The following is a 227,265-nucleotide window of genomic DNA, read 5'->3' as shown; positions in this document are numbered from 1 at the left end:
GTCCGGTCACGGCCACACGCACCGGCCCGTAGGCCACCCGCGGCTTGAGGCCGCGCTCGTCGACCAGGGCGGTCGTCAGGGCGGCCTGGATGGCCTCGGTCGACCAGGTGGGCAGGTCCTTGACGGCGTCGTACGACGCGCGGACGATCTCGCGGCCGGCGCCCCCGTCGGCGTCGAGCAGCTTGTCGACGTCGGCCTCGTCACGGGTGAAGTCGGCCTCGTCGACGAAGAGGAAGCCGAGCATGTCGACGGTCTCGGTGAGCTTGTTGATGCGCTCGCCCACCAGCGGCATCGCGAGCTCGAGCATCCTCGCGTCGGCGTCGGAGACCGGGTCGCCCACGACCCCGGCCGCCTTGAGGAACGGCAGCGCCCGATGGGTGATGTCGTCGAGCGACAGCATCCGCAGGTGGGAGGTGTTGATGGCGTCCATCTTCTTGAGGTCGAAGCGCGCCGGGTTGGGGTTGACGTCGGCGATGTCGAAGGCGTCGACCATCTCGCTCATCGTGAAGACGTCACGGTCAGGAGCGATCGCCCAGCCCAGCAGGGCCAGGTAGTTGAGCATCCCCTCGGGCGTGTAGCCCTGGTCGCGGTAGGCCAGGGCGTGCGCCTCGGGGTCGCGCTTGGAGAGCTTCTTGTTGCCCTGCCCCATGACGTAGGGCAGGTGCCCGAAGCGGGGGGTGCCGGTGCCGATGCCGACGTCGGCGAGCGCGGCGTACAGCGGGATCTGGCGGGGGGTGCTGGACAGCAGGTCCTCGCCGCGCAGGACGTGGGTGATCTCCATCAGCGCGTCGTCGACCGGGTTGACCAGCGTGTAGAGCGGGTCGCCGTTGCCGCGCGCGAGCGCGAAGTCGGGCACGTGGTCGGAGTGGAACGTGATGGTGCCGCGCACCAGGTCGTCGAAGGCGATCTCGCCGTCGGGCATCTTGAACCGGACGACGGGGGCGCGGCCCTCGGCCTCGAAGGCCGCGACCTGCGCGCCGGTGAGCGAGCGGCAGTGCCGGTCGTAGCCCATGTCCTTGGAGCCGGAGACCTGGCGCCGCGCGGCGACCTCGTCGGTCGTGCAGTAGCAGCGGTAGGTGTGGCCACCGGCGGCGAGCCGCTCGAGGGCGTCGCGGTAGATGTCGCCGCGCTCGGACTGGCGGTAGGGCGCGTGCGGGCCACCGCGGTCGGGGCCCTCGTCCCAGTCGAAGCCCAGCCACGAGAACAGGTCGAGGATGCCGGCGTAGGACTCCTCGGTGTTGCGCGCGGCGTCGGTGTCCTCAACGCGCAGCACGATGGTGCCGCCGTGGTGCCGCGCGAACGCCCAGTTGAAGAGCGCGGTGCGGACCAGGCCGACGTGGGGTGAGCCGGTGGGGCTCGGGGCCATCCGGACCCTGACCGGTGCGTCTGTCATCGGGTGCTGATCCTGTTCGTGAGTGAGCCGAGACCGGCGATCGAGACCTCGACCTCGTCACCGACCTGCATGGGACCGACGCCCTCGGGGGTGCCGGTGAGGATGACGTCGCCGGGCAGCAGCGTCATGACGCTGGAGACGTGGGCCACCAGCGCGGGGATGTCGAAGATCATGTCGGCGGTCGAGCCGTCCTGGACGACGTCGCCGTTGAGGAAGGTCTGCAGGCGGACGCCGTCCTTGAAGGTCTGCGGGTCGAGGTCGGTCTCGATCCACGGCCCGAGCGGGCAGAAGGAGTCGAAGCCCTTGGCCCGCGTGAACTGGCCGTCCTTGCGCTGCAGGTCGCGGGCGGTCACGTCGTTGGCGATCGTGTAGCCGTGGATGACGTCGGTCGCCTTCTCGGGCGGGACGTCGCGGCAGATCCGACCGATGACGACCGCGAGCTCGCCCTCGTAGTGGAGCTCCTGGGTCTGCGGCGGGTAGAACACCGGGTCGCCGGGCCCGACCACGCTGGTGTTGGGCTTGAGGAACATCAGCGGCTCCTCGGGCAGGTCGTGCCCGAGCTCGGCCGCGTGGGCGGCGTAGTTGCGCCCGATGCCGACGACCTTGCTGCGCGGCAGCACCGGCGCGAGCAGCCGGACGTCGCTGAGCCTGTGCTCCTGGTCGAGCAGCTTGATGCCGACGTAGAGGGGGTCGCCGGCCAGCGCCACGACCACGGCGTCCTCGTCGGGCTGCCCGAGCTGGTCGAGCTCGCCCGTCACGACGCCGTACGACGGCTCCTCGCCTGTGGTGAACCTTGCGATGCGCACGCACTCGACCCTAGCGAGCACGGGTTCGGCGTGCCGCGCTCCGGTCGGTCAGACTTGCCGCGTGAGGACCCTGGAGGCGAGCGAGTGGCGCGCGTCGGCCGCCGCGCACGAGGCGCGCGTCGACGCGCTCGTCGCCCCGCACCTCGAGCGCCGCGGCGCCGCTGTGAAGCACCCGGTCCACGACTTCCTGTTCACCTACTACTCCCACCGGCCGGCGCAGCTGCGTCGCTGGCACCCGGGATACGGCGTCCGGCTGGCCGACGCGGCGGCGTACGACGGGCTCAAGGGCTACGCCGACGGCGCGGTCACGTCGGCCTACGTCGCCTCGCAGCAGCCGCTGCTCACGGCGCTGCGCCGGCTGCTGGCGGCGACCGCAGCGCGACCGGCGCACACGGGCTGCTTCGGGCTGCACGAGTGGGCGATGGTCTACCGCCTGGACGAGGACGAGACCCGCCACGCCGACTGGCCGCTTCGCCTGGGCGCCGACGGCACCGACGCGGTCGTGGAGTCGCACCGCATCGCGTGCTCGCACTTCGACGCCTACCGCTTCTTCACCCCGCCCGCCCGGCCCCTCAACACCCTCTCCCCCGGTCGTGACGACCGGGCCGACTTCGAGCAGCCGGGCTGCCTGCACGCCGGGATGGACCTCTACAAGCACGCGTTCCGGCTCTCGCCGATGATCGCCTCCGACCTCGTGGTCGACTGCTTCGAGCTGGCCCGCGACATCCGCGTGCTCGACATGCGCGCGGCGCCGTACGACCTGGCCGACCTGGGTGTCGACCCGGTGCGCATCGAGACCGCCGCCGGCAAGGCCGAGTACGCCGTCGCCCAGCGCGGGTTCGCCGAGCGGGGTGCGCCGCTGCGGGCCCGACTGCTCGAGGAGTGCGAGCGGCTGCTGGCGGTCCTGGCCGTCCTGGCACCGGTCCCGGCGTGATGGCCCCCGACGGCGAGGCGTCGATCCCGTACACCGAGCGCTACGTCGTGCCCGCCGACGGCCGGCGCCGGATCGCGTGGGCGTCCGTGCGGTTCACCGTCGTCCACTCGCGCGCCCAGCGGGCGTTCTACGTCTCGATCGTCGCCTTCGCCGTCGTGTTCCAGAGCCTGGAGGGCTGGGAGCCTCTGGGCCGGGCGGTGGTGCGGGCGCTAGGTCTCGTCGCCGTCGCGGCGGCGGCCTCGGTCCTGTACCCCGCCACGGTCGGCTTCGCGCAGACCTACCAGTCGACGCGTCACCGCCACTACCCCGGCGCGGTGCTCGAGTCGGGGTTCGGTGACGACACGGTCGTGCTGCGCGGACCGACCGGTGAGTCCCGCCTGTCCCGCGCCGCGCTGCGTCGGATGAGGGTCGTCGGCGACTTCGTCGTCGTCGGGCCCCGGGGCATCGCCGGACACGTGATCCTGCCGCGGGCCCTGTTCCCCCCGCACCAGGTCGCCCGGCTCACGGCCCGGGAATGACCTCGGCTGCCCGGCTCGCAGCGCCTACGGTGGCGGGATGGACGACACCACCGTCGCGAGTCGGTTCTTCGCGACCGACGGCCGCCTGACGACCGTCCCCCGCAAGCGGTCCAAGCGGCTCGTCGTGCTCGACCGGCTCGCCCAGGAGTTCGAGCCCGGCCGCACCTACCCCGAGCGCGAGGTGGTCGCGATCCTGACCCGCTTCCACGACGACCACGCCGCCCTGCGCCGCTACCTCGTGGACGACCGGTTCCTCACCCGCGAGGACGGCGTCTACCGGCGCTCCGGCCAGACGGTGCCCCCCGATGACCTCTGACCCGTCGCCGACGAGGTACGTCGGTGAGGACTGGTACGGCGACGACCTGGGCGCGGTGCGCCACGTCGGCGTCACGTTCGTCGACTGCGACCTGACCGAGGTGACGACCCGGGGCGCGGTGTTCGAGTCGTGCGAGTTCCGGGCGTGCCGGTTCAACGCCTCGACCCACGTCCACTCGGCCTTCGTGGCCTGCACCTTCGACGGCGTCAACCTCTTCGACGCGACCTTCGAGGGCTGCAAGCTGACCGGGGCGGTCTTCCGCCGCTGCACCATGCGCCCGATGAAGGTCGTCGACGGCGTGTGGCACGGCGTGACCGCGCGCGGGGCCGACCTGAGCCGTCTCGACCTCTCCGGCTGCGACCTGCGCGAGGCCGACCTGTCGACGGCGAGGCTGGGCGGGTCGGACCTGCGCGGCGCCCGGCTCGACGGGGCGGTGCTGCGCGACGCCGACCTGACGGGGGCCGACCTGCGCGGGGCGACGCTCGGGGCGGCCGACCTGACCGGTGCCGTCCTGCGCGACGCCCGGATCGACCTGGCCGGAGCGGTCGCGCTGGCCGAGCGGACCGGCGCGGTGGTCGACGTCGAGGCCTGACGGCCCGGTACTGACCCGCGGACCCGTGCCCGGGCGGGCGCCGAGGCTCGGCATACTGGCAGCCATGACCACGACGTCCTTCGACCAGCTGGCCAGCGCGATCCTCGACGGCAAGCCGGCGACAGAGGACGATGCCCTCGCGGTGCTCCGCGCCCACGACGACGAGCTGCTCGACGTCGTCGCGGCGGCCGGACGACTGCGTCGCCACTTCTTCGGCAAGACCGTCAAGGTCAACTACCTGGTCAACCTCAAGTCGGGCCTGTGCCCCGAGAACTGCAACTACTGCTCGCAGTCGCTCGGCTCGACCGCCGACATCCTGAAGTACAAGTGGCTGCAGACCGACGAGGCGCTCGAGCAGGCCGCCGCCGGCCTCAAGGGCGGCGCGACGCGGGTGTGCATGGTGTCCAGCGGCCGCGGCCCGACCAACAAGGACATCGACCGCGTCACCGACATGGTCGGCGCGATCAAGGCCGAGCACCCGCAGGTCGAGGTCTGCGCCTGCCTGGGCCTGCTCAAGGACGGCCAGGCCGAGCGGCTGCGCGACGCCGGGGTCGACGCCTACAACCACAACATCAACACCGCCGAGTCCCACCACGACACGATCGTGCAGACCCACACCTACGCCGACCGCGTCGACACCGTCGGCAAGGTCAAGTCGGCCGGCATGTCGCCGTGCAGCGGCCTGATCGCCGGGCTCGGCGAGAGCGACGAGCAGCTCGTCGAGGCGCTCTTCGCGCTGCGCGAGCTCGAGTCCGACTCCATCCCGGTCAACTTCCTGATGCCCTTCGACGGCACCCCCTACGAGAACACCTGGGAGCTCGACCCCACCCGCTGCGTCAAGATCCTCGCGATGGCGCGCTTCGTGTGCCCCGACCGCGAGGTGCGCATCGCCGGCGGCCGCGAGATGCACCTGCGCTCCCTGCAGGGCCTCGCCCTGCACGTCGCCAACTCGATCTTCCTGGGCGACTACCTGACCTCCGAGGGCCAGGCCGCCGAGGCCGACCTCGAGCTGATCCGCGACAACGGGTTCGTGGTGCTGGGCTCCGAGGAGGACACCACTGCCGCAGCCGCCACGACGGTCGAGTCCCGCGACCCCGCCAAGCGCCGCCGCGGCGCCGGCACCACCGTCGCCCCCAACGCCTGAGCTGCCGGTGGCACCCACCCCCGTCGACCCGCCTGGCGACCTCGGCCGCCTGCTCGCCTACGACCGCGAGCACGTCTGGCACCCCTACACCTCGATGACCGACCCGACCCCGGTGCGTCTGGTCACCGGGGCCAGCGGCGTACGACTGCGTCTCGACGACGGCACCGAGCTGGTCGACGGGATGTCGTCGTGGTGGGCCGCGATCCACGGCTACGGCCGCGCCGAGCTCGACGCGGCGGTCCGCTCGGTCGACCTGGCGCACGTGATGTTCGGCGGGCTGACCCACGCCCCCGCCGTACGGCTGGCCGAGCGGTTGGTGGGCCTGGCCCCGGCCGGGCTCGAGCGGGTCTTCCTCGCCGACTCCGGCTCGGTCTCGGTCGAGGTGGCGCTCAAGATGGCGCTGCAGTGGCAGCGGGGCCGCGGACGGCCCGGACGCACGCGCATGCTCACGGTGCGCGGTGGCTACCACGGTGACACGTTCGGCGCGATGAGCGTGTGCGACCCCGAGGGCGGGATGCACTCGATGTGGGCCGGCGTGCTGCCCGAGCAGCTCTTCGCCCCACGCCCGCCGGCACCCGATGGAGACGTCGAGGCCTGGGCCACGGCGTTCCGTGCGCTGGCCGCCGAACACCGCGACGAGGTCGCGGCGATCATCGTCGAGCCGGTGCTGCAGGGCGCGGGCGGCATGTGGGTCTACGACGCCGCCTGCCTGCGCGTCATGCGCGAGGTCGCCGACGAGCACGGCTTCCTGCTGGTGCTCGACGAGATCGCCACCGGCTTCGGCCGCACCGGTCAGCTGTGGGGGGCCGACCACGCCGGGGTCGTCCCCGACGTCATGTGCGTCGGCAAGGCGCTCTCGGGCGGCTACCTCACCCTCGCCGCGGCCCTGTGCACCGACGAGGTCGCCCGTGGCATCTCGGCCTCGGAGTCGGGCGTGCTCATGCACGGCCCCACCTTCATGGGCAACGCCCTGGCGTGCACGGTCGCGCTGGCGTCGTTGGACCTGCTGGTCGCCGACGACTGGGCCGCCCAGGTGGCACGGGTCAACGCGCGGCTCGTGACCGGGCTGGCCGGACTGCCCGGCGTCCGCACGCTCGGCGCGGTCGGCGTCGTCCAGCTCGACCACCCGGTCGACGTGGTCAAGGCGACCGACGCCGCGGCCGAGGAGGGCGTGTGGCTGCGGCCCTTCCGCGACCTGATCTACACGATGCCGCCCTACGTCGCGACCGACGCCGACGTCGACCAGATCTGTCGGGCCGTGGCCCGGGCCGTCGAGGTGGCCTGATGAGCACCCCGCCGACGCCCTGGACGCACTGGTTCGCCGCGCAGGCTGCGGAGCGCGAGTCGTCCGCCCTGACGAGAGTCCTGCGTCCCCGTGGGGCGGACGACCCGACGATCGACCTGGCCGGCAACGACTACCTCGGCCTGGCCCGTGACCCACGCGTGGTCGCCGGAGCCGTCGAGGCCGCGCAGCGGTGGGGCGGTGGGGCCGGCGCGTCACGCCTGGTCACCGGCTCGCTCGGGCTGCACGCCGACCTCGAGCGCGAGCTCGCCGACTACCTCGGCCAGCCTGCGGCCCTGGTCTTCTCCACCGGCTACCACGCCAACCTCGGCGTCGTGGCCGCGCTGGCCGACCGCGACACCCTCGTCGTCTCCGACGCCCACGTCCACGCTTCCCTGATCGACGCCGTACGCCTGTCGCGGGCCGCGGTCGAGGTCGTGCCCCACGACGACGTCGCCGCCGTGCGCCGCGCGCTCGCCACCGCGGGCGACCGGCGGGCGATGGTCCTGGTCGAGTCGGTCTACTCCGTGCTCGGCGACGCCGCCTCGCTCGCCGCACTGGCGCAGGCGTGCGAGGAGAGCGGCGCTCTCCTCGTCGTCGACGAGGCCCACGGGCTCGGGGTGCACGGCCCGGGCCTGGTCGCGACGGCCGGGCTCGCCGGACTCCCCCACGTGCTGGTCACCGCCACGCTCTCCAAGGCGCTCGGCTCACAGGGCGGGGTTGTGCTCGGTCCGCAGTCCGTCGTGGACCACCTCGTCAACCGGGCCCGCCCCTTCATCTTCGACACCGGCCTGGCCCCCGCAGCGGCCGGTGCGGCGCTCGCGGCCCTGCGCGTGCTGCGCTCCTCCCCCGGGCTCCCGGCGCTGGTGCAGCAGCGGATCCTCGACCTGGCGGCCTCGCTGGGCGTCGAGCCCTCGGTCGGAGCGGTGCTCTCGGTGCCGATGCCTTCGCCCGCCGTGGCCGTCGCCGCCCAGGCCGCCGCGCTCCAGCAAGGCGTGCGCGTCGGCTGCTTCCGCCCACCGTCGGTGCCCGACGGCGTGTCCCGCCTGCGGGTGACCGTCAACGCCGGTCTGTCCGAGGCCGACTGGGACCGCGCCGTCGCCGTCCTGGTCTCCGTGGTCAAGGAGCACTGCCCATGACCCGGTTCGTCATCGTCACCGGCACCTCCACCGACGTCGGCAAGACCATCGTCACCGCGGCCCTGGCCGCCACCACGCCCGGGCGGGTGCTGGTGGTCAAGCCCGTGCAGACCGGTGTCATGACGGGCGACCCCGGTGACGCCGACCTCGTCGCGCGGCTGACCGGCGTCGACGTCATGACCTTCACCGAGCTCGACGAGCCCCTCGCACCCGACACGGCCGCGCGACGGGCCGGCGTCGCCATCCCGCCGGTCGCGGAGCACGCGGCCCAGGTGCGCGAGGTCGCGGCCGACTACGACGTGGTCGTCGTCGAGGGCGCCGGCGGGCTGCTCGTGCGGCTCGACACCGACGGCGGCACCCTGCTCGACCTCGCGGCCGACCTGGGTGACACCCACCCGGTCGAGGTGGTCGTCGTCTGCTCGGCCGGCCTCGGCACGCTCAACCACGCCGAGCTGACCGTCGGCGCGCTCCGCGCCCGAGGGCTGGAGCCCGCCGGTCTCGTCATCGGCTCGTGGCCACCCGATCCCGGGCTCGCCGAGGACTGCAACCGCGACGACCTGCCCCGCGTCACCGGCGTACCGCTCCTGGGGGTGCTGCCGGCCGGTTCCGGCGCGCTGGACCCCGACCGGTTCCGGGCCGCTGCCGCAGGCTGGTGGCTGCCCCGGCCCTGACCGGGGCAGGGGCACTGCGTCAGAAGGCCCCCGGGAAGCGGGCCGAGCTGGCCACCACCACGAAGCTCACCGCGAGGGCGACCGCGGCCGCGAGCAGCAGCTCGTGACCCAGGTGGCGCCGTGGCTCGGTGAGCGTCAGGACGAGCCCGACCGGGGCCAGCAGGCCGATCAGGACCAGCAGGAGCACCGGCGCGCCGAGCACGCCTGCGACCCCGCCCAGCACGACCCCCGCCACGACCGCGCGACGCGCGGCGACCGGGCGGTCGGCACGCGGCAGACCCACCACCTGCACCGCGCCCCCGGTCGCCAGCTGGTCGGGGGCGAGGACCCGCAGCAGCAGCGTCGAGGTGGCCTGGTCGGTGACCACCACGACGTCGCGGAAGCGGTCGCCGAGAGCGTGGGAACGCACCAGCGCGTCGAGCTGGTGACCACGGTCGGCAGCCGGGAACCGGACGGCGGCCAGGGACAGCTCGACCCGCGGCTCGGCCCCCAGGGTGCGCACGACCCTGGCCGCCTCGGGCGTCGGCGCCGTGAGGACCACGGGGTCGCGACCCAGCCCGTGACGGACGCGCTCCAGCTCGGTCTCGCCCACCCCGTCGCTGACCACGAGGATGCGTTGGAGACCGGGCACGCGGTGACGATAGTCCGACCCCCGCGGGCCGCGCCTCACACCAGGGGCTGGTTCAAGAACCACCGGTGTCCGAAGGGGTCGACGAAGACCGCGACCCGACCCGCCGGTGGGCTGTCCTCGGGCCCGCGGACCATCGACGTCCCGGCCTCGACGACCCGGGCGGCGGCCTCGTCGACGTCGGCCACGGTCAGGTGCAGCGTCACGGACGCGCCACGGTCGGGCGCGGGCGCCGCGACCCCGGCCGAGGCGAACTCGTCGGACATCATCCAGCGTGCGCCGTCGACGGCGAGCTCGCAGTGGCCGACGCGGCCGTCGTCCATCACGATCGGCTCGTAGGTCACCTCGGCGCCGAGCGCGGCGGCGTACCACTCGATCGCCGCACGGGAGTCGGGGACGCAGAGGTAAGGAGTGAGCTCACTCATGGTCGACAACCTACGCTGGGGACATGACGTCCACCCTCGAGCCGATGACCGCCGGCGAGGTCTACTCGCTGGCGCTCGAGCCGCGCCGCCGCGCCCGCTGGGGCCGGGTCGTGGCGGGGGCGCTCGACCTGTGGTGCGCGACGACCGGCGGGCGGTTCGAGCTGACCGGCGAGGGCGACGTCGTCGTACGCCGTCGTAGCGACGGGCACGCCGAGCTGCGGGTGCCGACCGGCGGCGCCGAGGCGGCGGCCGTGCTGCTCGACGTGGTGCGCGACCAGCTCGACACGATGGCGCCCGACGAGTTCCGGGCGGCCTGGGGACTCCCCTGACCGTCGAGCCGCGTCACCACACGTCGCCGTCGCGCCAGTCGCAGGCGATCGGCGCGTCGAGGTCGAGGCCCGTGCCGCCGAGCACGTAGATCGCCCCGTCGTCGTCGGGCGTCGGCTCGGGGCCGTCGGGCGCGAGCACCGACGACGGGCCGCGCCACAGATGCCACCCGCGGGCCTCGTAGAAGGGCACGCCGGCCGTCGACGCGCTGAGGGCGAGCACGTCGTAGGCGCGCGCGAGCGCCTCGAGCTCGGCCATCACCTGCGAGCCCAGTCCCTGGCGGCAGCGCGCGGGGTCGACCGCGACCGCCTCGACGTAGCCGCAGCGCAGCGAGCGGCCCTCGACCAGCAGCCGGCGCTGCACCAGCGCGCCGTGGGCGACGACCACCTCGTCGCGACGCAGGAGCACGTGGACGCCGCCGAGCGCGTGGGCCCAGTCGTGGTCGGTGAAGTCCTCGAACGCGGTGTCCATCAGGTCGCGGACCTGCGCGAGGTCGGCAGTGGTCAGGTGAGCGGTGTGGATCACCATCGCGGCGGTCTCCTGGCGTGCCAGGGGGCGGCCGCCTCGACCTGGGCGGCGAGGGCGAGCAGCTCGGCCTCGCCGGCCTGACGTCCGGCGAGCATCACCCCGACCGGGAGCGGCAGCGGGTCGTCGGTCCAGTGCAACGGCAGCGAGATCGCGGGCAGCCCGGTGACGTTCCACGCCGAGGTCCAGGGCGTGAAGGCCTTCTGGGCCTCGAAGTCGCGCTCGGGGTCGGCGTCGTCGCGCAGTGCGCCGACGGGCAGCGGCGGCTGCGCCAGGGTGGGCGTCAGCACGGCGTCGTACGGCGCGAGCGCGACGATCGCGGCGGCGGCGTGGCGGCGCATCGCGCCGATCGCCAGACCGAAGTCGGGGCCGGACACCGCGTGGCCGCGGGCCGCGAGCCAGCGGGTGAGCGGCCGGAGCAGGTGTTCGCGGTCGGCCGGCACGGGGCTCAGGGCCGTCAGGACCGCCCAGCAGGTCTCGAAGACCGGCACGGCCTCGGGCGGCAGCGGCACGGGCACCTCGACGACCTCGTGGCCGAGGCTCTCGAGCAGGTGCGAGGCGTCCTCGTAGGCCCGCACGACCTCGGGGTGCACGGGCGCGCCGGGACCGTCGGTGGTCGGTGGTGTGATCACCGGCGTGATGAACCGCGCGACCCGCAGCCGCCCCGGGTCCCGGTCGCACGCCGCCACGAACGACTCACGAGGTGGTGGGGCCCACGACGGATCCCCGACCCGATGACCGGCCATGACGTCGAGCAGTGCCGCTGCGTCCCTGACGGTGTGCGCGATCGAGCCGGCAGTCGCCAGTCCTACTGGATCCCCGTACGCGGGGAAACCACTGATCCGCCCGCGTGAGGGCTTGAGCCCGACCAGGCCGCAGCACGAGGCCGGGATCCGGATGGAGCCGCCACCGTCGGAACCCTGCGCGACGGGCACCAGCCCGGCGGCGACCGCGGCCGCCGCGCCGCCCGAGCTGCCACCGGCCATCCGGCTGCGGTCCCACGGGCTGACGGCCGGGGGCGCGCCCTCGGGCTCGGTGTAGCAGGGCGAGCCCAGCTCGGGCGTGCTCGTCTTGCCGAGCATCGGCATCCCGGCGGCCTCGAGCGCCAGCACGACGGCGTCGGAGACGTCGGGCACGTAGTCGTCGAAGGCCGCCGACCCGAAGCGCGTCGGGACCCCCGCGGTGAGGTTGAGGTCCTTGACCGCGGTCGGGACCCCGTCGAGCGGGCCCGCCGCCCGCCCCTCGGCACGGCGTCGGTCGGCGCGACGGGCCTGCTCGCGCGCGAGGTCGGGGGTGAGCACGACGAACGCGCCGACGTCGTCGAGACGTGCGGCGCGTTCGAGGTGGTGCTCGGTGAGCTCGAGCGAGGAGACCTCGCCGCGGGCGAGGAGGGCGCCCTGCTCGAGCGCGGTCAGGTCGTGGAGGTGGGCCACGCCCCCGACCCTAGGAGATGCGGTGATCGTGTGGTTCAGGCGGCGGTCGGCTGGTAGGTGACCAGGGCGTCGACCGCGGCCAGGAAGCGCTCGAGCACCTCGACGTCGGACAGCGGGTCGACCTCGAGGATCGACTGCGACACGACGGCATCCTCGAGGGCGACGCCGCCGGCGATCCCGGCGGAGCGCAGGGCGTCGGCGTGGGCCCACTTGCCGCCGTACGGCGTCGGGGTGGTGCCGATGACGCCGACCGGCTTGCCCACGAGGGCGCCGGCGCCATAGGGGCGCGAGAGCCAGTCGATGGCGTTGTTGAGCACGGCCGGCATGGTGCCGTTGTACTCCGGGGTGACCAGCAGCACGGCGTCGGCGGCACCGACGGCCTCACGCAGGGCGGTCGCGGCGGCGGGGGTCGCGGTGGCGTCGAGGTCCTCCTCGTAGAACGGGACCTGGTCGAGCCCCTCGACGATCTCGAGGACGACGCCCTCGGGGGCGCGGTCGCGCAGCAGCTCGGCGACCTTGCGGTTGGTGGACTCGGCGCGCAGGCTGCCGACGAGGACGGCGACACGGGTGGTGGGAGAGGTAGTCATGCCGGTCCAAACGGACTGCAGTCCGTTTCTATTCCGGGGTCCACGACTTTTCTTCTCACGCCGTCGTCGGCCCCGGTACGGGCCCCGGGCTGACTACCCTCGGCGTCATGGACGCGACCCGGCTGCTGCCCCTCGCCGGGGAACCCCCGGCCGAGCGGTCCGACGCCGCCCGCAACCGCGAGGCGCTGCTGCGTGCGGCCAGCGAGCTCATCGACCACTGCAGCGTCGAGAGCGTCACGATGGACGCCGTCGCGCAGCGCGCCGGCGTCGGCAAGGGCACGGTCTTCCGGCGGTTCGAGAGCCGGGAGGGCCTGATGGCCGCCCTGCTCGACCACTCCGAGACCACCTGGCAGGCCAGCGTGATCTCCGGGCCGCCGCCGCTGGGTCCCGGGGCGCCGCCGCTGGAGCGGCTGCTGGCCTTCGGGCACTCCCGCATGGAGACCACGCTGACCCACGCCGCGCTGATCCGCGCCGCGGGGCACGCCGGCACCCGCGCCTACGCCGTCGCGGCGTTCGCCGCCATGCACGTGCGCTACCTGCTGGGCCAGCTCGACGTGCACGGCGACCTCGGCTACCTGGCCACGGCGCTGCTCGCCCCGCTCGAGATCCCGGTCCTCGAGCAGCAGCTGGGTCAGGAGCGGCGTTCGCTCGACGAGGTCCGCGCCGGCTGGGACGACCTCGTACGCCGCGTGGTCGCCTGAGCCCGTCCCGCGCAGGGGCGCCCCCCTCCCCCAGACTCGCCGACCCGTCGCGAAAACGCGACGGGTCGACCCCGACTTCACCGACCCGTCGCGTAGACGCGACGGGTCGACCCGACTTAGGCCGGCGTCAGTCCTGGTGGTGGCGGCGCAGGCCGTAGGTCAGCCCGTCGAGCAGGGCCTCCCACGAGGCCTCGATGACGTTGTGACCGACCCCGACCGTGACCCACGAGGAGGCCCCGTCGGAGGTCTCGATGAGCACCCGGGTGATCGCGTCGGTGCCGTGGCCCTGGTCGAGGATGCGGACCTTGTAGTCGACCAGCTCGAACTTCGCGACCTCGGGGAACGCCTGCCCGATCGCGGTGCGCAGCGCCGAGTCGAGGGCGTTGACCGGGCCGTTGCCCTCACCGGTGACGACGTAGCGCACGCCCTCGGCAGACAGCTTGACCGTCGCCTCGGACACCGCCTCGTCGAGGGCGCCGCGGTTGGCGAGGGTCTCGGTGATCACGCGCCACGACTCGACCTCGACGTAGGCCGGGCGGCGTCCCTCGACCTCCTCCACCAGCAGCAGCTCGAAGGACGCGTCGGCGGCCTCGAAGGTGTAGCCGCGCTGCTCCATCGCCTTGACCCGGTCGGTGACGCGGGTGACGAGGTCGCGGTCGCCGGACAGGTCGAAGCCGAGCTCGCGGCCCTTGAGCTCGATGGTCGCGCGCCCGGCCATGTCGGAGACCAGCAGCCTCATGTCGTTGCCGACCCGGACCGGGTCGGTGTGCTGGTAGAGGTCGGGGTCGACCTTGATGGCGCTGGCGTGCAGCCCGGCCTTGTGGGCGAAGGCCGAGGTGCCGACGTAGGGCTGGCGCGAGGCCGGCGCGAAGTTGGTGACGTCGGCGACGGCGTGGGCGATCCGGGTCGACTCGGCGAGCAGGCCCGGCGGCAGCACCTCGCGCTCGAGCTTGAGCTCGAGGTTGGCCACGACGGTGACCAGGTCGGCGTTGCCGGTGCGCTCGCCGTAGCCGTTGAGGCAGCCCTGGACGTGGGTGGCTCCGGCGTCGACGGCGGCCAGCGTGTTGGCCACCGCGCAGCCGGTGTCGTTGTGGCAGTGGATGCCGACGCGGACACCGGTGGTGTCGATGACGTCGTGGACGACGTCGGAGACCCACGGCGGGAGCATGCCGCCGTTGGTGTCGCACAGGGCGACCACCTCGGCGCCGGCGTCGTAGGCCGTGCGCAGCACCTCGAGGGCGTAGTCGCGGTTGCGGCGATAGCCGTCGAAGAAGTGCTCGGCGTCGAGGAAGACCTGCTGGCCCTCGGCCTTGAGGTGGCTGACGGTGTCGCGGATCATCTCGAGGTTCTCCTCGAGGGTCGTGCGCAGCGCGAGCTCGACGTGACGGTCGTGCGACTTGGCCACCAGCGTCACCACACCGGCCCCGGAGTCGCGCAGGGCCGCGACCTGCGGGTCGTCGGCCGCGCGTACGCCGGCCTTGCGGGTCGCCCCGAAGGCGGCCAGCCGCGCGTGGCGCAGGTCGAGCTCGACGGCCGCGCGGCGGAAGAACTCGGTGTCCTTGGGGTTGGCCCCCGGCCACCCGCCCTCGATGTAGCCCACGCCGAGCCCGTCGAGCTGGCGCGCGATCGTCAGCTTGTCGGCCACGGAGAGGTTGAGCCCCTCCTGCTGCGCGCCGTCGCGCAGCGTCGTGTCGTAGACGTGGAAGGCGCCGTGCAGGTCCATCGGTCAGCTCTCTGGTCGGGATGGTGTCGGGGGCGTCCGGGGCCGGACAACAAAAAACCTCCCGGGGGAACGGGAGGTGGCGCACCGGGCGGGGGCTCGGTGCGCTAGCGAATGATGATCACGCGGTGGTGCACGACGTCCATGGTGCCACGCCCGTGGTGCGTGTGGGCCGGGTTCCACATCGCGGATCCGGCGGCCCGACGACGACCCGGGGACGGTGTTGAGCGTTCGCTCAACCCGCGGCGTACCGTAGGAGCGTGACCGACACCCGCCAGCGCCTGCTCGAGGCCACCGCCGAGACCCTGCGCAAGGACGGCATCGCCGGGGTGTCGGCCCGTGCGGTCGCCGCGCGGGCCGGGTGCAACCAGGCGCTGGTCTTCTACCACTTCGGCACGATGCCCGAGCTGATCCAGGCCGCCACCCGGGCCGCGGTCGACGAGAACGTCGACTTCTACCGCGACCAGTTCGCCCGGATCGGCTCGCTCGCCGAGCTGCTCGAGGCCGGCCGCGCGCTGCACGACCGCGAGCGCGAGACCGGCAACATCGCGGTGATGGCACAGCTCATGGCCGGCGCGCAGCAGGACCTGCTGCTCGCCGAGGCCGCGCGCTACGCCATGGCCCGCTGGTGCGAGCAGATCGAGGCCGTCGTACGCCGCCTGATGGCCGACAACCCGCTCGCCGACGTCGTCGACGCGGCTGGGCTGGCGCAGATGATCAGCGCGGTGTTCATCGGCCTGGAGCTCTATGACGGCGTCGACCCCGTCGGGTCGCGGGCGGCCCTCGACGCGGTCGAGCGCCTGGTCGTGCTGGTCGACGTGGTCGACGACCTCGGGCCGGTCGCCGGCCGGGCGCTGAAGTCGCGGCTGCGCAAGGCGTCGACCGCACGCTGAGCGAACCGGGCCGCTACCTGCCTGACAGTGGCTGCCCACCGCCCGGGACCCACGAGGTGCCGCGCGCCTCGACGTAGGCACCGGCGACCACGGCCAGCGCGAGGACGACCGCGGTGGCGAGGAGCCAGGCACCCACCTGACGGCTCAGCGGGTCGACGACGCGCCCCAGCGGACCGCGCAGCCGGCTGCCCCCGGGGCCCCACCACAGCGCGAGCGCGAGGACCAGGCCGGTGACGAACAGGCTGACCGGCAGCGCGGCGGCCACGGCGTAGCACAGCAGCGCGGCCGCGACGCCGAGCCCGCCGGCCCAGGTCAGCAGCATCGCCGCCCCCGGGATCGACTGCAGCAGGTGCCACGGCGCCTGGACCAGCAGCTGCGGGCCGTCGTACCACCGGCGACCGCGCAGCTGCCGCCGCGCCCCCACCGCGCTGGCCGCCAGCGACCCGCTGCGCAGCAGCCACACGGCGACCACGACGACGACCAGCGTCAGCCACGGCGCCACGGCGGTCGCAGCGCCGGTGAGCACCGCGCCGGCCGCCACGAGGCCCAGGCGGCGCAGCCGCTCGCCGAGCGGTGTCCGCGGCGTGGGCGCCGGGTCGTACGCCGGGTCGTACGCCGGATAGCCGGGCGTGTGGCCGTAGGACGGCGGGGTCGGGGCGAGCACGCGGGGGGGCCGCTCTACCAGGGTCGGCGCGGGGGGCGGGGTCGCCGGTGGGTGCGCAGGCAGCACGAGCGTCGTGCCCGCGGCCTCCCGGTCCGTCACCCGGTCCGTCACCCGGTCCGTCAGCTGGTCGGCCTCCTGGTCGTAGGGCGGCGGGGAGTCGTCGTAGACGGGCCGGTCGTGCGCCTGCGCGGCGAGCGCCAGCGGCGCGTCGAACGGGTCGACCGCCGGCGTCGGGACCGGGGCCGGTCGGGTGGTCTGCGGACGCAGCCAGGCCAGCAGCTGCTCGAGGCTGGGTCGTCGCGCGGGCTCGGGGTCGAGCGTCGCGGCGACGACGTCGCGCAGCGGCCCGGTCAGGCCGGTGAGGTCGTGCTCGCCGCGACGGACCCGGTCCATGATGGCCATCGCCGGTCCGCGACCGAAGGGCGCGGCGCCGGTCGCGGCGTAGGCCACGCTCGCACCCCACGAGTGGAGGTCGGAGGCGGCGCTGGCGTCGTCGCCGTAGAGGATCTCGGGGGCGAGGTAGCCGGGGGTGCCGAGCAGCCACCCGGTGTGGGTCAGCCGCGGGTCGTCGGCCACGCGCGCCAGGCCGAAGTCGATGAGGATCGGGGTGCGGCCCTCCATCAGCACGTTGGACGGCTTGACGTCACGATGGAGCACGCCGGCGGCGTGCACCGAGGCGAGCCCCTCGGCCAGGCACCCGGCGAACCACGTGAGGTCCGCACCCGTGATCGGCCCCTCCTGCTGGACGTGGTCGTGCAACGACAGCCCCGGGACGTAGCGGGTGGCGACGTAGGGGACGTCGGCCCACGGGTCGGCGTCGACGATCTCGGCGACCCAGCGGCTGCGGATGCGGCGCAGCGAGCTGACCTCGCGCGCCAGGCGCTGGCGCGCCTCGTCGTCGCCGACGATGTGGGGGCGCATCACCTTGAGCGCCACCCGCGCGCCGCTCTCCTCGCGCCGGGCCAGGTGGACGACCCCCATGCCTCCCTCGCCGATCTTGGCGAGCAACGTGTAGGGCCCGACCCGCCGCGGGGGCGCGGGCCCGTCCTCGCGCGGCTGGGTCGTCACGGACCGAGGTTACCCGCGCGCCGCCGTCGTACGGGTCAGGCGCAGGGACCCTCGCCGAGGATCCGCAGCCCCGTGAGGTCTCCGGGGCCGAAGGTCATCTGGACGGTGGTCGACGGGTACATCAGCTGCCGGCGGTCGTCGACGTGGTCGAGGCCCACCAGGTGGCCGAGCTCGTGCATGAGGACGGCGCGCTGCAGACCCTCCTCACCGCGACGCTCCATCTCGTCGAAGGCAGGGGCGTCAAGGATCACCGAGCCCGTCTGGTAGATCCCGCCGATCGAGGCGGCGCCGGCGACCCCCACGATGTCGCCCTCGAGCTCGGGCTCGTCTCGCGGGTCGGCCCAGCTCACCAGGACCGGGTCGGGCCGGTCGCCGGGGCCCAACCGTGAGGTCGTCGTCGAGGCGGAGCTCACGCCCTCGTCGTCGAACTGCAGGCCGGTCGCGTCACTGACCGCGGCGAGGGACGCATCGAGCGTGTCGCGCCACCCGTCGGGCGCGTTGGTCGGGTTGACGACGTAGCGGATCGGGTCGCACGAGCTCCAGCGGACGGGCTGACCGAGGGCGTCGGTGGCCAGGAACCGGTAGGTGGAGCTGTCGCCGCGGTCGGCCCCGAGGCCGAGGACCCCGCGCAGCGCCGTGGCCAGCGGGGTGAGGCTGGCGGTGAACACCGCGGCGATCACCGCGACGGTGACGGCCACCGTCAGCACCGTACGACGCCGCTCACTGCTGACCCTCCCCCGTCCGGGTCGGCCGAGCTGGCCGGTCCGGCCCGGCCGGTGGGACCGGCGACCGAGGCGCCGGCGTGGCGGCGTGGGCAGGCGGCGGCTGAGCGGCGCGACGTCGCCGCCGTCGAGGGTCTCGCCCTCGTAGGTCGGCAGGGCACGCAACTCGGCCTCGAGCTCACGCTGCCAACGGCGCTGCTCGCGCCGGCTCTCCCTGCTCACGAGGAGGATCATGCCCCGCCGCTGGTGACGAGGCCGTCTCCCGGGCTCCCGGCCGGTCGGCGGCCGGTCGTGGATCGGGTGCTCAGACGACCCGGTGCATCCAGCCGAAGGTGTCCTCGGCCCGCCCGAGCTGCACGTCGACCAGGGCCTGGCGGATCCGCATGGTCAGGTCGGTGCTCCCCGGGGCCGGGGCGTCGCCGTCGGCCGCCTTGAGCGTGCCGACCGGGGTGACCACGGCGGCGGTGCCGCAGGCGAAGATCTCGGTGATCCGACCGCTGGCGACGCCCTCGCGCCACTCGTCGATGGAGAACTTCCGCTCCTCGACCTGGTGGCTGAGCTTGCCGGCGAGCTCGATGATGCTGGCGCGGGTGATGCCCTCGAGGATCGTGCCGGTCGCCGGGGTGACGATGGTGCCGTCGTCGTGGACGAAGTAGAGGTTCATCCCGCCGAGCTCCTCGACGTAGCGGCCCTCCTGGGCGTCGAGGAAGACGACCTGGTCGCACCCCTGGGCGGTCGCCTCCTGCTGCGCGACCAGCGAGCTGGCGTAGTTGCCGCCCGTCTTGGCCGCGCCCATCCCGCCACGCCCGGCGCGGGTGTAGTCGGTCGACAGCCACAAGGTGACCGGCTTGACGCCGCCCTTGAAGTAGGCGCCGGCCGGACTCGCGATGACCATGAACGTGACGTGCTGCGCCGGCCGCACCCCGAGGAACGCCTCGCTGGCGAACATGAAGGGCCGCAGGTAGAGGCTCTTCTCGCCACCGTCGGCGGCGTTGTCGGGCACCCACCGCGCGTCGACGCGCACGAGCTCGTCGACGGCCTGGACGAAGTCGTCGACCTCGAGCACGGGCAGCGCGAGCCGGTGGCTGGAGCGCACCATCCGCGCGCCGTTCTCCTCGGGGCGGAAGGTCCAGATCGAGGAGTCGGGGTGCCGGTAGGCCTTCATCCCCTCGAAGGTCTCCTGCGCGTAGTGCAGCACCGCGGTCGCCGGGTCGAGGGTCAGCGGACCGTACGGCGTCACGCGGGCGGCGTGCCAGCCGTCGTCGGGCGTCCACTCCACGGTGACCATGTGGTCGGTGAAGTGGGTCCCGAACCCGGGGTTGGCGAGGATCTCGGCCAGCCGCTCGTCGGAGGTGGGCGCGTCGGTCAGCGTGGTGCTGAAGTCCATGGTCGGCAATTTAGTCGTACTTCCTTGCAGTCGGTGTCGCACCACCTGTCCCAGGTTTCACCGGCCGGCCGGTGAATGCCTGACGTGGCCGACGAAATTTCACCGGTCAGGTCGGGGTTTCACCGGCCGGCCGGTGAATCCAGGGTCAGACGGGGCGCGTGAGGTCAGCCGAGCCGCGACGCGATCGCGTCGCCGACCTCGGAGGTACGGCGGGTGGTGGCGGGCGTGCGCTCGGCGAGGTCGGCGATGGCCGCGGCCTCGACGGCGCCGGCGGCGTCGGGGTGGCCGAGGTGGTCGAGGAGCAGCGCCACCGACAGGATCGCCGCGGTGGGGTCGGCCTTCTGCTGCCCGGCGATGTCGGGGGCCGAGCCGTGGACCGGCTCGAACATCGAGGGTGCGGTGCGGTCGGGGTTGACGTTGCCGGAGGCGGCGAGCCCGATGCCACCGGTGATGGCGGCGGCGAGGTCGGTGATGATGTCGCCGAAGAGGTTGTCGGTGACGATCACGTCGAAACGGGCGGGGTCGGTGGTCATGAAGATCATGGCGGCGTCGACGTGCATGTAGTCGACGGTCACCTCGGGGAACTCCGCGGCGACCTGCTGGGTCAGCCGCCACCAGACCTGGCCGGCGTGGACGAGCACGTTGGTCTTGTGGACCAGGGTGAGCTTCTTGCGCGGCCGCCGCTGGGCACGGGCGAAGGCGTCGCGCACGACCCGCTCGACGCCGTACGCGGTGTTGACGGAGACCTCGGTGGCGATCTCGGCCGGGGTGCCGACGCGCAGGGCACCGCCGTTGCCCGTGTAGGGGCCCTCGGTGCCCTCGCGGACGACGACGAAGTCGACCTCGCCCGGGTTGGCCAGGGGTGAGACGGCGCCGGGGTAGATGCGCGAGGGGCGCAGGTTGACGTAGTGGTCGAGCTCGAAGCGCAGCCGCAGCAGCAGCCCGCGCTCGAGGATGCCGGGAGGCAGGTTGGGGTCGTTGGGCTTGCCGCCGACCGCGCCGAGCAGGATCGCGTCGTGGTCGCGGATCTCGGCGAGCACCGAGTCGGGCAGGACCTCGCCCGTGGCGAGGTAGCGCTCCGCGCCGAGGTCGTAGGCCGTCTGCTCGAAGCCCACGCCCGCGGGCGCCGCCGCCTCGAGGACCTTGAGGGCCTCGGCCGTCACCTCCGGTCCGATGCCGTCGCCACCGATGACTGCCAGCTTGACTGTGCTCATGGCCTGAACGCTATCCGTCTCCCACGACGCCGACCGACCACCGTCCAGCGACGGATGACCTCGAGCTCAATTGTCGTCGGGGCGGTCGTCGTCCCACCGGTCGAAGGACGCCTGGACGCCGTTGGGCCGCTCGTCGTCGCGGTTCTTGGCAGGGCCCCACTCGGGGTACATGTCGTACATGGTCGTTCTCCTCTGGGTCGCCGGGCTGTGCGGGTCACGCCCGGAGATGTCCCCGCGGAGGAGGAGCCCGTGGATCGCACGGGGAGGATGCCTGCGACGAGCGGATCGCGCTGGAGGTGCCGAGGTGCCGGACCGCCGCGGAGACATCACCGGGAATGGTGATTCGCAAGGCCGACAGTGCTGGGAGCACGACAACCACCGCGACGGGGTGGCCTCGCGCCGCAGGATCTCAGTCCTGCGTGGCCCCGTCGCGGCGCTCGATAAGTACGATCACGCTCCGCATGGTGCTTCGAGAGTAGGTCGGACCCCAGCGCGCCACCACCGGATAGCGAGAACTGTTCGCATGGCGAGACGCCTGTCTCGTCAGAGAAGACGCAGGGAAACACTCAACCCATGAGCGCCTCCCCCGACCTCCCCGACGTGGTGGAGCGTGCGTTCGCTGTCTCCCGCCGGGCCGGCTACGTGTCCTTCTGCCGCAACGAGACCGGCCGGCTGCTGGCGATGCTGGCCGCCACCCGTGACGGCACGATGGCCGAGTTCGGCACCGGCTGCGGCGTCGGTACGGCGTGGCTGCGCTCCGGCGTGCGCGGCGAGAAGGCGCGGATCATCACCGCCGAGCTCGACCCGCGCCTGGCCCGCGCGGCCGGCGAGATCTTCGAGCACGACCCGCTGGTCGAGGTCCTCGCCGCCGACTGGTCGACCCTGCTCGACAAGGGCCCGTTCTCGCTGCTCTTCCTCGACGCGGGCCAGGCCGACCGCAGCTGGCCCGGTGACGGCGGCGAGGTCGGCGTCGACGCCGTCGCCGACCTGGTCGAGGACGGCGGCATCGTCGTGATCGACGACTTCACCCCCTGCGACAGCTGGCCGCCGATCACCTACGGCCGGGTCGACACGCTGCGCGAGCAGTGGCTGACCGACGAGCGCTTCACCGCCGTCGAGATGATGGTCGCCTCCGACGCCGCCACCATCATCGCCACCAAGCGATAGGCAGGCCGGCGAGGGACGAGCTGAGCTGCCGTCCGTCGCGCAGGTTGAGCGTCGAAACCACCGCAGGTAGAGGTCGAGTCGACCTGCACCTGCGGGGATCTCGACACGAGCTCGCTAGCGCTCGCCCGGCTCGATCACCGTGGACGTCAGACTTCTCCCGGCTCGGCCTTGCGCAGGACGATGCGGGTCCAGGCACCGACGTAGACGCGCTCGTCGGGGCGCACCTCGACCTTCTGGCCCGGGGGGACCGGGGTCTTGGGCAGCTCGCCGAGCGCGCCGCCGACGTAAGTGCCGTTGGAGGACCCGAGGTCCTCGACGAACCAGCGGGTGCCGTCGGTGGTGAGCTGGGCGTGGCGGCGGCTGATGCCGGTGTCGGTGCCGAGGTCGAGGTCGGGGTGGATGCCCCGGCTGCGCGAGGCGCGCCCGATGAGGATCGAGCTGTGCCGCAGCGGCGTCACCGTGGGCAGCCCCGGGGAGGGCAGCGGGTCGGTGCTCTGCTGGTCGGCGTACCAGTCGGGGTCGATCCAGATCTCGGCCACCCAGCTGGCCGCCGGCGGCGGCGACGGGTTGACCGGCACGGGCGGCGCGGCCGGCTGGACCGGCTCGACCGGCAGGTCGAGCGCGCTCGGCGCCGCGGGGGCCGGGTCGGCGGCGCGGGGCAGGGCGCCGGTGGTGAAGTCGTAGCCGCAGTTCTCGCAGAACAGCGCGTTGGCGGGGTTGGTGGTGCCGCAGCTCGGGCACGTGTCGGAGACCGAGATGGCCTCGGTGGTCGGCAGCGTGCCGGTGTCGTCGGGGCTCGGCGCGGGCGCCGCACCCATGGCGATGCCGCAGGTGTCGCAGTAGTCGGTGGAGGTCGAGTCGTGGCCCGCCGGGCACTTCTGGGTCACTTCTTGATCCTCGTGGTCTTGGTCGAGGCGGTGTCGAGGGCCATCTCGTCGGCCTTGTCGACGGTGCGCTTGAGCTTGACGGTGCCCTCGGCCTCGTTCTCGACGTCGACGACCTTGCGCAGCTTGGAGGTGGCCTCGTCGTTGCCGGTCGCGGCGGCGAGCTGGACCGCGCGGCCCAGCTTGGTCGTCGCGGTGGCTTCGTCGCCGGCGGCCTTGGCGGCCAGGCCCTCCTGGATCATCGCGGCCAGCTCGGTCTGGCCCGTGTAGTGGGCGACCTGCTGGTCGATCTTGGCGGTCAGCTCGGAGTCGCCCGACCAGGTCGCCTTGACCAGCGCCTGCGTCAGGACGTCGTCGCCGATCGCGACCTGGACCCGCGCCGCGAGCTGCTCCTGGCCGATCGCCTTGGCCGCGACGCGCACGGCCACGTGGTAGTCGCGCGACTCGTCGGACCACGCGCCCGTCGGGTAGGAGCCGGTGAGCGGGTTGACCGCCGTACGCCGGGCGGTGAGGTCCTCGACGGTGGGGGCGACCTGGCGCACGAACAGGACCTGTGCGCCCTGCGGCGCCCACACCCGCAGCTGGGCGTCGGCGACGCCGCAGGCCATGGAGGCCTGCATCATCTGCTGGAACGCAGCGACCATCTGGTCGGGCGACGGGATGATGTCGACGGTGCCGAGCAACGCGGTGGAGATGCGGCGCAGCTCCTCGACCTGCCAGTCGGTGCCGGCGCCGCGGCAGTCGCACTGGAAGTAGCCGGTGGCGCGCTGGATCGCGGCGTCGAGCTTGCCCGCGTCCTCGCGGTTCTCGCCGTCGGTGAGCAGGATCGCGTGGCGCTGGGTGAGGCCCTCGATGGAGCCGAACAGCTGGCCGGCCAGGTCGAGCCAGGTGCTCATCGCGGTGCCGCCGCTGCCGGCGAAGCGGTCGATGGCCCGCTGCGCCTCTGCGCGGGTCTCGTCGTTGGCCTGCACCATGCCGGGGCCGGCGGAGACCTGCGGGTAGGCGAGCATCGCCCGGTCGGAGCCGGCGACGACGGCGAACCAGACCCCGTCGACGATCTCGCCGACCGCGGTCATCGCGGCCTGGCGGGCGGCGGCCATGGTCGCCGGGCCCATCGACCCGGAGGTGTCGACGATGATGACCTCGCCGGCCGTGGCGCTGCCGGAGCCGGAGGTGACCGACCCGGCGCCGGTGCAGGTGACGGTGACGATCGCGTTGACGTCGGTGCCGCCGTCGGGCAGGAACTCGTTCTGGTAGACGGTCGCGGTGAACTCAGCCATGGGTGTCTCCCTCGGTCGTGGCCTCGGTGTGTGCGGCTTCCTGCTCGACGCGCGCGAGCGCGACGGTGATGTTGTCCATGCCCCCGCAGCCGTTGGCGAACCCCACCAGGGCCACCGCCAGGGCCATCGGGTCCGTCGTCGCGGCGGCGGCGACCTGCTCGACGAGGCGGGCCGGGTCGGAGGCGTAGTTCCAGAGCCCGTCGGAGCAGACGAGCACCCACCCCGGGCCGGTCAGCACGGTCTCGGTCAGGTGCGGCACCAGGTCGGGGGCGTCGATGCCGAGCCACCGGGTGATCGCATGGCCCTGCGGGCCCTCCTCGGCGGCCTTGCGGTCCATGCCGGCCGCGATCTGGGCCTGGGCGACCGAGTCGTCGACCGACAGCTGGACGCCGGGCTGGCCGTCGGGCAGCCAGTAGGCGCGCGAGTCGCCGATGTTGGCGACGTGGAGACGTCGTCCGGCCGGGGAGTCCTCGAGCACCGCCACGACGTACGTCGCCGACGGCGGCTTGGTCGACCCCGCGGGCGTGAGCGCCACGATCGCGGCCTGCGCGGCCTGCACCGACTCCCCGAAGACCCTTGCGACGGCCGCGTTGCGGCTCTCGTCGGTGCCCATCCCGGCCGGCAGCGGCGTCAGCAGCACGTCGCGGGCCGCCTTGGACCCGGCCAGCGAGGCCAGGTGGGAGTCGTCGGTGTTGGAGACGCCGTCGAGCACGACGAGCACGGCCCGGCCGCCGCCCTGCCCGCCGCCCTGCCCGGTGGCGTGCAACGCCATCGCGTCCTCGTTGCGCGTGTGGCGGATGCCGCGGTCGCAGACCCCGGCCACCCACGGCACCGGCTGCTCGCGGAAGTGGTCGCGCTCGCTGGGCTGCTTGGTGCCGCACGACTCGCAGTAGCCGTCGGGGCCCACCACCGCACCGCACTGCAGGCACGGCCGGGGTCCGCCCCCGACCGCGGCGGCCCGGGTGCCCGGAGCGCGGGTCGCCGCGGTCATCTCGAACGGCGACGCCTCCTGCGAGACGTCGACCGGCGCCGGGGCCGCCGCGGGAGCAGCGGCGACCGGCTTGCCGCAGGCCTCGCAGAACGCGGCGCCGTCGGCGAGCGGCTCAGCACAGTGGGGGCAGTTCACGGGTTCTCGTCTCGGTTGCGGTGGGGTGGTCTCGTGACGGTTGCTGGCGCAACCTCCTCGACCCACGTGTGGCCCGGTCGTCTCACGTGAGGCTCCAGGCGCGGGCGGCGTTGGCGCGGTTGACCAGCTCGATGCGCTCGGTCAGGTCGGAGGCGTCGCGGGCGAGCAGCCGGTAGGCGCGCTCGATGCCGGCGCGCAGGCCGGCCTCGGTGGCCTCGACGGTGGAGCCGATGGTCGTGCCGGGCCCGGGCTGCGCACCGGCGGCGGTGACGACCGCGAGCGCGTGCTCCAGGATCCGCACGGTGTAGCGGCCCTGGGTGGCGGGGTCCATCGACGCCGACTCGATCGAGCGCATCGCCTGGTCGAGCACCTCCAGGTCGCCGCCGCCTGCACCCCGCGCCGAGCCCAGCAGCACCTCGGCGCGCAGCTGGCGGCTCTCGGGGTAGCCGCGGCTCGACTTGGGCACCAGGTCGAGCGCGGCGACGGCGCCGACCGCGTCGCCGCGCTCGGCGCGCACGCGGGCCACGCCGAACGCCGCCGGGGCGACGTACGCCGCGTCGGTGGCGGCGCACGTCAGGTAGAGCCCCTCGGCGACCGCGGGCAGGCCGCCCTTCTCGCAGGCCACGGCGAGCGCCAGCTTGGGGGCAAGCTCTCCGGGGACCTGCTGGTAGACGGCGTTGAACGACGCCTTGGCGGTGTCCCAGTCGCGCTGGAGCATCGCGGCCAGGCCGTCGACCCACAGCGCCCGCCACTCCCACGGGTCGGCGGCCAGCATCTCGGCAGCCACCTCGTGGGCCTGCGCGGGGTCGCCGAGCTCGAGCGCGGCGCGCGCCCGTGCGAGGCGCACCTCGGGGGACTGCTCGGGCGCCTCGTGGGTCAGGGCCGCCAGCCGCTCGGCCGGGTCGGTGGCGCCGATGCCGGCCAGCCACCCGTGCTGGGGGTCGGTGGTGTCGGCGCGCAGTCCCGGCAGCTGCGACCACTCGAGCACCCCGCGCGAGGTGGTCGGGGTCTCGAACAGCACCGAGGCCGCCGAGGTCAGCGTCGTGCCCGACGTACGCCGCGCGACGGTCTCGCGCAGCACGCCGAGCAGCTGGGTGCGCAGCTCGTCGGCCGACGCGAAGCGGTCGGCCGGGTCGGGGGCGCAGCACTTGGCGATCAGCCAGTACAGCGAGTCGTTGTCGTGGAACAGCGGCGTCGACTCCGGCGGCGGCAGGGTGTGAAGGTAGGTGCCCTGGTAGCCGCGGAACTCCATGCACAGCACGACCAGGGTGCGCCCGATCGTGTAGAGGTCGGAGGCCACGCTCGGACCGACCTGGGCGACCTCGGGGGCCTGGTAGCCGACCGTGCCGTAGATCGCCGACTCCTGGTCGTCGATGCGGCGCACACCGCCGAGGTCGATGAGCTTGAGGGCGTCGCCGACCTGGATCATGTTGTCGGGCTTGAAGTCGCAGTAGACCAGTCCGAGGTCGTGGAGGTACTGGAAGGCCGGGAGGATCTCGAGCACGAACGCGAGCGCCTGGTCGACCGGCAGCGGGTCGTAGACGCCCCCGTTGGCCCGCATCCGCTCCTTGAGCATCTGCTTGAGCGAGGTGCCGCCGACGTACTCCATGACGATGTAGCCGGCGCCCTCGTGGGTCACGAAGTTGTAGATCTCGACGATCAGCGGGTGCTCGACCTGGGCCAGGAACTGCTGCTCGGCGATCGCGGCGGCCAGCGCGTCGGGGTCGCCGGAGTTGAGCAGGCCCTTGAGGACGACCCAGCGGTTGGAGACGTTGCGGTCGCGGGCCAGGTAGATCCAGCCGAGGCCGCCGTGGGCGAGCGCGCCGACGACCTCGTACTGCCCGCCGACCAGGTCGCCGGGCTGCAGCTTGGGGGTGAACGAGAACTCCTGGCCGCACTGCGGGCAGAACCCCTCGGTACGACCGGGTCGCCCGTCGCGGCTGCGACCGATGGCGTTGCCGCACTTGGAGCAGGTGCGCTTGTCCTCGGGCACCTGCGGGTCGGGGCGGATCGCGGTGCTGGGGTCGATCTGCGGGGCGGGCGGCACCGACGTCAGGCCGGCGCCGATGCGCGCGGCGCGCAGCCGCTGCGAGCCGCTGCGCTGGCGCGTCGTGGTCCGCGAGTCGCCGCCGACGCGGGCCGAGCCGAAGCGCGCGGACCCCACCCGGGCCGACGAGGTGGCCGTCGAGCCGGTCGAGATCGCGGTCGACACGGCGTCGCCGGCCACGGGGCCGGGGCTCGAGGCCGGCGCGGACGCCACGACCCCGGCCATGCCGCAGGTATCGCAGTAGCCGTCGGCGAGGTGGCCGGTGCACCCGGGCTGGGTGCATGCGCTGCCGTCGGCGGCGGCGACGGGGGCTGCGGCCAGTGGGCTCCCCGGGGACGAGGTCGGCGCGGGCGCCATGCCGCACACGTCGCAGTAGCCGTCGGTGATGGTGCCGGTGCAGCCCGGCTGGGTGCAGGTCATGCGGGGCCTCCGGGCCTGTCGGTGGCGGCCTGGGTGTCGACCCAGGTCTGGTAGGTCGTGACGAGCTGGCGGGCGAGGGCCATCGGGGCCGGCCTGCGGTCGAGCACGTCGCGGGCCTGGCGCTCGGCGGCCGCGACGTCGGGCTGGTCGGCGACGCCGGTGGCGCGGGCCTTGGCGACGTAGCCGTCGAGCAGCGCCCGCAGGTCGGTGTGCTCGGTCAGCGCGGCGGCGTACGCGGTGCGCACGACGTCGAAGGCCTGGGTGACGCGGCCGAGCCGGTCGCGGTAGGCGATGAGGGCCTCGAGGGTGTTGGGCACGGGGCCGAGCGCGTCGACGTCGGGCACGGCGTAGCGCGGCGCGGGCTGCACGGTGGCGACGCAGTCGGCGACCAGGGTCGTGAGCTCGGCCTCACGAGCCTCGAGGGCGGCGCGCTCGCGGCGCACGGCCTCGAGCAGGCCGCGCGCGTCGCGCCGCTTCTGGTTGCCGACGATGAGGTCGCGCTCGAAGATCGCCGCGTCCTGCTCGATCACGGGCAGCACGCCGCCGACGTCGGCGCCGCGGCCCGCGCGCTCGGCGGCCTCGTCGACCCGGGCCATCAGCGCGGCGAGCCGGTCGACGGCGGTGTCGCGGCCCACGGCGGGCTCGAGGCCGACCTGGTCGCGGATGCGCTCGAGCTGGGCGCGCAGGTCCTTGATGCGACCGGCGGCCGCGTCGGCGCCGGGGGTCAGTGAGAGCCGGGTGCGCAGCTGGCTGGCCAGGGCGTCGGAGAGGCGGCACGCCTCGGGCACCGAGACCCCGACCCCGTCGAGCCGGGCCCACACGAGCGCGGTGACCTGCTGGCGCTCGGCCTCGAGCACCCGGCCGCCGTCCCAGGTCGCCCACATCTCGGCGTAGCGGTCGGAGACGGCCTTCCACAGCGACAGGGCCAGCGCCATGTCGGAGCCGACCTCGGCCCCGCGGCCCGCGGCGAGCGCCGAGGCGTCGAGGTCGTCGAGCTCGGTACGCCGGCCGCGCACCCAGGCCTCGAGGCCGCCCAGGTAGGCCTGGAGCGCGGCCGGATCGGGGGCGCTGCCGAGCGGGCCGGGTGGGGCCGGGGCGGTGGAGGGGGCATCGACCATCATCGAGCGGTCATCGGCCGTAGAGCGGCGCGGGCTGCTGGCCCTTGCCGAGGAAGGGGCGCAGGGTCGCGTCGTAGTACTGCTGCCAGCGGCCGTCGCGGCGCATGTCCTCGAGCACCCCGTTGATGAGCCGCACCAGGGAGACGTTGTCCTTGTTGACGCCGATGCCGTAGGGCTCGCGGGTCAGCGGGGCGGTGTCGAGCACGACGGCGTAGGGGTCCTGGGCGGCCAGGCCGGCGAGCACGGTGTCGTCGGTGCTGACGCCGTCGGCCTCGCCGTTCTGGAACTTGATCATGCACGCGGAGTTGTCGCCAGCCTCGACGGGGATCGCGTCGGGGGCAATCTTCTGGATGTTGTCGATGCTCGTGGTGCCCGTGGGGGCGCAGATGCGCTTGCCGGCGAGGTCCTCGATCGAGGTGATGCCGGAGCCCTTGCCGACGAGGACCTTCTGGCCGGCGTCGAAGTAGACCTGCGAGAACGCGATCAGCTGCCAGCGGGCGCAGTTGACCGTCATGTTGCGCGCGACGACGTCGATCGTCCCGTTCTGCAGGAACTTGATGCGGTCGGCGGCGGTGATCACCTTGAACTCGACGTGGCCCTCGGCGGTGCCGAAGATCTCGGCGGCGATCGCGTTGGCCATGTCGATGTCGAAGCCCTCGAGGTCGCCGGTGTCGGGGTTGCGGGCACCGAGCAGCAGGGTGTCGGCCGCGACCCCGGCGACGAGCCGCCCGCGCTCGCGGATGCGCTGCACGTCGGCGCCGTCGCGGCTGCCCTCGGCGGGGTCGTAGGAGCGCACCTCGGTGCCGTCGTTGGTGCACGGCTTGGTGGTGACCGGGGCGGCCGGTGCCGGCGTCTGGCTCGGCGGCGGGACGACGGTGGCGTCGTAGCCCCCGCAGCCGGCGAGGACCAGCACGGCGGCCGTGGCCGCGAGCAGGCGCTTCATGCGTACTCCTTGCGTCGCTGGTCGATGCCCCGGGACGCTGCAGCCGCGGCGACGAGGGCCGCGAGCAGGGTGAGCACGGCGAGGGCGACCGACAGGCCACCGCCCTGGCGGAACCCGTCGGCGGCGTCGGTGCCGGCGGCCTCGACGACCGCGCGGGCGTTGCCGTCGACGGCGTCGAGCGCGGCGGTCGCCGACCCCTCACCCCGGGCGGTCGCGAGCTCGACGGCGCCGGCCCAGTCGCCCTGGTCGTCGCGGTCACGGATCTGCTGGTGGAGGTCGAGGTAGTCGGCCCACAGCGCGGCGGTCCGCACACTCGCGTTGTCGGTGACGATCTCGGACTGGTCGGCGAAGTCCGGCTCCCAGACGGTGGCACCCGCTCCGCGGTTGACCAGGCCGAGGCTCTCGTAGGCCTTCGCGTTGTTGGCGGCCGTGCGGGCGGTGGCCTCGTCGACGGCGGTGCGGTAGGCGCCGTCGCGGGTCGCGTCGTCGTCGTCGTTCTTGAGCACCGCGTGGCCCGCGCTCACCAGCGTCACGAGCGCGACGACGACCGCCGCGACCACCAGCCCGACGTTGAAGCGGCGCTTGAAGCGACGCGCCACCTGCCGGTTGACCCAGAACAGGACCACCAGGGCCAGGACGCCGAGCGCGAGCAGCCAGAACGGGTGCTGGGCGTGCATCTCGTCCTCGGCGCGGGTCGTGTTGGCGTCGACGAGCGCCTTGACGATCGGCTGGGCCTGCTCACGCAGGGTGGTGCCCGCGTCGTTGAGGTAGGCGATGCCGATCGGCAGCTGCTGCCGGTTGTAGTCACGGGCCTGCGAGACGGCGTTGGTGTAGGTCGACACGGTCGCGTTGAGGTCGGCGAGCACCGCACGGTCGGCGGGCTGGGCCTCGGCGGCGTCGGTGATCAACCGCAGGACGTCGTCGATCGCGGCGTCGTACTCGGCGCGGGCGTCGGCCGGCTCGAGCCCGTCGGAGAGGTAGGAGTTGGTCGCGATCGCGTCGGCTCGCAGCAGCAACGACTGGACCTGCTGGACCCGCACGACCTGCTCGGTGTTGTCGGCGGCCCGGCCGGCGGCCTGCCACGACAGCACCTGGAGGATCGCGGCGACGACGCCGAACACCAGGCAGGCCGCCACCGCGAGGGCCTGCCACCGGTTGAGGAGCCGCGGGACGTCCTCGGAGAAGGGACTCGCGGCCGGGGTGGCGCCCGGGCGGGCCGCGGCCGCCGGAGCGGGTACGGCGGGCGCGGGGGCGGCCTGCGCCGGCGCGGGCGCGGTCTGGCTCACGGGGTCTCCTCGGGGGTGGGCTGCGGGTCGCCCGACGGGGCCTGCCCGATATCGACGGTCTCAACCCTCGCACCGTCGGACTCGGCGGCGGGGTCCGCGGCAGGGTCGGTGCTCTCCTCCTCGAGCTCGACGTCGTCGAGCTCCAGGGTGCGCAGCTGCGCGAGCGTGGGCGCCTCGACCTCGCGCAGGCGCCAGGCCTGGCGGCCGATCGCAGCCTCGAGCAGGTTGCGGACCCAGCGCGCGTTGCCGAAGGTCGGGCCCCGCTCGACGCCGCCGAGGATGTCGCGCAGCCGGTCGAGCACCGGTTCGCTCACGTCGTACTCGGCGGCGGCGGCCATCACCTCGAAGATGTCGACCAGCTCGGCGTCGGTGTAGTCGACGAAGTCGATGTGGGTGCGGAAGCGGCTCTCGAGCCCGGGGTTCTGGGCGATGAAGACCTGCATCGGCAGGGGGTAGCCGGCCACGATGACCACGAGGTCGCCGCGGTGGTCCTCCATCTCCTTGACCAGGGTGTCGATCGCCTCGGTGCCGTACTGGTCGCCGGCCAGCGAGTAGGCCTCGTCGATGAAGAGCACGCCACCGAGCGCGGACGCGACCACCTCGGCGGTCTTGGCCGCGGTCTGGCCGAGGTAGCCCGCGACCAGCTCGGAGCGGTCGACCTCGACGAGCTGGCCCTTGCTGAGCAGCCCCAGCGCGGCGTAGATGCCCGAGACCAGCCGCGCGACGGTCGTCTTGCCGGTGCCGGGGTTGCCGTTGAAGACCATGTGGCGGGTGATGTCGGGGTTCTTCAGACCGGCCTGGGCCCGCAGCCCCTCGACCCGCAGCACCGCCGCCTGCCGGTGGATCTCGGCCTTGACGTCGGCCAGGCCGACCAGGTCGTCGAGCTCGGCGAGCAGCTCCTCGAGGGTCTTCTTGGGTTTTTCGGGCTCGGGGGCCGGCGCGGGCTCGGCCGTCTCAGCAGGCGGGGGCGCGACAGCGACCGGATCGACGGTGGTCGACGAGGTGGCGCCCGCGCCCGTGTCGAGACCGCTCAGCCCGGCGATCTTGGCCTGCACCACCGACAGCTGCTGCAGGAGCGACCCCGTGACCTCGTCACCGAGCGTCGGCGCGGACGGCCGGTGGACGGCCGGCTCGGCCAGCTGGGCCGCCGCGGCCGTGGCCGCGTTGCCGGTGGCGCGAGGGTCGGGTGTGCCCAGCGAGGCGCCGGCGAGCGCGACGTCGCCCAGCGCGGCGGCGTACGACGGGGCGGCCGGTGAGCCGCCGGAGGCCAGCAGGCTCATCGTGGCCGTCTGCGCGGCCCGGTAGCGGCGCCCGCGCGATGCGGCGTCGAAGAACGGCTCGGCCGCGCTGGCGCGTCCGGTCTCGGCGCACCAGTCGACGAAGGCGCCCTTGTTGGGCTCGGCGACCGTGGCGGCCAGGGCCTCGCCCTCGCGGCGCGCCGTCGCCGGGTCGACCCCGGCGTCGGTGGCGACCTTCTCCAGCGCCTCGAGCGCGGCGGCGAGGGTCGTCATTGAGCCTCCTGCGAAGTGGTCTCGAGACGGTTCCTAGCGGAACCTCCTCGACCGGCGTGTGGGGATGTCATGGGGTGCCCAGCTGGAGGTCGGGACCACCGTCGGAGGCGTGGCCGAACTTGGCGTCGAGGAACATGCCGTGCGCGATCAGCGCCTGCGCGTCGGCGTTGTTGGCGGCGTCGAGGATCTTGTCCATGGTCGCGGCCAGCAGCTCGAGCTGCTCGACGAGCACCATCAGCGAGGTCTTGTAGCCGTCGATGGGCCGGGTGTCGGCCCACTCGCGCGGCAGCCGCAGGTAGGCACCGACCGCCTCGGGGAGGTACGTCGTCGCGGTGGCCACCACGGAGTAGCCCTCCATCGACCCGAGCCCGAGGTTGCGGATGCGCGGCAGGGTGTCGTTGATGGTGCGGGCGATCCGCACGACCCGCGCGGTGACGACCGGGGGCGCGTTGCCCTCGGCGAGCATCGCGCCCACCCGGTTGAGCGAGGCCAGCACGTCCTGCTCGGTGGGTGGCTGCGGTGACGGCGTGACGGCATCGCCGGCGTCGCTGCCGGCCCGCCTGCTCGCCCACCAGTCCCTCAGTCCCACGTGTGGTCGGTCCGGGTCAGCTCAGCGGCTGGGTGGACAGGTCGAGGGTGCCCTGGGCGTTGCGGGCGTCGTGCTTCTGGACCCGGTCGAGGTAGGAGCGCGACTTCTCGACCTCGGTCTCGAGCACGCCGATCGTGGCCGACATGTTGTCGAGCGCCTTGAGCTTGAACTCGTCGATGGAGTCCATCGTGGCGTAGATGTTGGCGAAGGCCGCCTGCAGCTGCTCGATGCCGATCGTCGAGGCCGCCGCCTGCTCCTGGATCGCCGCGCTGTTGTCCTTGAGCATCTCGGAGGTGCGCTGGATCATGCCCGACGTGGTGGTGTTGAGAGCGGTGATCTGGTCGAGGACGAGCTTCTGGTTGCCCAGCGCCTGCGCGACGATGACCGCCGTGCGCAGCGCGGAGATCGTGGTGGTCGAGGCGCGGTCGACACCCTTGATGAGCTCGATGTTGTTCTTGATGATGATGTCGATCGCGAGGTAGCTCTGGATCGACACCGCGAGCTGGGTGAGCAGGTCCTGGTGCTTCTGGCGCACGTAGAACAGCACGTCCTGGCTCAGCGCCTTGGCCGCCTCGGGGTCACTGAGCTCGAGCTCGGCGATGCGCGCCGCGAGCCGGGCGTCGAGCCGCTCAGCGACGTAGACGTACTGGTTGAGCCGGCCCATGACGGCCCACAGGTTGGTCTTCTCGAGGTTGAGCGCGACGTTGTCGCGCTGCAGCTCGTCCTGGCCGTTGCGCAGGCTGTGGAGGATGCCGTTGAGCTGGGTCTGCGCCGACTGGTACTTGCGGAAGTAGTCGGTGATCTTGTCGCCGAACGGCAGGATGTCAAGCCAGCGCTTGGTGCCGGTGGCCTGGCTGGGGTCGAGGTCCTCGACGGTGCGGCGCAGCTCGAGCAGGGTCTTGCCGACGGCGCTGCCCTGGGCCAGGCCGCCCTCCTTCAGGGCGGTGACCGGCTTGTCGAGCATCCGGTTGGAGGTCTCGGCCGCCTTGCGGATGTCGGCGTCGCCCATCGTGCGGACGTTCTCGGCCTGCGCGGCGAACTCGGGGCTGCCGGCCTGCGTGGCGGTGAGCGCGTTCATGAACCCGTCGACCTTGGCGTCGAGCTCGGGCATCGCCTGGGCGGAGACCGGCGGCGCCATCTTGGGCGCCGCGGTCTCCGCGACCGCGGCGACCGGGGCCGGCGCGGTCAGCGTGACGACGGGGTCGGGCGGGGCGAGGGGTTGCACGGCGGCCTCGCCGGCGGCGGGCTGCTCGGGGGTGCCTGCGGTCATGGCGCGCAGTCTGTCACCTCGGACGCTGCTCGTCTCGTGTCGCGACGGCGCGGCCCGGGTCGGTGTGGACACCGCCCGGGCGGCGCGGGCAGGTCTCAGGAGTAGCGGTGGCTCTTGGCCGCGTGGCCCTGCTCGCGGGTGCAGGTGCGGCCGCTCATGTTGCGGTGGCCGCACAGCGCGTCGGTCGCCGGCTCGGCGGTGGCGTCGGCGGGCTTGGCGGGCTTGGCGGCCTTGGCGGCCGCGGGCGCGACGGGTGGGGTCGTGGCCGGGGCGTTGGGGGTCAGCGGCGCGCGGCCGGTGGCGGCGCGGGCACGGGCGTACTTGGCCTCGCGCATGGCGCGCAGCTCGTCGGTCTTGCTCATCGGGTCTTCACGTGGTCGACCTTACGGGGCGCCACCGACAACGCGGTCCAGGGTCGGCGGCGTGGTGACCGGCGGACGTCCCGCCGTCGCGGCGTCAGTGGCCCGCGCGGTGAGCGTCGAGGTCGACCAGGAAGACCGGCAGCAGCAGCTGGGTGAGTGGCCCGATCGCGAGCGCGTAGAGCACCGTGCCCAGGCCCAGGACGCCGCCGAGGGTGAGCCCGACGAGCACGACGGCGACCTCGAGGCCGGTGCGCACCAGGCGGATCGACCAGCCCGTACGCCGGGCGAGCCCGGTCATGAGGCCGTCGCGGGGGCCACGGCCGAGCTGGGCCCCGATGTAGAGGGCGGAGGCGAACCCGCACAGCAGCACCCCGCCGACCATCAGCCCGGCGCGCGCCACGAGGGGCGCGGGGGCGTCGAGCACGGCGAGCGTGGCGTCGGCGGAGAACCCGACGACCAGCGCGTTGGCGACGGTGCCGACACCGGGCATCTCGCGCAGCGGCACCCACAGCAGCAGCACGACGAAGCTCATCACCACAACGGCCTGGCCCAAGGTGAGCGGGACGTGGCGGATCAGCCCCGAGTGCAGCACGTCCCAGGGCGCCAGGCCGAGGTCGCCGCGCACCATGAGGGCCAGCGAGACGCCGTACAGGACCAGGCCGACGAGCAGCCGCACGAGCCGCTCGGGCAACCGGCCGGCGCGCAGCTGCGCGAGCGGGCCGAGGTCGACGAGGGCGGGCCGCGGGAGCTCCGAGGTCAGGGTCACGCTGTCGAGCGTGACGCCGATTGGCCTTCTGCTGAATAGCCAATCATGTCAGAGTGGCCACCATGGGCCAGACCATCTCGGCGAGCCGCGTGGCCACCCTCGTCGCCGGCTTCGACCGCTCCCCCGCCTACGCCGGGCTCGCCGAGACGCTCACCGAGCTGGTCGGCGACGGCCGGATCGGCCTGGGCGTGCGGCTGCCCAGCGAGCGCGACCTCACCGAGGTGCTCGACGTCTCGCGCACGACGGTCACCCGGGCCTACCAGCTGCTGCGCGACGCGGGGTACGCCGAGGCCCGCCGTGGTGCCGGCACCTTCACCCGGGTGCCTGGCGGCCGCTCGCGGGCGCACGACCGCGCGCTGGCGCCCGGGCGCGGCGGGGCCGGCGACTCCGGCACCATCGACCTCAACTGCGCGGCGACCTCCGCCCCGCCCGGCATCGCCGCGGCCTACGCCTGGGCGGGCGGCGAGCTGCCGGCGTACCTCGGCGGGCACGGCTACTTCCCCGCCGGGCTGCCCGCCCTGCAGGCCGCGATCGCCGAGCGCTACACCGCGCGCGGCCTGCCCACCGACCCCGACCAGGTCGTGGTGACCGCGGGCGCGCTGGCTGCGGCGGCGCTGGTCGCCCGCGCCCTGACCGGGCCGCGCGACCGGGTGCTGGTCGAGTCGCCGGTCTACCCCAACGCCACCCAGGCGATCAGCAGCAGCGGCGCGCGGCTGCGCGCGATGCCGGTCGACCCCGACGGCTGGGACCTCGACGCCGTGGGCACGGCGCTCGACGAGGTGCGCCCGACGCTGGCCTACCTCATCCCCGACTTCCAGAATCCCACCGGCCACGTGATGTCCGAGGCCGACCGGGCCACCTGCGCGGCCCACCTGCGGCGCACGGGCACCGTCGCGGTCGTCGACGAGGCGCACCAGGCGCTCGCCCTCGACGGGCAGGCGATGCCGCGCCCCTTCGCGGTCTTCGACCCGCGCACGATCACGCTCGGCAGCGCCAGCAAGTCGCACTGGGGCGGGCTGCGGCTCGGCTGGGTCCGCGCGCCGCACGACCAGGTGGAGCGACTGACCCGCGCCCGCCTCGGCCTCGACCTCGGTGCGCCCGTGATGGAGCAGCTCGCGCTGACCCGGCTGCTGGCCGACGACGAGGTGCTCGAGCGTCACCGCGAGCGGCTGCGCGAGCAGCGCGACGCCCTGCTCGCCGCGCTCGCCGAGCACCTGCCCGAGTGGCGGTTCCGGCGCCCGGCGGGCGGGCTGGCGGTGTGGTGCGAGCTGCCCGTGGCCCGCGCGACCGCCCTGGCCGACGAGGCCGAGCGCCGCGGGGTCGTCGTCGCTCCCGGCCCGGCGTTCGCTGCCGAGGGCGGGCTGGACCGGTTCGTGCGGGTGCCGTGGTCGCACCCGCCCGAGGAGCTGGTCGAGGCCTGCCGCCGGCTCGAGGCCGCCTGGGCCGTCGTACGCGAGCGCGGGCCGGTCGGTGCGGCGCGGCGTACGCGGGTGATGGTGGCGTGAGGCGGCGGGAGCCTCACCGCTTCGGTGGCGGAGTTTCACCGCTTCAGCGGTGAAACTCTCACTTGTGGTGAGAAGTTTCGTCGCAGAAGTGGGAGTTTCACCGCCTAGCCGGTGAAACTCCCGCCACGAGCCTCAGACGAGGTCGACGGTGCGGGCCGAGTGGGCGCTCATCGCGGCCTCGATGTCGGCGAGCACCTCGGCGCTGATCGCGGTGTCGACCGAGAGCGCGACCAGCGCCTCGCCGCCCTTGGCGTTGCGCGAGACCTGCATGCCGGCGATGTTGACGCCGGCGTCGCCGAGCAGGCGCCCGACGGTGCCGACCATGCCCGGACGGTCGTGGTAGGCGAAGAAGGCCAGGTGCTCGGTGGGCTCGAGGTCGATGTCGTAGCCGTTGACCTCGACCAGCCGCTCGCGCTGGTTGATGCCGACCAGGGTTCCCGACACCGAGACCTGGGAGCCGTCGGCGAGGGTGCCGCGGATGGTGATGAGGTTGCGGTGGTCGGGGCTCTCGGTGTCGGTCACCAGTCGTACGGCGGTGCCGCGCTCGGCGGCCAGCAGCGGGGCGTTGACGTAGGAGACGGCGTCCTCGATGACGTCGGTGAAGACCCCCTTGAGAGCGGCGAGCTCGAGCACCTTGACGTCGTTCTCGGTGATCTCGCCACGCACCTCGACGTCGATCTGCTGGGCGACCTCGCCGGCGACGCCGGTGAAGATGCGGCCGAGCTTCTCGGTCAGCGGGATGCCGGGGCGCACCTCCTCGGCGATCACGCCGCCCTGCACGTTGACCGCGTCGGGCACGAGCTCGCCGGCCAGCGCCAGCACGACCGAGCGCGCGACCGAGAGGCCCGCTTTCTCCTGCGCCTCCTCGGTCGACGCCCCGAGGTGCGGGGTGGCGACGACGTTGTCGAGCTCGAGGAGCGGGCTGTCGGTGCACGGCTCGGTGGCGAAGACGTCGAGGCCGGCCGCGGCGATCTGCCCGTTCTTGAGCGCGTCGTAGAGCGCCGCCTCGTCGACGATCCCGCCGCGCGCGGCGTTGACGAGCACCAGGCCGGGCTTGGCCGCGGCGAGCTGCTCGGCCCCGATGAGACCGATGGTCTCCGGCGTCTTGGGCAGGTGGACGCTCATGAAGTCGGACTCGGCCAGCAGGGTGTCGAGGTCGACCAGGCGTACGCCGACCTGCGCGGCGCGCCCCGCCTGCACGTAGGGGTCGTAGGCGATGACGTTCATCCCGAACGCCGCCAGGCGCTGGGCCACCAGGACGCCGATGCGGCCCAGGCCGACCACGCCGACGGTCTTCTCGTAGAGCTCGATGCCGGTGTAGCGGGCGCGCTTCCACTCCCCCGCGCGCAGGGCGGCGTGGGCCGGTGAGACGTGGCGCGCGGCCGCGAGCATCAGCGCCACCGCGAGCTCGGCGGCCGAGACGATGTTGGAGGTCGGCGCGTTGACGACCATGACCCCGGCCATCGTCGCGGCGCGCACGTCGATGTTGTCGAGCCCGACCCCCGCGCGGGCCACGACGCGCAGGCGCGGGGCGGCGGCGAGCACCTCGGCGTCGACCTTGGTGGCCGAGCGGACCAGGACCGCGTCGGCGTCGGCGACCGCGGCGAGCAGCGCCGTACGGTCGGCGCCGTCGCAGTGGCGGACCTCGAAGTCGGGGCCGAGCGCCTCGACGGTGGCAGGGCTCAGCTCCTCGGCGATGAGCACGACGGCACGGCCGGCGGGTGGGATCACGGGGTTCTCCGACGTCCGGGGACGGGCAGACCGGGTGCACGACGCTGTGCCTCCGTCACGACGCGGCCACGCTACACGGATGACGGCCGCGTAAACCGGTGGCTGAGCACGACGCCACCGCCTAGTGTCGGCAGTGTCCCGCCCCCGACGAACGGCCGCGTCGTGAAGCTGTGAGGTCCCGCACCCGACCTCCGTCCACCCCGCACCCCTGGGGAGCTTCCGCCATGCCGTCCCACCCCTCCGTCCTGCGCCTGTCGGGCGTCAGTGTCGTCTGGCCCGACGGCACGCCCGCCCTGACCGGTCTCGACCTGCTCGTCCCACCCGGACGCTCGGCGCTGGTCGGCGTCAACGGCGCCGGCAAGTCCACCGTGCTGCGCGTGGCCGCGGGCGAGCTCGCCCCGACCTCGGGCCACGTCAGCGTCCGCGGCCGGGTCGGCTACCTGCCCCAGGACCTCACGCTCGACACCGACCGCGCGGTCGTCGACGTCCTCGGCATCGCCGCGACCCTCGAGGCCCTGGCCGCGATCGAGGCCGGCTCGGTCGACCCCGACGACTACGACGCCGTCGGCGACGGCGGCTGGGACGTCGCCGAGCGCGCCGTCGCGTCGCTGGCCCGGCTGGGCCTGCCGGCCGACGTCCTCGACCGGCGTCTGGGCGAGCTGTCGGGTGGTGAGGTCGTCCAGCTCGGCCTGGCACGGCTCGTGCTCGACCCGCCCGACGTCCTGCTGCTCGACGAACCCACCAACAACCTCGACGCCGACGCCCGCGCCCGGCTGGTCGACCTGGTCTCGACGTGGCCCGGCTCGCTGCTGCTGGTCAGCCACGACCGGGCGCTGCTCGAGCACGTCAACCGCATCGGCGACCTGCGCGACGGCTCGGTGCGCTGGTACGGCGGCGGCTGGACGGCGTACGCCGAGCAGGTGGCGACCGAGCAGGAGGCCGCCGCGCAGGCGGTGACCGCGGCCCGGGCCGACGTGAAGCGCCAGCGCGCCGACCGGGCCGAGGCCGAGCGCCTGCTCGCGCAACGCAAGCGGCAGGGCGCCCGCAACGCGGCCACCACCAACATGCCCCAGGGCGCCCAGGACTTCTGGAGGAACCGCTCCGAGAAGAACGCGGCGTCGTACCGACGGATCCATGACGACCGCCTCGACACGGCCCGCGAGCGACTCGTCGAGGCCGAGTCGCTGCTGCGCGAGGACCGCGAGATCCGTGTCGACCTGCCGGCGACCGCCGTGCCGCGCGGGCGCGTCGTGCTGAGCACGCACGACCTGGTGCTGCGCACCGGTGCCACGGTCGACCTCGACGTCAGCGGCCCCGACCGGGTCGCCGTCGTCGGCCCCAACGGCGCCGGCAAGACGACCCTGCTGCACACCGTCGCGGGGCTGCTGCCACCCCGCTCGGGCGAGGTCCGCGTGCGGGTGCCCGTAGGGCTCCTCCCCCAGCGCCTGACCGGGCCCGGCCAGCTCGACGACGCCCTCAGCGTCGCGGCCAACGTGCAGGCCGCCGCGCCCGGGGTCGACCCCCAGGTGGTGCGCGCCTCGCTGGCGCGCTTCCTGTTCCGCGGCGCCCGCGCCGACCGGCAGGCCGGGTCCCTCTCGGGTGGCGAACGCTTCCGGGCGTCGCTGGCGCGGGTCCTGCTGGCCGACCCCGCTCCGCAGCTGCTGCTGCTCGACGAGCCGACCAACAACCTCGACCTGGCGTCGTACGACGCGCTGGTGTCGGCGCTGGCCGGCTACCGCGGCGCGCTGGTGGTGGTCAGCCACGACCCGGCCTTCCTCGACGACGTCGGAGTCGACCGCGTGGTGGACCTCGCCGCACCCTAGGAGGGCACGACCCGCGCCTCACCCGCCCGAGCGGGCCCCGCCGCGCGCGCGGAGTGGTTGGCTGGACTCGTGCGAGCGACGATCACGGCCGGCGAGACCACCATGCAGGTGCACGCCGTGCGGCTGCCCGACACCCGGCTGGTCGCCGCGGTCCCGCCCCAGCTCGAGGACCTGCTCGCCGGCCGCGAGTCGCTCGGGGTGTCGGTCGCCCTGCTCGAGCGCGGCGGTCGGCGCGAGGAGCTCGACGCCACCGCCACGATCGTCCGCTCGGGCCGCACCTGGACCGAGGCCCGGGGCCGGCTGCGCGAGGAGCGCGGCTGGGCGCGACGCTTCGCCCGGTCGCCGGTCGAGGTCGTCGTGCTGACCCCGGTGGTCACCGGCCGCTAGGGCGGGCCTGCGAACCTCGCGGTGGCGCCCGGCTGCGCCATGGCCGGGGTCAGGCCCGGCGCGGGTCGATCCGGGCCAGGGCCGCCTTGGCGCGCTCGCGCAGGTTGTTGCGCTCCTCGACGGCGTTGAGGTCCTGGCCGAGCCAGACCATGCGCTCGACGCGCCGGTGCAGCTCGAAGGTCTGGAAGGGCTTGGTGATGTAGTCGTCGGCGCCGGCCGCCAGGCCGCGGTCGATGTCCTCGTAGCGCGAGTTGGCCGAGACCAGCAGGATCGGCAGGTCGTGCCGGTCGGGGTCGGCCCGGACCCGGGCCACGACCTCGGGCCCTTCCAGGCCGGGCATCGTGACGTCGAGCAGGGCCACGTCGACGCCGTCGTGCAGGCAGACCTCGAGCGCGTCGGTGCCGTTGCTCGCCTGGGTCACGGTGTGGCCGTGCAGCTCCAGGGCGATCTGCAGCACCAGGCGCATGTCGTCGTCGTCGTCTGCTACCAGGATCGATGCCATGGATCTCTCTCTTCCCTCGGTCTCTCGAGGACCCCCTCCTCAGGATCGCACCCCGGGTGGTCGTTGTCGCCCTCGGGCGGGCCCGGTCGCACAGGTCGCACAGGTCGCGCTCAGACGAGGAGCCCCTGCCCGACGTACTCGCCGGGGCCGACGCCGGGAGGGACGGCGAACAGGGCCGACCCGGTGACCTCGAGGTACTCCATCATCGCGTCGGTGGACGCCATCGCCTGCTGGACCGGGATGAACTGGGTGTCGGGGTCGCGCACGAAGGCGAGGAAGAACAGGCCCGCGTCGAGCGCCCCGAGGGGGGTGCTGCCGTCGACGAAGTTGTAGCCGCGGCGCAGCATCTGGGCGCCACCGTGCTGCGAGGGGTGGACGACGCGCACGTGGGCGTCGACGGGGATGGTCGGTGCGAGCCCGGTGACGGCCCCGAGGTCGGGCTCGTCGTGCTCGGCGGTGCCGCCCAGCGGCGCACCCTCGCCCTTGGTGCGGCCGACGATGGCCTCCTGGTCGACCAGCGGCTGGCGGTCCCAGGTCTCGATGGACATCGAGATCCGGCGGGCGACCAGGTAGGACCCGCCGGCCAGCCACCCGCCGGCCGGGTCGTCGTCGGCGCCGACCCACACGTGGGCGTCGAGGACCTCGGGCTGCTCGGCCTTGACGTTGGCGGTGCCGTCCTTGAAGCCGAACAGGTTGCGCGGGGTGTCCTGGGTGGTGCTGGTCGACGACGTACGGCCGAAGCCGAGCTGCGACCAGCGCATCGAGGCCCGGCCGAACGCGATCCGGGTCAGGTTGCGCACGGCGTGGAAGGCGACCTGCGGGTCGTCGGCACACGCTTGGACGCACAGGTCGCCGTCGGAGATCTCGGGGCGCAGCACGTCGGCCGGGAAGTGCGGCAGCCGGCGCAGCGCGGCCGGACGCCGGTCGGCGAGGGCGAGCCTGTCGAAGAACGTCGGGCCGAAGCCGAAGGTGATCGTCAGCCGCGACGGCGGCAGCCCGATCGCCTCGCCGGTGTCGTCGGGCGGCAGCTCGGGGGCGCCGTCGACGGGCCCGACCTCGCCGGCGCCGTCGCCGCGGGTGAGCCGCTCGGCGGCGGCCGTCCAGTCCTGCAGGAGGGCCACGACCTCGTCGCGGTCGTCGGTGGTCAGGTCGAAGGCGGCGAAGTGGAGCCGGTCCTGGGCCGGGGTGACGATGCCGGCCTGGTGCTCGCCGCGGAAGGCGTACGACGTGACGGCGGGCGTCACGGTGTCGTCGGCACTGGCGCGCCCGGCCGCGAAGCCGCCGGCCAGCCCGGCGGCGACGCCGCCCCCGAGGAGTCCCCGGCGCGAGATCCGTGCGGCGGCCACGACGCTCAGACGATCGCGGCGGTCAGGTGCGACAGCGGCTCGGAGAGCGCGTTGACCGCGTCGGCGAGCGCCTTGACCTCCGGCTGCGTCAGGTCGGTGTAGAGCCGGAAGCCGTCGGCGGTGCGCTGCGCGTCGAGCAGCACCTGCAGCTGCTCGAACCGGGTGGTGAGCTGCTCGGCGAGGGCGGGGTCGTGGTCGGCCACGATCGGCTCGAGGCCCTCGAAGGCGACGCGGGCGCCGTCGACGTTGGCCTGGAAGTCCCACAGGTCGGTGTGCGACCAGGTCTCCTCCTCGCCGGTCACCTTGCCGCTGGCGACCTCCTCGAGCAGGCCGCGCGAGCCGTTGGCGACGGCGTCGACGGTGTAGTCGAGGTCCTGGATCCTGTCGTCGAGGGTGCGAGTGTTGGCGAGCAGGTCGTCGGCGTACGTCGCCCGCTGGGCCGGGGTCATCGCGCGGTAGGCCCCGGCCTCTGCGGGCCACAGGTCCTTCTCGAGCCGGTGCCAGCCGGTCCAGTCCTCGCCGGGCTCGAGGTCGGCCTCGCGCGCGTCCATCAGCGGGTCGAGGTCGCCGAAGGACTCGGCGACGGTCTCGATGCGCTCCCAGTGGGTGCGGGCCTCGGGGTAGAGCGCCCGCGCCCGGTCGTCCTGCCCGGCCTTGTAGAGCGCGACGAACCGCGCGGTCTTGTCGAGCAGCTGCGCGGACTGGTCGCGCACGTAGAGCCGGTAGCCGGCCAGAGCCTCGTCGACGCGCTGCTGGTCGGAGGCGCTGAGCTGCTGCTCGCCGTCGTCGGACGCGGTGACGGTGAACGCGGCCCGGATGCCGTCGCCCCTCATGCCGGGCTTGCAGGCGGTCAGGTAGTCGCCGGCCGGGGCCTTGATGGTCAGCGACCGGGAGACGCCGGGGCCGATGTTCTCGACCTCGCCGATGATGCGCAGCCCGTCGTCGGCGAGCAGGTAGAACTCGGTGATCTGCGAGCCGGTGTTGGTCACGTCGAACCGCAGCGCGCCCGAGGGGGCCTGGCTGCCGGACACGTCGCACGCGTCGTCGGAGGCGGCGACGGTGAACGACCGGTCGTCGGAGCCGGCGGCGTCGCTGCCGGTGGCGTTGTCGGTGCAGCCGGCGAGCACCGGCGCGGCCAGGAGGACGCCGGTCAGGAGCAGGGTGGTGCGCACGAGAGGGTCCTTTGCGTGGTGAGGTTCGGTGGGAGTGGGCGGGCCCGTAGGTCAGCGGGCCGCGACCGGCGCGGGCGCCGGGGTGGCGGCCGCGCCGCGGCGGCGTACGCCGAGCAGGAAGAGGGTCATGACCGGGACGGCGTACAGCAGCCAGGCGGCGGCCTCGAGCCAGGTCGTGGCCGGGGAGAAGTTGAGGACGCCCTTGAGGAGCGCCCCCACCCAGCTGGTCGGTGCGATGGTGTCGGAGACGTTGAAGGCCAAGGCGTCGAGGCCGGGCAGCACGCCGGCCTCCTGCAGGTCGTGCACGCCGTAGGCCAGGACCCCGGCGGCGACCACGATCAGGAACGCCCCGGTGCCGGTGAAGAACCGGCTGAGGTCGATCCTGATCGCGCCGCGGTAGAGCGCCACGCCGAGGGCCACCGCGGTCGCGAGGCCGAGCGCGGCGCCCAGGAGCGGCTGCCAGGTGGGGGCGACCGTCCCGACCGCGTCGCGGGTACCGGCCTGGGTCGCGGCCCACAGGAACAGCGCGGTCTCGAGACCCTCGCGCCCCACGGCCAGGACGGCGACCAGGACCAGCGACCACCGTCCGCCCTCGGCGGCCCGGTCGACCCGGCCGCGCAGCTCGCCGCTCAACGAGCGGGCCGTGCGCGCCATCCAGAAGATCATCCAGGTCACGAAGCCGACCGCGACCAGCGAGAGTCCGCCGCCGATCGTCTCCTGGGCCTCGAAGGTCAGGCCGCGCGGGCCGAAGGTCAGCGCTGCGCCGAAGGCGAGGCTGACCAGGACCGCGACGCCGACGCCGGCCCAGATGCGGGGCAGCAGGTCGCGCCGGTCGGTCCTGACGAGGTAGGCGACCAGGATCGTGACCACGAGGGCCGCCTCGAGGCCCTCACGCAGACCGATCAGGTAGTTGGCGAGCACGCAGGCGATGCTACGCCCATCTAGTGAGGTTTGCCTAACCAAAGTGAGGTCTACCTCAGTAAGGGTTCCCTAAGCCGTCCAGATCCCGAGGCGGCGACCGAGGGACTCCCCCAGCAGCGCGGCGTAGACGGCGGTCAGGTGGCTGCGGTCGATGTAGGGGATGACGTCGCCGACGACGGCCGCGCAGCGTCCGCGCCAGCACAGCCAGGGCCGCGGGTCGACGACCGGGACGCCGTCGAGCGCGGCCGCGCGCACCGACACGTCGGCCTCGGCCTCGTGGGCCGGCTCGGGCGTGAAGAGGCAGTCGCCGAGGTCGGGGTCACCGCGGTCGAGGCAGGCACCGGGGGCGACGTCGGCGAGCGGGACGTCGCGGATCAGGCGCACGTCGCCCGACGACGACGCGAGCCGCGTGAAGGTGCGGCCCCAGCCCTGCTGCATGACGGCGGCGCGGCGCGGGTCGTCGGGCTCCACGGGCCCGTCGGCCGTGTGGACCGCACCCTCGGGGGCGGTGCTCGCCACCACGGTGAGCGCCGGGCGCAGGGCGTCGACCTGGTCGAAGGCCCAGTGCCGGAACGCGCTGCAGTCACCCCACGGCGCGCCGGTGAGGTCGCTGACCACCACGTCGGCCGCGGTGCACAGCGGCTTGACGAAGTAGTAGGTGCGGTAGCCCTCGCGCGCCGCGATCCGCTCGAACGCCGAGATCCACATCCGGGCGTGGGAGTCGCCGATGACCACGATCGAGCGGTCGGCGTCGACGTCGCCGCGCGGGCAGACCTGGCGCGCGTCGGCCGGGCTGTAGTCGCAGGCGCCGACCCCGGCGATGCTGTCGGCGAGGTCGAGGCGGCCGGGGCGCAGCACCCGGGGCACCGGCCGACCGCGCTCCCCGGCGTAGACGGAGGCCTGGACCAGCGCGACGACGGGGTCGGGGCTCAGCACCGCGTGGGGGGCGTCGGTGACCTGCGAGCCCTGGACCGTGATGGCTGGGCCCTCGCCGTAGGTCGAGGCCTCCTGGTGCACGACGACCGAGCTGACGGCGCAGGCCGCGGCCAGCAGGCCCACCGAGGCGGGGTAGAGCGAGAGCGCGCGCCGGCGAGTGACCCGTACCGGGTTGCGCAGCGGCTGCTCGACCCAGCGGTAGGTCAGGGCGGCCAGCGCCAGGGACAGCAGCACGAGGTCGACCCGGGCCAGCGGCGAGACGGTGCCGTAGCGGGCCTCGAGGATCACCAGCAGCGGCCAGTGCCACAGGTAGAGCGAGAACGACCAGTCGCCGATCGCGCGCAGCGGGGCGACCCCGAGCAGCCGTTGCGGCCAGGTGGGTGGCGCGACGTCGTCGCCGTGGCGGATGCCGGCCAGCAGCACCATCGCGGCGGCGAGCACGGGCACCGCCACGAACTCGGCGCGCGACTGCGTGGACTTGTCGAAGGTGGTGACCGCCAGGGTGATGCCGACCAGGCCCGTGGTCGTCAGGAGCGCGCGGGCGCGGGCGCCCAGGGGCGCACTGACCCGGGCGCCGACCAGCGCGACGAGCGCCCCCACCCCGAGCTCCCAGGCCCGGGCGGGCGCGGAGAAGTAGGCCGCGACGGGCTCGGTGTGGGAGAGCCGGACGGCGTAGGCGAACAAGACCCCGACCCCGGCGGCGAGGACGACGAGCAGCGGCCACGTCGCCCGCCGACCACCCCGGCGCCGCCCCAGGACCAGCAGGCAGACGATCACCAGCAACGGCCACACGACGTAGAACTGCTCCTCGACCGACAGCGACCAGTAGTGCTGCAGCGGCGAGGTCACCTGGTCGCGCGCGAAGTAGTCGGTGCCGACCGATGAGAAGCGGACGTTGGCGGCGAAGACGGTCGCCCAGGCCGCGTCGCGGACCGTCTCGAGCGCCGCGGCCGCCCCGAGCACGACCGTCGAGAACGCGACGGTGGCGACGAGCACGAGCGTGGCGGCCGGCAGGATGCGCCGGGCCCGGCGGGCGTAGAAGTCGCGCAGCGAGAGCCGTCCGCTGCGGCCCACCTCGGCGAGCAGCAGCTGGGTGATGAGGAAGCCCGAGATGACCAGGAAGACGTCGACGCCCAGGAAGCCGCCCTGGGCGCCCGGCAGGCCGTAGTGGGCCGCGATCACGGTCAAGACGGCGACCGCGCGCAGGCCCTGGATGTCGGACCGGCGCTCGGTCACGCGCCGCTCACCCATCCCGCTCCTTCGACGCTGTCCTCACCGTGTCACCGTGTCGCCGACCACGCTACGGACCGCGAGGGCGGCGTCCCGGGAGCCGGCACGGCGCGTCGTCCGAACCGACCGCGAACACCGTCACACGGGTCACACCAGCCCCATCCCTCGTCGACCCGTCGCGTCTACGCGACGGGTCGGCAGGATTTCGCGGTGACCCGTCGCGTCTACGCGACGGGTCGGCGTGCGGGGGACCCTGAGACTGCCCCTGAGGTGTCCCCGAGGCCGTCGCGCGGGAAGGTCCGGGGTCGGGCTCAGCGGTGTCCCCGATGCGGCAGGGGCCCGCGCCCGGCCAGGCTGCGGAGCATGATCAGAGTCGAGAACCTCACCCGGACCTACGGGTCCTTCACCGCCGTCGACGACGTGTCGTTCGTGGCCCGGCCCGGTCGCGTGACCGGGTTCCTGGGGCCCAACGGCGCCGGGAAGTCCACCACGATGCGCGTCCTGGTCGGGCTCACCCCGGCGACCGAGGGCACCGCCACCATCGGCGGGCGTCGCTTCGTCGACCTGCCCAACCCGGGTCGCGAGGTCGGCGTCCTGCTCGACGCCTCCGCGCAGCACGCCGGACGCACCGGCCGGGAGATCCTCACGATCGCCCAGCGGACGCTCGGGCTGCCGGCGGACCGGGTCGACGCGATGCTCGAGCGGGTCAGCCTGACCGAGGAGGAGTCGCAGCGCCGGGTCCGGCACTACTCCCTCGGGATGCGCCAGCGGCTCGGCATCGCGGTCGCCCTGATCGGTGACCCGGCCTCGCTGGTCCTCGACGAGCCGGCCAACGGTCTCGACCCCGCCGGCATCCGGTGGATGCGCGACCTGCTGCGCGGCTACGCCGACGCCGGCGGCAGCGTCCTGCTGTCGTCGCACCTGCTGCACGAGATCGAGGTCGTCGCCGACGACCTGGTCGTCATCGGCAACGGGCGCATCGTCGCCTCCGGGACCAAGGCCGAGCTGCTCGCCGGGTCCGGCACGCTGGTGCGCGCCCGCGACCTCGACGCCCTGCACCGGGCCCTGACCGAGTCGGCCGTCACCTTCTCGCCGCTCGACGGCGGGTTCCGGGCCGACGCCGACGCCGAGCTGGTCGGCAAGGTCGCCCACGCCGCCGGCGTACCCCTGCTCGAGCTGCGCGCCGCCGACGGCGCCGGCCTGGAGGAGATGTTCCTCGAGCTCACCGCCACCACCCAGCGCGAAGGAGTCGCCGCATGAGCGCCACCACCGTCCCCGGCACCACCCCCGCCGACAACGGGGCCACCGAGGCCCGCACGTTCGACCCGATCCCGTTCTCGCGGGTCGTGTCGGTCGAGCTGCGCAAGATGTTCGACACCCGCTCCGGCTTCTGGCTGATGGCGAGCATCGGCATCCTCGCGGTCCTGGCCACCGGGGCCGTCGTGCTGTTCGCCCCCGACGACAAGCTCACCTACGAGGCCTACGCGTCGGCGATCGGCATCCCGATGACCGTCATCCTGCCCGTCATCGCCGTGCTGTCGGTGACCGGCGAGTGGAGCCAGCGCACCGGCCTGACGACCTTCACGTTCGTGCCCGGCCGCGGCCGGGTGATCGGCGCCAAGGCCCTCTGCTCGGTCGGTGTCGGGGTCGTCTCGATCGTCCTCGCCGCCGCCGTCGGTGCGGTCGGCAACGTCGTCGGCAGCGCGATCGCCGGCCTCGACACCGTGTGGGACGTCTCGGTGAGCGAGCTCGCCCTGATCACGCTGGCCCAGGTGATCGGCCTGATGGTCGGCTTCATGCTCGGGGTGCTGCTGCGCAGCTCGGCGGCCGCCATCGTGGCCTACTTCGTCTACGCGTTCGTCCTGGCCGGGCTCACCGAGCTGCTGGCCGCCAGCCAGGACTGGTTCGCCGACGCCCGCGGCTGGATCGACTACAACTACGCGCAGGTGCCGCTGTTCGACGGGGCGCTCACCGCGACCCAGTGGGCCCAGCTCGCGGTGACGACCTTCGTGTGGCTGGTCGTGCCGCTCGCGGTCGGGCTGCGGATGGTGCTGCGCTCCGAGGTGAAGTGAGCAGAGGCCCTGCGAGGAACGAGGTCGCACGAGCCGATCGAGAGCACCGCAGCCGGTCCCGGGGAGGTTCCCGGGACCGGCTGCGGTGACGTGGTCTCGTGACGGTCGCGGGCGACCTCCTCGACCAACGTGTGGTTGGTGTGGCCGTTGCGTCAGCGGGCGGCGGAGCCCTCGACGTAGTCGGAGTCGGCCTGCTGCCACGAGAAGTGGGCGCGCAGCGCCTTGCCGGTCGCCTCGATGGAGTGGCCGGCCTCCTTCTCGCGCAGCGCGTTGAACTCGGTCGCGCCGTTGTCCTGGTCGGCGATGAAGCGCTCGGCGAAGGTGCCGTCCTGGATCTCGGCGAGCACCTCGCCCATGCGAGCCTTGACCGAGGCGTCGATGATGCGCGGGCCGGAGACGTAGTCGCCGTACTCGGCGGTGTCGGAGATGCTCCACCGCTGCTTGGCGATGCCGCCCTCCCACATCAGGTCGACGATGAGCTTGAGCTCGTGGAGCACCTCGAAGTAGGCGATCTCGGGCTGGTAGCCGGCCTCGGTGAGGGTCTCGAACCCGGCCTGGACCAGGTGGGAGACACCGCCGCAGAGCACGGCCTGCTCGCCGAAGAGGTCGGTCTCGGTCTCCTCGGTGAAGGTGGTCTTGATGACGCCGGCGCGGGTGCCGCCGATGGCCTTGGCGTAGGACTTGGCGAGGTCCCAGGCGGTGCCGCTGGCGTCCTGCTCGACCGCGATGATGTCGGGGATGCCGCGCCCGGCCTCGTACTCGCGGCGCACGGTGTGGCCGGGGGCCTTGGGCGCCACAAGGATGACGTCGACGCCCTCGGGGGCCTTGATGTAGCCGAAGCGGATGTTGAACCCGTGGCCGAAGACCAGGGTGTCGCCCTCGGCGAGGTGGGGCTCGATCGACTCGGCGTAGACGTGGCGCTGCACCTGGTCGGGGGTGAGGATCACGACGACGTCGGCCTCCTCGACGGCCTCGGCGACGGGCAGGACCTTCAGGCCAGCCTCCTCGGCCTTGGCCTTGCTCTTGGAGCCCTCGGCCAGCCCGACGCGGACGTCGACACCGGAGTCACGCAGGTTGAGCGCGTGGGCGTGACCCTGCGAGCCGTAGCCGATGACGGCCACGTTCTTGCCCTGGATCAGGGACAGGTCGGCGTCGGCGTCGTAGAAAATCTCAGCCACGAGGGCTTCTCCTTCGGGTTGTCGTGCTGGTGGGTGGGGATGGGTGTCGAGGGGTCAGCCGGCGTGGGCCGGCGCGACCGGGACGGCGACCGGGCGCAGGGAGCGCTCGGAGATGGAGCGGGAGCCGCGGCCGATCGCGACCTGGCCGGACTGGACGAGCTCGCGGATGCCGAAGGGCTCGAGCATCGTGAGGAAGTCGGCGATCTTGCCGGCGTTGCCGGTGATCTGCATGGCGATCGCGTCGGGGGCGATGTCGATGACCTTGGCCCGGAACAGCTGCACGATCTCCAGCACCGAACCCCGGGTCTCGACGTTGGCCGCGACCTTGACCATGACCAGCTCGCGGGTCACCGAGGTCGTCGGGTCGAGCTCGACGATCTTGATGACCTCGACGAGCTTGTTGAGCTGCTTGGTGACCTGCTCGAGGGGCGAGGACTCGACGTTGACCACGATGGTCATCCGCGAGACCTCAGGGTGCTCGGTCGGGCCGACCGCGAGGGAGTCGATGTTGAAGCCGCGCCGGCTGAACAGCCCGGCGATGCGGGCCAGGACGCCGGGCTTGTTCTCGACGAGGACGGAGAGCGTGTGCGTGGTCATGTCGTGTCTCCGGGACTCAGAGGTCGTTCTCGGCGAAGTCGGGGGCGAGGTCACGGGCGTACTTGATCTCGTCGTTGCTGGTGCCGGCGGCGACCATCGGCCACACCATCGCGTCGCGGTGCACGCGGAAGTCGACCACGACGGGGACGTCGTTGATCTGCATGGCCTTGTCGATGGTGGCGTCGACGTCGTCGGGCGACTCGCAGGCCAGGCCGATGCAGCCGTAGGCGTCGGCGAGCTTGACGAAGTCGGGGATGCGCTTGGAGTGCAGGTCGGTGTTGGAGTAGCGCTCGTTGTAGAACAGTGTCTGCCACTGGCGCACCATGCCGAGCGACTCGTTGTTGATGATCGCGACCTTGATCGGGATGTCGTTGATCGCGCAGGTCGCGAGCTCCTGGTTGGTCATCTGGAAGCACCCGTCGCCGTCGATGGCCCACACCGTGGTGTCGGGCATGCCGACCTTGGCGCCCATCGCCGCGGGCACGGAGTAGCCCATCGTGCCCAGGCCGCCGGAGTTGAGCCAGGTGCGCGGCTTCTGGTACTTGACGTAGTGCGCCGCCCACATCTGGTGCTGCCCGACGCCGGAGGTGTAGATCGTGTCGGGGCCGGCGATCGCGCCGAGCCGCTCGATGACGTACTGCGGGGACAGGCCGTTGGCCGGCTTGTCATAGCCGAGCGGGTAGGTCGCCTTGACCCCGGACAGGAACGACACCCAGCCCTCGTAGTCGCCGGTGTGGCCGGCCTCGGCCTCGGCCGCCAGCGCGGCGTGCAGGTCGATCAGCACCTCGCGGACGTCACCCACGATCGGCACGTCGGCGTGGCGGTTCTTGCCGATCTCGGCGGGGTCGATGTCGGCGTGGATCACCTTCGCGCCGGGGGCGAAGGAGTCGAGGTTGCCGGTGACCCGGTCGTCGAAGCGAGCGCCGAGGCTGATGATGAGGTCGCTCTTCTGCAGGCCGGCGACGGCGGCCACGGTGCCGTGCATGCCGGGCATGCCGAGGTGCTGCGGGTGGCTGTCGGGGAAGGCCCCGAGCGCCATCAGCGTGGTGACGACCGGGATGCCGGTCAGCTCGGCCAGCGCGAGCAGCTCGCGCGAGGCGTTGGCGCGGATGGTGCCGCCGCCGACGTAGAGGACCGGCTTGCGGGCCTCGAGCAGCAGGCGGGTCGCCTCGCGGATCTGCTTGGCGTGGGGGCGGGTCACCGGGCGGTAGCCGGGCAGGTGGATCTCGGAGGGCCAGTCGTAGGTGGTCTGCGCCTGCAGCGCCGACTTGGCGATGTCGACGAGCACCGGGCCCGGGCGGCCGGTGGAGGCGATGTGGAACGCCTCGGCGATCGTGCGCGGGATGTCGCGCGGGTCGGTGACCAGGAAGTTGTGCTTGGTGATCGGCATCGTGATGCCGCGGATGTCGGCCTCCTGGAAGGCGTCGGTGCCGATCATCGACGCGCCGACCTGGCCGGTGACCGCGACCATCGGCACGGAGTCCATGTGGGCGTCGGCGATCGGGGTGACCAGGTTGGTCGCGCCCGGGCCCGACGTCGCCATGCAGACCCCGACCCGACCGGTGGCGGCGGCGTACCCCTGGGCGGCGTGGCCGGCCCCCTGCTCGTGGCGCACCAGGATGTGGCGGATCGAGGAGTCCATGAGCGGGTCGTAGGCCGGGAGGATGGCCCCGCCGGGGATGCCGAAGATGGTCTCGGTGCCGGCTGCCTCCAGCGACTTGACCAGGCTCTGTGCGCCGGTGATCTCTGCGCTCATCCGCTGCTTCTCTCTTCTTGGTTCATGGGTGGACCGGGGGTGACTGGTGTCGTGACAACAAAAAACCCCTCGGCCACAGGAGGCGACGAGGGGTGACGTGCTGGCTGGTCGGGTCAGTCAGCACGCCGCTGGGATACGAGGAGGTCGTGACGCATGACGTCACCGTAGCCGTCGACCCCGCGGAGCCGTAGCCGAGTCTGCCACGGTCCCACATGGTGGGACAGCAGTCCCAGCATCTGGCCGCTCCGGACGGTCACCACCGGCACCCGATGATGGGGGCATGTACGACGTGCGCGTCGCCAACCTGTCGGTGCGCAACCGGCAGCCGGCGCAGGACCTGGCCCGGCTCGTCGACGGGTGGCCCCACCTCGTGGTCCTGTGCGAGGTGGCCGGGGGCTGGCCCGAGGTCGTGCGCGCGGTCGACGGCTACCAGTACGTCGGGCGTCGCGACGGCACCCACGGCAGCCGCGAGGTCGCCCTGCTGGTGCGCGGCGACGTCGAGGTGGTCGCCAGCGACGTCGAGAAGATGTCGCAGGCGGTGCCGCGCTCGCCGGTCGCCCACGACCGGTGGGCGGCCTGGGCCCGCGTCGTGCTGCCCGACGGGCAGCGGGCCCTGGCGTTCTCGACCCACCGCAACGCGTGGGTGCAGCGCCGCGACGGCACGGTGCGACAGCTGTGGCGCGGCACCCGGGAGTACCGCGCCCACGTGCGCGCCGAGCTGGCCCTGCTCGACCACCACGCGCGGGCCGGCTGGCCGGTGCTCGGCGGCGGCGACTTCAACTACCGGGTGCCGTGCGGCAAGGTCCGCTTCGTCCAGGACGCGTGGGCCTTCGCCCCGCACCGCACCTTCCCCGAGATCGGGGTGCGCTACGTGGCCCACGGGCTCGACGGCGTGTGCCACGACCCCGTCTTCGAGCCGCTCGGCGGGCTCGACGTGATCAGCCGGACCACCACCGGCTCGGACCACGACTGGATCACGCTGACGGTGCGTCGCGCCCCAGCCAGGTCGTGACGCACGCCTGGTTGCCCTGGGCGTCCGCCAGCACCCAGAACGCCGGCGCCCGCGCGGCGCTGACGAGGGTGCCGCCGGCGTCGAGGGCCGCGCGGACGCGGTCCTCGGCCACCTCGGGTGGCACCCGCAGGTCGAGGTGCCAGCGCTGGCGGGGCGTGTCGTGGGCGTCGGTCGGCTGCGCCCAGATGGTCGGCATCGTGCCGTCGGGGTCGCGCAGCTCGCCGTCGTGGTGACGGCTGGGCTCGTAGCCCAGCAGGGCCGCCCAGAAGGGCGACACCTCGGCGAAGTCGGCGGTGTCGAGGCCCAGCTCGAGCACGCTGAGCCGGTCGGGACGCGGCGTGGCCCCGAGCCGGCCGGCGGCGGTGCTGATCTCGCGCGCCAGCCGGACGTCGCGCATCGTGACCCCACCGACGTCGTGGCTCGAGAGCCGGACGTCGACGCGGGGGTAGGTCAGGTCGACGTCGGGGTGGTGGTCGGCCGCGTCGGCAGCCGCGCCGATCGCCTCGACCAGTCGCACGCCGGTGGCGAAGTCACCGGTCTCGAACCGGGCGTGCAGGGCGTCGAACAGCAGGCGCCAGTCGGCCAGCAGCTCGGCCTCGACGTCGTGACCGCCGAGGAGGGGTCGGTCGTCGTCAGGCGCCTGAGTCATCGACCGGCACCTCCTCGGTGCTGCCGATGGCGGTGCAGACGCAGGCCTGGTTTCCGTGGGCGTCGGCGAGCACCCAGAAGCTGGGCTTGCGGGCGTCGCTGACCAGGGTGCCTCCGGCGGCGAGCGCCTCCTGGACCCGCCGCTCGGCGGTCTCGACCGGGACGGTGACGTCGACGTGCCAGCGCTGCTCGGCCGGACGCTCGACGGTGGACGTCGCCCCGGGCGCGTCCTGGAACCACACGCCGAGCCCGGTGCCGTCGGGGTCGGCGAGCGCGTCGGCGTCGGCGTCGGGCGCCGGGCGACCGAGGACCGCGGCCCAGAAGGGCGCGACCTCGGCGTGGGCGCGGGTGTCGAGGGCCCACTCGACGACGCGCAGCTCGTCGGGGCGGGGGGTGGCGCCGAGCCGGCCGGCGTGGTCGGTGATCTCGCGGGCCAGACGCACGTCGCGCTGGGTGACGCCGCCGACGTCGTGGCTGCTGAGCCGGACCGACACGAAGGGGTAGCGCAGGTCGAGGTCGGGGTGGTGGTCGGCGGTCTCGGCGGAGGCGCCGATGTCGTTGACCAGCGCGAGCCCCGTGGCGAAGCTGCCGGTCGCGAAGCGCGCATGGAGCGCGCCGGCGAGGTAGCGCCAGTCGTCGAGGAGCTCGGCCGCGACGTCGGCGGGGCTCATCGTCCGCTTGTCGTCCGTCGAGTTGTCGTCCGTCGAGTCGGTCATGCTCGCGACCCTGCCACAGCCGACCGACGACGGGGTTCGCCTGCTGGGGGGTGCAGCGGTCAGCGGTTGCGTCGCCAGATGCTGGCGTTGAGGGCGGAGGCCATGACGAGGGGGCGCATGCCCCCTGCCTACACCTGACGTCCGGCTGACGTCCGGCCGACGTCCGGCCGACGTCCGGCCGACGTCCGGCCGACCCGCACGGTGGGGTGCGGCGGGGTTGCCCGGGCCCTACCCTCGGGCGGGTGGACCGACGCTGGCACCTGCTGACCGCCGCGGCCGCGACCGCGGCCCTGGCCCTGCAGCTCGTGCTGGTGGTGCGCGGCGGGCAGGTGCTTGACGAGGTCGAGCCGCCGGCGCTGCCATTGCGCCTGGCGCGCTTCGTCGCCTACTTCACGATCCAGAGCAACGTGCTGGTGGCCGTCGTCTCGGCGCAGCTGGCCCGCGACCCCGGCCGCGACGGCGCGACCTGGCGGGTGCTGCGCCTCGCCGCGGTCGTCGGGATCACGGTGACCGGGTTGGTCCACTTCGTGCTGCTGCGCCCGCTGCTCGACCTCGAGGGCGCCGACTGGGTGGCCGACAAGATGCTGCACATGGTGGTGCCCGTGCTGGCGGTGGCCGGGTGGGTGGCCTTCGGTCCCCGGCCGCGCGTGACGGGGCGCGTCGCCGCGCTCACCCTGGTGTGGCCGGTCGGGTGGCTCGTGGTGACGCTGCTGGTCGGGGCCATGACCGGCTGGTACCCCTACCCGTTCCTCGACCACCGCGAGGACGGCGCCGGGGCCGTCGTCGTGGCCTGCCTGGGGGTGACCGTGCTGTTCGTCGCGCTGCTGGCCGCGGCGTCGGCGCTCGACCGTCGACTCGCGCCCCGGCGCACGGCAGACTCCCCGTCATGAGCGACGGCATCGACCCCAGCGTTCCCCCCAGCGGCACCGGCTGCGCCGAGTGCGAGGCCGCGGGCGGGTGGTGGGTGCACCTGCGCCGCTGCGCCCAGTGCGGCCACGTCGGCTGCTGCGACTCCTCGCCGGCCCAGCACGCCTCGGCCCACTACGCGGCGAGCGGCCACCCGGTCATGCAGAGCTTCGAGCCCGGGGAGGACTGGTTCTGGGACTTCGCGACCGGCACCGACGCCGACGTCCCCGAGGGTCTCGAGCTCGCTGCCCCGCACTCGCGCCCCGAGGACCAGCCGGTGCCCGGCCCGGCCGGCCGGGTGCCCGCCGACTGGATGTCGCACGTCCGTGGCTGACCGCGGCACCCCGACCCCGCCGGCTCGCAGCGTCCGCACGTTCTGCCGGATCTGCGAGGTGCACTGCGGCCTGGTCGTCGACGTGGCCGCCGACGAGACCGTGCTCAAGGTCCGTCCCGACCGCGACCACCCGGTGTCGAAGGGCTACTGCTGCGTCAAGGGCCTCGGGCTCGGCGCCCTGCACCACGACGACGACCGGCTCGACACCCCGCTCAAGCGCGTCGACGGCGAGCTGGTCCCCGTCTCCTGGGAGCAGGCGACCGCCGAGATCGGTGCTCGCGTGCGCGCGCTCGTCGACGCGCACGGCCCGCGCTCCGTCGCGATCTACCAGGGCAACCCGACGTTCTTCTCGCTGCAGGCCACGCTCATGTCGGCGGCGTACGTCGAGGCGCTGGGCTCCCCCAACGTCTTCGCGTCGCACTCCATCGACGTCAACACCAAGTTCCACGTCGCCACCGAGATGTACGGCCTCTCGCTCATCCAGCCGGTGCCCGACCTCGACCACGTCGAGATGTTCGTGTGCCTGGGCTCCAACCCGCTGGTCAGCCAGATGTCGGTGCTCACCGTCGCCGACGCCGCGGGGGTCCTGCAGCGCATCGAGGCCCGCGGTGGGCGCGTGGTGGTCGTCGACCCGCGCCGTACCGAGACCGCGCGCCGCGTCGGCGAGCACGTGCCGATCCGCCCCGGCACCGACGCCTACCTGCTCGCCGCGATGCTGCACGTGCTCACCCAGGAGCAGCCGCTCGACCTCGCCCCGGCCCGCGCGGTCGCCCGTGGCGTCGACGAGCTCGTCGCCGCGGCCGCGCCCTGGAAGCCCGAGCGCGCCGAGGCGGTCACCGGCGTGCCGGCGGCGGCGATCCGCGAGCTCGCGACGGCGTACGCCGCGGCCAGCTCACGAGGCGGCGCCGCGCTATACTGCTCGACCGGCGTCAACATGGGCCCCTTCGGCTCGATCGCGACGTGGCTGATCCAGGGTCTCAACCTGCTCGCCGGCAACCTCGACCGGCGCGGCGGGCTGCTCGTGCCGCACGGCGCGTTCGACACGCTGCGACTCTCGGCCGCGCTCGGCCTGGGCCGCTTCGACGAGCACCGCACGACCGACGGGCGCTGGCACCGCGTCGCCGGGGCGTTCCCCGTCGCGGCGCTGGCCGGCGAGATCACCACCGACCACCCCGACCGGGTGCGCGCGCTGTTCGTGACCGCCGGCAACCCCGTGCACTCCGTGCCCGGCAGCGACCTGCGCGAGGCCCTGCCGCGGCTCGACCTGCTCGTCAGCGTCGACCTCTACCGCAACGAGACCGCCGCCCACGCCGACTACGTGCTGCCGGCCACCGACATGCTCGAGCGCAGCGACTTCCCCGCCTCGCACCAGTCGCTGCAGCTGGTGCCGCACGCCCAGTGGACCCCCGCCGTCGTCGCGCCGGTGGCGCAGCGGCGTACGGAGTGGCAGATCTTCTCCGACCTCGCGCTGGCCACCGGCGTGCGCCCCTGGGGCACCACCGCGGCCCACGCCCTGCCCCGCCTCAACCGGCTGCTGCGCCGGCTGCCCGGCTCGCCGCAGGTCGGCGTCGACCAGCTGCTGGCGGTGCTGCTGCGCTGGGGACGCCGTACGACGCTGCGCGAGCTCAGGGCCACGCCCGAGGGCGTGCTGCTGCCGCCGACCGAGCCCGGGTCGTTCCTGGGCAAGCGGGTCGCGACGCCCGACGGCCTGGTCGACCTGGCCCCGGCCGACCTGGTCGCCGACCTGGCCCGGCTCGAGGCCGCCGAGGCCGACCTGTCGCGGCCCGGCGTGCTGCGCCTGGTCGGGCGGCGCGACCGGCGCTCCCACAACTCGTGGATGCACAACAACGCCCACATCTCCCAGCCCGACGGCAACACCGCCCTGCTGCACCCCGACGACGCCGCCGAGCGCGGCATCGCCGACGGGGACGAGGTCGAGGTGAGCAGCCCGACCGGGCGGGTGACGCTGCCGGTGTCGTTGACCACCGACGTCGCCCGCGGCGTCGTGGTGGTGCCCCACGGGTGGGGCCACGGGGCCTCGGGTGCCCGTCGGGCGCGCGCCCTGCCCGGCGTCAACGTCAACGATGTCGTCCCCGGCGGCGCCGCCCACATAGACCCCGTCAGCGGTCAGGCCGTGATGCTGGCCCACGAGGTGGAGGTGCGCGTCAGCGTCCCGACGTCTTTCGCCACGCCGTGAACGAGCGCATCGCCGCGGGGCGTGGCCTGACCAGCCACGGCCAGGGGTGCGTCTCGACCACGTCGAGGCGCGCCGCGCGCGTCGCCCAGCCCGGCACCGGCGCGTAGGTCGTCGCCAGCGGCCGGCCGGCCAGCTGCTCGACGACGTCGCCGCGGCGTACGTCGAGGGGGCGGGTCGCCGCGATGTCGCCCAGGCACTCGGCGAGGAACACCAGTCGCTTGCCCGAGAGCCGCAGCCGGCGCAGCAGCGGCTCGTCGAAGACGAACACCGCGGGCCGGTCGGGGTCGGCGGCCAGCGCCGGCTCGGCGGTGCCGAGGGACTCGGCGGTCAGCCAGACGACCTCACCCCCGGAGCCCTCGACCCGGTCCGGGCCACCGGGCACGGGCCCCTTGGACAGGTCGGGCGCGTCGGCCACCTCGGGCCCGACCGTCGCCTCGGGCCAGTCCTCGATCGGGCACGCGCTGCGCAGCTTGCAGCCCTTGCACAGCTGGGCCGCCTGCTTCTGGACCTGCCACCGACTGAACCCGTAGGCCTTGCCGCTGCCCGTGCCGATGGTCCACTGCCAGCCCAGGCGGTTGGCCGCGCGTGAGCCGTCGATGAGGTGGGCGAACATCGCGTCCTCACCGGCCCGCCACTCGCCGCCCGCGCGCACCGACCACTGCGAGGCCAGCCACATCCGGGTCTGGTTGACCAGCCAGCCGTCCTCGACCAGCGAGCGCACCATGAAGTCGGCGCACGCCATGTCGCGGCGCAGCGGCTCCTCCCACGGCGTCGGGCGCGGCTGCTCGCGGCGCACCGACCGGCCCAGGTCGCGACCGATGCGGGCGTAGAGGTGTCGCCCGTACTCCTGCCACAGCAGCTCGTCGCGGTACTTGCCGAGGTCGTAGGCGGGCGCCCCGGTCACGGCGTCCCACATCTCCGGCAGCGTCAGCAACCCGTGCCGGATGTAGGGCGACATCCGGGTCGCCCCGCGCCGCGACTCCGGCAGCACCGTGTTGCGCATCCGCGCGTAGCCCGCGATGTCGAGCCCGGCGAGCGCCGCGTCGGCCGCCGCCTGGCCGCCGCGCATCGCCCCGGGGCGGACGCCGTCGGCGCCCTCGCGCGCCAGGTCGCCGAGGTGTGCGGCGACCCAGGCGACGACGTCGTCGGAGGTCGCCCCGGCGGCGGGGCTGGGGGGCGGGGGCAGCGTGGCAGGGGTCGTCATGTCAGCTCCTGGGTGATCTCGCCGTGTCCGTTGCCGGCCACGACGCGCGCGAGCGCACCGGTGACCAACGGCATCCACGGCTGGGTGTGGCCGATGTCGGCGCCGAGCACGAGTGGGACGTCGAGCCCACCGAGGGCGTCGAGGACGGCCTCGCGCTGGCTCATCTGGTCGGCGTCGGGGGCGGGGGTGCGGCCGACGAGCACCGCGGTGGCCTCGTCGAACCAGCCCGCCAGGCGCAAGGAGTGCAGCGACCGGGCGACGGTGAACGGGTCGCACTCGGCCACCTCGAGGAACACCACCAGCCCCTCGTCGGCGTGGGCGCGCCCGAAGCCCGGCACGTCGCCGTACGGCGTGGGCGCGAGCATCGACACGATCTCGACGCACCCGCCGACCAGGCGCCCGGTCACGTCGAGCCCGCCGCCGCCGACGACCTCCCAGTCGCCGGTGCCGTCGAGGGTCAGCTCCTCGACGCCGGGGTCGGCGCGGTAGTCGTCCCAGGTGCCTACCCTGTGCCGACCGGGGCTGACCTGGTGGAAGGGCCCGGGCCCCGTCACGACCTCGGTCCAGTGCAGCAGACCGCCGGGCTGGCGGTAGGCGGTGTCCATCAGGTTGGTGCCGTGCACGGTGGCCCAGCCCAGCAGCGTGGTGAAGGGCAGCATGACCGAGCACAGGTCGGAGTAGCCGACCAGCCACGTGGGCTCGAGCGTCGCGAGCTCGTCGAAGTCGAGCTGGTCGAGCAGGTCGATCGCGAGCTCGCCGCCCCACGGCGGGACGACCGCGCGCACCGACGGGTCACGCAGCATCGCCATCAGCTCGGCGGCCCGCTTCTCCTTGGGCGCCGACACGACCCGGTCGTCACCGAGGCACTCGCCGACCCACACCTCGAAGCCGCGCTCGCGCAGCCACGTGACGTTGTGGTCGAGCCGCGGGCGCAGCGCGTCGCTCACGCCGCTCGACGGTGCGGTGACGCCGACGGTGTCGCCGGGGCGCAGTGGGGCGGGGTAGCGGATCACCATGGAACTACCCTGTCAGGGCCGACCCGCCCCCGGCTTCACCCCGTCCAGGGTCCCCAGTGTCTCGGTCGCCAGCAGCCACGGCCCGAGCGCGAGCAGGCTGACCATCGCGGTCAGCGCGAACGCCCAGCCGAAGCCCGCCTGGTCGGCGACCACCCCGACCAGCACCGGCCCGAGGATCGCGCCGCCGTCCTGGGCCATCTGGAAGGTGCTGAGCACCGTGCCGCCGCTGCGGGCCGACCCCACGAGGTCGGCGACCGTCGCCTGCTGCCCGGGGTTGACCAGGCCGGCGCCGACGCCGGAGACGGCCGAGAGCACGAACAGCACCAGCAGGTCGTGGCTGAGCCCGAGCAGGCCGAGCCCGACCGCGGTGACCACCAGCCCGACCAGCACCAGCGGCCTGCGTCCGACCGTGTCGGCGAGCCGACCGGCCACCTGCAGCGTGGCGGCCGTGCCGAGGGCGGCGAGGGCCAGCGCGACCCCGGCCACCCAGGTGTCGTCGTGCACCGCCACGGCGAACTGCGGCAGCACCGCCACCCGCACCCCGAAGTTGCACCACCCGTTGGCGAACGCCGAGGCCAGGCACGCGCGGTACGCCGGCTGCGCCAGCGCCTCGCCCAGCCGCATCGGCGGCGCCGGCTCGCCGGTGGTCGCCGGCCGCAGCTGGGCCCCGCTCAGCCGCAGCGCGACCACGGCCGCGGCGACGACCAGCGCGGCGGCGTACGCGAGGAAGGGCAGGCGCAGCCCGAAGCCGGCCAGCGCGCCGCCGATGACCGGCCCGAGCATGCCGCCGACCAGGAACGAGCTGGCGTAGGCCGACGACACGCGGCCCCGGATGGTCGGTGGGGCCAGCCGCACGAGCAGGGCCATCGCCGAGACGGTGAACATCGTCGACCCGATGCCGCCGAGCCCTCGGAAGATCAGCAGCTGCACGTAGGACTGGGCGAACGCGGTGGCCAGCGACGACGCCGCGACCACCAGCAGCCCGGTCAGGTAGACCGACCGCTCCCCCAGCCGCGAGACCAGCGCCCCGCCGGCGGGCGCGAAGACGAGCCGGAAGAACGCGAAGATCGAGACCACGAACGACGCGGCCGCCACCCCGACGTCGAAGCTGCGGGCGTAGGCCGGAAGCACCGGCGAGACCAGGCCGAAGCCGATCGCGATCACGAACGCCGCGGCGACCAGGACCTTGAGCTCGCCCGGGATCGTCGGGCGCGGCTCGACCCCGGCCCGCTGCTCAGCCAAGGGAGTCGAGGACGGCGCGCACGGTCTCGAGGCCCCGGGCCACCTCGGCGTACGACGTCGACAGCGGGGAGAGCCCCAGGCGCAGCCCGTGGGGGTCGCGGTAGTCGGGGATGACGTCACGTCGCCACAGCTCGGCGGTGGCCTCGCGCATCAGCGGGTGGTTGAGGGTCACGTGACCGCCACGGCGCTCGGCCTGGCGCGGCGAGGCGAGGGTCGTGTCGGGCAGCAGAGCGGCGGCCGTGGTGATCGCGTGCTCGGTGAGCCCGACCGACTTGGCGCGCACGGCGTCCATGCCGACCTCGTCGATCAACGCGAGCATGTCTTGCAGGGCCAGCATCCCGACGACCGGCGGGGTGCCCGAGACCATCCGTCGTACGCCGGGCGCGGGGGTGTAGGTCGGCCCCATCAGGAAGGGGTCGCTGGCCCCCATCCAGCCCTGCACCGGCTGGGTCAGGGCGCCCTCGCCGTGGAGCAGCCGCCCGGCGACGTAGACGAACGCCGGCGCACCGGGCCCGCCGTTGAGGTACTTGTAGGTGCAGCCGACCGCGAGGTCGACGTCCCAGGCGTCGAGGCTCGTCGGGACCGACCCGACCGAGTGCGACAGGTCCCACAGGACCAGGGCCCCGGCGTCGTGCGCGAGCCGCGTCAGCGCGGGCACGTCGGCCAGCCACGCCGAGCGGTAGGCCACGTGGCTCAGCACCACGAGGGCCGTCTGCTCCCCCACGGCCTCGGCGAGCAGCTCGGCAGTGACGCCGGCGCTCGTGTCGACGTCGACCCAGCGCAGCGTCAGGCCGCACTCGCGCGCGACCCCGTCGGCGACGTAGCGGTCGGTCGGGAAGTTGTCGCGGTCGACCACGATCTCGGTGCGCCCGGGCCGCAGCGCCACCGCCGCGCGCATCGCCTTGTAGAGCAGCACCGTCGTCGAGTCACCCACGACCGTCTGCCCCGCCGCCGCCCCCAGGCAGACCCGCCCGATCTCGTCGCCCACGACCTCCGGCAGCAGGAACCACGACTCGTCCCACCCCCGGATCAGCCGCTGACCCCACTCGTCGTCGACGAAGGTCCTCAGCCGCTCTCCCGTGGTCCGCAGCGGGCGGCCGAGCGAGTTGCCGTCGAGGTAGACCAGATCGCTCCCGGTGCCGACGAACCGCTCGCGGTAGGCGGCCAGCGGGTCCTGCGCGTCGAGGTCGGTCACGTCGGCGAGCCTAGCCAGGGCGACGGTGCAGACCTCACCACCCGGTGGTCGAGGAGTCCGCCGGGTGCCGTCGCGGCGTACGACGGCCGCCGCCCCACGGTGGTTGAGGAGGCCGCCCGCGGCCGTCACGAAACCACCCACCCGCACCGACGGGCCACCCCATCCACACCGGCTGCGGTGAAGCGGTCTCGAGACGGTGGGCCAGGGCAACCTCCTCGACCACCGTGGGGTCGCGGTCGGGTCCGACGTGGGCTACTAGCCTCACCCACGTGATCCGCCCCGAGCTGTTGGAGGTCCTGGCGCGTCGCGCCCTCACCGAGGACGCCGCGAGGCCCGACGCCGTGGCCAGGCACCACGCCCGCGGCGGGACGACGGCGCGAGAGAAGGTCGCGGCCCTGGCCGACGAGGGCAGCTTCGTCGAGTACGGCCGGTTCGTGACGGCGGCACAGTCCGACAAGCGCGAGCTCGACGACCTGCTCGACCGCACCGTGGCCGACGGGATCGTCGGCGGGCTCGCGACGATCGACGGGCACCAGGTGGCGGTGCTGTCCTACGACTACCTGGTGATGGCCGGCACCCAGGGCATGCGCGGGCACCGCAAGACCGACCGGCTGCTCGACGTCATCGAGCGGCTGCGGCTGCCGACGGTCTTCTTCGCCGCCGGGGGCGGCGGGCGCCCGGGCGACACCGACATCCCGTTGGTCTCGGCGCTCGACGTCACCACCTTCGCGGCCTGGGCCCGGTTGAGCGGCAAGGTCGCCCGCATCGCCGTGGTCGACGACAACTGCTTCGCCGGCAACGCCGTCATCGCGGGCTGCGCCGACCTGGTCGTCGCCACCCCGCGCTCGAGCCTGGGCATGGGCGGCCCGGCGATGATCGCCGGCGGCGGGCTGGGCGACGTCGCCGCGGCCGACGTCGGTCCGCTGGAGGTCATGACCGCCAACGGCTGCGTGGACGTGGCGGTCGACGACCAGGACGCCGTCGACGCGGCGCGGGCCCTGATCGGCTACTTCCTGGGCCGCGAGACCGCCTGGACCGCCGCCGACCAGGTGCCCCTGCGCGAGGCCGTGCCCGAGGGCGAGCGGACGTCGTACGACGTCGAGGCGGTCGTCGAGACCCTCGCCGACCAGGACACCGTGACCGTGCTGCGCCCGGGCTTCGCCCCGGAGCTGGTCACCGCGCTGGGGCGCGTCGAGGGGCGCACCGTGGGGTTCGTCGCCAACGACACCCGCCACGTCGCCGGGGCGATCACGGCCGACGCGGGCGACAAGGCCGCACGGTTCCTGCAGCTGTGCGACGCGTTCGGGTTCCCCGTCGTCTCGCTCGTCGACACCCCCGGGATGATGGTCGGCCCCGACGCCGAGCGCACGGGCCTGGTCCGCCACACCTCCCGGCTGCTCGTCGCCGGCGCCCGACTGTCGGTGCCGCTGGTCGGGGTCGTGCTGCGCCGCGGCTACGGCCTGGGCGCGCAGGCGATGCTCGGCGGCAGCACCCACGAGCCCGAGCTGACGATCGCCTGGCCCGGCGCCCACCTGGGGGCGATGGGGCTCGAAGGCGCGGTGCGGCTGTCGATGCGCCGCGAGCTCGAGGCCATCGCCGACGACGAGGAGCGTGAACGCACCGTGCGCGAGCTGACGGCCTACGCCCAGGCGCACTCCACCGCGCTCGAGGTCGCCCGCCACTTCGAGATCGACGACGTCGTCGACCCGGCCGAGACCCGCGGCCTGATCGCGCGCGTCATCGACGCGGCCGACCACGCCGGACGGCTGACCGGCAGCGGGCTGCCGGTCGACACCTGGTGAGCGTGCCGCACGTGACCCGGGGCGCGTCGTCTTCGCGTCCCTCCCGTCGGGTCGAGTGACCCAGCCCGCGTCGACTTTGGGTCCCGCTCCCAGCACGAGTTGACCCGGGGTGCGTCGCCTTCGCGCCCCTCCCGTCGGGTCGAGTGACCCAGCCCGCGTCGACTTTGGGTCCCGCTCACCTCTCATGTCGACGCAGCGTGGGTCAGGTTTGAATTCCCGGGTGGCCCGAAGTCGACGCAGCGTGGGTCAGGTTTGAATTCCCGGGTGGCCCGAAGTCGACGCAGCGTGGGTCGTCACCGCCGGCTCCGGTGAGATGCCGTCCCCGGACCCTTAACCTCGGGTCGTGGAGATTCGCCTGCTGACCCTCGACGACCACGTCGCGTCGTTCCGTCTCGGCGCCGAGGCGTTCGGCTCGCCGCCCTACCCCGTCGAGGTGCCCCCCGCGCCGACGTCGCTGCCGGTGGGTCGCGAGGTGTGGGGCGCCTTCGACGGCGACACGCTGGTGGCTCGGGTGGCCGCCCACTCCTACGAGTCCTGGTGGCACGGCGCGCGCGTGCCCACCTGCGGCATCGCCGGGGTCGCGGTGGCGCCCGAGGCCCGCGGCCAGGGTCTGCTGCTGCCGCTCTTCGAGGCCACGCTGGGCGCCGCGGCCGAGCGCGGTGAGGCCCTGTCGACCCTGTTCCCGACCGCCAACGGGATCTACCGCTCGCTGGGCTACGAGCTGGTCTCGTCCTACGACACCGTCGTGGTCCCGACCGCCGAGCTCGCCGGCGTCCGCCCGCCCGGGGGCGTCCGCACCCGCCGGGCCACCGTCGCCGACGTACCCGCGCTCAAGGCCGTGTACGATGCGTGGGCGGCCGCCCAGAACGGCCCGCTGACCCGGACCGGTCCGCGCTTCGCCACGACCGACCAGGAGCTCGTCGACGGCGTCACCGCGGTCAGTCTGGCTGTCGACGAGCAGAACGCCGTCGTCGGCTACGCGATCTGGGACCGCGGCGAGGGCTACGACCCGACGACGGCCGCGCTCGAGGTGCACGACCTGGTCGCGGTGAGCGCCGACGGCTACCGCGCGCTGTGGCGGATGCTCGGCACCCACACCTCGGTCGCCGGCCGCATCAGGCTCGACACCTCCGGCGAGGACCCCGCACGCCTGGTGCTCCCGACCGCCACCTGGGACGTCGTGGGACGTCATCCCTACATGCTGCGCGTCAGCGACCCCGCTGCCGCCCTCACCGGACTCGTCTCCCCGGGGATCCACGCCGAGATCGGGTTCGCCGTCGCGGGCGACCGGCTGCGGACCGCCGACGACGCCTACGTGCTCACCGTCGGCGACGACCCGTCGGTCTGCGAGCGCACCACCGACGGCGGCGACGTCGCGACCTTCACCCCGCAGGGTCTCGCCCTGGCCTATGCCGGCGCCCAGTCGTGCGCCAACCTGCGGATGACCGGCCACCTCTCCGGCCCCACGACGCACGACGCCGCCCTCGACGCCCTGCTGGGCCGGCGCCCGCTGCACATCCGCGACTACTTCTGACACGGTGGTCGAGGAGGTTGCCCTGGCAACCGTCACGACGACCACCGTGGGGACCCGCCTACTGGAACGACACGAACCGCACGGCCGGCTTGATCCGCCGCACCTCGGCGGCCGACATCCGCGGCACGTCCTCGTCGTAGAAGAGCTTGAAGCCCATGTCGAAGGCCTCGGCGCGCTCGACGGTGCGGTAGGTGTCGAGCTTCTGGCCCGGGGTGCCGAAGCCGTCGACGTGCTGGACCATCGCCAGTCCCGGCCGGTCGGTGACCCGGTCGAGGTCGCGGACCATGTCGGTGCGGAACTGGTGCAGCACGAAGAGCTTCTCGGGCAGCCCCTCGCGGCGGCGCAGGTCGTCGAGCCAGCCCGAGACCAGGTCGACCTCGCCGGCGCTCATGGAGCCGATGACCGTCCCGGGCACCTCGCGCCGGCCCATCCGCCACTCGGGGTCGAGCGCAAGGCCGACGTGCGGCTCGCGCAGCGCCCACGCCCACCGGCGGGCGACGTCGATGAAGCGTGCCCGGCCCGGCTGCAGGTCGAGCAGGAGCAGCGCCCCGTGGCGGCGCGCGGCTGCGACGTACTGCCGCACGACACGACGCGACACGTCGTGGCTGTAGTCGCCGTCGGGGCCGGGCGAGCGGTCGGCGATGGTGACGATCAGCTCGTAGACGAGCTGCACCTCGGTCCCCCTGCGGCGCCCGATCTCGCGGAACGGCCGCGCCGCACGGACCAGTCGTCGGTGCATGGTCTCGGGGTCGGTCTCGCCGAGCACCCCGAGCGCGCCGGTGCCGCCCGTGCCGTAGTAGGCCACCAGGAACCGGCCGTCGCCGAAGATGTGGCCGTTGGCCGCGTGGGTGCTCCGCACAGGAGCCGGGGCCGGGCGCGGTGTCGGTACGTCGCGCATGGCTTGCGCCGGTCGAGCCTGTCGAGACCCCGCAGACCCCGCAGACCCCGCAGCACCGTCCGACCCGTCACCGATCAGCCGGACGCCGCCCGCAACCACGAGCAGCAGCACGAGCGCCGCCAGCGCCGTCGCGGCGCTGCGCGTGTCGCGGTCCACGATCGGCTCAGGACGTGACGGCACCGTGGGCCGCGGAGGTGACGGTCCGGGCGTACTTGCCGAGGACCCCGCGGGTGTACTTGGGCGGCAGCGGTTCCCAGCCGACCTTGCGGGCCTCGAGGTCGTCGGGCCCGACGAGCTCGACCTCGAGGGTCTTGTTGAGCACGTCGAGGGTGATCCGGTCACCGTCGCGGACGAACGCGATCGGGCCGGCGTCGACGGCCTCGGGTGCGATGTGACCGACGCACAGGCCGGTCGTGCCGCCGGAGAAGCGGCCGTCGGTGAGCAGCAGCACGTCCTTGCCGAGCCCGGCGCCCTTGATGGCCCCGGTGATGGCGAGCATCTCGCGCATGCCGGGTCCGCCCTTGGGGCCCTCGTAGCGGATGACCACGACGTCGCCGGCGACGATGCGGCCGGCGGCCAGGGCGTCCATCGCGGCGCGCTCGCCGTCGAAGACCCGGGCGGTACCGGTGAAGACCGACTCGTCGAAGCCGGCGCTCTTGACCACGGCACCCTCGGGGGCCAGCGAGCCCTTGAGGATCGTGATGCCGCCGCTGGCGTGGATCGGTCGGTCGAGCGAGCGGATCACATCGTCGTCGAGGGCCGGCGGGGCGAGCGCCTCGAGGTTCTCGGCCATCGTCCTGCCGGTGACGGTGAGGCAGTCGCCGTGCATGAGGCCCGCGTCGAGCAGGGCCTTCATCACCACGGGGATGCCGCCGATCTTGTCGACGTCGTTCATCACGTAACGGCCGAACGGCTTGAGGTCGGCCAGGTGCGGGACCTTGTCGCCGACGCGGTTGAAGTCGTCGAGGGTCAGGTCGACCTCGGCCTCGCGGGCCATCGCGAGCAGGTGCAGCACGGCGTTGGTCGAGCCGCCGAGGGCCATCACGACGGTGATGGCGTTCTCGAACGCCTCCTTGGTCATGATCTGGCGGGCGGTGATGCCCTCGCGCAGCAGGTGGACGACGGCCTCGCCGGAGCGGTGGGCGAACCCGTCGCGGCGACGGTCGACCGCGGGCGGGGCGGCCGAGCCCGGCAGCGACATGCCGATCGCCTCGGCGACGGCGGCCATCGTGTTGGCGGTGTACATGCCGCCGCAGGCGCCCTCACCGGGGCAGATCGCCCGCTCGATCCGGTCGACCTCGTCGCGGGTGATCTTGCCGGCCAGGCACGCCCCCACGGCCTCGAAGGCGTCGATGATGGTGACGTCCTTGCCGTCGACGCTGCCCGGCATCGTCGACCCGGCGTACAGGAACACCGACGACAGGTCGAGCCGCGCGGCGGCCATCATCATGCCGGGCAGCGACTTGTCGCAGCCGGCCAGCAGCACCGAGCCGTCGAGCCGCTCGGCCATCATCACCGTCTCCACGGAGTCGGCGATCACCTCGCGCGAGACCAGCGAGAAGTGCATGCCCTCGTGGCCCATCGAGATGCCGTCGGAGACCGAGATCGTGCCGAACTCCAGCGGGTAGCCCCCGGCCGCGTGCACGCCGTTCTTGACGGCCTTCGCGAGCCGGTCGAGGGAGAGGTTGCAGGGGGTGATCTCGTTCCAGGAGGACGCGACGCCGACCTGGGGCTTGGCCCAGTCGTCGTCGCCCATCCCGACGGCGCGGAGCATGCCACGCGCCGCGGCCTTCTCGAGCCCGTCGGTGACGTCGCGCGAGCGGGGCTTGATGTCGGGCTTGTCACTCATGGGTCGAGGATAGGACGGTCCGTACGCCGCCCCGCACCCGTCCCGGACGGCTGAGACGCACCCGACTCGCGCACCACGGCGGTCGAGGTGCGACGAGCGCCAGCGAGGAGCCTCGAGACCCGGCCAGCGACGCACCCAACTCGCGTGCGGACCCCACCGGGTCGGTGCAGGAGGTCTCGAGGCTCGGCCGTGGCCGGCCTCGCATCTCGACCACCGAGACCCGAGCGCGTCGACCGCGTCAGGCCTCGGCGACCGCCTTGAGCCGCGCGAGCCCCCTCTCGAAGTCCTGGCCGACCAGCCGGTCCATCGAGACCAGCCGGCCGAACACCGCGGCGAGACCGCGCTGCTCACCGGTCATCACCCAGGTGACCTCGGTCCGCGCGCCGGCGGGCACCAGCTCGAAGGTGACCTCGCTGGTGGAGCGGAAGGGCCTGCGGAAGGCCAGCGCCACCACGACACGGTCGGGCGTGGCGCCGACGACCTCCATGGATCCCTGACCGGCCCTGCGGTTGCCCGACCAGGCGTAGTGGGCACCGACACCGGCCGGGGCGCCGCTGTAGGTGCGCCGGACCTCGGGGTCGAGCCCCTCCCACGGCGACCACGTCTGCCACTCACGCAGGTCGCTGACGAGCCGGTGGACCAGCGCCGGGTCCGCGGCCATGGAGATCGACCTGCTCACGCGGTAGGTCCCCATCCGCGCATCGTGGCACAGCGAGGTCGGCCCCGGCCACGCCCTGGGGGCGGCCCCCGTCCGCCTCGCTACGGTGACCCGGTGCCGCGCCCCTCCCCGATCGTCCTGGTGCTGATCGGGATCGCCTCGGTGCAGCTCGGCGCGGGGGTGGCCAAGTCGCTGTTCGACGACGTCTCCCCCACGGCGCTGGTGTGGCTGCGGCTGACGACGAGCTCGCTGGTCCTGCTGGCCTGGGCCCGACCCCGGTGGCGCGGCCGGTCGCGCGCCGACCTCGTGGTGCTCCTCGGCTTCGGCACCAGCCTCGGGCTGATGAACCTGGCGATCTACCAGTCGTTCTCGCGCATCCCCCTCGGCATCGCGGTCACCCTCGAGTTCGCCGGCCCACTGACGCTCGCCGTCGTCGGCTCGCGCCGCGCCCGCGACCTCGTGTGGGTCGGGCTGGCCGGGGTCGGGGTGGCGCTGCTCGGCGCCGAACGGGCCGACCTCGACCCGCTCGGCGTGCTCTTCGCGCTGCTGGCGGGAGCCAGCTGGGCGGCGTACATCCTGCTGTCGGGGGCGACCGGACGACGCTTCGCAGGCCTCGACGGACTGGCCCTGGCCAGCGTCGTGGCGACCCTGCTGGTCAGCCCCTTCCTGCTCGTGCCCGGGGCGACCGACGGCATGCTGGACCCCCGGATCCTCCTGCTCGGCGCCGCGGTCGGGCTGCTGTCGTCGGTCATCCCCTACAGCTGCGAGCTGGTGGCGCTGCGCACGCTGCGCCCCGCGGTCTTCGGGATCCTGATGTCGCTCGAGCCGGCCGCCGCCGCGCTCGCCGGCCTGCTGGTCGTCGACGAGACCCTGAGCGCCGCGCAGTGGCTGGCGGTCGCTTGCGTGGTCGCCGCCAGCATCGGCGCGACCCGGCAGCGACCGGTGCTGGCCGAGCCGGTGCCCGACTGACCCCGTGCCCGACTGACCCCGTGCCCGACCGCGCCGGTGCCCGACCGACCCGGTGCCCGACCGACCCGGCACCTGAGAACTTCGTGTGCGTTCACGCAGATGTCACGCGACGGTGATGACGCCACCGCGCTGGCGGCGTAACGTCGCCCGCATGCCCGCCCCGCTCCCCCTCACCAGCCCTCTGCGGGCCTGGGTGCAGCGAGTCCAGGACTGGCCCGTCGCTTCCCAGCAGCGCGCCCGCCGCAACGCCATGATCGCTGCGACCGCGTGTGCCCAGAGGCGCGTCGAGCGGCAGGACGTCGCCAACTTCCTGAGCGCCCTGGCCCCCGCCGGCGACACCGGTCCCGTCGAGGGTCCGGCCGACCACCTCGGCAACGCACCCGCCACGCGCGTCTCGCGCCGCTGATCGCGGCCCGCCGGGCGGCGGCGTACGGCAGAATCGGCGCATGCCGACCTCCGCCGCGAGCGCCGTCACGGCCTCCTCGCCCGCGTTCCGCGACATCCTGTCCGACGACGGGACCCACCTGCGGGCCTGGACCAACGACCCCGACGGGCTGATCGACGGCCCCACGGTCGTGCTGTGCAACGGCCTGGGCACCAACGCCTGGTGCTGGCCGGCCCTGCTCGACCCCGACTGCGGCGTGCGGATCGTCTCCTGGAACCACCGCGGCGTCGGCGGCTCCGAGCGTCCGGTCGACCCCAGCCACGTCGAGATCGAGCACTTCGTCCAGGACGGCCTGTCGGTCATGGACCACTTCGGGATCGACCGGGCCGTGCTGATGGGCTGGTCGATGGGCGTCAACACGATGTTCGAGATGGCGGTGCGCCACCCCGAGCGGGTCGCCGGCCTGTTCGCGGTCGCCGGGGTGCCCGGCGACACCTTCGCCACGATGCTGGCGCCCCTGCACATCCCCCACGTCGTGGCCCGCACGATGACGGTCAACGTGTCGCGCGCGATGACCATCGCCGGTCGGGCCCTGACGCCGGTGGCGCGCCGGCTGCCGATCGGGCGCCGTACGGTGCAGGTGATCTCCCACTCCGGCTTCATGCTGCCGGTCCGCGACCTCGAGCTGGCCGCGCTCGGCATCAAGGAGTTCCTCACGACCCCGCTCGACTGGTACTTCCACCTCGCGCTCAGCACCTCGCGCCACGCCCGCGTCTCGCTGTCGTCGATCGAGGTGCCGGCGATGTTCGTCGCGGCGACCTGGGACGTCCTGGCGGGGGCCCGCGACATGGCCTCGGCCGCGGCGCGGATGGCCGACGCCGAGTACGTCGAGCTGCGCGGCTCCCACTTCATCCCGATGGAGAAGCCCGACGTCGTCCACCGGCTGCTGCTGGAGTTCCTCGAGAAGGTCGGCTGACCGACCCTGCCTCAGCCGGCAGCGGCGTCCCGCTCCTGCTGGCTGCGCAGCACGCAGAGCTGGTTGCCCTCGGGGTCGGCCAGCGTGACCCAGCCGGTGCCGTTCGCGTGACGCCGGTCGGCGACCTGGGTGGCGCCGTGGGCGAGCAGCCGGGCGACCTCGTCGTCGCGCGTGCCCTCGCGCGGGACGACGTCGAGGTGGATCCGCTTGGCGGGCAGCGTGGCGTCGGGGACCTCGATGAAGAGCAGCTGGTGGCCGCTCTCGGGGTCACGGATCATGCACTCCTCGTGCCCGGGCAGGTTGGGGTCGCCGTCGAGGTCGACGTAGCCGAGCACGGGCTTCCACCACTCGGAGAGCGCGTAGGCGTCGTGGCAGTCGATGGTCGTGTGGGAGACGTAGGAGGTCACCGGTCGACGATGACACCGTGCTCGGCCAGGCGCGAGTGCAACACGTCGATGCCGTCGGTGAAGGTCCAGTGCACGCCGCCGAGCCCGACCGACCGTGCGGTCTCGACGTTGTCGAGCCGGTCGTCGACGAAGACGACCTCGCCGGGCGCGCAGCCGATGAGCGCAACCGCCTGCTTGAAGTAGGCCGGCTCGGTCTTCACCGCTCCGAGCTCCCAGGAGTAGCAGGACACGTCGAAGAGCTCGTCGTAGCCCAGCTCGGTGCGCATGTAGGTCGCACGGTGCCGCTCCTGGTTGGTGCCGAGGTGGACGCCGTAGCCGGCGGCGCGCAGCCGGTGCACCAGGTCGATCGACGACGGCACCAGCTCGATCGAGGTCCAGACCGCCGCGAAGAGCTCCTCGACCCCCACGTCCACGCCGTACGCCGCCAGGTGGCGCTCGAGGTGGTCGAAGAAGTCGCCCTCGCCGCGCAGGGTCGGCACCTCGGCCACCCACGACTCCTCGATGAACGCCTCGGCGCGGTCGCCGAGCCACGGGCGCAGCCGGTCGAACCAGCCGCCGGGGAGGTCCTGCAGGACGCCGTCGGCATCGAGCAGCACGTGGTCGACCGTGCCCACTCCCGTGCTGGGTCGCGTCACGACACGCCGTTGTCCGCGATCCAGGTGAGGATCCGGTCGGCCAGCTCGGGGCGGCACACGACGAGGTCGGGCAGGTAGACGTCGTCCTGGTTGTAGCGCAGTGGGCTGCCGTCGATGCGGCTGGTGAACAGGCCGGCCGCACGCGCGACGGCGACCGGGGCGGCGGAGTCCCACTCGTACTGCCCGCCGGCGTGCACGTAGGCGTCGGTGAGGTCGCGCGCGACCGAGAGCACCTTGACCCCGGCCGAGCCCATCGCGACCAGCTGGGCGTCGAGCTCGCGGGCCAGGCCGTGCACGAACTCCGGCGGCCGGCTGCGCGAGACCGCGATGCGGGGGCTCTCGCTGGTGCTGGGCGGTACGACGGGGGGCGCGCCGGTCGTGAAGGTCTCCCCCAGCGCCGGCTGCGCGACCGCACCGGCGGTCAGCTCGCCGCCGTCGCCGGCGGTGCGCTCCCACAGCGCGACGTGGACGGCCCAGTCGTCGCGCGGCGGCTCGGAGAACTCACGGGTGCCGTCGAGCGGGTCGATGATCCACACGCGCTCGGAGGTCAGCCGGACCTTGTCGTCCTTCCCCTCCTCCGACAGCACGGCGTCGGTCGGCCGGTGCTCGGCGAGCAGCGCCATCAGCAGCTCGTGGGCGGCGGCGTCACCGGCGTCCTTGAGCTCGCGCCCCTCGAGGCCCTCGCCGCGCACGTCGAGCAGCCGGCGTCCGGCCTCGTCGGCCAGCCACGCGGCCAGCACGTGGTCGTCGGTGGCGGCGGACTCGGGCGGGATCGTCGGCTCGTAGCTCACCGGGTCACCCTAGAGCGGGGACGACGTCGATCCGCAACGGGTGCGAGGCTGCGGGCATGACGACGGAGGTCTCGGTCACCTGGGCCCGAGCGCTCGCCTGGCGCCTGGAGCGCCACCTGCTCGAGCCGGTCGTCACCGCCTCGGTCGGCGACGTCGTACGCCGCCTCGGCGCCGTGCTGTCGATGGACGAGTCGCTGGCCGAGCTCGCCGTCCGCACCCGGCGTACGACGTCGCAGCCGGGCGAGCTGGCCGACGCCCTGGTCGCGGGCGAGGTGGTCAAGGCGTTCGCCTTCCGCGGGTCGGTGCACTACCTCTCGCCCGAGGACGGCGGGGTCTACCTGGCGCTGCGCGCGTCGGGCCGGCAATGGGAGCTGCCGAGCTGGGTCGAGCACTACCGGCTCGCACCGTCGGACTGGCCGGGCCTCCGCGCCGCGGCGCGCGCCGCGCTCGCCGACGGCCCGCTGACCGTCACCGAGCTCGGCGAGGTGCTCACGCGGCAGCGCGCCTACCGCCACCTCGCCCCGGTCTTCGCCGACGGCGCCGGCACCCTGCTCAAGCCGCTGTCGTGGCAGGGCGACCTCGGTTTCGGCCCCCCGCAGGACGGCCGCGCCACCTTCCAGCGGCTCGACGTCAGCCCGCGCTGGGGCGGCGTCCCCGACCTCGAGGAGGCCGGCCCGCGGGCCGTGCTGGCCTACGTCGGCACCTACGGGCCGTCGACCTACGACCACGTGCACTACTGGCTGGACAAGGGCCTGAGCGCCGGCCGGGGTCTGCGGCGCTGGTGGGCCGAGGCCGCCGAGCGGTTGGTGGCGGTCGACGTCGAGGGCACCACGGCGTACGTCGCGCGCGAGCACGTCGACGACCTCGACGCGGCCCGCCCCTCGGACGCCGTGCGGTTCCTCCCCGGCCACGACCAGTGGGTCATGGGCCCCGGCACCCAGGACACCCACGTGACCCCGCCGGCGCTGCGCGACCTGATGACCCGCAAGGCCCACCCCGTCGTCGTCGGCGGCGTCGTGCGCGGGACCTGGACGCGTCGCGGCGACGACCTCTCGGTGACCTGGCTCGACGACTCCGTCCGGCCGGACGGCGCGATCGCGGCCGAGGCCCGGCGGCTGAGCGGGCTGGTCGACCGGGAGCTGCGGGTCACCGTCGTGTCGTGAGGGGCGGCTGGTCGCGGGCAGCTCCCGGGCGCTCGGCGGATCGGGGGTCAGTTCCCGCCATTGGACTGGCACAACGGGATTGCGTGCCGACGGTCAGGCGTGCGCAGAGCGGGGCTGGCGGTCCGATCGTGCCGTTGTGCCAGTCCGTGTACGAGAGCGCTGGACAACACCCGACTCTCGGCAATGGAGTTCACAGGACGCGGCATGACCGGGCGGAGCGCCTGTCTCCAGGACGCCTCACGCTGGTGGTTGCGCGCAGCGAACCCAGGCAGGATGGTCGTATGTCGAGTTGCGCGCTGTGTTCAGCCGAACCTGCTTCGTGCGCACTGTCGATCGAGATGGCCATTGGTGACAGCGTTGCGTTTCCCGCGGTGACGCTGGTCGGGGACCAGTGTCAGCGACTCTTGTCCTCGGCGAAGGACGACGAGCTCGCTGCCAGGCTTACCTCGGACTACGACGACTACGGTGGCGGCGCCCTCATCGACCTGCTGCGTCGCCGAACCACCAACGTGCGTCCCCTTCCGGCTCCGTCTGCAGCCCTGGTCAAGGCTCGGGCTAACGGGTACGAGCTCCTGTCTGAGCACACGGGCAGCGCGAACGAACTCGCCTCCATCTGGCCCGTCGCCCACCGGGTCCCACGCACCGAGCTGGGCGAGGTCGTCACTGACGAAGACGACGACGTGTTCATGGTGACTTCTCCCTGGCGCTCAGTCACTGTGCGAGACGTTGTGAGCGTCCTGCACAACGAGATGGAGCGAATCGACGGTTGGCGTGACGGCGACGGCTGGACGCGGGTAGGAGCAACCGTTTTCGGTTGGGACGAGGCAGAAGTCCGAGAGCACCTTTGAGCTCGGCTGAGTGACCGAACATCGTTGCTACTCCGCCCGTGGCATCTCGAAGCCAGCAGGGGGCGGAGCCCGCAGGACGGCAGTAGTGTGAACAAGAGGCGGCGTGGTCGGCCGGAGCCCTCCTGGCGGCACGAGCGGGCGCAATAGCGGAGCCGGTCGCTACTCGTTGATGCTGACGACCCGAGTGATTTCCTTGCCGGTCTCACTGTCGATGACCACGCGGTCACCCACGGGGCTCGGCAGATCAACGACGATGGAGTCCGAGCAGCCGTCTTCCCGCTCGGCCGCGGTCACCGTGAGACGCACCTTCGTTGATGACTCCTCGACGTCAACTGGCGCATTTGGGTTACAGCCGGTGACCCACACCATGAGGGAGGGCGCGTCGTCCTTGTACTCGACATACTGGACGGCAGAAAGCGGCTCCGACTGGCACCCGGCCAGCAGCAGAAGGACGGCCACGATCCCCGCTGTCGGCCTCATGGCTTCATTGACGCACAGCGGGGCCCGTTTCGTCATGGGACGAGCAGCCCGACTCTCGGCAAAGCCGGGCGGTTGCACCACATCACGAAACTTGAACTTGCCTGCTTGCGCATTCAATCGAACAGGCGTACGATCGACTCAGCGCATGTTGAGCCGCATCTCGGCACCGGACACTTCGGCGGGTGTGCGTCCCGTCCTCGGCCCCCACGGGCTCGCTGGTCCCGAGCAGTCATCGCAGAAGTCCCGGTGGTCCCACTCCCCGCGGCAGCACGCACCCGTTGACCCTGACTCGGGGTCAAGACTGCTCGGAGCTCGTCCATGTCATTCACGTCGTCGCCGCTGGGGCACCCCGTGCTGGCCTGTGCCACCACGCTGGGTGCTGCGCTCGACGACGTGGCCGCGATCGAGCCGCTGTTCATGAGCACTCCCGACAAGGAGGCCGCGCTGGTCGAGCTCGCGGCCGTCGCGGCCCGCCTCGACGAGCTCCGGTTGCGGGTGCTCGCCGCTGCCGACGACGTCGCTGCGGCGCACGGCTCACGTGACGCCGGCGCGTGGCTGGCCCACGCGATAAGGCTCGACGACCACGTCGGCCGGCGCGACCTCGAGCTCGCCCGCATGCTCGAGCGCCGACCCGCGCTCGCGGCAGCCATGCGGTGCGGCGAGGTCGACCGGGAGCGGGCCATGGTCGTGGGCCGCGCTCTCGACGAGCTGCCCGACGACCTACCACCCGGGGTGGCCGCGCAGGCCCAGCAGCACCTCGTCGACCAAGCACCCCACTTCGCACCGCGCGCCCTGCGCAACCTCGGCCGCAAGCTGCTCTCGGTCATCGCCCCCGACCTCGAAGACCAACGCGAAGCCAAGGCCCTCGGCGACGCCGACACCCGCGCCGCCGCCCAGACCTCGCTCCACACCCGCCGGCGCGGCGACGGCACCACCGACATCCGCATCCGCTGCGCCGACCACGTCGCCGACCGACTCATGACCTACCTGCAGTCGTTCACCTCCCCTCGACAGCGACCCACCGCCACCCCCACCACCGAGCCGACCGAGCCGACCGAGCCGACCGAGCCGACCGGGCCGAGCCAGGACCGTGAGCCAGCCGACGACCCCGAGCCCGCCAGCCCCGGCCCCACCGACCAGCGCACCTACCCGCAGCGCCTCGGCGACGCCTTCGGCGCCCTCCTCGAGCGTCTCGACCCCAGCCGTCTCCCGCTGCACGGCGGCGACGCCACCACCGTCATCGTCACCATCGAGCTGCAGTCCCTCCTCGAAGGCCTCGGCGTCGCCCTGGTCGGCGACGAACCCCTCTCCGCCACCCAAGCCCGACGCCTGGCCTGCACCGCCCGCCTCGTCCCGGCCGTGCTCGGCAGTGAGTCGGAGATCCTCGACCTCGGCCGCAGCCGCCGGCTCTACAGCCGTTCCCAGCGCAAAGCCATGGCCGTGCGCGACGTCACCTGCCGCACCCGTGGCTGCACCATCCCTGCCGCCTGGTGCGAGGCCCACCACCTCGTCGCCTGGTCCCAAGGTGGCCACACCGACCTCGACGACGGCGTGCTCCTCTGCAGCCACCACCACCACCTCGCGCACGACCCCCGCTACGAGCTGGTCCGACACCCCGACGGCACCCTCACCTTCCATCGCCGCCCACCCGACCCCGACTGACGAGGAGCGCGGTGGTTCCACCGCTGCGCCGTGCCAGGGTGGGGCGCATGAGCATCGAGCTGCGCCGGGTGACCGCCGACGACTGGCAGCTGCTGCGCGACGTCCGGCTGAGGGCGCTCGCCGACGCCCCCGAGGCGTTCGGGAGCACGCTGGCCCAGGCCGAGTCGCTCACCGAGGGCGGGTGGCGCCAACGGGCCGACAACGGCGGGCTCACCCTGCTCGCCCTCGACGACGGCCACCCGGTGGCGATGGGCGGCGCCTTCGCCCCCGACGACGGGCCGACCGTCTTCGTGTGGGGCATGTGGACCGACCCGGTCGCCCGCGGGCACGGCGTCGGCGGGCAGCTGCTCGACGCGCTCGTGGCCTGGTGCCGGCCGTCGTACGACGAGGTGCGGCTGCACGTCACCGAGGGCAACGACGGCGCCCGCCGCCTCTACGTCAGCCGCGGCTTCGAGCCGACCGGCACGTGGGAGCCGCTGTGCGAGGGGTCCCCGCTGCAGATCGAGGAGCTGCGGCTCCTCCTGCACCAGGGGCCGACCCAGCAGCCTCGCATCGCCATCGAGGCCCACGACGAGCGATGGCCGGCGGAGTTCGAGCGCATCGCCGCCGCCCTGGCCGGCGCGCTGGGAGAGGTGGCGCTGCGCATCGACCACATCGGCTCCACCTCCGTGCCGGGGCTGGCCGCCAAGGACGTCATCGACGTGCAGGTCACCGTGGCCGACCTCGCCGACCCGCGCCTCGAGGCCGGCTTCCGCACGCTCGGCGCGACCCCGACCGAGCACACCCGCGACCACGTCCCACCCGGCGCGACGGACGCGCCGGGCGAGTGGTCCAAGCGGATGTTCCGGGCCCCGTCGTCGTGGCGCCGTACTCATCTCCACGTGCGCGAGGTCGGTCGCGGCAACCAGCGCTACGCGTTGCTCTTCCGCGACTACCTGCGCTCGTCGCCGTCGGCTGCCACCGCCTACGCCCGGGTCAAGACCGCCCTGGCGCAGCTGCACCCCGACGACGCGGACGCCTACTACGCGGTGAAGGACCCGGTGTGCGACCTCGTCATGGAGGCGGCCGAGCAGTGGGCCCACGCCGTCGGCTGGTCCCCCGACGGTGGGACCACCCACGCGAGCCGAGGACAGGTCAGCTGTTGAACTTCTGCTGCGTGCGCTCGAGCCCCTCGAGGACCAGCGACTCGACCGCGTCGGCGGCGGTGTCGACCTGGAAGGGCAGCTCCTTGCGCTCGACGGTGGAGTAGTTGGACAGCACGAAGTCGGCGACGTCCTGCCGGCCCGGGGGGCGGCCGATGCCGGCCCGGACCCGGTAGAAGTCGCCGGTGCCGAACGACGAGCGCATCGACTTCAGTCCGTTGTGGCCGTTGTCGCCGCCGCCGAGCTTGGTGCGCAAGGTCCCGAAGGCGATGTCGAGCTCGTCGTGGATCGCGATCACGTGGTCGGGCTCGACCTTGTAGAACGTGGCCAGCGCCTTGACCGGCCCGCCGACCTCGTTCATGTAGGAACGAGGTCGGGCGAGCACGAGACGGGGGCCGTCGCTGCCGGGCGCCCCCAGCCGGGCCTCGGCCACCTCGGCGCGCCCGGTCTTGTGGGCGCGCAGCGGGGTGCCGAGCCGGCGGACGAGCTCGTCGACGACCAGGTAGCCGATGTTGTGACGGTGCCCGGCGTACTTCTCGCCGGGGTTGCCCAGACCGACGACGAGCCACACCTCGGACATGTCGTCGGTCTCCTGCGCGGGGTCGGGGCGTACCGGTGAGATCAGGCGGCCCAGGTACCACCTGAGCCGGGCGAGGATCACTCCTCGGAGGCCGGGGACTCCTCGGCCGCAGCCTCGCTGCTCGCGGACTCGTCCTCGGACTCGTCGCGCTCGATGCCGGCCTCGGCCTCGGCCTCCTCCAGCTCGGCCTCGAGGGCCTCGGCGCTGATCTGCTCGGTGATGTTGACGACGAGGGTCTCGCCGTCGACGAGCAGGGTGGTGCCGGCGGGGAGCTGCAGCTCGGAGGCCAGGATCTGGGTGCCCGCGGCGAGGCCCTCGATGTCGACGTCGATCTGCTCGGGGATCGTGGTGGCCTCGGCCTCGACCTGGACGGTCTGGTTCTCGATGACCACGAGGGTGTCGGGGCCGGCCTCGCCGACGACGTTGATCGCGACGTCGACGGTGACCTTCTCGCCCTTGCGGACGGCGACGAAGTCGATGTGCTCGATCGCGCGGCGGATCGGGTCGATCTGGACCTGCTTGGTCAGCGCCAGCTGGCTCGAGCCGTCGATGTCGAGCTCGAGCAGGGCGTTGGAGCCGCCGTGCTTGAGGGCCATCATCGTCGAGTGACCCGGCAGGGTGACGTGGATCGGGTCGTTGCCGTGGCCGTAGATGACGGCCGGGATCTTGTTCTCGCGACGGATGCGGCGGGCCGCGCCCTTGCCGAACTCGGTGCGGCTCTCGGCCTGGATCTTCTCGGTCTCGGACATGCTGGTCTCCCGGTTGGTTCGGCGGTGTGTGGGTCGGTGGGGCCGGGCGGAGAGACACAGAACGCCGCGCGACAGCGCGGCGTTCGATCAGCCGGCCCTGTCGATCACGGAGCTGGGTGGGCTCCCTCGCCGAGGCAACCCGAGAAGATTACGGGCGTCGGCCGCCGATCGCCAATCCGTAGGGTGAGGGCGTGAGCCTGACCCTCGACGAAGCCCGTGCCCGTGCCGCCGCCGTCTCGGACGTCTCCTACAGCCTCGAGCTCGACCTGACCGATCCTGGCCGGGGCCACTACGACCTGGGCTGCGTCGTCGGCTTCACCTGCAGCACCGACGCGACGTTCCTCGAGCTGAGCGGCGCGAGTGACGTCGACGTCGAGCTCGACCCTGAGCACCAGGGCGTGACGTGGTCCTACGACGGCCACCGGATCCACCTCTCCGGCCTCGGGGGACGGCACTCCCTGGTCGTGACCGCGAAGGTCCCCTACGTGACCGACGGCGACGGCATGCACACGTTCACCGACCCCGCCGACGGCGAGACCTACGTGGCGGCGTACGTCGGGATGGACGTGGCCCAGAAGGTCTTCCCCTGCTTCGACCAGAACGACCTGAAGGCGCCGGTCCAGCTGCGCGTCGGCGCCGACCCGGCGTGGACGGTCATGGCCAACGGGCGGGTCCAGCACGAGGGCCTGCTGGAGGGCGACGACGGCCGGACCCTGCGACGCTGGCAGTTCACCACCACCCTGCCGATCCCCACCGCCATGTTCGTGGTCTGCGCAGGGCCCTGGCACTCCCGCACCTGGGAGCACGCCGGGCTGCCCTTCGCCTGGCACGCCCGGGCGTCGCTGGCCGCCGAGCTCGACCGCGACTTCGACGAGCTGCGCGCGACGACCGAGAAGTGCTTCGACCACTACGCGACGCTGTTCACCGAGCCGATGCCGTTCGACTCCTACGAGCAGGCGTTCGTGCCCGGTCAGAACTGGGGCGCGCTCGAGACGCCGGGCTGCGTCACCTACCGCGACGAGTACCTCCCCCGCGGCCTCACCACCGCCCGCCTGCGCGCCGCCCGCGCCTCGACCATCGCCCACGAGATGGCGCACATGTGGTTCGGCGACCTGGTGACGATGACGTGGTGGGAGGACACCTGGCTGCAGGAGTCGTTCGCCGACTACATGGGCTTCCGCGTCGCCGAGGCCGCCGCCGGCTATCCGCACCTGCTGGTCGGCTTCGAGACGACCCGCAAGGTCGTCGCCTACCGCACCGACGCACGCCGCTCCACCCACCCGGTCGCCCCGGCCGCCGAGGACGTGCCCGACGTCGACGCCGCGGCCACCAACTTCGACATGATCAGCTACGCCAAGGGCAACGCTGCCCTGCGCCAGCTGGTGACCTGGCTGGGCGACGAGACCTTCCTCGCGGGCGTCAACGCCTACCTGTCGCAGCACCGTTTCGGCAACGCTGTGCTGGCCGACTTCGTGGCCGCGCTCGACGCCGTCTCCGACCGCGACGTCGTCGGGTGGGCGGACGCCTGGCTGCGCACCACCGGCTTCGACACCATCCGGGTCGAGCGCGACGACGACGGCACCCCGGTGCTGCACCGTGAGGGCTCGCGGCCCCACCGCTTCCAGGTGGCGTCGTACGACGACGTGCTGGCGCTGCTCGAGACCCGCACCGTCGACCTGGCCGACGAGCCGGTGCGGCTGGACGGCTGGGCGGGCCGGGTCGTGCTCCCCAACGTGGCCAGCGAGACCTATGCGCAGGTCGCCCTCGACCCGCGGTCGGCCGCCGCGTTCGCGTCGTCGCTGCCCGCGCTGGAGGACCCGCTGGCCCGGGCGGTCGTGTGGGGCACGTGGTTCGACGCGGTCCGCACCCGCCGGATGTCGGCGCTTGACTACCTCGGCGTCCTGGCCCGGCTCCTGCCGCTCGAGACCTACCCGATGATCGTGACCTCGGTCGTCAACCGGACCCTGGTCTCGATCCTGCCCGAGCGCGTTGCGGCCGACGACGTCGCCGCGGCGTGCGCCACCCTGGCCGACGCCTTCGCCGCCGGGTTGGCGCGCGCCACCGACGACGAGCTGCGCCTGACCTTCGTCGAAGGCCTGGCCTCGACCTCGCGCGACGCCGCGCTGCTCCAGGGCTGGCTCGACGCCGACGGGGTCGACGGCCTGTCCTGGTACGCCGGCCTGCGCTGGCGCGTCGTCGCCCGCCTGGCCGCGATCGGCGCCGTCGACGAGGCCGCCGTCGAGGCCGAGCGCCTGCGCGACGGCACCGTCGACGGCGAGCTCGGCGCCGCCCGCGCCCTGGCCGCCCGCCCGACCCCCGAGGCCAAGGCCGCCGCCTGGGCCGCCGCGACCGAGCCGGACGTCGCCAACCGCCGCTTCGAGGCGCTCACCGGCGGGCTGTGGCAGCCCGAGCAGGCCGCCCTCGTGGCGCCGTACGTCGACCGCTACCTGGCCGAGGCCCCGGCCCTGGCCGAGCGCGGCCAGGCGTTCGCCCAGGCGGTCGGCCGTGCCTTCCCGGCGGTCGCGCTCGACGCCGCCCGCCTCGACGCCGTCGAGGCCGCGCTGACCGATGTCACCAGCACGATCCTGCGGCGGGCCTGGGAGGACGCGCTCGACGACCGCCGCTGACGCTGGTCGAGGTGCGAGGAGCGCTAGCGACGAGCCTCGAGACCACCGCAGCGACAGCTCGACCCGACCTGTTGCTGCGGGGGTTTCGAGGCTCGCTGCGCTCGCACCTCAACCACCGTGTGGTGACGCTGGTCGCCCTCTGACCGACGTCGGCTACGCGTGACCGTCGAACATCGAGGTGACCGAGCCGTCCTCGAACACCTCGCGGATGGCGCGCGCGACCAGCGGCGCGATCGAGAGCGTGGTGAGCTTGTCGAACTCGGCGTCGGGGCTGATCGGCAGCGTGTTGGTGACGATCACCTCCGAGGCCGGGGAGTTCTTGAGGCGGTCGACGGCAGGTCCGGAGAGGATCGCGTGGGTCGCGGCGATCACGACGCCCGCGGCGCCGTCGGCGATGAGCGCCTCGGCGGCCTTCACGATGGTGCCGCCGGTGTCGATCATGTCGTCGGTCAGCACGCACATGCGGCCCTTGACGTCGCCGACGACGCGGTTGGCGACGGTCTCGTTGGGGCGGTCGGCCCGGCGGCTCTTGTGGATGAAGGCCAGGGGCGCCCCGCCCAGGCGCGCGGACCAGCGCTCGGCGACCTTGATGCGGCCGGCGTCGGGCGAGACGATCGCCAGCTGCTGGCCGCCGTACTGGGCCTTGATGTAGTCGGTGAGCAGCGGCAGCGCCATCAGGTGGTCGACGGGGCCGTCGAAGAAGCCCTGCAGCTGGTCGGCGTGCATGTCGACGGTGATGATGCGGTCGGCGCCCGCGGTCTTGAACATGTCGGCGACCAGGCGGGCCGAGATCGGCTCGCGGCCGCGGTGCTTCTTGTCCTGGCGACTGTAGCCCCAGAAGGGCATCACGACCGTGATGCGCTTGGCCGAGGCGCGCTTGAGCGCGTCGACCATGATCAGGTGCTCCATCAGCCAGGTGTTGATCGGCGCGGTGTGGCTCTGGATGACGAAAGCGTCGCAGCCGCGCACCGACTCCTCGTAGCGCACGTAGATCTCGCCGTTGGCGAAGTCGTAGGCCGACGTCGGCACGATCGGGGTGCCGAGGATCTCGGAGACCTCGGTGGCCAGGGCGGGGTGCGCCCGGCCACTGAAGACCATGAGGTTCTTCTCGGTGGTCTTCTGGATTCCGGTCACGCGCGCTCCTGAGGGCTCTCGTCGGACGGGTCGTGGGCCATGGGAGATTGTGCCAGGGCCTGCGCCGCCGCGGACGCCTGGTCGGTCCCTGGACGCCGCCGCGCGACCCAACCCTCGAGGTCGCGCTGCGGACCGGCGCTCACCGCCAGGGCGCCGGGCGGCACGTCATGGCGTACGACGGTGCCGGCACCCGTGCCCGCGCCGGCACCGATCTCGACCGGCGCGACGAAGGTGTTGTTGGACCCCGTGCGGGCATGCGGGCCCACGACGGTGCGGTGCTTGGCCACGCCGTCGTAGTTGGCGAAGATCGTGCCGGCGCCGATGTTGGTGCCCTCGCCGATCTCGGCGTCGCCGACGTAGGACAGGTGGGGCACCTTGGCGCCGTCGCCGATCTCGGCGTTCTTGGTCTCGACGAACGCACCGATCTTGCCGCGCGTGCCGAGCCTGGTGCCGGGCCGCAGGTAGGAGAAGGGCCCGACCGTGGCGCCGTCGCCGATCACGGCCAGCTCGGCGTGGGTGCGGACGACGCGGGCCCCGGCGCCGACCTCGCAGTCCTTCAGCGTGGTGTCGGGCCCGACCACGGCGTCCTCGGCGACCACCGTGGCCCCGAGGAGCTGGGTGCCGGGCAGGATCGTCACGTCGGCGGCGAGCACGACGTCGGCGTCGATCCAGGTCGTGGCGGGGTCCATCACGCTGACCCCGTCGCGCATCCACCGCGTCACGATCCGGCGGTTGAGCTCGGCGCCGATCCGCGCGAGCTGGGCGCGGTCGTTGACCCCCTCGGTCTGCATGACGTCGTCGATCGGGTGGGCGCTGACCGCGAGGGCGTCCTCGCGGGCCAGCCCGATCGCGTCGGTGAGGTAGAACTCGCCGTTGGCGTTGTCGTTGCCGATGCGGGGCAGCGCGTCGGCCAAGAACGCGGCATCGAAGGCCAGGATCCCGGAGTTGATCTCGCGGATCTCGCGCTGCAGGTCGGTGGCGTCCTTCTCCTCGACGATCGCGAGCACGTCGCCCTCGTCGTTGCGCACGATGCGCCCGAGCCCGAAGGGGTCGTCGACCACCCCGCTGAGGATGCTCACCGCCGCCTGCGAGGCGAGGTGCTCGGCGACGAAGGCGCGCAGGCTCTCGCCGGTCAGCAGGGGCGTGTCACCGGTCGCGACGACGACGGTGCCGCTGGTCTGCCCGATGGCCTGCATCGCCACGCGCACGGCGTGCCCGGTGCCGAGCTGCTCCTCCTGGACGGCGAGGACGGCGTCGGGGACCAGCTGCTGGATGTGGGGCCCGACCTGGTCGCGCTGGTGGCCGACGACCGCCACGACGCGTTGCGGCTCGGTCGCCAGCGCAGCGGCGAGCACGTGGCCCACCATGCTGCGACCACCGACCTCGTGGAGCACCTTCATCGTCTTGGACTTCATCCGGGTACCGCCACCGGCGGCCAGGACGATCACGGTCAGGTCGGGGGGCACCGGATCACACTAGGACAGGACGCCGGCCGGCGCCTCAGGCCCGGTCGTCCGTGCTGCCGCGAAGCCCCCCGCGACGGCCCGGATGTCGATACGCTCGACGGTACAGCCGCCCGGCCCCACCACTCGGTCCGCCGTTCTGCCCACCGTTCTGCTCAGGTAGCGCGCCCCGGTGCCGATGTTGGCGGCGGAAGCGGCAGCGCCGCGAGCATCGAGGAGGTAGGCAGTGCGAGCGACCGCGCAGGACCGCTGGCGAGCCGCCGCGGGTTGGTCCCTGCTCGGGCTGGTGATCATCCTGCTCGGTGACGCGGCGATCCGCTTGGCTCCCTCCGGGACCCAGGTCGCAGCGTGGTGGCCCGCCACCGGCGTGGCGATCGCGGTGGGTCTGCGACGGGGCCGGTCCGGAGTACGCGGCGCCGTCGCGACGACGTGGCTGGCCAGCGTCGTGGCCAACCTGACCGGGGGCCGCGAGCTCGACGTGGCGCTGCTCTTCTCGACCGCCAACGCCGCCGAGGTCGCGCTGACCTGCGCGCTGGTCCTGCAGCTCAACCCCGGGCTCACGCTGCTCTCGATCAAGCAGCTGTCGCAGATCGGAGCGGCCGCCGCCACCGGCGCGCTGCTGGCCGGCCTGGTCGCGGCGGCTGCGGTGATGGGTCTGCTCGGCGGCGAGTTCTGGGTGACGGCGCGGGCGGTCACGGCCTCGCACCTGGCAGCTGTCCTGCTCTTCCTGCCCTTCGCCCTGGGGCGCGAGCACCACCCGCGCCAGGCCGGCTACCCCGAGAAGATCGGCACCGCGTTCGTGCTGGTCGCCGTGAGCCTCGCCCTGTTCGGCCCCGCCCAGCACCTGCCCCTGGTGTTCACGCTGTTCCCGCTGCTGGTCTTCCTCGCGTTCCGGCAGTCGCTGCAGGCCTGCGCGGTCCAGCTGATCTTGGTCAACGTCACCATCACCGCGGCCTCGGCCGCCGGGTGGGGGCCGTTCGTCGTGGCCGTCGAGCGCGCCGGCCTGGAGCCGGAGACGACCGGCACGATGATCGAGGTCCTCATCCTGTCGACCGCGATCATGCTCTTCTCGCTGCGCGTGACCGTCGAGTCGCGCCAATCAGCGCACCTGAGCGCGATGGGGGCGCGCCAGCACCTCCAGGCCGTCATCGAGTCGGCGTCCTCCACCGCGATCATCGAGACCGACCTCGACGGTGTCATCCAGGTCTTCAACCAGGGTGCGGTCAACATGCTGGGGTACGCCGAGGAGGAGGTCGTGGGTCGACACACGCCCACCCTGTTCCACGACCCCGAGGAGGTCATCGCCCGGGCCGCCGAGCTGGGCATCGAGCCCGGGTTCGAGGTGTTCGTCAGCGAGGTGCGCGGGCGCGAGCGCACCTCCGAGCGCCGCGACTGGACCTACGTCACCGCCGACGGCCGCCGACGGCTCGTCTCGTTGGTCGTCAGCCGGGTCGACGACGCCGAGGGCTACCCGATCGGCTACCTCGGCATCGCCGAGGACGTCGGGGCCCAGCGCAAGGTCGAGAAGCTCCTCGTGCAGGCGCTCGAGCACGAGCGCGCCCTCGCGTCCCGACTGCAAGAAGCCGACGCCCTCAAGGCCGACTTCGTCTCGTCGGTCTCGCACGAGCTGCGCACCCCGATGACCAGCGTCCTGGGCTACGCCGAGATCCTGGCTGACCTGTACGGCGACGCGCTGGGCACCGAGGGCTCGATCATCGTGGGCCGCATCGAGTCCAACGGCCAGCGGCTGTTGTCGCTGGTGGACGGGCTGCTCACGCTGTCGCGCACCGACTCCGGCACCCACGAGCTCGAGCGCGCGGAGGTCGACGTCCGGACCGTGGCCCGCAACGCCGTCGCCGTGCTGCAGCCGTTGGCCCTGACCAACGACATCCGGGTCTTCGTCGTGGAGCCCTGGGAGCCTGAGGTGGTGCTGGGTGACGAGGCCGAGATCGAGCGCGTGATCATCAACCTGCTGAGCAACGCCATCAAGTTCACCGCCGGCGGCGGCCACATCGCGCTGTCCTTCGCCGACGACGAGCCGGGCACCATGGCGTTGAGCGTCACCGACACCGGGGTCGGGATCCCGCCCGAGGACCTCGACCACGTCTTCGACCGCTTCCACCGGGCCTCCAACGCCGTGGCCTCGACCGCGCCCGGGACCGGCCTGGGCCTGGCGATCGTGAAGTCGATCGTCGAGCGGCACGGCGGCAGCGTCGAGGTCGCCTCGCAGCTGCACCAGGGCACCACCTTCACCGTGCGCCTGCGCAAGAAGACCGCCGACGCCCCGGCGGACCAGCTGTCGCTGCCCCGCTAGCGGTGGGCCCGGGCCGCCGGGGACGGTGGGGCTGCGACGACGACGAGCGCGGCACCTTGTCCCCGGGGCGGGGCGGCGTTCTACTGGGCGGGTGCCGACCCTCTACGACGCCCTCGGCGGTACCGACGTCATGCTCCGCGTCGCCCACCACTGGCACGAGCGCGTCCTGGCCGACCCGGTGGTCAGCCACGCCTTCGACCACGGCTTCCGCGCCGACCACACCGAGCGGCTCGCGGCGTACTGGGTCGAGGTGCTCGGCGGCCCGGCCGCCTACACAGGCCCCGGGCTGGGCGACGAGAGCCACGTCGTACGACTGCACACGGGCAACGGCGAGCACGACGAGATGGACCGGCGCGCGGTGCGGGCCTTCGCCGACGCGCTGGTCGACGCCGGGGTGCCGCCGGCCCTCCACGACCGGCTCGTGCGGTGGTTCGAGCAGGCCAACCAGGACGTCAACCACCGCTACCCCAGCGTCGACGACGTGCCCGACGGGTTGCCGATGCCGCTGGTCGGGCCGACCACGTAGGAGTACGGTCCGGAGGGCCGCCCTGGTCCCGACCGAGTGACTGCGCCGCGCTCCTGGGCGACGGGGACGCACCGCGTCACCGAGACCTTCGCGGCCGGCGACACGTCGGTCTACGAACGACCCACCGGGCCGGGCATGGCAGCTAACCCACCTTGACCGTCACCGACCGGGAGGCACTGGGCAGCGCCTGGCTGGACCCGACGTAGGAGAGGCTCAGCACGTGCTTGCCGCGACCGGCCCTCCCGAAGGCCGGAAGGTTGAAGGTGGCCCGACCCCCGGCGCCCAGCGAGACGGTGTAGCGGACGCGCCGGTCGATCAGGACCGTGACCTTGCCCGTCACCGTGGTCGCAGCCGGAGCCGACACCACAGCCGTCAGGCGCGGCCTCTGGCTGGTCGTGAGGGTCACGTCGGCGACCTTGAGCGTGGTGGCAGAGGGCGCCCGGGCCACGATGAAGCGCACCTGCGCCCCGTTGACGGCGTCGAGGGCAAGGGCCTCCACCTTGATGCCGCCCGAGTAGCTGGTGAACGACTCGCCGGCGTCCAGGTGGTCGTTGCGGTTGTAGACGTTGGGGCTCGAGGTGCTCGTGCCGACCGCGAGCGTCACCGTCTCGGAGTAGGAGGGGACGTAGGCGTTGTACCGCGGGTCGCCCGGCGGGAAGGTCAGCAGGCGCGAGATCCGCACGCCGCCGGTGGCCTCCGGCGTGTCCTGGGTCCACCGCGCGAAGGAGTCCCCGTTGCCGCCCACGCGCGGGGGGAAGAGGTAGAACAGGCCGCCCTCCTGACGTGCGGCGCCGCGGTACTCGATCGACGTCGCGTCCGCTCCCGCCTTGGTGCGGTACTCCACGACGTAGACCTGCCCGGTCCGCGGGTCGGTGATCCGTGCCGCGCGCAGGCCGGTGGCGTCGTCGAGCGGGTGAAGGACCACGGTGGTGGTCCCGACGCCCGGTGCGGCCAGCGACCCGGCCAGCCAGCCCGCGCGTGCCCGGGAGATCGCCGACAGGTGCGGGTAAGCGCGGTCGAGGCTGAACCCCATGATGTCCTGGGTGTCTCCGTACTCCTTGTACGGGCACTGCGAGTCGAGGTCGTCGCGGCGGAACTGGCCCAGCGGCGCGTCGACCTTGACCGCGTCGCGGCAGATGCCCGAGTCGGCGTGGCCGAACCCCAGGTTGTGACCGAACTCGTGGACCAACCCCGGGAGCCCGGGGTACTCGACGTTCTCGTCGGTGAGCCCGTTGGGGAGGAAGACGGTGCCCCCGCCGACGGAGGCGTGGCCGCCGGTGTGGCAAGCCGCGTTCTCCTGGCTGAGCATCAGCAGGTGGTTGTGGGCGGCCACCCAGTCGGCGCCGAGGGCCGCGCCGTCGAAGGCCACCTGCTCGCCGGCGTCGTAGGCCGCTGTCCAGTCACACCCGTCCTGGCCGAGGCTCCGAGTCTCGTACCCCGCGATCTCGAAGGTCACGGCGCCGTCGGACTCCGCCGACCAGTAGTCGCTGATGCGCTGGATCGCCGTGGCGACGTTGGCCTCGCTCAGGTCCTCGAGGCTCCAGTCGTCGTCGCCCGTGTCGTCGGTGACCTTGAGGATGCTGACGTAGACGTGGTGCACGGTCGGCGTACCGGACGCGCGGGACTCCCGAGCCGCTCGGCGGGTCGGTGCCAGCGGGTCGGCTGCCGATGTCCGGCCGGTCACCATGTCGTCCCACGACGGGCCCGCCGGGCGACCCTCGGGCCCGGGCGGCCGGGCTGCCGCCGCGCCCCCCGGCCCGGCGAGGGCGAGGAGGGTGACGAACGCGGACGCGAGCACGGCTGCGGGGACGACACGACGGTTCACGAGGGCTCCAGGGAATACGCGGCTCAGGCGCGGTGGACGCCCCTGGAAGTGTGGAGGGTGGCGACGCGGCCAGTGAACGAAACGACGACAACCGGCCTTCCGTCTAGACCTGTGCCCACAGCGCTGGCCGGTCGGACCGGTCGTCCTGGCGCTCCCCGGGATGGAGTCGAACCATCGTCGCTAGTCCTGATTCAAAGTCAGGCGGGCCCTGCCGGCAGACCAACCGGGGAATGTGTGGGGGTCAGCCTAGAGCGTCGGTCCTCAGAGCCTGCTGCGGTAGTCGGCCAACGCCTCCCGGACGCGCGCCTCGTCGCGGTCGGCGACCGGCAGCAGCAGCTCGGCGACCACGTCGGTCAGCTCGGCCACCCGGCGCTGGAGCTGCCGGTTCTCCTGCACCTCGACCTCGAGGCCGGCCACGCGGTCGCGCAGCCCGAGGCGCCGGCGACGCAGACGCTCGTATCGGTCACGGGCGACGACGACGCGTGCGCGCGCCGCGGCCAGGGTCCGGCTCATCTGGGGTTCCTCTCGGTGGGGGCCGGGCCGGTCGGCCTCGGCCAGGAGATGCACATGCGCACGACGTAGGGGTCGGGCCCGTCGACGACGTCGAGGCCCGCTCCACGTTCCTCGATCTCGACCACACCGCCGGACTCCTTCACCTCACGGCGTACGACGTCGGGGTCGAGCCGGGAGACCAGGCCGGCCGGAGCCGGGTCGGGCAGACCCCGGCCGGGGTCGAGAGCACTGAACTCCACGAAGAGCCGGCCGCCGCCGCGCGACACCATGCGGCCGAGCAGCCAGAGGTTGTGGCGTGCCGGCGCGTCGAGGCAGCCGAGCAGGTGACGGGCGTGGAGGTGGCGTCCGTCGCGGGCCAGCTCGGCTCCGGTGACGAGGACCGATCGCAGCTCGCCGAGCGCCAGGGCTCTCACAGCGAGGGGCACACCGTGGCGTCGGGCCCGCCGGGCGAGCGCCCGCCGGGCCGGTCGGGAGAAGTCGAGCGCGACGACGTCGTGGCCGTGGGAGGCGAACCACAGCGCGTCCCGGCCGGTACCCGCGCCGAGGTCGGCGATCGGCGCCCCGACGGGCACCTGGGCGCGCACCCAGCGCGCGAAGCCGGACCGACGCCGCGTCACGCCGTGGGCGCCACGACCCTGGTGGAAGTCCGCCCAGGCACCGACGTCGGTGCGGAACCCACGCAGCCACCCGTTGAGCCGGCGTACGCCGTCGGGCGGGTCGGCGTAGCGGAACGAGGGGTCGGGGGTGCGCCAGTGGGGGCCGTAGAGGAAGGCGAGCATCGCCTCGGGCCATGCCGGCGCCGGGAACTCGTGGCCGTGCAGCTCGACCGTCCCCAGCGGCAGGATCACCGACTCGGGCAGGGCGCCGCTGCGGTTGCCGAGCTGGTAGAACACTCCCTCGACGTAGAACGCGACGAAGACGTCGATGTGACAGCTCCGACCGTCGCTGAGCGGCAGCAGCAGCTTGATGTCGCCGCCTGACATGCGCATCAGCGACCAGCCGCGGTCGCGCAGGACCCGCTCGACGCGGTAGGACTCGAGGATCACCTCGGCCGGGCTCTGCCGGCGGCTCAGGTAGCAGACGTCGGTGTCGGAGTCGTGGGCGATCATCCGACCGTCGCGCACCGCGCCCAGCAGCGCTCCGTAGTTGAGGTAGGCCGTGACCCCGCACCCCTCGCGGAGGTCGGCCAGAGCGCGCTGGGTGCCGGCGAGGATCTCGCTGCGCACTGCGGTGTCGGTCTCGGAGAACGCGCGGCACAGGTGGCCCACCTTGTCGACGGCCAGCGGGTTGCCCCGCGCGTCGACGACGGCCACGCGCTCGCCGGTGGCCGTCTCACCGCCGAAGCAGACCTCCTGGTCGAGGAGCACCCGCCCGTCGACCGCGTCGGTGATGCCGACGCGGGTGGTGCCGCGCAGGTGGGGGCGCAGGACCTCGGGCCAGGGCACCTGCACGCCGCTCCCCCGTGGCCGCCCGTCGCGCGCCGGGGTGGTCGCCAGGACGTAGCGGCCGTCGAAGCTCACCACGAGGGCGCAGTCGGCGTCGCGGCCGCCGACGAAGAGGCCGTCGTCGTCGGCGTACGACGAGCCCACAGGTGCTGCCGGGGGCGCCGGTGGTGCGGTGGTCACGAGGCCGACCGCGCGGCGATCACGGCGCGCAGCTGGGTGCTGCTCGTGTGGACGGTGTAGGGGAAGTAGACGACCTCGACCCCGAGCAGCGACATCAAGCGCTCCAGGTCGACCCCGCGGGGGCTCCCTCGCCAGTCGTCGCCCTTGAAGACCCGGTGGAAGCCGACCTGGTGCCAGGCCTCACGCCGGTCGAGGGAGGTCTCGGCGTACGTCGCGTCGACCATCGCCAGGCTGTCGACGATCTCGAGCCGCTCCGCGAGCGGCACGAACGGCCGGATCCCCTTGACCGTCTCGCACAGCTCGTCGGAGACGAGCCCCGCGACGAGCACGTCGCACTGCGCACGGGCCTGCCGCAGGACGTTGAGGTGCCCGACGTGGAAGAGGTCGAACACCCCGGGCACGTAGCCGATGGTCGGTCCGGTGGCCATCGCCGCCTCACTCTCGTTTATCTATACTGAATTACATGACTTTAACACGACCGGCGCCTGTGCCGCGCGGTCGGACATCCCGCAGCGCGCGCCGATCTGGGACGCTGCGGCCATGGCCGACAACCCGCTGGACCCCTTCCACCTGCTCAACAGGTCGCAGCAGCTCGCCCTCAAGCTCGCCGCCGACACCCTGCGCGCGATCCGCGACACCACCGTCACCACCGTCACCGCGCCCGAGGACCTGGTCCGCCAGGTCGTCGGTCTCGCCGACGCCCTCACCGGGCTCGCGGCGGCCACCGCCCAGCCCCTGCAGGACTTCCTGGTCCGCCAGCGCGAGCTCGCCGACACGATGGCGAAGCTGGCCTCCGCGCAGGCCGACCTGGCCCTGATCGTCGCCGACCTCGCCGAGCGGCACGCCGCCACCGTCACCGCGCTCGAGCACCTGTCGGCGCCGGTGTTCGCCGTCGTCGGCGCCCACCCGCCCGAGGCGCCGCGCAAGAAGGGCGCGCGCAAGAAGTAGGGCCGGTCGCGCTCAGGTGACCGCCTGGACGACGTACAGACCGGCGAGCGCCAGCGCGAGCACCCCGAGCGTGGTGCGCAACGCCCGGTCCGGCAGCCGCGGCTGCAGCGAGGCGCCCAGCCACCCGCCGGCGAGCCCGCCGAGGCCCGCGGCGAGGCCGACGGACCATCGTGGCTCGACGGTCCCGGGGGCGTGGAGCGCGATCACGGCGTACGTCGCCACGCCGACGAGCGAGGTGAGCCAGGTCGACAGCAGGGCGGCAGGGGCGACCGTCGCGACCGCCATCCCGCTGCCGACCAGGAGAGGTGCGACCAGGGAGCCACCGCCGACGCCGTAGACGCCACCGATGGTGCCGACCACGAGGGCCAGGCCCCGCACGGCGCGCGGCGACAGGTCGCGGGCCACCGGCACCGGCGGCCGCAGCACGACCAGCCCTACCGGCACCAGCACGGTCGCGGCGAGCAGCCGGAACACGTCGGGATCGGCCGCCGCGTAGACCCGGATCAGCGCTCCCAGGACGACTCCCGGCACGGATCCGGAGACGATCAGCCGTGCGAGGGGGCGGTCGAGCCGCCCGGAGCGCAGGTAGCGCACCACCCCCGCCGGACCGGAGACCACGTTGTAGAGCAGGTTGGTCGGGGTGACCTGCGGGTTGGGCACGTGCAGCACCGACAGCTGCACGGGCAGCAGGAACACCGCGCCCGACACCCCGACCGGCGTCGTCACCGTCGCCAGCACGAACCCCGCCAGCAACGCCACGAGCGGATCAGCCACCGACGACCGCCTTCCCGGGGTGCTCACCCCATCCTGTGGCCGAGTCGACCTGTTCCTGCGGCTGGATGGTCTCGTGACGGTTGCTAGCGCAACCTCCTCGACCACCGTGTGGCCCGGTCCGGCAGCGAGCCCCGGGAGGCCGGAGGCGGCCAAAGCACCTAGCCGAAGCGGCCGTTGACGTAGTCGGAGGTGCGCTGGTCCTGCGGGCTGTCGAAGATCACGTCGGTGGGACCGTGCTCGACGATCACCCCGGGCGTGCCGTGCGCGGCGAGGAAGAACGCGCACTGGTCGGAGACCCGCTGGGCCTGCTGCATGTTGTGGGTGACGATCACGATGGTCACGTCCTGCGCGATCTGGGTGATGGTCTCCTCGACCACGCGGGTCGAGGTGGGGTCGAGGGCCGAGCAGGGCTCGTCCATCAGCAGCACCCGCGGGCGCACCGCGAGCGAGCGGGCGATGCACAGCCGCTGCTGCTGGCCGCCGGACAGCGCGGACCCGGGCTGGCGCAGGCGGTCCTTGACCTCGAGCCAGAGCCCGGCCCGCGTCAGGGACTCCTCGGTGAGGGCGTCGCGCTCGGACTTGGCGATCTTGGTGCCGGTGATCTTCAGCCCGGCCAGCACGTTGTCCTGGATCGACATCGCGGGGAACGGGTTGGGCTTCTGGAAGACCATGCCGATCGCCTTGCGGGCGTCGGTCAGCCGGCGCTGCGGGGCGTAGATGTCGTCGCCGTCGAGGCGCACCTCCCCGGCGAGCTGGGCACCGGGCACCAGCTCGTGCATCCGGTTGAGGATGCGCAGGAACGTCGACTTGCCGCAGCCGGACGGACCGATCAGCGCGGTCACCTGCCCGGCGGGCATGTCAAGGCTGACGCGGTCGAGCACCTTGCGCTGGCCGAACCACGCCGAGACGCGCTCGGCCTTCAGCCCGGCGGTCGCCGGGACGTCGACCGGGCCGGGGGTCGGGCCGGGGGTCGGGGCCAGGGGCTGGGGTGTCGCGTCGATCTGCTGGGCGCTCATCGCGCTCTCCTTCTGGTACGGCCTGGTGGGGCGCCCGCTCCGGGCTGCCCTCGGACGCTGTGGTGCCGGTGGGGTCACCACCGGCACCACAGGGTCAATCGTGCTCAATCTACTGGACTTACTAGCCCTTTGTCCGCAACCGGTACGCCGTGGACGTCGACGGCAGGTAGAAGGTGCTCCCCTGGAAGCTCACCGTGACCGTCCAGGTGCCCGGGGCCAGCTTGGGCAGGGTGACGCTCCCGGCGCCGGCAGCGATCGTGGCCGTCACCTTCTTGGTCGACCCGGCCTTCTTGATCGTCACCACGGCCTTGCCCGCCGCCTTGGCCAACCCTGCAGGGGTCGGCACGGTGAGGGTCGCCTTGCCGGTCCTGGTGGACGTCGGGACCTTCGTCGCCTTGAACGTCGGTCGGCCCGGCGCTGCCTTGGCCACCGCGTAGGTGCGCGGCGCCGACTCCGAGCCGGTGAACGCGCCCGTGGAGCCGTCGTAGACGACCTTGAGCACCCGGGAGCCCGGCACCAGGGCGGTGCGGGAGATCGGCAGGGTCGCGGTGCCGGACGCCGACAGCGTGGTCTGACTCAGGGTCGTCGACCCCGTGACCAGGCGGACGGTCCCGGTCGGCGTGGCGGTGCCGGAGGCCGGGCTGACCGTGACCGCGACGTTGGCGGCGGTGCCGTAGGTGATCCGGGCGGGCCACGTCGGCGCGACCGTGGTGGAGACCGGCTGCGGGTCGGGCCCGTCACCCCCGAGGACCGGGGCGGTGGTGACCGTCCAGGTGCTGCCACTGACCTTGAGGTACGTCGCGGCGTACTGGTCGGCCACGCCCGCGGTCGCCGAGCTGGTGCGCAGCCGCAGCTCGTAGACGCCGACGAAGCTGTCGCTGGCCGACTCGGGGTTGGGCAGGTTGCCCGCCACGTCGGCCAGCGAGTAGCCGCCGGCGGTGCGCACGAACGGCTTGCCGCTCAGCGACGCGGGGGCCGTGACGGCCCCGGCGCCGGTGAACTTGTCGGTGCCGGAGGCCTGGACCCCGGGCCACGCGCCCGGAGCGGTGCTCTTCAGCGGCAGGTGCACCAAGAGGCTGGCGAACTGGTCGTCGGCCCGCACGGCGGTGTCGGCGGCGACGTAGGTCGCCAGCGGCGCCGTCGTGCTGCCGGTGGTGACCTGGTTGCCGGCGGCGTCGTAGAGCTTGAGCGGCACCGCGGTCTTGTTGGCGTCGGGCACCGTGGCGTTCGCCCCGGTGTACCAGTCGCTCGCGTCGCGGCCGGCGGAGCCGGCTCCGGCCGCCACACCGGCGACACCGGTGGCGGCGACCGCCATGGCGAGGGCCGACGCGGCGAGCAACGTCTTCTTGGGTCGGACGTTCATCTGTTCTCCTGGAGTGGGTCGAAGTGGTCTGAGGGCTCGACGGGCCGGTCAGGGGGAGGGCACGAGAGACGCGGCGGCGGAGCAGGAAGCGGAGCCCCCGTGGACCAGCTCCCACCGGTCACCGTCGACGCGCAGGTCGGCGGTGTCGTAGGAGCTCTCGGTGAGGGTGCCCGCCTCGGGCGTGCCGAGGTAGAGCCGCAGCTGGACGAACCCGTCGTCGGTGGCCGGGAAGGCCGCGACGAAGTCGCCCACCGAGTAGACCTGGTCGGTCACGCGGACAGTGGGCTGCTGCGGGTCGACGACCGTGCCGGCTGCCGTCAGCGGGATCCCGCTGAACTCGTCGGCCCCCACCCCCGCGCGGGGCTGGTAGCCGAACAGCGTCGCGACGGCCCCCGCGGGGTCGAGGGTGCCCGGGAGCCCGGTCTCCCCCACCGCGAGGTCCGCGAACGGGCGGTCGTCGATGCTGCCCCCGGTGACGGCGGTGCCGTCGTCGGAGCACAGGGTGATCCCCCCGGCCGCCTGCGGGTCGTCGTACGGGACGGTGGCAGCGCCACCCTCCGCGCCCCGGTGGTCGTCGGCAACGGCCCGCCAGGCGACCACCGCGAGACCCAGGACGAGCACGGCGCCCGCCACGAGCAGGACCAGCGGTCGGCCCCGCCCGGTCCGCGGGCCGGGCGCCCACGGCCGGGGCCACGGCCGGGGCCGGGGCCGGGTCACGGTGTCGGTCATCAGTGTCTCCTGCCGGCCCGCGGGGTCAGCCCAGCTCGATCTCGGCGTTGTCGGTGCCGAACACGTGGTAGTCCGGGGTCACGCCGGCCGCGGTCAGCAGCGCCTCACCGGCGGGCGTGCGCACGAAGGGCGCCGGACCGTCGGGGTTGTAGAACAGCGCCTGCACCCAGTTGAGGGTGCTGCCGGGCTGCCAGGGCGTGGTGCTGGTCAGGTCGGTCTCGCGGACGATCGCGTTGTAGGCGAAGTTGCCGCCGTACGGCGCGGTCGGCGAGGCCACGTCGCTGTTGCTGTCGCCGTCGAGGAGCTGGATGCCTCCGGCGTTGGCCGGAGTGCGGTGACCGGGGTCGGAGTTGTAGAGGTTGGTCTTCGGTACCGCGAGGGTGCCCTCCAGCTCCTTGGTCTGCGTGTAGTAGCCGCTGTTGAGGGTGCGGAACCGGCCCCGCGGGAAGGGCACGATCGCGTTGCGGCGCTGGGCCTCGGGCAGGTTGGTGATGGCGGTCGGGTCGTTCTGCTGGACCTGGATGCTGTTGGGGTTGGCGCGCAGCGTGCCGCTGGTGACCCCGGCGCCCGGGTTCTGCTTGCCGACGTTGCTGACGAACGTGTTCCACATGCCGGCGTCGGTGGGCAGGATCAGCGGGATGATCGTCTCGGCGGCGTTGGCGCCGCTGTAGCCGGGGATCTGGCCCCAGGTGGTGATCTCGCCCTTGTAGATCTTCAGGATCGTGCCCGCGTCGAGGGTGGCCGGCGCGTTGGTGGTGGTCGCCGCCGCGATCAGCTGGCGGTCGGTCGCGATCTGGATCCGGTAGAGCTTGGTGCCCAGGTTGGTCTGCGCCGTGTTCTGGTGGTTGGCGTTGAGCGGGTCGGGGCTGCGGCCGACGTCGATCCAGCCCAGGTTGTCGTTGAGGATGGCGTCGCGCCCACCGGCGCCACCGCCGCTGGGACGGACCACGAGGTCCTGGCCCGCCCGCAGCGAGATCGTCGGGTTGAGCAGGCGCAGGTCGCTCTGCTTGATGTACTTCTCCCCACCGACGTCGGTCGTCGGGAGCAGCCGCGGGTCGGTGAAGGCGCTACGCCCCTGCGCGTCGCCCGAGGAGTCGAAGTTGACGAAGCGGTAGCGGTTGCCGGCCGTGTTGTAGCCCGGCAGCTCGTGGTAGCCGTCGGCGAGGAAGTTGAACGAGTTCTGGATGATGTCGGAGCCCGTGGACACGACGTCCTTGGGCTGCGGGGAGAAGTCGGCCTCGGCGGGTGAGTGCGACAGCACCAGGGCGCCGACGGTCAGGGCGACCGTGGCGGCCGCCAGGCTCGTGTGACGGTGGAACATCTTAATTCCTCTTTCTGTAGTGAAGAACCGGAGTTATGGAGCAGGGACGTAGGAGGGGTCCGACCGCGTGCAGCGGACCTCAGACCAGACCCGGCAGCAGCCGGGTCCCGACGGTGGAGACCAGCCAGGCAGCGCCCAGGACGCACGGCCCCACGGCGATCCAGGTCGCGGTGGGCGACCAGCGGTGCCAGGCCCAGCTGAACGCCGCGAGCGCGCCGACGAACAGCTGCAGCGCCAGCACGAGGAGGGCCAGCGTGGTGACGTCGGTGCCGGACTCCATCAGGCGGGCGTCGGGGTCGCTGGCGGCGCGGGTGCCGGCGACGGCGGGGTCGCCGACCAGCACGGCGTCGACGTAGAGGGTGCTGCCCGCCGAGATGGCTCCGCGGTCGGCGGACAGCAGCGTCAGCACCCCCTGGTCGCCGGCGAGCAGGGCCGCCGGCACCGGGTCGCCGTCGCGGCGGGGCCCGATCACCTGGTAGGCGAAGACCCCCTGCTGGGTGGTGACGGTGATCGAGTCGCCCCGTCCGAGCTCGCCGATGCGCTTGAACGGCGCACCGAAGCTCAGGCTCTTGCCGGCGATCGAGGTCAGCCCGACCTGGCCGGGGAGCACGGTGCTGAGCACGTGCCCCGGACCGTCCTGCAGCTGGGCCGGGCGGCTGCCCTCGACCACGACGAGGTCGTCGATGCCGGCCTCTGGGACCGAGAGGAGCGCCACGGGGTCGCCGGTCGGGATCGGCGCCGCCGTCGGGGCGGTGCCCTCGGCCAGCTCGCTGCGCAGCTGCTGGTAGAGCCCGTGCTGGGTGTGGGCCTGCTCGAAGCCGCTGAGGACGGTCAAGTAGACCAGCGTCCAGACCATCGCCAGCGACAGGCCGAGCAGGATCGTGCTGCCGCTGAACCGGGCCCGGTCGCGCACGGCGCCGCCTGGGGGCGAGGAGTCGATCGCCTCGGTGCGCAGCACCGTGGGCGCGGGGAGGTCGAGCATCGCGCTCATCGGCGCCGCCCGCCCTTGGTGCCGCGGCCGGCGGCCAGGGCCGCCAGCGTGGCCGCCACGACGTCGTACCAGCGCATCAGGGAGCCGGCGATCGCCGTCGCCAGCGCCAGCACGAGCAGCCCGCCGGGCCCGAGCCGTCCGAAGAGCGAGGTCTGGCCGGCGGTCAGCACCGGGGCCGCCTCCACGGGGGCCTGCTCCTGCACCGGCACCGCCCGGGTTGGGGCGGCCTTGGTCGGTGCGTCGGGGGCCACCGGGGCGTCGACGACCGGGGCGGCGGGGTCGACGGCGGCGGGCGCCTGCGGTGCGTCCGGGGTCGGGGTCGGGGTCGGGGTGGGCGTCGGCACGACCGGCTTCGAGCTGAAATCGCAGGCCACGTCGTGCTCGGGTGCGACCGCGTCGAGCGCGGGGGTCGCCCCGGTCTGCGCCCGCACGGCTGCGATCGAGGTGCGCAGGTAGGCCCGCTGCGCGCCGAGCCCGTTGGGCTGCGTCAGGGGGAGGTAGCCGGCGGGGAGCTGACCGTTGGCGGTGCCGGACACCTGACCCTCGCCGTCGACGTAGCAGAGCAGCGTGGCCAGCTTGGTCGCGGCGGCGCCGTCGAGACCGCTCGTGGGCACGACGGTGTAGACCGGCATGGCCCCCGGGTAGGCCGCCGCCCCCGCCTGGCTCGACAGCGCGCCGTAGTCCAGCGACCACGACCGGGTGTCGGGGTCGGCGCTCAGCAGGCGGGCCGCGGCCTGCAGGCCGGCGGTGTCGCCCTTGACGAACGTGCGGCCCGTCGCGTCGGTGAACTGCTGGCGCGGCGCGACGCTCGAGGTCGTCTGCAGCTCGGCGGTCGTCAGGTTGTAGCGCGCGGCCGCCGAGAGCGTGACCAGGCCCAGGACGAACCGGTAGCCCACGGTCTGACGTCCCTGCTGCTTGAAGGACAGCGTGTTCTGGTCCGAGCCGTCGAAGCGGCAGGCGGTCAGCACCGACGAGGTGGAGTACTGCATGTCGGTCACCACGGTGCCGAGGTTGGACACCGGGTTGAGCACGAGCTGCAGCAGCGGCGAGGGGCTGTTGCCGTAGCAGGGGTTCTGGTTCTTGTAGAAGTCCGGCGCCAGCCACGAGTCGCGCAGCGGCCAGGAGTCGACCGGGAGGTCGATGCGGCGGTAGGCCTCGTTGACCGTCATCCCCCACGGGTCGGCGTAGCCGTCGAGCCAGGCCCGGGCCTCGGGGTCGGCGTCGATCCACGAGGTCAGGGCGTGGAGCAGGTCGGAGTTGGAGGAGAAGATCTGCAGCGCGGCCGCCGCCTCCACGTTGCTGGTCACCGGGAGGCCCGGGTTGAGCGCCTGGAACTCGGGGTCGAAGGTGATGTTGAGCGGGTTGCCCCCGATGCTGGGGTGGTTGTCGCGCACGACCGCCATCGCCGGGTAGGAGCTCGTGAGCAGCTTGGCGACCAGCCGGGCGTCGAGCTTGAGCTGGGTACGCCGACGTTGCGAGGTGTCGTCGATGTTGAACGCGATCGCGAACCCGCCGAACGCGGTCGGCGCCTGCACCACCGGGCGCGTGTAGCCGTCAGCCGGGGTGATGGTGCTGAAGATGCCGTCGAGCTCACCGCTCTCCACCAGCGTGCGGGCCAGGGCGTCGGACTGCTGGATGTGGGTGAAGGAGAACAGGTCGTCGCGGGTGCAGAACGTGGGCCGCCACGAGGCGGTGAGCTCGTTGAGCACGACCGAGCCGAGGATCTCGACCGGCGCCTCGGTCGTGTTGGCGTCGCACACCGTGCCGGTCGCGGCGAACTGCAGCGGCACCGTGATCCGGTTGCGCCAGTTGGACGCCGACCACCACAGCTGGCCGCGCACGGCCTGGTCGGAGGTCGTGCTCGTCCGGGGCTCGCCCGGCTGGTAGGCGCCGGTGCGTCGGCAGGACGCGTCGGCGGCGGCCTTCTGGCTCTCGCTCAGGGGTACGCCGGTGCGGGTGGTCTGGGGCTGCCCGGCCGGCAGCGCGGTCCCGTACGCGTCGCAGCTCAGGCCGACGATCGGTACCGCCACCAGGGCGCACGACACCGAGACCGTGCAGCCGAGCGTGCCGTTCTCGGCCGCGGTCCACACGGAGAAGTCGGTCTCCCCCGTGCCGTCGGTGCCGGTGACGCCGTACGTCGTGTTCGCGGGCAGTGCGCCGGCCTCGGCGTTGTCGGTCTCGGGGGCCAGCGAGACGCAGCCGCCCTCGGGGTCGGGGCCGCCGTAGTAGACCTCGCCGCTCAGCGAACGGATCGGGAGCCAGCGGGCCGCGGAGGGCTCACTGCCGCGGCAGGCGGCGGGCAGCTCGGCCGGCGCCCCGACCACCGCGGCGCGGTCGGCGGGCGTGGCGAAGGAGTCGAAGCGCCAGGCGGGTGTGGGGGTGCCGGCCGCGAGGTAGCGCTCCGGGGTGGTCTGGGTCCAGCAGGTCTCCGGCGAGAGCCGGACCTGGCCCGCGGGCACCGCCCCCGCGCTGTCGACGCCGCGGCACTGCAGGAGCACGAAGGGGTACTCCTGGTTGCGGCCGTCGGAGGAGTGCGGGTCGTTGACGATGCCGCCGGTCGGGACCGCGCCCCGCCAGGACACGTGGACCTCCTGGCGTCCGCGCAGGTTGGCCGTCTGCGAGACCGTGAGCGTGACGGTGTTGCTCGACACCTCGGTGGTGTTGCCGTCGGCGTCGGTGAACGACCGCGTCGCGGTGACCGAGCGGGTGACCGAGCCCTCCTCGGCCGCCTGGGCCCCGCCCTGGAGGGCGGGCGCCAGCACGGCCACGCCCGCGAGGACGAACGACAGGGCGAGCAGGACGTGCGAGGCACGTCGGCGGTGGGCGACCCTCACGCCGCACCGCCACGACGCGAGGCCCGTCCGACGACGGTCGGGACGACGAGGGCGATGAGGAACAGCCCGGCCACGAGGACCAGCAGCATCGTGGAGGAGCCGGCATCGGCGTCGGGGTCGAGCGTGGTGGCCACGACCGGGGAGCCCGCGACCGCACCGTCGACGACCGCGCCACTGCCTGCGACCGCACCCGAGCCCGGCGCCGGGGCGTCGGGCACGCCGTCGCCGTTGGTGTCGACCGCCGGCACACCGGCACCGCCACCGGTGGCGCCGCCGGCGACCGGGGCCGGCCCGCCGGAGCCGGCGCCCGAACCACCGCCGGCGCCCACGCCACCGCCGCCCGCACCGCCGCCGGCGCCACCGCTGTTGGCGTCGTCGGGGACCTGGCCGTTCTCGTCGGGGTCATCGTTGAACGCACCGACACCGTCGGCGCAGGGACCCGCACCGACCTTGTCGCACGACGCGGGCAGCGGCGCGATCTGGGCCAGGTGGTTGACCTGGGGCTTGCCGGGCACGAACGTCGGGTTGAAGCAGTTCTTGACGTTCTGGATGATCGAGGCGTCGAACTGCACCCCGGGGTCGGCGGTCTTGAGCTTGTTGACCTGGGTGAAGCTGGCCTGCACCAGGTTGACCGGCAGCGGCGAGTAGCCGATCTTGCCGACGGTCGACTGGCCCTCGCAGATGGAGTACTTGAGGAAGTCGACCAGCGACTGGCGCTTCTTGGTCGTCATCGTCGAGTCGTTGGCGGCGGTCGGGATGATCGCGTAGACGTAGGACGACAGCGGGTAGGTGCGCTGGTCGGGGTTGGTGTAGACCTTGTCGAGCTTCTGGGTCAGGTAGTCCGGGTCCTGCGGGTCGTCGTTGATCTCGGCCTTCGTCAGCGCCACGGCCACGTTGTACTGCGTCGGCAGCGTGTAGAAGCCGGCCTCGTTGAGCATCTTGGCGACGGGGAAGTCGGCGAGCAGCGGGTAGGAGTACTCCTCCATCGCGATCGCGCCGTTGGCGCCGTCACCCTTGACGAAATTCATGACGCCGTCGGAGCCGGCCTGCCCGCGCATCGGCCCGCGGGTCTCCCCGCAGTTGACCGGGTAGTAGTCGGTCGGGGTCGAGCGGCCGCCGTTGCACTCGCGCCACAGGTCGGGGTACTGGCTGACCATCCAGGTCGTGAACTGGTTGCTGACACCGGCACCGTCGGCGCGGACCACCGGGATCACCGGGATCGACGGCAGGGCGCGGCCGTTGTTGTCGGCGGTGATCGCCGGGTCGTTCCAGTTGGTGATCTTGTTGGTGAAGATCTTGGCGATCGTCTCGCCCGACAGCCGCAGGTTGCGCACCCGCTGCCCGCCGACGACCAGGTTGTAGGGGAACGACGTCCCACCCGAGACGACCGGCAGGTAGGCGAACGAACGGCCCAGTGGCGAGTCGATCGCCCCGGTCGAGGGGTCCTTGCCGCGGTACGGCGAGTCGGTCACCGCGAAGTCGGAGGCCTTGTTGGCGTAGTCCTTGCGACCCTGGGCCGCCCCGTTGGGCGTGTAGACGACCTTGATGCCCTTGTCGTCGACCGACGGGACCCACTGCGCGAGCGCGTTGCCGGCCCACGACGACCCCGACCCCTTGATCAGCTCGTACGCCGCCCGCTGGGCGACCTCGGCCCGGGGGCTCGCGACGGTGCCGGCCGCACCGGGGCCGGCGAGGACTCCCAGGCTCACGAGCAGCAGGAGCAGGGCCCGGGCGGCCCGGGTCCGGGAGCGGGTCATCGGCTCTTCCTTCCGCCGGCGACGAGCCGGGCGACGACGAACAGGGTGAGGACCAGGACGAGCAGCACCGCCGCGGCGCCGTAGGCACGGCCCGCCTGCTGCGGCACGCCCGAGGTGATCGCGGTGTAGATGAACAGCGGCAACGAGTTCATCGGGTCCTTGAACGGGTTGACGTTGGTGAACGTCGAGGCGCCCGAGGTCAGCAGGACCGGCGCCGTCTCGCCGACCGCGCGGGCGATGCCGAGGATGAGCGCCGTGGCCAGGCCGGGCCGTGCGGTGGGCAGCACGACCCGCCAGACCGTCTGCCACTGCGTCGCGCCCAGGGCGTACGACGCCTCGCGCAGCCCGCCGGGCACCACCCCGAGCACGACGTAGGCGGCGCGCGCCATGATCGGCAGCGCCATCACCGCCAGGGCGAGCCCGGCGACGAGACCGCTGGCCGGGAAGCCGAACCTCACCAGGAAGATCGTGTAGATGAACAGGCCCGCGACGATCGACGGCAGTGCCGTCATCGCCTCGACGACCGTGCGGACCAGGCGGGCCGTGCGCCCGCCGACCTCGGACATGTAGACCGCGGTGGCGACCCCGAGGGGCAGCGCGATGCCGATCGCGATCGCGACCTCGATCAGCGTGCCGATGATGGCGTGCACGATGCCGCCCGAGTCGAAGTCGGCGTCGGGCTGCACCCCGGACATGTCCTGGGTGAAGAAGGTCAGGTGGGTCAGCGCCGGCAGCCCCTTGAGCAGCGTCATCACCACGACGCTGGCCAGCGCGACCCCCACCAGCGTGGGCGCGCCGATCACGGCGGTGGCGACGACACGGTCGACCACCACCGGTCGCGGGTGGGCCAGGCTGGTGAGCAGGGCGTAGTAGCCGACGAACACGGCGTACCAGCAGACGGTGAAGCCGATCGCGCCGGAGAAGGGGAAGACCTGGGCGTAGAAGATCCAGGTCGTGGCCAGCGAGGCCGCGGCGGCACCGGCGAGCGTGTAGACGTCCTCGCGGGTGCGCGCGCCGGTGGGCCGCACGACCTCGGGCTCGACGGGCGGGACCGGGCCGCCGACGCGACGCAGGTCGGCCCGGCGGCGCTGGCGCTCGGGAAGGGTGGCGGTCACAGGTCGGTCACGTCCGATCCGCGTGAGCGCGACACGATGCCGGCCGCGATGCTGTTGACGAGCAGGGTCATGCCGAACAGGACGAACCCGGCGGTGAGGAGCGCGGAGAGCTGGGCCGCGTCGGCCTCCTTGAAGAACGCCGCGATGGTCGCCGAGATGGTGGCGTTGCCGTTCTCGAGCACGTAGGGCTTGCGCTCGAAGCTGAGCTGGAGGACCAGCACCACCGAGATGGTCTCGCCGAGCGCGCGACCCAGGGCGAGCATGGTGCCGCCGATGACGCCGCTCCTGCCGAAGGGCAGCACCACGGTGCGGACCATCGCCCAGCGCGTGGCGCCGAGGGCCAGGGCCGCCTCCTTCTCCCCCACCGGGGCCTGGCCGAACACCTCGCGCATCACCGAGGTGGCCATCGGGAAGATCATCATCGTGACCGCGATCGCGGCGATGAACGCGGAGCCGGCGTAGGACGGGTAGCCCGGCAGCTGGTTCCAGATCGGGTAGTCGACGTCGGTGCGCACGTGGAAGAACGGGATCCAGCCGAAGTACGTGCTGAGCCAGTGGGCGACGTGCGCGGCGTGCGGCTGGATCAGGAACAGCACCCACAGCCCGAAGATGATGCCGGGCACCGCCGCCATCATGTCGACCAGCAGCACCAGGGTCGGCCGGAGCCGGGCCGGCGCCCAGTCGGTGATGAACAGCGCCGTCAGCAGTGACAACGGGATCGCGAAGCACAGCGCCAGCAGGGCGACCTCGACGGTGCCGATCAGGGCGCCGCTGATGCCGATGACGTCCTGGCTGGGGATCCACCGGAACTCCGTGAAGTACGACAGCCCGTAGTGCTGCAGCGTCGGCACCGACGAGATGCCGAGGAAGACCCCGATCGAGCCGGTGACGACCAGCACCAGCAACCCGGCACCGCGCACGCTGTGGACGAAGAGCAGGTCCTGCAGCGACCGCCTGCGCACGACCTGGCGCGGGGTGTCGGGTGCCGGGTCCGTCGGGAGATCGACAGGGTCGAGCACGGCGGTCTCGTCGGACACCGGCGGGATCCTCCTCGTGCACCAGGCGCGGACGGGTCCGCGATCGATCGACTGCCCCCGAGAAGGTCCTCAAAGTGGACCGGGCGGGTTCACTTTGGGACCTCCCGTCGGGCGGGTCAAGCCAAACATGCCTAATGTCGATCAAATCACTAGAGCAAATAGTCATGATGGTCTGAAATGACCAGGCGCGAGTAGCCCGAACGGGCCAGCCGCACCCCGGTCGCACCGGCCCACGCGAGTCCGCGCCGGGGCACGGCGTGGTTAGGTAGGTCCGTGGACCTGCCCGTGATGCCACCCGTGCAGCCGATGCTCGCCAAGGCCGTGACCGGCGTGCCCGACCCGGCCCGGCACACCCACGACGGCATCACCGGTCTCAGCTTCGAGCCCAAGTGGGACGGCTTTCGCTGCCTGGTCTTCAAGGACGGCGACGAGGTCGAGCTGACCAGCCGCAACACCAAGCCGCTGACCCGCTACTTCCCCGAGCTCGTCGCGGCTGCGCGCGAGCAGCTGCCCGAGCGGTGCGTGCTCGACGGCGAGGTGTTCGTGGCCATCGGTCAGCGCCTGGAGTTCGAGGTGCTGCAGGAGCGCATCCACCCGGCGGCCTCGCGCGTCGACATGCTCGCGGGCAAGACCCCGGCCAGCTTCGTGGCCTTCGACCTGCTGGCCCTGAGCGACGAGTCCTACGTCGACCGCCCGTTCGTCGAGCGTCGCGCCGCGCTCGTCGAGGCGCTGTCGGGGCTGATCGGCCGCGGCGGCCCCTGCTACCTGACGCGCACGACCGACGACCCCGCCGTCGCCGAGCGGTGGTTCCACCAGTTCGAGGGCGCCGGGCTCGACGGCGTCATCGCCAAGCCGCTCGGGGCGACGTACACGCCCAACGGACGCACGATGATGAAGGTCAAGCACGAGCGCACCGCCGATGTCGTCGTCGCGGGCTACCGCGAGCACAAGACCAGCACCCCCGGTCAGCCGCTGCTCGGCAGCCTCCTGCTCGGCCTCTACGCCGACGGCGAGCTGCAGCACGTCGGCGTCAGCGCCTCGTTCACCGCCGTACGCCGGGCCGCGCTGATCGAGGAGCTGCAGCCGCTCGTGGTGCCGATCGCCGACCACCCGTGGGGCCGCTGGCAGGAGTTCCTGACCGCCAACCCGGACCGCGTGCCGGGCACCCAGAGCCGGTGGAGCCAGGGCAAGGACCTGTCGTTCGTGCCGCTGCGTCCCGAGCGCGTGCTCGAGGTCAAGTACGACGCCATGGAGGGCCGGCGCTTCCGCCACACCGCCCACTTCAAGCGCTGGCGCGACGACCGCGACCCCACCTCGTGCGGCTACGACCAGCTGGAGCAGCCCGTGAGCTACGACCTCGCCGAGGTCCTCTCGGCCGCACCCCCCACGACCCCGACCCAAGGAGACACCTGATGGCCGACTACGACGTGGTCCTGCTCGTGGAGCAGGCGCTCACCGCCCAGGACGCCCGCCAGGTGCGCTCGCTGCACGAGGGTCTCGACGACCCGGTGACCTACCACGTGCTGCTGCCCGTCGACGACGCCGCCGCCCGCGTCGAGGCCTCGCTCGGCTCGCTGTCGGGCAGTGAGCTGCTGGCCACGCCGGCGATGCCGATGGAGACCGTCGACCTCGACGCCGTGCGCGAGGACTCCCGCCAGCGCGCGCAGGCCGACCTGACCGCCTCGGTCGCCGCGCTCGAGGCCGCCGGCGCCACGGTCGCGACCAGCACGCTGGTCACCGGTCCCCCGATCGACGAGCTGGTCGCCAAGGTCAAGGAGGTCGACGGCCGCGAGACGATCGTCCTCACCCAGCCGCACGTCGTGGCCGAGCTGTTCCGCCTCGACTGGACCTCCAAGGCCCGCCGCCAGCTCGACGTGCCGGTGCTGCACCTGCTCGAGCACGAGAACTTCGACGAGCAGGCAGCGGGGCCCGACGGCATCGGCGGTGCCTGACGCCCTAATCTTGCGCCGGTGAGACTCCGCCGCCGCGCCGACGACGCGTCCGACGCGCCCGGCGCACCCCGGGCCGCCGTCGGCGGGGTCGAGACCGTCTTCGCCGGGGTGCTCGACGGTCGGCGCCTGTGGCTCGCGATCGCCGCGCAGCCCGGCGTGCTCGCGCTGCGCGGGCCCGACGGCGTGGTCGACCTGCCGCGCGAGGTCGACGACCGGCCGGGCCACCTCGCGGCACGCCTCGACCTGGCCTCCCTGCCGGCGGCAGCGACGTCGTACGACGTGGTGCTGGTCGCCGACGGACGCGCGACCCCGCTCGTGACCGGGCCGCTGCCCGCCGCGCGGGTGCCCGCGGCCCCTGGCGGCGACACGCGCCACGTGCTCGAGCGCGCCGACGACGCCACGCTGCGGCTGCGCACCGAGCCGCTCGCCCCGGCCTACGAGCTGGTCACGGTCGACGCCGGCCCCGACGCGCTGCGGCTCGAGGTCACCGGACCCGACGGGCCGCTCACCCTCGACACCGACGACCTGCTCGGACAGGCCGGCCCCACGATGGCCCCGGTCCTGGTCGGCCCCGACCGCCTGCCCGTACGCCGCCGCGACGACGACCTGCCCGACCCCGGTCGCGGCGCCCCGCTGCCCTCGGTCGGCCGGCTGCGGCTGCGCTGGTCGGGCGACGGGCTGCTGCGCGCCCGGCTCGCCGAGGCGGACGAGGCATGAGCGGCGCGGGCGAGGGGATGCGGATCGGCTTCCTGGTCCTCAACCTCGACGGCATGGGCGGCACCAGCCGCTCGGCCATCACCCAGGCCAACGCCCTCGCGGCGCGCACCGACGTCGCCGCGGTCACGATGGTGAGCATCACGCGCTCGGCGCAGCGCCCGCACTACGCGATCGACCCGCGCATCGAGGTGCGCCACCTCGTCGACCTGCGCGACCCCGGGCGCCCGGCCCTCGACGGCCTGCCCGCCGACCTGAGCAGGGCGCTGCACGCCCGGGAGTCGGCGCTGGTGCCCGCCCGCTGGGACGCCCAGTTCACCGCGCTGTGCGACGTCGCGATGGAGTCCGCGCTGCCCGGGCTCGACCTCGACGTGCTCGTCACGGTGACCCCCGGGCTGCTGGTCGCGGCCGTGTCGCTGGTGCCCGACCGCGTGGTCGTCGTCCACCAGGAGCACCGCGCCTCCCACGACCGCAGCGGGGGGCTCGAGCCGCTGCTGGCCCACGCCCCGCGCGCCGATGTGGTCGCGCTGCTCACCCCGACCGTCGAGGCGTGGCTGCGCGACCAGCTCGGTGCCCTGGCTCCCACCACCGTGGTCGTGCCCAACCCGCTGCCGCTCGGCTTCGCGCCACGCTCGACGCTGGAGCGGCCGTTGGTCGTGACCGCGGGCCGGCTGGTCGGCGAGAAGCAGTTCCCCCGCCTGGTCGACGCGTTCGCCGAGGTCGCCGACGCGATGCCCGGCTGGCGGCTGCGCATCTGCGGCGAGGGCCCCCAGCGCACCGAGCTGGCCCGGCAGGTGCGCAAGCACGGCCTGTGGGACCGCGTCGAGCTGCCCGGCACCGTGCCCGACATGGCCCGCGAGTGGGCCAGCGCCTCGGTCGCGGCGCTGACCTCGCGCACCGAGGGCTACCCGCTGGTGCTGCAGGAGGCGATGGCCGCCGGGGTGCCGGTCGCGACCTTCGACTCCCCCTCGGGGCCGCGCGAGATCGTCGAGCACGAGGTCAACGGTCTGCTCGTCGCCCCCCAGGCCACCAGCGGCATGGCCTCCGCCCTGCTGCGCCTGGCCACCGACGCCGACCTGCGCGAGCGCCTGGGCCGGGGCGCCCTGGCGACGGCCACGCAGTGGGCGCCCGCCACGATCGCCGAGCGCTGGATGGAGGTCTTCACCGAGGCCCGCGAGCGGCGCGACGACCGGGGACGGTTGACCGGCCGGGCGCTGGCCGACCTGCCACCGGTGGCCCCCGACCCGACCGCCGACCTGGGCCCGGCCCTGGCCGGTGTCACGCCCGCCGCGGCTCGCCACGCCGCCCTGGCCTGGGCCGTCGAGGCCGCCCGCTCGGCCACCGACACCTGGCTCGTCGTGCCCGCCCACGAGCACCCCGCGCCCACCGTCGTGGTGCCGGTCGAGGCGCGCGCCGCGGTCCTCGACGCGCTGGCCCGACCGGGCTGCCCGTCGTACCTCTGCCTGCGCGACCCGGCCGAGGCCGGCTGGCCCGAGCGCCGCGGGACCGTCGCCGCGCTGGCCGCCGACCTGCGCCGCGGGCGTACGTCGGTGGTCGGCCTCGAGCCGTGGCCGCTGGTCGACGGGGCGCCGTCGCTGCTCTCGACCGGCTGCGGGGTCGAGATCGAGTTCTGGGAGACCGACCCGACCGGGGCGCTGGTCGCCCCGCGCCGCAACCCCTACGCCGACCGCATCCCGCCCGACCTCGTCGCCCACGGGGCCGTCGAGGCCGAGGTCGACGGCGTCGCCGTCCGGTCGCTGCCGCTGATGCTGGCCCCGACGGTCACCGAGGTCCGCTTCCCCGTCGACGTCGTCTACACCTGGGTCGACGGCCACGACCCGGCGTGGGACGCCGCCCGCGCGGCCCGGCTCGCCGCCCTGTCCGGCGACGTCGCCGGCACCGCGCAGACCCCGGCCTCGAGCGGTCGCGCGCGCTACGTCGACCGCGGCGAGCTGCGCTACTCGCTGCGCTCGGTGCACCTGTTCGCCCCGTGGGTGCGGCGCATCCACCTGGTCACCGCGGGTCAGGTGCCGTCGTGGCTGGCCACCGACCACCCCGACGTCCACGTCGTCGACCACCGCGAGATCCTGCCGGCCGACGCGCTGCCGACCTTCAGCTCCCACGCCATCGAGACCGGGCTGCACCGGGTGCCGGGCCTGGCCGAGCACTTCGTCTACCTCAACGACGACGTGCTCCTCGGGCGCCCGGTGCGCCCCGAGACGTTCTTCAGCCCGGCCGGGCTCACCGCGGTCTTCCTCTCCCAGCTCGCGGTCGGGCTCGACGAGTCGACGCAGGCCGCACCCTTCTCCCGGGCCGCCCGCAACAACCGGGCGCTGCTGCGCGAGGCCTTCGGCGCGGTGAGCACCATGACGCTCGCGCACAGCCCGCACCCCCACCGGGTGTCGGTGCTGCAGGCGCTCGAGGAGCGCTTCCCCGAGGCCCTGGCCGCGACCGCGCGCTCGCCGTTCCGCCACGACACCGACGTGTCGACGTTGAGCTCGCTGGCCCAGCACTTCGGCCTGCTCACCGGCACCGCCTACGTCGCCGACGCGGCCGAGCACCCGCTCACCTTCGTCAACCTGTCCAACGCGGGCGTCGACGCCCAGCTGAGGCGGGCGCTGCGCCGCGAGCAGGAGTTCCTCTGCCTGGGCGACCACCACGACCACGCGCTGGCCGCCGACCGGCTCGACCGCAGCCTGGGCGACTTCTTCGAGCGTTACTACCCGATCGCGGCCCCGTGGGAGGTTGTCTAGATGGGCCTGTTCTCCCGATCCTCCACCGCGAGCGCGGTCCACGCCCGCGTCGCCGACGGAGAGCACCTGTGGCTCGCCGTGCGCGGCGCCGACGACGACCGGCTGGTGCTGCAGCGCCCGGGCGCCCCCGACCTCGAGGTGCCCGCCGAGACCGAGGGCGACCTCCTGGTCGCGGTGTTCCCGCTCGCGGCGGCGCTGGCCGCTACCGACGACCCCGCCCTCGAGCTGCGCCTGCGCCACGGGCGCAAGGCCGCGCCCGTGACGGCGGCGCTGCCGCCCCGCCCGGCGGGCCCGACCGTCCCCGCTCCCCGCACCCGCGACGGCCGGTGGCAGCTCTCGGTCGACGTGGTCGACGACGAGCTCGTCGTACGCCGCACGGCCGTCGCGCCCGCGGTCACCCTGCTCGGGCTGCGCCGGGTCGACGACGGCGTCGAGCTGCGCCTCGACGTCGCGACCGGCTCGCTCGCCGCCGGCGGGGTCGAGCTGCCGGTCACCGACCACCACGTCGTCCTCGGCGCGCTCACCGGGCTGCAGCCCGGCGAGCCGGCGCCCGTCCTGGTCGACGGGCTGCCCGTCGTGCGCGCCCGCAACGTGATCGACCGACCGCAGCTCGCGGTCGCCCTGCCGCCGATGCTCGAGCCCGGCGTCGAGCTGCGGTGGCTGCGCGACGGCCGGTTGGCCACCGCCCGACGAGAGGCCGACGCATGAGGATCGCCTTCTTGATCTCCACCGTCCACGACATCGGCGGCACCGCCGGCGCCGTCGTCACCCAGGCCAACGCGCTGGCCGACCACCACGACGTCGAGATCCTCAGCGTCTTCCCGCCCACCTCGGGCCACCACTTCCCGATCGACCCGCGGGTCCGCGTCCGCGACCTCGTCGACGGCTCGCTCGACCACCTCGCCGGCCGCGAGCCCCTGCTGATCCCCCGTGGCACCGACCCCCACGTCGACGCCCGCACCGACGCCGCGCTCGAGACGGCGCTGCCGGTGCTGGCCGCCGACGTGCTGGTGACCGTGACGCCCTCGATGCTGGCCTACGCCGTGCAGCTGGCCCCCGCGCGCACCGCGGTCGTGCACCAGGAGCACCGCTCGTCGGCGTCGCGCGCCAGCAGCCGCGACCTGCTGCTCGACCAGGCCCGCCGCGCCGACGTCGTCGCGATGCTCACCGAGCCGATGGCCCACTGGCTGCGCCGGGAGCTCGGCACCGCGGCCCCCGAGGTCGTCGTCGTGCCCAACGCGCTGGCGCCCGGCTTCCGGCCCCGCTCGCCGCTGACCGAGCCCGTGATCGTCGGGGTCGGCCGGCTGGCGACCGAGAAGCAGTGGCCCACCCTGCTGCGCGCCTTCGCCAGCGTCGCCGACCAGATCCCCGAGTGGCGGGTCCGCATCTTCGGCGAGGGTCCCGCCCGGTTCGAGGCGATGGGCGCCGTACGCCGCCTGGGGCTGTGGGACCGCGTCGAGCTGCCCGGCCCCACCTCCGACATGACCGCCGAGTGGGCGCGGGCCAGCATGTCGGCGCTCACCTCGCAGCCCGGTGAGGGCTTCCCGCTGGTGATCCAGGAGGCGATGGCCGCCGGCGTGCCCGTCGTCGCCTACGACATGCCCACCGGGCCGCGCGACCAGATCGACCAGGGCGTCGACGGCCTGCTGGTCACCCAGCGCTCCGAGGCCGGGCTGGCCGCCGCGATCCTGCGGCTGGCGACCGATCCGGCCGAGCGGCTGCGCCTGGGCGCCGCGGCGCGCGCCAAGGCCGCGACCTGGGACAGCGCGTCGGTCACCGCGCGCTGGCTGCAGGTCTTCGACGACGTCACCAAGCGCCGCGCCACCAGCGGCGGGCGCAGCAGCACCGTCCTGACCACGCGGGGCACCCCGCCGACCCTGCCGCTGGTCGGCGTCGCCCCGCCCGGCCACGAGGCGGTCGGCGTCACCCCCGCCCAGGCCCGTCACGAGACGCTGCGCGCCGCGACCCGGTTGGCCGCTGCGGTCACCGACGCGTGGTTCGTGGTGCCGCCGCTGCGTGAGCTGCCCGCCACCGTGGTGCTGCCGATGGAGGCACGGGCGGCGTTCGTCACCGCGCTGACCGGCGACAGCGCGCTCCCGGCGTACGTCTCGGTCCACGACCCCGAGCACCACGGCTGGCCCAGCCGCCGCGGCCGGCCCGACGAGATGCTCGCCCCGCTGCTGCGCGCCCGCACCGGCCGGCTCGAGCTCGAGCCCTGGCCGCTGGTCGTCAGCCCCTACAACGCCGACCGCACCCGCGGCGCCCTGCTGGGCCGGGGCTGCGGCGTGGCGGTGGAGTTCTGGGAGGAGGGCCCCGACGGCGCCCTGCACTCCCCCGGTCGCGCCGCCTGGACGACCTCGCTGCCCCGCGGCGCGAGCACCGTCACCACGCGCGTGCACGACCTCGACGTGCCGACCCTGCCGGTGATGGCCGGGCCCACCGTCTACGACTGCCGTTTCCCGGTCGACGTCGTCTACACCTGGGTCGACGGCGCCGACCCCGCCTGGGAGGCCCGGCGGGTCGCCCGGCTCGCGCAGGTCACCGGCAGCGACCCCACGATGCTGACCCGGGCCGCCAGCGGGCGCGCCCGCTACGTCGACCGCGGCGAGCTGCGCTGGTCGATGCGCAGCGTGCACCTGTTCGCGCCGTGGGTGCGCACCGTCCACCTGGTCACCGACCGGCAGGTGCCCGCCTGGCTCGACACCGACCACCCGTCGATCAACGTCGTCGACCACCGCGACCTGCTGCCCGCCGACGCGCTGCCGACCTTCAACTCCCACGCGATCGAGGCCGCGGTGCACCGCATCGACGGCCTCGCCGAGCACTTCGTCTACCTCAACGACGACGTCTTCCTCGGTACGCCGCTGGGCCCCGACGCCTTCTTCGCCCCGGCCGGCACGGCCGCGGTCTTCCCGTCCCCGACCGTCGTGGGCCTGCCGGGCCAGGGCACGCTGCCGTGGGCGCTGGCCGCCGACAACAACCGCCGGCTCCTGGCCGAGGCGTTCGGCGCCACCACCGTCAACACGATGCTGCACACCCCGCACCCCCACCGGGTCTCGACCCTCGCCGAGGTCGCGGAGCGGTTTGCCCCCGAGGTCGAGGCGACGCTGCGCTCGCCGTTCCGCTCGGCCCAGGACGTCTCGATGCTGTCCTCGCTGGCGCAGCACTACGGCCTGCTGACCGGGCGCGCCCACGTCGGCACCACCGACTTCGCGTTCGTCGACATCACCGACACCGTCGTGCGCCGCAAGCTCAAGGACCTGCTCCACCGCGAGCGCGACGGCTTCTGCCTGGGCGACGGCCACGACTTCGCGCGTGACCCCGAGCTGGTCGCCGAGATGGTCACGGAGTTCCTCGAGCTCTACTTCCCGCTCGCCGCGCCCTGGGAGCGCTAGGCCCTCGGGCGGCCGGGGCGTACGTCGAGCTCCTGGCGCAGGCGGGCGATCTCGGCGTCGCGCTCCTCCAGGCGCTGGCGCAGCCGGGTCCTGACGTCGCGGACGCGCGCGTCGCACGCGTCGGCGGCGATCGCCTGCGAGGCGGTGTGGAGCTCGTCGTACTCGTGGCGCAGCGCGTCGAAGGAGGCTGAGGTCGCCGGGTCGTATGGATGCTCCACGAGCGCCTGCGCCGCCTGCCAGGCCCGGTCGGCCAGCTCGCGCAGGGACCGGGGCACGGCCAGGCCGTCCCAGCTGTCTGCCGCCCGGTTGAGCGCAGGGGTGATGAAGTCGTCGATGGGGTGCGGGGCCGTCAGGTCGCCCGGATCGAGCCCGAGGTGGGCCAGCGCCCCACCGACCGCCGTACGCCAGTCGGCGACCAGGTCGACGTAGCGGACGAAGGCGCGCGGGTTGTCCCGCGTCTCGAGCTCGGCGACGAGCAGGGCGTTGACCCACGCGGCCACGTTGGTCGACTCGCGTTGCAGCCGGACGGCGTCGGGTCGCTCGGTGAGGTAGGCGGCGTCGCTGGAGCGGACCACCTGCGACGGGTGGCGCAGCATCGTGAGGCTCACCAGGTCGCAGCCGGTGGCCCGGGCGGTGCGGCGCCACAAGGGAAGGACCCAGAACGCGCGGGGGTCCTTGATCACGATCACGTCGTCGTCGGCGCGGGTCGCGAGCTGGCCGCGCAGCCAGGTCGCCAGGCGTTGCTCGCGGCCCTCGTCGAGGTCGTCCATCACGATGCGGCCGGCATCGGGTCGCGTGTCGATCGCCCGCACGCGCAGGGCCTTGAACCAACGGGCGTGGAAGGCCGCGACCCACGACGACTCGTAGTAGCCGCGCGGGTTGGACTCGTCGGCCTGCTTCTCGGGCTGCGGGACGTGGTGGCCGAGCCGCTTGAGCGCGCCCGCGATGCTGCTCGTGCCCGAGCGACCCGACCCGGTGACCAGGACCAGGACGGGCATCAGGCGACCCGCCGGCCGAGGCCCCGCCACGCACGAGGAGCCGGCTGTGTCGTCCAGGTCGTGAGCACGACCGGATCCTCTCATCACCACGAGCAGGCGGCGTGCGCGCCCGGCGAGGGTACGTCGAGCGGGCGCCGCCCGACGTACCCTCGCTGCGTGGGACAAGGACTCGGCATCTCCCTGGTCGCCCCGGCGACCGTCTCGGGCTACGAACAGGGCGACACCAACGCGGAGCATCCACCGCACAAGTGGATGCGCGGTGCGGTGCACACGCAGGACGGCGAGCTCGTCCGGGAGTCCCAGCGGACCTGGTCGGCGGCCAACAGCAACGCGGCGATCGCGACCGACCCGGAGCGGGTCACGGTCGGAGCCCGGGCGACCCGGCTGGCCGGACACTGGGTCTACGCCGGCCACTGGAGCAACCACTTCGGGCACTTCCTGGTCGAGGTGCTCCCGACCCTGTGGCTGCCCCGGCCCGGCGACCTCCAGGGCCTGGTCGCCCACCGCAGCTTCCGTGGCCCCCACCCGCTCCCCCACCCCCGGGGCTCGGCCAAGCCGGCCGACCTGCACACCTGGCAGTCCGGCCTGCTCGCACTGGCCGGCTACGACGAGCTGCCCGTCATGGTGGTGCGCGGCCGCCCGGTCACCGTCGAGCGACTGACGGTGCCGGAGCGCCCCGTGGTGTTCCGCAGCCGGATCCGCCAGGAAGCAGCCGCCCTGTGGCGGCGGATGGCCGTGGCCGCCGGCGAGCCGTCCGCGCCCGGTGGACGCATCTTCTTGTCACGGCGCTCGTTCAACCGCACCAAGGCCGGGCGCTCGTCAGCATCCTGGGACCGCCGGCTCGACGAGGAGTTCCACCTCCGCGGCTACCAGGTGGTCGAACCCGAGACGCTGTCGGTGCGCGAGCAGGTCCGACTGGTGTCCGGGGCCGCGGTGGTCGCCGGCTCGGCCGGCTCAGCCCTGCACCTGGCGGCATTCTGCGCCCCGGGCACCCTCGTGGTGGAGATCGGCGACGCCCGCAACCCGGACTCGATGCAGACGTCGCAGTCGACCCTCCACCAGGCCTGTGATCTCCGGTCGAGGTTCGTGGGCTACCAGGACGTCGCGGCCCTGTCGCGCGCCCTGGCCGCCACCGCCTGACCGCCCGACCGTGGGGCCCGATCGGCCGCGGCGCGGCCCGGTCGGCGGTAGCGTGCCCGGTGGGAGAGGGAGAGGGCACGATGAGGGACCTGATGAGGCGCGCCCTGCTGGGCGTCGTCCTGGCCAGCGCTCTGGCCGCCGGGCTGGCCGGGTGCGGGGCCGACGGCGAGACGGCGCCGGCAGCACCCGACGACCGGTCGACGCCGTCACCGGCGGCGCCGTCCGGGTCGCCGGCGGCGCTCGACGGGCACCCGCCCACCGCCGCGCCGGTCGCGAGGCCGCGCCCGCTGCGCGCAGGCGAGCGGCGTACGACGTTGCGGGTCCCGACCGCCTACACACCCTCGCCCCCCACCGGCGTCGGGACCGACGACTACCGCTGCTTCCTGCTCGACCCGCGACTGGCCCAGGACGCCTGGCTGACCGGCACCGACATCGCGCCCGGCAACCCCGACGTCGTCCACCACGTGATCCTCTTCCGGGTCGACGGGTCGCTGACCCGCGAGGCCGAGCGCCGCGACGCGGAGTCGGCCGACCCGGGGTGGACCTGCTTCGGCGGGATGGGCCTCGAGGGCGAGCTCGACGACCTCGACGACGCCTCGTGGCTCGGGGCGTGGGCCCCCGGCGGCCGCGAGACCGTGACCCGGTCGGGCTACGGCGTCCCGCTCGACCGCGGCGACAAGATCGTCATGCAGGTGCACTACAGCCTGCTGCTCCACCCCGAGGGCGACCTGTCGGACCGGTCGGCGACCCGGCTGCGGTGGACGCCCCGGTCGGGGAAGGACCTGCAGGAGATCCACACCCTCCTGCTGCCGGCCCCCGTCGAGCTGCCCTGCCGGCCCGAGCACTCCTCGGGGCCGCTGTGCACCCACGACGCCTCCGTGACCGACGTCAAGGCGCGGTTCGGCGAACGGGTCGGTCAGACCGCCAACCTGCTGCACCTGCTGTGCGGCACCGAGGTCGCGCCGAGCGACACGACGACCTGCACGCGGCAGGTGACGCGACCGATGACGGTGCTCGGGGTCGCCGGCCACATGCACCTGCTCGGGCGCACGATCACCGTCGAGAGCGACGCCGGCACCCCCGACGCACGCACCCTGCTCGACGTCCCGCTCTGGAACTTCGACGACCAAGCGGCCCGCCCCGTCGACCCGGTCCACCTCGACGCCGGCGACACCCTCACCGTGACCTGCCGCCACGACCAGTCGCTGCGCGACCTGCTGCCCGCCTTCGCCGGCACCCAGGAGAAGTACGTCGTGTGGGGCGAGGGGTCCGCCGACGAGATGTGCCTGGGCATCGTGCAGGCGGTCTTCGACGAGTAGGGCACCGGGTCCGGGCGGCTCCGGGCGACTCCGGGGCGGCGGTGAGTGAGCCACCCTTCCCGTACCGATCCCCGCCCAGAAAGGTGGCTGGCACACCGCCTCACCGGCCGGGCCGACCGCAGCCCCTCAGCCGCGCCAGCGGCGGAACAGGCCGCCGGTGTCGGCGCCGTCGTGGTCGCGGTCGGAGTTGGCCTCCTCGAGCTGCAGCTCGAGCTCGTGGATCTTCTCCTCCGACTCGGCGCGCACGTTGGCCCGGGTACGCCGTCGCACGTGCACCTCGCGGGTGCGGGTGTGGTCGAGCGCGACGGCGACGGCGTGGTCGTGGAGACGCTGGTAGTCGGTGCGCAGCCGCTCGAGGGCCGGGGCGACGACCGGGTCGGTCGGGTCGGCGACGAGCCGGTTCATCTCCTCCCAGACCCCCTCGGCGACCGCGCGCAGCGTGTCGGGCACGTCGACGAAGTCCCACGTGGTCTCGGAGCGGCGCAGCCCGGGCTCGATGAAGGCGTCGACGCGCTGGGCCCCCGCCCCGGTGAGGTCCAGGCCCAGCCCGAGGCGCTCGTCGACCGCCGAGACGGCCGAGCGCCAGTCGGCGAGGAGGTCGACGTACGACACGAAGACGCGGGGGTCGGGGCGGGTGACCTCCTCGGTGGTCAGGCACGCGTTGCACCACGCCGCGACGTTGGCGGTGGCCCGCTGGCGGCGGAAGGTCTCGTCCTGGCCGGCGATGCCGGCGACGTAGTGGGTGTCGCGCGACTTGGCGACCTCGACGGGGTGGCGCAGCATCGTCAGGAAGCCGATCGCGGCGCCCTGGCGGGCCGCCGCGGCGCGCCACACGTCGTGGAACCACAGGATGCGGGGGTCCTTGACGACCACCTGCGGGTGGCGCAGTGCCTCGCCCAGCCACGCGTCGAGCGCGGCGGCGTCGTCGGGCGTGGGCAGCTGGCGGGCGAGCTCGACGGCCTCGGGCCGCGAGTCGAGGGTGCGCACGACCGGGTCGCGGCGCAGCATCCGCTTGTGGAAGTCGACCACCCACTGCGACTCGTAGAACCCGCGCGGGTTGGTGTCGTCGGCCGGCACCTGCGGCTCGGGCAGGTGCAGCCCCAGCATGGTGAGGGCCCCGGCGATCGTGCTGGTCCCGCTGCGCCCGGCACCGGCGACCACGACGACGTTCTTCATGTGTTGTTCCCGTCCTGGGTGGGGGTCTCGGCGTTCTCGGCGGCACGCAGCTTGCGGCGCAGCTTGTCCAACCGCTGGTTCTTGACCGCGAGGCGGGCCTCGAGCTCGGCACGCAGCGCCTGGAGGTCCGACGACGTCTCGTCGGAGACGATGGCGGCCGAGGTGCGGTAGAGCTCGGCGTACTCGGCCTGCAGGCCGTCGAGCGCGGCCGTCGCCGCGGCGTCATCGGGCTTCTCGACCAGGGCCAGGGCGGCCGCCCAGGTGCGCTCGGCCAGGTCGACCAGCACCGGCGGCACCGACAGGCCGTCCCACGCGGTCGCGGAGCGGTTGAGCGAGGTGGTGACGAAGTCGTCGACCGGGTGCGGCGCGCTCAGGTCGCCGGGGTCCACCCCGACCTGCGCGCAGGCCAGGGTGATCGCGGCGCGCCAGTCGCCGATCAGGTCCTCGTAGGGCACGAAGGCCCGGGGGTTGCCCCTCGTCGCGCGCTCGGTGACGAACACCGAGTTGGCCCACGCCGCGACGTTGGCGGTCTCGCGCTGGCGTCGCAGCTCGTCGGAGCGCCCCGACAGGTAGGCAGAGTCGCGCGAGCGCACCACCTGCGTCGGGTGGCGCAGCATCGTCAGGCTCGCGAGCTCGGCCCCGGTGGCGGCGACGACGCGCTGCCACAGCGGGTAGACCCAGTAGGCCCGGGTCTCCTTGACGACCACGACGTCGCCGTCGCGGCGCCGTGCGAGCTCGGCGGCCAGCCACGACCGCAGCTCCTCCTCGCGCTCGGGCGTCACGTCGGCCATCGCGATGTCGCCGGCGTGCGGGCGCCCGTCGATGGTGCGCACCCGGATGCCGTTGAGCCAGTGCTTGTGGAACTCCGAGACCCACAACGGCTCGTAGTAGCCGCGCGGGTTGCGCTCGTCGGGCTCGACCTCCGGCTGCGGGACGTGGAAGCCCAGCCGCTTCAAGGTGCCGGCCGCGCTACTGGTGCCGCTGCGGCCCGAACCGGTGACGACGAGGACCTTGATCACGCACGCGAGGCTATAGGACGGAGTTGGGGACGAAGCGGGCGAGCGGGTCGAGGTCGTCGGCGCCCGGACGGACGTACTCGAACCCCGAGGTCAGCACGACCTGCCACGCCGACTCCCCTGCCGACCCACCGGTCGGATCCAGCGTCCGCCGTACGTCGTCGGCGCACGTGGCGTGCAGGGGCGGGGCGTGGAACTCGTTGCGGGCCACCTCGTCGGCGGGGCCGACGAAGGCGATCGGGCGGCCCAGGGGGCTCCCGCACGCCCCGCACACCCGGGACAGGGCGCACTGGGTGACCTTGCGGCGTACCAGTGCCCCCTCGTCCCAGGCGAAGAGCGCACTCACGCGCGGGCGTCGGCCTTGGAGCGGGACCAGCCGCCGAGCTCGGGCCGCCGGTCGTGGGTGTCCTCGTGGCGGACCCGCTCGTGCTGCTCGATGGTGACGCCCTCACCGGTCGGCGGCCGGTCGTCCTTGGTGAACCTGTTGGGCAGCGAGAGCTTGTGGATGGTGCGCAGCACCTGGCCGTACTGCTTGTACAGGGGCCCGGTGGTGTAGGGGATCTGGTACTTGTCGCACAGGGCGCGGACCTCGGGCGAGATCTCGCCGTAGTGGTTGCTGACCAGGTCGGGGAACAAGTGGTGCTCGATCTGGTAGCCGAGGTTGCCGCTCATGATGTGCAGCAGCGTGCTGCCCTCGAAGTTGGCGGTGCCGAGGATCTGGCGCAGGTACCACTCGGCGCGGGTCTCGTCCTCGAGCTCCTCCTCGGTGAAGTGCAGGGCACCGTCGGGGAAGTGGCCGCAGAAGATGATCAGGTAGGACCACACGTTGCGCATCAGGTTGGCCGCGGCGTTGGCCTTGAGCGTCGACTTCCACTGCTTGCCGCTCAGCGCGGGGTACAGGACGTAGTCCTTGAAGATCTGGTTGCGGCCCTTGCGCGCGATCTGCTTGAGCTGCCGCTTCATCTCCACGGGGTCCTTCTTGCCCTTGCGGATCGCCTCGAGGTCGAGGTCGTGCAGGGCCACCCCCCACTGGAAGAGCCCGGCCAGCAGGGCGTTGTAGATCGGCTGGCCCAGGTAGTGGGGGTGCCAGCGCTGCTCGCGGGCCATGCGCAGCACGCCGTAGCCGATGTCGTTGTCGAAGCCCAGCACGTTGGTGAACTGGTGGTGGATGTAGTTGTGGCTGTGCTTCCACTGCTCCGCGGGCTGGCCGGTGTCCCACTCCCACGACGACGAGTGGATCTCGGGGTCGTTCATCCAGTCCCACTGGCCGTGCATGACGTTGTGGCCGATCTCCATGTTCTCGAGGATCTTGGCCAGGCCCAGCGAGATCGAGCTGGCCGCCAGGATCGGGCGGCGGTACTTCGGCTCGAGGGGCGAGCTGACGATCATCCCGATGCGCGCGGCGGCCGCCATCCAGCGCTGGGTGCGGATCACCCGGCGGATGTAGGCGGCGTCCTCGGCCCCGCGGGCGGCCTCGACGCGCTCGCGGATGCTGTCGAGCTCGCGCCCGATCGCCTCCACGTCGGCCTCGGTGAGGTGGCAGTACTCCTTGACGTCGGCGATGGCCACGTCGGACTCCCTTGCTAGGTGGCGTGCGGGCTGGGTTGACGCGGGGGCTAGATGTTGAGGGTGCAGGGGCCGACCGGGACGGTCACGCAGGTCTGCACCTGCTCGTTGGGCTGGTCGTACTCGTCGCCGTTGCGCAGGTCGCGCACGGTCCCAGAGATCTTGGTGACGGTGCAGGTGTGGCAGATGCCGACCCGGCAGCCGTAGGGCATGCCCACCCCGGCCTGCTCGCCGGCCTCGAGCACGGTGGTCGCCCCGTCGGCCTCGGCCTGGCGGCCGGAGTTCTGGAAGGTGATCGTGCCGCCCTCGCCGCCGTCGGTGCCGACCTGCAGCGAGAAGCGCTCGACGTGAAGCTGCTCCTCGAGGCCCGCCTGGTCCCAGTGCGACTCCACGGCGTCGAGCATCGGCGCCGGCCCGCAGGCCCAGGTCTCGCGCTCGCGCCAGTCGGGGACCGTCTGGTCGAGGTCGCCGAGGGAGAAGATGCCCTGCTCGTCGGAGAACCACTGGTGCACGGTGAGGCCGGGGTGCTTGGCGTGGAGGTCCTCGAGCTCGGCGCGGAAGATCATCCGCTCCGGCGTGGTCGAGGAGTAGTGCAGGACGACGTCGCCCATCGTGCCGCGCCGGTCGAGGGTGCGCAGCATCGACATCACCGGCGTGATGCCGCTGCCGCCGACGAGGAACAGCGAGCGGGCCGGCGGCGGGTCGGGCAGCACGAAGTCGCCGTTGGGCGTGGCCAGCCGCACGATCGTGCCGGGCTCGAGCCCGTTGACCAGGTGGGTCGACAAGAACCCCTCAGGCATCGCGCGCACCGTGATGGCGAGGTTGCGGCCCGAGCGCCGCGGCGGCGAGCTCACCGAGTAGGAGCGCCAGTGGAACTTGCCCTCGATCTCGACCCCGATGCCCACGTACTGGCCGGGGCGGTGGTCGTAGCGCCAGCCCCACCCGGGCCGGATCACCAGCGTCGCAGCGTCGTCGGTCTCGGGGATCACCTCCTCGACCCGGCCGCGCAGCTCGCGCGAGCTCCACAACGGGTTGAGCAGCGTGAGGTAGTCGTCGGGCAGCAGGGGCGTCGTCAACTTGTCGGCGCCCTTGCGCAGCCGTTCCCAGCTGACCCTGCCAGGCCGCGGCTTCGTGTCGCTCGTCACGCAGTCAGTGAACAACTGTTGACTGGGCGGCGTCAACGCAATCGCAGAACTCGTCGCCCCGCAGCGGCGTGTCCTCGCGCACAGTCACCCCCAGGGGCGAGACGCACGTGCGGGCGTAGACGAACGCACACAGTGCACGATCTGGCCCCCGCCGAGCCGTGGCGTGAGCGCGGAGCTCTGGGCCCGCGCTCATCTGTGTACGTCTGACTACGGCGCCGGTCAGTCCGGCCGGCGGTTGCCGTCGGCGTCCCAGTGCTCGGCGACCTTCTTGCTCGGCTGCACCCTGGGGGGCTCGCCCGGCATCTTGGGGTAGTCGGGAGGGAAGCTGAGCTCGACCGCGCCCTGCTCCTCCCACAGGTCGAGCAGCGGCTGGAGCGAGTACGCCGTGTCGTCGATGCTCGCCCACGGGTCGCCGTCGGCGACGCGGTCGGGCACCGAGAAGAGGGTGAAGTCGCGTGGGTCGCGCAGGTCGGCGAGCTCGGCCCAGGTGACCGGCGTCGAGACCGGGGCGCCCGGCAGCGGTCGCAGCGAGTAGGCCGAGGCCATGGTGCGGTCGCGGTTGTTCTGGTTGAAGTCGACGAAGATCCGCTCGCCGCGCTCCTCCTTCCACCACTCGACGGTGACCCCGTCGTCGCGGCGAGCCAGCTCGCGTCCGAAGGCGATGGCGGCGTGCCGGACGTCGGTGAACTCCCAGTCGGGGCGGATCCGCACGAAGACGTGGACGCCGCGGTTGCCACTGGTCTTGGGGAAGCCGACCAGGCCGAGCTCGCGCAGCAGCTCGTCGGCGAGCCCGGCGACCCGGACGGCGTCCGCGAAGGTCGTGCCGGGCTGGGGGTCGAGGTCGATGCGCAGCTCGTCGGGCCGGTCGACGTCGCTGCGGCGTACGGGCCACGGGTGGAAGACCAGGGTGCCCATGTGGGCGCACCACACCGGGACCGCGATCTCGGTGGGGCAGATCTCGTCGGCGGTGCGGCCGCTGGGGAAGGTGATGCGGACCGTCTCGAGGTAGTCGGGCGCCCCCTTCGGCACGCGCTTCTGGTAGAACGCGTCGGCGTCCTTGTCCTGGGGTCCGGTCGCCAGCCGCATCCCCTCGCGGACCCCCGAGGTCCACCGCTCCAGGGCGGTCGGCCGGTCGCGCAGGGCCCGCATGAGCCCGTCCTCCACGCTGGCGAAGTACTGCGCGACCATCAGCTTGGTCACCTCGGGCGTGCGGTCGGTGGCCTCGTAGACCACCCGGTCGGGACTGGAGACGCGCACGGCGCGGCCGCCGGCCTCGACCTCAGCGGCTGGGGTCCTGGGCACCCGCCGACCGTACTCGACGCAGCGGGGGTCAAGGCGGACGCTGCGGTGCCGATGCTCCCTGGTGACGGGTCTCGGTCGTCACCGCTGCAGCACCACCCCCACTCCCACCTCCACCCCCACGACGGATGCCCCCATGCCGACCCTGCGCTCCCACGTCGCCGCGACGCTGGCGTCGGGCGTCGTGACCGCGGCCGTGGTGGCCGTCGGTGTCGCCACGAGCGCGCCGGCCGCGCCCGACGTCACCCGCGCCCCGGCCTCCCCGACCGGCTCGCACAGCCGGACCGTGGCGTACGTCGCGGCCGGGCCCGTCGCGGACACCCTCGCGCCGAGGACGAGCACCGCGTTCGTGGGACCGACGGTGCGCGCCGACCGTCGTGCGCGCAGCGCCTCCCAGCGGCGTACGCCGGCCCCCAGCCGCAGCGCTCCGCAGGTCCGCGACCTGGTCCGGATCAGCACCGAGACCGACCACGGGCTGCCGGTGGCCGCGCGTCGCGCCTACCAGGACGCCGCCCGCACGATGGAGCAGGTACGGCCCTCGTGCGACCTGCCGTGGGAGCTGCTGGCCGGCATCGGCCGGGTCGAGACCGACCACGGCCGCTACGGCGGCTCCCAGCTCGGGGTCGACGGGGTCTCCCGGCCCCCGATCCGCGGGGTGGCCCTCGACGGCGTCGGCGACGTCGCCGCGATCCCCGACACCGACGACGGCGTCCTCGACGGCGACCGCACCTGGGACCGGGCCGTCGGGCCGCTGCAGTTCATCCCCTCCACGTGGGCGGTCGCCGGGCGCGACGGCGACGGCGACGGACGCCGCGACCCGAACGACCTCGACGACGCCGCCCTCGCCGCGGCGTACTACCTGTGCCCGGACTCGGGCTCGATCCGTGACGAGGCCGTGATGCGCGCCCGGGTCTTCGCCTACAACCACTCGACCTACTACGTCGACCTCGTGCTCGCCTTCGCCACCGGCTACGAGACGGGCTACTTCGACCTGCCCAGCCCGCCCGTCGAGCCGGCCGAGCCGGTCGAGCCCGTCGAGCCCGTCGAGCCCGTCAAGCCGCCGAAGGACCCGACGGACCCGCCAGCCGGACACCACGGTCACGGCGGGCACCACGGCCAGGGCGGTGGGCACCACGGCCAGGGCGGCGGGCACGGCGGGCACGGCGGCGGGCACGGCGGGGGCCAGACCCCCAGCACGCCGCCACCCCCGTCACCGACACCGACCCCCACACCGACGCCCACGCCCACGCCCACGGAGCCGACGCCGTCGGAGCCCACCTCGTCGGCACCCACACCCTCCGCCCCGACGCCGTCCGCGCCAACCCCCTCGCTGCCGACCCCCTCGCTGCCGGCCCCCTCGTAGGCTCGTGGCGTGAAGCTCTTCGGACGACGTCGCCGACCGCAGCAGTGGGCAGCCACCCGTAGGCTGGAAGGCATGGCCTACAACGTGGAGAAGACCGACGAGGAGTGGCGCGCCGAGCTGACGCCCGAGGAGTACCAGGTGCTCCGTCAGGCCGGCACCGAGCGGGCCTTCGTCGGCGAGTACACCGACACCGAGACCAAGGGTGTCTACAAGTGCAAGGCCTGCCAGGCCAAGCTCTTCGAGTCCGACACCAAGTTCCACTCCGGCTGCGGCTGGCCGAGCTTCTACCAGCCGATCAGCGACACGATCGAGTACATCGAGGACAACACCCTCGGCATGAAGCGCGTCGAGGTCCGCTGCGCCAACTGCGGGTCCCACCTCGGCCACGTCTTCCCCGACGGCTACGGCACGCCCACCGGCGACCGGTTCTGCATCAACTCGATCAGCCTGACCCTCGAGCCTGCCGACCAGCAGTAGGGGTCATGCCCGGGCACCTCGCCCACCCGGTGGTCGAGGTGCGAGGCCGCCCGCGGCCGAGCCTCGAGACCAGCCGCGCCACCGCTGCCGGCGCGACCGCGGAGGGTCGGGATCGGTCCTTGAGGGGCCTCGTCGCACCTCGACCACCGTGGGCCACGTCGCGCACTCAGGCGTCGACCAGCGCGCCACGCACGACCACCACGCCCGCCCCGTAGGCGTCGTCGACGTACTGCTGGAGCGTGCCGTCGTCGTAGGTGACGTCGACGAGCACGTGGCCCTCCTGGTCGGGGGTGGCCGCCAGGACACCAGGGAGCGCGTCGGTCGGCTCGGTGGTCAGCTCGGTGGCCAGCGCCTCGAGCTCGGCCTGGCTGAGCTCGACGCTCGGGTCGGGCAGGTCGACCGGGGGCTCGGGCGCGGGGTCGTAGAGCGCGCCCGGAATGGCGTCGCTGACGGTGAAGGTCGTGCCGTCCCAGGTGCCGGCGACGGCGAAGCTGCCCCAGCGGATGTCGCCCTGGCGCTCGACGTTCGGCGCCTGGTCGGCCCAGTCCCAGCCGCGGACGGCGGGTCCGCTGCACTGCGGCGGGTAGGACTCGGCGACCGCGCCCAGGCACAGCTCCGGTCCGTCGCCGGTGTCCATGACCGTCGGCAGCCCGACCGAGCGGACCGGGCCGGGTGCGGCGGGGACGACGGTCGGCGGGCCCGCGGCCGGGCCGAGCGGCGACTGCGTCGCGGGGTCGGTGGCACGAGACGGCCCGTCGTCGGACCCGCAGGCGGCGAGGGTGAGCAGGAGAACGGCGGAGACGGCGGAGACAACAGAGACGGGAGTCCTCATGCTGCTCCGACGGCGGCACCGCGCCGGGGGTTCCCTCAGGGCAGCCGGTCGACCAGGTCGGCGATCGGCGTGAGCGACCCGGTGTAGAACGGGATCTCCTCGCGCACGTGGCGCCGGGCACGGCTGGCGCGCAGGTCGCGCATCAGGTCGACGATGCGGTGCAGGTCGTCGGCCTCGAAGGCCAGGATCCACTCGTAGTCGCCCAGGGCGAACGACGCGACGGTGTTGGCGCGCACGTCGGGGTAGGGCCGCGCCTGCATGCCGTGCTCCTTGAGCATGTCGCGGCGCTCCTCGTCAGGCAGGAGGTACCACTCGTAGGAGCGCACGAACGGGTAGACGCAGACGTGGCGCTTGGGCTCCTCGTCGTCGAGGAACGCCGGCACATGGCTCTTGTTGAACTCCGCGGGCCGGTGCAGCGCCATCTGCGACCACACCGGGGCGAGCCGGCGGCCGAACGTCGTACGACGCAAGCGGTGGTAGGCGGCCTGCAGCGCCTCGGAGTCCTCGGCGTGCCACCACACCATCACGTCGGCGTCGGCGCGCAAGCCGCTGACGTCGTAGGTGCCGCGGACGACGACGTCGTGCTCGGCCAGCTCGGCGAAGAGCTTCTCGACCTCGGCACCCTCGGCCACCCGGTCGGCGCTGTCGGGCCCGTCGCCCAGGACCGTCTCGAGGCGGAACACCGACCACATCGTGTAGCGGATGGTGGCGTTGATCTCGCGCAGCCGAGCGGCGTTGGTCTTGGTCTCCTCGCTCATGTCCCCATTGTGCCGCGCGGATGGGCACGGGCCCGCGCTGGTCCCCGTCCTCGACTCCCCCGTCGCCGACGACGCCGTAGCGGCCCTGCTCGCGTGGCGGCAGCGCGGTCCGGGCGACGCCTCAGGCGAGGGGCGACACGGCGGCCGCGGCGGCGTGCCCGGAGGCGATGCAGGCCGCGATGCCGACCCCGTCGTACGCCGCCCCGCAGACCGCGAGGCCCGGCACCGACGCCACGTCGGCGCGGACGCGGGCGACGCGGTCGAGGTGGCCGACGGCGTACTGCGGCAGGCCGCCGCCCCAGCGCTGCACGTAGGTGTCGACCGGCGTCGCGGTGAGGCCGACGGCCTCGTGCAGGTCGGCCAGGGAGAGCGCGACCAGCTCGTCGTCGCTGCGCTGCAGCGTGACCTCGTCGCCCAGGCGGCCCAGGGAGGTGCGCAGCAGCGCGAGGTCCCCGCCGTCGGCCCCACGGCCGGCCTCACGGACCCAGTCCCACTTGGCGAACGAGAAGGTCGCGGCCTTGACGCGGCGCCCGTCGACCGGCGGCACCAGGAACCCCGAGGCCGCGTCCATCCCCGCGGGGAGGTCGGCGGCGCGGAAGGCGAGGGTCACCACGGCCATCGAGGCGTAGTCGATCGCGGCCAGCTCGGCCGACGCGGCGGGCGCGAGGTCGGCGAGCAGGCGCGACGTGGGGGCGGCGGGGGTCGCGAGCACCACGGCGTCGGCCGGCATCTCGACCGGGGCGGGCGTGGGGCCGGTGACGACCGTGAAGGCGGCGCCGGAGCGCCGGACCTCGCGGACTGTGACCCCGGCGCGGACGTCGAGCCCGGCGGCCAGCCGCTCGACGAGGGTGCCCATGCCGCCGGCCAGACCGGCGAACATCGGCACGCCCACCACCGGCGGCGGGGTGCCGCCGACGAACCCGCCCTCGGCGAGCGCGAGCAGCTGCGGGATCGCGGCGCGCACGGAGATGCCGCGGGCGTAGCCGGCGTAGACCCCGCCGAGCAGCGGCTCGACGAGCCGGTCGACGACCTCGTCGCCGAAGCGGTGGGCGACCAGGTCGCCGACCGAGACGTCAGCCGCCTCGTCCGGGTGGGGCAGCCCGCCCACCTGGTGCCGGGCGCGCACCAGGCCCTCGGGGCTGAGGATGCCGGTGGCCTCGAGCTCGTCGAGGTCGAGCGGGGCGCCCATCAGGGTGCGGGGCAGCCGGCGCAGCGCGCCGCGGGTCCACACCCGTGACGTCGCGGTGGTCGGGTGGACGACGTCGAGCCCGACGGCCCGTGCGAGCGCGACGCCCTCGGGGCGCCGGTTGACCATGGCCTCGGCGCCGACGTCGACGACGACCCCGCCGACGGCAGCCCGCTTGATCTTGCCGCCGGGCCGGTCGGAGGCCTCCAGGACGACGACCTCGGCCCCGGTCGCGGCGAGCGCGTGGGCCGCGGTGAGGCCGGCGATCCCGGCTCCGACGACGACGACCCGCATGGGGCCAGCCTACGAGGGGCGCGCGAGCCTCACTCCAGGCGCCAGGCCAGGGGCTCCAGGGGGTCGGGCCGGTAGCAGCACCAGGTGCCGGTGCGCACGCGCAGCGCCAGGTGCGCGCCCAGGTCGGGATGGTGCTCGGCCACCTTGTCGAGGGCGTAGCGCAGGGCTCGGGTGGCGGCGCCACGGGCACGCTCGGCGGTGCCGCCCGACGCCCGCAACCGGCCACCCAGCCCGAGCGCCCCGGTGAGCTCGGCGACCAGGTAGTCGCGGTCTCGCTCGGCCAGCGCGACCCGGGCGAGGTCGTGGTCGCGCGCCGCCTCGGCCAGGTCGTCCTCGACCTCGGCCAGGCGGCGGCGGTAGGCCGCCTTGGCCTCCTCGTCGATGACGGGCAGGGCCGGCTCGTCGACGGCGGCACCGACCAGGTCGAGCGCTGCGACCTCGACGCCGGGCGCGGCGAGGAGCCGGTGCAGGTAGCCGAGGCCCTTGAGGTCGGGCAGCACGACCACCGCGTCGCGGAAGCCGGCCTCCCAGGCCGCCCCGCGACGTACGAGGGACGCGGTCGCGGGCGTCGGGACGTCGGCCCGGTCGCCGGCCTGGTCGCCGGCCTGGTCGCCGGTGGCGCCGTGCGTCCGGGCCCGCGCGTCGTCGGCGCGCACGGGTGCGCCGTAGGCCGTGAAGGCCGCCGCGGCGGCGTTCCACTCGAGCACGGCGCCGGCGCGGTTGCCGGCCGCCGCGAGGGCGTCGGCGAGGACCAGGCGCGCCTGCGCGGCGTCGTACGGCGCCCCCAGGGCCGTCCACGACCCGACCGCCCGTTGCGCCAGCGCGGCGGCGGTGTCGGGGTCGCCCTCGAGCAGTGCGGCCCGCCCGCCGGCCAGGGCCGCGGCGGCGTCGAGGCCGGGGCTGTCGAAGCGGGCCGCGAGGTCGCGCAACCCGGTCGCGGCCGCCCGGGCCGTCACGGCCGCCTCGGCGTCGCCGACGGCGACCGCGATCTCGGCCTGCGCCTCCCACAGCGGGGCGAGCCGGAGCTCGCCGAAGGGCGGTCGCTCCTTCCAGGGCAGCTCGACGGGGTGGGCGAGGGCCTGCGCGACGAGGGCGGCGGCCGTGGCGGGGTCGCCCTGGGCCAGGCGCAGCAGGGCGAGACCGGGCTGGGCATCCCAGGCGCGGTCGTGGCCGGCGGTGAAGGCCTCCTCGGCGCCGGCGAGGTCGCCGCGCCGCAACCGGATGTTGCCCAGCTCGACCAGCGGCCAGCCGAGCTCGCGCCGCATCCACGGCGCGAGCTCGGCGCAGGCCCGCAGCGCCTCGGCCTCGGCCTCGTCGGCGGGACCGCTCATCCGCAGCAGCTCGGCGCGGTGGACCCGGCAGCGCCCGCTCGACGCCCCCACGGCGCTCGGGCGCCACCGGTCCATGACGTCGGTCCACTCACGGGCCCGGTCGGGCATCCCGAGCGCCTGGGCCGCACACACCAGCTCGCAGTAGGTGTTGCCCGTGGTGAACGCGTCGAGCTCGTCGCCGGTCAGCTGCACCGCCACCTCGTCGAGCAGCGCCAGACCGGCCACCACCTCGCCCTGCTCGACCAGCAACCGCCCGGTCGCGACCGTGCCCATCGTCACCGCCGGCGCGACCCCGTGGGCCGTACCCAGGGCGACCGCGTCGCGGGCCGCCACGGCGGCGGCCTCGGGGTCGCCGGCGAGGAAGCGCTCGTAGGTCGTGACCAGGGCGAGCACCGCGTGCACCGGTCCGGGCTCGTCACCGGCCAGGCGCCGGGCCCGGGCGACCCACCCGCGCACGGGCGCGAGCAGCCCGGAGTCGACGAGCAGGTGGAGCGCGACGGTGGCGGCGCTCATCGCCGCCGCACCGGCGTCGCCCGCCTCCTCCTGGCGTCGGAAGAGCCGCTCGTACGACGCCACGCAGGCCTCGAAGCGGCCCGCGGCGTAGGCGGCCTGCGCGCGCAGCGCCAGCGTCTCGTCGGTCTCGGGGAGGGCGTCGAGGGACGCCAGCGCGGCGTCGGCGTCGCCGCGCGCGAGGGCCGCACGGGCCACTTGGAGGCTCACCGTCGCATTGTGACAGTCGTTCTCCCGCCTCCTGGTCGACAGCAGCACCACCCTCCACCCCGATCGACCCCCACCCACTCCGACAGGAAGGCACGACCATGCACACCCCGACCCAGGACCTGCCCATCGCGATGAACGCCCTCGGAGCGACCGCCCGCCACCTGCCCGACTACGGCGACGCCTTCGGCACCCTGGCCGCCGAGCACTTCACCCTCGCCGCGGGGGTCGACATCGCCCCGCTGCTCCACGGCCTCGACGACGACGTCTGCTTCGCCCCGCACTGGGGCTACGCCGTACGGGGCCGCGTCGTCGTCACCTACGCCGACGGGGAAGCGGAGGTCGTCCGGGCCGGCGAGGTCTTCCACTGGCCGGCCGGGCACTCGGTCCGCGTCGAGGAGGACGCCGAGCTCATCATGTTCAGCCCGGCCGCCGAGCACCGCGCGGTGATGAACCACATGCTGGGGGTGCTGGCCGGCGCCCCCGCCTGACCCCGCCCGGAGGCGGGGTCGGTCGCGGGACGACGCGCAGGTGAACGTCGGTCGACGACTGCGAAACCCCGGTGACCAACCGTGCGCCACCGCGTTGGGCGGACGTGACCACCACCGACGTCCCCGTCCCCGACCGCCCCCGCGTCAGCCGTCGCACCGTGACCGGAGCCCTCGGCGCCGTCGGCGCGGCGGCCCCGCTGCTGCCCGGGCTCACCCCGGCCCAGCCGGCGACGGCCGCCGCCCCGCGCCCTCGCCACCAGGTCTTCGCCCACGGCGTCGCCTCGGGCGACCCGCTCCCGCACGCCGTGGTGCTGTGGACCCGCGTCACGCCGACACCGGACGCGCGTCCGGGCTCGCAGCGGGGACCGCAGGTGCGGGTCACCTGGGAGGTCGCCACCGACCGCCGCTTGCGTCGGGTGGTGCGGCGCGGGACCGTCGTCACCAGCGCCGACCGCGACCACACCGTCAAGGTCGACGCCCGCGGTCTGCGGCCGGCCACGCGCTACTACTACCGGTTCACCCACGCCGGCGTGCGCTCCCCCGTCGGCCGCACCCGCACCGCGCCCGCAGCGACCGCCGACCCGGGCGAGCTGACCTTCGGCGTCGTGTCGTGCTCCAACTACCCGGCCGGCTACTTCGCCTCCTACCGCCACCTCGCGGCGCGCGACGACCTCGACGCGGTGATCCACCTCGGCGACTACCTCTACGAGTACGGCAACGGCGAGTACGGCGGCGAGCGCCGCGTCGTCCCCGACCACGAGACGGTCTCGCTGGCCGACTACCGCCAGCGCCACGCCCACTACAAGCAGGACCCCGACCTGAAGGCGCTGCACGCGCAGCACCCGATGGTCGCCATCTGGGACGACCACGAGATCGCCGACAACTCCTGGCGCGACGGCGCCAACAACCACGACCCGAGCGAGGGCAGCTTCCGGCGGCGCAAGGCCCGCGCGCACCGCGCGTACGACGAGTGGATGCCGGTGCGGCTCGACGGCACGGCCGCGCTCGGCGACGGGGCCCGGCTCTACCGCCACCTGCAGTTCGGCCGGCTGGCCGACCTGACGCTGATGGACTTGCGCAGCTACCGCGACGAGCAGGCCGCGACCGGCAGCACCGGGGTCGCCGACCCCGCGCGCACCATCACCGGCCGCCAGCAGCTCGACTGGGTCAAGCGCACGCTGGCGGCGTCCGACGCGACCTGGAAGCTCGTCGGCACCTCGGTGATGATCGCCCCGCTCAAGGTCGCCTCCCTGCCCGCGGCCCTGGCGGGGGCGCTCGGACAGCTCGCCGGCACGCCTGTGCCGGGCGACGTGGCGGTCAACACCGACCAGTGGGACGGCTACACCGACGACCGGCGCGAGCTGTTCGCCCACATCGTCGACGACGCGATCGGCGGCGTCGTGTGCCTCACCGGCGACATCCACACCAACTGGGCCAACGAGCTGCCGATCGACACCGGTACCTACCCGCTCACCGGCACCGTCGGGGTCGAGTTCGTCATCAACTCCGTGACCAGCGACAACTTCGACGAGATCCTCGGCGCGCCGACCGTCGGCGGGGCCCAGGCGCTGATGGCCGCCAACCCGCACATGAAGTACGTCAACCTCGACGACCACGGCTACGGCGTCCTGTCGATCTCGGGCCAGCGGGTGCAGATGGACTTCTTCGTCCTCGACGACAAGCTCGACGCCCGCTCGGACGCCCGGTGGGACGCCGGCTGGCTCACGCGCCGGGGCAGCGGGCGGCTCCAGGAGGCCGACGGGCCGGTCCGGCGCCCGTAGCCCGGTGCCGACGGTCGAGCCATTCTTGATCGATCGTTCCACAAAGGCTACGATCGGGGCGTGGCACGCGTCCGGGAGTTCGACACCGACCAGGTACTGGCCGCCGCCGTCACGACGTTCCGGCAGCACGGCTTCGCGGGCACCTCGGTGCAGAACCTCGTCGAGGCCACCGGCATCGGCCGCGGCTCGCTCTACGCCGCGTTCGGCGACAAGGAGGGCCTCTACCTCGCCGCCCTCGACCGCTACCGCGCCGACTTCGCCCAGCCCCTGCTGGCGCTGCTCGACTCCGAGGAGCCGCCGTTGCGCCTGGTGCGCGAGATCCTGGTCGGGCTCGTCGACGAGATCGTGCAGGACGGCACCCGCCAGGCCTGCCTGATCGTCAGCGCCGCCACCGAGCTGGTCGCGCGCGACACCGCCGTGGCCTCGCGGGTCCGCGAGACCACCGACCTGCTCGAGGAGACCCTGACCACGCTCCTGCGGCGCGTCGACCCGCCGCTCGCCGACCCCCGGGCCGCCGCCCGCTTCGTGATCACCGTGGTCCAAGGGCTGCGCGTCGCCGGCGCCGTACGCCCCGAACGGGGGTGGCTGATGTCGAGCGTCGACCTCGCCGTGCGCGCCCTGGCCTGAGCCCGACCCGGGCAGGGTCGCCCCCGTCGTCACCCGATTCTGTAACGTTCATTCCATATCTGAGGAGACATCATGAGCCGCAGCTACGCCGCCCTCGCCTTCACCGACCGCGTCCGCGCGCTGCAGGAGCAGCACGGCAGTGGCGCGGCCTACGCCCGCCACGTCGCGCGCGCCCAGGGCGCCGGCGGCCCGGGCCACGACCCGCTCGACGACGACGTCCGCGCCTTCCTGGCCGGCCGCGACGGGTTCTACCTGGCGACCACCAGCGAGACGGGATGGCCCTACGTGCAGTTCCGCGGCGGGGCCGACGGGTTCCTGCGGGTCCTCGACGACCACACGATCGCCTGGGCCGACCTGCGCGGCAACCTGCAGTACGTCAGCACCGGCAACCTCGCCGGCGACGACCGGGTGAGCCTGATCGTCATGGACTACGCCCACCGACGGCGCCTGAAGATCTTCGGCCGGGCGCGCGTCGTCACCGCCCAGGAGGACCCGGCACTGGCGGCGCGCCTGGCGCAGGACGATGCCGACGGTGTCGTCGAGCGGTCGGTGGTCGTGACGGTCGAGGCCTACGACTGGAACTGCCCGCAGCACATCACGCCCCGCTTCACCGCAGCCGAGCTCGCACCCCACCTCGAGGCCCTGCAGGCCCGCATCGACGCGCTCGAGACCGAGAACGCCGCCCTGCGCGCCGGGTCCTGACCCCTCAGACCTCGCACATCCGGCCGAAGCCGCTGCGGTGGAAGACCAGCGGGAGCGAGGTGTCGGTCTGCTCGACGGCGTGCAGCGCGAGCAGCACGATCGTGTGGTCACCGGCCTCGACCTCGCGGTGGATCGTGCAGTCGAAGCGGGCCAGGCCCTCGTCGAGGGTGACGGCGCCGTCGGGCGACACCGTGGTCGGCACGTCGTCGAAGCGGTGCTCGACCGGCCCGGCGAGCTGGCGGCACACCTCGCCGTGGTGGTCGGCCAGGACCGTGACCCCGAGGTGGCCGGCGCGACGCAGGTCGGGCCAGGTCCTGGAGGTGTTGGCGATCGAGAACGACACCAGCGGCGGGTCGAGGCTCACCGACGTGAACGACGACGCCGCCAGGCCGGTCGCGCGGCCGTCGACCTCGGCGGCGACCGCGACCACACCGCTGGGGAAGACCCCGAAGGCCGCCCGCAGCTGGTCGGGGTCGAGGTCCTGGTTGGTCGGCATGTGCAGGGTCGTGGGAAGGGTCGTGGGAAGGGTCGTGGGAAGGGTCGTCATGCGGGGGCTCCTGTCCGAGCAGCGAGGAGGGTGGAGACGACCGGACGAGCGCCGACCAGCCAGGCGGCGTACGCCGCGGGGTCGTCGTGGGCTGCGTCGAGCACGTAGAGGCCGCGCACGGGCACGGTCGCGCCGATCTCGGTGAGCACCGGGCGCAGGGTCAGCTCGGGGGCCAGGGCGTGCGCCGGCCCGCCGCCGAGCATGAGCGGCACGGCGAGCCCGGTGAGGCCGGTGCCGAAGTCGGGCGCGAACCGGTCCAGGAACAGCTTGAGCAGGCCGGTGTAGGTCGCCTTGTAGGTCGGGCAGGCCACGACCACCAGGTCGGCGTCGGCGACCTGGCGCACCAGCGCGGACACGTCGGCGTCCTGCTGGTCGAGCAGGCCGGGCCCGACGGTCGCCAGGTCGACGACCAGGTCGGGCTCGACGTCGACGAGCTGACGGGCGACGTACGTCGCGGCCTCGAGGGTGCGGGAGGCGGGCCTGGGGTTGCCGACGACGACGGCGACGACCGGGGCCACAGCACTCACCGGCCACCGCCGAACGGCACGGCGGCGGCGCGCACGGCCGGCGGGGCCGGGTGCTGCCACAGCCCGCGGCGCGCGAGCTCGGGCAGCACCCCCTCGCCGAACCGGTAGGACTCCTCGAGGTGCGGGTAGCCCGACAGCACGAACTCTTCGATCCCGACGGCGGCGTACTCCTCGACGAGGTCGGCGATCTCGCTGTGGCTGCCGACCATCGCGGTGCCGGCGCCGCCGCGGACCAGGCCGACGCCCGCCCACAGGTGGGGGTGGATCTCGAGGCCGTCCTTGCTGCCGGCGTTGAGCTCGAGCATGCGTCGCTGCCCCTCCGACTCGCTCTGGCGCAGGCCTGACTGCACCCGGACGATCTCGTCGTCGGAGATGCCCGCGAGCAGGCGGTCGGCCTCGGCCCACGCCTCCTCGCTGGTGTCGCGGGCGATGGTGTGGAGCCGGACGCCGAAGCGCAGCTCGCGCCCCTCGTCGACGGCGAGCTTGGTGATCCACTCGACCTTGTCGCGCACGGCGGCCGGCGGCTCGCCCCAGGTCAGGTAGACGTCGGCGTGCCGGGCCGCGACCCTGCCGGCCGCGGGCGACGAGCCGCCGAAGTAGATCTCGGGCAGCGGGTCGGGCACCTGCGCCAGCACGGCGTCCTCGACGCGGTAGTGCTCACCGTCGAAGTCGACGCGCTCGCCGGTCCACAGGCGGCGCACGACCTCGAGGAACTCGTCGCAGCGGGCGTAGCGGCCGTCCTTGTCGAGGAAGTCGCCGAACATCCGCTGCTCGTGGCTCTCCCCGCCGGTGACGACGTTGAGCAGCAGCCGCCCGCCGCTGAGGTTCTGGAAGGTGCCGGCCATCTGGGCCGACAGGAACGGCGCGGTGAGGCCGGGCCGGAAGGCGACCAGAAACTTCAGCCGCTCCGAGACCTGGCTCAGCATCGCGGTCGAGATCCAGGCGTCCTCGCACCAGGCTCCGGTCGGCGTCAGCGCCGCCTCGAAACCGAGCTGCTCGGCGCTGCGCGCCACCTGGCCCAGGTAGGGCACCGAGGCCGGGCGCCCGGCGGGGCCCGCGTCCACGCCGTGGCCGCCACCGACGACCTGACGGCCGTCACCGCCGTTGGTGGGCAGGAACCAGTGGAACTTCAGGGAGGACATCTCGGCCTTTCCACGCCGTGCGCCAACGCCCGGGATGCGCTGGTCGGGATAACTAGAGTGACTTTATCTAGTTACATCGTCGATGCAAGCCGAGCCCTCCGACCCATCCCTCCGGGCCTGTTGTGTCCCACCGGCGCCTGCGAGGGTCGACGGATGACCGAGGACACCTTCGACCCGCAGAACTCCCACGCCGACCTGACCTCCGAGCCCACGGCACCCGGCACCGCCGACGGCAGCCCGACCGAGGGCGTCGAGATCGACGAGTCCGAGGTCGCCGAGGCCGTGGTCCCCGACGACAAGTCCATCGACGGGCCGCCCGCCGGGCACGCCTGAGGCCCGGCCGCGCGACTGCGCGGCCCTAGGGTGACGACGTGACCTCCTCGCCCGCCCCGGCCCCGCGCCACGACACCCGCCTCGGCGTCCTCATCGACGCCGACAACACCTCGGGGGCCCACGCGGGGGCGATCCTCGAGGAACTCGCGACCTATGGCGTCCCGACGGTCAAGCGCGCCTACGGCGACTGGACCACCCAGCACCTGGCCGGCTGGAAGGACTCGCTGCTGGCCCACGCGATCCAGCCGATGCAGCAGTTCGCCAACACCCGCGGCAAGAACTCCACCGACTCGGCGCTGATCATCGACGCGATGGACCTTCTCTACGGCGGCAACCTCGACGCGTTCGCCCTGGTCTCGAGCGACAGCGACTTCACCCGGCTCGCGACCCGGCTGCGTGAGGCCGGCAAGCTCGTGGTCGGGCTGGGGCGGCGTACGACGCCCCCGGCGCTGATCGCCGCCTGCGACCGGTTCGTCTTCCTCGAGGTCATCACCGGCGCCTCGTCGGCCCCGGCCACCGACGAGCCCGACGCGCAGGTCACCGCGCTGCCCGACCTGCGGCGGCTGCTGCGCTCGGCGGTCGAGAGCACGAGCGGTGACGACGGCTGGGCCCACCTGTCCGCCGTCAACGAGCACATCCAGAAGCGCCACGCGTCCTTCGACCCGCGCAACTACGGCTTCTCCAAGCTCAACGCGCTGGTCCGCGACCAGGACTACCTCGACGTCAGTCACGCCGGCAACGTCGTACGGGTGCGGCTCACGGCCAAGAAGGCCGCCGCCAAGAAGTAGGACGCGCCCCGCACGGCACCGGGAACCCATCGGCCGTGCGGCGCGTCTGTGCTGCATGACCACCCGAGCCCGCCGCCTCGCCGCGGCCGCCGCCTGCACCGCCCTCCTCGGCCTCGGCGTGAGCGCCTGCTCGGCCGGTGACGACCAGTCGTCGTCCGACTCGGGGAGCGCGTCGGACTCGTCCGACGTGGCCGGCGCCGACGTCGCCGCCGGCGTGCCCGCCGCCGAGGACGCCCCGCAGGCCCCGGCCGGAGCGGGCGCCCTGGCCTCCGACGTCGCCCGCAAGGTCGAGCCCGACCCGACCACCTCGCGGTCGCTGATCAAGAAGGGCGACGTCGCCCTGCGCTCGACCGACGTGGGCGACACGCTCTTCCGGGTCGGCGCGATCGTGCAGGCCGCGAGCGGCGAGGTCGCGGAGAACACCACGCAGGCCGACGAGGCGGGCGAGCCCGAGAACGCCCTGCTCACCGTGCGGGTGCCGGTCGGTCAGTTCGACACGACGATGCGCCAGCTCGAGCAGATCGGCACCGAGCGCGACGGGGTCGACCTCATCAGCAGCGACGAGACCTCGAGCGACGTGAGCACCGAGGTCATCGACGTCGACGTGCGCGTCGAGCTGCAGAAGCGCAGCATCGAGCGCATCAGCGTCCTGCTCGACCGCGCCACCAGCATCCGCGACATCGTCGGCATCGAGCGCGAGCTCGCCGACCGCGAGGCCGACCTCGGCTCCCTGCAGAAGCGCCAGGCCTTCCTCGCCGACCAGACCTCGCTGTCGACCATCACCATCTCCCTCGAGCGCCCGAGCGAGAAGCGAGCCGCCGCCGAGAAGGAGAAGGACGACACCGGCTTCGTCGCCGGGCTCGAGAACGGCTGGGACGCCTTCACCAGCGTCACCGCCGCCCTCCTCACCACCGTCGGCGCCCTGCTCCCCTTCGCGATCGTGCTGCTGCTGGTCGGCGTGCCGCTGCGGGTCTGGCTGCGCCGCCGGGGGTCCAGCACCCCGGCCGTCTCAGCCTGACCACACGGAGGTCGAGGAGCTCCCGCTAGGGAGCGTCACGAGACCACCTCACCGCAAGCGACCCACCCGACTCGACCCGCTCCTGCGGCCGAGCGGTCTCGTGACGGTTGTCAGCGCAACCTCCTCGACCGACGTGGGGACCGGTCGTCGTACGACGTCGCCGCGCGTCAGTGGATCGTGAGGTAGGGGCAGCCCTCGTCGAGCACCCGGCCGCTGCGGGCGAACTCGGCCCAGACGCGGCGTACGGGGCGACCGGCGGCCTCGACCTGGTCGAAGGTGAGGCCGGCGCCCAGGGGCGAGCGCTCCCAGACCCCGGGGTGCGGGAAGAGCAGAGCCAGGTCGATGGTGTGGGCGCCGGCGAGGCCGGTGCCGGGGGCGCCCCACGAGATCGTGTACCGCGCGGCGCGACCACCGGCCTCGCGGTGACGCGCGACGAAGTCGCGGGCGCCGCGCGAGTAGATGCGCCAGGTGGTGGCGCGCACCACGCCCTCGAGCAGCGCGCCGCCGACCACGGGGAGCGCGGCCAGCCGGGCGACGGCGGGCACCTCGGAGACGAAGAAGCTGGTCTCGCGGCTGTTGGTGCCGACGAGCACCTCGACGTCGGGGGCGACCGCGGCCCAGGCGTCGTCGAGGTCGTCCTCGACGGGCAGGGGCGCGTGGGAGTACTGGAGCCCGAACGGCATCGCGCCGAGCAGCCCGAAGGACCGGGCGCGCTGGTTGATGCGGGGGTAGTGCGACACGATCTCGGCCACCGGGGCGTCGTCGGGGATGTCGACGGCCTCCTCGGCCATCGCGGCCGACATGGCCGCGCGGCCGCGGGTGATGCCGAACGGCGCGCTCTGCACGATCGCACGCCGGAACAGACCGCGCGCACCCTCGGTCACCATCAGGTGCGCGACGGCGTCGGCCCCGGCGGACTCGCCGAACGCCGTGACGTTGTCGGGGTCTCCGCCGAAGCCTGCGATGTTGCGCTGCACCCAGCGCAGGGCCTCGACCTGGTCGAGCAGCCCGAGGTTGGCCGGGCGGTGGGCGCTGCCGAGGAAGCCGAAGAGCCCGAGCCGGTAGGTCACCGACACCACGACGACGCGCTCGTCGCGCACCAGCACGGCAGGGTCGTGGACCGGGGCGTCGCCGGCGCCGTTGACGTAGGAGCCTCCGTGCAGGAAGACCATCACCGGCAGCCGGTCGTCGGGTCCGGTGCCCGGGGGCACGGTCACCGACAGCCGCTGGCAGTGCTCGTCCTCCTCGAGGTCGCCGAAGCCGTAGGGGAACATCCGCTCCAGCAGCGGTGAGCCGGCCTGCGGGCAGGCCGGCGCCCACGACGTCGCGTCGATCGGGACGGCGGACGGCGGCTCGGCCACCGGGGCCTCGTGGCGCTCGGCGCGGGCGTAGCGGATGCCGGTGGCGCGCACGACGCCGCCGTCGTGCCGGCCGACGACCTCCCCGGCGTCACAGGTGAAGGTGGCGGTGAGGCTCACGCGCGCGGGTAGCCCTGCACGAACTCGGTCAGCCGGGCGAGCTGGTCGGGGTCGGTGGACGGGATGACGCCGTGCCCGAGGTTGAAGATGTGGCCGCAGGCGGCGCGGCCGGCCGCGATCACCTCCGCAGCACGGGCCGTCATCACCTCGGTCGGCGCGAAGACCAGCGTCGGGTCGAGGTTGCCCTGGACCGCCCGGTCGCCGACCAGCGGGATCGCGGAGGCCAGCGGGGTGCGCCAGTCGACGCCGACGACGTCGGCGCCGGCCTCGCCCATCAGGCCCAGCAGGTTGGAGGTGCCGACCCCGAAGTGGATGCGGGGCACGCCGAGCGTGCCGGCGTGCTCGAGCACGCGCGCGGAGTGGGGCATCACCGCGGTGCGGTAGTCGTCGGGGGTCAGCGCCCCGGCCCAGGAGTCGAAGAGCTGCACGGCCGAGGCGCCCGCGGCGACCTGGACCTCGAGGTAGGTCGCGGCCATGGCGGCGATCTTGCGCATCAGCGCGTCCCAGACGTCGGGCGCGCCGAACATCATGGCCTTGGTCCTGGCGTGCTCCTTGGACGGCCCGCCCTCGACGAGGTAGGACGCGACGGTGAAGGGCGCCCCGGCGAACCCGATCAGCGGGGTGCCGCCGAGCTCGGCGACCAGCCCTGCGACGGCCTCGGAGATGAACGGCACGTGCTCGGGGGTCAGGTCGGGGATCGCCGCGACGTCGGCGAGGGTGCGCACCGGGTGGGCGACCACCGGACCGATCCCGGGCTTGATGTCGAGGTCGACCCCGACCGCCTTGAGCGGCAGCACGATGTCGGAGAAGAAGATGGCCGCGTCGACGCCGTAGCGGCGCACCGGCTGCAGGGTGATCTCCACCACCATCTCCGGGCGCATGCACGACTCGAGCATGCCGACGCCCTCGCGCAGCTTGAGGTACTCGGGCAGCGAGCGCCCGGCCTGGCGCATGAACCACACGGGCGTGTGGGGGGTCGGCTCCCCGCGCGCGGCCTTGAGGAACGCACTGTCGGCCAGGTCGGGGTGAGCGTCGGGTCGTGGTGCCACACGGCAAGCCTCGCACCTCCCCGGGCGTGTCCCGATATCGGATACCCCGGCGCCGACCTACGCTGGCGGCATGGTCGTGCGCCAGCAGTCGAGCGCCACGCCCGCGGAGTTCCGCGCGGCGGTCGCTGCGATGCGCTCTGCGGTGCTGCGACCCGAGGTGTTCTGCGAGGAGATGCCGGCCCCCCAGCGCATCGCTCCGTACGCCGCGGCCCTGTCGGCCGACGTCACCGTCGACGGCGTCGACATCGGCACCGGCCGGATCATCCTGCTCCACGACCCCGACGGCAACGACGCCTGGGACGGCACCTTCCGGTGCGTGGCCTACTGCCGCTGCGAGGTCGAGCTCGAGCTGGTCGCCGACCCGATGCTGGCCCACGTCGGCTGGTCCTGGCTGGTCGACGCCCTCGACGACCACGGGGCCGAGTTCGCCCAGGCCTCCGGCACCGTCACGCGGGTCGCCACCGAGTCGTTCGGCGGCATGGCCGACGACGGTGGCACCGCCCAGATCGAGGTCCGGGCGTCGTGGACGCCGGCCCTGGGCCCCACCGGGCTCGACATCACGCCCCACATCGAGGCGTGGGGCGAGCTGCTCTGCACCGCTTCCGGGCTCGAGCCCGTGCCCGACGGGGTTGCCGTGCTGCCGAGCCGACGGGGACAGCGGGGCACTCCCGGCCGATGACGTCCGACCCCGCTGACCCCACCGAGCCGATCGACCCGACCGCCGAGCCCGAGACCGACCCCGAGGCTCCCGACGCACCCGAGACCGAGGGCGGGACCGAGGTCGAGGAGCCGCTCGCCGAGCTGCTCGTGCTGGCCGACGGCGTACCCCCGATCACCGACACCGAGGCCGCGCTGCGTGAGGTCTGTGCCGACCTCGCCGCCGGCACCGGTCCGGTCGCGATCGACGCCGAGCGCGCCTCGGGCTACCGCTACTCCGGGCGCGCCTACCTGATCCAGCTGCGTCGCAACGGCAGCCACACCGCGCTGATCGACCCGATCGCCTTCGACTCCCTCGCCCCGCTGGCCGAGGTGCTCGAGGGCACCGAGTGGATCTTGCACGCCGCGACCCAGGACCTCCCCTGCCTCAACGAGCTCGGCCTCTACCCCGCCGCGCTCTTCGACACCGAGCTGGCCGGCCGCCTCCTGGGCTACCCCCGCGTGGGGCTCGCGACCCTGGTCGAGACGCTGCTGGGCTTCCGGATGAAGAAGGAGCACTCCGCCGCCGACTGGTCGACGCGACCGCTGCCGCAGGCGTGGCTCGAGTACGCCGCCCTCGACGTCGAGGTTCTCGTCGAGCTGCGCGACCGGCTCGCCGCCGAGCTCGAGGAGACCGGCAAGGCCGAGTGGGCGCGCCAGGAGTTCGACGCGCTGCGCTCCTTCGTCCCCACGCCGCGCACCGACGCCTGGCGGCGTACCTCCGGGCTGCACCGGGTGCGGGGGCGCCGCTCGCTGGCGGCCGTCAAGGCGCTGTGGGAGACCCGCGACGACCTGGCGGCGCGTCGTGACGTGACCCCGGGCCGCATCATCCCTGACTCCGCGATCATCGCCGCGGCCGTCGCACTGCCCACCGACCGGGCCTCGCTGCAGGAGGTCAAGGGCTTTCACGGCCGCGGCGCCGACCGTTACGGCGCCCGCTGGGTCGAGGCCCTCGAGGCGGTCGCCGCGCTCGACGAGGACGACCTGCCGGCCCGCTCGCCCAAGGGCGACGGCCCCCCGCCGCCGCGCGCCTGGGCGGAGAAGGACGTCGTGGCCGCGACCCGGCTGCAGCTGGCGCGCGACGCCATGACGGCGCTCGCCGGTCGCCACCACCTGCCGGTCGAGAACCTGCTGACCCCCGACACCCTGCGCCGCGTGCTCTGGGCGCCACCGGCCACGCGCGACCCGGGTGACCTGCTCGACGCCGTGGTCGACCTGCTCTCGGCCGCGGGCGCACGCCCGTGGCAGGTCGCGCTCACCGCGCCGGTGATCACGACCGCGGTGCTGCAGGCCGACGTCCAGGCCAGCGAGCAGGCCGCGACCCGCGAGGCCGCCCGGGCCGAGCGGGCCGAGCGGGCACGCGAGGCTCAGGACGAGGGCGACTCGGAATCGGTCTCCGGCTCCGGCGAGGGCGTGTAGTCGGGGTCGAGCACCGACCGCGACGCCTCGTCGATCTCACCGGTCACGGTGGTGGTGTCGACGACGCCCGGGCTCAGCAGCAGCTCGGACAGCAGCGGCTCGACGGCGTCGTCGAGCGCGGTGGCGTCGTCGACCAGCGGCAGCAGCACGAGCTGGTCGACGCTGGCGTTGAAGACGCCGGCGTGCTCGGGCATCTGGCCGGGTTGCAGGAACGCGTCGGACCGCGCGACCGACAGGTTGGCCGGCACCACCTCGCCCGACTCGGCCAGCGCCTGGGTCGACTCGTCGGAGATCAGGTGGACCAGGAAGTCGGCGGCCTGCTGCTCGTGCTCGCCGGGCGAGATGCACAGCCCGCTGACCTCGCCCACCGTGGCCGCCCCACCGATGGTCGGCATCGGCATCACGTCGAAGTTGAGCCCGTCGACCTCGCGCAGCTCGGGCACGAGGTCGCGGAACCCCTCGATCATGCCGAGGCGGCCCTGTTCGAAGTAGTCGAGCGGGGTGGCCTCGTCGAGCTGCTCCTGGCTCAAGGTGACGCTCGCGTCACGCAGCAGCGGCAGGAGGGTGCCGAAGGTGTCGAGGTTGTCGCTGCTGCTGAGGGCCAGCGACGTCGGGTCGGTGCTGTCGTCGTAGAGGCTGCCGCCGCCGGAGAGCAGGAACGGCGCCAGGCTCGTCAGCGTCGGTGAGATCGACACGCCCCGGTCGTCCTTGCGGCGGCTGGCGAAGGTGGCCGCGGCGCTGAACTCGTCGAAGGTCCAGCCCTCGAGCTCGTCGGCCGGCGCCGGCAGGCCACGCTCGCGCATCGTGTCGAAGTCGACGAGGTCGGTGTTGTAGTAGAGGACCATCGGCGAGATCGCCGACGGCATGCACTGCAGGTCGTCATCGGCCGAGAACGCCTCGATCGCGGTCTGCGCATAGTCGTCGCCGTAGCTGATGTTGCGCTCGGCGAGCAGGTCGAAGAGCGGTACGTTGCGCTCGCCCTCGATGACGCCCGCCAGGTCGCCACGCGCGACGAGGAACACGTCGGGGGTAGCGGCGCCACTGTCGAGGTCGGCGGTCATCTCGTCGCTCGAGGACCACGACACCAGCCGGGCCTGGACGCTCATCGCCTTGGCGTTGTAGCTGTCGACCATCGACTGGTAGGCCGCCACCACCGCCGGGCTGCCGAACACCCCGAGGGTCAGCACGACCTTGCCCCCGGTGCTCCCGGAGGGCGTCGGCTGCGGCGGGGACTCGTCCTGGCAGGCCGACGCGAGCGTCGCGAGCAGGGCGAGGAGGACCAGGACGGGGACGAGCGCGAGCCGCCGGCTCCAGCGTCGTCTCATCCTGCTCCTCGGGTAGTGGCGTGCGGCGCCACCCTACCCAGACGACGACCCGGGCGACGACGAGGTGAACGTCGAGGCCGACGGTGAGGACGAGCACGCCGGACCGGGAGCGCCTCACGGCGCGTGGCCGCTCTAGGCGGCTTGTGTTGGGACCCGGGGCTGCCGCAGTCCGGCGTGCTCGACATCGATAACGGTACTCCGGCGGGGGTTGTTCCGCAGTACGTCGTGCACAGGTCGTCATGCACAGGACGCCGCACGGGGCCCCGTCACACCCGGAGCGCGGCGTTCCGACGGTGGTCGGGCGGGGCCCGACGTCCGCGGTGGAGTGCGCGACCTTCATGAGATGTATGTACATCTAGCACTAGTCAGCGTGATGTACGTACATGTAGCGTCACTGCGCAGTCCGACATACGGGCCGCTCAGAGCACGACACCACCACCATCTCGGAAACGGATCCACACATGTCCCCACTTGTCCGCCCCCTGTCCCTCCTCCTCGGTCTCGGCGCCCTGGCCACGCCCGTCGTCCTGCCCGCCTCGCCGGCCGCCGCCATCCAGGCAGGCGACCACTGCTATCCCAAGAACGTGCCCGGACCCGTCTACAACATCACCTCTGCCAAGTCCGAGCCGGTCGTCACTCACATCAAGAAGATCAGCCTCGCGCCGGGCGGCAAGTACGCACAGACGACCGCGATCACCAAGGTGAACACCGTCGTCGCAGGCGTCACGGCCAAGACCGAAGCCAGCTTCGAGGCAGGCGCGATCTTCGCGAAGGCCCAGACGAAGGTCGGGTTCGACCTGAAAGCGGAGGACACACACACCAAGACCACCGCCTACACCGACTACATCGAGCAGTCGAACTCGACCAGGTCTCACCACACCTACGCCATCTACCACGGCACGACCAAGGTGTCCGGCGGCTGGGAGCAGCTGCGCTGCAAGAGCGGAACCGGCTGGACGGTGACCGGGAAGGGGACATGGAAGTCCTGGAGGGTCGACGACTCGGGCACGACCCAGTGCGGCTTGGGCACCAAGGACCCGTTGGCGCTGGCGGCGCAGCACTACATCGGCTGCTGACCCCTCGGTCACGGTGGCCCGCCGACCGGAGGTCGGCGGGCCACCGTCGTCCGGCGAGGACGACGGTGGCGCCTGGTGCGGTCGAGCACGAGCGGGGATGACCGCGTTAGGTTGTGGCATGCCTCGCCAACGCAAGGGCCAGCCTCGCGTGGGACTACCCCCGATCGACCTCAGGGACAGCGCGGAGTCGCTCTATCTGAGCGTGGCGCGCCACGTCCGGGACTCGATCTCCCGCGGGCACCTGTCGCCCGGCGATCAGCTGGAGGGCGAGATCAGCCTCGCGAAGGGTCTGGGGGTGTCCCGCCAGACGATGCGCAAGGCGATCGACGAGCTCGTCCGCGAGGGACTTCTGGTACGTCGGCACGGAGCCGGTACCCAGGTGCTGCCCGCCCGCACGGACCGCAGCAGCGGCCTCGAGGGGCTCTTCGACGAGCTGTGGCGAACCGAGCGCCGCCCGAGCACCGAGGTGGTGACGCTCGAGACCCGGGCCGCCGAGGGCGAGGTGGCCACCGAGCTCAGGGTTCCCGAGGGCACCGAGGTGGTCTACCTCGAACGGCTGCGCCGGGCCGACGGCGTCCCACTGGCGATCATGCGCAACTGGATGCCCGCAGAACTGACGAAGCTGCAGGCGGCCGACCTGGAGACCCGCGGGCTTTACGAGGTGCTGCGCAGGGACGGCGTCAGCCTGAGGCTGATGCAGCAGAGCGTCGGCACCCGACCTGCCGGCGCCGCGGCGGCCCGGATGCTCGGCATGAGCAGGTCCAGTCCGGTGCTCACGGTCCACAGCACGACCTACAACGACCTCGGCACGCCGGTCGACCTCGGGCGTCACGACTACAACGGCCAGACGTACCGGTTCCGCGTCACGACGGTGGAGCGCCAGTACGGCACCGAGGCGCGACACTGAGTCCGCAGGCCGCACAGCCCCTCTGGGCAGCGGCTTGTGGGGATCGTATACCGGACGCACCCATGACGGTGCCCGGTTTGCCACCAGGGACTCCCGGGTAGGTCCGCGCTGCGAGGGGACAGCCCGCTCGCCCCTACTCGGAGGTTCCTTGCATGAAGCGTCTTGCCCATCTCCTGCTCTCCGTGCCGTTGGTGCTGGCAGGGCTCGTCGTCACCGCGACCGTGCCGCTGGCTCCTGCCGCGACCGCCGGCTGCGCGCCGCCCGCGGGCGATGCCATCTGGAAGATCACCAACGTCACCAAGTCGTTCAAGCCGACCGGGCTCTACAGCAACTGGGTCCAGGCGAAGTACGACAAGATGCACATCACCTACGCCAAGACCGCGACCTCGACGTGGAGCGCGACGGTCACCGGAACCATCTCGGCCGAGGCGGGCGTCATCTTCGCCAAGGCTTCGACGTCCATCTCCGTCGCCGTCGGCAAGCAGTGGTCCAAGACCGACACGTGGAGCTACACCGCCGACATCCCCAAGGACCCCGACCACGAGTACCGGCTGGTCCAGAAGCAGGAGACCCGCCACTTCCGGGCCACCAAGTTCTACTGGTCCCAGGCGTCGTGCACCTACGGCAACAAGTCCAAGACCGGCTTCGGCGAGATGCCCCTCAAGACCGAGCAGTCCCTCGTGTGGAAGGTCGAGCGCCGCAACGCCTGACGTCCTCCCGGGCACCGGACCGGCGGCACCCAGCGACGTCCGCCGGTCCGGTGACCGGGCCGGTTCCCTGGCTGTGCCCAGGTCGCTGATCAGCACTCACCGCGCTCCGGGCAGCCCTCAGGCCAGCCGGCCCTCGAGCTCGAGCCGCGCGGCGGCCCCGAGCTGCTCGGCCAGGCCGAGCATCCGGCGTACGTCGGCGTCGGAGGGCTCGGAGAGGACCGCGCGACCGGTGGCGACGACGCGGGCGAAGGCCGAGGCGCGCAGCAGGACGTCGGCGAAGTCGCCGGTGGCGATGCCGCGCAGCACCTGGTCGACCATGGCCTTGAGCTCGTCGGGGCCCGGCGGGTCGGCGACGCCGGCGACGACCTCGGCGACGGGCACGCGGCTGCGCCCCGCGTCGTACTCGTGGCTGGCGCGGACGGGCTCGCGGTGCACCCATGAGCGCAGCACGAACAGGCGCCACAGGCAGCCGGCCAGCGAGTCGGCGGGCGAGCCGGCCCACACCTCGGCGATGGTCTCGATGCCCTCGACGTCGGCGAGGTGGAGCAGCCGCTCGGCGACCTCGGCGTCGTCGGAGCGACCGGCGCCGCGCACCAGCACCGCTGCGGCGCGGTCGGCGGCCTCGCTGACCAGGGCGGGGTCGGTGCCGCCCTCCATGTCCTCGAACCAGCTGGCCCGGAACGGCGCGGGCCGGTGGTGCTGGCGCTTGGCGGGCTCGGGTTCGGGCACCACGACAGCCTACGGCGGGCGGGTCAGGCCAGGACCTTGCGGATGCGCTGGTCGCTGACCGGCCCGTCGGTGCCGAGCTGCTGGGCCCACAGCGACACGCGGTACTCCTCGAGCATCCACCGCACCTGGCGCAGCCGGTCGTCGGGCGGGCGGCCGTCGGGCAGCGCGGCGACCCGGTGGGCGTAGGCGTCCTGGAGGGTGACGACCTGGTCCATCCGCTGGCGGTCCTGGTGCAGGCCCGGGCCGTCGAGCCGCTCGCGGCGCAGCTCGAGCGCGCGCAGGTAGGTCGGGTAGCGCCGCAACCGGCGGGCGCCGGCCTCGGCGACGAACCCGACCTCGACCAGGCGCGCCAGCTGTGCCTTCATGTCGGTCAGGGCCGGCAGCTGCAGCATGTCGGCGCGCCCCGCGAGGGCCTTGTCGACGGCGCGCCAACGCTCCAGGACGACGATGACGTCGGCGACGGTGGCCCGCACGGCGGCCTCGTGCTCGCGCGCGACCTCGCCGACGAGCCGGTCGAAGGCGGCCTCGTCGCGGACCTCGTCGTGGGCGTCGACGGCGTCGGAGAGCACGGCCACGCGGCAGTCGGCCAGCAGCGCGGCCACCGTGGGGTACGGCGAGCCGGCGAGCCCGAGCTTCTCGAGGTTGCTGAGCCCGCCGAGCACCCGGGCGGTCGGGTCGGGCACGGCCAGGGTGAGCAGGCGGCGTACGCCGAGGCGGTGGCGGGCCGCCGCCTCGTCGAGCGAGCCGAAGACCCGCAGCCCGACGCTGGCGCCCTCGTCGACCAGGGCGGGGTACGCCGTCACCTCGTGGCCCGCGCGGCGCTCGGTGATCGACGCGTCGAGGGCGCCGAAGGTCCACGCGGTCTGCCCGGTCGCGGTCAGCCCGCTGCCGGAGGCGACCTCGTCGAGCGCGGCGGCGAACTGCGGGCGCAGCGGCGCCTTGAGCGCCTCGAGGTCCTTGCCACGCGCCTGCTCGGCTCCGGTGTCGTCGACGACGCGGTAGGTCGGGCGCAGGTGCTCGGCGACCTTGGACCAGTCCCACGCCTCGCGCGGCACGACGATGCCGGCGGTGGCGCGGCACCAGCGCTCGAGCGCGTCGAGAAGCGGCTCCTCGCCGGCCGGCACCTCACGCAGGAACGCTCGCGCCTTGTCGGGCGCGGGCACCAGGGCGACGCGCAGGGGCTTGGGCAGGCTGCGGATCAGGCTGGTCACGAGGTCCTCGCGCAGGCCCGGGACGTTCCAGGAGAAGTCGTCGTCGCCGACCTGGTTGAGCGTCGCGACGGGCACGTCGATGGTCAGGCCGTCGTCGGGGGCGCCCGGCTCGAAGTGGTAGCTGATCGGGAAGGTCAGGCCCTCGCGCGACCCCGACCAGGAGGTCGGGAACTCCGCCTCCTGCACGGCGTCGGCACGGTCGCGGGTGAGCATGGCCAGGTCGAAGTCGAGCAGGTCGGGGTCGCGCTGCCGCGCCTTCTTCCACCAGGTGTCGAAGTGGGCGCCGCTGACGACCTCGGCGCCGACCCGGGCGTCGTAGAAGTCGAACAGCGTGTGCTCGTCGACGACGATGTCGCGGCGGCGGGCGCGGTGCTCGAGCTCCTTGGCCTCCTCGAGCAGCTCGAGGTTGCGGGCGAAGAACTTCTGCCGGGTGTGCCACTCCCCCTGCACCAGCGCGTGACGGATGAAGATCTCGCGGGCGACCGACGGCGCGACCTTGCCGAAGCTGACGACGCGGTCGGCGACCAGCGGGACGCCGTACAGGGTGACGCGCTCGTGGGCGAGCACCGCGGCGCGCTTCTTGGACCAGTGCGGCTCGGAGTAGGTGCGCTTGACCAGGTGGGCGCCGAGGCGCTCGGCCCACTCGGGGTCGATCGCAGCGTTCTGGCGCGCCCAGAGCCGACCGGTCTCGACGAGCTCGCCGGCCATCAGGAACGGCGGGTTCTTCCTGGCCAGGCCGCTGCCGGGGAAGATCGCGAAGCGGGCACCGCGGGCTCCGACGTACTCGCGCACGGGACGGCGTCCGCCGGTCTTGGCGCCGCGCTGCTCCTCGCGCTCCTCGAGCATGCCGATGTGGCTCAGCAGCCCCGACAGCAGCGCCTGGTGGATGCCGTCGGCGTCGGGGGTGTCGGCGGGCGTGCCGACCAAGATGCCCATCTCCTTGCAGACCTGGCGCAGCTGGGCCTCGAAGTCCTGCCACTCGCGCACGCGCACGTAGTTGAGCAGCTCGCGCTTGCACATCCGGCGGAACGCGCTGCTGCTGAGCTCCTTCTGCTGCGCCTTGACGTAGCGCCACAGCTCGAGCCAGGTCAGGAAGTCGGAGCCCTCGACCTTGAACCGCGCGTGCAGCTGGTCGGCCTGCGGGCGCTGCTCGGCCGGCCGCTCCCGGGGGTCCTGCAGCGACAGGGCCGCGGCGATGACGATCACCTCGCGCACGCACCCGAGCCGCTCGGCCTCCAGGATCATCCGCGCCAGCCGCGGGTCGATCGGCAGCCGCGCCAGCCGTCGTCCGACCTCGGTCAGCCGCGGCCCGTCCGCTAGTCGTGGACATTTCGCACGGCGACGGCCACGGTGCGAATCGTCCACGACTATCCCCGGTGTCGGGGCGGCGGTGACGGCCCCGAGCTCCTCCAGCAGCTGGACGCCGGCCTGCACGTTGCGCTTGTCGGGCGGCTCGACGAAGGGGAACCGGGCGACGTCGCCGAGGCCGAGGGAGGTCATCTGGAGGATGACCGAGGCGAGGTTGGTGCGCAGGATCTCGGGCTCGGTGAACTCCGGGCGCGCCTCGAAGTCCTCCTCGCTGTAGAGCCGGATCGCGATGCCGGGGGCGACGCGGCCGCAGCGGCCGGAGCGCTGGTTGGCCGACGCCTGGCTGATCGGTTCGATGGGCAGGCGCTGCACCTTGGTGCGCACGGAGTAGCGCGAGATGCGGGCGACGCCGGTGTCGACCACGTAGCGGATGCCGGGCACGGTCAGCGAGGTCTCGGCGACGTTGGTGGCCAGCACGACGCGGCGCCCGGGGTGGGGGGCGAACACCCGGTGCTGCTCGGCGGCCGACAACCGGGAGTAGAGCGGGACGACCTCGGGGCCGCGCTCGCCGAGGGCGGCGCTCAGCGCGTCGGCGGTGTCGCGGATCTCGCGCTCGCCGGGCAGGAAGACCAGGACGTCGCCGGAGCCCTCGCCGCCCAGCTCCTTGACGGCGTCGACGATCGCCTCGGTCTGGTCGCGGACGATCGGCTCGCCCTCCTCGTCGTCCTCCATCACGTCGACCAGCGGCCGGTAGCGGACCTCGACGGGGTAGGTGCGCCCGGAGACCTCCACGACGGGCGCCGGCGTGCCGTCGGGCGCGGCGAAGTGCTGGGAGAAGCGCTCGACGTCGATGGTGGCCGAGGTGATGACGAGCTTGAGGTCGGGGCGGCGCGGCAGCAGCCGCTTGAGGTAGCCGAGCAGGAAGTCGATGTTGAGGCTGCGCTCGTGGGCCTCGTCGATGATGATCGTGTCGTACTTCCTCAGCTGCCGGTCGCGCTGCAGCTCGGCGAGCAGGATGCCGTCGGTCATCACCTTGACCTGGGTGTCGCGCGACGTCCGCGCCGTGAAGCGCACCTGGTAGCCGACGCGCTCACCCAGCTCGGAACCCAGCTCGGAGGCGATCCGCTCGGCGACGCTGCGCGCCGCGATCCGGCGGGGCTGGGTGTGGCCGATGCGCTCGCGGCCGAGCTCGAGGCAGATCTTGGGCAGCTGCGTCGTCTTGCCCGAGCCGGTCTCGCCGGCGACGACCACGACCTGGTGGTCGCGGATGGCCTCGGCGATCTCGTCGCGACGCTGGCTGACCGGCAGGTCGGGCGGGTAGGTGATGTGCTGCTGCACCGTCGAGGGAGCCACCGCATCAGACATGATGGGCCCCATTCTGCCCGGTCGTGTCGAGGGCGATTACCCGGCGTACCGTCCCTTGCGTCCACTACGGTTCCAGACGAGGCACCCACCCTGAGAGAGGCCAGGCCCATGGGATTCATGGACAGCATCCGCGGCGAGTTCATCGACATCGTCGAGTTCCTCGACGACAGTCGCGACACCCTGGTCTGGCGCTTCCCGCGCCACGACAACGAGATCAAGAACGGCGCCCAGCTGGTCGTGCGCGAGGGGCAGGTCGCGGTCTTCGTCAACGAGGGTGAGATCGCCGACGTCTTCGGCCCCGGCACCGTCACCCTCGAGACCAAGAACCTGCCGATCCTGTCGACCCTCAAGGGCTGGAAGTACGGCTTCGACTCGCCCTTCAAGGCCGAGGTCTACTTCGTCGCGACGCGGCAGTTCACCGACTTCAAGTGGGGCACCCAGAATCCCGTCACCCTGCGCGACGCCGAGTTCGGGATGGTGCGGCTGCGCGCCTTCGGCACCTACGCGCTGCGCATCGTCGACGGCGGCAAGCTGCTCAAGGAGCTCGTCGGCACCGACCCGGCGTTCCGCACCGAGGAGGTCGCGGAGTTCCTGCGCCAGTCGATCGTCTCCCAGCTCGGCACCGCGCTGGCCAAGGCCAACGTCCCGATGCTCGACCTGGCCGCCAACCAGCAGGGCATCGCCGACCAGCTCGCCCTGACCCTGACCGAGCAGCTGGCCCCGATGGGCATCTCGATCCCGCGCTTCATCATCGAGAACATCTCGCTGCCGCCCGAGGTGGAGGCGGTCCTCGACAAGCGCACGTCGATGGGCGTGCTCGGCAACCTCGACCAGTACGCCAAGTTCCAGGCCGCCACCGCCATCGGCGACGCCGCCAACAACCCCGGTGGCGCCGGCGAGGGCATGGGGCTGGGCATGGGCATGGCGATGGGTCAGCAGATGGCCAACGCGCTCAACCCGCAGGCCTCCCAGCCCGCCCCGGCGGCCCCCGCCGCGCCGGCCTCACCTCCGCCGGTGCCGGTCACCTCCTCGGCGTTCTTCCTCGCGATCGGCGGCCAGCAGGTCGGCCCGCTCGAGCGGGCGGCCATCTCGGCCAAGATCACCTCGGGCGAGGTCACCCGCGAGACCCTGGTGTGGCGCGACGGCATGGACGCCTGGACCGCCGCCGGCGACGTCGCCGAGGTCCGGGCCCTGTTCCCGGCCACCCCGCCGCCCCTGCCGCCGACCCCGCCGGCCACGCCGGCGGCCTCGGCCCCCCAGCCGCCGGCCGAGGGCACCCCGCCCCCCGTCCCGCCGACCGCCTGAGGCGGCGTCGGTGTCCGAGACCCTCCCCCCGGTCCCCCTCAGCGCCGTCTGCCCCAGCTGTGGCGCCCAGACGGCGTACGCCCCGGGCACGACCGTGCTGCGGTGCGGCTCCTGCGGCGCCGAGCAGCAGATCAACGCCGAGCAGCTCACCATCCGCGAGCACTCCTACGACGAGTGGACCGCCAAGCACGCCCAGACCGGCATCGCGGCACTGGCCGCCGCGGTCCAGCTGAAGTGCAAGAACTGCGGGGCGCAGACCGAGACCACCGACGTCTCCACGGCCTGCCAGTTCTGCGGCGGCGCGCTGGTCGCGACCGAGGTGCCCGAGGGCGTCGTGCGCCCCGAGGCCGTGGTGCCGTTCAAGGTCGACCGCAACGCCGCGCGCGACCACGTCAAGGAGTGGGTGAGCTCGCGTCGCTTCGCCCCCAACAGCCTGAAGAAGGTCGGCTCGACCGAGGGCCTCACCGGCACCTACATCCCGCACTGGACCTTCGACGCCCACACCGAGACCGACTACGAGGGCCAGCGCGGCGACTACTACTACGTCACCCGCACCCGCACCGTCTCCGACGGCAAGGGCGGCACCCGCACCGAGACCTACCAGGAGCGCCGTACCCGCTGGTCGGACCGCTCCGGCCACGTGCGCCGCGACTTCGACGACGTGCTCGTCGTCGCCAGCCATCACCTCGAGCGCGAGCAGCTCGAGAAGATGGGCCCCTGGCAGCTCGCCGACGCCCGGCCCTACCAGGACGAGTACGTCACCGGCTACTCCGCCCTGCGCTACGACGTCGACCCCGTCGCCGGCGCCAAGGAGGCCCGCGACGAGATGCGCGGCGTCATCCACGGCGACGTCGAGCGAGACATCGGCGGCGACGAGCAGCGGGTCAACGACATGGACGTCACCTACTCGCAGGCGATGTTCAAGCTGGTGCTGATGCCGCTGTGGATCGCCAGCTACGTCCACGCCGGCAAGACCTTCCAGGTGCTCGTCAACGCCAACACCGGCAAGGTGGTCGGCGACCGCCCCTACAGCGCGATCAAGATCGCGCTGGCCGTGATCGCGGCGCTGGTCGTGATCGGGGCCATCGTGGCGATCGTGGTGGCCGGCAAGTCCTGAGGACTATGCCGGCGGGCACCCCGACACGCTTGCGCTAGAACACGTTCTAGTTCGATGATCACCCGGTGAGCGACGAGCAGCAGTACGACGTCATCGTGGTCGGCTCCGGGGGCGGCGCGCTGACCGGCGCCGCGCTCGCGGCCAGGGCCGGCCTGTCGGTCGCGGTGGTCGAGCGGACCCCGCTGCTGGGCGGCACGTCGGCGTACTCCGGCGGGGCGTGCTGGCTGCCGGGCAGCCAGGTGCAGCAGCGCGCCGGCCTCCCCGACTCCACCGACGGGGCGCGCACCTACCTCGAGGCGATCCTGCCCGACGTCGACGCCCCCTCCACCCGCGCACGGGTCGAGGCGTTCCTCGCCCACGCGCCCGAGCTCGTCGCCGAGCTCGAGACCGACCCCGACCTGGACTTCGAGTGGCTGCCGTTCCCGGAGTACTACGACGCTCCCGGCCGGGTGCCGTCGGGGCGGTCGATCCAGCCGACGAAGGTCAGGCGCGACGCGCTGCTCCCGCTCGTCGCCGAGCTGGTGCGACCGCCGGTCGAGCTCGACCGCGTGGGCTCGCCCGGACGCCGCACCCTGACCGGCGGGCAGGCGCTGGTCGCGCGGCTGGCCACGATCGTCGTGCGCGAGGGCGGCACGGTGCTCACCGGTCACACGGTCGTCGGGCTGCTCACCGACGGCGAGGACGACGGGCGGGTCGTCGGCGTCCGCACCGCCGACGGACTCGAGCTGACGGCGACGCGCGGCGTGCTGGTCGCCGCCGGCGGGTTCGAGGGCAACGCCGCGCAGCGCGCCGAGCGCGGTGTGCCCGGCGACGTCGCGTGGAGCATGGCCCCGCGCGAGACCAACCGCGGCGAGGCCATCGACGCGGCCGTCGCCCTGGGGGCCGCGGCCGACTACAGCGCGCTGGGCTGGTTCTGCCCCGGGCTCGCGCAGCCCGACGGCGGCGGGTCGTTCACGCTGGGCTTCCGCAGCGGGGTGATGGTCGACGCGAACGGGCACCGCTACGCCAACGAGTCGCTGCCCTACGACCGCTTCGGCCGCGAGATGGCCAAGGCGCCCGAGCGGGTGCCGTCGTGGTTCGTGTTCGACTCGGCCGAGGGCGGGCGACTGCCGGGCATCGCGATGCCCGAGGGCGACCCCGCCGCCCACCTCGAGGCCGGCACCTGGGTCACCGCCGACACGGTCGAGGAGCTCGCCGCGCTGGCCGGCGTACCCGCCGACGCGCTCACCGCGACCGTCGAGCGCTACAACGGCTTCTGCACCGCCGGCGTCGACGACGACTTCGGCCGCGGGAACGACGAGTACGACACGTTCTTCACCGCCGGCACCGGCCCCAACCGGGCCCTGTCGCCGGTCGCCCAGGCGCCCTTCTACGCCGCCCGCTTCGTGCTCTCCGACCTCGGCACCAAGGGCGGCCTGCTCACCGACCCCGCCGGGCGGGTGCTGCACACCGACGGCACCCCGTTCCGCGGCCTGTACGCCGCCGGCAACTCCGCCGCGTCGCTGTTCGGCGGCGTCTACCCGGGGCCGGGCGCGCCGCTCGGCTCGGCGATGGTGTTCGCCAGCCTGGCCGTGCGCGACATGGTCGCCGGCCCCGGGCAGCCGCACCAGGACTGACGAAAGTCGGGTCCGGGCCGGACGACCTGTGGTCGCCCTGGTGCGAGCGGGGCCTCAGGAGCTGGTCGTGCCCGACCCGTCGGGCGCGACGTCGTCCTGGGGCGCGGTGCCCGGAGGTACGGCGCCGCCGGGCGCGACGCCCTGGCCGGGCTGGAACCCACCCTGCTGACCGGGGAACTGCCCCGGGACCTGACCCGGCGGGAAGTTCTGACCTCCTGGTCCACCGAACCCACCGCGCCCGCCGGGCCCCTGCTGGTCGTCGACGCCGTCGCTCAGCGCACCGAGAGCCGCACCGCCCAGGCCGCCCATGATCAGCGAGGCCAGGGCGACGGCCGCGACCGCGCGCAGCCCGAGCACGCGGTGCTTGAGCCCGGTCGGCGCGGCCGGCTGAGCCGGCCCACCGGGCTGGGCGACGGGCTGGTCAGGCGCGGGGGCGGCTGCGGGCGGCGCCTCCCACCCCGCCGGCGCAGCGGTGTGCGGGTCGGGCTGCGGGTCGGGCTGCGGGTCGGGCTGGGGCTCGGGCTGGCGCTCGGGCTGGGGCTGGGAGCTCAACGGCTGCGTGTCGTTCATGCCACCGACGGTCGGCGGCGTCCCTGTGCGCGACCTGTGACCCAGGTGAGCGCGACCTACCAGTTGCCGGCGCTGGTCAGGCAGAACGGGTGTCCGGCGGGGTCGAGCAGCACCCGCCAGGTCTCACCGGGCTGCGGGTCGGCGAGGGTCGCGCCCAGCGCGAGGGCGGTGGCCTCGGTGGCGGCGACGTCGTCGCACGCGAGGTCGAGGTGGAACTGCTTGCGGCCACCCTCGTCGGGCCACGACGGCGGCTGGTAGCCGGTCACCTGCCCGAAGCCGAGGGCCGGCTGGTCGCCACCGGGGGCGGTGAGCATGGCGTACTCGTCCTGCACGTGGGCGACCTCCCAGCCCAGCAGCGCGGACCAGAAGGCCGCCTGCGCGCGGGGGTCGGCACAGTCGAGGGTGGTCATCTTCAGCGTCGCGGTGGTCGTCATGGCGCCGATCCTTCCTAGGATCGCCACGTGCCGCCTAGGAGAAATGCGACGTCGACGCGGGCCGGGATCCTGCGCCCCGACGAGTTCGCGCGGCACGTCTCGATGCAGCGCACCGAGACCAGCGAGGTGCTGGCGCCATGGGTCGAGTACCACTGGACCCTGGCCTGGGACCTGCCCGACGGCACCACCTACCCGAGCGCGGTGATCCCGCACCCGGCCGCCAACCTGTCGGTCGAGCACGGCGCCGGGCGCGCCGAGGCGCAGGGCGAGGTCGTGCTGGTCACCGGGGTGACGACCCGGCGCTTCGACGTCGAGGTCGTCGGCCGGGGCTGGGTGCACGGCGTCAAGCTGCGACCGGGCGGGCTGGTCGCGCTGACCGGCACCGACGCCAAGGGGCTGGTCGACCGCACGGTGCCGGCCAGGGACGTGCTGCCCGTCGAGGTCCACGACGCGCTCGCCGCGCTCGCGCCCGGCACGCCCACGACCGAGGCGACCGACCTCGCTTGCGCCGCGCTCGCCGCGCTCGTGCCGCCGGCCGGCGAGCCGTCGTACGACCTGCTGCTGCACGTGGTCGAGCACATGCTGACCGACCGGAGCCTGCTGCGCGCCGACCAGGTCGCCGAGCGGCACGGGCTGTCGCGGCGCGCGCTCGAGCGGCTGTTCGCGCGCTACGTCGGGGTCGGGCCCAAGTGGGTGCTGGCGCGCTACCGGATGCACGACGTGGTGACCGCCCTCGACGACGGCTACGCGGGGTCGCTGGCCGACCTCGCGGCGGCGTACGGCTGGTTCGACCAGGCCCACTTCTCACGCGACTTCACCGCGCTGGTCGGGGTGCCCCCGAGCGGCTACCGGTCCACGGCACGCTGACCGGCGTTTCACAGACAACGCACAGGCAGCGACGACACAGTAAGCGGATGGCCGGCCCCTCCTCCCCCGCTCTCACCCGCCCCGACGGCTCGCCGGTGCGCGTCCTGGTCGTCGACGACGAGGTCAACATCGCCGAGCTGATCTCGATGGCGCTGCGCTACGAGGGCTGGCAGGTGACCGCCGCCCACACCGGCACCAAGGCGGTCGCGGCGGCCAAGGAGATCAAGCCCGACGCGGTCGTGCTCGACATGATGCTCCCCGACTTCGACGGCCTGGAGGTGCTGCGCCGGATGCGCGGCACCGACCCCGACGTGCCGGTGCTCTTCCTCACCGCCCGCGACGCCGTCGAGGACCGCATCGCCGGGCTGACCGCCGGCGGCGACGACTACGTCACCAAGCCGTTCTCGCTCGAGGAGGTCGTGGCACGGCTGCGCGCGCTGATGCGCCGCTCGGGTGCGCAGCAGGCGGTCGACTCCTCGGTGCTCTCCGTCGGCGACCTCACCCTCGACGAGGACAGCCACGAGGTCACCCGCGCCGGCGTCGACATCTCGCTGACGGCCACCGAGTTCGAGCTGCTGCGCTTCTTGATGCGCAACCCCAAGCGGGTCCTGAGCAAGGCCCAGATCCTCGACCGCGTCTGGAACTACGACTTCGGCGGCCAGGCCAACGTCGTCGAGCTCTACATCTCCTACCTGCGCAAGAAGGTCGACGCCGGGCGCGACCCGATGATCCACACCATGCGCGGCGCCGGCTACGTGCTCAAGCCGGCCGCCGGCCAGTGAGCGCCTGCGAGATCGCCTCGTGAAGCGCCTGGCCTCCCTCACCTCGCGGCTGGTCGTCACCGCGGTGCTGCTGGTCGCGGTGATGTCGCTGCTCATCGGCACGGCGACGACGCTGGCCATGCGGGGCTACCTCACCGGCCAGCTCGACGACAAGGTGCGCGCGTCGGTCCGGGTGGAGCGTGGCCCCGACGACCGCGACCGCGACCGCTCCGAGCCCGGCAGCGCCGGCTTCCCCGGTCCGCTCGGCAACCAGGGCCCGGGCACCCTCATCGCCTTCCCCGACCGTGACGGCGGCGCGGTCCTCACCGAGGAGCGCACGGCCCCGCTCGCGCTGTCCTCCTCGGCCCTGAGCGAGCTGAGGAGCGTGCCGACCGACGGCGACGTGCACGAGGTCGACCTCGACGGCGTCGGTCGCTACCGGGTCGCGGCCGTCGAGACCGGGACGGCCACCGGGGCCCTCGTCACCGGGCTGCCGACCAGCGACCTCGACGCGTCGGTGGACTCCCTGGTGCGCCTCGAGCTCGTCCTCGCGCTCCTCGCCGTCCTGGTCGCGGCGGCCGTCGCCCGCACCGTCGTACGCCGCCAGCTGCGGCCGCTGCGCGAGGTCAGCGAGACCGCCCACAGCGTCGCGATGCTGCCGTTGGACTCGGGGGAGATCGGCCTGACCGAGCGCGTGCCCGACCACCTCACCGACGAGCGCACCGAGGTGGGCCAGGTCGGGTCGGCCCTCAACACCCTGCTGGCCCACGTGGAGAGCTCGCTGGACGCGCGCCACGAGAGCGAGCAGCGGGTGCGGCAGTTCGTCGCCGACGCCTCGCACGAGCTGCGCACGCCGCTGACCACGATCGCCGGCTACACCGAGCTGGCCCGCCGGCGTCCCGACGACGCCGAGGCCGCGGCGACCGCGCTGACCAAGGTCGCCGACGAGTCCAAGCGGATGACCGCGCTGGTCGAGGACCTCCTGCTGCTGGCCCGCCTCGACTCCGGCCGCCCCCTCGACCGCGCGCCCGTCGACCTGACCCGGCTGCTGCTCGAGGCGGTCTCCGACGCTCGGGTCGTCGCCCCCGACCACCGGTGGCGCCTGGACCTGCCCGACGAGGCCGTCGAGGTCACCGGCGACGAGCAGCGGCTGCACCAGGTGGTGACCAACCTGCTGACCAACGCCCGCAAGTACACCCCGCCCGGCACCACCGTCACCGTCACGGCCCGCGCCGGCGGGTTCTCGGTGCACGACGACGGGCCCGGCTTCCCTGCCGCGCTGGTGCCGCACGCCTTCGAGCGCTTCGCCCGGGCCGATGCGGCCCGCCAGCGCGAGGGCGGCGTCGGCCTCGGTCTGGCCCTGGTCGACGCGATCGTGACCGCGCACGGCGGCAGCGTGTCGCTGGCCAGCGTGCCCGGCGACAGCTCGATCCGGGTGCGACTGCCCTAGCCTGCGGAGCTCACGGGCTGCTGGCCCCGACGTCCCGATCGGTCTCGCGGACGACCGCGACCCCACCGGGGCGCAGCGTCAGCCGCCCCGCGACGGCGAGGTCGCCGAGCAGCTCGTGGCCCTCGACGGGGACCTCGACGGAGGCGTCGGTGTGGTTGACGAGGAACAGCCAGCTGGTGGCGTCGTCACGGCGGCGTACGGCCTCGACCCCGGGGGGCAGGCCGGCCAACGGGGCCACGACGTCAGCGGCACCCAGCAGGGTGTCGACCAGGGACGCGAAGGCGTCGTCGTCGAGCTCGGTGCCGACGTACCAGGCCTGCCCACGGCCGTGCCGGTTGACGGTGACCGCAGGGCTGCCGGCGGTGGGCCCGCTGGCGTAGGTGGTGACGGCCTCGGCGGTGGTGGTGCGGGCGTGCTCGGTCCAGGTGGTGGCGCGCGAGCCGTCGGAGAGCTCGACCGCACTGCCGGGCAGCAGCGGCACGAACTCCTCGATGCGGACCCCGAGCAGGTCGCGGTGGGCACCGGGGTAGCCGCCCAGGCGCACGTGGTCGTGCTCGTCGACGATGCCGGAGAAGTAGGTGACGACCGCGATGCCACCGCGCTCTACCCAGGCGGCCAGGGCGGCCGCGGCCGCGTCGTCGACGAGGTACTGGCAGGGCACGACCACCAGCCGGTAGCCGTCGAGGTCGCCGTGGGGGTGGGCGAAGTCGGCACCGACCGAGCGCGACCAGAGTGCGGAGTACCAGCGCCGCGCCTGCGGTGCGGGTGAGACGTCGCGGCTGGGGTGGGAGTCGAGCTCGGCCCCCCACCACGCCTGCCAGTCGTGGACGATCGCAACACCGGGACGTTCGACGGTGCTGCCGGCGACCTCGGCCAGGGCCTTGAGGTGGCCACCCAGCTCGACGACCTCGCGCCAGACCCGCGAGTCGGTCCCGGCGTGGGGCACCAGCGCGCTGTGGAACTTCTCCGCCCCGGCGCGCGAGGCCCGCCACTGGAAGAACAGCGCCCCCTCGGAGCCGCGGGCGACGTGCTGCAGGGAGTTGCGCGCCATCTGGCCCGGCGCCTTGGCCACGTTGTGCGGCTGCCAGTTGACCGCCGAGGTCGAGTGCTCCATCAGCAGCCACGGGTCGCCGGCGGCAAGCGAACGCATGAGGTCGGCCGACATCGCGGTGAGCTCGTCGGGGCGCGGGTCGGCGCCGATGAGGTAGTCGTCGTTGCTGACGACGTCGACGTGCTCGGCGAACTCCCAGTAGTCGAGGGGCTTGAAGAAGCTCATGAAGTTGGTCGTCACCGGCTGGGTGACGTGGGCGGCCAGGACGTCGGCCTCGTTGCGGTACAGCGCCAGGTGCTCGCCGGAGGAGAAGCGCCACCAGTCGAGCTGCTGGGTCGGGTTGGCGAAGGAGTTGTAGGAGACCGCGCGCGGCGGCAGCACCTCGGCCCAGTCGCCGTAGCCCTGCGACCAGAAGGCGGTTCCCCACGCCTGGTTGAGCGCCTCGAGCGAGCCGTAGCGGGCCTCGAGCCAGGCCCGGAACGCCGTAGCGGAGGCGTCGCAGTAGCAGTGCCAGTTGTGGCAGGCGTACTCGTTGGAGACGTGCCACAGCACGACCGCCGGGTGCTCGGCGTAGCGCTGCGCCAGCCGGCCGGCGAGGTCGGCGCAGGCGGCCCGGAGGTCGCTCGAGGACGGGCAGTAGGCCTGCCGGGCGCCATGGCCGCGCCGCGCGCCGCTCTCGTCGACCAGGGCGGCGGCGGGGAAGCGGGTGGTGAACCACGGCGGGGGCGAGGCGGTCGCCGTCGCGAGGTCGACGGCGATCTCGTGCTCGTGCATCAGGTCGAGGACGTCGTCGAGCCAGCCCGGCTCCCAACGGTCGGGACCCGGTTGCAACCGGGCCCAGGAGAAGACCCCGACGGTGACCAGGTTGACCCCGGCCTCGCGCATCAGCCGGACGTCGTCGAGCCACACCTCGCGCGGCCACTGCTCGGGGTTGTAGTCGCCGCCGTAGGCCAGTCCGCCCAGCCGTGCCGTGACCTCCTGCATGCCCTGGGGGCGACGGGTCACTTCAGCGACCCCGCGGCCAACCCACTGCGCCAGAAGCGCTGCAGGGCCAAGAAGGTGATGATCAGCGGGACCACCGAGACCAGCGAGCCGATGATGACCGCGACCTGCAGCGTGGGGACCCGCGAGAGCTGGGACTGCCACGAGTAGAGACCGAGCGTCACCGGGTAGAGCTTGTTGTCCTGCAGCATGATCAGCGGCAGGAAGAAGTTGTTCCAGATCACGACGAACTGGAACAGGAAGATCGTCACCAGCGCAGGCGCCATCAGGCGGGTTGCGAGCCCGGTGAAGATCCGGAACTCGCTGGCGCCGTCGAGGCGCCCGGCCTCGATGAGCTCGTCGGGCACCGAGGCCGCGGCGAAGACCCGCGACAGGTAGACCCCGAAGGGGCTCACGATCGAGGGCAGCAGCACCGACCAGTAGGTGTTGGTCAGGTTGACCTTCGCGAACATCAGGAACAGCGGCAGGGCCAGCGCGGTGGCGGGCATCAGCACGCCACCGAGCACGACGTTGAAGATCAGCTCGCGACCGCGGAACTGGTACTTGGCCAGGGCATAGCCGGCCATCGCCGCCAGCAGCGTCGCGATGCCGGCGCCGCCGACGGCGTACAGCAGGCTGTTGAGCAGCCAGCGCGAGTAGATCCCGTCGCCCTCGGAGAACAGCTGCTGCAGGTTGTCGACGAACTGGGTGCTGGGCTTCAGGCTGCTCTGGGCCAGCTCGGCCTTGCTCTTGGTGGAGGCGCTGAACAGCACGTAGACCGGAGAGAGGAAGTAGACCGCCATGATCACCAGGACGGTCATCGCCATCGCCATCGAGTAGGGGCTCTCGGCGGTCGCGCTGCGGCGCCGTGCCTTGGTCGACCCCGTGGGCGCGGGAGGCGCCGGCGGGGTGGGCGCCTGGGTCGTGGTGCTCACATCTCCGCCTTTCGCTGGGTGATCTTGAGGAAGGCGAACGACAGCACGAAGGTCGACAGCGCCAGGGTCACCGAGATGGCCGCGGCGTAGTTGTAGTTGTTCTGACCGGCGCTCAGCACCACCATGTTGGGGGTGTAGGTGGTGGTGATCGTGGTGGCGATCTTGGAGAACACGATCGGCTCGGTGAACAGCTGCAGGGTGCCGATGATCGAGAACACCCCGGTCAGCACGAGCGCCGGCGCCACCGACGGGATCTTGACGTGGCGCGCGATGCGCCAGTTGCTGGCGCCGTCCATCTTGGCGGCCTCGTAGATCTCCTGCGGGATCGCCTGCAGCGCGGAGTAGATGATGAGCATGTTGTAGCCGGTGTAGGTCCAGGTCACGACGTTGGCGATCGACCACAGGATCCAACGTGCACTGAGGAACTCGGGCTCGAGCCCGGCCTTGCCGAGCAGGTCCACGATCGGGGAGAGACCGGGGCTGTAGATGAAGCCCCAGATCAGGGCACCGACCACGCCGGGGATGGCGTAGGGGACGAAGAAGGAGATCCGGAACAGGGCCTTGAACCGGGCCACCGTCGAGTCCAGCAGCAGCGCGAGCCCCAGGGCGAGCAGCAGCATGATCGGGATCTGGACCAGGCCGAAGCCCAGCACCCGCAGCACGCTGCTGATGAAGTCGTCGTTCTGGAAGACCAGGCGGTACTGGTCGAGGCCCGCGAAGACCTCGGTGGGCTTGCCGTAGATCCCGCCGGTGCGCTCGATCTTGAACAGGCTGCGCCACAACGCGTAGGCGACCGGCGCGACGTAGAAGAGCAGGAACGGCAGCCCGAAGGGCAGCAGGAACAACCAAGGGGCCGATGCGGGCGTCGACCCGCGACCCGGGGTGCGTCGGCGGCGGCGCCGGGTGCCGGTGCCGCCTCCCTCGTCGTCGAGGACGGGGTCCTCGGCGGTGCGGATGGGGATCGTCTGCGCCATGTCAGCCTCCGGTACGTCGCGGTGAGCTCGCCTGCGAGTGTGCGGGCGGCGCGGGTGGTGGGAGTGATGGTCCCACCACCCGCGCCCGGGGGGTATCAGTCAGCGACGGGGACGCTCTGCGCCTCGAGGGAGGCGACCGTCTTGGCCTGGGCGTCCTTGGTGGCGTCGTCCAGGGTGCCGTTGCCGGACAGGGCACCCACGATGCCGTCCTTGAGGGCGGCGTAGGTGTCGGTCATGGTCGGGCCCCAGGTGAACGACGGGTCGACACCGGCACTGGCCTGCTTGAAGACGTCGAAGATCGTCTGGCCGCCGTAGAAGTCGACGCCCTGCTGGAGCGCCTCGATGTCGAGTCCGTCGACCGAGGACGGGTAGAGGCCGCCGAGCTTGTTCTCCAGGGCCAGGGCCTCGGGGTCGGTGTTGAGCCACAGCGCGAACTGGGCCGCCTCGGCCGGGTGGTCGCTGCCTGCCAGGACCGCGGTCGACGAGCCGCCCCAGTTGCCCGCGGCGGTACCGCCGGCGTCCCACTGCGGCATCGGGGCCACGGCCCACTTGCCCGCCGTGTCGGGGGCGTTGTCGCGGATGGTGCTGTAGCCCCACGCGGCGCTGACCCACGAGACGACCTTGCCGGTGTTCCAGGCCTTGTACAGCTCCTCGGAGAAGCCCTGCAGGTTGCCGGCCACCAGGTCGTCGTCGATCAGGCCCTGCCAGTAGTCGTTGACCTTCTCGACGGCCGGGTTGCCCTCGATGTCGACCCCGATCGCGTCGCCGTCGTTGGTGAACAGCTGGGCGCCGGCCTGCCAGTAGAGCCCGGTGTACCAGTTGGGGTCGGTCTGGGAGAAGAAGGTGATGTACTGCGAGGGGTCGGCGTCGTGGATGGTCTTGGCCGCCGCGGCGTACTCCTCCCACGTCGTCGGGGCGGCCAGTCCGAGCTTGTCGAAGATGTCCTTGCGGTAGTACAGCGCCATCGGACCGGTGTCCTGCGGGATGGCGTAGACGCCGCCCGAGCCGTTGAAGTCGACCTGCGACCAGGTCCAGGGCACGAACTTCTGCTCGGCCTCCGCGATGCCGGGGCACCCGGAGATGTCGGTGAGGCCCTCCTGCAGGCGGAAGTTGGGCAGGGAGTCGTACTCGACCTGACCCAGGTCGGGCGCGGTGCCGGCCTTGAGGGCGTTGGTGAAGTTCTGGTAGGTGCCGGCGTTGCCCGCGGGCACGCTGTTGACCTTGACCTGGATGTCGGGGTTGTCGGCGTTCCAGAGCTTGACGACCTCCTCCATCCCGGGGACCCAGGTCGAGAACGTCAGCTGGACGGGGCCGTCGGAGGGCTTGCACGCCGGGGCGCTGCCCGCGCCGGCGGAGGTGCCCTTGTCGTCGTCGCCCCCGCCACCGCAGGCGGCCAGCACGAGGCTGAGTGCGACTGCCGGGCCCGCGAGGACCAGGCGATGGCGGTGGGATGTTCTGCGCAGGATGGTCATGTCGCCTCGCTCGCTCGATCTGTCGTGTGACTAGTGCCACAGCACCAGGCACACTCGCAGCGCCCCCAACAAAAGTCAACAGACTCGTACGTTCTTCTGATCGATTTTGGTTTCTTTCTGCCCGCTGCTGGCGCCTGGGGCTTTGAAGGTGTTCACTTGTGTCGGATTCGGGGGCCCTGGATCCAACAATCGACCACGAGGCCCCACCGACATCCACCGTCAGGAGGTCCCGTGCTCGCCCAGCAGCGCCAGGAGCTGATCCTCGAGGAGATCCGTCGTGCGGGGAGCGTGCGGGTCAGCGAGCTGACCGCCCGCCTGGGCGTCTCCGACATGACCGTGCGCCGCGACCTCGACCGGCTCGAGGCCGACGGCGCGCTGCAGAAGGTGCACGGCGGGGCGATCGTCGACGCCCGGCAGCGCGTCGCGGAGGAGCCGAGCTTCGCGTCCAAGCGGATGATCGCCCAGCCGGCGAAGCAGGCCATCGCCGCACGCGCCGCGGCCCTGGTCGAGCCCGGCACCGCCATCGCCATCTCGGCCGGCACCACCACCTGGGCCATGGCCGCGCACCTGGCCACCGTGCCGGCGCTGACCGTGGTCACCAACTCGATCACCGTCGCCGAGACCATCATCGAGCTCGGCGACCCGACGATGCAGACCGTCATCCTCACCGGCGGCATCCGCACCCCGTCGGCCGCGCTCGTCGGGCCGGTCGCCGACCTGACCATCCGTTCGCTGCACTTCGACCACCTGTTCATCGGCACCTACGGCTTCGACGTGCGCGCGGGCTTCACCAGCCCCAACCTGGCCGAGTCGGAGACCAATCGGGCCCTGATCGGCCAGGCGCGCCACGTGGTGGTGCTCTCGGACTCCTCGAAGTGGAAGACCGTCGGACTGGCCTCCTGGGGTGCCATCTCCCAGGCCGACGTGCTGATCTGCGACGACGGTCTCGACCCTGCCGCCGTCGCGGCCCTGGACGGGGTCGGTCCCGAGCTGGTGCTCGTCGCACCGCTCAACGAGTGACGCCGCGCCGGTAGCGCCCCGGAGACGTCCCGACCGCCCGCGAGAACACCTCGTGGAAGCGGCTGGACGACCCGAACCCCGAGCGCAGCCCGACCTCGGTGACCGCCAGGTCGGTGGCCAGCAGCAGCTGCTGCGCGCGAGCGACCCGGCACTGGGCCAGGAACGACGTCATCGTCAGGCCGCAGGACGCCTTGAACAGCCCCATCGCGTGATGCGGGTGCAGGTGCACCGTCGCCGCGACGTCGGCCGGCCCGATCGGCTCCGCGCAGTGCGCCTGGATCCACGCCGCCATCGCCGCCCCACGCGGGTCGTGGCCGGACACCTCGCGCACGGGGCCGGCACCGGGCTGCGTGTCGCGCGCACCCACGACCAGGCGACGCAGCCGGGCCTGCACCTCGAGCACCGCGATCTCGGCGACCTCGCCACCGGCGCCCAGGTCGTGCGACCACCCCTCCAGCTGCTCCTCGGCGGGGCCACCGGCACCCACGAGGGGACGCGCGGACAGCAGCCGGTCGCGCGCGGCGGCGGGCAGGGGCCAGGTGAGCAGCAGCGATAGCGGGACGGTGAGCCAGTGGCTGCGGGTGCCCGCCGCCGCGGCCACCAGCTGGTGCGGCACCGTGGCCCAGAACGTCGCCGACTCCCCGGCCCGCACCACCAGGTCGCGGCCCCCGACGAGGTAGACCAGCTCGCCGGCGGCCACCACATTGACCTCGATGTCGTCGTGGCGGTGGGCGTGGGCCATCGGTGCGGGTGCCCCGCTCCAGCACGACAGGCCGAAGGAGTCGTCGCGCACGACCAGCGCCGCGCCCGGCCCCGATGGTGGCTGAGGATCTAGGAACATGTGCTGATCATGCCGGAGGAATCCCGGCTGGCTCCGGTCTAGCGTCGTCGACATGACCTCCGCAGCAACCCCGGACCCGGCTCCGGCTCCCGCCCCGACGCTCGCCCCGACACCGACCGGGCACACGGCGTACCACCTCGACGAGGAGCAGCTGGGCCGCTTCGACCGCGACGGCTACCTGGTGCTGCCCGGCACGATCACCGGTGACCTGCTCCAGCGGCTGCGCGCGGCGGCCGATCGCTGGATCGAGCACGGCCGCACGGTCGGGGACACCCCCGAGCAGCGTGATTTCGGATTCGCCGACCGGCCTTCGGGTCGGGTGATGTTCCGCATCGACTACCTCCACGACAAGGGCGAGCCGGCCTCGCTGGAGCTGCTCGGCTCGCCGGAGCTGCTCGGGATCGCCGAGAGCCTGCACGGGGTGAACTTCGTGCCGACCTACGAGTCGATGGTCTTCAAGGACGCCGGCGACGGCGCGCCGATCGCGTGGCACCAGGACGCCGTCCACCCCCGACGGTGGCGGATCGTCAACATCGACGTCTACCTCGACGAGTCGGTCGCAGGACACGGGGCGCTGCGGGTGGTGCCCGGCTCGCACCGCTCGGTCACCGACGTCTGCGCCCTGGCCGACGGGCACGGCTGGGACGTGCCCGGCGCCGTCGAGGTGCCGCTGCAGGCCGGCGACGTGCTGCTGCACGACGTGATGCTCGTGCACGGCTCACCGCCGGTCGAGGGTGGCCGGCTCCGTCGCACGCTGTACTACGAGTTCCGCGCCGCCGAGCAGGTGCTGGCCGAAGGCCCCTGGGACCGCGCGTGGGTCGAGCGCAGGCTGCGGCTGGTGCCGCTCGCCCTGGCCGAGCACGCCCGCTCCCGTCCCGGGTCGCCCGCCTTCGACTGGCGACCGGACCCCGCGTTGCGCCCCCGGGCCGTCGGCGACACCGAGGCCGAGCTGCGGGTGGTGCACGAGACCCACACCCCGGGCAGCTGGTGCAGTGCCGGCGACGTCGCGCTGACCTAGCCGCGCTGACCTGTCGCGCTGACCTGTCGCGCAGACCTGGTCGCGCAGACCTGGTCGTGTAGACCTGGTCGTGTCGGCACGGACCGGTTTGGTGACCACCGTATTGTCTGACAATCTTGACCGTGTCTCCCCTACCCTGGAGGAGACCCGAGGGAGGCGACCATGACCGCGACGACCGTCGACACCAGCAGCCGGACCAGCAGCGCCCGTGAATTCGAGCGTGCCGAGACCCGCACCGCCCACAACTACCACCCGCTGCCGGTGGTGGTCGCCCACGCCGAGGGCGCCTGGATGACCGACGTCGACGGCCGCCGCTACCTCGACCTCCTGGCCGGCTACAGCGCCCTCAACTTCGGGCACTCCCACCCGCGGCTGCTCGAGGCGGCCCACGCCCAGCTCGACAAGCTGACCCTGACCAGTCGCGCGTTCGTGCACGACCAGTTCGCCGACTTCACCGCCAAGCTCGGCGACCTGTGCGGCAAGGACCTCGTGCTGCCGATGAACACCGGCGCCGAGGCCGTCGAGACCGCGATCAAGGTCATGCGCAAGTGGGGCTACCGGGTCAAGGGCATCCCCGCCGACCAGGCCGAGATCATCGTCGCCAGCGGCAACTTCCACGGCCGCACCACCACCATCGTCGGCTTCTCCGACGACCCCGACGCGCGCGACGACTTCGGGCCCTTCGCGCCCGGCTTCGTCACCGTCCCCTACGGCGACCTCGCGGCCCTCGAGGCCGCCATCACGCCCCACACCGCCGGCGTGCTGATCGAGCCGATCCAGGGCGAGGGCGGCGTGGTCATCCCGCCGGCCGGCTACCTCGCCGGCATCCGCGAGCTCTGCACCCGCCACGACGTGCTCTTCGCCGCCGACGAGATCCAGGCGGGCCTGGGCCGCACCGGCCGCACCTTCGCCTGCGACCACGAGGACGTCGTCCCCGACCTCTACGTGCTCGGCAAGGCGCTGGGCGCCGGCATCGTCCCGGTCTCGGCCGTCGTCGCCGACCGCGACGTGCTCGGGGTGCTCAAGCCCGGCCAGCACGGCTCGACCTTCGGCGGCAACGCCCTGGCCTGCGCCGTCGGCAGCACCGTCGTCGACATGCTCGCCACCGGCGACTTCCAGCGCCGCGCCGACGACATGAGCGTGATGCTGCGCTCGCGCCTGGAGTCGTTGATCGGGCACGGCGTGATCGCCGTCCGCGTGCGCGGCCTGTGGGCCGGCATCGACATCGACCCCGGCGTCGGCACCGGCCGCGAGGTCTGCGAGCAGCTGATGGCGCGCGGCGTGCTGGCCAAGGACACCCACGGCTCCACCATCCGCCTGGCTCCCCCGCTGGTGATCTCCGAGGACGACCTCGCCTGGGGCCTCGACCAGTTCGCGGCGGTCGTCCAGCGCTAACGCGCGCGCAACGGCGAGCGACGCTCGCCGAACACTGGCGCACGACTCGGTGAACTCCCCGTCGGCGGCGGCTGGGACGGCGCGGAGCCGGGGAGGCTGGGGCCCATGCGCCCCCGGCACGACCCGCTCGCACGACTCCGCCGCGTCCGGCCCCTGTGGGGCCTGCTGGCCGCGACCGCCCTGCTCTACCTGTGGGGCCTCGGCTCCTCCGGCTGGGCCAACGCCTACTACTCGGCCGCGGCGCAGTCGGGGGCCGAGTCGTGGCGCGCGTTCTTCTTCGGCTCCTTCGACGCCGCCGGGTCGATCACCGTCGACAAGCCGCCGCTGGGCGTGTGGCCGATGGCGCTGTCGGTGCGGGCGTTCGGGCTCTCCTCGTGGGCGATCCTGCTGCCCCAGGCCCTGATGGGCGTGGCCACGGTGGCCGTCGTCCACCACGGCGTACGCCGGGCGACCGGCTCGGGCGGGGCGGCGCTGCTGGCCGGGGCGACCTTCGCGCTCACGCCGGTCGCCGTGCTGATGTTCCGCTTCAACAACCCCGACGGCCTGCTCGTGCTGCTGCTCGCCGGTGCGGCGGTCGCGACCCTGCGGGCGCTCGACAGCCCGCGCGCATGGGCCTGGCTGGTGCTGGGCGGGGGGCTGGTCGGGCTGGCGTTCCTCACCAAGATGCTGCAGGCGTTCCTGGTGCTGCCGGCGCTCGTGCTGGTCTACGCGGTGTTCGCGGTGGTGCCGTGGCGGCGCCGGGTGCTGCACCTGCTGGGCGCCGCGGCCGCGTTGGTCGTGGCCGGCTCGTGGTGGGTGGTCGTGGTCGACCTGTGGCCCTCGTCGTCGCGACCCTTCATCGGCGGCTCGCAGCACAACTCGGCCCTCGAGCTGGTGCTCGGCTACAACGGCGTCGGACGTCTCACCGGCGCGCAGACCGGGGCGGTCTCGGGCCCCCAGGGCTGGGGCAGCAACACGCTCCTTCGCCTGCTCGACCCCGGCACCGGCGGCCAGGCCTCGTGGCTGCTGCCGGCCGCGGTGGTGCTCGCGGTCGCCGCGCTGTGGCTGACCCGTGCTGGGCAGGTCGAGGACTCCCGCGCCCGGCCCGCGCTCGTGCTGTGGCTGACCTGGGCCGTCGTGACCTGGGCGGTCTTCAGCCTGATGAACGGGATCTTCCACGACTACTACACCGTCGCGCTCGCCCCGGCCGTCGCGTCCCTGGTCGGCATCGGCGCCCACATCGTGTGGGAGCACCGCGCCGCCGCCGCCGCGACGTGGGCCTTCGGCCTGGCCGTCGCGGTGACCGGGGTGCTGGCGCTCGCGGTGCTCTGGCCCCAGCGGTCGTGGTCGCCGTGGCTGCCCTGGGCGGTCGGCGCGGCCGTGGCGGTGGCGCTGTGGCGCGTGGCCGTCGCGCACCGACGGGCCATCCCCGTGGGCGTCGGCTTCGCCGCGGCCGCCCTCGCGGCGGCGTACGTCGGGCCGGCGGCGTACTCGGTCGAGACCGCCGCGACCCCGCACACCGGGGCCGTGCCCCACGCCGGACCGGTGCGCTCCGGCCCGTCGTACGACGCGGCGCCGGTGGGCGACCTGCTCACCGTCAGCCGGTCGACGCCGGCGCTGACCCGGCTGCTGGTCGCCGACGCGCAGGACTACACGTGGGTGGCGGCGGTGACCGGCGCCAACTCGGCGGCGGGCTTCCAGCTCGCCACCGACCGCCCCGTGATGCCCCTGGGCGGCTTCAACGGCACCGACCCGAGCCCGACCCTCGCCGGGTTCCGCCGGCTGGTCGCGGCCGGGCGCATCCACTGGCTGATCGCCGGCGGCGGCCGCTACGTGCCGGAGTCCGACGGCGAGGTGCAGCCGGTCACGCGCACCGGCAGCAACGACGCCGAGCGGATCGAGCGGTGGGTGGCCCGCCACTTCGTCGCGACCAGCGTCGACGGCGTGGTCGTCTACGACCTCACAGCGACCTGACAGGTCGGCCCGACCTGGGCCCCAGCCCCGCGGCCCACCCTCGTGGCATGACGACGATCGCTCCCGACCGCCCCTCCCTGTCCGCACCCCCTCCCGAGCCGGCGCCACCCGCTGCGGCGCGGCCCCCGCGGCGGGTCCGACCCGAGCGCGCGGCGTACGTCGTGCTGCTGGGCAGCACCGCCGTGCTCTACCTGTGGGGCCTGGGCGAGTCGGGCTGGGCCAACTCGTTCTACGCAGCGGCCGTGCAGGCCGGGTCGGAGTCGTGGAAGGCGTTCTTCTTCGGCGCCTCCGACGCCGCCGGGTCGATCACGGTCGACAAGCCACCGCTCTCGCTGTGGCCGATGGCGCTGTCGGTGCGCGTCTTCGGGTTGTCGTCGTGGGCGCTGCTCGTGCCGCAAGCGCTGATGGGCGTGGCCTCGGTGGCCGTGCTCGTCGCGCTCGTGCGTCGCGCCACCGGCAACCCCTGGGCGGGCCTGCTCGCCGGGCTCACCCTGGCGGTCACGCCCGTCGCGGCGCTGATGTTCCGCTTCAACAACCCCGACGCGCTGCTGACCCTGCTGATGCTCTGCGCGGCGTACGCGACCTTCCGCGCGGTCGGCTCCCCTCGCGCCCTCCGGTGGCTGGTGCTCGCGGGCGGGCTGCTGGGGCTGGCGTTCCTCACCAAGACCCTGCAGGCCTTCCTCGTGCTGCCCGGCTTCGCCGTGACGTACGCCGTCTTCGCGGCCCTGCCCTGGCGCACCCGCGTCGGGCACCTGCTCGCGGCGTTCGGGGCCATGGTCGCCGGCGCCGGCTGGTGGGTCGCGATCGTCGAGCTCTGGCCCACGGGCTGGTGGGGGTCACGGCCCTACATCGGCGGCAGCCAGACCAACGACTTCCTCGAGCTGACCTTCGGCTACAACGGCTTCGGCCGCCTCACCGGCGACGAGACCGGCTCGGTCGGCGGTGGGGGCAGGGGCTGGGGCTCGACCGGGCTCCTCCGGCTGCTCGGCACCGACAACGGCGGCCAGATCGCCTGGCTGCTGCCCGCCGCGCTCGTGCTGGGCGTCGCCGCGATCCGGGCCGGACGGCGTCCGGTCAGGGTGGCCGCGTCGCTGATGCTCGGCTGGCTGGTGGTCACCGCCGCGACGTTCTCGTTCATGGCCGGCATCTTCCACACCTACTACAACGTCGCGCTGGCCCCGGCGATCGCCGCGTGCGTCGCCCTCGGCTCGTGGGCGCTGTGGCAGCGGCGGGAGTCGCTGGCCGCGTCCGGCGTGCTCGGCTTCACGGTCGCTCTCACCTCGGCGTGGTCGTTCGTGCTGCTCTCGCGCACCTCCGACTACCACCCCTGGCTGCGCTGGACGGCGGTCGTGCTCGGCTTCGCCGCCGCCCTCATGGTCGTCGGCGGCCGCCACCTGCCCCGCCGCGTGGCCGGCGCGGTCTCGCTGGTCGCCCTGGTCGCAGCACTCGCCGGCCCGACGGCGTACTCCCTGACGACCGCGGCCACTCCGCACACCGGCTCGATCCCGACCGCGGGACCGTCCTCGACCGGTGGGTTCGGGCCGGGTGGTGGGGCTGGTGGGCTGCTCAACGGCTCCACCTCGACCGCCACGCTGACCTCGATGCTGCTCCAGGACGCCGACTCCTACGACTGGGTCGCCGCCACCGTCGGCGCCAACTCCGCCGCGGGCTACCAGCTGGCGACCGAGCAGTCGGTCATGCCGATCGGCGGCTTCAACGGCAGCGACCCGAGCCCGACGCTCGCGCAGTTCCAGGCCTACGTCGCGGACGGCCGCATCCACTACTTCATCGCCGGTGGGGGCGGACCCGGCGGACCCGGCGGACCGGGCGCGGCCGGCGGCGCGGGCGGCAGCTCCGAGATCGAGGCGTGGGTGGCCGCGACCTACACCGCCCAGACCGTCGACGGGGTGACGGTCTACGACCTGACGGCGCCCGCCTGAGGTCCACGACCCTCCCGAGCGCGAGTGCCGTACCCAGGTGTCACGGGCTGACACCTGGGTACGGCACTGTCGTGGAGCCCGCCGTGCGCAGGCGGTCCTCCACAGGCCGACGCCGGCCGGTGGCGCCGGGTGACCGCACCGGTCAGCATCGCTGGCATGTCAGCCCTCGACGAGCTCCTCGAACGCCAGTCCGGCGTCGTCAGCCGCGCCCAGCTCCTCGACCACGGGGTCGCTGCGACCACGATCCGCCGCCGGATCCGCCGACGCGAGCTCGTGATGCGGGTGCCGGGCGTCTACGTGAACCACACCGGTGACCTCAGCTGGCGCCAACGTGCCTGGGTCGCTGTCCTGGCGCTCGAGCCCGCGGCGCTGTGCCACCGCTCGGCGCTCCGCGCCGACGACGGGCCCGGCCGGGTGCCGGTCGACGAGGTGATCCACGTCGCGGTCGACCGGACCCGCTCGCCGGCCGCGCCACCCGGCGTACGGCTGCACCACCTGGCACGTCTCGACGACAAGGTGCGCTGGAGCGCCAGCCCGCCCCGGGTCCGCGCCGAGCACGCGGTGCTCGACGTGGCGAGCGAGGCGGCCGACGACCTGGCCGCGATCGCCGCGCTCGCCGATGCGGTCCAGGCCCGGCGTACGACGGCCGCACGGCTCGCGACCACCCTGGCGACACGGGAGAGGATCGCGCGGCGGGCGTTCCTGGACGGGGTCCTGGCCGACGTCGCCGCTGGCACGTGCTCGGTCCTCGAGCACGGCTACCTCACGCGGGTCGAGCGGCCGCACGGGCTCCCCGTCGCGAAGCGCCAGGTCGCCGATTCGAGCCGCGGCCCGCTTTACCGCGACGTGGAGTACGCCCCGGCACGGCTGCGCGTCGAGCTCGACGGTCGGCTCTTCCACGACAACGCGCAGGCTCGTGACCTCGATCTCGACCGCGACCTCGACTCGGCGCTCGACGGGCACCTGACCGTACGGCTCGGGTGGGGGCAGGTCCACGGTCGGCCGTGCACGACGGCACGCAAGGTCGGGACGCTGCTCCAGCAGCGGGGCTGGGAGGGGCGGCCGATCCCCTGCCCGCACTGCGCAGGAGTGTCGGTGCGCTACTCGGGCGAGACCGGGTGACGCCGGGTGACGCCGGGTGACGCCGGGTGACGCCGGGTGACGCCGGGTGGCGGCAAGGCCCGGTCGAGGTGTCAGCCGATCTTGTCGACGACCGTTCCGGCGACGCTCCGGGCCGCCGACGCGACCTCCTTGGCCGCAGCCACCTTGCGCGCCCGGCGCTTGTCGGCGCGCAGGGCCAGCAGGTTGAGCGTGCCCCAGGTCAGGGTCGCGGCGAGCACCTTGGCGCGGGTCTGGTCGTCGTCGGCACGGCGCGCGAGCACGACGCCGTCGCCGACGTCGCAGCAGATCCGGATCCACATGGCAGTGGTGACCGTCCGGTCCGAGCGGCCGAGCATGCCGAAGGCGCTGATCGCGAGGTCGCGCACGCCGAACACCTCGGCCAGCCGGTCGAAGCCGGGCTGCTCGTGCTTGTCGGCCCCCATCGCCTCGCCGAGGTGCTCGGGGCGCACGAAGCAGAACCCGGCGTACGACGCGGTGGCGGTGCTCATCAGGCGACTCAGGGCGTAACTCATATCGGCAACGCTAGGGGCGGGTGCGCGGGCTGCCGTCCCCCGCCGGGGTGGCTGTGACCGAGGCGTCGACGAGGACCGGCAGCGACACGGCCAGCAGGTGCAGCAGCTCGTCGCGGGTGACCCCGTTGGGGTCGGCGACCCACGACAGCACGAGCTCCTCGGCCATCGCGGCCCAGCCGCGCACGAGCAGCCGGATCGCGGGGGTGTCAGGCATGATGTCGGCCTGCGCGTCCTCGGTGAAGATGCGGTCGGTCAGCACGCCGCGGGCCTCGTCGTAGATGGCGCGCAGTGTCTCGTTGCCGCCCTGGGCGCCCTTGACCAGCGAGAGGTAGCCGGCGTGGTTGGTGACGACGTAGTCGACGTAGGCCGTCATCGAGGCGGCGAGCTGCTCCAGCGCTCCCCCGGTGCCCGGTGGGGCGGTCTGGGCGATCAGGTCGTCGACCGCCCGGCGTACGACGGCCTCGTGGAAGGCGTGCTTGTTGCCGAAGTAGTGGTAGAGCAGGCCCCGGGAGATGCCGGCCTCCTCGGCCAGCAGGTCGATCGACAGCTCGTCGAGCGAGCGGTCGGCGAGCAGCCGCACGCCGAGGTCGAGCAGCTGGGCGCGACGCTCGTCGGGGGTCAGCCTGATCCGAGGTGATGTGCCGGTGGTCACGGGGTCCATTCTATTGACACTTGTTCAATAACGCCAATACCGTCCTCCCATGAGCATCACCTCCGCCGTGCGGACTGTCGACCACCTCGTCATCGGCGCCGGCTTCGCCGGCCTGTGCGCCGCGATCAAGCTCGACCAGGCCGGCGAGAAGGACTTCGTCGTCGTCGAGCGCGGCAGCGACGTCGGTGGCACCTGGCGTGACAACACCTACCCGGGCGCCGCGTGCGACGTGCCGAGCCAGCTCTACTCGTTCTCCTTCGCGCCCAACCCCGACTGGTCGATGTCGTTCTCGCCGCAGCCCGAGATCCAGCGCTACATCCAGCGCACCGCGCAGGCCTCCGGCACCCTCGACCGCTTCCGCTTCGAGACCACCGTCGACGACGCCACCTGGGACGCCGACCAGCAGCGCTGGATCGTGCGCACCAGCCCCGTCGCCGGCGGCGACCCCACGACGTACGCCGCCCGTACGCTGATCAGCGGCGCCGGCGGCCTGTCCGAGCCCAAGCTGCCCGAGATCGAGGGCATCGGGTCCTTCGGCGGCGAGCTCTTCCACTCCGCCCGCTGGAACCACGACGTCGACCTCACCGGCAAGCGCGTCGCGATCATCGGCACCGGCGCCTCGTCGATCCAGATCGTGCCGGCCATCCAGCCGAAGGTCGCCCACCTCGACGTCTACCAGCGCACCGCGCCCTGGGTGATGCCGCGCCACGACCGCACCTACTCGTCGCTCGAGAAGGCCGCGCTCAGGCACGTGCCCGGGCTGCAGAAGGTCTACCGCGAGGCGATCTACTGGGGCCGCGAGAGCTACGTCCTGCCGTTCACCCGCATGCCCGCGATCCTCGCGCCCGTGCAGCGCGTCGCGCTGGGCAACATCCACAAGGGCATCGCCGACCCCGAGCTGCGCGCCAAGGTGACCCCCGACTTCACGATGGGCTGCAAGCGCATCCTGATCTCCAACACCTACTACCCGGCGCTCGCCGCCGACAACTGCGACGTCGTCACCGACGGCATCACCCGCGTCACGCCCACCGGCATCGTCACCACCGACGGCGCCGGCCACGAGGTCGAGCGCGAGGTCGACGTGCTCATCGTGGCGACCGGCTTCCACACCACCGAGCTGCCCATCACCGAGCACATCACCGGCCGTGAGGGCCACACGCTCGCCCAGCAGTTCGACGAGACCGGCATGTCGGCCTACAAGGGCACCACCGTGCCGGGCTTCCCCAACCTGTTCCTCATCGTCGGGCCCAACACCGGGCTGGGCCACTCGAGCATGGTCTTCATGATCGAGTCGCAGGTGTCGTACGTCGTCGACGCGGTCCGCACGATGCGTGCCCATGACTACGGCACCGTCGAGGTCACCGAGCGCGCCGAGCGCGCCTTCCACGCCGACGTCCAGGCTCGCATGCGCCCCACCGTCTGGAGCACCGGCGGCTGCGCGAGCTGGTACCTCGACAAGCACGGCCACAACACCACCCTGTGGCCCCGCTCCACCTTCGCGTTCCGGGCCCTGACCCGGTCGTTCGACGTGGCGGCCTACACCGTCACGGCCCCCGTCCCCACCACCTCCACCACCCCTGATCGGAAGGTCGTCAACGCATGAAGTCCCTCAAGGACAAGGTCGTCGTCATCACCGGTGCCGGCTCCGGCATCGGCCGGGCCCTGGCCCTCAACCTCGCCGGCAAGGGCGCGCGCCTGGCGCTGTCCGACGTCGACGAGGCCGGCCTGGCCGAGACCGTCCGCCTCGTGACCGAGGCCGGCGTCGCCAAGGTCCGCAGCGACCGGCTCGACGTCGCCGACCGCGACGCCTTCAGCCGCTACGCCCTCGACGTCGTCGAGGACTTCGGCGGGGTCAACGTCGTCATCAACAACGCCGGTGTCGCGCTCTCGGGTGACTTCAACGACCTCGAGTACTCCGACATGGACTGGATCACCGGGGTCAACTTCTGGGGCGTCGTCCACGGCACCAAGGAGTTCCTCCCCCACATCATCGCCAGCGGCGACGGCCACGTCGTCAACATCTCCTCCCTCTTCGGCCTGGTCTCGATGCCCGGCCAGTCGATGTACAACGCCTCCAAGTACGCCGTGCGCGGACTTACCGAGGCGCTGCGCGAGGAGATGCTCATCGCCAAGCACCCGGTCGGCGTCACCGCCGTCCACCCCGGCGGCATCAAGACCGCGATCGCCCGCAACGCCCGGGTCTCCGCCAAGGAGGACAAGACCGCGACCGCCGAGCTCTTCGACAAGAAGCTCGCCAAGATGACCCCCGACAAGGCCGCCGAGATCATCGTCAACGGCATCCTCAAGAACAAGGCCCGCGTGCTCGTCGGCCTCGACGCCCACCTCATCCACACCGCCGCCAAGCTCGCCGGCTCGCGCTACCAGGACGTCATCGCCCTCGGCGCCGGCAAGGTCCTGCCCGCCAAGGCCAAGATCGTCTGATCGATTGGTCGTGACCGATGGTCTCGGGCCGCCGGTCACGACGTGCGCCGTGTGGTCCAGTCGGCGTGTGGCTCGGGCGCCCATCTTCCCGACTGCCACGCCTCGAGTCGGCGTCGACCCGTCGCGTCTACGCGACGGGTCGACCAGATTTCTCGCTGACCCGTCGCGTCTACGCGACGGGTCGACCTCATTTCTCGCTGACCCGTCGCGTCTACGCGACGGGTCGGCCTCGTTTCTCGCTGACCCGTCGAGTCTACGCGACGGGTCGACGGGACGGGGCTGGTGGTGTCGCAGACTGGTCCCATGGACCTCGACCCCGGTGCCCCCGTCCGCCTCGAGATGACCAAGTGGGGTGACCGGCCGCACTGGGAGTTCGAAGCGACCTACCTCGGCGCCGACGAGCACGGCGACTGGATCGGGATCCCCGTCGGCACCCCCATGGCACGACCCGGGGCGGCGTTCGTGACCGAGGCCGCGCAGGTGGGACTGGTGCCGGTCGGGGTCGGCTGGGTGGCCACCTTCCACGCGCCGGGATGGCACGTCACGACGTACGTCGACATGACGTCGGTGCCGTGGTGGGACGGGACGACGTGCCGGGCGGTCGACCTCGACCTCGACGTGGTCCGTACTACCGAGGGCGAGGTGTTCGTCGACGACGAGGACGAGTTCGCCGAGCACCGGATCGCCCACGACTACCCGGCCGAGGTGGTCACGCTCGCGGAGGAGGCGTGCGCGTGGGTGCTGGCGCAGGTGTCGCAGGGGCGGGCGCCGTTCGACGCGGCGAGCCCGGGGCGGTGGCTCGCGGTGCTCGCTGCCCTCGCACGCCACGGCGGCTGAGCATCGAGACCGGGCCGACCAGGCGGGGCCCGGCCAGCCGCGACTCGACCCGGCGGGCCTCACGGGCCAGGGGCTGGGCGAGGTACTCCCCCAGGATCACGCCGGCGGCCAGGGCGAGCGCCACCGACGCCGCGCCGATGATCGCGACCAGGCCGAGCGAGGTGTCGCGCCGGCTGCCCTCGCCGAGGAGCGACAGCCCCCGGTAGATCGCGATGCCCGGCAGCATCGGCACCACGGCCGAGACCACGACGATCAGCGGCGGCACCCGCAGCCGCGCGGCGACGGCGTACCCGACGAGACCGACGAAGAGCGCGGCGATGGCCAGCGACCAGGCGCGCCCGATGCCGGGCTGCTGGATGGACTGCGAGATCACCATCGCGACCGCCGAGACCAGGGCGACCGGGGCCAGCGCGCGCTTGGGCGAGTAGGACGCGAACGCGAACGCCGCGGCGGCGACCGCGGACCCGGCCGCGGCCAGCCCGAGGCCCTGGATGCCGGTGGCCCCGGGCTCGACGGTCGGCAGGTCGACGCCGACCGCGCCGGCCAGGCTCAGCCCGCCGCTGACGCCGGCGATGATGCCGGCCGTCGACAAGAACGCCTCGGTGATGCGGGCACCCGCGGTGATGTAGAAGCCGGTGAGCGCGTCCTGCAGCGCCCCCATGAAGCCGATGCCGGCGAGCAGCATCACGATGTTGGCGGTCACGACCAGTGACACGTCGAGGCCGAGGTCGAGCCGCTCGTCGAGGACGGCGGCCCCGACGGCGACCAGCGTGGCCGCCCCGCCGCCGGCGACCTGCTGGTAGAAGCTGGGCAGCCGGCGACGAGCGATCCGGATCTGCAGGCGGTCGATGAGCAGGGCCGCCAGGGCGGCGAGCAGCGCCACCACGAGGTCACCCCCGAGCTGGACGGCGACGCCCGCGGCCATCACCCCCCACCCGGCCGTGACCGCCCACCGCGGACGGTCGTGACCGGTCGACACGATGCGCCGGATCTCGGCACGCCCGTCGCGCAGGCCCGTGCGGCCGGCGATCACGTCGCGCACGAGGTGGTCGACCCTGGTCAGGTCCTGGTAGTCGATGGTGCGCGCCCGCACGTGGCGGGTCGCGATCAGCGGTGCCTCGTCGGCGTGCTGCTGGTGGCTCATGGTCAACGACGTGAAGGTGATGTCGACGTCGGCGTCCGGGGCACCCAGGGCCCGGGCCAGCGAGAGCATGGTCGCCGTCACGTCGGCCGCGCCCGCGCCGGAGGAGAGCAGCAGGTCACCGACACGCAGGCAGAGGTCGAGGGTCAGCGCGAGCCGTCGGGGTACCTCGATCTCCTGGGTGGGCGGGGTGGGAGTGAGCATCCTGCGATGGTGTCGCACTCGTCGGAGGCACCCAACCCGACGCGACCGCGACCTCCGTCACCCCCACCGGGGCCGTTCGCCATGCGCGCCGGCGGTACGCCGTGTGGAACGCTGACGCGATGCGGATCGACTTCCACGCCTCGGCCGACCACACGCTCGGCGTGGAGTGGGAGCTGGCCCTGGTCGACCGCCGCACCCGCGACCTGCGCAACGACGCCTCGCACCTGTTCGCCCGGGCGCGGCCGCGGCTGCCGCACCCCGAACGCCTCCACCAGGAGCTGCTGCGCAACACCGTCGAGCTCGTGACGGGGGTCTGCACGACCGTGGGCGAGGCGATGGACGACCTGCGCACGACGCTGACGCCCGTGCTGGCCGCCGGTGACGACCTCGACCTCGACCTCTTCGGCGGCGGCACCCACCCCTTCGCCTCGTGGACCGGCCAGCAGCTGACCGCGGGCCACCGCTACCAGGAGCTGATGGACCGCACCCAGTGGTGGGGCCGGCAGATGCTCATCTGGGGCGTCCACGTGCACGTCGGGCTGCCCGAGCGCGACCGGGTGATGCCGGTGCTGTCGTCGCTGCTCAACTACTACCCGCACCTGCAGGCGCTCTCGGCGTCGTCGCCCGTCTGGGGCGGGGTCGACACCGGCTACGCCTCCAACCGGGCGCTGATGTTCCAGCAGCTGCCCACCGCGGGGCTGCCGTTCCAGTTCGCCACCTGGGAGGAGTTCGAGTCGTTCGCCCACGACCAGCTCACCACCGGCGTCATCGACGAGCTCAACGAGATCCGCTGGGACGTGCGCCCTGCGGCCCACCTCGGCACCCTCGAGAACCGGATCTGCGACGGCGTCTCCTCCTTCGACGACCTGGCCGCCCTCACCGCGCTCATGCACTGCCTCGTCGTCGACCTCGACACCCGGCTCGCGGCGGGCGAGGAGCTGCCGACGATGCCGCCGTGGCACGTGCAAGAAAATAAGTGGCGCTCGGCGCGCTACGGCCTCGACGCCATCGTGATCCTCGACGCGGCCTCGACCGAGCGACTGGTCACCGACGACCTCGCCGACCTGCTGGTGCGGCTCGAGCCGACCGCCGACCGGCTGGGGTGCTCGGCCGAGCTGGCCTCGGTGGCCGCCCTGGTCGCCGGCGGGGCGTCGTACCAGCGGCAGCGGGCGGTCGCGGCCGCCACCGACGGCGACCTCGTGGCCGTCGTCGACTCGGTCGTGCGGGAGCTGCGCACCTCGATGTGAGCACACCTCACCGCTCGTAGCCGCCCGGCGGCTCGACCATCTCCAGGCGTACGCCGAGCAGGCGCACGGGTCGCGTGCGCGCGACCTTGCCGAGCAGCGCGACGGCGGCGTCGGCGAGCACGTCGGGGTCGTTGGTCGGCTCGGGGAGCGTGCGGCTGCGCTGCACGGTCTGGAAGGCGCGGTCGCGGACCTTGAGGCCGACCCGCCGGGCCGGGCGGCCCTCGGCGTCGATGTCGGCGACCACGCGCCGGGTGAGGCGGCGTACCTCGGCCTCGATCGTGGCGTCGTCGTCGAGGTCGTCCTGGAACGTCTCCTCGCGGCCGTGGGCCCGGGCCACCCAGGGGGTCGGGTCGACGACGCTGGTGTCGGCGCCGCGGCCGAGCCGGTGGTAGTAGGGGCCCATGGTCGGGCCGATCTCGGCGGCGAGCACCCGGACGTCGCTGGCGGCGAGCTGGGCGACGGTGTCGATGCCGAGACCGGCCAGTCGTTGCTGGACCTTGGCGCCGACGCCCCACAGGGCCCTGGTCGGGCGGTGCCCCATCTCGGCGGACCAGGACGCGTCGCTGAGGCGGTAGATGCCGCGCGGCTTGCCGAAGTCGGTGGCGATCTTGGCCTGCAGCTTGTTGTCACCGACCCCGACCGAGCAGTGCAACCCCGTCGCGGCGAGGACCTCGGCGCGCAGCTGCTCGGCGAAGACCATCGGGTCGTGGTCAGTGGTGAGGTCGGCCCCGGGCCGCAGCCCGACGAACGCCTCGTCCCAGCCCAGCACCTCGACGTCGACCGGGTCACCCGCCCACCGTGCGGCCCGCAGCGTGGCCATCACGGCGGCCGAGGCCTCCTCGTAGACCGGGAGGTCGACCGGCAGGAAGACCGCGTCGGGGCACTTCTTGGCCGCGGTGCGCAGTGGCATGCCGGACCGGACCCCGTGGGCCCGTGCCTCGTAGGACGCGGTCGACACCACCGCGCGTTGCGTGGGGTCACCACGCCCGCCCACCACCACCGGGAGCCCCGCGAGCTCGGGTCGGCGCAGCACCTCGACGGCCGCCAGGAACTGGTCGAGGTCGACGTGGAGCACGGGCGTCGACGTCATGGGGCGATGCTGCCACCGACCACCCCCGATCAACCCGCTCCACCGGCCCGACGACCGGCCCGACGACCGGCCCGGCGACCGGCCTCACCGGTGGGCGCGGACCCAGGCCAGCGAGCGCTGCAGGTCACCGAGGTCGCGGTACCAGGTGCGGACCCCGACCCGGCAGCGCACGCGGGCCAGGCGGGTGTCGTACTCCGAGCACTCGGCGGCGGCCTCGGAGTCGGTGGGTGGGCTCAGGCTCGAGCCGTCGGCGTAGTGCAGCGTGAAGCCGTCGGCTTTGTCGCCCTCGACGTCGACGACCACCGGTCGGGTCGCAGCGCGGGCGACCGCGCCCGCGGAGGCACCGGCGGTGCCGGCGGTGCCGGCCCAGGTCAGGGCGCCGAAGCACAGGGCGGCGAGGAGCAGGGTCTTCATGGGTCCCCCGAGGGAGTCGTGCGCCGGCGGGTTCCGGCAGCCCGAGGGACGTTAGGAGGGCGCGCCGACCGGCCGCCCGCGGTCGGCCCCCACCTGTGGAGGACGCCGACGGCACCCCCGGCTGTGGACGACTCCTGGTCGACGCCACCCCGTCGAGGGGTCACCGCGCGAGCACGACCGTGATCGTCCGGTCCGGGCACGACTCGGCCAACGAGGCCATCGCGGTCTTCTCCGCCCGGTCGACCGTCAGCCGCCACCGGTGCTTGACCGCCACGAACTCGCGCAGGTAGCGGCACCGGCTCTTGGGCGGCAGCCACTCGGCGACGTCGCGGGCGCCCTTGCTGCGGTTGACCGACGCGCTCACCGCGACCAGCGAGCGGTAGTCGCCCAGGTCGTTGGCGAAGGCCTTGCGGGTGCCGGCCGACCACGACCGCGCCCCGGAGTCCCAGGCCTCGGCCAGCGGCACCATGTGGTCGATGTCGAGCGTGGAGGACGGCGTCCGCGAGACCCCGTCGTAGTAGGACCACCACCGTCCGCCGCTCAGCGTGCACGACGTGCCGACCGTCACCGGGTCGTCGGCCTCGGCGATGAGGACCTCCTCGCGGGTGGAGCAGCCGTCGCCGTCGGCGTCGGTCCAGTGCACGAACTTGTCGCGGTCGTACCCGGTGCGCACCTCGGCCCGCACCCGCAGGTCGGCCACCGCCCGGACCAGGGAGGCCGAATAGGTTTCCGGGGCCGACGCCCGCGCGGGCGAGGCGACCGCCGCCACGGGGGCCGACACGGGGGCCGACACGACCAGCGCGAGCAAGGAGACGACGACCGGGGCCCACGGCGTACGACGAACCGACATGCCCCGAGCGTGGGCCCGATGGGCCCGACACACCAAGAGCACAAGGCCCCGCACGCCACTCGCCCTCGTGGCTGCTTGTGGACGCGGTCACAGCGCGACAGGATCACCCCACCCTGCTCCGTCTCGACCTCCGCTCGCCGAAGGGCCCTCCCGTGGCAACTCCGATCGACCCGACCTCCGCCGGCTTCCTGCTCGCCGAGAACCGCAACATGCCGATGCACGTCGGTGGGCTGCAACTGTTCAAGAAGCCGGAGGGCGCGGGCCGCAACTACGTGCGCGAGATGTACGAGGCGATGCTCGACGTCGACGAGGTCGCCCCGCTCTTCCTCAAGCACCCCTACCGGTCGGTGCGCACCGGCGCCCAGCTGGTCTGGAAGCCCGACGAGCAGTTCGACATCGAGCACCACGTCCGGCACAGCGCGCTGCCCAAGCCCGGCCGGATCCGCGAGCTGCTCGAGCTGTGCTCGCGGCTGCACTCGACCCGGCTGGCGTGGGAGCGCCCGCTGTGGGAGGCCCACCTCATCGAGGGCCTGCGCGACGGCCGGGTCGCGATGTACACCAAGACCCACCACGCCCTGGTCGACGGCGTCTCCGCGATGCGGTTGCTGGCCAGCACGCTGAGCACCGACCCCGACCGGCGCGACATGCCGCCGCCGTGGGGCGTCCAGCCCCGCCGGCGTACGACGACCGAGGAGGGCGGCGGTGGGCTGTCGGAGGTGCCGATGGCGGCGCTGCGTGGCGCGCTGGGCATCACCGCGGAGGCCGCGGGCATGCCCTCGGCGCTGGTCAAGACGATCCGCAAGGGGCTGAAGAACGAGACCTCGGCGCTCTCGCTCTACGCACCGCGCACGATCTTCAACCAGGACATCACGGGCTCGCGCCGCTTCGCCGCGCAGGACTGGCCCGTCGAGCGGCTGCGCGCGATCGGCAAGGCCACCGGCACCACGATCAACGACGTCGTGATGGCGATGTGCTCGGGCGCGATGCGCACCTACCTGCTCGAGCTCGACGCCCTGCCCGACCGGCCGCTGGTCGCGATGGTGCCGGTCGGCCTCAACGCCAAGCAGTCGCAGATCGCGTCGGCCGACGGCGGCAACGCCGTGGGTGCCGTGATGGTGCAGATGGCCACCGACCTCGACGATCCCGCCCGCCGCCTCGGCGCCATCCACCGGTCGATGAAGGACGGCAAGGAGGCGCTGTCGTCGATGACGCCCGTGCAGATCCTCGCGATGAGCGCGATCGGCCAGGCCCCGGCGATCCTCACGCCCATGCTCAAGATGCAGGGCATCGTGCGGCCGCCCTACAACCTGATCATCAGCAACGTCCCCGGCCCGCGCACCACGCACTACTGGAACGGCGCCCAGCTGCTCGGCACCTACCCCCTGTCGATCCCCATCAACGGCATGGCCCTCAACATCACCTGCACCTCCTACGACGGCCACATGGCGTTCGGGCTGACCGGGTGCCGCCGCACGGTGCCGCACCTGCAGCGGCTGCTGACCCACCTCGACGACGAGGTGGTCGCGCTCGAGAAGGCGGCGGGCCTCTAGGGCGCCGCCACCCCGAGGGGTGCCCCCCGGCCCGCCGCGGCTGGGTACCGGAGCGCGACCGTCCGACCCGACGACGCCCCCGGAGGCACCTCATGGCCCGCAACACCCTCTCCCGCTCCCTGCACGACCTCGGTCTCAGCGCCTGGTTCGGCGGCACTCTCGCCAACGCCGTCGCCCTCAACCCCGCCGCCGGCGAGGCCCACCGCGCCGGTGACTCCGGCGCCGTCGCGACCAAGGGCTGGGACCGCTGGACGCCGATCAACGCGGCCGCCATCGGCGCCCACCTCGTCGGCAGCGTCGGTCAGCTCGCCGGCAACAAGACCCGGCTGTCCAGCCAGGACGGGGTCGCCAGCATGGCGGTGGTCAAGACCGGCCTCACCGCCGCCGCCCTCGGCGTGACCGCCTACTCGCGCAGCCTCGGCAAGGTCGTCTCGGCGCACGGCCCGGTCCCGGTCGCGTCGGGCACCGAACCGACCCTCGAGACCCCCGACGACGTCGCCGCCGCGCAGCGCAAGCTCGACGCCCTGCAGTGGGTCATCCCCGCCCTCACCGGCGCCCTGGTCGCGATCAGCGCCTTCGCCGGCGAGCAGCAGCGCCCAGCCGACCAGCTGACCCGGCTGCAGCGCCGCTTCCTCGGCTGACCGGCGCCGCACCAGCGGCCTGTGGACGACCGGGTGCGCCGACCGGCCCCATGACCCAGGCTGCACCCATGTCGGTGGCGCAGCTGGTGGTCGAGGCGGGCGGGTTCGCGACCCGGGCCGCCCTGGTCGAGGCGACCTCGAGGCTCGCCGTCGACCAGGCGCTGGCCGCGGGCGAGGTCGTCGCAGACGGGCGCGGCCGCTACGTGACCGCGACGACGGACGACGCGGTGCGCACGGCTCATGCGATGAGCGGAGTGCTCTGCCTGACCAGTGCAGCACTCCACCACGGCTGGAAGGTCAAGATCGCACCCGCGGAGCCCCACGTCGCGGTGCCGCGCAACCGCAAGGTCGCGACGCGTCGACAGGTCGGCGTCCAGCTCCACTGGTTGGACATCGACCGCCTGGAGATCACCGACGGGATCGCGACCGACGTGGAGACCACGCTCCGACACTGCTTGACGCGTCTCCCGCGTGACGAGGCCCTGGCCATCGCCGACTCGGCGCTGCGCCAGGGCGTCCCCCCGGCCACGCTTCGTCGGATAGCCCAGTCCGTCCGCGGACCCGGCTCACGCCGGGCCAGGTGGGTGGTCGCGCACGCCGACGGCCAGGCCGACAACCCCTTCGAGTCGTGCCTGCGCGAGATCAGCCTCGACGTGCCCGGGCTCCACGTCCGCCCGCAGGTCACGATCCGCGGGTCTGTGAGGACGGTGCGGCCGGACCTGGCGACGCCGACCTCGGCATCGCGCTCGAGGCCGACTCGTTCGAGTGGCGCGGTGATCGGCACGCCCTGGCGAGGGACGCGAAGCGCTACAACCTGCTCGTCGTCGACGGCTGGTTGGTGCTCCGGTTCGCGTGGGAGGACGTCATGCACGACCGCGACTACGTGCACGCCGTGCTCGTCAGCGCGGTTGCTCTCGTACAAGGACGTGCCTATCGGACGCCGTGTCGCTGTGGCGCCGCGTGAGCGCGGCCGCCGGGCTTGGGGATCGGCCCGTTATGCACGTCCTTGTACGTGCGCCTCGAGCTCGAACCCGCCACCCAGGAGGGCGTCGACCGCGCGCAGCCGCGCCGCGGTGACGTCGGCGACGGTGGCGAGCCCGGCGAGCTCGGCGTTGGAGCCGGGGCGCACCGGAGTCGCGACGTCGATGGACAGGCAGGTGCGGGTGCCACCGTCGGCGGCGTTGGCCAGGGCGACGGCGTGACCGGTGGTGCCGCTGCCGGCGAACGGGTCGAGCACCCGGGCGTCGGACGGCATCGTGGCGAGCAGCCGCCGCAACAGCCCGGTCGGCTTGGGTGACTCGAAGACGTGACCGACCAGGGCCTTGAGCTCGGCGACGGCGGTGTCGGTGGAGCCGACCTCCTCGGCCAGCCAGATCGTGCGCAGCTTCTTGCGGCGCCCGGGCTCGAGCCAGTCCTTCTGGAAGACGTCGACCCGTACGCCGTCGCGCCCGCGCACCTCGCGGCACAGCAGGTCGCCGGGCCGGGCGTCCACGCGTGGCGCGCTCCACCGCCACACCGCCGGCGTGCCGTCGCCGAAGACGGGCCGGATCTCGAGCGCCCCGTCGAACGCGCTGCTGCGCACCTCGCCGCTCGCGGGATCGCCCCACAGCGGGTAGTGGAGGGTCGGCGCGGTGACGGGGTTGAACTTCTTGTTGGTGTTGCGCAGGGGCAGCCGCCGGTAGGACCGGGGCTCGCCGGGGTCCTCGTGCGGGAAGTCCGCGGGGTCGACGGTGTCGGTGGTCGAGGCGTCGAGCACGCACGCGCGGGCGTCGCGGGCGTAGACGAGCAGGTACTCGTGCGAGGTCGCGAAGCCCCGGCCGAGCTGGCGTCCCTTCGGGTTGAGGTTGACCACGACCTGCGCCAGGAAGCACGCCTCGCCGAAGACCTCGTCGAGCAGCAGGCGCAGGTGGGCCACCTCGTGGTCGTCGATCGAGACCGCCACCGCCCCGCCCGGGGCCAGCGTCCGGCGTACCTCGACCAGGCGGGGGCGCATCATCGCGGTCCACGCCGCGTGCGGGCCGTAGGAGTCGGCGTAGGCGAAGTCGTTGCCGGTGTTGTACGGCGGGTCGAGGTAGGCGAGGTCGACCGACGCCTCGGGCAGCGTCGCGAGCACCGCGAGGTTGTCGCCGACGACGAGTCGGTTGGCCACGGACACCGGGCCATCATGGACGACGCCGACCCCGTGGCGAGTGACCATCGGCACAGTCGCTCGTTGATGCTCCCGTGGACCTGCGCAAGACCGCCGTGACCCTGACCGCTCTGACCGCCCTGGCGGCCGGCCTCGTCGCGCCCGCCGCCACCGTCGTGGCGCCGGCCGCGGCCGCCCTGCCCGGGGTGACGACGACCAACGGGTGCCTGTCGAGCGTCCCGGAGCCGGGCAGCACGACGCCGGTCAAGATCTGCTACTCGATCTTCAAGCCGGCCGGCGCGTCGAAGCGCCAGAGCGTGCCGCTGATCATGCACAGCCACGGCTGGGCCGGCTCGCGGGTCACCGACCCGGCCGACCTCAAGGAGTTCCTCGCGGCCGGCTACGGCGTGCTGTCCTTCGACCAGCGCGGCTTCGGCGAGTCCGGCGGCCAGGCCCACGTCGAGACCCCCCGGCTCGAGGGCGTCGACGTCCGCAAGCTGGTCGACCTCGTCGCCTCGCTGCCGTGGGTGCAGAAGGACGGCCCGGGCGACCCGCGCCTGGGCGCGATCGGCGGCAGCTACGGCGGCGGCTACCAGTTCCTGGGCGCCTTCGAGGAGCTGCGCCTGCACGGCAAGCCGGTCTTCGACGCCCTGGCCCCCGAGATCACCTGGAACTCCCTCAAGGGCTCGCTGGCTCCCGACAACGTCGCCCGGACCGAGTGGGCCGCGGCGCTCTCCGCGGCAGCCGTCCCGTCCGACGCGTTGCCGACGCCCGTCTACGCGGCGCTCGCCGAGGCCGCCGCGACCGGCAACTGGCCCGACGGCTCCGGCCCGACCGGTGAGGACCTCGACGCGTTCTTCCTCAAGAACGGGCCGGCGTGGCACGTCTCGCAGGGCCGCCGGCTCGACATCCCCGTGCTGTTCGGGCAGGGCACGACCGACGGCCTCTTCCCGCTGCAGCAGGGCCTGGCCAACTGGCGTACGGCGATCACCGCCCAGGCCCGCCGCAAGAGCATCTTCGTGGGCTACAACGGCGGCCACGTGCTGCCGCAGCTGCTGCCGCAGGGCATCAACGTGACCTCCGACCCGTGCAGCCGGCGCCTGGCCGGCGGCGACTTCCGCCAGCTCTCGATCCGCTTCTTCGACGAGCAGCTGCGGGGCCGCTCGACCGGTCTGCGCGGCTACGGCCGCCTCCACCTCGCGACGCCGGCGTCGCGGTGCCTGACCGTCGACTCCCCCGACGCGACCCGGTCCGTCGAGCTCGGCACCGTCGTCAGCACCAGCGCGGCCGGGGTGCCGCTGCCCTACGAGATCGCCGCCGGTCCGCTCGAGGTGGCCGGGACGCCGTACCTCACCGCGGCGGTCACGACCGCCGGCCTCGAGAACCGGGCGTTCTACGGCCTGGCCGTCGGCACCTCGCCGGCCGACGCCCACCTGGTGCAGAACAACGTGCTCCCGCTGCGCGAGCCCGGCCTGGTCTCCGGCGTACGCCGGCGCATCGCCCTGCCGTCGGTGGCCGTCGACGTGCCGGCCGGCCAGCACCTCTACCTGCTGGTCTCGCCGGTGAGCGACACCTTCGTCGGGATGGGGTCGCGCACGCCGGGCGTCGTCTCGCTGGACGACACCGTGGTGCACCTGCCCGTCATGAGGTAACCACCGACACCCCGGGCGAAACATCAGCCCCACGCGTCACAGGTCTTTACCCTGGGGCGGTGCGGCCCTTCCCCCCTCTCGCCGTCCTGAGCTGCCTGCTCGCGCTGTCAGCACCCCTCGTCGTGCCCGCCGGGCTGCCGGGAGCCGTCGCCGACCAGGCACGCCCCTCGGCACAGCCCGTCGCGAGCCGGGGAACAGGCCACCTCGCGGGGGACGACGACGGACCCGACGGCTACGTGCAGGGCACGCGCAAGCCCCAGACCAGCGACGGCGTGATCGGTCCGGCCGCGCGCGACCTCCCCCCGCTGCTGCGAGGCACCGAGCGCCCGGCCCGGCCGGTCCGGCGCTTCCGGGTCGTGCCGGGCGTCACCGTCACGAGATGGGACGAGGGCTCGGCGCGCGGACCCGTGCGCTTCTCGCTGATGACCGTGAAGTACCGCACGCCCGGGCTCACCGTCGACTACGCCGATCCCGGCCGCGTGGGCCGGACCGCGCCGGTGGCGAGCATGGTGGCGCGCGACGGGGCCGTGGCCGGCGTCAACGGCGACTTCTTCGACATCGGGCGCACCGGCGCCCCGCTGGGGCTGGGCCGTGACCGCCGACGCGGCCTGGTGCACGGGCGCCTCGCGGGCTGGAACTCCGCCTTCTCCTTCGGCCGCGGCGGGTGGCCCGACATCGGGCCGCTGGCCACGCACGTGCGGGTCCGCGAGCACCCCGGGCTCACCGTCGCGACCCTCAACAGCCCCAACGTCAAGGCCGACCAGGTCGGCGCCTACACGCCCGTGTGGGGCGAGGCGTCGGGCTACGCGTGGACCGAGGGCCAGCGCCGCGGCGTCCGCCTGGTGCAGGTGCTCAAGGGACGCGTGGTGTTCACCGGGACCAAGCTGCCCGACGACCGCCCCTTCCGGGGCACCCTGCTGGTCGGACGCGGGGCCGGCGCCCGGGCGCTGACCGCGCTCAAGCGTGGGTCCCGGGCCACGGTGTCGTCGTACGTCGACGGGCAGCCGCGGATGGCGATCACCGGCAACGCGTTCCTCGTGCGCGACGGGCTGATCACCGCCGTCGACGACCGCGAGATGCACCCCCGCACCGCCATCGGCATCGACCGCGACACCAAGTCGCTGCTGCTGCTGGTGGTCGACGGACGACAGTCCTTCAGCCGCGGCTACACGATGGTCGAGCTGGCCGACACGATGATCGACCTCGGCGCCGACGAGGCCCTCAACCTCGACGGCGGCGGCTCCTCGACCATGGTCGCCCGACGACGCGGGGCGCTGCGGGTGGTCAACTCGCCGTCCGACGGGTTCGCCCGGTCGGTGGCCAACGCGATCGCGATCCGCTACCGCGCACCCCGCTGACCGGCCACCCGTCGCCCGTCACCCGTTGATCGTGACGACCGCGACCGAGGTGACCGGGGCGAAGCACTCCAGCATCGGGTCGGCGACCTTGAGACCGTTGATCTCGTAGCCCCCGTCGGCGGCGGCGTCGACGACGACCCCGGGCGGGGTGTCGCAGCCGAACCCGACGACCGCGCCGTAGAGGGCCTGTCCGTCCTGCGGCGGGTGGGCCTCGACGGCCGCGCGTACGTCGCCCGCGAGCTGCTCGGAGAAGGCTGCGGTGAAGGCGTCGACGTCGGCGGGCGAGGCCAGCGGCACGGCCTCGGGTGAGACCGCACCCCCGCCCGCGGTGGCGCTGACCATCTCGGCGAGCTCGAACCGCACCCCGCCGGGGGTGAGCGGCGGGCTCTTGGTGGGCTGGTCGGTCGCGGTGGTCGACGGGACGGTCGTGCTGGTGGTCGGGTCGGAGGTGGTGGTCGGGGCCGGGTCGGAGGCCGTCGGCGACTCCTCGGCGCCGCAGCCGGCCAGGGCGCCGAGCCCGCCGAGGAGCAGGCACGCCAGCAGCAGGGACGAGAGGGCACCGGGTCGACGTCGCATGGTGGTCCGACGTTACTGCGCCGCCTCGGGTTCCGGCAGGCTGTCGTCGTGGGGTTCACGCGTGCCGAGCTGGAGTCGTTCCGCGACGCGACCGTGCCCGACCTGCTGCCGCCGCCGGGCCGGCCGCTGAGGCTGCTGTTCGTCGGCATCAACCCGGGTCTGTGGACCGCGGCGACCCGCACCCACTTCGCCTACCCCGGCAACCGCTTCTACCCCGCGCTGCTGGCCGCCGGGATCCTCGAGCACCGCATCGACCCGGCCGCCGGGATGACCGACGCCGACCGCGACCACCTGCGCTCGCGCGGCATCGGCATCACCAACGTCGCCCCGCGCGCCACCGCCAAGGCCTCCGAGCTCACGCCCGCCGAGCTGCGCGAGGGCGGCGTACGCCTGCGCGCGCTCGTCGCGCGGCGCGAGCCCGCCGTCGTCGCGATCGCCGGCATCACCGCCTACCGGACCGCGTTCGGGGCACCCAAGGCGGTGATGGGACGCCAGCCGGAGCCGTGGGGCACCAGCGTGCTGTGGGTGGTGCCCAACCCGAGCGGGCTCAACGCCCACGAGACGGTCGAGACCCTCGCCGCGGCGTACGCCGAGCCGGCGCGGGTCGCGGGGGTGCTCAGCGGAGGTTGAGCGGTAGTGCCGGGGGTTTCGAGGCTCCTCCCTCGTTCCTCGGTCGGAGCACCTCAACCACCGTGCGGGAACGGCTGGTCCTTGCCGAGCACGGTCAGGCCGTCCTCGACGACGAAGCCGCGGGCGAGGTCCTCCTCGTGGTCGACGCCGACCCGGGCCCCGTCGGGCACCACCACGTTCTTGTCCAGGATCGCGTTGCGGACCACGGCGCCGGCACCGATGCGGACGCCGTTCATCAGCACCGCGCCGTCGACGGTCGCGCCCGGGGCGACGTAGACCGCGGGCGAGAGCACCGATCTCAGCACCGTGGCGCCACTGACCACGACCCCCGGCGCGAGCACGGCGTCGTCGACCGTCGCCGCGACCCCGTCACCGGCGCCGACCTTGGCCGGCGGCTGGGGGCCGTAGGAGGTGTAAATCGGCCAGTCGAAGTTGTAGAGGTTGAAGACCGGGAGCGGCGAGACGACGTCCATGTGGGCGGCGTAGTAGGAGCCGAGGGTCCCGACGTCGCGCCAGTAGCCGCGGTCGCGGTCGGTCGAGCCGGGCACCACGTTGTCCTTGAAGTCGTAGACGCCCGCGAGGTCGCGGCGCGCGAAGGACGGCACGATGTCGCCGCCCATGTCGTGCTTGGAGCCGTCGGTCGTGGCGTCGCGGGTGACGGCCTCGACCAGCGCGTCGGCGTCGAAGACGTAGTTGCCCATCGAGGCGAGCACCTCGCCGGGGCTGTCGGGCAGGCCGACGGGGTCGGTGGGCTTCTCGAGGAACTCCCGGATCTGGCGCGGGGAGTCGGGCTTGACGTCGATGACGCCGAACTGGTCGGCCATCTCGATGGGCTGCCGGATCGCCGCGACGGTGCAGGCCGCGCCGGAGTCGACGTGCTGGGCGACCATCTGGGAGAAGTCCATCCGGTAGACGTGGTCGGCACCCACGACGACCACGATGTCGGGCTTCTCGTCCTTGATGAGGTTCAGCGACTGGTAGATCGCGTCGCCGCTGCCGAGGTACCAGTGCTTGCCGACGCGCTGCTGGGCCGGCACCGGCGTCACGTAGTTGCCGAGCATCGTCGACATCCGCCAGGTCTGGGAGACGTGGCGGTCGAGGCTGTGCGACTTGTACTGCGTGAGCACGACGACCTGCAGGTAGCCGGAGTTGACCACGTTGGACAGGGCGTAGTCGATGAGCCGGTAGATGCCGGCGAACGGCACCGCCGGCTTGGCTCGGTCGGCGGTCAGCGGCATCAGCCGCTTGCCCTCGCCGCCGGCGAGCACGATGGCCAGGACCTTCTTGCGGTGGCTCATGTGAGGCACGTTACCCATGGCGTCGACCCCGGGCTTAGGTTGGCGGCGTGAGGGTCGACGTGCTGAGCAAGGAATACCCCCCGTCCGTCTACGGCGGCGCCGGGGTCCACGTGGCCGAGCTGGTGCGCGCGCTGCGCGCCCGTGGCGACGTCGACACCCGGGTCCACGCGTTCGGCGGGCCGCGCGACGAGGCCGGCACGTCGTCGTACCCCGACCTCGCCGAGCTCGCCGGCGCCAACGCCGCGTTGAAGACCCTCGGGGTCGACCTGGCGATCGCCGACGGCTGCGCCGGCACCGACCTGGTCCACTCCCACACCTGGTACGCCAACATGGCCGGCCACCTCGCGTCGCTGCTGCACGGCGTGCCCCACGTCGTGAGCGCCCACTCCCTCGAGCCGCTGCGCCCGTGGAAGGCCGAGCAGCTCGGCGGCGGCTACGCCGTGTCGTCGTGGGTCGAGCAGACGTCGTACGAGGCGGCCGCGGCCGTCATCGCGGTGTCCGCAGCGATGCGTGACGACGTGCTCGCGTCGTACCCCGAGATCGACCCGGCCAAGGTCCAGGTCGTCCACAACGGCATCGACACCGAGCTGTGGCGCCCGACGCCGGCGCCCGACCGGGCGCGCGAGCTGGGTGTCGACCCCGACCGACCCTCGGTCGTCTTCGTCGGCCGGATCACCCGCCAGAAGGGCCTGCCGCTCTTCCTGCGCGCGGTCGCGGCGCTGCCGCCCGAGGTGCAGGTCGTGCTGTGCGCCGGCGCCCCCGACACCCCCGAGATCGAGGCCGAGGTGCGCGGGCTCGTCGACTCGCTCGCGGCGTCGCGCACCGGGGTCGTGTGGATCCCCGAGATGCTGCCGCGCGCCGACGTGGTGGCGCTGCTGACCGCGGCCACCGTCTTCGCCTGCCCGTCGATCTACGAGCCCCTGGGCATCGTCAACCTCGAGGCGATGGCCTGCGAGACCGCCGTCGTGGCCACCGCAACCGGGGGCATCCCCGAGGTCGTCGTCCCCGGCGAGACCGGCTCGCTGGTGCCGATCGAGCAGGCCGCCGACGGCACCGGCACCCCCCTCGACCCCGAGCAGTACGTCGCCGACTTCGCCGAGGCGCTGACCGCGCTGGTCACCGACCCCGACCGCGCGGCGGCGTACGGGAAGGCCGGTCGCGAGCGCGCGATCGCGTCGTTCAGCTGGGACGCGATCGCCGAGCGGACCGTCGAGGTCTACCGCTCGGTCTGACCGCTCGGGCCGCTCGACGGGCCGGTCCGGTGGACCTGCAGGTCGATCACCACCGCCTCGCGCTCGGGCACGCCCTGCTCGGTGAGCCGGTGGCCGCCGCGCAGGCCGTGGTCGAGGGCCGTCAGCAACGCGTCGGCGGTGCTCGGCGCCAGGAACTCGCGCGACAGGAAGCGCAGCCAGCCGGCCACGCTCGCGGGGTCGGCGGCGGCCGACGCCTCGTCGAGCTGCAGCAGGCGGCCGTCGGCACTCGGGCGCCACGGGCAGCGCCGGCTCGGCTGGCCCGGCCAGACCCGGCGTACGCGCGAGGCGATGGTGCCGAACGACGCGAGGAACTCGACCTCGGCTGCGGCGAGCGGCGGGTCGATGGACAGGGAGCGGGACACCGGTTCCTCTCGAGCGGCGGGCGTCCTGTCCGTACCCACGGCAGCCTCACCCATACGCCTACGTGGCCGCCGCGCGACCACTAGTTTGGCGCCGTGACCGGCAAGCTGATGTACACGCTGTGGGACGTCGACGCGGCGGCCCTGCACTCCCCCGACCTGCGAGACGCCCTGGCCGCGGCCGGCGCGACCCGCGTGCAGCTCAACGTCGACGACGAGGCGGTCGCGGCGGCGATGCGGCTGACCACCGGGCCGTCGCCGGTCGGCGCCGTCGTCAGCGTGTGGGGGCCCATGTCGGCCGCGCCGGGGGTGACCGCCGCGCTGGCCACCGTGGCCGGCACCGTGGCCGGCTGGGAGGTCGACGAACGCCGGCCCATCGACCCGCCGGAGTCGTGGGACGGCACCCGCGTCGACGCCCTGGCCAACATCGCCGTGCTGCGGCGCCCCGCCGAGCTCACCGTCGAGGAGTGGCGGCACCGGTGGCTCGTCGACCACACGCCGGTCGCCATCGCCACCCAGGGCACCTTCGGCTACCTGCAGAACGTCGTCGTCGCACCGGTGACCGACCCGGCCGACCTGCCCACCGGGTTCGCCCCGGTCGCCGCGCTGGTCGAGGAGCTCTTCCCCAGCGCCGGCATCACCGACGTGCACGCGTTCTTCGGCAGCGGCGGCGACGACGCCGAGCTGGCGGACCGGATGACCCGCATGATGGCCAGCGTCGCGCGCTTCGGCGCCGACCGTGACCTCGACCTGGTGCCGACCAGCCGCTACCTGCACGCGCTCTGAGCCTGGTGCCGGCCGGGGTCAGGGGACGACGCGGCGTACGACGGTGCCGTCGAGGCGGGCGGCGAGGTAGCCGGTCTCGTTGAACTGGTTGGTCGCGTAAGCCAGGACGCGCGCCCCGTCGTCGTCGAAGACCGTCGAGCGGCCGCGCACGATCACGTAGGTCGTCGTGGGGTCCTCGACCAGCTTCTCCGCCCGGCGGACCAGCCGCCCGAGGACCGCCGGGTCGACCTCGGCGAGGTCGACCCGCTCGGACGAGGCGGTGCTCGAGGGGCCGAAGTCGTCGAAGGCGCCGTCCCAGTACAGCGACGACGAGCGGGCCGAGGTCGCGTCGACCGGCACCGTGACCACGGCGTACGCGGGGTAGAGCACCGCCTCGAACACCTGCGTCCCTCCGGTGCGCCGGCCGACCGCCGCCACCAGGTCGGCGTAGCCGCCGGGCGAGAGCACCTCCGGTGGCGCGCCGGGGGACGGTGCGTAGTCGGGCAGGTCGAGGTCGGGCACCACCACCGCGGGCACCTCGACGCTGGTGCCGGCGGTGTCGCTGCCACCGCGGTCGGTCTCGACGAAGATCGCCGCCACCCCCACGACCGCCGCCACGGCCACCGCGCCCGCCAGGGTCGGCCCGGTCCGCCGTCCCGTGCGGGGCGGTGACGTCGCGGACGACGGCTCGTCGGCCGTGGGCGGCCCGTAAGGCACGGCGCCGTGCGGCGCGAGCGTGGGCTCACGACCCCACGGCGACACCTCGTCGCCCGCTGCCTCCTCCTCGGACCCGCCGGGGTCGTACGGCGGCCACTGCTGGTCGGTCACGGGGCCACGCTAGGGCAGCGACACCCCTCAGCGGACCCGCTCGGCCAGCGCGAACGGCACGCGCACCAGCGTGCGCCCACTGCGCAGGTGGTAGCTGGTGCGGCCGAGCTTGACGACCTTGCCGACCCGGCCCTCGTGCTCGCCGGGCGCGGTGATGCGCAGGCGGGTGCCGACCTGGTGGACCACGAGGCCGCGACCGGCGCGCAGCCGCGCGAGCTCGGCCTCGTAGTTGGGGTGCATCACCGCGGGCCGGCCGTGGTGGGTCCAGGTGAAGACGTGGGCCAGGTCGAAGGTCGGGGAGCACTCGCCGCAGGTCATCACGCGCTCGGGGCGGCGGTGCCGGCCGGAGGTGTGACCGCCGGGGCAGGCCCCGAGCCAGGGCGGTTCGACGCGGGGCGAGTCGGGCGAGACGCAGCGCTCGCCGCTGCAGCCGATGCGCAGCGCCGTCTCGCGCCACACGGCGTCGTGGCCGTGCTGCGGGCCCGCCAGGGCGTGGGCGATCTCGTGCAGGACGGTGTCACGGACCTCGAGCTCGGAGTGCAGGGAGGTCAGCGGGGCGCTCAACCCGAGCACCTTCGGCCCGAACCGGCAGATGCCGGCCCGCTTCTTGGCCCCGTCGAAGGCGACGGTCCAGTCGGTCAGCCCGTGGTGCTCGAGGAGGTCCTCGGCCAGGGCGAAGGCGTCGCGCAGGTCCACGTCCCCGACTCTAGGCAGGCCCACCGACACCCGCGCGGCGACGTACCGTCGGCAGGGTCCTAGAGCCGGTCGAGCACGAAGTCGGCGGCCGCCTGCTCGAAGGCCCGGCCGTGGCGCAGCATCGCGTGCTTGCCCCCGTGCACGACCTCGAACTCGACGTCGGCCGAGCGCGACAGGCGATCGGCCACCGCACGGGCCCGCTCGGGCCGCGCGATCCGGTCGTGGTCCCCGTGGACGAACAGCACCGAGCGCCCCGGCAGCGGCACGCCGTCGTCGGGGTAGACCCACGGGTTGAGCGCGACCACGGTGCGCACCGCGTCGTGCGCGGCGGCCAGCAGGGCGGCACGCCCGCCGAGCGAGTGGCCGACCAGCGCGACCGGGAGACCGGGCCAGCGCTCGGCGACCTGCGCGATCGCCCAGGCGGCGTCGTCGAGGGGCGTGTGGTGGGTGTCCCAGCCGCGGTAGGAGTTGAGCAGCCGTACGACGGCCAGCCGGTCGCCGCCGACGCGGGCGATCCGCCGGGCCACCGGGATCATCCGCAGCACCGACAGCTGGGTCGGGCTGACCATCATCCGCTGCTGGCGCGCGGCGCCGCCGTGCAGGACGACCACCGCGCACACCGGGGCCGACGGCGTACGCACGTCGATGAGGCGGTGGGTGCTCATCGGGCGTCGTCGGCCCCGCGGTCGGTCCGGTCGGTCCGGTCGGCCTCGGCGAGCCGCTCGTGCAGCCGGGCCCGCACCTGGTCGGGCGTCACCTGCGTCCGGCGCCGCTGGTCGCGGGCGACCACCGCACCGGTGGCGGCCACGCCGGCCACCCCGGCCAGTCCCAGCCACTTCCAGAGCTTCATGCGCCAGACTCCTTCTCCATGACCGCCCCTCGGACCCCCAGCCTCGGGCTCGACGCAGCGGTCGACCTCACCCGCACCGGCGACCTGTGGCTGTTTCGCGGACACTCCGCTGCCGACCACGCTATCCGGGTGCTCACCAACGCGCCGGTCAACCACGTGGGGATGGCCGTGGTGATCGACGACCTGCCGCCGCTGATGTGGCACGCCGAGCTGGGCAAGGGTTTGCGCGACGTGTGGACCGGCACCCACCACCGCGGCGTGCAGCTGCACGACCTGCGCGAGGCCGTCGTGCAGTGGTGCGGCCGCTACGAGCAGCGGGCGTGGCTGCGCCAGCTCGACGTGTCGGTGACCGCCGAGCAGGAGGCCGCGGTGCTGCGCACGATCGCGCGGCTCGACGGCACGCCGTTCCCCTCGACCGCAGCGCTGGCCGGGCGCTGGGCCCGCGGTCGTGTACGCCGCCCGGCCGGGGTGGAGATGACCTACTGCGCCGAGGTCGTGGCGACGACGTACCAGGAGATGGGGCTGCTCGGCACCGAGCGCCCCACCAACTACTACGACCCCGGCAAGTTCTGGTCCGGTGACGACCTCGAGCTGCTCGGGGGCGCCACCCTGGGCGCCGAGCTGCACGTCGACGTGCCGGCGATGGCCGGGCTCCCGCAGAAGTAGTACCTGAAGTGCCCTGACGCGTCGTGCCTCAGGGTGGCTCGTCGATCGGTCGGAGGGTTCGGGTAGTAGTCGTGCGGCTGGTCATGCGCAGCCGACGCAGGTGCGGGCGGTGGGCCGCACCTCGAGCCGGGCCGGGTCGATCGGCCGGCCGCACACCTCGCAGCGCCCGTAGGTCCCGGCGTCGAGCCGGGCCAGCGCGGCCTCGACCTCGGCGAGCGAGTGCTCGGCCTGCCGGACCAGCGTGTCGATCTGCGAGCGCTCGAACGCGATCGTCGCGCCCTCCGGGTCGTGCTCGTCGTCGGCGTTGGTGTCGCGCGACGCGGCGACCACCTCGTCGAAGTCGCCGCGCAGGACCGCGAGGCGACGCGTCGTACGACGGCGCTCGTCGTCGAGGCGGGTGCCGGCGTCAGTCATGGCCCATGCCTACCCGACGGGCCTCAGGTCTCGCAGACCACGCCGTCGCCGTCGCGGTCGTCGTACCAGTCGTACTCCGGGTCCGAGCCCGACGTGTAGGGGCCGTAACCCGCGTCGTTGGCCTCCCCGCAGGTACCGAACCGGGGGTCCGTGGACGGCGCGGGTGCCGGCGCGGGTGCGGGTGCCGGGGCGGGCACCTCGACCGGCACCTCGACGACCCGCGGAGGTCGCTGCGCGAGCGCCTGCCGCACGGCCTTCCTGACGGCGGTCGACTGCGCGGCCTTGGCCTGCTGGCGCACCGTGCGCAGGTCGGCCTCGGCCTGCTCCTGCTGGGTCACCAGGTCGGCCTGCAGCTCGTCGGTGGCCGCCGCGACGGCCTCGTCGACCTGCTGGTCCACCTCGGCGTGGGTCAGGCCCTGTGGGACGACCTGGGCCGGCGGCTCGGGGGCTGCGGTGGGTTTCGGTTCGGACTCGGCGTCGCCGGTGGTCGAGACCCCGACGGCCAGGCCGAGGACGAGCCCGGCGACTCCGACCTTGGGCCTGGTCCAGAACGGCTTCCTGGCCGGGGGCGGAGGCGGCGGCGGGGCGGCCGGGATGCGGTAGGCGTCGTACACAGGTATCTGTCTAGTCCACGTTCGGGCCGGGCGTGGCAGAACGAGTGACAACCACCCGGACGGACCCCCGCAGGCTGATCCCGCGGACGCACGGGACGACCCGGGACGGTCCGGACGGGGCCGGACCGCCCCGGGTCGCGAGGCGCGTCCGGTTCAGACGGTGCGGCGGATGTCTCGGTCGCGCCAGATCTTGCGACCGATGAGGCCCAGGGCGATCATCGCGATGCCGAGGACGAGGTGCAGGGCGTCGTCAGCCGCGTTGAGCGGGACGAAGTTGCCCGCGCTGGAGTGGTCGGTGGCGATGCCGTAGACGAAGAGCACCAGGTAGACGGCGCCACCGGCGACCAGGTAGGTCACGGCCGTCGAGGTCTTGCGGGCCAGGGCCAGGCCGGCCACACCGAAGGCGACGTGGACCAGGTTGTGCAGCACCGAGACCTGGAAGATGCCGAGCAGCTTGGCGTTGCTCTCGTGCCCGGCGAGCTGGATGGTGTCGAGGTCCTGCGTGATCCCGGGGACGAAGCCCAGGATGCCCACGAGCAGGAAGACCGCGCCGACGACCAGGGCGAAGGTGCGAACAGGCTTGCCGGAGTCGGTCCGGTGGGTGGAGTTGTCGTGCGTGGCAGCGTTGGCCATGAGATCTCCTTGGGTTTGGAACACCCCGGTGCCCTGTCGCGCCCGTCCCGCTCGGGTCCATCGGGGTGACCCACGCCGTCACAGGCTGCGTGGGTCTCACCGTCGCGCGGCCCTCGCCTGCTCGTAGGCCGCGGCGACGGCCTTCGGGACCCGACCCCGGTCGGAGACGGTGAAGCCGTTGAGCGCAGCCCAGGCCCGCAGCTCGGCAGGGGTCGCGGGTGCCGGGGCGAGGACCGGCGCGTCGGCGAGCCCGGTGACCGTGGCGACGCCGTGGTCCTCCTCGGCGGCAGCGACCCAGGCCGCGGCGAGGAAGCGGTAGGTCCACTCCTGGGCCAGCTTGCGGGTCTCGCAGAAGTGGATGGGCACCTGCGGCCAGCGCACCTGGCACTCGGCGAGGGCCTCGAGCACGACGGCCGGGCGGACGTGCTCGAGGGTGAGCACCTGGGAGTAGCGGTCCTCGACGACCACGGCCGCGCGGGGCACGACGGCGAGGTCGGCGAGCTGGTACTTCAGCTTGCCGCTGGTCAGCGACGACGCCAGGTCGGCCAGGCTCTTGCGCTCGACCGTGGCGACCAGGGCGCCGTCGCGCAGCACGCCGTAGTCGCCGGCGACCAACGCGCCCTTGGTGGTCGTGGCCTGCTGGTCGCCGAAGCCGTAGGCATAGCGCTCGTGGCTGTCGACGACGATCTCGAGGTCGCGCAGCCCGCTGGCCCTGGCGCGCGGGATCGCCCCGGCCGGCCGGGCCTGCTTGGTCGTGCGCGCCGACTGCCAGAAGATCGCCTGCCGCCCGCCCTTGACGGTCGTCATCACCAGCTGGCTGCGGTTCTCGCGCCCGCGGTCGAGCACGAGGTCGATGGAGGCGCCGCGGCGTACGCAGCTGCGCACCGGTACCCGCTCGACCACCTCGACGTCGTCGGGCCACTCGTCGACCCGGTGGCAGTAGATCTTGGCCGTGCGCGGCCAGGTGTCGCGGGCCTTGAGGATGACCCCGCGCTCGCCCAGCGGGATGCGCAGCAGGTAGGGCAGCGTCGAGTCGCCGTCGGGGTTGCGGGCGATCACGAAGTCGTCCGGCATGGCGCCCAGTGTGTCACCCGCAGCACGGATCTATCGGTCGGACAAGGCCGATCGGCGTGGCTGTGGAGAGCGCGGAGAGTTCTCCACAGATTGCTCCGCGGGCCTCCACCGAGGCGTTCTGCGGGCCACGCTGACCGAGTCCTGCAGACCTCGCTCGGGAGCTCCTCATGACCATCGAACTCGTCCACGCCGACCTCCTCGCCACCGTCGCCGAGCTGCGCGACGTCGCGTCCACCCTCGAGGCCGAGCGCCGCCGTACGGACCTCGCGGTCGACGTCCTGCTCGACGGAGGGTGGTCGGGCCGGGCGGCGTCGGCCTACCTCGCGGGCTGGGACGAGTGGCGCACCGGCTGCGACCAGGTGCTGGCCGTGTTGTCGTCGATGGCCGAGCTGATCGCCGCCAGCCGCGCCGACCAGGTCGAGCAGGACGCGATCGCGGCGGCCGCGCTGCGCGCCCTGGCCGGGGAGCTGCTCGCGAAGGTCGACGGGGCCCGGCCGTGACCGGGTACGCCGTCGACCTCGACCAACTCCTCGACACCATCGACGCCCTCAGCCGCTGCGAGGACGCCTGCGACGAGGGGCTCGACCGGGTCCGGTCGCGGGTACGTGCCCTGCACGCCACCTGGTCGGGGCTCAGCGCCACCGCACAGGCCCAGGCGCAGGCCGAGTGGGAGGACGGGTTCGCGCTCATGCGCGAGGGGCTCGCCGACATGCGTCGGGCGGCGTCGACGGCGCGCGCCAACTACCTCGACGCCATCGACGCCAACCTGCGGATGTGGTCGCTGTGACCAAGGTCGTGGTCCACGGCGGCGGCTACCTCGGCGCCGCCGACTACCTGGCCGACGCCAACTGGTGGGCCGCGGTGCACACCGACGACCTCAGCGACGCACTCGCCGGCAGCGGCGCGATGGCGGGCGACTCGTCCTTCGCGGGCGACTTCGCGGCGGCGTACGACGAGGCCGCGGCGGCGACGCTGGCCGCGTGCGACGACGTCGTCGGCGGCCTGGCCTCGCTGTGCCGGATCACCGCCTGCTCCTACGACAACCACCTGCGCGCCGAGCGGTCGTCGATCACCAACACCGAGACCTTCACGGCTGAGCCGCGGGCCCAGGCCCACCTGATCTACGGCGCCGCCTCCCCCACGCCACCGTCGTCGCTCGGCGGCGACGCGTCCTTGCTGCCGGGCTGGGCCAACGTCATCCTCGACCACGTCGAGGGCTTCGTCTGGCCCGACGCCGACGTCGACCGCCTGCGCTCGACGGCCGCGGCGTGGCGCGCGGCCGCCGCGGGTCTCGAGGTGGTGAGCGACAAGACCGGCGGCGCTATCACGTCGCTGTTCGAGGAACGCTCCCCCGAGGTCCTGCCCGCCACCAACGCCATCGGCAACCTGCGCCTGTGCACCGCCGACGTCGCCGCGGCCTGCACCCAGCTCGCCACCGCCTGCGACGACTACGCCACCCAGGTCGAGACCCAGCGTGAGCTGATCCTCGACCTGGTCCGCGACCTGATCCGCGACGCAGTGCTGATCGCCGCGGCCGGTTTCGTCCTCGGCCTGGTCACCGGCGGCAGCACCAACGCGGTCGCCGCCTGGATCAACTCCGGCAAGCTCGCCGCCAAGGTGCCTCAGTTCAAGGCGTTCGTCGAGACGCTGCGTCTGTGGGGGGCCGGCGCGGCTACCGGACTGCGGAGCGGTACCGAGGCGGTGGTGCAAGTGCGGAACAGGCTGACCCCGTTTCGAAACATTGCGCCCATCAGGGCCTGGTCGCATTCGGCCGTCACGGACGCTGGGGCCGTTGCCCGCGTACGGGCGCTACTCGGCGACCCAACCCGGCTCGACCCCCAACTGCTGCGCGGGATGTCACGGCGTGACATCCGAGAGCTGTTGAGTCACTGGGAAATGAAGCCAGCCTCTAAAGGGGTCGGTCTCGTCTTCGTCGACCCCGTCATCAGAGGTAGACAAATACGCGTGATGGAGGCGTATCGCTGGGGTAGTCGGGAGAACAAGCTGACGTTGGGCGACTACGTCGTGGTGTCGCAGAACGGCAGTAAGTTCAAGGTCCCTCTGGAAGGAAACCCATTGCTATGAACAGCATGAAACCTATCCGCGCCGAACTAGTGATGGACCTTGAGGAGACACTCGAGGCACAGGGTTACCTGCCGATGTACGACTTCGTTTGGACGCTAAGAGGGTATGGCAAGGGTCTGGACCTTGCGCAGATGAATGCCCTCAGCTTCGACGTATATGAGGAACTGATGGACAGATACTCGCTGCGCTTGATGTGGGCGACGTGGCCCATAGACACCGGAGCGGCCTGGCCAGCGGACCCGAAGACCCCCCTTGATTTCGACCTCGACCCGGATGGTCCGCTGAGCGAGCCACTATTGGTACTCGTGTTGCAACGTTCGTCGTGCCGCGCAGGCTGAACTGACCGACTACTGGGCAGCAGCTGTCCGTCACCCGTGGTGGTGGCTCGACCTCGATCTCGCGGATCTTGGACTTACCTCCATGGCACGCGGACGCCACGCACTGGCTACGGGCAATCTCATCACGAAGACCGAGGCCATCGACGCAGTGCATGCACCCAAATGGCTTCGCGACGATCTTCGTGCTCGGCGAGACGGGAGGCCTGTCCAGTCCCCGCGGCTGCGAACAGCGTGGATCGCGTGGACCGACGCTCACCACACCACAGCCGCCGCACGGCGCCGGCGCGTCTCTAAGTCCTGATCCTCAGGATCATCATCGACCGCTGTAAGACCCGACCCGACTCAACCCGTCGAGGAGCCCCGTCGGCCACCCAGGCGGAACGACGAGCGCCGGTCGGCGCGGGCCCGCAACGCCTGTGGTGTGGTCAGCTGGCGTCGCAGGTCGGACCCGAGGCGTTGCAGGTCCTCGGCGGCCAGGGCCGACGCGCGGCTCTCCAGCATCGGCACCAGGCCGTACGTCGAGCAGACGACGACCTGCCCGGCCCGGCCGGCCACGCGTCGTCCGGTGAGGCACAGCACGGGCTGGACGGTCGTGCCCATGAGGGTGGAGACGGCGCTCGCCGCCTCGGTGAGGTCGGCGGTGACGTGGGGCTGGGGCCGGCCGTTCTGCTCCAGGACGCCGCAGTTGAGTCGGACGGCGCCGGTCCAGGCCTGGGTGGTGATGGCGAAGACGCCGGTGGGCCCCAGGACGACGTGGTCGATGCCCAGCTCGGTGCGCCCGGGCCAGGCGAGGTCGCTCAGGACGACCCACTCCGGGCCGAGCCCGCTGAGGGCGGCCGTCGTGGCGCACTCGTCGGTGGCCCACGCCTCGCCGAGCACGACGGGGGGCTCGAGATGCTCGGCGTCGTCCCACCGCCTGCGGACCACGGCATCCCCCACGTCTTGAGCCACACCTGTTCATCGGCGCAGCTAGGCCCCGACTTGAAGGCTCACCCGACGCGGACCGCGGTGACCACCAGGTTGTCGACGTAGTAGATGCGCCCGTCCGCCGTACGTCGCAGGCCGGAGCACGTGACCAGGTGGAGGACGCGCGGACCGTCGGTGCGGAACACCTCGGCGGGCAGACCGCGGGAGCGGGCGAAGCGTCGTACGGCGCGCACCTCGTAGCGCTCGGTGCCGTGCTCGCTGCTCCATCGCACCTCGTCGCCTCGGCGTACGTCACGCAGCGCGCCGAGCCCGCCAGGTCGGTCGGACACGTGGCCGGCCAGGACGCTGGCACCGATCAGGTCACCGGGGGCGGCGGTGGTGCGCAGCCAGCCGATCCGGTCGCGCCGGTCGGGTACGGCGACCGCGCCGCGGTCGAGCCCGACCCCGACCACGGAGACCCGGACGCCGACACGGTCGACTGAGAGCGTGCCGCCGACGGTGGTCCGCTGCTCCTGGCCCGCCGGGGCGCGGTAGTCGCTGCGCAGCCACCGGGGCTCGGCACGCCGCTGGGGCACGTACGGCGAGGGGTCGGGTTCGGCGCGCAGCCGCAGCGGGCCGGGCAGCAGCCCGAGGGTCGAGCGGCCGGTGGCCACCTCGGGCACGACCGGGGTGACCGGGCGCGTGACGAGCGAGGTCTCGACGGCCAGGCCGGGCGGCGACGAGGCTGCCGTGGTGGTGGCGGAGGCGAGCACGTCCTGGCTGTAGGTGTAGCAGCCGGGGGCCCGCAGCAGCACCGATGGCGTGCTGACGGAGCCGCTGCCCGTGACGGTCATCGACCCCGAGGCGGCCACCGGTGCGGTCGACCAGCCCACGCCGGAGCACGACGTGCCCGAGCGTGGGGCGACCGGCCCGTGCAGGCGCCACCGGACCTCGACGGTGTCGTCGGCGACGAGCCCGCTGAGCCGGACGGTGTCGAAGATCCGGGCTCCGACCAGCGCGTGCTGGTCGGAGACGGCGGTCGTGACGGCAGGGACGCGCGCGACGACCTGCGTCGTCTCCTCGGGCAGGCCGCACGGCGTGGTGACCGGCAGCGTGTCGAGGTCGCCGGGCAGCCGCTGCACCCACGTCCACCAGCCGACCGAGTCCACGACCACGGGCGGGGTGTCGTAGGTGCCGTCGGCGGTCACCCGGGAGCCCACCTGGTCGGCGAGTGTCGCGGCTGTGCAGTCGGCCGGGCCCGGCGGCGTCGCGAACGGGCCGTGCAGCTCGGCGACCACCGTGCCGTCGTACGCCGGGGGCAGACCGGTCACGGTGACGACGTCGTGGACCGACTCACCCGGGGTCAGCACCGGCGCCGACGTCGTGGTCGCCACCGTCGGCTGCGCCAGGCGGACCCGGGCCGTCGCGGCCACGGCCGCCTCGGCGGTGCGGGACTGGGCGATCCAGCCGCGCTGCACCCCCGCGGGCCACGCCGTGGCGCCGGCGTGGGTCGACCAGCCGCGCTGGCGGTAGAGCACCCCGTCAGGGGCGGGACCGGTCGCGGCGGCGACCACGCGGTAGCGCCCGACGTCGGTCGGCCGCACCCGCACGACGACCGCGCGCCGGCCGGTGACCACCGGCCGTGGACAGGCCACCGGACCGGTGCACCGCAGCCGCACCCGTACGCCGGGCACGGCCCGCCCCGACGCCGACACCACCGACAGCCGGTAGTCGCGGACCTGGCCGAGCCGGACCGGGCCCGGTCCGACGCGGTCGAAGCGCACCCGCCACGGGCCCCGCCGCGCCGACGCCTCACGCCACATCGCCCGCGCCAGCCGCACCACCGACGCATCGAGCCCGTCGAGCCCGCCGACGGGCGGCCGTACGCGCTCGCCCACCGACAGCCCCGCCGGGTAGACGACCAGTCCTCCGGGGGCCAGCCCGTCACCCATCACCTCGCGCACGACGAGCGCGATGGCGGCGTCACGGTCGTCGTCGCCGGTCGAGCCGCGCCCGGCCCACGTCGAGACGACGTGGTTGAGCGCCGCGACCTCGGCGTCGCCCACGCGCGCGCCCATCTGGTTGACCAGCCGTCGGGTCGAGACCCGCTCGGCACGCCGCGGCAGCCGGGAGTCGTAGAGGAAGTCGATGCAGAAGAAGACCCGGCCGTCGGGGGCGCGGTAGCTGCCGATCCAGGTGAGCCGGTCGCCGCCGGGGCCGGAGTAGCGCAGGCAGGCGCCGTGGACGAGGTTGGGGTCGATGCTGCGGCAGTCGTCCTTGTCGACCCGGGTCGCGGCCGCTGCCGGTGGGGTGCCGCCGGGCGGGGCGACCACGAGGGCGAGCGCCCCGCACACGAGCGCGAGGACGACGAGCAGGGCAGGCAGGGAGCGGGTCCGAGAGGTCATGCCGCCGACCGTCGCCCCTGGGCGCCCGCCACGACCACGCGCGCCCGTCAGGCTGTGGAGAAGCCCCCGAGGAGCCCGACCTGTGCACGGTTGGTGGTCGTCCGGAGCGGCAAGGCGGCCCGCTGTAACTCACCGTTACCGGCACTCCCCCGCCGGTCTACGGGCGGGGAAGTGCACGTAACGGTGAGTTACAGCGGCGGCGCCGACCGGGTCGCTACCTTGACCCGCATGCCCGCAGTCGCCGTCGCCGCCCCGAGCGAGGTCGCCGCCGACGCCGCCGAGCAGGTCGCCCGCGCGGGCGGCAACGCGGTCGACGTGGCCCTCGCGGCCGCGCTCGTCGCGATGGTCAACGAGGTCGGCCTCGTGTCGTTGAGCTCCGGCGGCTTCGTCACCGTCCAGCCGCCGACCTCGGCCGGCAGCGCGACCGCCTACACCGTCGACGGCTGGATGGACGTGCCCGGCCGCGGCCGCACCGACGCCGAGCGCCACGCGGCCCGCACCTGGGACGTCTCCACCGAGTACGGCGGCGGCGTCGACATCACGATCGGGCCCGGGTCGGTCGCGGTGCACGGGTCGGTGGCCGCGTTCGGCGAGGCGCACGCACGCGACGGCCGGCTGCCGTGGCACGAGGTGGTGGCACCGGCGGTCGCGGTCGCCCGCTCCGGGTTCCGGCTCGGCTCGGCGACGCGCTACTACCTCGACTACGTGCGCGACGACGTCTTCGGCTGGGACGACGCGAGCCGCGCGGCCCTCGCCGGACCCGACGGTGAGCTGACCACCGACCTCGTCGTCGTCGCGGGCCTGGCCGACTCGCTCGAGCAGGTCGCCCGCGACCCGCGCGCGATGCACGAGGGCGACCTGGCCGACGCGATCAGCCGCGACGTCCTCGCGCGCGGCGGGCTGCTCGGACCGGCCGACCTGGCGGCGTACCGACCGGTCGTGCGCCCGGCCCTCACCTCCCGCCTCGGCCCGTGGACGCTGGCGACGACGCCCGCGCCCTCGGTGGGCGGGGTCGTCGTGAGCGCGATCATGCGGCTGCTCGACGGCTGGTCGCCCGACGCCCCCGACGCCACCGCCCGCTTGGTCGACGCCCAGCGCCGCGTGCTCGGCCACCGCCTCGACGTGCTGGAGCACAGCACCGACCTCGAGGCCGACGCGACGGCGTACCTGCAGCGACTCGAGTCGGGCTCGACCGCCCACGTCTCGGCCGTCGACACCGACGGGCTGGCCTGCGCGGTCACCGTGTCGTCGGGCTACGGCTCCGGGATGGTCGCGCAGGGCACCGGCATCTGGCTCAACAACTGCCTCGGCGAGCAGGAGCTCAACCCCCGCGGCCCGCACGCCACCGCGCCGGGCACGCGACTGCTGTCCAACATGGCCCCCACCGTCGCCCGCCACGACGACGGCTCGACGCTGGCGATCGGGTCCCCCGGCGCCGACCGGATCACCACGGCGATCACGCAGGTCCTCGCTCGCTACCTCGCCGGGGCCCCGCTGCCCCACGCCGTCGACCACCCACGGGTCCACATGCACCGGGCGGGCCGGCCCGACGAGGTCGTGCGGGAGGAGACCGAGCCGACGATGTACTACGGCGGTGTCGGCGCTGCGCTGGTACGCGGCGACGGTCACCTCGTGGCCGCCGCCGACCCCCGGCGCGAAGGGGCGATGCGCACGGTCGGGGGTTAGGCTGGAGGTGACGGACCCGCGTGGAGGCCGCACGCCCACGTGCCGCTCACGCAGTCCGGGACCGGGATCCATGACTGTCACCTCCACGCACTGGCGTGAGCCAGCCACCAACAACCCGGCTGACGGAGCCGTCCAGGACGACCTGGACACCGACGGCGAGGCCGTCGCCGCCGAGCCCGAGGCCCTCGCGCCCGGTGAGGCCGAGGCGATCTGGGCCGCCCACGCCCCGACCGTCCTGGGCCAGGTCGCCAAGACCTACCAGGCGCTCATCAGCCACACCGACTTCGCCGGGCGGCTGCAGGACGAGACCGGTGTCCGCACCCGCAGCAACCCGCAGACCTGGCTGGGTCGCGTGCTCGCGATCTCCGCGGCCGCCGACCACGAGGCCGGGCGCCCGCCGTTGACCTCCCTGGTCGTCCACCGCGTCAACGGCACCGTCGGCGCGCCGTACGCCGAGGTGCTGCGCGTCACGGGTCAGGACCCGATCGACGACGAGGTCGCCCTCGAGCGGCACGCCGCCGAGGCGCGCATGGAGTGCTACCGCTGGGCCGAGGCCTCGATGCCGGCCGACGGCGGCCACTCCGCGCTCTCGCCTCGCTACGACATGGTGCTCAGCCGCGGCCGCAAGAAGGCGCGCCAGGAGGCCGAGCCCGACGTGTGCCCGACCTGCTTCATGGCCATCCCGCCGACCGGCGAGTGCGACAACTGCGGCTGAGCCTGTCGGGGGCTCAGCCCCCGGCGCGCCGTCGCTGCGCGATGATGCGTACGACGTCGAGCGGGTGGTCGCGCCGCCAGGCCTTGAGCCGGGCCCGGTCCTCACGGCGCCTGGCTGCCGAGGCGCCGGAGCGGTCGTGCCACCAGCGCAGGGCGTCCTCGGCGTACGCGACGGCCGCGATCGGGCGGGCCTCCCGGACCGCTGCGATCGCGTCGACCACGTCCCAGCCCTGCGCGAGCAGCACGGCGTAGCCCAGCGACGGACCCCGGTTGATGCCCATGTGGCAGTGGGTCACGACGATCGTGTCGGGGTCCGCCAGGGCGTCCTCGACCCAGGCCACCGCGGTCTCGAACCACGCCGGCGGCACCCGCTGGCCGAGGTCGTCCATGCCGTGCCACAGGTAGGTGACCCGGTCGGTCAGCCGCGCGACCCACTGCTGGTCGTCGGCCTCGATCCGGACGTCGACGACGTGGGTGACCCCGTGGGCGAGCAGCTCGCCGAGCTGGCGCTGGGCCAGCTGGTCGTCGTGCTGGTCGAGATCGCCACCGACCACCAGCCGCGGCGTCACGAAGGACGCGTTGGCCACCTCGAGACTCGGCAGGTCACTCATCCCGCCACTGTGCCGCACGCCGCCCGCGCGCGGGACGGAACCCGTCGGCGGACCGGACGCCGTGGACCGTCAGTCGAGCGCGCGGTTGTCCACAACCTTCCACGGAGGCACTGTCGCGTGGGCTGCGCGTTGATTACTCTCGGCCGCACGTCCGTTCTCGGGGAACGGCCTCATGGGATTCGAGGTCTGCGATGCAACACCACTCCTTGGTCGCGGTGGCCCTGCTGCTGGTGCTCGGCCTCGGGGGTTGCAGCGACGCCGACCCGCAGGTCGCCGACCTGGCGTCCGATCCGCCGAGCCCCACGGCCACGCCCGCTTCGGACCCGCCGTCCAGTTCGCCGACCGAGGATCCGAAGCCTGAGTCGGCTAAGGCGTTCCTGAGGCGGTTCGGTGACCTCGAACGCGACATGCAGAACTCTGGGGACACGCAGCCATACCGCGCGATCAGTGACGGATGCGTGGGGTGCGACAGCCTGGCTGACGCCGTTGACGCCTACTACGCCGCTGGTGGAGCCATCAGGTGGAGCGGGTGGAAGGTACTCAGCATTCGCAGCTACGACCGATCGCGGAACGCCTTCCTCCTCGTCGTCGACTCGACGCCGACGGTCTACCGCGAAGCAGCCAACGCACCTGAGAAGCGTCTTCCAGGCGGACAGAGCAAGTACGTGTTGGAGCTCGAGAGGAAGGGAGACTCGTGGCTCGTCACCGACAAGAACAAGCTCATATCGCGATCGTGACGATCCTTCTCGCAATCGGGATCGCTGCACCAGCAGTCGGTGACGGTGGCACGGATATTGACACGAACTTGGGCGACGTCTTCGGAACCCAGGAAGTAAGTGGCTCGGCGACAGCCGCTCTCTTCGCTGGTTCCGGCGCCAACGGTGACGGTCACGTCTACACCGTCAACCCCCAGTGCGGCGCCGACCAACAAGGTCAGGCCATCTGTCACGGCGGCCAACCCTGCTTCTCCGACGACGGCCAACCCGGTTGGATCATGGACCTCTACCGCGACGGCATCCGCTACGGCGAGACCTGCCTCAGCGACACCCAGGCCGACAACCTCGGCGCCATCACCCCCGGCATGGTGCTACGACAGTTCAAGTCGATCAGCTGGCCACCCAGCCCCCTCACCATCCAGCCACCCGGCCTCAAGACCGCCGTCAACCTCCCCACCTACTTCTACACCGACAACACCCGGCCCTCCACCCAGACCGTGCGCATCCTCGGACAAGCCGTCGAGATCGAAGCCACCCCCACCAGCTACGTCTACCGCTTCGACAGCGCAGACGGCATACAGACCCAGAGCCCTGGCGGCCCCTACCCCCGCGGCAACATCACCCACAACTACCTCTACAAAGGCACCGCCAACCCATCGGTCGACACCGTCTACTCCGGCCGCTACCGCATCAACAACGGCCGCTGGACCGACATCCCAGAAACCGTCATCGTCCCCGGAACCCCACTGGCCCTCACGATCGTCGAGGTCCGACCCACCCTCGTCGCACCCACCGCACCATGACCCCCAACACCGACACGACCATGCGACTGAGGCCCGCGACACGACGCCACACCGTCCTCACACTGACCCTCCTCCTGGCCCTCACCGTCAGCAGCTGCAGCGCCGCCGACCCACAGGTCGCCGACCCGATCTCCGACTCCTCGAGCCCCACGGCTCCCCCCACCTCCGACCCGCCATCCAGTTCGCCGACCGAGCATCCGAAGCCCGAGTCGGCTCAGGCGTTCATCCGACGCTACGCAAAGGCTGAGGCAGCCATGGAGAACAGCGGAGAGACTGAGCTCTACCTCGCTCTCGCTGATTCGTGTGAGTCGTGTGAGAAGCTCACGGAGACCGTCAGGCGGTACTACGACGCCGGTGGCAGCATCCAGTGGGATGGCTGGGACATCGTGAAGATCGCCCGCCACAACGGCTCGCAGAGCGAGTACGCGGTAACTGTCGACTCCCCGCCAACGACCTATCAAGAACGAGCAAACGGACCTCGCAAGCGAATTGATGGCGGCCGCGTCACTTACCTCGTGACGCTGACCGAGAGCGCGACCGGTTGGCTCATCGACGAAACCGCGCAGCTGGCGTCATGACGCGGATCGCGCTCGCCATTGCCATCGCAGTGGGTGTTCTGGTGACGGTGGCAGCACCAGCGCATGCAGACCCGACGTGCGATGAGACCTACGACCTCGGTGGAGCCAGTCGCACATGCGAGTTCACCGGTTCTCAGACCTCCGCTCTCTTCGCTGGTTCCGGTGCCAACGGCGACGGTCACGTCTACACCGTCAACCCGCAGTGCGGCGCCGACCAACAAGGTCAAGCCATCTGTCACGGCGGCCAACCCTGCTTCTCCGACGACGGCCAACCCGGCTGGATCATGGACCTCTACCGCGACGGCATCCGCTACGGCCAGACCTGCCTCAGCGACACCCAGGCCGACAATCTCGGCGCCATCACCCCCGGCATGGTCCTACGACAGTTCAAGTCGATCAGCTGGCCACCCAGCCCCCTGAGCATCCAGCCCCCAGGGCTCAAGACCGCCGTCAACCTCCCCACCTACTTCTACACCGACAACACCCGCCCCTCCACCCAGACCGTGCGCATCCTCGGACAAGCCGTCGAGATCGAAGCCACCCCCGCCAGCTACGTCTACCGCTTCGACGACGCCGACGCCGTACAGACCCAGAGCCCCGGCGGCCCCTACCCCCGCGGCGACGTCACCCACAGCTACCTCTACGAAGGCACCGCCAACCCGGCGCTCGACACCGTCTACACCGGCCGCTACCGCGTCAACAACGGCCCCTGGATCGACATCCCCGAGACCCTCACCGTCACCGGCACACCAGTCGCTCTCACGATCGTCGAGGTCCAGCCCACCCTCGTCGCCCCGGCCGCACCCTGACCGTCCACAGGCCCAGGAACGACCGTCAGGCGCGGTGCGTCCGGAAGATCGTCGAGGCCACCGGCGAACGGCCGGCGTCGTTGTGGGCCGCGACGTGGACGGTGTACCGGCGCGACGGGAGCAGACCGCGTATCACGACACGGTGTGTGTGCGCCGACACCTCGACCCGGTGTCCGCACATCCACACCCGGAATCCCTCCACGGGCGCTGAGGGATCCGCTACGGGGTTCCGCCACGTCACGGCCACCCGGCGCACCCGCGCGTGGACGTGCACGTGACTGGGCCGGCCGGGGGCGTGCAGGACCGACGTGTCGGCCTCGACGACGGTTCCGGGGAACCAGGCGTTGATCTCACCGCTGTCGCCCGAGACGGTGGCGGAGAGGTCGACAGTCGACCCGACCGCGAAGGTCTCGGTGAGGGGGACGACGACGGTCTGGGGTACCCCGCCGCCGACGCAGTCGATCGGCAGCACCCCGACCGACCGGGGCTGGCTGGCGCCGGCGTAGACCAGGACGTTGGTCGGCGGATCGGTCGGGCACACGACCGAGAGCTCGACGGTCGAGGAGCGCAGGTGGACCAGGGTGATGCCGAGGGGGTCGGCCGAGGCCGGTTGAGGAACCCCCACGACAGCAGCCGCTACCAGGACGAGGGCTGCGCCCGCTCGGGACGCGGCGGCAGACAGGTTCACGGGAACTACCTCCGGGGCTGCGACGGAGCCGGACGACTCCACCCCAGACGGTGCCCCGTACGACGCGGGCGGCCCAGGGTCGACGGGTGCGGCGTCACAGGACGTTGGTCCTGCTGAACGCGGGCGTGGTGGGGTGGGGCGCAGCCCGATGTCCCCCGGGGGCCCTACAACGGCTGGTTGAGGAGCGCACCGAGACCGGGAAGCAGGTGCCGCACAGGCGCCGCCAGGGCGTCCACGTCCTCCGCCGACAGGCGACAGCGATGGGTCAGTGCGCTGCTGACCACCGACGTCCAGTCCCGGAGGTCGTGGTGCGGGGCGGCAGCGCGTCCCAGGAACCGGGCCGCCAGGACGGCGTGCTCCGTCCACTCGGCGTGCCGACCGATGGTCGCGCGCCACGGGCACCCAGCGGGTCCGGTGAGGGCCCAGCCACGCAGCCGCATGGCCAGGAGCGGGTAGTCATCGGCGTACTCGCCCTCCCTGGCGAGTGCGTGCAGGTGGGCGAGCTCGCCGAGCTGCGTCAGGCTCAGAGGTGCGATGAGGTCGCGCAGCGCATCGAGGACATGACCTGAGGCCCAGTTGCCCGGCGGTAGGTCGTCGGTTGGACTCAGAGCCGCGATCCAGGGCCCGCGTGCGTGCGTCAGGGTCGCGGTGTCGACCACGTCAGCGACGGCCTCGACCATCAAGCAGGCTGCGGTGACGTCGTGCAGGAGCGAGCGGACCGCGGCGTGCGCGCGACGAGCCTTGTCGGGCCCACCGTCGTCGGCTCCCCAGACGATCTCCATGAGCTCAGCCCACCGACGCCGCGAGCCGGGAGCATCGACCACGTGGTCGACGAGATCTGGCACGTCGTCGTAGAGCCGCCGGACCTCCTTGCGTCGCCCGGCTTGCCTTGCCGCGGCGTTCGCCAGGGAGGCCGGCCAGGTGAGCGAAGACGCCTCCCTCACGTCGACGGCGTTGCCCACCAGCAGGCTGACACTCTCAGCGTCCGCCTGCCACAGCTGGGCAGCCCTGGCCAGGACGACCGGCGTCAGGGGACCCCAACGCTGCTCACGCCGCCAGGACGGTCTGGCCTGGAGCTCCCAGCCAGGTGGCACGTCGTGCTCGGGCCCGAGGCTAGTGAGCACCTGGCGGTACAAGGTCCTCGCCTCGGCGAGGTGATGACCCTTCAGCGTCCTCGGCCTTCCGTCCGGAGGACGGGTCAGGGACCACCTGACCGGCAGCACGGTCGCGCCGGGCGCGACGCCGTAGGCCTCGAGCTCCTCGATGTCACCCGGTGGCCCGACCTCGAAGCGCACCACCGCTGCACCGTCGTCGTAGGTGCGGACCAGCTCGGTGCCGACGCTGATCGTGCGGTCGATGACGCCCCAGGCCAGCTCGTTGAGGATCCGGCAACGGTCATCGGGGCTGAACATCCAGTCCTCACCCGGGTCCTCGCCGAGACTGGGGCGTCCCCACAGGTGCAGCTCGGGGAGACCGAGCTCGTCGAGCCCGATGGTGTACGCGAATTCCCGGCCCTCGCCGTCGGGGTCGAAGACGCTCTGGACCGTCCACGTCGGCCGGCGGGCCTCCTCGTGACGTGACGTCACGCTGCGACCGTCCCGTCACCCGTGACCCGCGCCAGCAGGGATCGCGCCGGGCCGGTCACCCGGTCTCGCAGCTCCCCCAGGACCGGGAGATCGGCCGGGGTGACGACCCGTGCCAGCGCCTGGGGCACGCCCGGTTCGAGCAACGGCGCGGACAGGCACACCCAGGGCTCCCACCCTGCGTGCTCCTCGTCGTCGAACTGCTCGCCCTCCGGCAGGAAGCGGTGCGTGCCCTGCCCGAGCTCGCGTGCGGTGCGGTCGATGACGGTCCTCGCCAGGAGCTGGACGTCCGCCTGAAGGGCGCGTGCCCGCTCCGGGCGCCACTGCGACAGCCAGGTCAGCCACTGCATCCGGGGGACGTCGGTGACCAGCCCGAAGTCATCCACGTGGGAGATGATCTCGCCGTCGCGGAACACGTCTCCCGCGGATCGCACGATGGTGAGCCACGCAGCGGGATGACGAGCAACCTCCTGTGCGACCTCGAGCGAAGCCTCCAGTGGAGCGGACTCGAACATGAGCCCGGCACCGGCCGGCACGAGGCGCCCGAGCACCGGAAGGTCGGGCAGGAGCATCGAGGCCGCACCGATGTCGTCAAGGGTGATGACCCGGCCGGTCGCGAGGTCGGTCCAGCTCGACCGGCCACAGGTCGCGCCCAGGTAGAGGTAGCCGCCCATCGAGGCTGCAGCCCAGTCTGCGATGCGATCCGCGCCAGCAACCAGGTCCGGCGTGGCGGTGCGCCTCACGAAGTCCTCGAGCGCTCCCCCGTCGTACAGCAGCACCTGCCGGTAGAACCAGTCGTGATCCATAAGGCTCGCGGTCCACTCCTCGTCGCCGAACGCCCCGGACAGCTCCCGAGCGATGTCAAGCGCGTGGAGTCGCTTCGACCTCGCGGCCGGGTCGCGCTCGTCGAGGGCCTGCACGGCCTGCGCCAGGATCCAGCGCGACGTCACCCAGCGCGGCATGGCGGACCCCAGGTCCTGCAGCTGGTGCAGGCGGCGCACGCGCGGCGGGTTCCAGAACACCTCCCCATCCGGCCCGAGCAGGCGGCGTTCGATCACGGCCAGCGCAGCGGCAGCGTCACCACGGCGCTCGGCCTCGTCGGCGTCCTGCATCGCCCAGATCCACGGCATCATCCCGTCGAGCGGGTGGTCGTCGGCCGGGGGCCGCGTGGCTCGCTTGGCCTGCCGCTGCCGAGACGTCTTCCTCCGGTTCGACATCAGCCGGCCAGCCCTTCATCGGTCGCAGCGTCGATCAGCCACAGCGCCTGGTCGCACCACCGCCGGGCGTACGACGGCACCGCGGCCGCCAGCTGCTGCCACCCGGCCCGGTACGACGGAGCCGCGAACCGGGTCACCGTGTGCTCGTCGACCGCCTCGTCGAGGAGCAGCTCCGCGACCAGGTGCCGCTGCCGGCGTATGACGTCGGCGTCGAGACCGAGCACCGAGAACAGCGCGTGCGCGGCGAGTGTGCGCGGGATCTGCTCGAGCCCGTCGACCGGGTGGCCGAGCAGCGCGCCCCACGCGTGCCGCGGCAGGTCGGCGGTCAGCGAGGAGTCGGAGAGGTGGGAGAAGGCCTGCGGCAGCCTGCGCCAGTGGGCGCGGGCGGCGAGGATCTTCAACCAGCGCTGAGGATCGCGCGCGATCGCCGTCGCGGTCTCCTCGTCGACCGGCAGCGGCCGCCAGTCGAAGAGCCGGCCCGGGGGGTGCGAGGTGGGCACGATGCGCCCGAGCACGTGCGTGCCCACCTCGAGGTGGTGGGTGAGCCCGAGGTCGAGGAGCGTGACCTGCTCCCCCGTCACGGCGTCCGCCACCACCATCTCCGCACCGTCAGCGCCGACGATGCGGAAGCCACCCATCGGGGCCCGCGCCCACTCCGCGACCCGCGGCGCCGTCGCGATCGCGCCCGCCGCGGCCGGCAGGTGCAGCAGGTCCTGCAGACCGCCCAGGTCGTAGGCGTCGGCCTGCCGCACCACCCAGTCCCTGCTGAAGATCCACGCCCCGAGCTGCTCTGGGTGCGCGCAGCCGATCGCGTCGAAGGGGATGCCGTGCGGATAGACCATCGGCACCACGTGACCCAGCACGCGACCGGCGCGCCGCGGTTGCCCGTAGCCCTCCCACCGGCGTACGAGGGTGCTCACGAAGCGGGCCCGCAGCCAGTCGGGCGCGGCGTCGCCGAGGTCGGCCATCAGCCGCAGGTGAGCGCCGTGCTGCGACTCGGCGAACATCGGCACGCGCCGGTGCCGGTCGAACGCCGTGGCCCAGTCGCCGCGCAGCTCGGCGGCGGACGCCTCCTCGACGGCGAGGTGGTCGTCGACCGTCATCTGGCTCGCGACGGAGCGGAACGGCCGGGTGGACGGGGACCTGGGTGACTTCGGGTTCCGAGACATGCGAGCAGCCTGCGCCGCTCAGAACCCTTGCGGTAGTAGGGATTCGCGATCTGTGGATAAGTCCTTGGCGGTCCACACGGCGCCCCTACGTCGTGATCGCAGCGGACCCGAACCGCAGCGTCGGCCGCCTGCCGGCCGTGCGCGTGTCCGAGTGCGTCGTGACCGCCGCGGATCGCGGTGCTGGTCAGGGACTCGCCGTACCTCTCGTCGAACGCCGCTACGACCGCCACCTCGCGCGCCTGCAGCACGGGCAGGTGCTCGCCGTCGTCGACCTCGGCGAGCACCGTCGCGGTGACCGCAGCCAGACGCTCGCCGATGCGGCGCGCGAACGACACGTAGAACGCCGCGCGGTAGGACCGGGTGCGCGTATGGCCGCCGGCGGCACCGGCGCGGGCGGCCAGCGCGTGCTGCGCCTGCACGAGCAGCGACGTGAACACCAGCTCCACCGCTCGGAGGTCGCCCGCGTGGCCGATGACCGAGCTCAGGTCGAGCCGGGGGTGGAAGATCGCCCGGCACCGCTGCCCCTCGGCGATGACCTGCAGGAGCAACGACTTCGCGTCGACGTAGGGCGCGTCGATCGGCACCCGCACCGTGCACGGCAGGTCCGACGGCTCCGGACCATCGACCAGGGCCTGGTCGATGGCGTGCTTGGTCATCAGCTCGTGGGCCTTGGCGGTGAGGCTGTCGGCCTCGTGCTCGTCCGACGTCGACTCGGCCTTGGCGAGGAGCTTGCGGACCCGTCGCAGCACCGGGTCGTCACCCGGCGAGTCGACCGGCAGGCCCCGCACCCGGGAGGCCGGAGGGCTGCCCGGTGGTGGGATGAGCACGTCGAGCACCGGCAGCCTGGTCAGCAGCTCGAGGACGGCGCCAACGGCCCGTCCGACGGTCAGGTCGTCCCTGCTGTAGTGCTCACTCCATCTCGAGAGCCACCCGTCGCGCGTCGACATCGTCCGCGCCCCGAGCTCGGCCACCTGCTCGACCCAGCGTGCGTCGATCGCCTGGTCGACACGGACCGCGTGGTCGGCCCGGGTCGCGAGCGCGACCAGCTGGGTCGCGAGCGCCGACGTCGTACGACGCACGTGCCGCACGAGCTCGCGGGGCTGCCAGCCGACGGCCCAGGCCCGGTCGATCCGAGCCAGGAGGATCGCCTCGAGGTCGGGCACGTGCGGTCTATCGCGCGGCGGCCCCCCGGGATCGCCGAACGGCTGTCCGTCCCCGGCAGCGGGTCGCGGACGCGGCCGCTCCCGTTCAGCGCGACGGGCCCTGCTCCGGCGGCCCATCACGCCCGCCGGGAGGTGGGGTAGACCGCGTCGCCGTCGGCTCGTGGCAGGTTGGGTAGCGCGAAGATGTCGACGGGGCCGACAAGGCAGGGGCGAGAGCCCATAGATCCTCCTGGGGTCGCGGAGCCACGACTGTGGAGCCGTGGACTCGGTGACCGCCACCGTGACGTCCGGACCTGTGGACAGCCGCGGCACGCACCTCGGCTTTCGGTGCACAGCCGGCGCATCGACAGGGACCGCTACGACCAGCCACACACTGAGTCAGTGACTGCTGAGCTCGCCGAGCGCGCCCATTGCGCACGCATCTGTCGGCTGACGTCTGGTTGTTCTGAGGCGGCCCACTCGACGTGCGACGGCCATGGGCGCCACTCCGGGTCTAAGCTCGGCGCGTGCCCAGCGCCGAAGAGTCCTCGCTCGAAGTGCACTTCCGCGAAGCAATTGCGCAAGAACTCATGCGACGTGCCGAGACCAACGGCGGTTTCCTCCGGTGGTCTGAGCTCACATCGGTGTTGCATCCTGACGGCATTTACCGACGAGTGGTTGATCCTGGTCGCGGCGGAATCTGGAACCCAAGTCACTTGACCGCGACCCTTTCCATAGTGACGTCGCCCGATGGACCGTACGCCGACACGGAGATCGGCGGAATGCTCCGGTACCACTACCAGTCGGGTCCCGCCGGCGGGAAGAACGTGAAGCTCCGTAGAGCGATGGAGCTTGGTTTACCGGTGATCCGGTTCCACAAGGTTGCGCCGAACGCGTACGCTCCCATCTACCCGGTTTACGTAGTCGCAGACGACGTGCAGTCGCGCGAGTTCACACTTGCGGTCGACCTATCGCTGCAAGCACTCCCGGCGATCGCCATGCGGTCGGAGATCGAGCGCCGCTATGCCGAGCGGGTTGTGATGCAACGGGTCCATCAACCGGCGTTCCGCGCACGGGTGATGCTGGCCTATGAGACGCGCTGTGCCGTGTGTGTGCTGAAGAAGGCTCCACTGCTCGATGCGGCACACATCATCGGCGACAGCGACGATATGGGCGACGCCATCATCACGAACGGTCTCAGCCTCTGCAAGATTCATCACGCCGCTTACGATCAGAATCTTCTGGGGATCACGCCAGATTTTCGGGTCAAGATCAACAGCTCGCTGCTCGACGAGATCGATGGCCCCATGCTGCGCCACGGCCTCCAGGAGATGAACGGTCGCGAATTGTGGCTGCCAAAGGCAGCCAGCGACCGTCCGGATATCCAGAGGATTGCGTTCCGATACGACCAGTTCTTGGCGTCCTGAGTGCTCCGCCACGGCGCCTGCGGTCGCTGACGGGCCCCGGCGGGGGCGGGCCGGTGATGAGTCGGTGCAGCCTCGTCATCTGAGTTGCCGCATACCCATTCAGGGCCGGGCACCATCGGTGCCCGGCCCTCAAGGGGTTAGTCCTCGGCTCAGCTGTCAGATGTCATCCGAAAGTCACTCCGAAAGTCACCGGAGGGCGACTCGTCCCGTGACGAAGGCAGTCCATCGCTACCGGGCAGCGGGGGTGGCGGTGCTCTCGACCGGTGAGGGCTCCGGCTCTGGGACTTGTTCAGCACCAGCGACGATGGCGAAGCCGACGAGCGCAGCACTAGCGACGATGAGTGCTCCGAACCCAACGAGTGCTCGGTTGAACGCTTGGAACTTGCGTTTGGCGAGGCGCGACAGGTCGGCGACCTGTTGCCACGCGTCCTCACGAACATCGTTGTCTCGCCCGTGCTTGACGAGGGTAAGGCCGTCGGTGTTGGTGAGAGTGGGCCAAGCGAACCGGTTGATGCCGGTGCCTGTTGTAGTGCGGCGGGCGCTGATGGATCGGAGGAGCCAGAACAGTGTCCAAAGGAACGACAGGGTGACGATGGTGCTGAGCGCGTAGATGACCGTGGATTCCGGTCTGCCAAGGTCGACCGTCTCGACGATGGTGTCGCCGTTCGTCATGAGCATGGTGAGGATGACGCCGACGGCGGCGACGAGGATGGTTGCCTTGGTGTCGGCGAATCGGACCCAGTGCCCGATCTGGTCCATCGACTGGAAGGCACCGTCGGCTGGCTTGGCGTCAGGGGCTGGTTCTGGAGCCGCCGCCGGTGGGGGTGGTGGCGTTGGCGCGGGGCGTCTTCTAGGCCGCAACGTGGACTCCGTCTACGGGCCACTTGAGCGTGATGCGCCACTCGGTGAAGGCAGCAAGCCAGTGTGCGGCCCAAGCGGTGGCAGTCGCGGCGGTGTGCACGGTGGGGTCCCAGTCGGACTGGTCGGCGATGCAGAGGCTGCCGCTGTCGTAGAGGTGGGGAGATCGCACGAACCGTCGACCGGCGGGGCGACCGAGCGGCTGCTTGCTGATGACAGTCACGAACGGGAGTCCTTCGTCTCTGCGGAGGAAGACCCCGATGGTGAAGACGCCACGTCCGGTGTCGATGTCCCCCAACCAATAGGGGGCGATGTCGTCATCGCCGCGTACGTACTTGAACCCGGGGAAGGCTTGCTTCATGGCGACGATGTGACGGACAGCCTTCACGTCGTCGCTCCACCAGTGGTCGTGTCCCCCGTCCACGGGATCGTCGCCACCGTGGAACGTGTGGTTGGCAACAGACGTGACCGGGCCGTGGGTGGCGTGGGTGAGTCCAGCGGCACTCGTGGTAACGCCGCCGAAGACGACTTGCCCGGAGGTGGTGACGTACCGTTCCGCGTCGAGGCCAAAGTGGCTGAGCAGGGTTGACATGGTCATGGGCCGTTCTCCTATCGGGCGCTGATCTGGCTGGTTGGGTGTCCATGGAGTTGTTCGGTGACGCCGGAGAGGTGGGCCACGGTCGCTTCCCACTTGTAGTCGTAGAAGTAGTAGCGACGTACCTCGTCGCCACGGGTGTAACGCTTGGGCGAGAACTTGTGGTTAGAGAAGTGCGAGACCTCGTTGGGCAGCAGGTTTCGGAGTCCTTCGCCGACGACGATTTCCCAGGAGTCGGCGGTCTTCTCGCACTTGGCAGCGAAGTTGGCGGCGAAGCCGAGGGGGTTCACTTCGCTGCTGGTGCGACTGCCGGTGCGCACGAAGGTGATGTCGCCGTAGTCGAGTCCTGCTCGTGCTTGGATGCGTTCGAACCCGCGTTGGTCGAGCCAGGGGTTGACCTCGTTGCGGACGGCGTTGAGCGCGAACGCAGAGGCGCTCAGCGCCATGGTTGCGGTGAAGGCTCGATCACCCGGGCTGAAGCCAGCGAAGAGGCCGTCGCCGCGTAGCCCGAGCGGGTGGCCTCCGAACCGCGTCACCACCTCGATGAATCCGGTTAGTACAGCGTGGGCGAGGTCGACTGTCTCGTCTTGGTCGTCCCAGAAGGTTCGGCGAGTGAACTTTGAGAGGTCTAGGAAGACCGCCACCATCGGGGCGGTGGCTCGCTCACCGATGGCAAGTCTCTCGAAGTCAGGGTGTCCGAGGGCACGGGATTCCAACGCGAGTCCAGCGGAGGCGCGCAGGGAGGCGTGCTCGAAGACGTTGTTGCGGCTTCGCCGGTTGTTGAAGTCGTCACGGACAGTCCTGCCGAACTGTTGAGCGGTGTAGGTCGTCACGGCCTGTCCTCTCGGAGTCTTGTCCTCACGGTAGGGACGCCCACCGACAGTTCTTGGGGTCGCCACAGGCTCACTGGGGTCCAGTGAGTCCAGTGGTCTCTAACGACTCCGGCTTCAGTCGTTCCCGGCATCGGCGTGTCGCATCGACGCACAGCCAGCGCGTGGCTAGCGTGCGGGTCACCGCCGTTGAGGCGGGGTCCGGGTGTTCCGGGCATGCAGGGCTCCCCTAGGCCGTTCGGCGCGGGGAAGATACGCCTGCCGTGTGCAACGCGGACGCGTTGCACCTTCTAGGGGAGCATTTCTGGGCGCTCTCTCCCGGTATGACACGCCGTATGCCGGTGTCGATCTAGCGAGTTCGGCTGCCTGCGTCTGCAAGAGACGTTTGCGCTGCGACGCCTAGCGGGATTCGCTCCTCCTCGATGCGGCACCCCATGGGCATGGACAACGCCCACTCTTCACGGCGAGGCGGGCTGGTCCGCCTGATCACCGCGCACCAGCCCACCCGCGCATCGCCAGCATCCGGCCGGATGTGGCCCGGACGCAAGCGAAAGTCTCAGATGAGGGCCGCTCGGATTCTGGCGAGCGGCTCGACGAGGTGGGCTGGGCCAGAGGTGAGGAGAGTCCCGGCGGGAACGGTGCCCCCGGTGAGCCATCGCCAACCGTGTGCGGCTTGGGCGTGCACCTTGGCGTCATGCATGTCGGTGTCGATGCACGGGCCTAGTTCCCATCGCGTTCCGTCACTCGTGAGCGTCCACCGGTCGTCAGTCCCGAGGTCGAGGAGGATGCGCGCTCCGGAGGCTGCCTGCGCACGGTACTGGTGCGGGAACGCCCACACGAACGTCTGCATGACGACAGACAGGTAGTCGTCGGCGTACGTCTCCACACGGTCGAGCGCTTCGCGCATCTGCATCTGGTGCACCCACCGCTCGGTCAGGTCTTGCGCGATGTCGAACCAGTTGGGCACCGGCTCGTCGTTCGCCCACGCCACGCGTCCTTGGCTGGTGAGCGACTGGGTCGCGTAGTAGGCGTCCATCTGCTCGCCCGCCCAACCGAGCAACCCCGCCACAACAGGCCGACTCAACTGGCGTGCAGCCGCAACCCAGTCCTCGTTCTTCCGGTTCAACGCGGCAACGAAACCCGAGTCGCCCACGTCGAGACGACCGGATGAGTCTCCGTCGCGTCCACGGGACAACCAACCGAGGTCGTCGTCAAGGATGTGAAGCGCCAAGTCCTTGACGGTCCAACCGGGAACCTGCGTCTCAACGAACCACTCCTCGTCCGTCAACGAGCCGATGAAGCGCAGCAGGTCCGCACGCTCACGGCGAAGCAGCGCTCGAACGTCGAGCACTGGGGCGGTCCACAGGTCCATGCCGCCATTATCGGCGTCCGCTCAGACACGTGCCCCCGGTCAGCGTCGAAACGATGTTGCAGCCGCGAGGGCGTGTTCCGCGAGCGTCAGGGGGATGCGTTCTTGTTCGATGCGTCGGTGTCGAGTCCACTGTGGGTCCGTGATGCGTTCGTAGACGCCACGCTCGTCGTTGGTGAGGTGTGGAAGCGGCTTGCGGCTGGCTGTGGCGAGCGTTTGCCCACGTGCGTCGGTGTTGGTCCCGTAGGGCTCGTACCGGTCGTAGGTGTCGAGGTCCATGAGGATGCTGGTGACAGGTACGCCGTCGGCTCGCCAGCCGTTGAGGATTTCGTAGCCGTGGGCGTCGATGTCACCCCAGTAGTAGAGGCGCGGTGCACCAGTGAGCCATGAGAATGCGGCAGCGGTCTTGCCGCCGAACCCGCCTCCTTCGACAGCGATGCCGCCGGGGATGCGCGGAAAGTGGATGGCGGTGTCTTTGTTCTCGCTGATGACGACTACCTGCGGCTGGTAGCAGGGGGCGTAGTGGTCGCCGACGGTGGCGGAGTCGTGCCAGCGTCCTCCCCCCGCGCGATGGTCAGGGTCGAGGTAGGTGAAGTGGATGCGCTGTGGGTGGTCTGGGAGCAGGCCAAGGGTGCCGTGTCCGGTGAGGGCGAGGATGTGCGGCTGGTGGGTGTTGAGCCACTTGGCGTGGACGCCGGGGATGGGGACTTGTCGGGGCGTGTAGCCGGTTGCGTCGTTGTGGGTGAACCAGTCGGCGACGGTGAGGAGTAGGTCGAAGTCGGTGTCGGTGTAGGAGTCGGTACCGCGCAAGAGCCGGGCTGGGTCAGGGTGAATCGCCCTGGGTTCTGTAGAGGCTCGGGCTATTGGATTCCGACCAGGGGTTGGTCGGTCCTGGCACGAGCGTAGAACGTGTCCTCGTACTCGTCGGGTGGGACGTCGCCGAGGTAGCCGTGGAG

At 73.0% G+C, this 227,265-nt stretch carries 211 protein-coding genes, 1 tRNA gene and 2 pseudogenes (1 of these 214 only partly in view); 92 read left to right on the top strand and 122 right to left on the bottom strand.

Going from position 1 to position 227,265, the window contains the following annotated elements:
* Both gltX and FZC61_RS18815 read right to left on the bottom strand, forming a co-directional pair.
* On the bottom strand, positions 1–1,393 hold the 5' portion of the coding sequence (gene gltX, locus FZC61_RS18820; RefSeq protein WP_148615700.1) for a glutamate--tRNA ligase. It extends 83 nt beyond the left edge of the window; the window shows 1,393 of its 1,476 coding nt (coding positions 1–1,393); it begins with the start codon at positions 1,391–1,393; its stop codon lies off the left edge, out of view.
* Positions 1,390–2,199: a fumarylacetoacetate hydrolase family protein gene (locus tag FZC61_RS18815; RefSeq protein WP_148615699.1), complete on the bottom strand. Its 810-nt coding sequence runs from the start codon at positions 2,197–2,199 to the stop codon at positions 1,390–1,392. The genes gltX and FZC61_RS18815 overlap by 4 nt, the downstream gene beginning before the upstream one ends.
* Before the next feature lie 61 nt (positions 2,200–2,260).
* On the opposite strand from FZC61_RS18815, the gene FZC61_RS18810 reads away from it, so the two are divergent.
* The 8 genes from FZC61_RS18810 (at position 2,261) to bioD (ending at position 8,795) form a co-directional block, all read left to right on the top strand.
* The gene (locus FZC61_RS18810; protein ID WP_148615698.1) at positions 2,261–3,133 is read left to right on the top strand and encodes a 3-methyladenine DNA glycosylase; all 873 of its coding nucleotides are present in this window, start codon (positions 2,261–2,263) and stop codon (positions 3,131–3,133) included.
* Positions 3,130–3,651 (top strand): hypothetical protein, encoded by a 522-nt coding sequence (locus FZC61_RS18805; RefSeq protein WP_148615697.1) that lies wholly within the window; start codon positions 3,130–3,132, stop codon positions 3,649–3,651. Before FZC61_RS18810 ends, FZC61_RS18805 begins: the two co-directional genes overlap by 4 nt.
* Before the next feature lie 37 nt (positions 3,652–3,688).
* Positions 3,689–3,967 carry a DUF2087 domain-containing protein gene (locus FZC61_RS18800; RefSeq protein WP_148615696.1) on the top strand — a complete coding sequence of 93 codons (279 nt, stop codon included), beginning with the start codon at positions 3,689–3,691 and terminating at the stop codon, positions 3,965–3,967.
* Positions 3,957–4,559: a pentapeptide repeat-containing protein gene (locus FZC61_RS23990; RefSeq protein ID WP_148615695.1), complete on the top strand. Its 603-nt coding sequence runs from the start codon at positions 3,957–3,959 to the stop codon at positions 4,557–4,559. Before FZC61_RS18800 ends, FZC61_RS23990 begins: the two co-directional genes overlap by 11 nt.
* 64 nt (positions 4,560–4,623) lie before the next feature.
* Positions 4,624–5,703, top strand: a complete 1,080-nt coding sequence (gene bioB / locus FZC61_RS18790; RefSeq protein WP_148615694.1) for a biotin synthase BioB — start codon at positions 4,624–4,626, stop codon at positions 5,701–5,703.
* 7 nt (positions 5,704–5,710) lie between these two features.
* Positions 5,711–6,988, top strand: coding sequence for an adenosylmethionine--8-amino-7-oxononanoate transaminase (locus tag FZC61_RS18785; RefSeq protein ID WP_246142786.1), 1,278 nt, complete (start codon positions 5,711–5,713; stop codon positions 6,986–6,988).
* The gene (locus tag FZC61_RS18780; protein ID WP_148615693.1) at positions 6,988–8,124 is read left to right on the top strand and encodes an 8-amino-7-oxononanoate synthase; all 1,137 of its coding nucleotides are present in this window, start codon (positions 6,988–6,990) and stop codon (positions 8,122–8,124) included. The genes FZC61_RS18785 and FZC61_RS18780 overlap by 1 nt, the downstream gene beginning before the upstream one ends.
* The gene (gene bioD / locus FZC61_RS18775) at positions 8,121–8,795 is read left to right on the top strand and encodes a dethiobiotin synthase (protein WP_148615692.1); all 675 of its coding nucleotides are present in this window, start codon (positions 8,121–8,123) and stop codon (positions 8,793–8,795) included. Before FZC61_RS18780 ends, bioD begins: the two co-directional genes overlap by 4 nt.
* Positions 8,796–8,814: 19 nt before the next feature.
* Here bioD and FZC61_RS18770 read toward each other — a convergent pair whose 3' ends face one another.
* The gene (locus FZC61_RS18770; RefSeq protein WP_148615691.1) at positions 8,815–9,426 is read right to left on the bottom strand and encodes a hypothetical protein; all 612 of its coding nucleotides are present in this window, start codon (positions 9,424–9,426) and stop codon (positions 8,815–8,817) included.
* Positions 9,427–9,461: 35 nt separating this feature from the next.
* A complete protein-coding gene (locus tag FZC61_RS18765) occupies positions 9,462–9,848 on the bottom strand; it encodes a VOC family protein (protein ID WP_148615690.1) in 387 nt (128 codons plus the stop codon).
* Positions 9,849–9,871: 23 nt separating this feature from the next.
* On the opposite strand from FZC61_RS18765, the gene FZC61_RS18760 reads away from it, so the two are divergent.
* Positions 9,872–10,177: a hypothetical protein gene (locus FZC61_RS18760; protein ID WP_148615689.1), complete on the top strand. Its 306-nt coding sequence runs from the start codon at positions 9,872–9,874 to the stop codon at positions 10,175–10,177.
* Positions 10,178–10,190: 13 nt separating this feature from the next.
* Here FZC61_RS18760 and FZC61_RS18755 read toward each other — a convergent pair whose 3' ends face one another.
* From FZC61_RS18755 to FZC61_RS18745, 3 genes are read right to left on the bottom strand one after another with little or no spacing between them, the layout of a single operon-like run.
* Positions 10,191–10,703, bottom strand: coding sequence for a GNAT family N-acetyltransferase (locus FZC61_RS18755; protein ID WP_148615688.1), 513 nt, complete (start codon positions 10,701–10,703; stop codon positions 10,191–10,193).
* Positions 10,697–12,133: an amidase gene (locus tag FZC61_RS18750; RefSeq protein ID WP_148615687.1), complete on the bottom strand. Its 1,437-nt coding sequence runs from the start codon at positions 12,131–12,133 to the stop codon at positions 10,697–10,699. Before FZC61_RS18750 ends, FZC61_RS18755 begins: the two co-directional genes overlap by 7 nt.
* 35 nt (positions 12,134–12,168) lie before the next feature.
* Entirely contained in the window at positions 12,169–12,720 is a 552-nt protein-coding gene (locus FZC61_RS18745; RefSeq protein WP_148615686.1) for an NADPH-dependent FMN reductase, read from the bottom strand.
* Between the two features lie 107 nt (positions 12,721–12,827).
* On the opposite strand from FZC61_RS18745, the gene FZC61_RS18740 reads away from it, so the two are divergent.
* A complete protein-coding gene (locus tag FZC61_RS18740) occupies positions 12,828–13,421 on the top strand; it encodes a TetR/AcrR family transcriptional regulator (RefSeq protein WP_148615685.1) in 594 nt (197 codons plus the stop codon).
* 127 nt (positions 13,422–13,548) lie between these two features.
* On the opposite strand, the gene cimA is transcribed toward FZC61_RS18740, so the two are convergent.
* A complete protein-coding gene (gene cimA, locus FZC61_RS18735) occupies positions 13,549–15,144 on the bottom strand; it encodes a citramalate synthase (protein ID WP_148615684.1) in 1,596 nt (531 codons plus the stop codon).
* A 257-nt stretch (positions 15,145–15,401) separates the two neighbouring features.
* Here cimA and FZC61_RS18730 point away from each other — a divergent pair, with 257 nt between their 5' ends.
* Entirely contained in the window at positions 15,402–16,034 is a 633-nt protein-coding gene (locus FZC61_RS18730; RefSeq protein ID WP_148615683.1) for a TetR family transcriptional regulator, read from the top strand.
* A 13-nt stretch (positions 16,035–16,047) separates the two neighbouring features.
* On the opposite strand, the gene FZC61_RS18725 is transcribed toward FZC61_RS18730, so the two are convergent.
* From FZC61_RS18725 to FZC61_RS18710, 4 genes are all read right to left on the bottom strand, one after another.
* Positions 16,048–17,766 carry a serine/threonine-protein kinase gene (locus tag FZC61_RS18725; protein WP_148615682.1) on the bottom strand — a complete coding sequence of 573 codons (1,719 nt, stop codon included), beginning with the start codon at positions 17,764–17,766 and terminating at the stop codon, positions 16,048–16,050.
* Positions 17,767–17,801: 35 nt separating this feature from the next.
* Positions 17,802–18,710, bottom strand: coding sequence for a matrixin family metalloprotease (locus FZC61_RS18720; protein ID WP_170286181.1), 909 nt, complete (start codon positions 18,708–18,710; stop codon positions 17,802–17,804).
* A gap of 82 nt (positions 18,711–18,792) precedes the next feature.
* Positions 18,793–19,875, bottom strand: coding sequence for a branched-chain amino acid aminotransferase (locus FZC61_RS18715; RefSeq protein WP_148615680.1), 1,083 nt, complete (start codon positions 19,873–19,875; stop codon positions 18,793–18,795).
* Between the two features lie 164 nt (positions 19,876–20,039).
* Positions 20,040–21,089 (bottom strand): 3-isopropylmalate dehydrogenase, encoded by a 1,050-nt coding sequence (locus FZC61_RS18710; protein ID WP_148615679.1) that lies wholly within the window; start codon positions 21,087–21,089, stop codon positions 20,040–20,042.
* A gap of 573 nt (positions 21,090–21,662) precedes the next feature.
* Here FZC61_RS18710 and FZC61_RS18705 point away from each other — a divergent pair.
* Positions 21,663–22,256, top strand: a complete 594-nt coding sequence (locus FZC61_RS18705) for an O-methyltransferase (RefSeq protein ID WP_148615678.1) — start codon at positions 21,663–21,665, stop codon at positions 22,254–22,256.
* Between the two features lie 146 nt (positions 22,257–22,402).
* Here the strand turns inward: FZC61_RS18705 and FZC61_RS18700 are convergent, their stop codons facing one another.
* The 12 genes from FZC61_RS18700 to yczE form a co-directional block, all read right to left on the bottom strand.
* A complete protein-coding gene (locus FZC61_RS18700) occupies positions 22,403–23,143 on the bottom strand; it encodes an FHA domain-containing protein (protein WP_246142785.1) in 741 nt (246 codons plus the stop codon).
* Positions 23,140–24,420 carry a vWA domain-containing protein gene (locus tag FZC61_RS18695; protein ID WP_148615677.1) on the bottom strand — a complete coding sequence of 427 codons (1,281 nt, stop codon included), beginning with the start codon at positions 24,418–24,420 and terminating at the stop codon, positions 23,140–23,142. The genes FZC61_RS18700 and FZC61_RS18695 overlap by 4 nt, the downstream gene beginning before the upstream one ends.
* Positions 24,413–25,546, bottom strand: coding sequence for a PP2C family protein-serine/threonine phosphatase (locus tag FZC61_RS18690; protein ID WP_148615676.1), 1,134 nt, complete (start codon positions 25,544–25,546; stop codon positions 24,413–24,415). Before FZC61_RS18690 ends, FZC61_RS18695 begins: the two co-directional genes overlap by 8 nt.
* 82 nt (positions 25,547–25,628) lie before the next feature.
* Positions 25,629–28,013, bottom strand: a complete 2,385-nt coding sequence (locus tag FZC61_RS18685) for a serine/threonine-protein kinase (RefSeq protein WP_148615675.1) — start codon at positions 28,011–28,013, stop codon at positions 25,629–25,631.
* Positions 28,010–29,134, bottom strand: coding sequence for a hypothetical protein (locus FZC61_RS18680; protein ID WP_148615674.1), 1,125 nt, complete (start codon positions 29,132–29,134; stop codon positions 28,010–28,012). The genes FZC61_RS18685 and FZC61_RS18680 overlap by 4 nt, the downstream gene beginning before the upstream one ends.
* Positions 29,135–29,141: 7 nt before the next feature.
* The gene (locus tag FZC61_RS18675; protein ID WP_148615673.1) at positions 29,142–30,074 is read right to left on the bottom strand and encodes a glutamate ABC transporter substrate-binding protein; all 933 of its coding nucleotides are present in this window, start codon (positions 30,072–30,074) and stop codon (positions 29,142–29,144) included.
* On the bottom strand, positions 30,071–31,360 hold the full coding sequence (locus tag FZC61_RS18670) for a hypothetical protein (RefSeq protein ID WP_148615672.1): 1,290 nt from the start codon (positions 31,358–31,360) through the stop codon (positions 30,071–30,073). Before FZC61_RS18670 ends, FZC61_RS18675 begins: the two co-directional genes overlap by 4 nt.
* On the bottom strand, positions 31,357–32,871 hold the full coding sequence (locus FZC61_RS18665) for an AAA family ATPase (protein ID WP_148615671.1): 1,515 nt from the start codon (positions 32,869–32,871) through the stop codon (positions 31,357–31,359). The genes FZC61_RS18670 and FZC61_RS18665 overlap by 4 nt, the downstream gene beginning before the upstream one ends.
* 67 nt (positions 32,872–32,938) lie before the next feature.
* Positions 32,939–33,460, bottom strand: coding sequence for a hypothetical protein (locus FZC61_RS18660; RefSeq protein ID WP_211357331.1), 522 nt, complete (start codon positions 33,458–33,460; stop codon positions 32,939–32,941).
* A gap of 16 nt (positions 33,461–33,476) precedes the next feature.
* Entirely contained in the window at positions 33,477–34,730 is a 1,254-nt protein-coding gene (locus FZC61_RS18655) for a toxic anion resistance protein (protein ID WP_148615670.1), read from the bottom strand.
* A gap of 95 nt (positions 34,731–34,825) precedes the next feature.
* The gene (locus tag FZC61_RS18650) at positions 34,826–35,092 is read right to left on the bottom strand and encodes a hypothetical protein (RefSeq protein ID WP_148615669.1); all 267 of its coding nucleotides are present in this window, start codon (positions 35,090–35,092) and stop codon (positions 34,826–34,828) included.
* Between the two features lie 94 nt (positions 35,093–35,186).
* Positions 35,187–35,858, bottom strand: coding sequence for a membrane protein YczE (yczE, locus tag FZC61_RS18645; RefSeq protein ID WP_246142784.1), 672 nt, complete (start codon positions 35,856–35,858; stop codon positions 35,187–35,189).
* Between the two features lie 62 nt (positions 35,859–35,920).
* Here yczE and yczR point away from each other — a divergent pair, with 62 nt between their 5' ends.
* A complete protein-coding gene (yczR, locus tag FZC61_RS18640) occupies positions 35,921–37,363 on the top strand; it encodes a MocR-like transcription factor YczR (RefSeq protein ID WP_148615668.1) in 1,443 nt (480 codons plus the stop codon).
* A gap of 132 nt (positions 37,364–37,495) precedes the next feature.
* On the opposite strand, the gene serA is transcribed toward yczR, so the two are convergent.
* Positions 37,496–39,094 (bottom strand): phosphoglycerate dehydrogenase, encoded by a 1,599-nt coding sequence (gene serA / locus FZC61_RS18635; protein WP_246142783.1) that lies wholly within the window; start codon positions 39,092–39,094, stop codon positions 37,496–37,498.
* Between the two features lie 224 nt (positions 39,095–39,318).
* On the opposite strand from serA, the gene FZC61_RS18630 reads away from it, so the two are divergent.
* Entirely contained in the window at positions 39,319–40,917 is a 1,599-nt protein-coding gene (locus tag FZC61_RS18630) for an ABC-F family ATP-binding cassette domain-containing protein (protein WP_148615667.1), read from the top strand.
* A gap of 69 nt (positions 40,918–40,986) precedes the next feature.
* Positions 40,987–41,304, top strand: coding sequence for a hypothetical protein (locus FZC61_RS18625; protein ID WP_148615666.1), 318 nt, complete (start codon positions 40,987–40,989; stop codon positions 41,302–41,304).
* Positions 41,305–41,353: 49 nt separating this feature from the next.
* Here FZC61_RS18625 and FZC61_RS18620 read toward each other — a convergent pair whose 3' ends face one another.
* The 5 genes from FZC61_RS18620 to FZC61_RS18600 all read right to left on the bottom strand — a co-directional run bounded on the left by FZC61_RS18620 (position 41,354) and on the right by FZC61_RS18600 (position 47,432).
* Positions 41,354–41,806, bottom strand: coding sequence for a response regulator (locus FZC61_RS18620; protein WP_148615665.1), 453 nt, complete (start codon positions 41,804–41,806; stop codon positions 41,354–41,356).
* Positions 41,807–41,916: 110 nt separating this feature from the next.
* Positions 41,917–43,152 (bottom strand): iron uptake transporter deferrochelatase/peroxidase subunit, encoded by a 1,236-nt coding sequence (gene efeB, locus FZC61_RS18615; protein WP_211357330.1) that lies wholly within the window; start codon positions 43,150–43,152, stop codon positions 41,917–41,919.
* A gap of 5 nt (positions 43,153–43,157) precedes the next feature.
* Positions 43,158–44,324: an iron uptake system protein EfeO gene (efeO, locus tag FZC61_RS18610; protein WP_211357329.1), complete on the bottom strand. Its 1,167-nt coding sequence runs from the start codon at positions 44,322–44,324 to the stop codon at positions 43,158–43,160.
* 51 nt (positions 44,325–44,375) lie between these two features.
* The gene (efeU, locus tag FZC61_RS18605) at positions 44,376–45,245 is read right to left on the bottom strand and encodes an iron uptake transporter permease EfeU (protein WP_148615664.1); all 870 of its coding nucleotides are present in this window, start codon (positions 45,243–45,245) and stop codon (positions 44,376–44,378) included.
* A gap of 69 nt (positions 45,246–45,314) precedes the next feature.
* Positions 45,315–47,432 (bottom strand): acyltransferase family protein, encoded by a 2,118-nt coding sequence (locus tag FZC61_RS18600; protein ID WP_148615663.1) that lies wholly within the window; start codon positions 47,430–47,432, stop codon positions 45,315–45,317.
* Between the two features lie 342 nt (positions 47,433–47,774).
* Between FZC61_RS18600 and FZC61_RS18595 the strand changes: the two genes are divergently transcribed.
* Together FZC61_RS18595 and FZC61_RS18590 are read left to right on the top strand one after the other, a co-directional pair.
* The gene (locus FZC61_RS18595) at positions 47,775–48,671 is read left to right on the top strand and encodes an ABC transporter ATP-binding protein (protein ID WP_211357328.1); all 897 of its coding nucleotides are present in this window, start codon (positions 47,775–47,777) and stop codon (positions 48,669–48,671) included.
* Positions 48,668–49,483, top strand: a complete 816-nt coding sequence (locus FZC61_RS18590) for an ABC transporter permease (protein WP_148615662.1) — start codon at positions 48,668–48,670, stop codon at positions 49,481–49,483. The genes FZC61_RS18595 and FZC61_RS18590 overlap by 4 nt, the downstream gene beginning before the upstream one ends.
* A 152-nt stretch (positions 49,484–49,635) precedes the next feature.
* On the opposite strand, the gene ilvC is transcribed toward FZC61_RS18590, so the two are convergent.
* The 3 genes from ilvC to FZC61_RS18575 are packed head-to-tail and all read right to left on the bottom strand — an operon-like array spanning position 49,636 to position 53,014.
* Complete coding sequence (ilvC, locus tag FZC61_RS18585) at positions 49,636–50,661, bottom strand: ketol-acid reductoisomerase (RefSeq protein WP_148615661.1); 1,026 nt, start codon at positions 50,659–50,661, stop codon at positions 49,636–49,638.
* Positions 50,662–50,715: 54 nt separating this feature from the next.
* Positions 50,716–51,258: an acetolactate synthase small subunit gene (gene ilvN / locus FZC61_RS18580; protein WP_148615660.1), complete on the bottom strand. Its 543-nt coding sequence runs from the start codon at positions 51,256–51,258 to the stop codon at positions 50,716–50,718.
* A gap of 16 nt (positions 51,259–51,274) precedes the next feature.
* On the bottom strand, positions 51,275–53,014 hold the full coding sequence (locus FZC61_RS18575; protein WP_148615659.1) for an acetolactate synthase large subunit: 1,740 nt from the start codon (positions 53,012–53,014) through the stop codon (positions 51,275–51,277).
* 280 nt (positions 53,015–53,294) lie between these two features.
* Between FZC61_RS18575 and FZC61_RS18570 the strand changes: the two genes are divergently transcribed.
* Complete coding sequence (locus FZC61_RS18570; RefSeq protein WP_148615658.1) at positions 53,295–54,026, top strand: hypothetical protein; 732 nt, start codon at positions 53,295–53,297, stop codon at positions 54,024–54,026.
* Here FZC61_RS18570 and FZC61_RS18565 read toward each other — a convergent pair.
* The gene (locus FZC61_RS18565) at positions 53,989–54,675 is read right to left on the bottom strand and encodes a 4a-hydroxytetrahydrobiopterin dehydratase (protein WP_148615657.1); all 687 of its coding nucleotides are present in this window, start codon (positions 54,673–54,675) and stop codon (positions 53,989–53,991) included. The two genes, FZC61_RS18570 and FZC61_RS18565, sit on opposite strands and share 38 nt — an antisense overlap.
* Positions 54,659–55,390: a 4a-hydroxytetrahydrobiopterin dehydratase gene (locus tag FZC61_RS18560; protein ID WP_211357327.1), complete on the bottom strand. Its 732-nt coding sequence runs from the start codon at positions 55,388–55,390 to the stop codon at positions 54,659–54,661. Before FZC61_RS18560 ends, FZC61_RS18565 begins: the two co-directional genes overlap by 17 nt.
* 242 nt (positions 55,391–55,632) lie before the next feature.
* Here FZC61_RS18560 and FZC61_RS18555 point away from each other — a divergent pair, with 242 nt between their 5' ends.
* From FZC61_RS18555 to FZC61_RS18545, 3 genes are read left to right on the top strand one after another with little or no spacing between them, the layout of a single operon-like run.
* Positions 55,633–56,280 carry a Pr6Pr family membrane protein gene (locus FZC61_RS18555; protein ID WP_170286180.1) on the top strand — a complete coding sequence of 216 codons (648 nt, stop codon included), beginning with the start codon at positions 55,633–55,635 and terminating at the stop codon, positions 56,278–56,280.
* On the top strand, positions 56,277–56,630 hold the full coding sequence (locus FZC61_RS18550; RefSeq protein WP_148615655.1) for a UBP-type zinc finger domain-containing protein: 354 nt from the start codon (positions 56,277–56,279) through the stop codon (positions 56,628–56,630). Before FZC61_RS18555 ends, FZC61_RS18550 begins: the two co-directional genes overlap by 4 nt.
* Complete coding sequence (locus tag FZC61_RS18545; RefSeq protein WP_148615654.1) at positions 56,623–58,827, top strand: molybdopterin-containing oxidoreductase family protein; 2,205 nt, start codon at positions 56,623–56,625, stop codon at positions 58,825–58,827. The genes FZC61_RS18550 and FZC61_RS18545 overlap by 8 nt, the downstream gene beginning before the upstream one ends.
* Here FZC61_RS18545 and FZC61_RS18540 read toward each other — a convergent pair.
* The 4 genes from FZC61_RS18540 to FZC61_RS18525 are packed head-to-tail and all read right to left on the bottom strand — an operon-like array spanning position 58,796 to position 63,484.
* Positions 58,796–60,031 carry an FAD-binding domain-containing protein gene (locus tag FZC61_RS18540; protein WP_148615653.1) on the bottom strand — a complete coding sequence of 412 codons (1,236 nt, stop codon included), beginning with the start codon at positions 60,029–60,031 and terminating at the stop codon, positions 58,796–58,798. The genes FZC61_RS18545 and FZC61_RS18540 overlap by 32 nt on opposite strands.
* Positions 60,028–61,047 carry a S66 family peptidase gene (locus FZC61_RS18535; protein WP_148615652.1) on the bottom strand — a complete coding sequence of 340 codons (1,020 nt, stop codon included), beginning with the start codon at positions 61,045–61,047 and terminating at the stop codon, positions 60,028–60,030. The genes FZC61_RS18540 and FZC61_RS18535 overlap by 4 nt, the downstream gene beginning before the upstream one ends.
* Positions 61,048–61,059: 12 nt before the next feature.
* Positions 61,060–62,289 carry an MFS transporter gene (locus FZC61_RS18530; RefSeq protein ID WP_148615651.1) on the bottom strand — a complete coding sequence of 410 codons (1,230 nt, stop codon included), beginning with the start codon at positions 62,287–62,289 and terminating at the stop codon, positions 61,060–61,062.
* On the bottom strand, positions 62,282–63,484 hold the full coding sequence (locus FZC61_RS18525; RefSeq protein WP_211357326.1) for a kynureninase: 1,203 nt from the start codon (positions 63,482–63,484) through the stop codon (positions 62,282–62,284). The genes FZC61_RS18530 and FZC61_RS18525 overlap by 8 nt, the downstream gene beginning before the upstream one ends.
* 269 nt (positions 63,485–63,753) lie before the next feature.
* On the opposite strand from FZC61_RS18525, the gene FZC61_RS18520 reads away from it, so the two are divergent.
* Together FZC61_RS18520 and FZC61_RS18515 are read left to right on the top strand one after the other, a co-directional pair.
* Entirely contained in the window at positions 63,754–65,286 is a 1,533-nt protein-coding gene (locus FZC61_RS18520; protein WP_211357325.1) for an acyl-CoA carboxylase subunit beta, read from the top strand.
* A gap of 343 nt (positions 65,287–65,629) precedes the next feature.
* On the top strand, positions 65,630–66,820 hold the full coding sequence (locus tag FZC61_RS18515; protein WP_148615650.1) for a GNAT family N-acetyltransferase: 1,191 nt from the start codon (positions 65,630–65,632) through the stop codon (positions 66,818–66,820).
* Positions 66,821–66,878: 58 nt separating this feature from the next.
* Here FZC61_RS18515 and FZC61_RS18510 read toward each other — a convergent pair whose 3' ends face one another.
* From FZC61_RS18510 to FZC61_RS18500, 3 genes are all read right to left on the bottom strand, one after another.
* Positions 66,879–67,718 carry a hypothetical protein gene (locus tag FZC61_RS18510; RefSeq protein ID WP_148615649.1) on the bottom strand — a complete coding sequence of 280 codons (840 nt, stop codon included), beginning with the start codon at positions 67,716–67,718 and terminating at the stop codon, positions 66,879–66,881.
* A gap of 163 nt (positions 67,719–67,881) precedes the next feature.
* Positions 67,882–69,567: a dihydroxy-acid dehydratase gene (gene ilvD, locus FZC61_RS18505; RefSeq protein WP_148615648.1), complete on the bottom strand. Its 1,686-nt coding sequence runs from the start codon at positions 69,565–69,567 to the stop codon at positions 67,882–67,884.
* A gap of 238 nt (positions 69,568–69,805) precedes the next feature.
* Positions 69,806–70,261, bottom strand: coding sequence for an SRPBCC family protein (locus FZC61_RS18500; RefSeq protein ID WP_148615647.1), 456 nt, complete (start codon positions 70,259–70,261; stop codon positions 69,806–69,808).
* 78 nt (positions 70,262–70,339) lie between these two features.
* Here FZC61_RS18500 and FZC61_RS18495 point away from each other — a divergent pair, with 78 nt between their 5' ends.
* The 3 genes from FZC61_RS18495 to FZC61_RS18485 all read left to right on the top strand — a co-directional run bounded on the left by FZC61_RS18495 (position 70,340) and on the right by FZC61_RS18485 (position 72,555).
* The gene (locus tag FZC61_RS18495) at positions 70,340–71,194 is read left to right on the top strand and encodes an EamA family transporter (protein ID WP_246142782.1); all 855 of its coding nucleotides are present in this window, start codon (positions 70,340–70,342) and stop codon (positions 71,192–71,194) included.
* 151 nt (positions 71,195–71,345) lie between these two features.
* Complete coding sequence (locus FZC61_RS18490) at positions 71,346–71,600, top strand: hypothetical protein (protein WP_148615646.1); 255 nt, start codon at positions 71,346–71,348, stop codon at positions 71,598–71,600.
* A 40-nt stretch (positions 71,601–71,640) separates the two neighbouring features.
* The gene (locus FZC61_RS18485) at positions 71,641–72,555 is read left to right on the top strand and encodes an alpha/beta fold hydrolase (protein WP_148615645.1); all 915 of its coding nucleotides are present in this window, start codon (positions 71,641–71,643) and stop codon (positions 72,553–72,555) included.
* A gap of 11 nt (positions 72,556–72,566) precedes the next feature.
* Here the strand turns inward: FZC61_RS18485 and FZC61_RS18480 are convergent, their stop codons facing one another.
* Genes FZC61_RS18480 through FZC61_RS18470 form a run of 3 tightly spaced genes read right to left on the bottom strand, consistent with a single transcriptional unit; the run spans position 72,567 to position 74,388 of the window.
* Positions 72,567–72,962 (bottom strand): VOC family protein, encoded by a 396-nt coding sequence (locus FZC61_RS18480; RefSeq protein WP_148615644.1) that lies wholly within the window; start codon positions 72,960–72,962, stop codon positions 72,567–72,569.
* Positions 72,959–73,558 (bottom strand): HAD family hydrolase, encoded by a 600-nt coding sequence (locus FZC61_RS18475; protein WP_211357324.1) that lies wholly within the window; start codon positions 73,556–73,558, stop codon positions 72,959–72,961. Before FZC61_RS18475 ends, FZC61_RS18480 begins: the two co-directional genes overlap by 4 nt.
* Positions 73,559–73,593: 35 nt before the next feature.
* Positions 73,594–74,388 (bottom strand): 3'(2'),5'-bisphosphate nucleotidase CysQ, encoded by a 795-nt coding sequence (locus FZC61_RS18470; RefSeq protein ID WP_148615643.1) that lies wholly within the window; start codon positions 74,386–74,388, stop codon positions 73,594–73,596.
* Between the two features lie 56 nt (positions 74,389–74,444).
* On the opposite strand from FZC61_RS18470, the gene FZC61_RS18465 reads away from it, so the two are divergent.
* Positions 74,445–75,551: a DNA glycosylase AlkZ-like family protein gene (locus tag FZC61_RS18465; RefSeq protein ID WP_148615642.1), complete on the top strand. Its 1,107-nt coding sequence runs from the start codon at positions 74,445–74,447 to the stop codon at positions 75,549–75,551.
* 338 nt (positions 75,552–75,889) lie between these two features.
* Positions 75,890–76,399, top strand: a complete 510-nt coding sequence (locus tag FZC61_RS18460; RefSeq protein WP_148615641.1) for a hypothetical protein — start codon at positions 75,890–75,892, stop codon at positions 76,397–76,399.
* A gap of 159 nt (positions 76,400–76,558) precedes the next feature.
* Here FZC61_RS18460 and FZC61_RS18455 read toward each other — a convergent pair whose 3' ends face one another.
* The gene (locus FZC61_RS18455; protein ID WP_148615640.1) at positions 76,559–76,996 is read right to left on the bottom strand and encodes a hypothetical protein; all 438 of its coding nucleotides are present in this window, start codon (positions 76,994–76,996) and stop codon (positions 76,559–76,561) included.
* 201 nt (positions 76,997–77,197) lie between these two features.
* On the opposite strand from FZC61_RS18455, the gene FZC61_RS18450 reads away from it, so the two are divergent.
* Entirely contained in the window at positions 77,198–78,541 is a 1,344-nt protein-coding gene (locus FZC61_RS18450) for an HNH endonuclease signature motif containing protein (protein WP_148615639.1), read from the top strand.
* Positions 78,542–78,588: 47 nt separating this feature from the next.
* Positions 78,589–79,686 carry a bifunctional GNAT family N-acetyltransferase/GrpB family protein gene (locus FZC61_RS18445; protein WP_148615638.1) on the top strand — a complete coding sequence of 366 codons (1,098 nt, stop codon included), beginning with the start codon at positions 78,589–78,591 and terminating at the stop codon, positions 79,684–79,686.
* Here FZC61_RS18445 and pth read toward each other — a convergent pair.
* Both pth and FZC61_RS18435 read right to left on the bottom strand, forming a co-directional pair.
* Positions 79,676–80,263, bottom strand: coding sequence for an aminoacyl-tRNA hydrolase (gene pth / locus FZC61_RS18440; RefSeq protein WP_148615723.1), 588 nt, complete (start codon positions 80,261–80,263; stop codon positions 79,676–79,678). The two genes, FZC61_RS18445 and pth, sit on opposite strands and share 11 nt — an antisense overlap.
* 77 nt (positions 80,264–80,340) lie before the next feature.
* Positions 80,341–81,012, bottom strand: coding sequence for a 50S ribosomal protein L25/general stress protein Ctc (locus FZC61_RS18435; RefSeq protein ID WP_148615637.1), 672 nt, complete (start codon positions 81,010–81,012; stop codon positions 80,341–80,343).
* Positions 81,013–81,203: 191 nt separating this feature from the next.
* Between FZC61_RS18435 and pepN the strand changes: the two genes are divergently transcribed.
* Positions 81,204–83,639 carry an aminopeptidase N gene (gene pepN, locus FZC61_RS18430; protein ID WP_148615636.1) on the top strand — a complete coding sequence of 812 codons (2,436 nt, stop codon included), beginning with the start codon at positions 81,204–81,206 and terminating at the stop codon, positions 83,637–83,639.
* Positions 83,640–83,792: 153 nt separating this feature from the next.
* Here the strand turns inward: pepN and FZC61_RS18425 are convergent, their stop codons facing one another.
* Entirely contained in the window at positions 83,793–84,773 is a 981-nt protein-coding gene (locus FZC61_RS18425; protein WP_148615635.1) for a ribose-phosphate diphosphokinase, read from the bottom strand.
* On the bottom strand, positions 84,770–86,239 hold the full coding sequence (gene glmU / locus FZC61_RS18420) for a bifunctional UDP-N-acetylglucosamine diphosphorylase/glucosamine-1-phosphate N-acetyltransferase GlmU (protein ID WP_148615634.1): 1,470 nt from the start codon (positions 86,237–86,239) through the stop codon (positions 84,770–84,772). The genes FZC61_RS18425 and glmU overlap by 4 nt, the downstream gene beginning before the upstream one ends.
* 223 nt (positions 86,240–86,462) lie before the next feature.
* Between glmU and FZC61_RS18415 the strand changes: the two genes are divergently transcribed.
* Together FZC61_RS18415 and FZC61_RS18410 are read left to right on the top strand one after the other, a co-directional pair.
* Entirely contained in the window at positions 86,463–88,550 is a 2,088-nt protein-coding gene (locus FZC61_RS18415; RefSeq protein WP_148615633.1) for an ATP-binding protein, read from the top strand.
* Between the two features lie 91 nt (positions 88,551–88,641).
* Positions 88,642–89,076, top strand: a complete 435-nt coding sequence (locus FZC61_RS18410) for a globin domain-containing protein (RefSeq protein WP_148615632.1) — start codon at positions 88,642–88,644, stop codon at positions 89,074–89,076.
* A 142-nt stretch (positions 89,077–89,218) separates the two neighbouring features.
* Here FZC61_RS18410 and FZC61_RS18405 read toward each other — a convergent pair whose 3' ends face one another.
* The 5 genes from FZC61_RS18405 to FZC61_RS18385 all read right to left on the bottom strand — a co-directional run bounded on the left by FZC61_RS18405 (position 89,219) and on the right by FZC61_RS18385 (position 93,467).
* A complete protein-coding gene (locus FZC61_RS18405) occupies positions 89,219–90,901 on the bottom strand; it encodes an Ig-like domain repeat protein (protein WP_148615631.1) in 1,683 nt (560 codons plus the stop codon).
* A 151-nt stretch (positions 90,902–91,052) separates the two neighbouring features.
* Positions 91,053–91,131, bottom strand: a tRNA-Gln gene (locus tag FZC61_RS18400).
* 31 nt (positions 91,132–91,162) lie between these two features.
* A complete protein-coding gene (locus FZC61_RS18395; protein ID WP_246142781.1) occupies positions 91,163–91,414 on the bottom strand; it encodes a DUF6752 domain-containing protein in 252 nt (83 codons plus the stop codon).
* Positions 91,411–93,039 (bottom strand): class I SAM-dependent methyltransferase, encoded by a 1,629-nt coding sequence (locus tag FZC61_RS18390; RefSeq protein WP_246142780.1) that lies wholly within the window; start codon positions 93,037–93,039, stop codon positions 91,411–91,413. Before FZC61_RS18390 ends, FZC61_RS18395 begins: the two co-directional genes overlap by 4 nt.
* Positions 93,036–93,467 (bottom strand): FAD synthase family protein, encoded by a 432-nt coding sequence (locus FZC61_RS18385; RefSeq protein ID WP_148615630.1) that lies wholly within the window; start codon positions 93,465–93,467, stop codon positions 93,036–93,038. The genes FZC61_RS18390 and FZC61_RS18385 overlap by 4 nt, the downstream gene beginning before the upstream one ends.
* A 112-nt stretch (positions 93,468–93,579) precedes the next feature.
* Here FZC61_RS18385 and FZC61_RS18380 point away from each other — a divergent pair, with 112 nt between their 5' ends.
* A complete protein-coding gene (locus FZC61_RS18380) occupies positions 93,580–93,987 on the top strand; it encodes a hypothetical protein (protein ID WP_148615629.1) in 408 nt (135 codons plus the stop codon).
* A 12-nt stretch (positions 93,988–93,999) separates the two neighbouring features.
* On the opposite strand, the gene FZC61_RS18375 is transcribed toward FZC61_RS18380, so the two are convergent.
* The 10 genes from FZC61_RS18375 to pstC form a co-directional block, all read right to left on the bottom strand.
* Positions 94,000–94,761 (bottom strand): sulfite exporter TauE/SafE family protein, encoded by a 762-nt coding sequence (locus FZC61_RS18375; RefSeq protein WP_148615628.1) that lies wholly within the window; start codon positions 94,759–94,761, stop codon positions 94,000–94,002.
* Positions 94,762–94,919: 158 nt separating this feature from the next.
* Positions 94,920–95,777: a phosphate ABC transporter ATP-binding protein gene (locus FZC61_RS18370; protein WP_148615627.1), complete on the bottom strand. Its 858-nt coding sequence runs from the start codon at positions 95,775–95,777 to the stop codon at positions 94,920–94,922.
* Between the two features lie 121 nt (positions 95,778–95,898).
* A complete protein-coding gene (locus tag FZC61_RS18365; protein WP_148615626.1) occupies positions 95,899–97,140 on the bottom strand; it encodes an Ig-like domain-containing protein in 1,242 nt (413 codons plus the stop codon).
* Between the two features lie 48 nt (positions 97,141–97,188).
* Positions 97,189–97,869, bottom strand: coding sequence for a hypothetical protein (locus tag FZC61_RS18360; protein WP_148615625.1), 681 nt, complete (start codon positions 97,867–97,869; stop codon positions 97,189–97,191).
* A 25-nt stretch (positions 97,870–97,894) separates the two neighbouring features.
* Positions 97,895–99,190 carry a substrate-binding domain-containing protein gene (locus tag FZC61_RS18355; RefSeq protein ID WP_148615624.1) on the bottom strand — a complete coding sequence of 432 codons (1,296 nt, stop codon included), beginning with the start codon at positions 99,188–99,190 and terminating at the stop codon, positions 97,895–97,897.
* Between the two features lie 79 nt (positions 99,191–99,269).
* On the bottom strand, positions 99,270–100,181 hold the full coding sequence (locus FZC61_RS18350; RefSeq protein WP_148615623.1) for a class E sortase: 912 nt from the start codon (positions 100,179–100,181) through the stop codon (positions 99,270–99,272).
* Positions 100,178–103,015, bottom strand: coding sequence for a hypothetical protein (locus tag FZC61_RS18345; RefSeq protein ID WP_148615622.1), 2,838 nt, complete (start codon positions 103,013–103,015; stop codon positions 100,178–100,180). Before FZC61_RS18345 ends, FZC61_RS18350 begins: the two co-directional genes overlap by 4 nt.
* On the bottom strand, positions 103,012–104,772 hold the full coding sequence (locus FZC61_RS18340) for a substrate-binding domain-containing protein (RefSeq protein WP_148615621.1): 1,761 nt from the start codon (positions 104,770–104,772) through the stop codon (positions 103,012–103,014). The genes FZC61_RS18345 and FZC61_RS18340 overlap by 4 nt, the downstream gene beginning before the upstream one ends.
* On the bottom strand, positions 104,769–105,887 hold the full coding sequence (pstA, locus tag FZC61_RS18335; protein ID WP_246142779.1) for a phosphate ABC transporter permease PstA: 1,119 nt from the start codon (positions 105,885–105,887) through the stop codon (positions 104,769–104,771). Before pstA ends, FZC61_RS18340 begins: the two co-directional genes overlap by 4 nt.
* Positions 105,884–106,924 carry a phosphate ABC transporter permease subunit PstC gene (pstC, locus tag FZC61_RS18330; protein WP_246142778.1) on the bottom strand — a complete coding sequence of 347 codons (1,041 nt, stop codon included), beginning with the start codon at positions 106,922–106,924 and terminating at the stop codon, positions 105,884–105,886. The genes pstA and pstC overlap by 4 nt, the downstream gene beginning before the upstream one ends.
* Positions 106,925–107,197: 273 nt before the next feature.
* Between pstC and FZC61_RS18325 the strand changes: the two genes are divergently transcribed.
* From FZC61_RS18325 to FZC61_RS18305, 7 genes and pseudogenes are all read left to right on the top strand, one after another.
* A complete protein-coding gene (locus FZC61_RS18325; RefSeq protein WP_211357323.1) occupies positions 107,198–108,337 on the top strand; it encodes an ATP-dependent DNA ligase in 1,140 nt (379 codons plus the stop codon).
* Positions 108,337–108,876: a hypothetical protein gene (locus FZC61_RS18320; protein ID WP_148615619.1), complete on the top strand. Its 540-nt coding sequence runs from the start codon at positions 108,337–108,339 to the stop codon at positions 108,874–108,876. Before FZC61_RS18325 ends, FZC61_RS18320 begins: the two co-directional genes overlap by 1 nt.
* Positions 108,877–108,894: 18 nt before the next feature.
* Positions 108,895–109,593 (top strand): hypothetical protein, encoded by a 699-nt coding sequence (locus FZC61_RS18315; RefSeq protein ID WP_148615618.1) that lies wholly within the window; start codon positions 108,895–108,897, stop codon positions 109,591–109,593.
* Positions 109,590–111,431 (top strand): annotated as a pseudogene (locus FZC61_RS18310) (glycosyltransferase); the annotation flags it as partial. The gene FZC61_RS18315 and the pseudogene FZC61_RS18310, both read left to right, overlap by 4 nt.
* A 36-nt stretch (positions 111,432–111,467) precedes the next feature.
* On the top strand, positions 111,468–112,343 hold the full coding sequence (locus tag FZC61_RS24100) for a stealth conserved region 3 domain-containing protein (RefSeq protein WP_425465827.1): 876 nt from the start codon (positions 111,468–111,470) through the stop codon (positions 112,341–112,343).
* Complete coding sequence (locus FZC61_RS23220) at positions 112,344–113,051, top strand: hypothetical protein (protein ID WP_170286179.1); 708 nt, start codon at positions 112,344–112,346, stop codon at positions 113,049–113,051.
* Complete coding sequence (locus FZC61_RS18305; protein WP_170286178.1) at positions 113,048–115,738, top strand: stealth conserved region 3 domain-containing protein; 2,691 nt, start codon at positions 113,048–113,050, stop codon at positions 115,736–115,738. The genes FZC61_RS23220 and FZC61_RS18305 overlap by 4 nt, the downstream gene beginning before the upstream one ends.
* Here FZC61_RS18305 and FZC61_RS23215 read toward each other — a convergent pair.
* Positions 115,735–116,736: a hypothetical protein gene (locus FZC61_RS23215; protein ID WP_170286177.1), complete on the bottom strand. Its 1,002-nt coding sequence runs from the start codon at positions 116,734–116,736 to the stop codon at positions 115,735–115,737. The genes FZC61_RS18305 and FZC61_RS23215 overlap by 4 nt on opposite strands.
* Positions 116,737–116,892: 156 nt before the next feature.
* On the opposite strand from FZC61_RS23215, the gene FZC61_RS23210 reads away from it, so the two are divergent.
* Both FZC61_RS23210 and FZC61_RS18290 read left to right on the top strand, forming a co-directional pair.
* Complete coding sequence (locus tag FZC61_RS23210; protein ID WP_170286176.1) at positions 116,893–117,876, top strand: glycosyltransferase family 61 protein; 984 nt, start codon at positions 116,893–116,895, stop codon at positions 117,874–117,876.
* Positions 117,877–117,968: 92 nt separating this feature from the next.
* Complete coding sequence (locus FZC61_RS18290; protein WP_211357322.1) at positions 117,969–119,195, top strand: hypothetical protein; 1,227 nt, start codon at positions 117,969–117,971, stop codon at positions 119,193–119,195.
* A gap of 126 nt (positions 119,196–119,321) precedes the next feature.
* Here the strand turns inward: FZC61_RS18290 and FZC61_RS18285 are convergent, their stop codons facing one another.
* From FZC61_RS18285 to FZC61_RS18260, 6 genes are all read right to left on the bottom strand, one after another.
* Complete coding sequence (locus FZC61_RS18285) at positions 119,322–120,371, bottom strand: sulfotransferase family protein (protein ID WP_148615612.1); 1,050 nt, start codon at positions 120,369–120,371, stop codon at positions 119,322–119,324.
* On the bottom strand, positions 120,368–121,390 hold the full coding sequence (locus FZC61_RS18280) for a sulfotransferase family protein (RefSeq protein ID WP_148615611.1): 1,023 nt from the start codon (positions 121,388–121,390) through the stop codon (positions 120,368–120,370). Before FZC61_RS18280 ends, FZC61_RS18285 begins: the two co-directional genes overlap by 4 nt.
* 10 nt (positions 121,391–121,400) lie before the next feature.
* Complete coding sequence (locus tag FZC61_RS18275) at positions 121,401–121,733, bottom strand: hypothetical protein (protein ID WP_148615610.1); 333 nt, start codon at positions 121,731–121,733, stop codon at positions 121,401–121,403.
* Positions 121,730–122,956 carry a fatty acid desaturase family protein gene (locus FZC61_RS18270; RefSeq protein ID WP_148615609.1) on the bottom strand — a complete coding sequence of 409 codons (1,227 nt, stop codon included), beginning with the start codon at positions 122,954–122,956 and terminating at the stop codon, positions 121,730–121,732. Before FZC61_RS18270 ends, FZC61_RS18275 begins: the two co-directional genes overlap by 4 nt.
* A gap of 47 nt (positions 122,957–123,003) precedes the next feature.
* Positions 123,004–124,098 carry a ferredoxin reductase gene (locus tag FZC61_RS18265; RefSeq protein WP_148615608.1) on the bottom strand — a complete coding sequence of 365 codons (1,095 nt, stop codon included), beginning with the start codon at positions 124,096–124,098 and terminating at the stop codon, positions 123,004–123,006.
* Positions 124,099–124,317: 219 nt separating this feature from the next.
* Complete coding sequence (locus FZC61_RS18260; RefSeq protein ID WP_148615607.1) at positions 124,318–125,400, bottom strand: DNA polymerase domain-containing protein; 1,083 nt, start codon at positions 125,398–125,400, stop codon at positions 124,318–124,320.
* Positions 125,401–125,533: 133 nt separating this feature from the next.
* Between FZC61_RS18260 and FZC61_RS23985 the strand changes: the two genes are divergently transcribed.
* On the top strand, positions 125,534–126,760 hold the full coding sequence (locus FZC61_RS23985) for a lytic murein transglycosylase (protein WP_148615606.1): 1,227 nt from the start codon (positions 125,534–125,536) through the stop codon (positions 126,758–126,760).
* A gap of 72 nt (positions 126,761–126,832) precedes the next feature.
* Positions 126,833–127,237 (top strand): peptide-methionine (R)-S-oxide reductase MsrB, encoded by a 405-nt coding sequence (gene msrB / locus FZC61_RS18250; protein WP_148615605.1) that lies wholly within the window; start codon positions 126,833–126,835, stop codon positions 127,235–127,237.
* Positions 127,238–127,403: 166 nt separating this feature from the next.
* On the opposite strand, the gene FZC61_RS18245 is transcribed toward msrB, so the two are convergent.
* From FZC61_RS18245 to FZC61_RS18230, 4 genes are all read right to left on the bottom strand, one after another.
* Complete coding sequence (locus tag FZC61_RS18245) at positions 127,404–128,069, bottom strand: hypothetical protein (RefSeq protein WP_148615604.1); 666 nt, start codon at positions 128,067–128,069, stop codon at positions 127,404–127,406.
* A 35-nt stretch (positions 128,070–128,104) separates the two neighbouring features.
* Positions 128,105–128,827, bottom strand: a complete 723-nt coding sequence (gene hemQ, locus FZC61_RS18240) for a hydrogen peroxide-dependent heme synthase (RefSeq protein WP_148615603.1) — start codon at positions 128,825–128,827, stop codon at positions 128,105–128,107.
* A gap of 121 nt (positions 128,828–128,948) precedes the next feature.
* The gene (locus FZC61_RS18235; RefSeq protein WP_148615602.1) at positions 128,949–130,307 is read right to left on the bottom strand and encodes a protoporphyrinogen/coproporphyrinogen oxidase; all 1,359 of its coding nucleotides are present in this window, start codon (positions 130,305–130,307) and stop codon (positions 128,949–128,951) included.
* Positions 130,308–130,336: 29 nt separating this feature from the next.
* Complete coding sequence (locus FZC61_RS18230; RefSeq protein WP_148615601.1) at positions 130,337–132,358, bottom strand: hypothetical protein; 2,022 nt, start codon at positions 132,356–132,358, stop codon at positions 130,337–130,339.
* 98 nt (positions 132,359–132,456) lie between these two features.
* Here FZC61_RS18230 and FZC61_RS18225 point away from each other — a divergent pair, with 98 nt between their 5' ends.
* From FZC61_RS18225 to FZC61_RS18210, 4 genes are all read left to right on the top strand, one after another.
* Positions 132,457–132,846: a cupin domain-containing protein gene (locus FZC61_RS18225; RefSeq protein ID WP_148615600.1), complete on the top strand. Its 390-nt coding sequence runs from the start codon at positions 132,457–132,459 to the stop codon at positions 132,844–132,846.
* Between the two features lie 104 nt (positions 132,847–132,950).
* Positions 132,951–134,627: an alkaline phosphatase D family protein gene (locus tag FZC61_RS18220; RefSeq protein ID WP_246142777.1), complete on the top strand. Its 1,677-nt coding sequence runs from the start codon at positions 132,951–132,953 to the stop codon at positions 134,625–134,627.
* Positions 134,628–134,687: 60 nt separating this feature from the next.
* Positions 134,688–135,254 (top strand): TetR/AcrR family transcriptional regulator, encoded by a 567-nt coding sequence (locus tag FZC61_RS18215; protein ID WP_148615599.1) that lies wholly within the window; start codon positions 134,688–134,690, stop codon positions 135,252–135,254.
* Positions 135,255–135,326: 72 nt separating this feature from the next.
* A complete protein-coding gene (locus FZC61_RS18210; protein ID WP_148615598.1) occupies positions 135,327–135,956 on the top strand; it encodes a pyridoxamine 5'-phosphate oxidase family protein in 630 nt (209 codons plus the stop codon).
* 4 nt (positions 135,957–135,960) lie between these two features.
* On the opposite strand, the gene FZC61_RS18205 is transcribed toward FZC61_RS18210, so the two are convergent.
* Genes FZC61_RS18205 through FZC61_RS18195 form a run of 3 tightly spaced genes read right to left on the bottom strand, consistent with a single transcriptional unit; the run spans position 135,961 to position 138,172 of the window.
* Positions 135,961–136,503 carry a flavin reductase family protein gene (locus tag FZC61_RS18205; protein ID WP_246142776.1) on the bottom strand — a complete coding sequence of 181 codons (543 nt, stop codon included), beginning with the start codon at positions 136,501–136,503 and terminating at the stop codon, positions 135,961–135,963.
* Entirely contained in the window at positions 136,500–137,030 is a 531-nt protein-coding gene (locus tag FZC61_RS18200) for an NAD(P)H-dependent oxidoreductase (RefSeq protein WP_211357321.1), read from the bottom strand. Before FZC61_RS18200 ends, FZC61_RS18205 begins: the two co-directional genes overlap by 4 nt.
* A complete protein-coding gene (locus tag FZC61_RS18195) occupies positions 137,027–138,172 on the bottom strand; it encodes an LLM class flavin-dependent oxidoreductase (protein WP_148615597.1) in 1,146 nt (381 codons plus the stop codon). The genes FZC61_RS18200 and FZC61_RS18195 overlap by 4 nt, the downstream gene beginning before the upstream one ends.
* A 153-nt stretch (positions 138,173–138,325) precedes the next feature.
* On the opposite strand from FZC61_RS18195, the gene FZC61_RS18190 reads away from it, so the two are divergent.
* Genes FZC61_RS18190 through FZC61_RS18180 form a run of 3 tightly spaced genes read left to right on the top strand, consistent with a single transcriptional unit; the run spans position 138,326 to position 140,311 of the window.
* Complete coding sequence (locus tag FZC61_RS18190; RefSeq protein WP_148615596.1) at positions 138,326–138,505, top strand: hypothetical protein; 180 nt, start codon at positions 138,326–138,328, stop codon at positions 138,503–138,505.
* A gap of 38 nt (positions 138,506–138,543) precedes the next feature.
* On the top strand, positions 138,544–139,293 hold the full coding sequence (locus FZC61_RS18185) for an NYN domain-containing protein (RefSeq protein WP_148615595.1): 750 nt from the start codon (positions 138,544–138,546) through the stop codon (positions 139,291–139,293).
* Between the two features lie 55 nt (positions 139,294–139,348).
* Positions 139,349–140,311 carry a DUF4349 domain-containing protein gene (locus FZC61_RS18180; protein WP_148615594.1) on the top strand — a complete coding sequence of 321 codons (963 nt, stop codon included), beginning with the start codon at positions 139,349–139,351 and terminating at the stop codon, positions 140,309–140,311.
* A 167-nt stretch (positions 140,312–140,478) separates the two neighbouring features.
* On the opposite strand, the gene FZC61_RS18175 is transcribed toward FZC61_RS18180, so the two are convergent.
* Positions 140,479–141,789, bottom strand: coding sequence for a carboxylesterase family protein (locus FZC61_RS18175; protein ID WP_148615593.1), 1,311 nt, complete (start codon positions 141,787–141,789; stop codon positions 140,479–140,481).
* Positions 141,786–142,838: a uroporphyrinogen decarboxylase gene (gene hemE / locus FZC61_RS18170; protein WP_170286175.1), complete on the bottom strand. Its 1,053-nt coding sequence runs from the start codon at positions 142,836–142,838 to the stop codon at positions 141,786–141,788. The genes FZC61_RS18175 and hemE overlap by 4 nt, the downstream gene beginning before the upstream one ends.
* A gap of 70 nt (positions 142,839–142,908) precedes the next feature.
* Here hemE and FZC61_RS18165 point away from each other — a divergent pair, with 70 nt between their 5' ends.
* On the top strand, positions 142,909–143,517 hold the full coding sequence (locus tag FZC61_RS18165) for a DUF3000 domain-containing protein (RefSeq protein ID WP_148615592.1): 609 nt from the start codon (positions 142,909–142,911) through the stop codon (positions 143,515–143,517).
* Positions 143,514–144,953, top strand: coding sequence for a ribonuclease D (locus tag FZC61_RS18160; RefSeq protein WP_148615591.1), 1,440 nt, complete (start codon positions 143,514–143,516; stop codon positions 144,951–144,953). The genes FZC61_RS18165 and FZC61_RS18160 overlap by 4 nt, the downstream gene beginning before the upstream one ends.
* On the opposite strand, the gene FZC61_RS18155 is transcribed toward FZC61_RS18160, so the two are convergent.
* Positions 144,902–146,278, bottom strand: coding sequence for an ABC transporter substrate-binding protein (locus tag FZC61_RS18155; protein WP_148615590.1), 1,377 nt, complete (start codon positions 146,276–146,278; stop codon positions 144,902–144,904). The two genes, FZC61_RS18160 and FZC61_RS18155, sit on opposite strands and share 52 nt — an antisense overlap.
* Before the next feature lie 584 nt (positions 146,279–146,862).
* On the opposite strand from FZC61_RS18155, the gene FZC61_RS18150 reads away from it, so the two are divergent.
* From FZC61_RS18150 to FZC61_RS18140, 3 genes are all read left to right on the top strand, one after another.
* A complete protein-coding gene (locus FZC61_RS18150; RefSeq protein WP_148615589.1) occupies positions 146,863–147,354 on the top strand; it encodes a hypothetical protein in 492 nt (163 codons plus the stop codon).
* Between the two features lie 97 nt (positions 147,355–147,451).
* Complete coding sequence (locus FZC61_RS18145; protein ID WP_148615588.1) at positions 147,452–148,261, top strand: UTRA domain-containing protein; 810 nt, start codon at positions 147,452–147,454, stop codon at positions 148,259–148,261.
* 152 nt (positions 148,262–148,413) lie between these two features.
* Complete coding sequence (locus FZC61_RS18140; RefSeq protein ID WP_148615587.1) at positions 148,414–148,971, top strand: hypothetical protein; 558 nt, start codon at positions 148,414–148,416, stop codon at positions 148,969–148,971.
* A 117-nt stretch (positions 148,972–149,088) separates the two neighbouring features.
* Here FZC61_RS18140 and FZC61_RS18135 read toward each other — a convergent pair whose 3' ends face one another.
* Both FZC61_RS18135 and hrpA read right to left on the bottom strand, forming a co-directional pair.
* The gene (locus FZC61_RS18135) at positions 149,089–149,700 is read right to left on the bottom strand and encodes a hypothetical protein (protein ID WP_246142775.1); all 612 of its coding nucleotides are present in this window, start codon (positions 149,698–149,700) and stop codon (positions 149,089–149,091) included.
* 23 nt (positions 149,701–149,723) lie between these two features.
* Entirely contained in the window at positions 149,724–153,584 is a 3,861-nt protein-coding gene (hrpA, locus tag FZC61_RS18130; RefSeq protein WP_246142774.1) for an ATP-dependent RNA helicase HrpA, read from the bottom strand.
* A gap of 108 nt (positions 153,585–153,692) precedes the next feature.
* Here hrpA and FZC61_RS18125 point away from each other — a divergent pair, with 108 nt between their 5' ends.
* From FZC61_RS18125 to FZC61_RS18115, 3 genes are all read left to right on the top strand, one after another.
* The gene (locus FZC61_RS18125) at positions 153,693–154,889 is read left to right on the top strand and encodes an SPFH domain-containing protein (RefSeq protein WP_148615585.1); all 1,197 of its coding nucleotides are present in this window, start codon (positions 153,693–153,695) and stop codon (positions 154,887–154,889) included.
* A 10-nt stretch (positions 154,890–154,899) separates the two neighbouring features.
* Complete coding sequence (locus tag FZC61_RS18120; RefSeq protein ID WP_148615584.1) at positions 154,900–156,006, top strand: hypothetical protein; 1,107 nt, start codon at positions 154,900–154,902, stop codon at positions 156,004–156,006.
* A 65-nt stretch (positions 156,007–156,071) separates the two neighbouring features.
* On the top strand, positions 156,072–157,622 hold the full coding sequence (locus FZC61_RS18115) for an FAD-dependent oxidoreductase (RefSeq protein ID WP_148615583.1): 1,551 nt from the start codon (positions 156,072–156,074) through the stop codon (positions 157,620–157,622).
* 54 nt (positions 157,623–157,676) lie between these two features.
* On the opposite strand, the gene FZC61_RS18110 is transcribed toward FZC61_RS18115, so the two are convergent.
* Both FZC61_RS18110 and FZC61_RS18105 read right to left on the bottom strand, forming a co-directional pair.
* Positions 157,677–158,192 carry a hypothetical protein gene (locus FZC61_RS18110; protein WP_148615582.1) on the bottom strand — a complete coding sequence of 172 codons (516 nt, stop codon included), beginning with the start codon at positions 158,190–158,192 and terminating at the stop codon, positions 157,677–157,679.
* 56 nt (positions 158,193–158,248) lie between these two features.
* A complete protein-coding gene (locus FZC61_RS18105) occupies positions 158,249–158,626 on the bottom strand; it encodes a VOC family protein (RefSeq protein WP_148615581.1) in 378 nt (125 codons plus the stop codon).
* A gap of 27 nt (positions 158,627–158,653) precedes the next feature.
* On the opposite strand from FZC61_RS18105, the gene FZC61_RS18100 reads away from it, so the two are divergent.
* Genes FZC61_RS18100 through FZC61_RS18090 form a run of 3 tightly spaced genes read left to right on the top strand, consistent with a single transcriptional unit; the run spans position 158,654 to position 161,704 of the window.
* Entirely contained in the window at positions 158,654–159,493 is an 840-nt protein-coding gene (locus tag FZC61_RS18100) for a helix-turn-helix transcriptional regulator (protein ID WP_211357319.1), read from the top strand.
* 47 nt (positions 159,494–159,540) lie between these two features.
* Positions 159,541–160,275, top strand: a complete 735-nt coding sequence (locus tag FZC61_RS18095) for a response regulator transcription factor (protein WP_148615580.1) — start codon at positions 159,541–159,543, stop codon at positions 160,273–160,275.
* Positions 160,276–160,294: 19 nt separating this feature from the next.
* The gene (locus FZC61_RS18090; protein WP_246142773.1) at positions 160,295–161,704 is read left to right on the top strand and encodes a sensor histidine kinase; all 1,410 of its coding nucleotides are present in this window, start codon (positions 160,295–160,297) and stop codon (positions 161,702–161,704) included.
* A gap of 10 nt (positions 161,705–161,714) precedes the next feature.
* Here FZC61_RS18090 and FZC61_RS18085 read toward each other — a convergent pair whose 3' ends face one another.
* The 4 genes from FZC61_RS18085 to FZC61_RS18070 form a co-directional block, all read right to left on the bottom strand.
* Entirely contained in the window at positions 161,715–163,760 is a 2,046-nt protein-coding gene (locus tag FZC61_RS18085; protein ID WP_246142772.1) for a beta-galactosidase, read from the bottom strand.
* Entirely contained in the window at positions 163,757–164,671 is a 915-nt protein-coding gene (locus tag FZC61_RS18080; protein ID WP_246142771.1) for a carbohydrate ABC transporter permease, read from the bottom strand. The genes FZC61_RS18085 and FZC61_RS18080 overlap by 4 nt, the downstream gene beginning before the upstream one ends.
* Positions 164,668–165,645, bottom strand: coding sequence for a carbohydrate ABC transporter permease (locus tag FZC61_RS18075; RefSeq protein WP_148615579.1), 978 nt, complete (start codon positions 165,643–165,645; stop codon positions 164,668–164,670). The genes FZC61_RS18080 and FZC61_RS18075 overlap by 4 nt, the downstream gene beginning before the upstream one ends.
* A gap of 95 nt (positions 165,646–165,740) precedes the next feature.
* Entirely contained in the window at positions 165,741–167,117 is a 1,377-nt protein-coding gene (locus FZC61_RS18070) for an ABC transporter substrate-binding protein (protein ID WP_148615578.1), read from the bottom strand.
* A 231-nt stretch (positions 167,118–167,348) separates the two neighbouring features.
* Here FZC61_RS18070 and FZC61_RS18065 point away from each other — a divergent pair, with 231 nt between their 5' ends.
* On the top strand, positions 167,349–168,137 hold the full coding sequence (locus FZC61_RS18065; RefSeq protein ID WP_148615577.1) for a DeoR/GlpR family DNA-binding transcription regulator: 789 nt from the start codon (positions 167,349–167,351) through the stop codon (positions 168,135–168,137).
* On the opposite strand, the gene FZC61_RS18060 is transcribed toward FZC61_RS18065, so the two are convergent.
* Entirely contained in the window at positions 168,127–168,978 is an 852-nt protein-coding gene (locus FZC61_RS18060; protein WP_170286173.1) for a helix-turn-helix domain-containing protein, read from the bottom strand. The two genes, FZC61_RS18065 and FZC61_RS18060, sit on opposite strands and share 11 nt — an antisense overlap.
* Positions 168,979–169,030: 52 nt before the next feature.
* Between FZC61_RS18060 and FZC61_RS18055 the strand changes: the two genes are divergently transcribed.
* From FZC61_RS18055 to FZC61_RS18035, 5 genes are all read left to right on the top strand, one after another.
* The gene (locus FZC61_RS18055; protein ID WP_148615575.1) at positions 169,031–169,996 is read left to right on the top strand and encodes a phytanoyl-CoA dioxygenase family protein; all 966 of its coding nucleotides are present in this window, start codon (positions 169,031–169,033) and stop codon (positions 169,994–169,996) included.
* 162 nt (positions 169,997–170,158) lie between these two features.
* Positions 170,159–171,391, top strand: coding sequence for an ornithine--oxo-acid transaminase (rocD, locus tag FZC61_RS18050; RefSeq protein ID WP_148615574.1), 1,233 nt, complete (start codon positions 170,159–170,161; stop codon positions 171,389–171,391).
* Between the two features lie 105 nt (positions 171,392–171,496).
* Positions 171,497–173,344: an ArnT family glycosyltransferase gene (locus FZC61_RS18045; protein WP_148615573.1), complete on the top strand. Its 1,848-nt coding sequence runs from the start codon at positions 171,497–171,499 to the stop codon at positions 173,342–173,344.
* 47 nt (positions 173,345–173,391) lie between these two features.
* Positions 173,392–175,284 carry an ArnT family glycosyltransferase gene (locus tag FZC61_RS18040; RefSeq protein WP_148615572.1) on the top strand — a complete coding sequence of 631 codons (1,893 nt, stop codon included), beginning with the start codon at positions 173,392–173,394 and terminating at the stop codon, positions 175,282–175,284.
* Between the two features lie 156 nt (positions 175,285–175,440).
* Complete coding sequence (locus FZC61_RS18035) at positions 175,441–176,406, top strand: type IV toxin-antitoxin system AbiEi family antitoxin domain-containing protein (protein WP_148615571.1); 966 nt, start codon at positions 175,441–175,443, stop codon at positions 176,404–176,406.
* A gap of 71 nt (positions 176,407–176,477) precedes the next feature.
* On the opposite strand, the gene FZC61_RS18030 is transcribed toward FZC61_RS18035, so the two are convergent.
* Together FZC61_RS18030 and FZC61_RS18025 are read right to left on the bottom strand one after the other, a co-directional pair.
* Positions 176,478–176,918, bottom strand: coding sequence for a DUF4267 domain-containing protein (locus tag FZC61_RS18030; protein WP_148615570.1), 441 nt, complete (start codon positions 176,916–176,918; stop codon positions 176,478–176,480).
* A gap of 10 nt (positions 176,919–176,928) precedes the next feature.
* The gene (locus FZC61_RS18025) at positions 176,929–177,579 is read right to left on the bottom strand and encodes a TetR/AcrR family transcriptional regulator (RefSeq protein ID WP_148615569.1); all 651 of its coding nucleotides are present in this window, start codon (positions 177,577–177,579) and stop codon (positions 176,929–176,931) included.
* 40 nt (positions 177,580–177,619) lie between these two features.
* On the opposite strand from FZC61_RS18025, the gene FZC61_RS18020 reads away from it, so the two are divergent.
* The 3 genes and pseudogenes from FZC61_RS18020 to FZC61_RS24045 form a co-directional block, all read left to right on the top strand.
* Positions 177,620–179,173, top strand: coding sequence for a flavin-containing monooxygenase (locus tag FZC61_RS18020; protein ID WP_148615568.1), 1,554 nt, complete (start codon positions 177,620–177,622; stop codon positions 179,171–179,173).
* The gene (locus FZC61_RS18015) at positions 179,170–180,012 is read left to right on the top strand and encodes an SDR family NAD(P)-dependent oxidoreductase (protein ID WP_148615567.1); all 843 of its coding nucleotides are present in this window, start codon (positions 179,170–179,172) and stop codon (positions 180,010–180,012) included. Before FZC61_RS18020 ends, FZC61_RS18015 begins: the two co-directional genes overlap by 4 nt.
* Positions 180,013–180,315: 303 nt before the next feature.
* Positions 180,316–180,714: pseudogene (locus tag FZC61_RS24045) on the top strand (DUF402 domain-containing protein); the annotation flags it as partial.
* Positions 180,715–180,721: 7 nt separating this feature from the next.
* On the opposite strand, the gene FZC61_RS18005 reads toward FZC61_RS24045, so the two are convergent.
* Entirely contained in the window at positions 180,722–182,194 is a 1,473-nt protein-coding gene (locus tag FZC61_RS18005; RefSeq protein WP_148615565.1) for a threonine/serine exporter family protein, read from the bottom strand.
* A gap of 119 nt (positions 182,195–182,313) precedes the next feature.
* Between FZC61_RS18005 and FZC61_RS18000 the strand changes: the two genes are divergently transcribed.
* Complete coding sequence (locus FZC61_RS18000) at positions 182,314–183,441, top strand: glutamate--cysteine ligase (protein ID WP_148615564.1); 1,128 nt, start codon at positions 182,314–182,316, stop codon at positions 183,439–183,441.
* A 7-nt stretch (positions 183,442–183,448) separates the two neighbouring features.
* On the opposite strand, the gene FZC61_RS17995 is transcribed toward FZC61_RS18000, so the two are convergent.
* The 3 genes from FZC61_RS17995 to FZC61_RS17985 all read right to left on the bottom strand — a co-directional run bounded on the left by FZC61_RS17995 (position 183,449) and on the right by FZC61_RS17985 (position 185,795).
* Positions 183,449–184,531 carry a DNA polymerase IV gene (locus FZC61_RS17995; RefSeq protein WP_148615563.1) on the bottom strand — a complete coding sequence of 361 codons (1,083 nt, stop codon included), beginning with the start codon at positions 184,529–184,531 and terminating at the stop codon, positions 183,449–183,451.
* Positions 184,532–184,615: 84 nt separating this feature from the next.
* On the bottom strand, positions 184,616–184,945 hold the full coding sequence (locus FZC61_RS17990; protein WP_148615562.1) for a hypothetical protein: 330 nt from the start codon (positions 184,943–184,945) through the stop codon (positions 184,616–184,618).
* A 160-nt stretch (positions 184,946–185,105) separates the two neighbouring features.
* The gene (locus tag FZC61_RS17985) at positions 185,106–185,795 is read right to left on the bottom strand and encodes an HNH endonuclease family protein (RefSeq protein ID WP_148615561.1); all 690 of its coding nucleotides are present in this window, start codon (positions 185,793–185,795) and stop codon (positions 185,106–185,108) included.
* A 152-nt stretch (positions 185,796–185,947) separates the two neighbouring features.
* Here FZC61_RS17985 and FZC61_RS17980 point away from each other — a divergent pair, with 152 nt between their 5' ends.
* Together FZC61_RS17980 and FZC61_RS17975 are read left to right on the top strand one after the other, a co-directional pair.
* Positions 185,948–187,345: a WS/DGAT/MGAT family O-acyltransferase gene (locus FZC61_RS17980; protein WP_148615560.1), complete on the top strand. Its 1,398-nt coding sequence runs from the start codon at positions 185,948–185,950 to the stop codon at positions 187,343–187,345.
* A 92-nt stretch (positions 187,346–187,437) separates the two neighbouring features.
* Positions 187,438–187,986, top strand: coding sequence for a hypothetical protein (locus FZC61_RS17975; protein ID WP_148615559.1), 549 nt, complete (start codon positions 187,438–187,440; stop codon positions 187,984–187,986).
* A gap of 994 nt (positions 187,987–188,980) precedes the next feature.
* On the opposite strand, the gene FZC61_RS17970 is transcribed toward FZC61_RS17975, so the two are convergent.
* Complete coding sequence (locus tag FZC61_RS17970) at positions 188,981–190,141, bottom strand: site-specific DNA-methyltransferase (protein WP_246142770.1); 1,161 nt, start codon at positions 190,139–190,141, stop codon at positions 188,981–188,983.
* A gap of 68 nt (positions 190,142–190,209) precedes the next feature.
* On the opposite strand from FZC61_RS17970, the gene FZC61_RS17965 reads away from it, so the two are divergent.
* Both FZC61_RS17965 and FZC61_RS17960 read left to right on the top strand, forming a co-directional pair.
* Entirely contained in the window at positions 190,210–191,766 is a 1,557-nt protein-coding gene (locus FZC61_RS17965) for an alpha/beta hydrolase family protein (RefSeq protein ID WP_211357318.1), read from the top strand.
* Positions 191,767–191,825: 59 nt separating this feature from the next.
* Entirely contained in the window at positions 191,826–193,124 is a 1,299-nt protein-coding gene (locus FZC61_RS17960; protein ID WP_148615557.1) for a phosphodiester glycosidase family protein, read from the top strand.
* An 18-nt stretch (positions 193,125–193,142) separates the two neighbouring features.
* Here FZC61_RS17960 and FZC61_RS17955 read toward each other — a convergent pair whose 3' ends face one another.
* Complete coding sequence (locus tag FZC61_RS17955) at positions 193,143–193,700, bottom strand: hypothetical protein (protein ID WP_148615556.1); 558 nt, start codon at positions 193,698–193,700, stop codon at positions 193,143–193,145.
* 48 nt (positions 193,701–193,748) lie between these two features.
* Here FZC61_RS17955 and FZC61_RS17950 point away from each other — a divergent pair, with 48 nt between their 5' ends.
* Positions 193,749–194,330, top strand: a complete 582-nt coding sequence (locus FZC61_RS17950; protein WP_148615555.1) for a mismatch-specific DNA-glycosylase — start codon at positions 193,749–193,751, stop codon at positions 194,328–194,330.
* A 53-nt stretch (positions 194,331–194,383) separates the two neighbouring features.
* Here FZC61_RS17950 and FZC61_RS17945 read toward each other — a convergent pair whose 3' ends face one another.
* Positions 194,384–195,628: a glucose-1-phosphate adenylyltransferase gene (locus tag FZC61_RS17945; protein WP_148615554.1), complete on the bottom strand. Its 1,245-nt coding sequence runs from the start codon at positions 195,626–195,628 to the stop codon at positions 194,384–194,386.
* Between the two features lie 47 nt (positions 195,629–195,675).
* Here FZC61_RS17945 and glgA point away from each other — a divergent pair, with 47 nt between their 5' ends.
* Positions 195,676–196,860 (top strand): glycogen synthase, encoded by a 1,185-nt coding sequence (glgA, locus tag FZC61_RS17940; protein ID WP_148615553.1) that lies wholly within the window; start codon positions 195,676–195,678, stop codon positions 196,858–196,860.
* On the opposite strand, the gene FZC61_RS17935 is transcribed toward glgA, so the two are convergent.
* Positions 196,845–197,243 (bottom strand): hypothetical protein, encoded by a 399-nt coding sequence (locus tag FZC61_RS17935; RefSeq protein ID WP_148615552.1) that lies wholly within the window; start codon positions 197,241–197,243, stop codon positions 196,845–196,847. The two genes, glgA and FZC61_RS17935, sit on opposite strands and share 16 nt — an antisense overlap.
* 93 nt (positions 197,244–197,336) lie before the next feature.
* Here FZC61_RS17935 and FZC61_RS17930 point away from each other — a divergent pair, with 93 nt between their 5' ends.
* A complete protein-coding gene (locus FZC61_RS17930) occupies positions 197,337–198,026 on the top strand; it encodes a hypothetical protein (protein WP_246142769.1) in 690 nt (229 codons plus the stop codon).
* Positions 198,027–198,044: 18 nt separating this feature from the next.
* On the opposite strand, the gene FZC61_RS17925 is transcribed toward FZC61_RS17930, so the two are convergent.
* Genes FZC61_RS17925 through FZC61_RS17910 form a run of 4 tightly spaced genes read right to left on the bottom strand, consistent with a single transcriptional unit; the run spans position 198,045 to position 200,379 of the window.
* On the bottom strand, positions 198,045–198,833 hold the full coding sequence (locus FZC61_RS17925) for a hypothetical protein (protein WP_148615551.1): 789 nt from the start codon (positions 198,831–198,833) through the stop codon (positions 198,045–198,047).
* 27 nt (positions 198,834–198,860) lie between these two features.
* Positions 198,861–199,529 carry a SprT-like domain-containing protein gene (locus FZC61_RS17920; RefSeq protein ID WP_148615550.1) on the bottom strand — a complete coding sequence of 223 codons (669 nt, stop codon included), beginning with the start codon at positions 199,527–199,529 and terminating at the stop codon, positions 198,861–198,863.
* Between the two features lie 59 nt (positions 199,530–199,588).
* Positions 199,589–200,194 carry a serine aminopeptidase domain-containing protein gene (locus FZC61_RS17915; RefSeq protein ID WP_148615549.1) on the bottom strand — a complete coding sequence of 202 codons (606 nt, stop codon included), beginning with the start codon at positions 200,192–200,194 and terminating at the stop codon, positions 199,589–199,591.
* Positions 200,191–200,379 carry a hypothetical protein gene (locus FZC61_RS17910; protein WP_148615548.1) on the bottom strand — a complete coding sequence of 63 codons (189 nt, stop codon included), beginning with the start codon at positions 200,377–200,379 and terminating at the stop codon, positions 200,191–200,193. Before FZC61_RS17910 ends, FZC61_RS17915 begins: the two co-directional genes overlap by 4 nt.
* A gap of 18 nt (positions 200,380–200,397) precedes the next feature.
* On the opposite strand from FZC61_RS17910, the gene FZC61_RS17905 reads away from it, so the two are divergent.
* The gene (locus FZC61_RS17905; protein WP_148615547.1) at positions 200,398–201,045 is read left to right on the top strand and encodes a hypothetical protein; all 648 of its coding nucleotides are present in this window, start codon (positions 200,398–200,400) and stop codon (positions 201,043–201,045) included.
* Between the two features lie 81 nt (positions 201,046–201,126).
* On the opposite strand, the gene FZC61_RS17900 is transcribed toward FZC61_RS17905, so the two are convergent.
* The 4 genes from FZC61_RS17900 to FZC61_RS17885 all read right to left on the bottom strand — a co-directional run bounded on the left by FZC61_RS17900 (position 201,127) and on the right by FZC61_RS17885 (position 203,780).
* On the bottom strand, positions 201,127–201,459 hold the full coding sequence (locus FZC61_RS17900) for a TraR/DksA family transcriptional regulator (RefSeq protein WP_148615546.1): 333 nt from the start codon (positions 201,457–201,459) through the stop codon (positions 201,127–201,129).
* Positions 201,460–201,482: 23 nt separating this feature from the next.
* Positions 201,483–202,073, bottom strand: coding sequence for an excalibur calcium-binding domain-containing protein (locus FZC61_RS23490; protein ID WP_211357317.1), 591 nt, complete (start codon positions 202,071–202,073; stop codon positions 201,483–201,485).
* Between the two features lie 153 nt (positions 202,074–202,226).
* Positions 202,227–202,706, bottom strand: coding sequence for a DUF4383 domain-containing protein (locus FZC61_RS17890; RefSeq protein ID WP_148615545.1), 480 nt, complete (start codon positions 202,704–202,706; stop codon positions 202,227–202,229).
* A 96-nt stretch (positions 202,707–202,802) separates the two neighbouring features.
* Positions 202,803–203,780, bottom strand: coding sequence for an ERCC4 domain-containing protein (locus tag FZC61_RS17885; RefSeq protein WP_148615544.1), 978 nt, complete (start codon positions 203,778–203,780; stop codon positions 202,803–202,805).
* A 167-nt stretch (positions 203,781–203,947) separates the two neighbouring features.
* On the opposite strand from FZC61_RS17885, the gene FZC61_RS17880 reads away from it, so the two are divergent.
* From FZC61_RS17880 to FZC61_RS17865, 4 genes are all read left to right on the top strand, one after another.
* Positions 203,948–204,280, top strand: a complete 333-nt coding sequence (locus FZC61_RS17880; RefSeq protein WP_148615543.1) for a WXG100 family type VII secretion target — start codon at positions 203,948–203,950, stop codon at positions 204,278–204,280.
* Positions 204,277–204,567 carry a WXG100 family type VII secretion target gene (locus FZC61_RS17875; RefSeq protein ID WP_148615542.1) on the top strand — a complete coding sequence of 97 codons (291 nt, stop codon included), beginning with the start codon at positions 204,277–204,279 and terminating at the stop codon, positions 204,565–204,567. Before FZC61_RS17880 ends, FZC61_RS17875 begins: the two co-directional genes overlap by 4 nt.
* A gap of 74 nt (positions 204,568–204,641) precedes the next feature.
* Positions 204,642–205,865, top strand: a complete 1,224-nt coding sequence (locus FZC61_RS17870; RefSeq protein WP_148615541.1) for a WXG100-like domain-containing protein — start codon at positions 204,642–204,644, stop codon at positions 205,863–205,865.
* Between the two features lie 5 nt (positions 205,866–205,870).
* Positions 205,871–206,203, top strand: coding sequence for a hypothetical protein (locus tag FZC61_RS17865; RefSeq protein ID WP_211357316.1), 333 nt, complete (start codon positions 205,871–205,873; stop codon positions 206,201–206,203).
* 342 nt (positions 206,204–206,545) lie between these two features.
* Here FZC61_RS17865 and FZC61_RS17855 read toward each other — a convergent pair whose 3' ends face one another.
* Positions 206,546–207,130 carry a nuclease-related domain-containing protein gene (locus FZC61_RS17855; protein WP_170286172.1) on the bottom strand — a complete coding sequence of 195 codons (585 nt, stop codon included), beginning with the start codon at positions 207,128–207,130 and terminating at the stop codon, positions 206,546–206,548.
* A 62-nt stretch (positions 207,131–207,192) separates the two neighbouring features.
* Complete coding sequence (locus tag FZC61_RS17850) at positions 207,193–209,514, bottom strand: class F sortase (protein ID WP_148615538.1); 2,322 nt, start codon at positions 209,512–209,514, stop codon at positions 207,193–207,195.
* Positions 209,515–209,742: 228 nt separating this feature from the next.
* Between FZC61_RS17850 and FZC61_RS17845 the strand changes: the two genes are divergently transcribed.
* Positions 209,743–211,200, top strand: a complete 1,458-nt coding sequence (locus FZC61_RS17845) for a gamma-glutamyltransferase (protein ID WP_148615537.1) — start codon at positions 209,743–209,745, stop codon at positions 211,198–211,200.
* A gap of 70 nt (positions 211,201–211,270) precedes the next feature.
* Positions 211,271–211,915, top strand: a complete 645-nt coding sequence (locus FZC61_RS17840) for a hypothetical protein (protein ID WP_148615536.1) — start codon at positions 211,271–211,273, stop codon at positions 211,913–211,915.
* 13 nt (positions 211,916–211,928) lie between these two features.
* On the opposite strand, the gene FZC61_RS17835 is transcribed toward FZC61_RS17840, so the two are convergent.
* Positions 211,929–212,525: a protein-tyrosine phosphatase family protein gene (locus FZC61_RS17835; RefSeq protein ID WP_148615535.1), complete on the bottom strand. Its 597-nt coding sequence runs from the start codon at positions 212,523–212,525 to the stop codon at positions 211,929–211,931.
* Between the two features lie 215 nt (positions 212,526–212,740).
* On the opposite strand from FZC61_RS17835, the gene FZC61_RS17830 reads away from it, so the two are divergent.
* The 4 genes from FZC61_RS17830 (at position 212,741) to FZC61_RS23975 (ending at position 215,431) form a co-directional block, all read left to right on the top strand.
* Entirely contained in the window at positions 212,741–213,262 is a 522-nt protein-coding gene (locus FZC61_RS17830) for a hypothetical protein (RefSeq protein WP_148615534.1), read from the top strand.
* Positions 213,263–213,519: 257 nt separating this feature from the next.
* Positions 213,520–214,044, top strand: a complete 525-nt coding sequence (locus tag FZC61_RS17825) for a hypothetical protein (RefSeq protein WP_170286171.1) — start codon at positions 213,520–213,522, stop codon at positions 214,042–214,044.
* Entirely contained in the window at positions 214,041–214,622 is a 582-nt protein-coding gene (locus FZC61_RS17820) for a hypothetical protein (RefSeq protein ID WP_148615532.1), read from the top strand. The genes FZC61_RS17825 and FZC61_RS17820 overlap by 4 nt, the downstream gene beginning before the upstream one ends.
* 284 nt (positions 214,623–214,906) lie before the next feature.
* Entirely contained in the window at positions 214,907–215,431 is a 525-nt protein-coding gene (locus tag FZC61_RS23975; RefSeq protein WP_148615531.1) for a hypothetical protein, read from the top strand.
* Positions 215,432–215,456: 25 nt separating this feature from the next.
* On the opposite strand, the gene FZC61_RS23200 is transcribed toward FZC61_RS23975, so the two are convergent.
* From FZC61_RS23200 to FZC61_RS17795, 5 genes are all read right to left on the bottom strand, one after another.
* Positions 215,457–216,056 (bottom strand): fibronectin type III domain-containing protein, encoded by a 600-nt coding sequence (locus tag FZC61_RS23200; protein WP_170286170.1) that lies wholly within the window; start codon positions 216,054–216,056, stop codon positions 215,457–215,459.
* Positions 216,057–216,283: 227 nt separating this feature from the next.
* A complete protein-coding gene (locus tag FZC61_RS23195) occupies positions 216,284–217,705 on the bottom strand; it encodes a hypothetical protein (RefSeq protein ID WP_170286169.1) in 1,422 nt (473 codons plus the stop codon).
* The gene (locus tag FZC61_RS17805) at positions 217,702–218,919 is read right to left on the bottom strand and encodes a hypothetical protein (RefSeq protein WP_148615529.1); all 1,218 of its coding nucleotides are present in this window, start codon (positions 218,917–218,919) and stop codon (positions 217,702–217,704) included. The genes FZC61_RS23195 and FZC61_RS17805 overlap by 4 nt, the downstream gene beginning before the upstream one ends.
* A complete protein-coding gene (locus FZC61_RS17800; RefSeq protein ID WP_148615528.1) occupies positions 218,919–220,022 on the bottom strand; it encodes a hypothetical protein in 1,104 nt (367 codons plus the stop codon). Before FZC61_RS17800 ends, FZC61_RS17805 begins: the two co-directional genes overlap by 1 nt.
* Positions 220,019–221,251, bottom strand: coding sequence for a DUF2786 domain-containing protein (locus tag FZC61_RS17795; protein ID WP_170286168.1), 1,233 nt, complete (start codon positions 221,249–221,251; stop codon positions 220,019–220,021). The genes FZC61_RS17800 and FZC61_RS17795 overlap by 4 nt, the downstream gene beginning before the upstream one ends.
* Before the next feature lie 506 nt (positions 221,252–221,757).
* On the opposite strand from FZC61_RS17795, the gene FZC61_RS17790 reads away from it, so the two are divergent.
* Entirely contained in the window at positions 221,758–222,657 is a 900-nt protein-coding gene (locus tag FZC61_RS17790) for an HNH endonuclease (protein WP_148615526.1), read from the top strand.
* 228 nt (positions 222,658–222,885) lie between these two features.
* Here FZC61_RS17790 and FZC61_RS17785 read toward each other — a convergent pair whose 3' ends face one another.
* From FZC61_RS17785 to FZC61_RS17765, 5 genes are all read right to left on the bottom strand, one after another.
* Entirely contained in the window at positions 222,886–223,416 is a 531-nt protein-coding gene (locus FZC61_RS17785; RefSeq protein WP_148615525.1) for a Pycsar system effector family protein, read from the bottom strand.
* A 91-nt stretch (positions 223,417–223,507) separates the two neighbouring features.
* On the bottom strand, positions 223,508–224,113 hold the full coding sequence (locus FZC61_RS17780; RefSeq protein WP_148615524.1) for a type II CBASS E2 protein: 606 nt from the start codon (positions 224,111–224,113) through the stop codon (positions 223,508–223,510).
* Positions 224,114–224,124: 11 nt separating this feature from the next.
* Positions 224,125–224,943, bottom strand: coding sequence for an adenylate/guanylate cyclase domain-containing protein (locus FZC61_RS17775; RefSeq protein WP_170286167.1), 819 nt, complete (start codon positions 224,941–224,943; stop codon positions 224,125–224,127).
* A gap of 553 nt (positions 224,944–225,496) precedes the next feature.
* Positions 225,497–226,312: a maleylpyruvate isomerase N-terminal domain-containing protein gene (locus FZC61_RS17770; protein WP_148615523.1), complete on the bottom strand. Its 816-nt coding sequence runs from the start codon at positions 226,310–226,312 to the stop codon at positions 225,497–225,499.
* A 39-nt stretch (positions 226,313–226,351) separates the two neighbouring features.
* Complete coding sequence (locus FZC61_RS17765; RefSeq protein WP_170286166.1) at positions 226,352–227,119, bottom strand: DUF3322 and DUF2220 domain-containing protein; 768 nt, start codon at positions 227,117–227,119, stop codon at positions 226,352–226,354.
* Between the last annotated feature and the right edge of the window lie 146 nt (positions 227,120–227,265).

The organism is Nocardioides rubriscoriae (assembly GCF_008087085.1).
GTDB classification, from domain to species: Bacteria; Actinomycetota; Actinomycetes; order Propionibacteriales; family Nocardioidaceae; genus Nocardioides; species Nocardioides rubriscoriae.
The sequence above is the reverse complement of the archived record's forward strand: the minus strand, read 5'-3'. Positions and strand labels throughout refer to the sequence as shown.

Coding starts and splice junctions, on each gene's coding strand:
- FZC61_RS17825 (WP_170286171.1), top strand. CDS start 213,520: ATGGACCTCTACCGCGACGGCATCCGCTACGGCGAGACCTGCCTCAGC.
- FZC61_RS18535 (WP_148615652.1), bottom strand. CDS start 61,047: ATGGTGATCCGCTACCCCGCCCCACTGCGCCCCGGCGACACCGTCGGC.
- FZC61_RS18575 (WP_148615659.1), bottom strand. CDS start 53,014: ATGAGCGCAGAGATCACCGGCGCACAGAGCCTGGTCAAGTCGCTGGAG.
- FZC61_RS18190 (WP_148615596.1), top strand. CDS start 138,326: ATGACCGAGGACACCTTCGACCCGCAGAACTCCCACGCCGACCTGACC.
- FZC61_RS18025 (WP_148615569.1), bottom strand. CDS start 177,579: ATGGACCCCGTGACCACCGGCACATCACCTCGGATCAGGCTGACCCCC.
- FZC61_RS18595 (WP_211357328.1), top strand. CDS start 47,775: ATGATCAGAGTCGAGAACCTCACCCGGACCTACGGGTCCTTCACCGCC.
- FZC61_RS23215 (WP_170286177.1), bottom strand. CDS start 116,736: ATGCCCGTCCTGGTCCTGGTCACCGGGTCGGGTCGCTCGGGCACGAGC.
- FZC61_RS18320 (WP_148615619.1), top strand. CDS start 108,337: ATGGCCGACTACGACGTGGTCCTGCTCGTGGAGCAGGCGCTCACCGCC.
- hrpA (WP_246142774.1), bottom strand. CDS start 153,584: ATGTCTGATGCGGTGGCTCCCTCGACGGTGCAGCAGCACATCACCTAC.
- FZC61_RS18685 (WP_148615675.1), bottom strand. CDS start 28,013: ATGACCTGCACCCAGCCGGGCTGCACCGGCACCATCACCGACGGCTAC.
- FZC61_RS18155 (WP_148615590.1), bottom strand. CDS start 146,278: ATGAGACGACGCTGGAGCCGGCGGCTCGCGCTCGTCCCCGTCCTGGTC.
- FZC61_RS18235 (WP_148615602.1), bottom strand. CDS start 130,307: ATGCGGGTCGTCGTCGTCGGAGCCGGGATCGCCGGCCTCACCGCGGCC.
- FZC61_RS18035 (WP_148615571.1), top strand. CDS start 175,441: ATGTCAGCCCTCGACGAGCTCCTCGAACGCCAGTCCGGCGTCGTCAGC.
- FZC61_RS18105 (WP_148615581.1), bottom strand. CDS start 158,626: ATGACGACCACCGCGACGCTGAAGATGACCACCCTCGACTGTGCCGAC.
- FZC61_RS18740 (WP_148615685.1), top strand. CDS start 12,828: ATGGACGCGACCCGGCTGCTGCCCCTCGCCGGGGAACCCCCGGCCGAG.
- FZC61_RS18110 (WP_148615582.1), bottom strand. CDS start 158,192: ATGAACGACACGCAGCCGTTGAGCTCCCAGCCCCAGCCCGAGCGCCAG.
- FZC61_RS18550 (WP_148615655.1), top strand. CDS start 56,277: ATGAGCGACGGCATCGACCCCAGCGTTCCCCCCAGCGGCACCGGCTGC.
- FZC61_RS18350 (WP_148615623.1), bottom strand. CDS start 100,181: ATGAGCGCGATGCTCGACCTCCCCGCGCCCACGGTGCTGCGCACCGAG.
- FZC61_RS17785 (WP_148615525.1), bottom strand. CDS start 223,416: ATGGACCAGATCGGGCACTGGGTCCGATTCGCCGACACCAAGGCAACC.
- FZC61_RS18205 (WP_246142776.1), bottom strand. CDS start 136,503: ATGACGACCCTTCCCACGACCCTTCCCACGACCCTTCCCACGACCCTG.
- FZC61_RS18095 (WP_148615580.1), top strand. CDS start 159,541: ATGGCCGGCCCCTCCTCCCCCGCTCTCACCCGCCCCGACGGCTCGCCG.
- FZC61_RS17845 (WP_148615537.1), top strand. CDS start 209,743: ATGCCCGCAGTCGCCGTCGCCGCCCCGAGCGAGGTCGCCGCCGACGCC.
- yczR (WP_148615668.1), top strand. CDS start 35,921: ATGGGCCAGACCATCTCGGCGAGCCGCGTGGCCACCCTCGTCGCCGGC.
- FZC61_RS17800 (WP_148615528.1), bottom strand. CDS start 220,022: ATGACGGTCGACGACCACCTCGCCGTCGAGGAGGCGTCCGCCGCCGAG.
- FZC61_RS18245 (WP_148615604.1), bottom strand. CDS start 128,069: ATGAGGACTCCCGTCTCTGTTGTCTCCGCCGTCTCCGCCGTTCTCCTG.
- FZC61_RS17900 (WP_148615546.1), bottom strand. CDS start 201,459: ATGACTGACGCCGGCACCCGCCTCGACGACGAGCGCCGTCGTACGACG.
- FZC61_RS17975 (WP_148615559.1), top strand. CDS start 187,438: ATGGCCCGCAACACCCTCTCCCGCTCCCTGCACGACCTCGGTCTCAGC.
- FZC61_RS18620 (WP_148615665.1), bottom strand. CDS start 41,806: ATGGCATCGATCCTGGTAGCAGACGACGACGACGACATGCGCCTGGTG.
- FZC61_RS18015 (WP_148615567.1), top strand. CDS start 179,170: ATGAAGTCCCTCAAGGACAAGGTCGTCGTCATCACCGGTGCCGGCTCC.
- FZC61_RS18370 (WP_148615627.1), bottom strand. CDS start 95,777: ATGAGCGCCCAGCAGATCGACGCGACACCCCAGCCCCTGGCCCCGACC.
- FZC61_RS18005 (WP_148615565.1), bottom strand. CDS start 182,194: ATGCTCACTCCCACCCCGCCCACCCAGGAGATCGAGGTACCCCGACGG.
- FZC61_RS18655 (WP_148615670.1), bottom strand. CDS start 34,730: ATGACCGCAGGCACCCCCGAGCAGCCCGCCGCCGGCGAGGCCGCCGTG.
- cimA (WP_148615684.1), bottom strand. CDS start 15,144: ATGGACCTGCACGGCGCCTTCCACGTCTACGACACGACGCTGCGCGAC.
- FZC61_RS18745 (WP_148615686.1), bottom strand. CDS start 12,720: ATGACTACCTCTCCCACCACCCGTGTCGCCGTCCTCGTCGGCAGCCTG.
- FZC61_RS18630 (WP_148615667.1), top strand. CDS start 39,319: ATGCCGTCCCACCCCTCCGTCCTGCGCCTGTCGGGCGTCAGTGTCGTC.
- FZC61_RS18385 (WP_148615630.1), bottom strand. CDS start 93,467: ATGGCCACCGGACCGACCATCGGCTACGTGCCCGGGGTGTTCGACCTC.
- rocD (WP_148615574.1), top strand. CDS start 170,159: ATGACCGCGACGACCGTCGACACCAGCAGCCGGACCAGCAGCGCCCGT.
- FZC61_RS18800 (WP_148615696.1), top strand. CDS start 3,689: ATGGACGACACCACCGTCGCGAGTCGGTTCTTCGCGACCGACGGCCGC.
- FZC61_RS18450 (WP_148615639.1), top strand. CDS start 77,198: ATGTCATTCACGTCGTCGCCGCTGGGGCACCCCGTGCTGGCCTGTGCC.
- bioD (WP_148615692.1), top strand. CDS start 8,121: ATGACCCGGTTCGTCATCGTCACCGGCACCTCCACCGACGTCGGCAAG.
- FZC61_RS18705 (WP_148615678.1), top strand. CDS start 21,663: ATGAGCGCCTCCCCCGACCTCCCCGACGTGGTGGAGCGTGCGTTCGCT.
- FZC61_RS17805 (WP_148615529.1), bottom strand. CDS start 218,919: ATGTCGAACCGGAGGAAGACGTCTCGGCAGCGGCAGGCCAAGCGAGCC.
- FZC61_RS18225 (WP_148615600.1), top strand. CDS start 132,457: ATGCACACCCCGACCCAGGACCTGCCCATCGCGATGAACGCCCTCGGA.
- FZC61_RS18500 (WP_148615647.1), bottom strand. CDS start 70,261: ATGGGGACCTACCGCGTGAGCAGGTCGATCTCCATGGCCGCGGACCCG.
- FZC61_RS18305 (WP_170286178.1), top strand. CDS start 113,048: ATGAGGATCGCCTTCTTGATCTCCACCGTCCACGACATCGGCGGCACC.
- FZC61_RS18030 (WP_148615570.1), bottom strand. CDS start 176,918: ATGAGTTACGCCCTGAGTCGCCTGATGAGCACCGCCACCGCGTCGTAC.
- ilvN (WP_148615660.1), bottom strand. CDS start 51,258: ATGACCACGCACACGCTCTCCGTCCTCGTCGAGAACAAGCCCGGCGTC.
- FZC61_RS18360 (WP_148615625.1), bottom strand. CDS start 97,869: ATGACCGACACCGTGACCCGGCCCCGGCCCCGGCCGTGGCCCCGGCCG.
- FZC61_RS18590 (WP_148615662.1), top strand. CDS start 48,668: ATGAGCGCCACCACCGTCCCCGGCACCACCCCCGCCGACAACGGGGCC.
- FZC61_RS18075 (WP_148615579.1), bottom strand. CDS start 165,645: ATGGCGCAGACGATCCCCATCCGCACCGCCGAGGACCCCGTCCTCGAC.
- FZC61_RS17955 (WP_148615556.1), bottom strand. CDS start 193,700: ATGCGACGTCGACCCGGTGCCCTCTCGTCCCTGCTGCTGGCGTGCCTG.
- FZC61_RS18650 (WP_148615669.1), bottom strand. CDS start 35,092: ATGAGCAAGACCGACGAGCTGCGCGCCATGCGCGAGGCCAAGTACGCC.
- FZC61_RS18160 (WP_148615591.1), top strand. CDS start 143,514: ATGACGTCCGACCCCGCTGACCCCACCGAGCCGATCGACCCGACCGCC.
- FZC61_RS18490 (WP_148615646.1), top strand. CDS start 71,346: ATGCCCGCCCCGCTCCCCCTCACCAGCCCTCTGCGGGCCTGGGTGCAG.
- FZC61_RS18695 (WP_148615677.1), bottom strand. CDS start 24,420: ATGGCTGAGTTCACCGCGACCGTCTACCAGAACGAGTTCCTGCCCGAC.
- bioB (WP_148615694.1), top strand. CDS start 4,624: ATGACCACGACGTCCTTCGACCAGCTGGCCAGCGCGATCCTCGACGGC.
- FZC61_RS17990 (WP_148615562.1), bottom strand. CDS start 184,945: ATGAAGACCCTGCTCCTCGCCGCCCTGTGCTTCGGCGCCCTGACCTGG.
- FZC61_RS18460 (WP_148615641.1), top strand. CDS start 75,890: ATGGCCATTGGTGACAGCGTTGCGTTTCCCGCGGTGACGCTGGTCGGG.
- FZC61_RS18565 (WP_148615657.1), bottom strand. CDS start 54,675: ATGACTCAGGCGCCTGACGACGACCGACCCCTCCTCGGCGGTCACGAC.
- FZC61_RS17985 (WP_148615561.1), bottom strand. CDS start 185,795: ATGTCGGTTCGTCGTACGCCGTGGGCCCCGGTCGTCGTCTCCTTGCTC.
- FZC61_RS17770 (WP_148615523.1), bottom strand. CDS start 226,312: ATGGACCTGTGGACCGCCCCAGTGCTCGACGTTCGAGCGCTGCTTCGC.
- FZC61_RS18380 (WP_148615629.1), top strand. CDS start 93,580: ATGGCCGACAACCCGCTGGACCCCTTCCACCTGCTCAACAGGTCGCAG.
- FZC61_RS18540 (WP_148615653.1), bottom strand. CDS start 60,031: ATGACGACCCCTGCCACGCTGCCCCCGCCCCCCAGCCCCGCCGCCGGG.
- FZC61_RS18000 (WP_148615564.1), top strand. CDS start 182,314: ATGCGGATCGACTTCCACGCCTCGGCCGACCACACGCTCGGCGTGGAG.
- FZC61_RS18055 (WP_148615575.1), top strand. CDS start 169,031: ATGACCTCCGCAGCAACCCCGGACCCGGCTCCGGCTCCCGCCCCGACG.
- FZC61_RS17840 (WP_148615536.1), top strand. CDS start 211,271: ATGACTGTCACCTCCACGCACTGGCGTGAGCCAGCCACCAACAACCCG.
- FZC61_RS18355 (WP_148615624.1), bottom strand. CDS start 99,190: ATGTTCCACCGTCACACGAGCCTGGCGGCCGCCACGGTCGCCCTGACC.
- FZC61_RS17905 (WP_148615547.1), top strand. CDS start 200,398: ATGACCGCCCCTCGGACCCCCAGCCTCGGGCTCGACGCAGCGGTCGAC.
- FZC61_RS18145 (WP_148615588.1), top strand. CDS start 147,452: ATGACCGCGTTAGGTTGTGGCATGCCTCGCCAACGCAAGGGCCAGCCT.
- FZC61_RS18710 (WP_148615679.1), bottom strand. CDS start 21,089: ATGAGCACAGTCAAGCTGGCAGTCATCGGTGGCGACGGCATCGGACCG.
- FZC61_RS23990 (WP_148615695.1), top strand. CDS start 3,957: ATGACCTCTGACCCGTCGCCGACGAGGTACGTCGGTGAGGACTGGTAC.
- FZC61_RS17915 (WP_148615549.1), bottom strand. CDS start 200,194: ATGAGCACCCACCGCCTCATCGACGTGCGTACGCCGTCGGCCCCGGTG.
- FZC61_RS18395 (WP_246142781.1), bottom strand. CDS start 91,414: ATGAGCCGGACCCTGGCCGCGGCGCGCGCACGCGTCGTCGTCGCCCGT.
- FZC61_RS18285 (WP_148615612.1), bottom strand. CDS start 120,371: ATGAAGAACGTCGTCGTGGTCGCCGGTGCCGGGCGCAGCGGGACCAGC.
- FZC61_RS18570 (WP_148615658.1), top strand. CDS start 53,295: ATGTACGACGTGCGCGTCGCCAACCTGTCGGTGCGCAACCGGCAGCCG.
- FZC61_RS17945 (WP_148615554.1), bottom strand. CDS start 195,628: ATGAGCCACCGCAAGAAGGTCCTGGCCATCGTGCTCGCCGGCGGCGAG.
- FZC61_RS18365 (WP_148615626.1), bottom strand. CDS start 97,140: ATGAACGTCCGACCCAAGAAGACGTTGCTCGCCGCGTCGGCCCTCGCC.
- FZC61_RS18060 (WP_170286173.1), bottom strand. CDS start 168,978: ATGTTCCTAGATCCTCAGCCACCATCGGGGCCGGGCGCGGCGCTGGTC.
- FZC61_RS17910 (WP_148615548.1), bottom strand. CDS start 200,379: ATGAAGCTCTGGAAGTGGCTGGGACTGGCCGGGGTGGCCGGCGTGGCC.
- FZC61_RS18780 (WP_148615693.1), top strand. CDS start 6,988: ATGAGCACCCCGCCGACGCCCTGGACGCACTGGTTCGCCGCGCAGGCT.
- FZC61_RS18665 (WP_148615671.1), bottom strand. CDS start 32,871: ATGACGACCCTCGCCGCCGCGCTCGAGGCGCTGGAGAAGGTCGCCACC.
- FZC61_RS17890 (WP_148615545.1), bottom strand. CDS start 202,706: ATGGCCAACGCTGCCACGCACGACAACTCCACCCACCGGACCGACTCC.
- FZC61_RS18510 (WP_148615649.1), bottom strand. CDS start 67,718: ATGCGCGACGTACCGACACCGCGCCCGGCCCCGGCTCCTGTGCGGAGC.
- FZC61_RS18435 (WP_148615637.1), bottom strand. CDS start 81,012: ATGTCCGAGACCGAGAAGATCCAGGCCGAGAGCCGCACCGAGTTCGGC.
- FZC61_RS17835 (WP_148615535.1), bottom strand. CDS start 212,525: ATGAGTGACCTGCCGAGTCTCGAGGTGGCCAACGCGTCCTTCGTGACG.
- FZC61_RS17995 (WP_148615563.1), bottom strand. CDS start 184,531: ATGACGTCGACGCCCGTGCTCCACGTCGACCTCGACCAGTTCCTGGCG.
- FZC61_RS18680 (WP_148615674.1), bottom strand. CDS start 29,134: ATGATGGTCGATGCCCCCTCCACCGCCCCGGCCCCACCCGGCCCGCTC.
- FZC61_RS18210 (WP_148615598.1), top strand. CDS start 135,327: ATGAGCCGCAGCTACGCCGCCCTCGCCTTCACCGACCGCGTCCGCGCG.
- FZC61_RS18675 (WP_148615673.1), bottom strand. CDS start 30,074: ATGAAGCGCCTGCTCGCGGCCACGGCCGCCGTGCTGGTCCTCGCCGGC.
- FZC61_RS18715 (WP_148615680.1), bottom strand. CDS start 19,875: ATGGACTTCAGCACCACGCTGACCGACGCGCCCACCTCCGACGAGCGG.
- FZC61_RS23975 (WP_148615531.1), top strand. CDS start 214,907: ATGGACCTCTACCGCGACGGCATCCGCTACGGCCAGACCTGCCTCAGC.
- FZC61_RS18560 (WP_211357327.1), bottom strand. CDS start 55,390: ATGACCGACTCGACGGACGACAACTCGACGGACGACAAGCGGACGATG.
- FZC61_RS18040 (WP_148615572.1), top strand. CDS start 173,392: ATGACGACGATCGCTCCCGACCGCCCCTCCCTGTCCGCACCCCCTCCC.
- FZC61_RS17885 (WP_148615544.1), bottom strand. CDS start 203,780: ATGCCGGACGACTTCGTGATCGCCCGCAACCCCGACGGCGACTCGACG.
- FZC61_RS18125 (WP_148615585.1), top strand. CDS start 153,693: ATGGGATTCATGGACAGCATCCGCGGCGAGTTCATCGACATCGTCGAG.
- FZC61_RS18445 (WP_148615638.1), top strand. CDS start 78,589: ATGAGCATCGAGCTGCGCCGGGTGACCGCCGACGACTGGCAGCTGCTG.
- FZC61_RS17820 (WP_148615532.1), top strand. CDS start 214,041: ATGACCCCCAACACCGACACGACCATGCGACTGAGGCCCGCGACACGA.
- FZC61_RS17880 (WP_148615543.1), top strand. CDS start 203,948: ATGACCATCGAACTCGTCCACGCCGACCTCCTCGCCACCGTCGCCGAG.
- FZC61_RS18340 (WP_148615621.1), bottom strand. CDS start 104,772: ATGACCCGCTCCCGGACCCGGGCCGCCCGGGCCCTGCTCCTGCTGCTC.
- FZC61_RS18140 (WP_148615587.1), top strand. CDS start 148,414: ATGAAGCGTCTTGCCCATCTCCTGCTCTCCGTGCCGTTGGTGCTGGCA.
- msrB (WP_148615605.1), top strand. CDS start 126,833: ATGGCCTACAACGTGGAGAAGACCGACGAGGAGTGGCGCGCCGAGCTG.
- FZC61_RS18020 (WP_148615568.1), top strand. CDS start 177,620: ATGAGCATCACCTCCGCCGTGCGGACTGTCGACCACCTCGTCATCGGC.
- FZC61_RS23985 (WP_148615606.1), top strand. CDS start 125,534: ATGCCGACCCTGCGCTCCCACGTCGCCGCGACGCTGGCGTCGGGCGTC.
- pth (WP_148615723.1), bottom strand. CDS start 80,263: ATGTCCGAGGTGTGGCTCGTCGTCGGTCTGGGCAACCCCGGCGAGAAG.
- FZC61_RS17850 (WP_148615538.1), bottom strand. CDS start 209,514: ATGACCTCTCGGACCCGCTCCCTGCCTGCCCTGCTCGTCGTCCTCGCG.
- hemQ (WP_148615603.1), bottom strand. CDS start 128,827: ATGAGCGAGGAGACCAAGACCAACGCCGCTCGGCTGCGCGAGATCAAC.
- FZC61_RS17780 (WP_148615524.1), bottom strand. CDS start 224,113: ATGACCATGTCAACCCTGCTCAGCCACTTTGGCCTCGACGCGGAACGG.
- FZC61_RS18195 (WP_148615597.1), bottom strand. CDS start 138,172: ATGTCCTCCCTGAAGTTCCACTGGTTCCTGCCCACCAACGGCGGTGAC.
- FZC61_RS23220 (WP_170286179.1), top strand. CDS start 112,344: ATGGGCCTGTTCTCCCGATCCTCCACCGCGAGCGCGGTCCACGCCCGC.
- FZC61_RS17865 (WP_211357316.1), top strand. CDS start 205,871: ATGAAACCTATCCGCGCCGAACTAGTGATGGACCTTGAGGAGACACTC.
- ilvD (WP_148615648.1), bottom strand. CDS start 69,567: ATGAGTGACAAGCCCGACATCAAGCCCCGCTCGCGCGACGTCACCGAC.
- FZC61_RS18045 (WP_148615573.1), top strand. CDS start 171,497: ATGCGCCCCCGGCACGACCCGCTCGCACGACTCCGCCGCGTCCGGCCC.
- FZC61_RS18180 (WP_148615594.1), top strand. CDS start 139,349: ATGACCACCCGAGCCCGCCGCCTCGCCGCGGCCGCCGCCTGCACCGCC.
- FZC61_RS18485 (WP_148615645.1), top strand. CDS start 71,641: ATGCCGACCTCCGCCGCGAGCGCCGTCACGGCCTCCTCGCCCGCGTTC.
- FZC61_RS18755 (WP_148615688.1), bottom strand. CDS start 10,703: ATGGTGATCCACACCGCTCACCTGACCACTGCCGACCTCGCGCAGGTC.
- FZC61_RS18465 (WP_148615642.1), top strand. CDS start 74,445: ATGACGACGGAGGTCTCGGTCACCTGGGCCCGAGCGCTCGCCTGGCGC.
- FZC61_RS18760 (WP_148615689.1), top strand. CDS start 9,872: ATGACGTCCACCCTCGAGCCGATGACCGCCGGCGAGGTCTACTCGCTG.
- FZC61_RS18600 (WP_148615663.1), bottom strand. CDS start 47,432: ATGGGTGAGCGGCGCGTGACCGAGCGCCGGTCCGACATCCAGGGCCTG.
- FZC61_RS18290 (WP_211357322.1), top strand. CDS start 117,969: ATGAGGCGCGCCCTGCTGGGCGTCGTCCTGGCCAGCGCTCTGGCCGCC.
- FZC61_RS18765 (WP_148615690.1), bottom strand. CDS start 9,848: ATGAGTGAGCTCACTCCTTACCTCTGCGTCCCCGACTCCCGTGCGGCG.
- FZC61_RS18165 (WP_148615592.1), top strand. CDS start 142,909: ATGGTCGTGCGCCAGCAGTCGAGCGCCACGCCCGCGGAGTTCCGCGCG.
- FZC61_RS18070 (WP_148615578.1), bottom strand. CDS start 167,117: ATGACCATCCTGCGCAGAACATCCCACCGCCATCGCCTGGTCCTCGCG.